This is a genomic window from Adhaeribacter pallidiroseus (assembly GCF_003340495.1).
In the GTDB taxonomy this organism is placed as follows: Bacteria; Bacteroidota; Bacteroidia; order Cytophagales; family Hymenobacteraceae; genus Adhaeribacter; species Adhaeribacter pallidiroseus.
On sequence record NZ_QASA01000001.1, the window covers coordinates 2,362,486 to 2,593,171 of the forward strand.

Genomic DNA, 230,686 nt, shown 5'->3' on the forward strand with positions numbered 1-230,686 from the left:
TCGGTTTCGATTAACTAAATACCTGCTAATTTTTGTTTTAGTAACTGGCCTATCGGCAGTGCTGTATTTAAGTTCAAACTACCGGTATATGCAATACGCCCCGGATTACCAGAAAACTATTTTTAACCAGGACGATATAACCAAACACTTACAAGCAACCTATACCTTGCGCGATTTATCGGGTATGGAACGGGTTTACCGGTGGTTGGCGGCTAGTCGTATGGTTGCGGATAGGCCCTGGATGGGAAGCGGTCCCAATTCTTTTTACCCCGAATATTTAAAATACACCGTATCGCGGTTTACCACTTACGTAAGCGATAATCCCGAAAAATCAACCGTTCATAACTACTATCTTTTGCAATTTGCGGAACAAGGGTACATCGGCGGCTTTCTATTTTTGATTCTTACCGGTTATGCTTTATTGTTACCGGAAAAAATTTATCACCGAACAACTGCCCGATCGGAACACAAAAAACTTGTATTAGCGGCTGGTTTGTGCTTTTATATAATTACGGTGCATTTGTTTTTAAATGAACTGGTCGAAACTGACAAAATCGGCTTTTTATTTTATACTTCTTTAGTTGTGCTGGTCCGGTTGGATATCTGGACGGTTGAGAGCAAAACGTTTAATTAACGGATACTTGAGTTTAAATATGGTTTTAACAACGCTAATAGCGGCTTCCTGTTCAGTTAAGCAATAGACCTGAAGTTATGAGAACCATTTAAATATAATGGTGATTGTATTTCAAAAATTAAAAGCACCCTTAGCCTAGATAATTATTTTATCAATATTCATAATATTTTTAAATAATTCTTATTCAAGAATCCTTTCCAGGACACGTTTAATCACAACGTTATCGCACATACCTTTAAAATTTTAACCTACGGCAAAGCACAAGTGAATTTGCACGCAAGTTTTATCTAGGGCTTTTTGCTGCAGCATTTCTTTATGAATGCATTTTTATATTTATTAATGCAACTTAATTGCATTAATAAATATGATTATTATATTTGCAACTTAATTGCATTAATAAATATAAAAATAATGCAGATTGGCCAAGAATATTATCATCAGGAGCCGTTTAGGAACAGCTGCTATTTTTTGTTTCTATTGTCATCAACAAAAATTAAAATGAAATAATGAAAAATAAAATAATTGCTGAAAAATCAGGTGTAATCGACGTGGTAATTATTGGAGCAGGTGCAGCAGGTCTGAGTGCAGCTTTATTTTTAGTTAGAGCAAGGCGTTCTACGATCATTTTTGATGCAGGCTCAAAACGAATTTCCTCATCAAAAAATATTCACGAATTGTTAGGTTTTGAAAACAAGAGCCCAGAAGAGTTTCATAATTTAGGTGAAAAAGAAATCGTAAAGTATGGCGGTGACATAAGAAAAGAAAAGGTGCTTAAAATTGAAGCTATAAGCAATAATCTTTTTGCAGTTCAGAGTACTAACAGCTTTGTAACTGCAAAAACGGTTGTTATAGCCACCGGTTTAATTGACGTAATACCTGAAATTCCGGGACTTAAAGAAGGTTGGGGGAAAGACATTCATGTTTGCCCTTGTTTTACAGGCTATGAGTTGCACAATAAAAAAGTAGTAGTTTTCGGACTACAAGATCGGATTGGGCAATTAAGCAAGTTTCTTACTGCCTGGACAAATAACGTAACGGTTGTAACGAACCAACCATTTGCACCAACATGGATAAAAAAATTAAGCGCGGTTGATGTACAGGTAATAAATTCTGAAGTGGCATCTGTTATTCGTAGTAACGGCAAATTAAAAGGGGTGATCACTTCAGATGGCCAGAAAATTAGCTGTGATGCCATATTTGTTTCCACTTCTATGCAAGCTTCTTCTAACCTGGCCTCAACTCTTTGTAAGGTTGATGAATTTGGATTTGCAGAAACTGATGCAGTAGGCCAAACCAGTAGACCTGGATTATGGGTAATTGGAAATGCGAACGATCCTATTGGCCATTTAGCGCATGCAATTGCATCAGGCACAAAAGTTGGACCTATGGTTACTGACTATTTGCTAGAATACTCTCTGGCAGATTTAATAAAGTAAATAGGTGTAATAAAAAGGCCTGCGCATAACAGTGACTTTCTACAATAACAATTTAATATTCTCCACCTAAGTATTTGAACTACTCTATTTACTCCAATAATGGCTCAGCTGATATTATGCTTTTAGCTAGCCCGCACTAAACCAGGAAACATTATCCAGAATAAAATCTTTAAAAAAGTAATTTTTCAGGTGCCCGTGGACTATCGATTATTATTAAGATTACTTAAACCGGCAGGAAAGCAGAGTGATATCGTCGTGAAAGCTGGTGCTGCCCTGGTTGTGCATTTTTATTTCTTCCAATAACTCTTCGTGTAATTTTGGAAGCGGCAGGTAACGGCACTTCTGCAAAAATTTAATGGTATTATCTAAACCATATTCATCTTCGTCGGTGTTAAAAACTTCGGTTAAGCCATCCGTATAACACATAATCAACGATTTAACCGGTATGGCTACCTCGGTTACCGAGATAAATGGCAAAGTTTCAAAAATACCCAGCATGGTGCACCCTTCCGTGAGAAGTTGGATGGTATTGTTTTCGTGTAACATTACCGGCGAGTTATGGCCGGCATTTACGTAGCTCAGAATTTTAGTACGCCGATTATAAATCCCGAAAAAGGCCGTGATAAATTTCTCGGCAATGGCGTTGCTATAAATTAAAAAATTAAGTTCCGATACTACGGTAAGTAAATTGGTGGTTTGCCGCAAAATGGTTCGTAAGCCCGCCTGGAAGTTTGACATGAGTAACGAAGCCGGCACTCCTTTCCCGGACACATCGGCAATGCAAAACAAAAACTGATCTTCGTCAATTTCGATGTAGTCGTAGTAATCGCCTCCAATGGAGGAGTGCGGTAAATAACTGGCGTGAATAGCTACTGCCTGATCGTTCGGCAACTTTTTAGGAAAGAGCATGGTTTGCACTTCACGGGCAATTTTTATTTCGTTCCGGATAGCTTCTTCCGCTAAACGTTGGCGGGCCATCCGGCGATTTTGCATGGCCACCAGAATAATATTACTCAGGGTTTGCACAAAAGACAAAGCGCCGAGGGTAGAATAGTAATCGTGGGAATTACCAATAAAAACAAAAGCAATGATTTTTTTATTTTGCAGAATAGGCACTACGGTTTCAAACTCACTCCATTGCGCATCCAGGTTTAAGTCGGTCACATAACTGATTTCGGTGAGGCAAGTAATGGCATTTGGCAAAACTTCGCCATTTTTAAAATTGTGATTCGTACCAAAATTTACTTTACACTCCCAGGCATCTTCCAGTACAAATAAACTCAAACGCGAAATTTGTAATTGCGCCAGTAAAGTAAAATGATAAATTTTATACAGTGCCTGATCGGTCAAATTTCCGTTAATGGCCTGGGTAACTTCCAGCAATGCCGATAGCTCGAGCTTTTTTAAATCCAGCTCTTTCTTCATAAACTTGGTGTTTACGTCAGGCATTGTTGATAAGTAATTTGGGGTCATAAGCATCGCGAAGCCCGTTGCCAAGCAGGTTAAAAGATAATACCAACATACTTATACATAAACTCGGCAGTAAAACTAAGTATAAACCGGCCCGAGTACCAATTAGTTGAAAACCTTCGTTTACCATCATTCCCCAGGAAGGTGCTGGGGGTTGTACGCCTAACCCTAAAAAACTAAGACCAGCCTCCATTAAAATAGCTGCCGCAAAATTGGCAGTGCCAATAACAATTAGTGGGCCAATCATATTGGGTAAAATATGCCGGAAAATAAGCCGGTTCTGCGGTAAACCTAGTACCTTACCTGCTTCAATATACGTTTTTTCTTTTAAACTTAAAAACTGTCCGCGTACTATCCGGGCTACATCCACCCACATGGTTAAACCCACCGCTACAAACGAAACCCATACTCCCCGGCTGTCAAAAGCTAAGCTAATGGCTATAACCAGCATAATGCCCGGTATAGACCATACAACGGTTATCAGGAATAACATAGCCTTATCTACCAAGCCGCCAAAATAGCCAGCGGCAGCTCCCACCAAAATTCCCAGACTTACTGAAATTAATACCGCAATTAGTCCAATTCCCAACGAAATGCGCGTACCCAACAGTAAACGGCTTAACACATCTCTACCGGCCCGATCTGTACCCAACCAATACATTTTATGTATCACCGCTTCTTTCATCACTTTTTGTTCGAGAGCAGCAGCACCACTAAGTTCAGGCAAGTCTAAGTTACTTAATTTAAAGCCAAATACCTCATTCACGCGAAAAATCCGTATTTTATCCGGTAATGCATGAACATTTATGTAAGGGTTTATGCGGATAAAACTGCCGGCAATTTGAAAACTTTGCAGCGGAATTTCTTCATAAGGTAATTCTTCGCCGAAAAGCCATTTTTGCCATGGGTTAGTAGGAGCTGGATTGTTTGGTTTTTTTATCCGGAGCATTTTTACTGAAAATCCGGGTTCTTTTTTTTGAAGTTGCACCAGCGAGTTGTTAGCATTAGGGCTGGCATCGGGCATAATCAGGTAACCCAACACGGCAATCAGCGAGGCAAATACAATAACTGCTAAACCAAACATAGCTGGCCTATTTTGTTGTAAACGCTTTAATATAAAATAAACCGGAGAGTGCGTTTTAGCTGACGTGGTGCTTCGTATCATCAACGCGAATTATGAATCATTAAACCTTTTTTGGTAGCCAAATAATAATATTGGGCGCATTGTTGGTTAAAGTTAACCGGATTATATTCAACCTCGGTATCTGGGTCGGGGTAAAAGCATTTAATGTAACCTTGCCGCGCAAGCGCCTGTAAACCGGCACTCAACTCTTCGAGGGGTAAATTCAAAGCATCTGCCAGTTGCCGGAAAGAAGTTACAAAATACAATTCATCTATTATGTCAAACTCCCTTTCGGTCATGGTGATCAGAGAAAATTTAAAATTTCGTTTTTATTACGGCTATTCTGGTTGAGTTAAGCTGGCAAATGTGTCTTATTCTATTAGCGTACTAGTTTATCCTGATCCAATTTTTTAAGTGTCCATTTACTTATACGAGAATATACCATGCTTTCTGGTGGTAGATAAATTATCAAGTGTTTAAAATCCTGAAAGGGGGCATTTAATAACTACATCTTTTATCTTTTCTATTATTTTTTAACTCGTCGGCTTTTCCAGTTATAAGTACCTCGCAGACCCAGCAGAGCAGTATAAAGTACGTAAGGTATATAAACGAATTGTAACGGAATAAGATAAGCAATATACATTTTCCGGTATAAAAAACGCAGTACGGTTACTAAAAACAAACTGTCGATTAAAAATTTAAAAAAATACAAATAAACTACCTGCGTACCGGCAATACCCCGGCACAACCAAATAAAAAAGCTGCTGAACAAACCTAAATTTACCCCGAAAACCAATAGTGCCAGAAGCTTAATGTGCCATTGCGAGTAGTTTGGCCATTTACTAGCCCACCGTATACGTTGCTGCATAAAAGTTGAAAGAGATGCTTGTGCCGCCGTGCGCACAATTGTTTCGGGAGATTTTAAAAAAGCGATTTGCCCGGGAAAACTTTTTGCTATTTTGTGCATCAAAAATTCATCGTCGCCGGAGGCAAGCTGCTCGTTTCCGGCAAAACCTTGCACCATTATAAAAGCCTGCCGCGTGTAAGCTAAATTTGCTCCATTGCACATATTTGGTTTACCTAAGGCAATAGATGCCCCACCTACCCCTATTAAACTGGCAAACTCTACTACCTGCATCCGGGTAAATAATGAGTTAGCCTCCAGCAATGCCACTGGGCCAGCAATGCATTGAACATTTGTTTGCTCGTAATACTGGGCCAAAGTAAAAAGCCAATTGGGTGTTACCCGACAATCGCCATCGGTTTGTACCATTAACTGGCCCTTTGCTACAGTAATGCCGGTAGTAATGGCCGCTTTTTTTTGTAACCTACCCGGATAATCCTGTAATGAAATTAGGTGAACCGGTAAATCGCTCTTTTTTTTAAATTTTTGTATGAGGCTAGCCGTTTCGTCTTCGGAATGGTCATCAATAACTATTACTTCAAAATTAGAAATGGTGTATGTTTGCTGCTCTAAATCCTGCAATAGCGCCAAAATATGCTGGGCCTCGTTCCGGACCGGAATAATCACCGAAATATAAGTTTGCGGGATACTGGAATTTTTCACAACAACCGGCATTTTAAGCCAAGCGTACCAGCGCCGCAGAATAACCCAGCCATAAGCCATTAATAAACCCCAACAACCCCACATAAATACATGCATACTATTAGTCAAATGGCAATAGAAGCGACCTATTGCAAATTTTAAAAATAAAGAAAACCTTATGGTAGTTAAATTATTTTTTGGAAAGGAAACTAGCTTGTTTTCTAAATTAACTGTAATATTATAACTATCTCTGACAAAAGCCGCAATTGCTATATAAGGGAGTAAAGCTACCGATTTAAAACTTAGTGTATATTTAAAAAACAAACATGAAAGACCAGTCTAATTCTTCTGATCCAAATAAAAAAGCTTTTAGCCGGCGCGATTTTATGAAAGGAGCCGCATTAACGGCCGCTTCATTTTACATTTTTCCGCGGCACGTACTGGGTGGGCCCGGTTTTATAGCTCCGAGTGATAAATTTAACGTGGCCGGTGTGGGTGTTGGCGGAATGGGCCGGGCTAATTTACTAAATTTATCGAGCCAAAACATTGTAGCCTTGTGCGATGTAGACTGGAATTTTGCCGGCAAAGCGTTTGATAAATTAGGCACCGATCTGGAAGGTGCCCAAACCCGGCTTAAAAATGCCACCACCGACAAAGACCGTCAATCCATTACCACCCAAATCGCTAATTTCACGCAGCTAAAAGACCAGTATCCGAAAGCAAAACGGTTTAAAGATTACCGCGAAATGCTGGATAAAATGGGGAAAGATATTGATGGCGTAGTAGTGGCTACCCCCGATCATACGCACGCCATTATAGCCATGGAAGCCATGCGCCGCAAAAAACACGTGTACGTGCAAAAGCCTTTAACTTACACCGTACACGAAGCAAGAGCCTTGGCCGAGGCAGCCCGAAAATACAAGGTTATTACCCAAATGGGCAACCAAGGGCACTCCAGCGAAGGTGCCCGGTTAATAAACGAATGGATTGCCGATGGAGCCATTGGTAAAGTAAGCACCGTTTATGCCTGGACGAACCGCCCCATCTGGCCACAAGGTATTCCGCGGCCCACCGACAACATGGCTACCCCCGAAGGTTTAGATTGGGATGCTTTTTGCGGCCCATCTCCTTTACGGCCCTACAATGCGGCTTATCATCCGTTTAAATGGCGCGGTTGGGTAGATTACGGCGCCAGTGCCCTCGGCGATATGGGGGCGCACTTATTAGATCACCCGAACTGGGCTTTAAAATTAGGGGCACCTTTAAGCGTAGAAGCCACCAGCACCCCATTTGGCGGTAGCAAAGAAGATCTGGCTACCTACCCGAGCGGATCTATGGTAACTTACGAATTTGCTGCCCGCGAAAATATGCCGGTCGTGACCCTTACCTGGTTCGATGGGGGTTTAATGCCTCCTAAACCAATGGAAATGGGCCCTACCGAAAACATGGATAAAAGTGGCGGCGTGCTCATGATTGGCGATAAAGGTAAACTTATGCACGAAACGTATGGCTCTAATCCGCGTTTATTACCGGCTACCCGCATGGCCGAGTACAAGCAACCGGCCAAAACAATTCCCCGCGTAGATGTTAGTCACGAAATGGATTGGGTGCGTTGTGCCAAAGACGGCAAAAAACAACCTTCGTCTAATTTTGATTATGCCGGTCCTTTAACCGAAACGATGTTGCTGGGTATTATTGCCACGCGGTTTACCGGTAAAAAATTATTGTGGGATTCCGCTAAAATGCAGTTTACCAACGCTCCGGAAGCAAACCCTTTTGTAACCCGGGAGTACCGTTCCGGCTGGAGTTTAACGGCTTAGTACTTTTTTAAATTTTAATTTACAAACGGTGGTTTTTCAAAAAAGCCACCGTTTTTAGTTTTAGCCAAAACGTTCCGCTTTCCTACTTAGGCGAAATTTAAAAAATGCATAAGCTGGTCTAATCTTAAAGTAATCAGAGCCTTGTCAGCAAGCTAGTTGTATCGGAAAACATGTTTAAAATTCAGATTATGAAAAGTATACCTTCTAAAAACGAGATTATTATACATCTGTTTACTAATTACCTTTCTATAACAAAGGATTTACTTAAACTTGTAAACACCGGATACAACTAAAATTAAGTAATATTGGGCGTCTTATCCGTCTATCAATTTCATGAGTACTAAAATTCCCCGGGTTACTTTAGTAGGTGCTGGTCCCGGCGACGTAGATTTATTAACCATAAAAGGTGCGAAAGCGTTGGCCGCCGCCGATCTGGTTCTCTACGATGCCCTGATAAACCCGGCATTGCTGGACTTAGTACCGGCCGACAAACCCCGGGTATTTGTGGGTAAACGTTCCGGCAAACATGAGTTTCCGCAAGAAGAAATTAACGCCTTAATTGTAAAATACGCTTTCGAGTACGGCCATGTAGTGCGCTTAAAAGGCGGCGACCCTTTTGTATTTGGCCGCGGCTACGAAGAAATTCAGTTTGCCGCTCAACACGGCATTAGTACGGCTGTAATTCCGGGTATAAGCAGTGCAGTGGCAGTACCGGCTTCGCAAAACATTCCTTTAACCAGCCGGGGCGTTAGCGAGAGTTTCTGGGTAATTACCGGAGCTACCAAATACGGCCAGATTTCTGAGGATATTGCTTTAGCTGCTCAATCCTCAGCTACGGTAATTATTTTAATGGGCATGAAAAACCTGGAAGATATTACCCGGGTGTTTCAAGTATTAGGTAAAAACACCACCCCAGTGGCTATTATCCAGAATGGTACTTTACCCAACGAACGCCTGGTATGCGGCACCATCGATACCATTTATCAACTCGCCCAAGAGCAGCAAGTAACCTCGCCGGCCATTATTGTTATTGGCCAAGTGGTAGATTTACGCTTTCCTTCTGAGCAAAAAACTAAAATAATACAAGAAGCAAATCAATTTAATTTACCTAACGGGAGCACCTTTTAACGGCTTATCCATAATCCTATTAAATTTTTAAAAAGATGAATGCCCGAGAAGTTTATTTTTTAATAAAACTGATTGCGGGCAGAAGTCTTAAACCAGGAAGTTTGATACTTAAAACTTTTGGCTCATTCTGGTTCATTAAATTTATATTATGTTTTAAGCAAAACAAACACCTTCCTAAACTTACTTTAACCAGATACGTTTGGCTTAGAAAAATCACTTACCTTTTCTTTTTAATCAAAAAATTATTCAGAATTATTCTGATATATTGTTGATATTTAACAATAAAGCACTCGTTTATGAAACTAAAACTTTAAAAAATTTAACTTTTTCACTTAATCTTTAAATTATGCGTAATAAACTTACCATTCTCCTGTCTTTTTCCTTATTGGTTGGTACTGCTGGTTGTGATGAATTTTACGAAATCGTGGATGAAATTAAGCCCAAACCTCCCAAAAGCAGAAATGTAATTCAAGGTTTGCATGCTCCTATTGGTATTGAAGCAGACAACCAAGAACAATTATGGATCACCGAATCGGGTAGCGGTAAATCGCTGGAAGGCACCAACGATGGACAAGTTTCTTTAGTTACCCCGGAAGGTAAAGTTTATCCGGTGGTTAAAGGCTTTACTTCGTTTACTAATGATGGGGCCGTAGTTGGACTGAATAACTTAATTTTAAAAAATGGTAAACTGTGGATATTACACGGGGTAGAGGGCAGATTATACAAGCTCGATATTACTACTTTTAAACCAGGCGATACCCCATTGCAGGCTAAAGATCTGGATTACGAAGATGTAGGTACTTTTATTAAAAATTATGAGTTTACCGAAGATACAAACGAATCTAATATTTATAATTTAACCGTTGGTCCGGAAGGTGATTTCTTTATGGTTGATGCGGCTGCCAATGCCATTATCCGGCGCGATGCCGAAACAGGTAAACTGAGTGTTTTTGCTTACGTTCCTGCTGTTCCGTATGCCGGCGGCGAATTACCAGGTGCTCAATCAGTACCCACCGGCATTGTTTTCGACGGAGAAAGATTTTTGGTTTCTACCTTTACCGGTTTCCCCTTTCCGCAGAAACGAGCCCCTATCTACGAATTTGATTTAGAAGGAAATGTATCGGTGTACCAAACAGGTTTTACCAGTGCCACGGACCTGGTATTGGGTACCGACCACCACCCTGTTGTGGTAGAGTACAGTGTTTGGAACAACCAAACCTTTACTTTTGCACCAAATGCCGGTGATCTGGTTTTTGCTAGTCGTCAGAAAAATGTTCCGGTATTAACCAATCTCAACTTTCCAACTTCCATCGAAAGATACGGCCTCAAAACCTACTACATTGTTTCCAACACCGATGGTACAATCCAGAAAGTTACTTTTTAACAATTAGAGTTATAAACTTAAAAATTAGAATTAGCAAACACCTTAACTCATACCCTTACCGAGGATTTAAGTTTGCCAGCTATAGTTTAATTACATAAATCCACTAAAAACAAAAGGCGACGTTAGAGCAACGTCGCCTTTTGTTTTTAAAAATGATCAACCTTAATAGGCCCGTACTTCTTTCTTTTCCATGAAATTCATAAAGGCCCGGTTTACTACTTTGTTACCGCCTAAAGTAGGATAGTTACCGGTAAAATACCAATCGCCGGTATGGTTAGGACAGGCCAAATGCAAATTATCTATAGTTTGAAAAATAACTTCTACTTCGGCGTTTATTTCGGGCGCTCGGACAATCTGGGCTGCTTTCGCGGAAATTTGCTCGGGCGTAAACAAATCGAAAAGCTCTTTTACAAAATTGCTTCTTTTAAAAGTTTCCGAGCCTTCGTACATCCGGCACTTATCGTAAACTTCTTCCAGTCTATCTTCTACATCATGTTCTTCCAGAAGCTGCAGCATGGCCCGGAAAGCCACAAATTCTTTTAGCTTCGACATATCTATACCATAACAATCGGGATAGCGGATTTGCGGGGCGCAGGAAACCACCACTATTTTTTTCGGCTCCAAGCGGTCCAACATCCGGATAATGCTTTTCTCCAGGGTGGTACCGCGTACAATCGAATCATCAATCATCACAATGGTATCTACCCCTTTGTTAATTACCTCGTAAGTGGTATCGTACACGTGCGCTACTAAATCGTCACGATTGTCGTTATCGGTAATAAAGGTGCGCATTTTAGCATCCTTAATTACTAATTTTTCCGCTCGTGGTTTGGCAACTAAAATTTCATCTAATTCTTTGGGGCTTACTCCTTTTAAAATAGCTTCTTTGCGGTAATCCCGCAAGTAATCTTCAATCCCCTGCATCATTCCTAACCAAGCCGTTTCGGCGGTGTTGGGGATGTACGAGAATACCGTATTTTTTAAATCGTAATCAATAGATTCTAACACTTGCGGAACCAGTAGTTGCCCCATGCGCTTGCGCTCCTGGTAAATTTCCGGGTCGTTGCCGCGCGAAAAATAGATCCGCTCGAAACTGCACGATTTTTTTTCGGCTTCCGCTAAAATTTCTAATTCCCGCGACCCACCATTTTTGTTGATTATTAGCGCGTGACCCGGTGTAACTTCTTGAATCTGACTGTATTCAATGCCAAAAGCAGTTTTAATAGCCGGCTTTTCCGAAGCCACTACCACTACTTCTTCGTCGATGTAATAATAGGCCGGCCGGATACCCGCCGGGTCGCGTACCACAAAGGCTGCTCCGTAACCCGTAAGCCCCGCCATGGCATAACCACCATCAAAATCTTTACAAGCCCGACGCAAAACCCGTTGTAAATTTAAATTTTCTTCAATCAGGTGGGAAATCTGCGCGTTGGTGTATCGTTCTTGTTTATACGACTCGAACAACGATTGATTTTCTTCGTCGAGAAAATGCCCTATTTTTTCGAGTACCGTGATGGTGTCGGTAGTTTGGCGGGGATGCTGGCCAATATCCACCAATACATTAAAAAGCTCATCGGCGTTGGTCATGTTAAAATTACCGGCTACCGCCAGACTGCGGCTGCGCCAGTTATTTTCCCGCACCATGGGGTGGCAGTTATCAATGCTATTTAAACCGTGGGTGCCGTAACGCAAATGGCCCAAGTAAACATCGCCTAAAAAAGACAAATTTTTCTTGAGCCACTTAATATCATTTACCTGTTCGGGAAACTGCTTCTTTAGCTTAGCAAACGAATTACTGATTTTACCAAAAATTGCCGGAATCGCTTGCGTTTTCACCGATCGATAACGCGAGATATACTCGGTTCCGGGTTCCGCATCTATTTTAATGCTGGCAACTCCGGCCCCATCCTGGCCGCGGTTGTGTTGTTTTTCCATTAACAGGTACAACTTGTTGATGCCGTACATGGCGGTACCATATTTATCGACATAATACTGAGTAGGTTTCCGCAGCCGGATTAAGGCAATACCACACTCGTGCTTTATTGCGTCGCTCATAATTTTAGTTGCAAGTTACAGGTTACAGGTTGCAAGTTTCTTAAAGCCATTCGCCAACCTTTTAAAATAGATAGATGTTAAATAAAGAATAATCTTCAATGATTAAGTATTGAATATACCGCAAAGGCGAAAAATTATTTAATAAAAAGATGAATAAAATTAATCAACCAATCCGTGCGAAAGAAAAAGAGAATTATGGGCAACGCAAGTAATAGTATAAATACTTGTGAAGATATGGGTATAACCTTTTTTTGCTTACGTAAATTCCTTTTGAAAAATAAGAAATAGGGAATTTTTACGTAATAAAAAAAAGCAACCCCGGTAAAGAGCAAACCGGTAACCACCAGTACCAACATTAAAGGATTTCCCGAAATCTGATAGTTTTGCCATACCGAGCTAAAAACCAATAATTTTGCTGTAAAACCAGCCGTAGGGGGCAAACCCGTTAACGAAATTAAAAACACCAGGGTAATTATGCCTAAAAAAGGATAATGTCGGCCCCAACCGCTGAAATCGGTAAATTGCTGTACTCCCAACCGATCTTCAAACTCCTGAATAAACCAAAAAATACCGTAGTTGGTAAATAGCAGCACTGTTACGTAAAATAACAAATTGCTTAGATTATCGCCCGATAAAGATAAACAAGCTGCCAACATAAAACCCGCGTGCGATACCGAAGAATAAGCCAGCATGCGTTTGGGCTTTTGTTGCCACAATGCCGTAAAATTACCAATAATTAAAGTGAAAACCGCAATACCCGCCACAAATAGCAACACATCAAAGTACAAGGCCTGGTATAATTTCTGCGCTTTTAAAACTTCTACCAAGCGCAGAATTACCAGAATTCCGGCTATTTTGGGAGCCGTAGAAAATAAAGCAACTACGGGCGTGGGCGTATTTTCATAAACATCGGGCGCCCAAAAGTGAAAAGGGGCTGCGGCTATTTTAAATAAAAGCCCCGCCAAAGTAAATACCAAAATAATAGTAACTGCTGGCGGAAATATTTTACTCACCTCCTGCCAGAATTCCGGCTGCAAAAATTGCAAAGAACCGGTAAAGCCATACAAAAACGACATGCCGTAAAGCATAACACCCGCCGCCATGGTACCATACAAAATATATTTAATGCCGGCCTCAGTACTACGTACATGGTCTTTTACAATCATGGTAAGCAAGTAGCCCGCAATAGATACTAACTCAATACTCACAAACAAGAGTAACAAGTTGGCCGATTTTACCATAAAGTTTAAGCCCATGGTAAACACAAACAAATAAGCGTAAAACTCACCCCGGCCAAACCAAGCAGTTTGGAAAAGTTTAAAGTTCCAGCCCAATAGAATCGTGAAAAAGCCGCACAATGAAAATAACAAGCCGGCGTACATACTTAAACCATCTTTTAAAAGAAAGCCAAGTAAAAACGGATGCGGAACGGCATAGCTGGTAATATGCAGACCTTCAAAAAGCTGGACACTCCCTACCACCAGAAACCCCAGCAAACTTAGTTGAGGTAGCAGTATCTTTAATTTTGGCGAACGAAATAAATCTAAAAAAATAAGCAGTAAACTAAAGCCAGCAAGCAAAAACTCGGGCAGCAAGGCACCTAATCCATTTTGGATTTGATTGAGTGAGGCAGTTAAGGTAGTTACAGCTGTTGGCACCATGCTCCTGATTTAGGGCAATAAAGGTAAAGCTTGAGTTATGGGCATGCCCCCTTGCACGAGAACATGCTCCAGAAAACCGCTTACTCCCGGACCTATTTTGTCTAATAAGATAGAAGGGAAAATACCAAATACAATTACCAGAATGGCTAACGGAATAAATAAGCAATACTCTCGAGTTGTTAAATCCGGCAGTTTGGTTCGTTCGCGTAACTCCGGATGAATCCAGTGTTTACCGAAAAACATCCGCTGCAAAGTCCATAAATAATAAGCCGCCCCCAAGATCATGCCGGCCATAGCCGCGACAGCCAGCCAAGGGGGCAACATACCCGACGTAGTAGCCGAGGCAAATGCTCCCAGTAAAACCAAGAACTCGGCTATAAAACCAGCCAAACCCGGCAGGCCAAGCGAAGCAAAAAAGGCAATAACCGTTACGGTTGTGAAAGCCGGCATCACCTCTGCTAACCCCCGAAAACAAACGATGGAGCGGCTACCCGACCGGTCGTAAATAACTCCCACTACTAAAAACAACATCGCTGAAATAAGTCCGTGGCTGAACATTTGGTAAATGGCTCCATTCACTCCTTCGGAGGTTAATGCCGCTAAACCCAGTAGTACAAAACCCATGTGCGATACCGAAGAATAAGCAATCAGTTTTTTTAAATCGCTCATGGCCAGCGCACAAAGCGCTCCATAAATAATAGTAATTACCCCCAGTAAACCTAAAAAGAAGGAGTAATAAACAGCCGCATCGGGGAACACTGGGTAAACAATCCGTAATAAGCCGTAAGCCCCTACTTTTAAAAGCAAACTAGCCAGAATAACCGATATGGGCGTAGGTGCTTCTACGTGGGCATCCGGCAGCCAGGTATGCACCGGCACCAAAGGCATTTTAATCGCAAACCCGGCAAAAATCAACAAAAAGGCCATCAGGCGAATAGGTATTGCCCCCAGCATTTTACCCGATGCAACATGCAACAGGCTATCCGGAATAAAGTTTTTAGCGGTAATCATGTCCGGGATGCTAAACGTATGTACCAGCACTCGACTAGGCAACTTACCGGCGGCTAACAGTTGCTGAATGTGCGTAATAACAGCTGGACTCGCCTTGGTACCTGGGGCTAACAAGTTTGCTTGCCAGGCCGTAGCCTGCGGATCAATCACCGATGTATATAAACCGATAATAACAATTAAAATAAAAATAGAGCCGACTAAGGTATAAATAAAGAATTTAATGGCTGCATATTCTCGCCGCGAGCCGCCCCAAATGCCAATCAGAAAATACATGGGGAGCAGCATAAATTCAAAAAACAAATAGAATAAAAATAAATCCAAGGCCAGAAAACAACCCATAATGCTACCCAGCAATAATAAATACAAGGCAAAATATCCTTTTATACTCTTGGTAACCGGTAATGACGAAATAGCTCCCATAAAACCAATAATGCCGGTAAGCAATACCATACTGATGCTTAATCCGTCTACCCCCAGAAAATAAGTAATTTGCAAAAATCCCAAACTATTCAGGCTTAAGGTGATCCAGTTTACTTTTTCTACAAACTGGTAACCCGATTCGGATATAGGGGAAACAGTTTGAAACTGGAGGTAAACCCAAACCGCTAAAAGTAATTCCAAAAAGGTGATGCCGCATACTACCGTCCTGATTAATTGAACGGAGCGGCTGGGCAAAGCTAAAATTAGCAGAACAGATACTAAAGGAACAAAAATAAGACTAGTCAGGATAAAATTCATTCAAATTATTTGTTTCCAGCGAGCTTTTTTTAAAATATCAAAATATAAAATACCAGCAGTAATAAGCCTAAAAGCGAATAAAGGTAGTAAGATTGAATTTTGCCATTTTGCATCCATCGTCCTAAATTACCCGATAAACGCGCAGTAATTCCGATACCGCGCACCAAGCCGTCCACAATACCCCGGTCAATCCAAGCCACAATTTTAGAAAAAACAACTAAAATTTTCGCAAAGGTATTAATACTATAATCAATTATAAGGGCATCCATTTTAACAACTCCTAAAGCAAGCCACTGCGTGGGTTTCACCAGAATAATCTGGTAAAGTTTATCTAAATAAAAATTGTGGTAAATAAAGTTAGTAAAAGTAGCCGGTGGTAAAGCGGATAATTGGTAGCTGGTGGCATTTGTTATTAAATTAATCCGGAAACGTTGCCACGCTATTCCTGCTCCCAAGACCAGGGCCGTTACAGAAAGTATAGGCGCCCATAAGTGCGCACTATGACTATCGGTATTGAGTAAATTTTTAAAAAAAGAGCCAGAAAGAAAAAACTGACCGGGGTTTAAATTTTTAAGGGATACTCCGGATAATAACCAACTATTGGTACTGGAAAATGGATTTAGCGAGTAGAAAATACCAAGAGCTAAAACTGCTAAAATAAGAACCGGCACCAACATGAGCCCGGAGGTTTCCCGTTTAGAACTCACGCGTAAATGCTGTTCGCCGAAACCTAACCGGAACTTACCTAAAAATACAAAAATTAATTGCCGAGTCATGTAATAAGCCGTGAGACTAACCGCTACAAATCCCGTAACCGGCACCAGGTACCACCACCAAGCTCCGGTGTTAGCAGCACCAGCGGCAGCCCAGTTCCAGGTGCCGATTAAAATAGCATCTTTTGATAAAAAGCCGGAAAACAATGGTACGCCCACTAAGGAGGCTCCTGCTAATAAATAAGAGTAATAGGTGAAAGGGAGTATTTGGCGCAAGCCGCCCATGTTCCGGATGTCCTGCGCGTCAACCAAGGCTCTGGTTTCAGCATCTTCGTGCTGCAAGGCATGGTGTACCGCATGAATAATAACTCCCGCATTTAAGAATAATGCTGCTTTAAAAAAGGCGTGAGTAGTTAAATGGAACAAAGCGGCATCGGGAGCCCCTACTCCCATTCCCATTACCATGTAGCCTAACTGCGAAATAGTAGAATACGCCAAAGTTTTTTTAATATCAAACTGCGTACAGGCTACCAAAGCTCCCATTAAAGCGGTTATGGCCCCAACCAATGCCATAACAAGCAAGGCATCGGGAGTAAAGAATACGTAACATTTAGCTAATAAATATATGCCCGCCGCTACCATAGTAGCCGCGTGTATAAGCGCTGAAACTGGCGTGGGACCTTCCATGGCATCGGGCAACCAAACTTGTAGAGGAAATTGCGCTGACTTGCCGATACAACCGCAAAATAAGGCTAAGCCGGTTAAGGTAAGCAAATGTGTGGATATTTGCTCCGATATAAATACGCCTGATTTTAGTAAACCCGGAGAGTCAATGGGCATAGCATCCGTTATAGTTTTAATCTGCGATTTAAGCGTTAATAAATCAAAAGTACCAAAAAAACTATACAGCAAAAATAAGCCTAATAATAAACCAACATCTCCTACCCGGTTAACCAGAAATGCTTTTTTACTAGCCTGAACCGCTGCTGGACGGTGAAACCAAAAGCCAATGAGCAAATAAGAACAAAAGCCGACCAATTCCCAAAAAATAAATATAAGGAGTAAATTATCGGCTAGCACCAAACCTAGCATGCTCCCGGCGAACAAACTTAAAAAGGCAAAATACCGGTTATAATGTTCATCGTGATGCAGGTAGGCTACCGAAAATACTTGTACCAATAGCGAAATAAAGGTAACCAGTACTAAAAGCAAAACGGATAGATTATCGAGATAAATTCCGGCCGTAAATACCTGGTTGGTATTGGGGGCTTTTATTATCTGAAACCAAGTAGTTTGTTCGTGCACTATTTTTTGCTCCCAAACCTGACTAAATAGAAAGAGCGCGAGCAAGAAAGAAAGCACCCCAGATCCCAAACTGATCCAGTCACCTTGGCGGGGCAATTTTTTGCCTACAAAAAAACAAAAAGCAAAGGCGAGGAAAGGCAACAAAAACAGACCTAAGGCGGCCGCTAAGGTGATATTGGCGGTGGTCGGGTTTGTAGAAAGTCCGGTGTTCAAAGTGCTTTATCCTTGCGAGGCATCTACCTCATTTATGTTTACGGTGTTAAAATGCTGGTAAACTTTTAACACAATGGCCAACGCAATAGCGGCTTCGGCAGCGGCAATTACTATAACAAACAGCGCAAAAACCTGCCCTTGTAAAAGTTTAGGATCGTGCTGGCTAAAAGCAATTAAATTTAAATTTGCGGCATTAAATATTAATTCAATTCCCATTAAAATAGCAACCGCGTGGCGTTTCGTGACTATTGCCAAAACCCCGATGCAGAACAAGGCCGCACTTAACAACAATACATGTTCGAGCGGTATAGAAGCCATTTATTAATTGGTATTGATTAGTTTACAGTTGTTGGATTTTAAATGGAAGAGTTAGGAATTCATCATAAACGGATAGTGAACCAGCTTACACCCAAGTTTTTACATTATTTTATTTGTGAACTGATAAAAGCCGCTCCCATTAAAGCTATCAACAATACCACAGAAGCTACTTCAAAAGGAAGCGCGAAGTTAGTCATTAAGTTGATACCAATGCCATGCAATGTAGATTTTGCTCCCGTACTTACGAAGGTTTCGGATTGTTTAATCCACGATAGCTGGCTAAAATGCGTACGGGCAATAATATATACCAACCCACCGAACAACATAAAAGAAAGCAGTCCACCCATAATTTTATTTCCAGATTGGGATTGAATAAAAATAGTATCGCCCCGGTTACTCAGCATAATACCGAATAATATTAAGACCAAAATACCGCCTACGTACACCATTAATTGGGTTACAGCTAAAAAATCGGCCATTAATAAAACATACACGGCGGCTAAACTCAGCAAGGTAATTAAAAGCATAAAAACGGCGTGCAGCAGATTTTTCATAAAAACCATCAACAAAGCCGTGCACAGCATTAGAAAAGCAAACGTGTAAAAAAGGATAAGCACCATGAGGTTACAGGTTTCAGATTGCAAGTTACAGGTTACAGGTTGCAATTTTAAAAATTGGAAGGTTGCAAGGTTTTCAACTCCTCAAGACCAGAAGCAATCAATTTATCATAAGCTTGAATTATTGTAATTTTTTAAATTTTTATTTTTTAAACTTTCCAACCTGCAACTTGCAACCTATTTTCCTTTAGCCGCTTGTTGCTTTTCAAATAAGGCCTGCTTTTCCCGGGCTTGTTCCGGGGTGAGATCCGTGAAATGGTAAATCATGTTTTTAATATCTATTTCCGGAAAATCGTACACCTTGGTCATGGTTAAACAATCGGTGGGGCAAACGGTGGTACACAAGCCGCAATAACAGCATTTGGCTAGGTCAATGTCGAACTTAGGCGCATATAACCGCTTTTTAGTGCCATCGGAGGTAACTCCAATTTCTTCGGTGGCTTTGATAGATTCTATTTCGATGCAATTAACCGGGCAAATTTTGGCGCACAAATCACAGACTATGCAATCATCCATTTCGTTGTGCAAGCGGTAACGCCCATTATCCGGCACCGGTAGAGCTTCGTAAGGATACTTTAAGGTTACTAATCCTTCTTTTTGAGCAAAATAATCCGGATCGGAAATATACGATTGGTTCCGACGTTTACCGGCTTTCCGGAGATGATGCCACGATAGCATGAGCCCGCCCCACAATGAGTTCACTCCCGACCAGAAGCTTTTTTATTTTTTATACTACCTAAATTTTCTTTCATTTTTAAACCATTAACAACCGCCAAACACCGGCCAACAGCACCATAACTAAACTAACCGGAATCAAAATCTTCCAGCATAGTTGCATTAACTGATCTACCCGCATCCGCGGATAAGTCCAGCGTAACCAGACTTGCGACAACAACAATATACTTACTTTACTCATTAACCAGAAAAATCCCCAAAGGTTGGCTACAATGGTTCCGGGAGAGCCGGTAGTCCAGGTGGCTAATTTTAAAAATCCCAAATTAGGTAATGGGGTATTCCAGCTGCCTAAAAACAAGATGGTGGCTACCAGACAAACCAGCACCATCATGGTGTATTCGGCCAGAAACAGGGCCGCAAAGCGAAAGCCCGAGTACTCCACGTGAAAACCAGCCACTAATTCCGATTCTGCCTCCGGTATATCAAAGGGGGCCCGGTTACACTCGGCTAGCGAAGCGATGTAGTAAATAATAAAACTAACCACTAAAAAAGGCATCCGGACAATGTTCCAGGTGGTAATTCCGCCTACTTGCGTGACATCAATCTGTAATGCTTTTAAACCAAAAAGGTAGTTTCTCTCATTTTCTAAACCGGCGAACTGGTTAAGCAAAATACCCTGTTGGAAGCTGATTTCCTGCAAATTTAACGACTGGCATATCATAACGGCACTCAAAATGGCCAAACCAGCCGGTATTTCGTAAGAAACAATTTGACCTACGGATCGCATCGCCCCCAAAACGGCATATTTGTTATTAGATCCCCAACCCGCCATTAATAAACCAATTACATCCAGCGAAACAATAGAAAGTAAAAAGAAAATACCCACCTCAGCACCCGAAGCCATTAAATCTGGAGATACGGGTATAACGGCAAAACCCGCCAGCACCGCCGCAAAAATAAGAACGGGTGCTAACCTAAATAAAATTTTATCAGCGGCGGCGGGCACAATATCTTCTTTCTGCAGGAGCTTCACCACATCTATCACGGCCTGAAACATGCCGTAAGGACCAACCTCCGTGGGCCCTAACCGGTCCTGGATAAAAGCCGCCACTTTGCGCTCGGCGTAAGCCAAAGCGATAACAACGCTTAAAATAACCACAAGGCAAATAAGTAGTGCCAGCATATTAATTCTACCTGAATAGCAGACAAAGGTATCTGTTAATTATATATTCTAGAAATGATGTAATGTCCCGTTAGAATCAGGATTCGTTCAACTGCCCGCAAACTTATAAACTTTAACTCTGAAAATTAAAAAGCACGTAAAAAACAATGCATCGGTTGAGAAGTTTTCTCCTTATTTTTAAAAAATTTAAAAAAATCTCTTTTTACCCCGGAAAATTTGCTATTTGGGAGTATATGTAAAAACTCAGGCTACTTCGTCCGGAATATTTTTAATTTTTTACTTGCCAAGTAATCATAAAAACTACTTTACCATCTATTGTTGGCAAAGCTACTATCGTAATCAGAATATTTATAACCAGAACCCCGCATGAAGCACAAGCACCCTATTCCGTTTTCCGGCCGGCGAAAATTTTTAACGTCCGTTACTAAATTATTGGGCACCTCGCTGGTGTTATCGGCGCCAGGTTTAAGTTTGGCTAAAAACCCACATCCAGCACCAGACACTTTTACGGTTAAAAGAGTAATTGATACTATTCTGAAAGAAATTCCGAATGCACCTTTTGCCAGTACCGTGGACCAGCTAAGATCCGGCAGCCTGGACCAGGAAGTAAAAGGCATTGTCACTACCATGTTTCCGACGGTAGAAGTAATTAAAAAAACCGCTCAAGCAGGCGCTAACTTTATTATTGCCCACGAAACTCCTTTTTATAATAACCAAGACGAAACCGACTGGCTGCAGCAAGACGATGCATACCGGTATAAAATAGATTTGTTAAAGAAACACCAAATAGCTGTATGGCGGTTTCACGATTATTGGCACGCCCATAAGCCCGATGGCATTATCATGGGAAATTTAAAAAATTAGGCTGGGATCAATTTTACGATGCGGCCAATCCGAGGCTGCTTACTTTGCCACAACCCCTAAGTTTAAAATCCATTGCCTTGCTGGCCAAAAACAAATTGGGTATTACTACGGTGCGGGTAGTGGGTAATTTAAAGCAGAATTGTACCACGGTTTACCTGGCCTTTGGCTACATGGATAGCAAAAGGCAAATTGCGGCCATTCAGGAATTAAAACCAGATGTAATATTAAGCGGGGAAACCCGTGAATGGGAAACCGTAGAGCGGGTAAGAGACGGTTTGCAAATGGGCCAGAAAACCAGTTTAATCATCCTGAACCATGCGGTAAGCGAAGAAGCCGGCATGGAATACGCTGCTCAATGGTTAAAACCCAAGTTGCCCGGCGTGAAAATTACGCACATTGCCTCTACCAATCCGTTTACTTTTTTGTAAGAAGAAGGATTGCAACAGGATAAAACAAAGGAGTGCAGTAGTGCCGAGCTTATATTTATATTTGTCAATTTTAAAGTGATATAAATATTTGATTACGAGCGTAAACTAGCTTCAAGTTGGCAAGTATGTCGCAAAGGATTACCCTTTAACAATTACTCACGGAACAAGTAAGAACTGAAAGCCGGAATATATCCATTTAGTAATTAAGGTCTAGCAACACCAGCAGTGGTATACGAAACATTAAGGGTAAATAATTTGATGTTATTTTTTAATTTTATAACAATGAAAATTTTTAAATGAACAAACTAACGATGGATAACATAACTTTATATAGCAAACTAGCTATCCTGCCTGATCATTTAAAATCAGAAGTATCTGATTTTATTGATTTTTTAGCAATTAAGGAAAAAAATAAACACAGAAAAAAGCCGGTTTTCGGTAGTGGACAAGGTATGTTTGTTATGAAGCCGTCCTTTGATGAGCCGTTAGACGACTTTAAAGAATACATGCCCTGATGCAGCAGTTTTTACTAGACACCCATACTCTTATCTGGTAGATCAATGGTGAGCAAGAACTTTCTCAAAGAGCTAGGACTGCCATTGAAACAGAAAACACGATAAATTTTGTGAGCATTGCCTCTCTCTGGGAAATAGCCATTAAAGTAAGTTTAGGAAAATTAGAGCTAAAAACACCATTCAATCAAGTTAGTAGGCAAATAGAAGAAAACGGTTTTGGGGTGTTGCCCGTTACTTTCGCGGATACCTTAACGCTTTCCACTCTGCCTTATCACCACAAAGACCCATTTGATAGAATTATCATTGTCCAAGGTTTTAACAATGGACTACCCATAATTTCTAGAGACGAAAATTTTAACTTGTATAAGGCAACAGTCTTATGGTAAAAAATAAGCTTAGTTCAGCATACGAAAGTTAAAGCAACGGCTAATCAAGTAATTTTTAATGCTTATTTCTTAAACGGCAAGCAGTAACATTAATCCTAAACTGCTAAAAATAAGGATTTTAATTTAACTTCACCTCTTCACCTCCAGCAGATGCGGCAAAAACTGCGACAGGTTGGTGATGATTCCTTTTTCCCGGCGTAAACCAATGGCGCATCCTTCGCCAGCCCAGAATACACCAGCCTGGTAAAAATGACCTTGATCATCCTGGGGTAAATCTACCCAAGCCTGGTACACTACTTTTTGCTGGCCGTATTCTCCTTCTTTCTCTTCGATGATTTGTTTATCTACTACTTGCACGTTTTGTCCTTCCCGGCCGAAAAAAGGTTTGCGGATGTACTTGCCTCGAATGGGTTCTAGAGACGTTTCGAGCAAAAGCGGATGGTGCGGATAAGCTTTCCAGAGCCAGGCCAAAAAGCCTTTGCTTTGCCAAATTAAGGTATACGGCGGGTTGGCTACTACTACATTGCGGGTCAGCATTAAACTGGCTAAGTCTTCGGCCAGCTCGGGTTCTTCCCAGGCAATTTGCTCCCAGGGTAATAATTTAAAAATAAACGGAAATTCAAGCCACTCGTCTTTCCCCACTTCTCCCCATACGCCCCGTTCGGTTCCTTTGGTCGAAAAAGTTAATGCATCAATCGGGAATAAATAAGCTTCAAACCCCGCCTCGCGGGAAGCCTGAGCCATTACTTCGCAATTGGTACGGTCTTCGGTACTTTCCCCGATATACGTTACAACCAGATTAGGCGCCAGATCATTGTTTTGCGTACGCCAGGTGCTTAGCTGCTCCACTAAAGCTTCGTACAATCCGGAGGCTTGGGCCGCGTCGTTTTTACCAGCGGCCGCTAAACTGGCCCATTGCACCACCGCCGTTTCCGGGATAGAAGTAGCCGTATCGGCGTTAAATTCCAAAAGTTTGGGTCCTTGTGCAGTTTGTACCAAGTCGAAACGCCCGTAAATATGCCAATGGCGATCATCGTTCCAGGAAAGCCGGATAATGGGCCACAAGTTTTCGGGAATATCCAGTACCCGTAAAAATGCATCGGGCAAGTTCTCCGGTACGGCAGCCACCATCATATCATAAAGCTGCGTAGCGGCGTTTAATAATCCATCAGCTATTTTTTCGGGTAAAAGAACTGCCTCCCCAGGTAAATAATTGGCGCAGCCTTCTTCGGTTATCCAGGTCCAGCCTAAGCCTTGTAAAACCGCATTCACATTTCCCTGGTGCGTAATTACCCGAACAGATTTATCTGCTGCGCCATCATACGAAGATTCGGAAAGAAAATTTGCCAAAGTGAAGTTTTAAGTTTTACGTGGTAAGTAGTAGGCTATTTTTAAGGCTACTCAAAAGCTAAAATTTAAAAATGGAAGGCTTATAGAAAAAACCAGCTTTTTACACTCGAAAAGTTAAGCCGAAAATCCACTCCGACGACCGGAAAAATAGCCGGAACGGCCTTGCGGCGCCCGCGTAGCCGTCTGGCTCCGGTAAGCACCACTACCATAATAACCACCCCGACCGCCATTTTGCTGCCGTTCCTGGTAAATAGAATTACGCCAACCACTCGTCCGGTTCATTACAGCAGGATTCGCGTAGTAGGCCGGATTAGGCGACATCATGCGGCCCGCCATGTACCCGATACTGCTCCACATTAATACATTCATCATACTAAAACCACCCGTATTACTTGGATGTACCGATGCGTACTCGTTCATGGCACGTTGCAAAGGTTCTCCGGTAAGGGTATCTATCTTGCCGTCGTAATGCCTTAAGATGGCAGCTACCTGGCCCGCACCCGCCGGACGTTCATCCGTAATCTTCCAGTTATCCGGGCTGGTTTCCGTCATTTCGGTTATAACTCCTTTGCTTAAGGTGCTCGTACCCGTGGACCAATCGCTGGATGCTGAATCTTGCTCTGTATTGCCGCCCGAATTACAACTGGCCAACCCCAAACTGCTGGCCGCCGCCAGAATAAGCACATTGCGCTTTAAATCCCCAATGATATGATAGCGTTTTTTCATGATTTTTAGTCGTTAGTCCACGGTCCATTGACGATGGACCACAGACATTTTTAAATTTTATAATTGCAGAAGCAGAAAAAAGCTTAAAAATTTAAAAAAATTAATTAACCTTCCCACTTTCAAACCTTTTAACCTTCTAACTAAATCATTCCCACAAAGGATAATGTTCCAGGTTTACTTTTCGGTCGAAGAATAACTTGGTAGATTCTTCGAAAGACCTCGTAAAATCCGATACGTAAAACGCGTGTTCTTTAACTAAATTAGTAGCAGCTAAATCATTAAAAATTAAAAATTGTTTTACGTGCTTGGCCACCAACTCCGAAGCATCTACAATATCTACCTGGCCCTGGTAAAATTCGTTGATCTGATTTTTGATTAATGGATAATGCGTACAGCCCAAAATAAGCGCCTCGATATTTTCGAGCTCCGGATCGGAAAGATACTTGGCTATTACGCTCTCACTAATGTTATTATTAAAAAAACCCTCTTCAATCATGGTCGCCAATAATGGGGTCGCCAACGATTGTAAGGTGATATTTTTGTCTAAAGCATCTATTTTCTTTTTATAAACATTCGAATGAACCGTTTGTTTGGTGCCAATTAAACCAACGGTTTTATTAGCATAATGCTGTCCGATATAGTCCACTGCCGGATCAATCACATTTAAAATTTTGGCTTTACTACCTACGTATTCCCGTACTAAGTCGTAAGCGGCTGCCGAAGCCGAATTGCAGGCAATTAAAATAACTTTACAATGCTGCTGGATCAGCAGGTTGCATATTTTAACCGAATAAGCTTGGATGGCGGCCGTAGATTTGTCGCCGTAAGGCAAATGCGCGGTATCGCCAAAATAAATTAATCGTTCGTGCGGCAATAGTCGCGTAATGGCCTGCGCCATGGTTAATCCGCCAATGCCGCTGTCGTATACGCCAATGGGTTGTTGTTTAAGAGGTAGGCTCATGCCACAAAATTACGGCTATTTCGGGATTTATCACCAGCAATCCTCTGAGCCGGAAAATCTAAAAATTATGTAATTAAGTAAACTTACTTACGTATTTATACTTATATAACTTATTTAATGTAAATGCTCTAAAAAAGCAACTGTAGCGGACAATTTATTGTATTTTACAACCTTCACCTTCTGCTTTCGTATATAAACCCAAATAAAAAAATTTATTCTTTTTAAACAACCTATACGTATAACTATGAGAATCATACCAACAAGAATCCACGGGATTTTAGATTATCTGGTGGGAATTATACTAATAGCCTCGCCATGGGTATTTGACTTTGATAACGGCGGAGCCGAAACTTGGGTACCAGTAATCGTAGGTGTTATGGTATTGTTACAAACCATTATGACCAATTTTGAAGTAGGTATTATCCGGAAAATTCCGATGGTAAGCCATTTACGCATGGATTTATTTATCGGATTATTTTTAGCTGCCTCGCCCTGGATTTTTAATTTCGATGAAGTAGTGTGGGAGCCGCATGTTATTTTTGGATTATTCTCTATTCTGGCTTCCATCATGACGCGGACCGTACCGGCTACGGTTGCCAATGTCAACCGTAGCAGCATTATTAACGATTTAAATAATAACCGTAGTTAATTAATCAGACTTTTTAACTAGTGTTTAAAAAGCCGGCAATTGCCGGCTTTTTTTATGCATGCCGTTCTTATGGTTTTCCGAAACCAATGCTGTTACGTAATTAAACAAAATCAAACGGAAGAATATGTTAAAATAATGAATCGACTGTCAACTAATTTTAAGCCTAATAACGAACAACTAATAACGATCAACTATTGATAACGTATCTCTTCTTCAATCTTTCCGCTAAATTTACAGCATGAATTACTTATCTGCCGAAAATATATCTAAAACGTTTGCCGACCGTTGGCTTTTCCGGGAATTAAATTTTGGGATTAGCAAAGGCCAGCGCCTGGCCCTGGTGGGCGTAAATGGATCGGGTAAAACCACTTTATTAAATGTACTGGCCGGGAAATTACCGCCTGATTCTGGCTCGGTGAGTCTCCGCAAAGAAGTAAAAGTAGGTTACTTGGGCCAACAACCAGAATTTAACGAAAACCTGACCGTGCAACAAACCTTGTTTTCGGGTCAGAACGAAGTTATTGAAACCATTAGCCAATACGAGCATATCTTATTACAGGAAAATGCCAATCCGGACGAATTGCAACGTTTAATGGAACGCATGGAAGAATTAAATGCCTGGGATTACGAGACTAAGGTGAAGCAAATACTGAGTAAATTTGGCATTAACGACCTGGAAAAAGAAATCCGGCATTTATCGGGTGGGCAGAAAAAGCGCGTAGCCATGGCCCGGGTCCTTATTGATGAGCCGGACTTGTTAATAATGGATGAGCCTACCAACCACCTGGACTTAGATACCATTGAATGGTTAGAAAACGTGCTTTCCTCGCCGCAGCAAACGATATTAATGGTAACCCACGACCGCTATTTTCTGGATAAAGTGGCCAACGAAATTGTGGAATTAGATCAAGGTAAACTTTTTTCTTACAAAGGCAATTACGCTTACTTTATCGAGAAAAAAGCCGAACGCGAAATACAGCAAGATCTGGAAGTAGAAAAAGCCCGCAACTTAATGCGCAAAGAACTAGATTGGATGCGCCGGCAACCCAAAGCCCGCGGCACTAAATCTAAATCGCGCATTGATGCTTTTTACGACTTAAAAGAAAAAGCGACCAGCAAAGTAAGCCAGGCCCAGTTAGAATTATCCGTAAAAACTACTCGCCAAGGCGGGAAAATTATTGAAGTAGAAAAAATCGCTAAAGCCTTCGGCGATAAGCAGATTGTACATAATTTCTCGTACGTTTTCAAGAAAAAAGACCGCATTGGTATTATTGGCGAAAATGGGGCGGGCAAAACTACTTTCCTGAATATGCTCACCGGTAAGTTACAGCCCGATTCCGGCGAAATTGATCCGGGGCAAACCACGGTAGTAGGGTACTACACCCAAGATGAACTTACTTTTAAAGACGACCAGCGGGTAATTGATATTGTGAAAGAAATTGCCGAAGTAGTAGAAATGGCGAACGGGGAAGTAATTACGGCTTCGCAATTTCTACAACACTTTATGTTTCCACCGGCTCAGCAATACACGTTGGTGGGTAAATTAAGCGGTGGCGAGAAAAGGCGCTTGCAACTGTTGCGGGTATTAATCAAAAATCCCAATTTTTTAATTTTGGATGAGCCTACCAACGATTTAGATATTATTACCCTGAATATTCTGGAGGATTTCTTGTTGCAATTTGGCGGCTGTTTGCTCATTGTGTCGCACGACCGGTATTTTATGGACCAGTTAGTAGAGCATTTATTTGTATTTGAAGGCGAAGGCAAAATCCGCAATTTTCCGGGCAACTACACGGATTATCGGGAGTGGCTGGCTGATCAGGAAAAAGAAACAGGTAAACCGGCCAGTAAACCAAATGCTTCCACTCCTACTCCGGTTACTGTAGTGCCGGATCTAGTCCAAAATTTAAAAAGAAAAGCGACTTACAGCGAAAAGCGGGAATACGAACAATTAGAAAAAGAAATCCAGGCTTTAGAAAATGAGAAAGAAAGTATTGTGGCCCGTCTGAACAGTGGTGTGGCTGATCATAAAAAGTTAGCAGAAGATGCGGCTCGTTTAAAGCAAATAGAGCAAATTCTAGAGCAAAAATCGGAACGCTGGCTGGAGCTGGCCGATATGATGGATTAAATAACAAAGGCCGGGTGTAAAAGCGATCCGGCCTTTGTTATAGTTATTTTATTTAACATATTATTCAAAATAATTTTTAAATTTTAACTAATCCCGGAACTACCAGATGATCTAAAATTCAAAAAAATAATATAATCTTAAGTTTCAGTACAGGTTAATTATCCTTTTTACATCTAAATTGTTTTTAAAAATCACTTATAAGTCACTATTCTGCAGCTTCCGGTCTAGCGTCTAAAATTTAGATACTAGAGTCTCTTTTCTTAATACATTCCCTGAAAGTTGTTGGAGTTGCCTTCGTAACTAAAACTAAAGCCCAACTTTTGACCGCGGCTCACTTGTTGGTTTTCCATTTTCTGCTTCACCGAAATCTTCTTGATATCATCAATAGCCGGCGCAATTAAATCGTTGTTTACCGAAGCGACCATAGCACTTTCGATAAACAAGCGTAAAGCTTTATCATCTACCACATTTTTTGAAATATCAGAATATTCCAGGTCCAGTTCGCTTACCCCTTCCAGGTAATAATGATTTTCTACGTTGATTAAAATGCGGGCCAGTAAGTAGCCCGGATCGTTCATGCGGTTGTATTTAATGGAATCAGCCATAAAATTATAAGCCATGATATGCCCGAAAAAACGGCGGCGAAAATCTTCTTCTACGTAAGGGTTACTCATTAACTCATGATCTTCCGGAAAAGTAATCACGTTAGAGTGCATTACAAAAATAAGCAGGTCGCCGGAGAATTTAATATGAAATTCAAACTCATTAATGTTCCGGTATTCGATGATAACATTAGAATCTACTTCCGTAATTTTTGTACTTAAAGAAGTAACAATAGCCGCAGCGGCCAGGCGCATTTTTTCAAAAACCTCCTGGGTATTCCGGTAAATAGTTTGCTTCGTGGTTGATTTTTGCTTAAGACCTTCAAATATTGTTTCTAGTTTGTCTTCCATATCTCAGATTTTTAGCCGATTCTGCCAAAGCGAATCAGAACGTGATTAGGTTTCGGTTTTGCTGGTTAATCATGCTTGTATTGACACCGGCAAATTATTATTCAAAATTTCAGCCAATTTTTAAGGTGTAACTGCTAATACCTTTAAGCTTCTAAATTAGCCAATTGCATTTGGCTTAATTCTACATTATGATACACTTTTTGCACGTCGTCATCGTCTTCCAGTACATCAATTAATTTCAGTACTTTTCGTAAGGCGTCATCGTTCAGGGTTACCGTTGTTTTCGGAATACGTTGTAACTCGGCAGTTTCTACTTCTAACGCCAAACTTTCCACTTTCTTTTGTAAAGCACCAAAATCCTCCATGGCGCAGTAAATAGTAATGTATTCTTCTTCAAAAACTACTTCTTCGGCGCCCGCATCAATCAACTCAAAAGTAAATGCTTCTTCGTCTAACGTTGATTCGGCTTGTTTTAAAACAAAAACACCTTTCCGGTCAAATAGAAAATCCAGCGACCCATTTGTGCCTAATGCGCCCCCGTGTTTACTAAACGCCGACCGAACACTGGCTACAGTGCGGTTTAAGTTGTCGGTTAGGCACTCTACATAAACGGCTACCCCGTGCGGGGCATAACCCTCGTACGTGATTTCGGTGTAGTGTGCCTCGTCGGCACCGGAGCCTTTCTTAATGGCTCGCTCCATGTTTTCTTTGGGCATGTTGGCCGCTTTGGCGCTTTGAATGGCTAAGCGCAAACGCGGATTGCCATCGGGTTCTGGTCCGCTTTCGCGCACGGCTACCGATATTTCTTTGATTATTTTGGTAAAAATTTTAGATCGTTTCGCATCAAGTGCTCCTTTCTTCCGCTTAATCGTTGACCATTTACTATGTCCTGACATATGCCGTGTTAAATAATGGTTAGTTACTACTGGTTTGTTGTTTTTTAATAAAATATGGCTTATTAATTATATCTAAAGAAGGTTATTTTTTATTCTGAGCAAAGAACAACCGCTGTTTTCCGGCCAATTTATTTAATAAACTAACGAATGTAAAGCGTTTGTTAAAAGCTCTTGATTAATCCCTAATTTAACTTTTTATTTTCACCGTTTTAGCTGGCAAACAGGTCTATCCGTTAACATTTAGGCCATTAAAGCCGTTTTTATTTGCTATCTTTACTTTTTATGTATTTTTCGTTTACACTATTATAATGGATATTCAACCCGATAATAAAGCCGCCGAAGATCTAAATTTTCACTCTTTTCAACTACACGACGATCTTTTGGCTGGTATTGAGGCTATGAATTTCCGGAAACCAACGCCGATTCAACAAGCGGCTATCCCGGTAATTCTGAAACAACACGACCTGATTGCCTGTGCGCAAACGGGTACCGGCAAAACGGCCGCTTATGTATTGCCTTTGCTGGATAAAATTTCGCATGCCCGCCACGACCACACCAGCACTTTAGTTTTAGTACCTACGCGCGAATTAGCCAAGCAGATTGATGACCAGATTGCTGGCTTTGCTTATTTTGTTTCGGCTACCTCCATTGCTATTTACGGCGGTAACAAAGGCGAAAGCTGGGATCAGCAAAAAAATGCGATTACCAGTGGCGCCGATATCATTATTGCCACGCCCGGCCGCTTAATTGCGCACATGAACATGGGTTACGTTAAATTTGATAAGCTGGATTACCTGGTCCTGGACGAAGCAGATAAAATGCTGGACATGGGTTTTATGCCGGACTTACTCCGTATTGTGAGCCAACTACCTGCTAACCGGCAAACCTTAATGTTTTCAGCCACCATGCCGCCTAAAATCCGGGAATTGGCCCGTAAAATTTTAAAAGAACCTACAGAAATTAACCTGGCTATTTCGAAACCCGCGGAAGGCATTGACCAGCGGATGTATTTGACTTACGATAAGCAAAAGCCGAAATTAATTGAGCATTTGCTAAAAGATATAACGGTGCAGAGCATGATTGTATTCACTTCCCGGAAATCGGCGGTAAACGATATTGTGCGGATTTTACAAAAGATGGGCCACAAGGCTGAAGGCATTACTTCTGACCGCACCCAGGACGAACGGGAAGCCACGCTGCAAGGTTTTCGGAACAAACAATTTCAAATTTTAGTGGCAACGGATATCATGTCGCGAGGTATTGATATTGATAACATCAGCCATATTTTAAATTACGATGTTCCCCAGGACGCCGAAGATTATATTCACCGGATTGGCCGCACGGCCCGGGCCTCTACTACGGGCACGGCCATTACCTTTATCAACGAAAAAGACCAGGTACGGGTAAAACGGATTGAGCGCTTAATTGAGCGGGAAATACCCAAGTTGGAAAACCCGGAAGAAGTGGGACCCGGACCGGCCTTTGAACCCAACAAACACCGGGAAGATGACCGAACACGAAGCAAATCCCGGAAAAAGACTGTTCGTAAGCCCGGGGGCACCGAAACAAGACCCGCTGCTTCAACTGTATCGAAAGAGCGTAAACCAAGACGCACGCAACCAAAGGCAAACGCTGAAAACAATCCGGACCGGCCGAAGGAACCCTACAAACCTAAACAGCGGTTCAACAAAGAGCGTGGTGCAAACGCTGCTGAACAATCTTCATCTTCCGAAACCAGCCAGCCGGTAACATCGAACGATTAAAAAATTAAAAAAAATTCCCGCCGGAGATAGTTAGTTTACATTTGAGTAAACCTGTTTTCTCCGGCGGGCGTTTTTTATTTTTAAAATTTATAAAGGAAGCAGCTGGCCAATGCCGAATAACAACACAAACAACATGGTGCTTAAGGCCATTTGTTTTAAGTAAGGATCTAATTGGGCTGGTTGCTGCAGCCGGTATACTTGAGTGCCAATTTTAAAAAATAGCGGTAAAGTAATTAAAAACAAAAATTGCCAGGGACTTTGGTATTGTTGACTTACGTAAACTACGGCGCAAACCAGGCCGGCTCCTAATAAAAACCAATGGTAAATGCGGGCTCGTTGCGGTCCTAAGCGCACGGGTACGGAGCGTTTACCGGCCAAGGCATCGGAACGGATATCGCGGATGTTATTAATGTTTAGCACCCCCGTGGAGAAAAAACCCAGGCTAAAGGCTGGTAATAGCATTATTGATTCCAGCTCTCCGGTTTGCAGAAAATAAGTGCCCAGTACACCTACTAAGCCAAAAAAAACAAATACCGCTATGTCGCCAAACCCGGCGTAACCATAAGGATTATTTCCGGCAGTGTAAGAAACCGCGGCCCAAATGCAAAGCAAGCCAATAGTCAAAAAGATAAAAAACAGATACAAGCCGCTTGTGCCAAAAGCCAGGCATAAAAGCAAAATACCGGATAAAAAACTCAGGAAAGAAGTTAAGTAAATAGCTTTTTTCATTTCGGCGGCGGTAATTACCCCAGTCTGAACCGCTCGTTGAGGACCTTCCCGGTGTTGGCTATCGGCCCCGTGCTGCGAATCGCCGTAATCATTCGCCAGGTTCGATAATACTTGCAGTAAAACCGTAGTAAGGCCGCATAAAATGACGACGGATAAGTTGAATTTACCCCGGGTGGCGGCTAAAAAACTTCCCATGCCAATACTAGCCAAAGCCAAGGGCAAGGTTCTAAGCCGAAAAGCTAATACCCAGGCTTTCATTTTTCCCGGCGACTGCATAGAGGAAGGCGAATTCAAAATTTTTTAAATTTTTTATTTTTGAATGGCCGCAATCAGCTCGGAACTTAGGGGAGCTACTTTAGATGGAAAAAACTGCACTACTTTTCCATCTTCGTTTATTAAGTATTTACAGAAATTCCAGGTAGGTACTTCGTCAGTTACGCCGTTTAAAGATTTACTGGATAAATATTTATATAAAGGATGCTGATTAGGGCCAGTAACCGCAATTTTTTCTACCACAGGAAAAGTTACCCCGTAATTCTTTTCGCAAAAAGCAGCGATTTCCTGATTAGAACCCGGCTCCTGGCCACCAAAGTCGTTGGCCGGAAAACCAATAACCACTACTTTGGTTCCATATTGATCATAGAGTTGCTGCAGCTCCTTATATTGCGGGGTAAACCCGCACTCCGAAGCCACGTTCACTAAAAGCATTTTGCGGCCTTTAAATTCATTCAGGTTTATTTCGGCACCTTGTAAAGTTTTAAATCTGAAATCGTAAACCGAAGGCTTGTTTCCTTCCACGTGTTCCGTAGTTGTTTCCATAGTGTTTAAGGTTTTTACAATAGTTTGTTCCTGGGCATTACTAGGTTGCTGGCAACTGAATGGCAGCAGCATTAACAGAAATATACCTAAGTGTTTCATATTTGTTTAACAAACTACGCTGCCTTTTGCTTTTTTATAAGGGTAAAATTTGAATTTTTTAAATTTATGTATTCGTCAGTCTCCAGACTGACTCTAATTCTTAGGCTCAAGTAACGCGGCGCTTAACACTTGCGCCAGAGAGGTCAGCATTAAATTAACAAAACGAATACCTAACATCTAATATCCAACATTCAACATTTAACAACTGAATCTACATACGCTCCGGCACCTCAATCCCTAACAAACGCATGGATCGTTTAATATTTTGCGCAACCATTTTAGAAAGCGTAACCCGGAAACTTAACGCAGCCGGATCGGTCTCCTGAAATATAGAAACTTCGGTGTAAAAACGATTATAAGCTTTAGCCAACTCATAAGCATATTGCCCCACCACGGACGGCGCGTACAAATTTGCCGCTTCCTGCACCACGTTCGGGAAAGTAGCTAGTTGGGTAATTACTTCGCGTTCGGTTTCGTGAAACGATTGTACTTCGGCAAAAGCTTCCACATGCGTAGGTATGTGGAGTTCCGCAGCTTTACGTAAAATAGCCGCGATTCGCGCATGCGTGTACTGAATAAACGGACCGGTATTGCCAATAAAACTAATTGATTCTTCCGGATTAAACAGCATGCGTTTTTTCGGATCTACTTTTAATAGAAAATACTTGAGCGCGCCCATAGCTAAGGTATGGTATAATTGCTGGGCTTCGATCTCGGTAAATCCTTCAATTTTACCTAATTCATCGGTTTGCTGGTGCGCGGTTTCAATCATTTCGGCTACCAGTTCGTCGGCATCAACCACCGTTCCTTCCCGCGATTTCATCTTGCCCGAAGGTAAATCCACCATGCCGTACGATAAATGGTGAATGCCATCCGCGTACGATTTACCTAATTTTTTTAAAATAGCCTGCAGTACCTGCATGTGGTAATTCTGCTCATCGGCAATCACGTAGATGGAAGAATCATAGCTAAAATCCTGGTACTTTAATTCGGCGGTGCCTAAATCTTGGGTAATATACACCGAGGTGCCGTCGGCGCGTAACACTAGTTTCTCATCCAGACCTTCCGCAGATAAATCTACCCACACGGAGCCGTCTGGTTTTTTAAAAAAAACTTCTTGGGCCAACCCTTCTTCAACCGTAGACTTGCCAAGCAAATACGTTTGCGACTCGTAGTAAAATTTATCAAAATCAACCCCAATGTTTTTGTACGTTTCGTCGAATCCCGCGTAAACCCAACCGTTCATTTGCTGCCAAAGCCGGATGGTATTTTCGTCGCCTTGCTCCCATTTTTGCAGCATAGCCTGCGCTTGGCGCATTAAGGGAGCTTCTTTCTTGGCTTTCTCCACTTCCATACCACTCGATACTAATTCGTCGATCTCCGACTTGTAAGCCTTATCAAACAGCACGTAATATTTCCCCGCTAAGTGGTCGCCTTTTATGCCCGCGCTTTCCGGCGTTTCGTTTTGCCCAAAATACAGATAAGCCAGCATAGATTTGCAGATGTGAATGCCCCGGTCGTTTACCAAATTAACTTTTACTACTTCGTGGCCGTTCGCTTTTAAAATTTCGGCGACCGAGTACCCCAAAAAGTTATTGCGTAAATGCCCCAAGTGCAAAGGTTTATTGGTATTGGGCGAAGAATACTCTACCACCACTTTGCTTTTTTTAATTTTGGAATAGCCAAAATCCGGATCAGAAGCTATTTGCTGGAAAACATTGGCCCAAACCCCATCGTCAATTTCCAGATTTAAAAAACCTTTCACTACGTTGTAACTATATACTTCGGCGGTATTTTCTTTTAGGTATTTACCCAGTTCCACGCCAATAATATCCGGTGTTTTGCCGATGGATTTGGTATAAGGAAACGTTACAAAAGTAAAAGTGCCGGCAAACTCTTTGCGGGTGGGTTGCAACAAAATAGCAGCGGGTGCAACCATAATTTGGTAAAGGTTTTGAAGGGCCTCGCTAATATGTTGGGCAATCGTTTGTTGTAATTCAATCATAGGTAAGGTGGTACTTCTGTTATTTTGATGCGGTAATGAATACGCTAGCTAATTTTCCTCTACCTCATACCTGTTTTCAGAAAAGCATTTTTAATGAATAAACTTAAGCCATTAAACTAGCAAGCAAATGTAGTACAGATATTGATTTATTTAATAATGAGGTTGCCCGATTGACGAACAATCTTTATGGCTGCTCCTTTAATATTTTGCATTTACTCGAATTTAAGTAACAAGACAAAATTAAGTTGATAAAATCCTGATTTTAAGCAATTGATGGTTAAAGTTATAACGATCGAATAACGAACAACTAAAAACGACCAACTACTTAGTATTCGTATTTTTAGCTGAGCTAAAGTTTTTTTAAAATTTTTAAGTTGCCAGAGGTTCTGGTTGGTTCAGAATAGCCTCCGTTGCCGATTCAAGAATACGAAAAGCGTTTTTGGCCATGGTATTTTTAATATCCAGCATGGGGTTAATTTCTACCATTTCAAAACAACATACTTTCGGGCTCCTACATAAGGTATAACACAAATCCTGCGCTTGGGTTACGGTGAGTCCAATAGCCACCGGGGTGCCCGTGCCCCGCGAAAATTTAGGATCCAGGCTATCTACATCAAAGGATACGTAAATTAGATCGCATTCTTTTAAACGCTCCAGTACCTCCTGCCCTACTTGTTGCGGGCCTTTTTCATTAAACTCCTGGTACTTGTAATTTTTGATGCTATTTTGGCGCATTAACGTATTTTCCGGTTCTTCTGTGGATCGAACCATCACATAGACCAAGTGTTCCGGCTTAAGTTTAGGACCCGGCCTGCCGATTTTTTTAAGGCATTCCAGAAAAACAAGGTTTCGGGTTCCGGATTATTTACCTGGCAGCAGAGATTATCTTCGTTTAACGCGATACCTAAAGGCATACCGTGCATATTACCAGATGGCGTGGTATACGGTGAATGACAATCGGCGTGCGCATCTATCCAAACTACGCCTAACGTCTTATCTGGATTAGCCGCCTTAATTCCCGCAATAGTACCCGCCGCGTTGGAATGATCGCCGGCTAAAACCAACGGAAACATGCCTTGCTCCATGGTTTGATGAACCATAGAGGCAATACTTTTTTGAACCGTTAAAACCGAATCGATGTATTTGGCATAGGGAAATAAATTGCGGTCGAAAAGTACATAATTTAAGTTAGCCACTTCGGTAGAATTGAAACGCTTAAAGTAATCAGATTGTTTATTCAAGCAGGCTACTTTCAGGGCATCAATGCCCATACTCGCCCCGCGAGTACCGGCTCCGAGCTCTGATCGTACCTCAATGAGTTTAATGTTTTTCATTTGTTAACACAACAATAACACAACAATCTTTTGCAAAGATGGTAAAATACAAACAATTTTACATCGCCCGCAGAGCGTTAAACCCAGCATGGACAAATACATAGATTTAATAAACCAAACATTCGATTTCCCCACCGAAGAATTTCACGTAGAAAACGATCAAATGATTTTTAACGGCATTCCGCTGCTCGAAATCATTAAAGAATACGGAACGCCGCTTAAATTGACTTATTTACCTAAAATCAGTTCGCAGATTCAGAAAGCCAAAAAGCTGTTCCGGGAATCTATTGAAAAACTGGATTACAAAGGTACGTACACCTATTGCTACTGTACCAAGTCGTCGCATTTTTCTTTTGTGCTGGAAGAAGGCCTGAAAAATGATATCCATATTGAAACGTCGTCGTCGTACGATATTCCGATTATCCGGGCTTTGTACGAAAAAGGAAAACTCACCAAAGACCGTTACGTGATTTGCAACGGTTTTAAACGTGAACTGTACAAAAGCTACATCGCCGACTTAATTAACGACGGTTTTTACAATGTTACGCCAATCTTGGACAATTTGTCGGAGATTGATTATTACAAAGAGCACGTGAACGAAAAATGCCGGTTAGGCATTCGGGTAGCTTCGGACGAAGAACCAAAATTTGAATTTTATACTTCGCGCTTAGGTATCCGGTATAACGATGTGGTAGATTTGTATTTAAATCAAATTAAGGACGATCCGAAGTTTGAACTGAAAATGCTCCATTATTTTATTAACAGCGGCATTAAAGACACTTCGTATTACTGGTCGGAGTTAAGCCGGTTCGTACACAAGTACTGCGAATTAAAAAAAGTTTGTCCCGAACTGGATAGCATTGATATTGGCGGTGGTTTCCCGATTAAAACGTCGATCCAATCGGAGTACAATTACCGCTACATGGTAGAAGAAATTTTGCGTACTATTCAGCGGATTTGCCAGGCCGAAGGGGTGCCCGAACCTAACATTTTTACCGAGTTTGGTATTTTTACGGTAGGCGAAAGCGGCGCTAATATTTATTCGATTCTGGATTTAAAACTACAGAACGATAAAGAATTATGGTACATGATTGACGGCTCGTTTATTACCAATTTGCCGGATGCGTGGGCATTAAGTCAGCGCTATATCTTATTAGCTATTAACCACTTAAATAAAGGCTACCGACGGGTGCAAATTGGCGGCTTAACCTGCGACAGCCAGGATTATTATAATTCCGAGACGCATTCGTTCCAGGTTTTTTTACCCACTATTGCCTCTGATGAGAAAGAACCGTTGTATATTGGCTTTTTTCATACCGGCGCGTACCAGGAATCGTTGAGCGGCTACGGCGGCATTAAGCATTGTTTGATTCCGGCACCGCGTCATGTAATCATCGACCGGGACGAGAATGGACATTTAAAGACCCGGATGTTTGCGGATGAACAGGACAGCGATTCGATGTTAAAAATATTGGGCTACAAGCAATAGAAAAAAAAGTTTTGCGTTTATTATTTAATGTCAATCTTATTTGCGTATTTTTGCATTATATTAAGATATAGAAAATCATACATGAAAAAGTTACTTGTTGTTGGCGCCATTTGCTTAGTAGGGTTAAGCTCGTGCAGATCTGTGCCTTGTCCGGCTTACACGAAAACAAACACCGTAAAAAGCCCTACTTCCTCTACGGTAAAGGTTAATACAGCAATCGAAAAAAATAGAATTTAATCGTTCCCTCGCTTTTTCAAGACACAAAGAAACCGGCTTGGGCCGGTTTTTTATGCTTGGTTTAGTATAATCTGCGTAGCTTCCCACAAATTGGTTACTTGCATGATGTAAGTACCCGGAGGATGCGGACCTACCAAAATGCCTTTTACTTGTACTTTTTCGGCGGCGTGCATATCCCGCAACTGGTCTCCTACCAGCCACGAAGCTTCCGGATTAATGTTAAATTTAGCAAGTGCTTTTTCCAACATCAACGAATCGGGTTTGCGGGCCAACGAAGCCGAAACGGATGGATGCGCCGGAGCGTAGTAGATGGCATCAATCAGGTTATTACAATTTTGCTGTAATTTGGAGTGGCAAGCCAGCATTTGTGCCCGGGTAAATAGTTTTTTTGCCAGGCCTCCTTGGTTGGTTACCACAATTAATAAAAAATTATTTTGTTTTAATAACGCTACCGCTTCCGGCACTTTGTATTCCAGCACAAAATCCTCGGGCAAATACGTATAATCGCCCCGCTCTACGTTTAATACGCCATCGCGGTCTAAAAAAACAGCTTTATGTTTCGTCATCTTTGGGGTTTATACCTGTATATTCGTTAAGGAAGCTAAGCAGCTTTATTTTTTAAATTTTTCCAAACAAGTAGCGGCAAATATATCCAAATACTCAAAATTCTGATTCCTGGGGTTTTTACTATCTTTGCCAGACCATGAAAAATTCGCTTGTTATTATTCCCACCTACAACGAAAAAGAAAATATTGAAGATATTATCCGCAGTGTCCTTTCCCTTACAACTCCTTTTCACGTTTTAATTATCGACGATAACTCACCGGATGGTACCGCCACTATTGTGAAAAGCTTACAATACGAATTTCACGACCGCTTATATTTAGAGCAGCGAACGGGCAAACTAGGTTTAGGTACGGCCTATATTCATGGTTTTAAGTACGCGCTCGCCCATGGCTACGCTTATATTTTTGAAATGGACGCTGACTTCTCGCATAATCCCCACGATTTACCCCGCCTCTACGATGCCTGCCACCGCGAAGGCTACGATATGGCTATTGGCAGTCGTTATATTCAAGGAGTAAACGTGGTAAACTGGCCCATGAACCGGGTGCTGATGAGTTATTTTGCCAGTGCCTACGTGCGCTTAGTAACCGGTATGCCCATCCAGGATGCCACCGCCGGTTTTAAATGCTACCGCCGCAAAGTGCTCGAAACCATTAACCTCGACGAAATCCGGTTTATTGGGTACGCTTTCCAAATAGAAATGAAGTTTTTAACTTACAAGTTTGGCTTTAAAATTAAAGAGGTTCCTATTATTTTTACGGACCGCACCAAAGGAACATCCAAAATAAGTAAAGGCATTATTAAAGAAGCTTTTTATGGAGTTTTAACCATGAAAATAAATAGCTACTTCCGTTACTTCAACCGCTGAGCCCCGATAATTCTTGTTGTTTTGTGTATGGTTTGTCCCGGATAAGCCTTAAATTTCATTTTTAAACTTAACCTATGTATTCAGGTTGTTTAGAGAATAAGGTTTATGTGCAACGGGTAAAGAGAAAGCAAGAGCAGGGTTTACCAGTTAAAAATTACTTACACGAATTAATGAGTCATCACAATATATATTTCTGGATACTATTTAACGTATTTATATTACTATTACTGGGCCTTGATTTATTTGTTTTTCACCGGAAAACCCACGAGGTAAAAATTAAGGAAGCGCTAGGATGGAGTGCATTTTGGGTGGCCCTAAGTTTGTCGTTTAATGCTGTAATATATTACTGGATGGGTCCGGCACCCGCCTTAGAATTTTTAACAGCATATCTCATAGAAAAATCACTGAGCGTTGATAATCTGTTTGTGTTCATCATGATTTTTTCTTACTTCCGGATACCAGTACAATATCAGCACAAAGTTTTGTTTTGGGGAATTTTGGGAGCTTTGGTGCTACGAGCTACTTTTATTATTGTGGGGGTAGCTTTGCTGGCTAAGTTTCACTTTATCATGTACCTTTTAGGCGCTTTTTTGGTGTTTACAGGTATCAAAATGGCCACCACCGAACAAGAAGAAATTGACCCCAAAGCCAATCCGGTAGTTAAATTTATCAGTCGGTATATACCGGTAACCAATACCCTGGTAGGTGATAATTTTTTTGTAAAATATGATAAAACGTGGTTTATCACGCCCTTGTTCTTAGTGCTGATTATGGTAGAAACTACCGATGTAGTTTTCGCCGCTGATTCTATACCGGCCATATTAGCCGTTTCCCGAGATTCTTTTATTGTATATACCTCTAATGTATTTGCTTTGCTGGGCTTACGGGCCTTATATTTTGCCTTGGCCGGCATTATGAAGTTATTTCACTACCTGCATTATGGTTTATCATTGATTTTGGTTTTTATCGGCGCCAAGTTATTACTGTCGGATATTTACAAATTAGATATGGTTTACGCGTTGATTGTAGTGGCGGTAATATTAATCGGCTCCGTGGTGCTATCCATTTTTTTACCCAAAAAAGAAGCAGATGAATCTAATGTGGTTATTAAAGAATCTGAAAAGCACCAGCAAGAATAAAAAAATTTAAAAAAGTCACCAACGTTCAGGGTAATTTTCTATCACATTTTGAATTGTTTTGATATTAAAATATAAAGCCGGCCTAATACCTAGACCGGCTTTTTAGTTAATAATTTATATGTATGATGTGCTTTGCAGCAATTACCCGAAAACATAATTAGCCATTACAAGCGGAATTCTAACATCTTAATGATAGCCCTACGAACAACTAATAACAAATAAAACTATTTACTACTGATAAGCAATCCGGTAAATTACGCCGTTGGTATCGTCAGACAAGAGCAAAGAACCATCAGGGTGAACGGCTAAGCCAACTGGCCGGGCAAAGTGCGCTTTGTTGTTATTCACCAGAAAACCAGTTAAAAAATCTTCGAAACGGGTAGGTTGGCCATTTTCAAAATGGAGGCGTACTACACTGTAACCCACCGGCGAACTACGATTCCAGGAACCGCGCATGGCTACAAAAGCATCGTTCTGGTACTCCGCCGGAAACTTAGTGCCGGTGTAATATACCATTTGCAGTGGGGCCGCGTGGGCTTGGTACGTGAGCACCGGCAAAGTGGTTTTTTGCAGATATTGCTGGTACGTGGTATCGCCCTCGGGCCTATCGCCGGGGTTGTATTTTCCTTCGCCGTAAATATAGGGCCAGCCGTAATTAGCGCCTTGCTTAATCTGGTTCACTTCTTCTTTCTGATCATTGTCGCCTAACCAATCAATTCCGTGATCCAAGCCCCAGAGCACGCCCGTTTGCGGATGCCAGCCAAAGCCAATGGTATTGCGTAAACCTTTAGCATAAACCACCCGGTTAGATCCATCCGGATTTGCTTGCAGAATAGTGGCATTCTCTTTATTGGGTTCCGGGCACGAATTACACGTACTACCAACGGTGATATATAATTTATCGTCGGGTCCGAAGGCGATGGTACGGTTAGGGTGCTGACCGGCGTCGGGCAAATCATTTAACAGTAACTGCGGTGTACCCAAAGTCCCATCGGGGTTCATATCAGCGACATACAGCTCTCGCACCGCCACCATGTACAGCTGGTTGCCGCGCATCGCTAAACCGTGTACTTGCTTAATGTTGGCTACTACTTTGGTTTGGTCGGCTGCACCATCCGCGTTCGTATCCTGTAAGAGCGTAACGGTACCAGCATCCCGATCAGAAGCGTACACGTATCCAGTGGGGTTTACCGCCAGAATACGGGGTTTACCTAAGTTTTCGGCAAATTTATTTACCTTAAACCCGTTGGGCACTTTTAATTGTTGAACATTTGCGTCAGTGGCGGGTACCAAAGCCGGTTTAAAAACGTACCCATTAATTTGCGTAGTCGTAGGATCTTTGTCAGTTTCCGGGATCATGGCATCCCAAAAACTATCATCGTCGCTACAACTCCAAACCACCACTAGTAAAGTAAAAAATACCAAAAATAACTTAGTCCAAATTTTCATAGTTCCATACCTAAAATTTACAATTCAAATCAGCAGCAAACACATTCCGGAGGGTTTATTTTGTTTGATTCGTAATTCTGTAAACGGAGATTTACAAGTAGAGTTAAGTCGTAGCGTCCGATGCAGGTTAAATATCTGTAAATAATCTTCCGGTAACGCTAAAAATGGTTCAGGAGAAAACAAAAACTACAAAGTGGGCCTAGCGGGGCGAGAGAATTATAAATGCAAGAAGTGAAAATTAAAAAAATAGAATCTTAAAAGTTGCCGATACTTTAAAATTAAAAATTTGACGGGTTTAATACGAAACGATAAATTAAAAAATTTAACGAGCCAGAACAATTGTAGGATGCATACAAAATGGTATTAACCGAAAATTAGATTTTTTAAAAAATTACAAATTAAATTAACACCCAGACCATTGTCTCCTGAATTTCTAAAAAGTTTTAAACGAAAATTTGGTAAAACCCAGCACATTGCTTCCAGTAACAACCAATTCCTGGGCTATTTTCGAAAACACATGACCCGGAAGAATTTGACCTGTTTTTTTTATTAAGTAGCCGAAAGCACTTGATAAAAACTGGTTAACCATTAATCTTTTGATTCGCTACATAAAGTAGTTAATGTTGGGGTATGAGCTAATGCTCGTTCGGTTCTGATATTGCGTAACATCTAGTTCCACAAAGTGCCAGCTACCACCATTTCTGATCGGCAGTCCGCAGCCAAGTGGTTCGTCATCAATTCCCTGATAAATCAACTTCCATCCGGTAAAAATCAGAGACGTACCTTCCTGCAAAGGCATATCGTGCTACTATAAAATTTAAACCCAAAAGGGATGAGGAAGTGGTTAAAATAGTTCCTGATTAAAAATACCCTACTACTAAGTTGACTTGTATTTTTCCGCGTAGCAATAGCTCTAATAAGATGCTTTCAGCGTTTTCGAAAATGCTTATTCCGCAAAACCATATAGAAATTTAAAAAAAGCAAAATTATTTCTTTTGCGTAGCTGGTTTAAGGAGATTAAGCTAATAATTTTAAAAATAATTATCGGAGCTACAACCAAAAGCTGTGCAATGCTTAGTTTTGGAAGGCCCAACACAAGAAATCCGGCATTATTTTACTCCAGGTAGCCAGGTCGTGCCGGCCGCCCAGGAGTTCTACGTACTTCACTTCTTTATTTTTCTCGTATCCTTTGCGGTAGAGCTCAGCAATCAAACTAGTGGTATCATCAATAGAATCAATGATCCCGTTGTTATTCCGGTCTGATTTTTCGTCCTGGGTACCAGCCTGAAACCAAAATTTTAAGTTAGGTTTTGTGTTAGCCTTTTTAATAATCTTGTGCGCAATGCGGTACTTATCGGGTTGGATTTCGGTATAATCTTTACTGCGCCACCAAAATGAGCCGGAAAAAGCGCCTATTCTTGTAAAAATAGCGGCTTCGTGCCAGGCAATATCCAAGGCCGATAAAGCGCCCAACGAAAATCCGGCTACGGTATAACTGGTAAAATCGGAACGCTTGGTTTGTGCATGAATAAAGGGTAATAACTCCTGAACAATAAACTGGCGGTAATTATAGGCGGCACTGCCGCGACCTTTAAAGTCAGGCTGACCCGAAATACCATATTCCTGGAGCCGATTTCCAGCCGATATACCTATAGTAAGAACCGGCTGAATATTTTTTTTCTGGTAAACCCGGGATAGAATTTGATCGAATTGCATGGTGGTCAAATCTTGTCCATCATTTAGTAACAATAAATGTAGCCGGTCGGTGGTATTAGAAAAAGCTGGCAGGTACATCTCTCCGGTAACTTCCCGATTTAAATAAACTGATGAAATGGCCCATTTTTCTACCCGAATGCGCACGTCGGTTTTGGTATAATCTAAAAACATTATTTAATTCCGGTAATTTATAGAAAGACAATATTAACTAAATATAGATTAATAAGTATAAGGAAATTGTACTTTATCCTTTACTGGCAGATTAGGCTAAAACAATCCTAATCGATTATTAAACCATTACTTTAACCTGCTACCAGCAAAATTTACGCCATGAACGAACAATATCACAAATGGTATTCGCAGCAGCTTCACGCGGACATAGAAATGTTAGTTTTTGGTGACCAGGGCTACCCGATCATTCTATTTCCAACTTCTAAAGGCCGTTATTACGAAAATAAAGATTTTAAGCTGATAGAAAGTGCCGCCTGGTTTCTGGACCAAGGATTAGTGAAAATTTATTGCATTGATTCCGTTGACGCCAATAGTTGGTACAACAAAGAAGTACACCCAGCGGAGCGGGTACAAAACCACATCCGGTACGACCATATGCTTTACCACGAACTGGTGCCGCGGGCACTGTACGAAACCGGAAAAGGAAAAGTGTGTGTAGCTGGTTGTAGTTTTGGGGGCTATCATGCCGCCAATTTTGCTTTTAAACACCCGGATCAGGCGAGCCATTTATACAGTATGAGCGGCGCTTTTGACATTCGGGACCAATTGGATGGCTTTTACAACGATGAGGTGTATTACAATAACCCGGTCGATTTTATATCCAACAGCTCCGATCCGGCCATTTGGCAGCTTAAAATTATTTTGGGAACTTCCGAATACGATATCTGCAAAGATGCCAACCTGAATTTAAGTAGCATCTTATCCCGGAAAAATATTCCGCATTGGTTAGATATCCGGCCCAATGCCGTGCACGACTGGCCAGTTTGGCGCGAGATGTTTCCGCATTACTTATCCTTGATCTGAAATTTAAAAAAACTACTATGAAAAAAATAGGAATTCTTTTTGGGCAGGAAAACACTTTTCCGCAGGCTTTTGTCGACCGCATTAATAAAAAAGCAGTAAAAAACATTTCCGCCGAATTTGTTTTGATTGATAAAGTTATTCAAGGAGAAGCTTCGGGGTACGATGTGATTGTGGACCGGATTTCGCAGGATGTACCATTTTACCGGGCCATGCTTAAAAATGCGGCCATGTCGGGCACGGCGGTAATTAATAACCCGTTTTGGTGGAGCGCTGACGAAAAGTTTTTTAATAATGCCTTGGCCGTGAAAATTGGGGTGCCGGTTCCCAAAACGGTACTGTTGCCGTCGCGCGACATGCCCGACAGTACCACCGGTAATTCTTTTCGGAATCTGGAGTATCCGCTGGACTGGGAAGGCATTTTTAATTACGTGGGCTTTCCGGCGTATATGAAGCCGTTCGATGGCGGCGGTTGGCGCGACGTGTACAAGCTGCACGATCCGGAAGACTTTTTCGATAAATTTAATCAAACCCGACAACTAGTAATGATGCTGCAGGAAGAAATTATCTTCGAAGATTATTTCCGGTGTTATTGCGTGGGCGGCCAGCACGTGCGCATTATGCAGTACGAACCCCGCAATCCGCACCATTTGCGCTACGAGCACGGCAAAGCGCCGGCTTCTAAAAAAATACTTACCCAGGTAAAAGACTACGTAATTAAGTTAAACCAATACTTGGGGTACGACATGAACACGGTAGAGTTTGCCATTCGCGAAGGCGTTCCGTATGCCATAGATTTTTGCAATCCGGCGCCGGATGCTGATTTAAACAGCGTAGGCGAAGAAAACTTTGAGTGGATCGTAGAGACTATGGCCACTTACGCCATTAACCGGGCCAAAGTACACCAACCTAACCGCGATAACTTAACCTGGGGACAATTTGTAAAATCGGGTGCGGCTAAAACCGATTTAATCTCTAACTCCACGGCTGCCGATGCACCGACTAAAACTACCCTAAAGCCAAAAGCTTCCTAAATTTTTTTAAAATGTAACCTTCATTTAAAACGATTTCCTTTAGAGCATTTAGGATTTACATTTCTGATACTCCATTATAAAATTTTTCAAATTTAAATGCTTTTCGGATTATTAAAACCCATGCACAAGGCTTGTCAGCTACGGTATTTTTTTGTTTTTCTTTTAGACAAAGTCTTAGGGCGTAATCTTTCGAAAACGAGCTATTTTGAACTAGGAAGCCGCAATAAATCTACCCAAATTAATTTTGAATTAAATTAATAAATTAATAGATGAATTTAGTAACGGCTTTTTAGTAATTGAACAACGAACAACTATTAACCAAAAACTAATAACCAACCATTTACATCACCAAACTCATGAATAAATTCACCTTAGGCGTAGAAGAAGAGTTTATGGTTATTGATCCCGTTACACGGGAGCTTATTTCGCACGAACAAAAAATTGTAGAAGCCGCCCAGCGCGTGCACGAAGACCAGGTAAAAGCCGAAATGCACCAAGCCGTAGTGGAAGTGGGCACCAGTATTTGCCAGAACACCGCCGAAGCACGCACCGAAGTTACTAAACTACGAAGAACCGTAGCTACTTTGGCTGGCGAGTTAGGCTTCCGGATTGGGGCAGCGGGCACCCACCCTTTCTCGCATTGGCAACACCAACTCATCACGGACCACCCCCGGTACGCCGAGATTGTGGATGAGTTGCAAGAAGCCGCCCGTTCCAATTTAATATTTGGCTTACACGTGCACGTTGGTTTTCAGTCGCGCGAAATGGCCATTCATATTGCCAACCAGGTGCGGTATTTTTTACCCCATATTTATGCCTTATCTACCAATTCGCCTTTCTGGGAAGGCCGCAATACGGGTTATAAATCTTTCCGGACTAAAGTTTTCGATAAGTTTCCCCGGACGGGCATTCCGGATTACTTCCAGAGTGTAGAAGAATACGATAGTTACATTAAGCTGCTGGTTAAAACCAATTGTATCGATAACGCTAAAAAAATCTGGTGGGACGTGCGGGTGCATCCTTTCTTCGAAACTATCGAATTCCGGATTTGCGATTGCCCCATGTTGGTAGATGAAACCATGGCTTTTACCGCTCTCTTTCAGGCCCTTTGCGCCAAACTCTACAAAATCCGGCAACAAAACATGAAATTTATTACCTATAACCGGGCGTTAATTAACGAAAATAAATGGCGCGCGGCCCGCTACGGCATCGACGGCAAACTCATTGACTTTGGCAAAGAAATGGAAGTAAACACCCGGTCGTTGATCCTGGAATTACTCGATTTTGTAGACGATGTAGTAGACGAACTGGGCAGTCGGGACGAGATTAACTACGTGCATAAAATTATGGAACACGGCACCGGGGCCGATCGGCAGTTACAAGTTTATCATAAGAACCAAAGTTTAACCGATGTGGTTGATTATATTACGTCGCAAACCTTAAAAGGCGTGGATGTATAGTAATTTAATTAGTTGTTCGTTATTTGTTGCTGGTTGTTAGAGCCATAAATTATCAGTAATAAATAGCTTAACTTTTTAACATAATAACCACGAATAATTTGAGGAGCTTACCTTTTTTGAATAGGCTTTTACTGCCTTAACTTTGGTTTACTAATTGGGAAGGGTGATAAAAAAAAATTAAAATTTTAACCTTTTTTAAGCTTCTAGCTTAAATATTATCATTGAAAATAGTGTCTGTAAAAATTGCCATTTTAGATCTGTATGCCGGTCATCCCAACCAAGGAATGCGCGGCATTCAGGATATATTATTACGTTTTAGGGAAGCCAACCAACTAAAATTAGATTACCAGATTTTTGATGTGCGGGCTAAAAACGAAATTCCAAATACGGAATTTGACATTTACATTTCCAGCGGTGGTCCTGGTAGCCCCTTAGAAAGCATCGGCTCGGAATGGGAAAATAATTATTTCACGCTGATTCATCAGTTAGAAGATATCAATCGTAACCCAGATCGTTTAGATAAAAAGTACGTATTTTTTATTTGCCATTCGTTTCAACTTATCTGCCGCCAGTACCAGTTAGGTAAAATCACGAAAAGAAAATCAACTTCGTTCGGAATTTTTCCAATTAACCGTACTTCGGCCGGAAAATCCGAAAAGTTCTTTCAAGGTTTAGGCGATCCGTTTTATGCCGTCGACTCCCGGGATTGGCAGGTAATTGAACCCGACGAGGAACAATTCTTAGCCATGGGCGCCAAAATTCTGGCCTTAGAAAAAGAACGCCCGCACGTTAGTTTAGAGCGCTGCCTGATGGCTATCCGGTTCAACACCTATTTTTTTGGTACTCAGTTTCATCCGGAAGCTGACCCGGTAGGTATGAAAAAGCATTTGCTCGACGAAGAAAAGAAAAACCAGATTATTCAGGCGCACGGCGCCGATAAATACGCCGATATGCTCCAATTTCTCGAAGATCCAAGAAAGCTGGAGAAGACGCAATACCAAATTATACCGGCATTTTTAAACCAAGCATTACTCGCGCTGCAGGAGGCTTACTTATGATTAAAGAAACCCGCCAAGCTTATAACACGGCTTTTACCGAACAGGCTTATCACCACTTTCTAACGGATTTAAATAAAAACCTGCAACGCAATATTGAATTTAGAGTAGCCGAAACCCCGGTGTTTTTAAGCCCGGAATTTAAAAAAAAGTTAATTAGGGCGGGAGAAGAATTAGTAACTACCATTAAACAAGCGCATTTTAAACAACTCACCGAGAAAGCCATTCCGGAAGATTGGCGGGTAGCCCACGAAAAAGGTCATCCGCATTTCCTTACTTTTGATTTTGCCGTTTGCCGCGACGATCAAGGCGAGTTAACTCCTAAATTAATTGAGCTGCAAGGTTTTCCCTCGCTGTATGCTTTTCAGGCGGAGTTGGCTGCTTCCTATCAGAAGCACTTTCCGGTAAGCCAAGGGTTTACGCCGTACTTTAATCACCTGGATTTTGATAGCTATATTACATTGCTACGCCAAACCATTATTGGAAATAGCTTGCCCGAAGAAGTAATTCTTTTGGATATTAACGCTCAGGAACAAAAAACGGCCGTAGATTTTTACTTAACCGCTCAATATTTAGGTCTGGCCATTGTGGCCTTACACGAGCTTAAGCAGAAAGGAAATAACTTTTACTACGAACGGGATGGACAAGAACACCTAGTAAAGAAGATTTATAACCGATTAATTTTTGACGAAGTAACGGACAAAAACGCCGCTTTTGCGAAGGTGCCCGATTTACTAACTGCCGAAACCATAGAATGGGTAACGCACCCGAATTGGTTTTATCGCATCAGCAAATACACCATGCCTTTTTTAGAAAGTGAGTTTGTGCCTCTGACGTACTTTCTTTCGGAATTAAAAAATATACCGGCAAATATAGCAGATTACGTTTTAAAACCTTTGTTTTCCTTTGCGGGCCAAGGAGTTATTATTGATGTGTCCGAAGCAGATATAAACGCGATTGCAGATCCGGAAAACTGGATTTTACAAGAAAAAGTAAGCTACGAACCCGTTATTCAAACTTTGGATGGTTTAGTTAAATGCGAAATCCGGTTGATGTACTTATGGCCCGATCCTGATTTGGAACCAACCTTAGCTATTTCATTAGCCAGGCTAAGCCGCGGCAAAATGATTGGCGTACGCTACAACCAAGATTTTAATTGGGTAGGCGGCTCGGTTTGTCTGTTTTAAGTTTTTGTAATTTCAACTTCTATCCAGCTAATAAGCAGCACTTAATATAAGTTTTTGTAAACTTTCACAAAAAGATATTTATAGCTGGTTGTGCCTGCACAAACGGGAGCACCTCCAAAGGGCATTATTCAAAAGGCCAATGGGCGCCTGGCTATTTTTAAAATTTCGATGAGAAGTAAGCTTTAATTTTTTTCTAAAAGTAAACCTTAGGTAAAATAACAAAGCCTTACTCCAAAGCAACTAAAGGTTGCTTCTTCAGCAAGCGGCGAGGCAGTAGATCTTTGCCCCTGAACCGATTTAAATCTACTGTTACACTTAACCCAGGCACGCCGTACAAATAAGTAGGTGCGTATACAATGGTTGGCTTCCGGCCCCAGCGGTTACGATGCGATAAATAAGCTAAATGGGAAGACAAAATGCCAATGCCCGCTCCGGCAAATACATCAGACTGCCAGTGTTTATTATTCAACATGCGTAAGGCACCCACGCTGGTCGCAATGGTATACGCGCCAATGCCAAACCAAGGGCTCCGGTGACGCAATTCAGAATGGATAATGGAAGCCGCTAAAAAAGCGTGCGCCGTATGGCCCGATGGAAAAGAATAAGAATTCTCACCGTTGGGCCGTTCCTGCTTGGTGATACTCTTGAGTCCAAAAACTAACACCGCATTTATAGCTTCGGCTTTTAAAATCAGAATACCCGTATTCAGGTAATCATGGTTGCCTTCGTATTGCAAGGTATAAGCTAAAGCCAATTCTACAAATGGGGCAAAAATTAAATAATCATCTACCTTGGTCCGGAAATTAGGGAAGTTTCTTTGTAAGTCGCGCTTGGCATCGTAGCTACTATACAGGCCATTGTCTTTAATCGTACTTATTCCGTAGCCAATTAGAACAGCCGGTACAATAGAAGCTTTAAAACCTTTTGATTTTAGAAAAGTAGTTCTGGCTTGGGTTACAACAGTATCTTGGTACTTTTTTAAAGTATCCGCATCCTGAGCCCGTAATTCTGGACTAATAAAACTTAAAAAAAGAGAAATAGTTAACCAAAAATGAGTAACAGACTTCATATAAATATTTATTAAATGAGCATACAACTAAAGATTTTCTATCATTCGCAATACCGGTTGCTAAAGTTGCCCTCTGTTATTTAGTGATTAATAACGTACGATTCAGTTTATCTATATACTTTACTGGTAACTAACTCTAATGCAAATTATTCTTTTGCTGCAAAGCTAAGTTGGGATTAGGCAGTTGTTCTTTCTTCAATCAATTATTGTAGCTTATTTTTAAATTTAGTTGGTTTTATTATTGATTTGATACCATACGTACCTGGAATATGCTTTTTAGACTACCATTTCTTTATTTATCTAATAAGATAAAATCATTTTTCCGGAAGCCTTATATGCAAAGGCTAAAACGAAAGTTCCCGGGGCTTTTTTCTTTTATCCGGAATCGGTTTAAATCGGGTAACTTTTTTGGACTTACCTTTACTATTTTACTAATTTTAACTACGCTTAATATCATCATGTTATCGGAATTAGCAGAGCACGTGGTTAATTCTGACCAACTCAAAAGAGTAGATATGGAAGTTTCCGGGGCTTTCTTCAACATCCGAAATCCCTTATTGAGTCAATGTTTATTTTACCTTACCAAATTGGGTTCGATCTATGGTATTAGCACTATCACCATTATAGCGGGGGTAGTTTTAATTTCCAGAAAACGAATTATTCAGTTAATTGGCCTTTTTATTTCGGTGTTGGGCAGCGGTATAACCATGCACTACTCTAAAGTTTATTTTCACCGGGAAAGGCCATTAAACATAGCGTATTACATTCCGGAAAATTCTTTTTCATTTCCCAGCGGTCATTCTACTAGCATTATGGCCGTTTTGGGCATTTTATGTTATTTTATTTTTTTAGACATTAAAAAAAGGCCTCTTCGAAATGTGCTTATCACGTTAGGGTTGAGCTGTATTTTTTTGGTAGGTTTTAGCCGCATTTACTTGGGCGTACATTTTTTAACCGACGTAACCGCCGGCTTCTTATTAGGTTTTCTATGGGTTTTGCTGGGAATTGGTTTTATGGAATACTTAACATTAAAACAACTGCAACGCGCTAATAAACTCGTAGTAGATTAATAACGCTGTATTTTATTTACAAAAACACAAAAGTGTTATTTATAATAATTACTGGAGCCAAATATTACGTGTCACCTAACGTAAATTGAAATATTAAAAGCCCAAAATTGCATTTTAGAACCTTTTTTAAAACTTCAACACGGCAGTTGTTTCTTAGTTAAATACTTCCCGTATAAAGGCTATTAAGGCGCTTCGTTCCTAACTAAAGATTAAGCAGTATTACTTCTTGTTTTAAGTATAAATACTTGAAACTGGGCAAATTACGTAATTTAATTTGCCGCACATCTTTTGTAACTATTAGCCGTAGGGAGAAATATGAGTTTAGATGAATTTCTGATTAAACCATTAGATTGGCGAGCCCATTTTGTCAGTTTGCAGGGTGTATTTCTGGCAAACCGGAGCGGCTATAAATTTGATTTTAGCCTATACTACGTAGCCGATTTTTTCGTGGAAATCTGGTACACCAAAGGGAGCCACGAAGTTGGTTTAATTCGCGGCTTTACCGAAACTGCCTGCCTTACTACCTATCTCGATGAGATTAACCTATCGGATATTCGTATTTAAATCTGTTATTTTTGTTTTACAATTTGTTACCCCACAACAGAGCCTACCATGGGTTGTTAATTAATTTTTGTCAACGTTTATTACTTGTTTAACGCGATTTTTTAAATTTTTTTAAGATTGCTTTGTTAAGTGCCGTGTTATACTTCGGTTTACTTCTTAATCTAACAAATCAATTGGGGTAACTAAATCAATCTGCAACGAATCTACCGCGGTAGTATCCGGAGGAGGCGTAGCTGTTACAATTAAATCACGCGCGCGACCAGCTAAATTTACGTGGGGATAGAGGTTATCGTATTCTTCCCGTGAAATAAGGCCCCGGCGCAGCATAATGCCCGAAATAAGCCGAAAAAAATACCGGGGTCGATTCCGCAAGTTCCCGTAGGCATCAAAGGAATACCGATAAGCTTTGGGCCGGGGAATAATACTGGTTAAAAATAAGCTTTCGGCTAGGTTCAGCTCCGAGGGGTATTTTTCAAAAAAGAACCGGGATGCTTCTTTTACTCCGTACACATTAGGTCCCCATTCAATAATGTTTAAATATACTTCGTACATGCGCTGTTTCGAAGTGAGCCGGTTATTTTCGATTAGCCATACAATCAGCATCTCTTCCACTTTACGGGCCACGGTTTTTTTGCGGGTTAAAAACACGTTTTTCACCAGTTGCATGGAAATGGTACTACCGCCCCGGGTAAAGTTTTTTTCCTTAATATTGGTAATCATGGAGTGCCGGAACGCCCCTTCGTGGAATCCTTTATGCTTAAAAAAACCGTAATCTTCGGAAGTTAAAATGCTGTTTTTTAAATAATTAGAAATCTGGTTATAAGGAGTAAAGTTAGGGTTCTGCGGCCCCACCAGAAAGGTACGCACCGGCTTATCGTACTCATAAACCGTATGTTCAAAAGGAGCGTTCATGAGGCGCAAATCAGTTTTGCCGAAATTAGTTATATTAAAATACTTGCCCTCTAAATCCGAATCAAATTTTAAACTGTCTACCTGAGCCAGGTCTACGTAAAAGTTCATGTTGTAAGTTAAATAACCCTGGGCTTTAATCCCTTCCAGCGTTTCAAACATCCCTTTGGGTAAAGATTCAAAAAAGTCGTTGGCTTCGGTTTGCGCGGAGCGTACTTTTAAAGCAATGCGTTTAGATGGTTTGGTAATCAGGCGCGCTTGCGGATATACCACCATTTTGTTCAGCGTAACCCGGGTTAAAGTATCTAATGAGTAATAATCCTGACCAATGGTAACTACGTAGTTAATGGCGCCTTTATCAATCTCTACATCGCCGTCGGCTACCTTCGGATGATTTACCAATAATTTGTTCATGCGGCCTTCTCCTTTAATGGTTAGCCGGTTTTGTTTATATACTTTATCGGTTAAACTTACTTTTAGCGAGTCGAAAGATAATTTAGCGCCGTATTTTTCTTTGATATAAGGAATTCGGATACCAGCAGTATCCGTGGTATACAAATTGGCCGAAATCTGGTAATCATCGGGATTAATGCTGCCATCTACGTGCAATTTGTTGACCAGCGAATCGGTTTGCACCGTTAGAGAAGAACTAATATTGCCTTCGTCTACGGTAAGCAAGGGCATATTTACCCGGATGTTGCGGTTATCGCTTTCGTAGGTTACCAGCAAATTGCGGAAAGTAACTTCTTCCGGCACGTTCTCGAAGGCCCGTTCAATTAAATTATTTAAAATTTCGCCGTAATTACGCCCTTCGGCTTTCGCCTGGGTGGGCGCCTCGGCGGGTTTCTTGCGCAGCAAAAAGCTATAATTATTCTGGGTCTTGGTTTTACGCGCCGTTACAAAAGCATTGGCAATTTTGAGCTCGCTAAATACCACCCGGCCTTTAAAAACAGTCCAGAGACTAATTTCGGCGTCTACGCTATCGGTAGTAAACAAAGTATCGGCACCTTTCGGGATAACGGCAATGTCGCGCATGATTACCGTTTTAACGCCCACGTAATCGGCTTTGCCGATTACCAGATCTACCGGATACTTGCGTTCCACGCGGGTGGTAACTTCTTTTACGACAAATTGCAATATGTTTCGGCGAAAAATAAAAAGTACACTTAGGGCTACTAGCAATACTATTGCCGCAATAGAGGCCACTTTGCCAGCGATTTTGGCGCCTTTACTTTTTAAAATTGCTTGTATTTTCGGGTTCAACGCAGGTCTATTTTATAATAATTCACAGATAATCAAAGTGTAACTTTATTATCCGTTTTCCTATTTTATTACTGGTGGTTTATACTAATAACTTACCTGTAAACGTAAAATTTTCGTTAAAAGGTTAATATTTTTTAAATCTTACCCTAGCCACGAGTGCCACAAAAGTAACGCCATTTCTTTAATTTTAGCATCTTTTAAGCTTTATCTGCCACCTTAATTTAAATTAATAGACTTATCTTTGGCCAAAAGTTGTATTTATGAAATTGCAAACGTTAACTGCCCTTTCTCCAATTGATGGCCGCTATCACCGGCAAACGGCGGAACTAGCGCCTTTTTTTTCCGAATTTGGGTTGATTAAATACCGCGTATTAGTGGAGATTGAGTATTTTATTGCGTTATGCGAATTACCCTTGCCACAACTTGCAAAAGTAAATAAATCACTTTTCCCGGAGTTGCGCCGGATTTACCAAAATTTTACGGTAGAAGAAGCCACGACCATTAAAGAAATTGAAAAAACCACTAACCACGACGTAAAAGCCGTGGAGTATTTCATCAAAAATCATTTTGATCAATTAGATTTAACGGCTTACAAGGAATTTATTCATTTTGGCTTAACCTCCCAGGATATTAATAACACAGCGATACCTTTATCTTTAAAAGAAGCCGCCACACAAAACATTTTGCCCGCTTTTGAGCAAATTTTAACGGAGCTGGAGGCATTAGCCACCACCTGGAAGGCTATTCCCTTATTGGCCCGTACCCATGGTCAGCCGGCCTCTCCTACCCTCTTAGGTAAAGAAATTCTTGTTTTTGCCGAGCGCCTGCGGGTACAATTAAAGCAACTGCAAGCTATTCCGTTTTCGGCTAAATTTGGCGGCGCCACCGGTAATTTTAATGCCCATTTAGTAGCTTACCCACACGTAGATTGGGTTTATTTTGCCAACAGCTTTGTGAATAATAACCTGGGTTTAAGCCGCAGCCAGTATACTACCCAGATTGAGCACTATGATAATCTGGCGGCCTTTTTCGATGGTTTAAAGCGTTTGAACACTATTTTAATTGATTTTTCCCGGGATGTGTGGCAATACATTTCGGTGGGTTATTTTAAGCAAAAAATTAAAGCCGGTGAAATTGGTTCTTCGGCCATGCCGCACAAAGTAAATCCCATTGATTTTGAAAATGCGGAGGGTAATTTAGGCTTAGCCAATGCTTTATTTGAGTTTATAGCGGGCAAGCTCCCTATCAGCCGTTTGCAGCGCGATCTCACCGATTCTACCGTACTCCGGAATATAAGCGTGCCTTTGGCCCATACCCTTATTGCTTTAAAGTCGTTAAAAAAAGGGATTCATAAACTAGAGCTAAACGAACAGGCTTTGCACCAGGATTTAGAAGATAACTGGGCCGTGGTAGCAGAAGGCCTGCAAACCATTTTGCGCCGCGAAGGCTATCCCCAACCTTACGAAGCCCTGAAAGCCTTGACCCGGGTAAATGAAAAAATTACCGCCCAAACCATTAGTCGGTTTATTGATACCTTAGAAGTAAGCGATGCGATTAAACAGGAATTAAAAGCAATTACACCGTTTAATTACACGGGCATTTTATTGTGAGTTATGAGTTAAAAATTATGATTTATAAGTGGTCTGTTTACCGTTGACTATCGTCAATCGACTATGGTCTAAAATTTTAATTTTTTAAAAAATGTCAGTGATTAACGGGGTTACGGTACATACCGATTGCATCTATTTTCGGGGAGATGTGCCTTGTACACCAAATAAAGAATCGGGGTACGTATGTGCTGATTGCCCGGTGTATACGCCTGTTCAAACCCGCATTTTAATTATTAAGTTAGGTGCCATTGGGGACGTGATTCGTACTACGCCCTTACTCCGGAAAATACGGGTTACGTATCCGCAAGCCAAAATTACCTGGCTCACGCACACTCCCGCCATTTTGCCTGCCAGCGAAATAGAAGAAATTTTAAAATTTGACCTAGCTTCGGTAGTATATCTGCAGAATACCAGCTTTGATATTTTGTTTAACCTGGACAAAGACAAAGAAGCTTGTGCCTTACACGATTCTATCCGGGCCGCAAATAAATTTGGTTATACTTTGCACAACGGCGTGGCGTACCCTTCTAATTCCTTAGCCAACCATAAATATTTAACCGGGATATTTGATCAGCTCAGTTTAGAAAACAAGAAATCGTACGTAGAAGAAATTTTTGAAATCTGCGGCTGGCAATTTAACCACGAAGAGTACATTTTTAATAATCATCAGGATAAAGGTTTTACGTGGCCTTTTAACCAAAGCAAACCTGTAGTGGGTTTAAATACCGGCTGTGGCGACCGTTGGACTACCCGGCTGTGGTCGGATGAAAAGTGGGTAGAACTGATTGGTTTATTGCAGCAAAAAAATTACACGGTAGTATTACTGGGCGGCGAGTCGGAAGATGCCCGCAATAAACGCTTGCAGGCCGCTACCCAGGCCGTGTACTTAGGGTACTTTAAACTGGAGCAATTTATTAATTTAATGTACCAGATGGATGTAATTGTAACGCAGGTAACCATGGCCATGCACATTGCTATAGCGTTGCAGAAAAAAATGGTATTGCTCAACAACATCTTTAACCCCTACGAATTCGAACTATACGGCCGGGGCCAGATTATTCAGCCTGATAAAACCTGCGAATGCTTTTACCGCGGGACCTGTAAACTTGGCACCTCGTGCATGGAAGATCTACCCGCGATTAAAGTAGCTCAGGCTGTAAAAGACACACTTGATCCGGTTGTTACTCCTGCTGGTGAAAAGCAGTAGTTCAATAATTTTATAAAGCAAGTGAACCTGTTTTTTAAAATTACAGCTTTGCTAGAGGCTTTTGAAAAGTTTTGAAAGAAAATCATAGCGGATTCAGCTTTTGCCTAGCACCGATTAGAGTTGGTCGGCGAGTTGTTTAAGCGTTTGCACCATACTGCTCCAGGAGAACTGTTTTTTTAAATTTTCTACCTCTTTCGTCATATAAGCTTCGCGCTGATTTTGGTAGAAGTCCTGGATAGCCTCGGTAATGGCCTCGGGAGTTACCGGCACTACATAACCCGCTTTCCCATCCGGAATTAACTCGGCCAGGCCCCCAACGTTGGTAACCACCATGGGTTTGTTAAAATGATAAGCAATTTGGGAAACGCCGCTCTGGGTAGCGTGTTTGTAGGGCTGCACTACCAAATCGCTGGCGCAGAAATAATACTTCACCTGGCTATTCGGAATAAAATGCGTAGCCCGCACCATCCGCGGTTCTAATTGGTATTGCGCTATGAGCTGTTCGTAGGGCTCCGGACTTTCGTAAAACTCGCCCGCAATAATTAATTTTAAATTTTTGAGCTCGACTAGTCTTTGATCCGCAAAACTTTTTAATAAAATATCTAATCCTTTATACGCCCGGATAAAACCGAAAAACAAAATATAATGGAACTGGGAATTTAACTTCAAGAATTTTTTGGCTTCTTCTTTTGGGACAGGTTCGCCAAAGTTATCGTACAAGGGGTGCGGGTGGTATTTTTTTAATTTTTTTGGTTGTAGTTGTTGTAGTTGTTGCAGTACTTCTTCCGACATGGTTACAAACCCCTGGCAAGCGGCCAGAAAATACCGGGTTAGTGGTAAATCGCCCGGCCTTTTTTCGTGCGGAATAACATTATCCGTTATAGCTACTATTTTAGTGTACTTGTTGCGGGCTACAAGCCGGGCGATCGTGCCGAAGGCTGGTCCCATGAAAGGCAGCCAAAACCGGAAAATAAGAATATCGGGCTTTTGCCGCCGAAGGTAATTGCCCGTCCGGAACCACGAAATAGGATTCACGGAGTTAATTAAAGTTTTTATATTTAAACCTGCCGGAGCCGGTTCCGTGGAATATTGGGTTTGCCCCGGAAACAAGAAATGCGGGTACTGCAAACGAAAGGTTATTATTTCTACTTCATCGCCGTTTTCCTGAAAGGCCTGGGCTAATCGTTCGTTGTATGTGGCCAAACCACCCCGCAAAGGATAAGCAGGCCCGATTAGGATGATTTTAGACATGCGTGGGTAATAAGCCAATCTGGTCGCGGATTAAGTATTCATTTTTCCGGCTTCCGGTTAAGGAAATCATTTCGGCCAGAAAGCCGGCCAGAAAAAGTTGTACCCCGATTACCAGAGCCACTAGGGCTAAAAAAAACAAAGGCTGGGCCACTACGTCGCGGGTGCGTTGGTGCAGGTAAAACGAGTTAAACACTTTGTCGCCGATCAGCCAAATGGTGATAAAAAAACCAATTAAAAAAGACAAAGTGCCCATGGTGCCGAAAAAGTGCATGGGCCGCTTTTTAAACCGCGAAACAAAAGTAATCGAAAGCAAATCCAGGAAGCCGTAAACAAAGCGCTCCAGCCCAAATTTGGTGGTGCCGTATTGGCGTTCGCGGTGCTGTACTACTTTTTCGCCAATGTTTTTAAAACCGTTCCACTTGGCAATTACCGGAATGTAGCGGTGCATTTCGCCGTACACATCAATGCTTTTTACTACCCGTTGGTCATAAGCTTTTAACCCGCAGTTAAAATCGTGTAACGGAATCCGCGAAATGCGGCGGGTAACGCCGTTGAATAACTTGGTAGGAATGGTTTTGGATAAAGGGTCAAAACGTTTTTTTTTCCAACCCGAAACCAGGTCGTATTCCTGTTCTTTAATCATGCGGTATAATTCCGGAATTTCGTCGGGACTATCCTGCAAGTCAGCATCCATGGTAATTACCACCTCGCCGCGGGTTTCTTTAAAACCCACGTTTAAAGCCGCCGATTTGCCATAATTCCGATTAAACCGGATGGCTTTGATCGCGGGTTCTACGGCCGAAAGATCCTGAATAACCCGCCAGGAATGATCGGTACTGCCATCATCTACCAAGATAATTTCATAAGAATAGCCGTGCATTTGCATGACACGGCTAATCCATTGGGTAAGTTCCGGTAATGATTCTTCTTCGTTTAAAAGCGGAATGACTACCGATATATCTAAATCGGGTTGTTGCATCAAACTTGGTTATTCAAACTCGGGCCGGTTATGCTTGATAATGGCCGCAATAATTAATGATAATAAAAAACCTAAAACCAGGCCTCCCAGAATAGCCATTAAAGGAATCATGGTAGGCGTCATCATTTTGTCGGTAATCCGCATAGCCTGGTCAATTTGGTCATCGGTCATGCCTTTTTTTTCTAATTCGGCCACCTGTAAGTTGCGCATTTTTTCGATGTACCCGGTATCGATTATGGTTACGTAGAGATAAGTAAAGATTCCACCCAATACACTCGATACCAAAACCACGATCGTACCAATGCTTAAGCCTTGGCCATAAGACATAAATCCTTGGTTTTGCCGTTTAAATTCCCGCATCGCCATTACAATAGCGGCAATAACGATTAAGAACGAAATCCATCCTAATACCTGATGTGTCAAGGCCAGTTCCGTGATATTCAGAATAAGGGAATAAACCACGGTTATGACGCCGCAAATTATTCCGTAACGAAGGGCAATCGCATTTTTAGAGGGCACCACCGGAGCAGTAGTTAAAGTCTCATTCATAACAGTTTAGCGGTTTATAGGTTTATTTTCGGTAAAATGTAGCGGATACAAAGGAAAATAAAAAGCCTATTAGCAATAATTTAATAAAATTATCGAGCATTAAGGTTTGGGGCGTAATTAAATCTAACTGCTCATAATTATACTGATAAGCTTGCTGGCCATTCGGTAATTTTAAAAATTGCGCTTTATTCTGCTCCATCATGGCTTTCATTTCCTGAACATGTTTTTGAATAGAATGCGTACCAGCCAAGTTCGTGAAAGCATAGACCAAAATTCCAAAAGTAACAGCCGCGATGAGCGTTACCAGCCAACCAAACTTAAGTCCTTTAAAAAATTTAAGTTCCGGATCTATTTTCCGTCTTAAAAACCCGGTACCCAATACCAGAAATACCGGTAGCAAAAACAAAGCGTAAAAGCCATTCTGGCCATAAGGATTTTTACCGGCTACATAAAATAACACCAATATAATAAAACTCGCCAGCGCCGCTAAGGCCCCGTACCGTAAAGCAACGCGGAAAATAGGTTTTTCAAACATTTAGAAAATAGAAAAAATTTAAAAAAACCTTCTAAGAAAGACCAAAATTAGGATTAAACACGCATTGGTTTTTATGAATAATGCCGAATACCTGGCCTTGTAAATGCTGGCCGTAAAACGGATGGTTTAAACTTTTAGAAGCGGTGGTGGCAAGGGTAGGTACCCAGTTTTGCGCTGGATGAAACAAGGTTACATTAGCGATTTCCCCGGTTTTAATTTCGGGTACGGGCATATTTAAAATAAAGCGCGGCGCTTCCACCAGTTTGGTCAATACCTTTTCCAACCCAATTACCGGACTCAGGTAGGTATTGGCTACGGCAAAAGCAGTTTCCAGGCTGGTTATGCCAAATTCCGCCATATCAAACTCCAGGTTTTTAGATTCCGGATCTTGCGGCCGATGCCCGGAAACTAATACGTCAATGGTGCCGTCCTGTAAGCCTTGCTGCAAGGCTTCTTGGTCTTGTTGGGTTCGGAAAGGGGGATTTACTTTAAAATTGGTATCAAAGGGCAGCATTTCGGCATCGGTAAAGGCTGTTTGGTAGGCAGCCATGTCGCAGGTTACCGCTAAACCTTGTTGTTTGGCCTCCCGGATTAATTGCACGGCTTCCGCAGAAGAAATTAAGGAAAAGTGTAAACGCCCGCCGGTATAGCGCAACAACTTTAAATCCCGGGCTATTATTACTTCTTCGGCTAATGGGGGCATTCCTTTTAACCCCAACTGCGTGCTCACTACCCCTTCGTGCATTAAACCGTGCTGGGTTAAACTGGTATTTTCGGGCTTCTGGATTATTAGCCCGTTGAAATACTGCACGTACTGCAAGGCCTTAACTAAAACATCGGCTTGTTGCACGGGTTGTAAACCATCCGTAAAAGCCACCGCCCCGGCTTCGTGCAAGTCAATCATTTCGGTTAACTCTTTCCCGTGCACGTCGGTGGTTATGGCGCCAAATGCATGGAAGCTTACTGGCAAAAACCGCGACTGATTTTGAATGTACCGGATGGAATTTTTGGTTTGATGCACCGGCTCGACATTCGGTAAGCAAATCACTTCGGTAAAACCTCCCTGAGCCGCCGCCATTGCCGCACTTTGTAAATCTTCCTTATGTTCTAATCCCGGATCCCCAACCCAGGCATTCATGTCGAGCCACCCCGGCGATAGGCATAAACCAGGTTGCTCAATGGTGGTGATGGTGGCATCTACAGCGGGTAAATCAGCGGAAATACTACTGATTACGCCATCCTTAATATGAATATGTACGGTTTGTTGATGAAATTCGGAAGCGGGAGCAATTACTTTAACTGATTTCAGTAGTACCTGCATGTTAGAAATAACGGATTAATAAAATTTCGGTGAACATAAAAACCAAACACAATATTAGGCAATATTTCCAAAGCGGCACACCTAAATTTTCGTTAGTTAACTCTCTTTGTAAGTTTAACGCATTAGAGGTATCTAATACGTGCACATTTTTTTGCCCGGCCACCGCGTTGCGCAGTTCCGGCACCGTGAATTGCTTTAAATCAGACTCCCGTTTATCAAAGTTAAAAGCTAAGGTAGCCATTACTTTACCCTGTTGCACCAAGTCGTAAAAGCCAGCCTGGTTAGCTTCGGCGGGAATGCCCAATACCAACTGATTTTTACGGGCTTGTTGTTCCGGAATAAACGTAACGCTGTCTTTGCGAAGTTGCACGACTTGGTCGGCGGGTAAATCTTGCTTTAAAGGCACCGCGAAAATCCGGTTGTTTAACGAATAAGCCAAGGGTTGCTGTTGCCGCGAACTCAGCATGGCCATTTTGTACATAACGGGCACAAACAAACCATTATTTTGAAAGTCAGAAGATTCTTCGGTAAGCGGCGAAGCAAACAAATAAATCTGGCCATTGCCTAACCGGAAGGAAGATAAAAAACTGCCGCCTTCTTTAAAGAATAAAATATCGCTGGCGGACCGGTTCCACCGCCAGGTTTTAGTAGCACTGGGCAATATGGTATTGCGGCTGGGTTCGCTGAAAATATTTTGAAAAAATGGATTGCGCGTGTCCGGGTAGGCTAATAAACTTTTACGATTTGGCTGATTCCCTCCGCTGGCGGGTACCGCTGATAGCTGCAGTTTACGCATAAAAGCCTGGTAAGAACCAACATTGGCCTTCGCCGCCGGAACCACAATTACGTTGCCTCCTTCCTGCACAAAAGTTCGCAGGTTGTCGGCCAAGGGAGCATCAATTTCTTCTAGGCTGTTTAAAATAATTAAATCAGCTTGCCCGATTAGCTTATAGTTGATGTTGTTGTAGGAAGAGGCAGAATATTTAAAAATATTTTCGTTGGTAAATAACTTATCTCCCATTAAACTTTGGCCATTTACCTCCAGAATTTTAATATTTTCGGAGGGTTTTAAATTAAAGTAGTAGGTATTATCAAAGGTAACAGGGTAATCTTCTATCACCAGGCGGCAATTAGCGGTTTCGTTGGTGGTTAAGCGGTAATTTAAATTAAAAGGCACCGTTTTGTTAGCCGGCACATCTACACTTAAAGCCGATACCTGTTTGTTGCCGATGAAAAATTTAACCTGGCAATCCCTCGCTTCTTCGTTACCGGCATTCCGCAGTTTTACCTGCAACACATTGTTTTCATTTTGCCGCACAAAGGCATCTTCGCTATATACCGTATCAATAAAAACATTCCGGTGGTTCTGGCTTTGCACGGGCACCAGGTAATATTCATTAATTGAATCCGGAATAACCAAGTTGGCTGATTTTAAACTTGATTTTTGAAAATCCGAAATAATAAATCCTTTGTAAGGTTTCCGGTCTTCTTCCAGGTTAAACCAGGCAAAAACAGAGGCCAGGGAACGGTTGTTGGCCGATTCGTTGATGCTGTTTATTTGCTTTAAAAAATCGGACTTACTGTAATCAACGTACGAAAGTTTAGCGTGGGTGCCTAGCTGAAAAGAAGAATTAACATGAAACAACTGGGCAATCTGATTGGCTTGCTCCAGGGCGGTTTGCAATAAAGAATTTTCGGAATCCGTGGCTTCGTTCTGCATACTAAACGAATTATCGACGAATACTTTGGCCCGGTTAGTAGATAAGGCTGCCTGGTTGCCGGTAGAACGGTAGGGCTGGCTGAAAAGCAATACCAGAAAAATAATAAACAATATGCGCGCAAGTAAAACGAGCCAACGTTTGAGTTGCCGGTGGCTGGCCGTCACGTTTTTTACTTCTTTAATAAAGTTTAAATTGGTAAATACCACGCGCTTTGCCCTTCTTAACTCAATTAAATGAATAACAATGGGAATAGAGATGGCGGATAAAGCGAATAAAAAAGAAGGAAACAGAAAATTCATTGATCAAAATCTATTTCTGATGAAAAATCAAGTTACAAAAAACCCGGTAATAAGCGAAAGTTATATTTAAAATATAGGCCGGCCTACTAAACCAACGTGTGGTGTAATGCTTTAGATATAGTAAAAGCTGATCTAATTGATGGAAAGCCTTATTTTTAAAATTTTTACTTCACTTGCTTAGTTATAGCCTGTGGTAAACTTAATAGCAGTAAGTAGTATTAATTTTCTCGCTTCGAAGCCTTATCCTGTTTCATTAACGGATTTTAAAAAGAGTAGTTTGGCCCGTCTGTTTAGCCTTAATAGTTACTGACTGCCCATTATTTAAATAAATAAAAAAGGGCTATTTTGGATAGCCCTTTTTTAAATTTTAAGTATTCTGCCAGAATAATTTTACTCCAGAATTACCCGGGTTTGCTTTTGTCCGGAGGAACCGGTGGCTTTGATTATGTAGATACCTGGATTCATGTTTTTGCTTACCGGTATTTCAACGGAGTTACCTCCTTGTCCATCTACCTGAATGGTTTTTGCCTGGTACAGCTGCCCAAAAGTATCGTATAAGCTGAGCGTTACTGCTTCCTGGGCACCAAAGCCGGTTAAATCCACAAAAATCTTCGATCCAACCGGATTAGGATTCGGGTAAACGGTGAGTTTTGGCACCTTAACCCCAACTTTACTGGTTAAATCATCAACCACCTGCACCACCGAATCCAATAAACCACCTACCGTTATCGAGTCGATTCCTTCGTACGTAATGCCCAATCCAACTAAATCAACTGCAACCGATTGACCTTTCTTATTTTTATTATTAACCGCTTCTAACTTGGCCCGTTTTATACCAATAGATTTCGGATAAAAAGCAACGTTGAAGGTTATAGAACTGTTTTTCCGAATCTTAATAGGTTTATTCGGATTTACATCCGGCTGATCTAAAATTTTAAATTCGTCGGCATTTTCCCCGGTTAACTCTAATTTTTTCAGCATCAGATTACCCCGACCGGTGTTAGATATAGTTACAGAATGACGGGTTACCCGCGATAAGTCAATCAGATCATCATCGCCATCATCATCGTCCTTATCTTTGTCTTTATCCTTATCCTTGTCTTTACCTTTATCCTTGTCTTTATCTTTGTCTTTGTCCTTATCTTTTTTAGCCGCGGAGGTTACAGCTACTCTTTGGGCGGAAGCAGGTATATTTGAAACACCCACTACCTCGGTAGCGGATATTCTTTCGGGATAGGCGGAGGCGTAACCATCCGCATCGGATAGGCTACTTACCCGTAACAAGGTAATTTGGGCGGTTCTATCGGGGATGTTGTTCCAGTTAAACTCTATTACGTATAAATTACCGGTTTGCGTGTCTTCCACAATATCCAGCGGATTGATAAAGCCCGACATACCCACTAAGCCACTGGTACCTGCCCCAGTATAATCTTCGGTAATGTTGTACTGGCCATCGGTGCTACCTTTTACCACCGAACCCGGTTTCAAAACAATAATATCACCACCCCCGCTGAAGCGGCACACCAGCAGCTTGCCCTTTAAAGCGCCGTTAAACGCATTACTCTTGTATTCTATCGCCCCGTTCGGCGAACGGTTTAATTCAAAATTAAAGGCGGCTCCCCGATAATTAGGATCGGCCACAACCGAGCTGGCATATCGGGAATTATCTTTATACCCCCGGTTAGCCACGTATTCTCCGCGCAGTGGGTTCGGATGGCCGTAATAGCCGTTTTGTTTGATGCGGAACAACCAGTCGTTTTGCACCTGCACCCCACTGGTTGCCGGTACATACGGACCACTGTAACGACTGCCATCCGGCCGGCGCGTACCGGAAACCGAAGCAGGAGTATTCCCCCGGCGGCCGAACCGTTGGCCGGCGCATACAGCTGCCCGTTGCTGTGCCACACTAAATCATACGCGTTGCGTACGCCCGAAGCATAGATCGTCAGTGGGGAAGCGGATGAATACGGATTATAGCTCCCATCCGACATCTTCGCCGTACTCGACGGAGCCGCATTGATGACGCTCTGGTTGGTAGTAGTGCGGGCATCCAATGTAGTGTTGCCGAGCTTAGCTAAATCCAGCTTCAGGACGGCGCCGGATAGTAAGCTTTCCGTCCGTTGCCACGAGCCGTCGTAAGCGCCCATGGAACTGTTACTCCCTTGCGAGATGTACAATTTCCCATCCGGACCAAATACCAGGCTGTTTACCAAGTGATCTTTCGCCGAACGTGGCAAGTTTGTTACTAGCAAACGTTCTGTAGTAAGGTTAGATCCCGTTAATTTTGAAATCTTACCATCAAAAGTAGGAGCATCCTCTAACTTGGAGGAGCAATGCGATACGTAAGCAATTAAGTTAGAAGCAGTAGAAGATGGGTCAAACACTAGCCCGATGGCGGAACGTCCGCCGTATTTCTCCGATAAGGCTGTACTAATTACCGCCTGGTTGCCTAAAGTACCATTGCTATGATTAATGGTGAACCGTTCAATGGCGCCATCCAAGCGCAAAGCGTAAAACTTACCGTCGGGCCCAATGGCTAACGAAGTGTATTTCTTTTTTTGCGTACCCGGGATTGGAGCTTTCGTAAACTCTACCGCAATGCGGTCTTGCGATTCCAGAGCGCCACCCGTGGTAAAAGTAGCGGTGTACGGTATAAAAGAAGCTTTACTGTAAGATTTTACACCATCCGTAATGACAAACTTATACGTAGCATTGGGTTCTAACGCAAAAGTGGGTGAAAAGCTGATAGCATCGCCCCCGCCGGTACCCTGTACTACCCCTTGTATTTGTGTGGTACTGGAGCCTACTACTTTTAATAATTTTACCGTACTGCTGGTAATGGTACTGTTATCTACCCCACCTTTATAACCCGATACCGTGGGTACATACAAATTGTTGGCCGCAATGCTGGACGTATTTACGCTTACATTAGTAGTTTTATTGGCCGGGGTAGAAGAAATTACATAAGGCCTAGGAGCACTTACTTTAACCTGAATAGTTACACTACCGGCGGTATAACCCGAAGCAGCCGCATTAACGGTAGCTTTATACGTACCTATGGGCAAACTTTGTGCAGCAGTATAGTTAAAGGTAACATTGGGTTCAGTACCGGTGTGGGTTTTATTAAAACTTAACCAATTACTGGCACCAGTACCGTAAACAGCAGAAAGCGTATATTGCACACTTTTGTTCGTGGAATTACTAAGATCCAGCGAAAATGTTTTAGTAGTACTGGAACTGGTTTTTTCAACGCTTAATAATTGATCGTTGGCGGACCAATACGTGTAAGGACCCGAAGAGTAAGGCACAATCCGAACGGAATTGATTTTAGTATTCACGCCGCCATCGGCATCAATGGTCAGGTTGCCATCGGTTACGGTTACCCGAACAGTCGCACTTTTAAAACGGGTACTGGCCCCGGCGGCACCCGTAGGCACAAAATCCTTAATAGCCTGCGCGCCTTCTACGTTGATACTATGTTTTTCCGGGAAAGAATACACTCCTGCATCTCCGGCCGAAACCACCACGTCGTAAATACCATTAATTACTTTGGCTTCCCAATAACCTTCGGCTTTGGTGCCATCAAAACTCCCTACAATATCCTCGGCTTGCATGTGCATGAGCGTGGCCAGTAGTGGATCAGCGGGCATTTTCCGGTTGCGGCCGTTGCCGGGAGTGTTGCCCCCCACCGCTAAATTTAGTAAGCTGCCATCGGAGCGTTTCTTCCAGCCATAAGTACGATTACCACTTTGATAAGCACCGTTCCGTAAACCATAAGCCTGGCCATAATCGCGGTTCCAGCCAGATGGCGGCACTGATTTCGGATCCTGGAAATTAACTTTTAATAATTGAGAATAAGCTGGCAAAGTCATCATGAAAACGATAACCAAGAGAGCTAATTTTTTGTAATAAAAAGAACCAATAGGGAAAAGATGATGCGTATATTTTTTCTTCATTTTGAGGAAAATTGATGGTATAACTTAAAGTGTGATATAAAAAATTAATACTTCATCCAAAAAGGACTAAAAATTTAAAAAACAAAGCATCTTAGATGAAAAAATACTATGAAAAAGAGTGCATTTAAGGGAAAGAATAGTAGGGTGCTGATGGGAGAGGTTAAAAGTGAAATATCTTTTATAAAAGATTTTAAAAAATAAAAGACTTTATTTGAATTTTATCCACATTAATGCTATCTATAATTAAAATAATACACTTATTAAGCTAGTCTTAACGGGTTTTAAACGTAATAAGTTCTTTTGGGTTCTAGTAAAACTTCCAGTATTAATACGGATTTTATATACTAAGTAAAATGCAGTTAATTTAAATCGGCTTTACTAATATGAGTATCTGAAACTTTCGGATATGGTGATAAATACGGATTTTGCTTGTAGGCTTAATTAGATATTACTCCTTATTTAACCTTAAGATTGGTGAATAAGGAAAAATTTTAGGCTTTATTAAAGCGTAGCGGCTACATTGCTTTCTACCAGAACCACCAAAGTAGAAAATTTAAAATTTAAGTATAAAAAAAAGAACGGCTGGTGCCGTTCCTTTTTACATTCTTTGTTTTCTGTTCTAAATAGTCCTTTATTCCAATACTACTTTAGTTTGCTTCTGTCCAGAAGAACTAGTGGCTTTAATAATGTAGATACCCGGTTTCATGTTTTTGCTTACCGGCATTTCGGCCGAGCTTACTCCCTGTTCGTCTACCCGTATAGTTTTAGCTTGGTATAACTGCCCGAAGGTGTCATATAAACTCAACGTTACGGCTTCTTTCGCGCCAAAATCAGTTAAATCCACGTATATCTTAGATCCTACTTGGTTAGGATTGGGGTAAACACTTAACTTAGGTTCTTTAGCATTTACCTTTTGCGTTAGACTACGCGCAACATAAGCAGCAGAATCCAAAATAGCGTCCATGGCAGCAGAATCAATCCCCTCGTAGGTAATGCCCAAACCTATTAATTCCACGGAAACGGATTGATCCTGCTTCTTTTTACTACTCACTGCTTCCAGTTTAGCACGTTTTAAACCTTTGGATGTTGGAAAAAAAGCCACGTTGAAGGTTACCGAGCTGTTTTTTCTGATTTTAACCGGCTTATTTGGTTTTGCATCCGGCTGACCAAACAACTGAAATTCACCGGCATTTTCACCCACGATACCTAAGTTTTTTAATTTTAAATTGCCCCGGCCGGTGTTAGAAATGGTTACAGGATGTTTAGTCACTCGGGATAAATCTGGCAAATCATCTTCCTCCTCTTTATCTTTTTTGTCTTTTACTTTTTGCTGCAAAGCAAGAGATTTTTGGGTATTACGCGTAGTGCTGGTATTGGTAACGCCTACAACTTCGGTTGCTGTAATTTTCTCCGGGAAAGCAGTGGCAAAACCTTCCTCATCCGATATGCTGCTTACCCGTAATAAAGTAATCTGCGCTTTTCTATCCGGAATGTTGTTCCAGTTAAATTCAATCACGTACAGATTTCCGGTTTGCGTGTCTTCCACTACATCCAACGGATTAATAAAACCCGACATACCCACTAAACCCGTAGTACCTGCTCCAGGGTAACCTACTTGAATATCGTAATCAGCGTCGCTGCTGCCGGGTGTTACAGATTTTGGCTCCAAAACAATTAAGTCGCCGCCCCCGCTAAACCGGCACACCAGCAGTTTGCCCTTTAAAGCGCCGTTAAAAGCATTACTCTTGTATTCAATCGCCCCGTTCGGCGAACGGTTTAACTCAAAATTAAAAGCGGCTCCCCGGTAGTTTATATCGGAACTAACATCGCTAGGGTATTTGGGGTTGTCGGTGAAGCCGCGATTAACCACGTACTCGCCCCGTAGCGGGTTCGGATGGCCGTAATAGCCGTTTTGTTTGATGCGGAACAACCAGTCGTTCTGCACCTGCACCCCACTGGTTGCCGGTACATACGGACCACTGTAACGACTGCCATCTGGCCGGCGCGTACCGGAAACCGAAGCAGGAGTATTCCCGCCGGCGGCCGAACCGTTGGCCGGCGCATACAGCTGCCCGTTGCTGTGCCACACTAAATCATACGCGTTGCGTACGCCCGAAGCATAGATCGTCAGCGGGGAAGCGGATGAATACGGATTATAGCTCCCATCCGACATCTTCGCCGTACTCGACGGAGCCGCATTGATGACGCTCTGGTTGGTAGTAGTGCGGGCATCTAAAGTAGTGTTGCCGAGCTTGGCCAGATCCAGCTTCAAGACGGCGCCGGATAGTAAACTTTCCGTCCGTTGCCACGAGCCGTCGTAAGCGCCCATGGAACTGTTACTCCCTTGCGAGATGTATAATTTTCCATCCGGACCAAATACCAGGCTGTTTACCAAGTGATCTTTCGCCGAACGTGGCAAGTTTGTTACTAATAACTGTTCCGTGCCCAAATTAGCCCCGGTTAATTTTGAAATTTTACCATCAAACTCCGGTGCGCCGGTTAACCCTGAGGAGCAATGCGATACATAAGCGATTAAGTTAGAAGCAGTAGAGGATGGGTCAAACACTAACCCAATGGCGGAGCGCCCGCCGTATTTATTTGGTAGAGTAGAAATGCTGGCCTGAAAAGTTAAGGTACCATCCGGGCGGTTAATGGTATAACGCTCCAGATTACCGTTCAGCAGCAACGCGTATAATTTACCATCAGGGCCAATCTTAAGCGACGAATATTTTTTATTTTGTGTGCTTACAATAGGAACTTTGGTAAATTCTACTGCAATAGGATCGGTTGGCTCAATGGCGGCACCCGTGGTAAAAGTAGCGGTGTACGGTATAAAAGAAGCTTTACTGAACGATTTTACGCCATCCGTAATGACAAACTTATACGTAGCATTGGGTTCTAACGCAAAAGTGGGTGAAAAACTGATAGCATCGCCCCCGCCGGTACCTTGGACTACGCCTTGTATTTGCGTGGTGCTGGAGCCTACTACTTTTAATAATTTTACCGTACTGCTGGTAATGGTACTGTTATCTACGCCTCCTTGGTACCCGGCTACTTCAGGTACAAATAAATTATTAGCCGCTATGCTGGAGGTATTTACATTTACATTAGTAGCGCCATTGGCCGGGGTAGAAGAAATCACATAAGGCCGGGGAGCCGTTACATTCATTTGAATGGTAACACTACCGGTGGTAAAACCAGAAGCAATGGCATTGATGGTAGCTTTATACGTACCTATCGGCAAATTTTGCGCAGCCGCGTAATTAAAAGTAACATTCGGTTCCGCGCCCGTATGCGTGGTATTAAAGCTTAACCAACCACTGGCCCCAGCCCCATAAACCGCCGATACCGTGTATTGCAGATCGTTACGGTTGCTGGAGTTGCCTATATCCAGAGAGAAAGTTTTATTAGCGCTGGAGCTGCCTTTTTCTGTGGTAATTTGTAGTTCATTGGCGGACCAATACGTGTAAGCACCTGTGGAATAAGGTACAATTTTCACGGAATTTATTTTAGAATTTATACCGCCATCGGCATCAATGGTTAAGTTGCCATCCGAAACTGTTACCCGGACTGTGGCCGTTTTAAACCGGGTCAGGCTACCGGCGGCCCCCACCGGTATAAAATCTTTAATGGCCTGCGCATCTTCAACGTTTATACTGTGCTTTTCCGGGAAAGAATATACTCCCGCATCTCCTGCGGACACCGTAACATCGTAAATCCCGTTGCCCACTTTGGCTTCCCAATACCCTTCGGCCTTGGTGCCATCAAAATTACCGGCAATATCATCAGCTTGCATGTGCATGAGCGTGGCCAGCAAGGGATCAGCGGGCATGTTTCGGTTGCGGCCATTACCGGGAGTGTTGCCTCCCACCGATAAATTAAGTAAGCTGCCATCAATGCGTTTTTTCCAGCCGTAGGTTAAGTTACTGCCTTGGTAGGAACCGGTGCGCAAACCATACGGCTGCCCATAATCGCGCAACCAATTGGTAGGGGGTACGGTATTCGGATCCTGAAAATTTACCTGTAAGTTCTGCTGGCCATTAACAAAGGTAAAAGAAATGGTTTTAGCAGTACCGGCGGTGCCGCCACCGCCGGAAGAAGAGTAAGGCGTAGCCTTTAGGGTATAAGCACCAGCCGCCGGTATCCAGGGATGATAGTTACCGCCTACATCGCCGAATAAGGCGTAGGGCGCGCCGGTTTCGGTGATGCTTTTAGTTTGCTTGCCCGTTAAACTCATTACCACACTGCCCACTACGGCCGGGCTGGTATTTACCCGGATATTTAAATTTTTAGTAGGTAAAGCATCGAGGTTAATAGTACTGCCGCTCGTAATAACTTGAATATCAGTATCGCTATCGGCGTTTATTAAAGTAAAGCTGGCTATTGTTTCCCCGGCCAGGATAGAGGCATTTGGGTTTACTGCTTTTACTTTAGTTATTGCATTTGCCGGAAAACCAGGCATTAAAAAAAGCCAGCTGACTAGCAGAAAAATAAATTCTTTAAAAGGCACGGGGCATACAACCACATGTGGACGAGTACAGATGTTTTTCATTCGATTTTTAAGTTAATTATGGATTAAGTTACCTGAGCAAAAGAGATTGTTTCGGTTTTAACAATAAACCAAGGCGGATAAACAGCAAGCGACCCGGATTTTAGAAGAACGGCAGAAAAAATATGGACACTTTAAATAAAGCCTGGAGGAACTGGGAATACTTTCTTACATAAATCAGGCAAGTATCAGGAACCAAGAAAAGTAGCGTAACAACTCGCTTTAAAAGACACCTAAAATAAAACTATTCTTATTACAAAGCAACAACTTAAAAAGAAAAATTCAATTTTGTCTTTAAGAAATGATTAAGTCTTAACAATTAAACAAGCACTAAAAAGCAGCGATGTTACAAATAGATCAGGGCTAAAAACAACGTATCGGAAATAACAAACCTTAATTTTTTAAATTTTTTTATTGCTTCTCGCTTATTTCAGGCAACATTTAATTGTTGTCAGTTGCTGTAACCAGATAAAGTAACCGGAACACGGCCTTAACTATTTGATGGCTGCTTTAGATTAGCTAAGGGCTTTAAATTTAAAAAAAACCTGAAATGATTGCATTGGAAATCTTAACCCGCATTCTGTGATGCTTTGTACTAAAAGTACCCGTAGAACGTTAAACGTTGGCCTTTTTATAGTGAGTTTAGCCGGAGAAAGCATAATCTTTAATTTTTTGCCACGGTCCGCCTAAATATTCCCATAAACTTAAACCAAGCCCGGTAATGTTAAAACCTTGAAAAGTAGAACGTAATTTTTCGTAAACAAGTAGGGCTTCGGCGGGGCTTACTTTGTTTTGAACCGTAATATGCGGACGAAACTTTTGGCGATCCTGGGGAATTAACCATGCTTGCCATTGTTGTTGTAAGTATTCTTGTAACTGCACCAACTCTTTACTTTGCAACTGAAAAGCTACCCCGCGGCCTAGCTTCAGAAGGCCCGTTACTTCTACTGGAAAAACCGCGTGCTGAGCCGCTACTTGCTCTAAAACGCGGGTTATTACATCGGTAGCGGGTAAATGATGAAATAAGGTAATATGCGCATCCAGGTAATTGAGTTGCGCTGGAAAATACTGCTTTCGTAAATCATTGAAATAGGTAAAGGCCGGCTCCTGAATTTGCAATGTAAGAATGCGGGGCGTTTGGTTGTTCATAATTCTTTTTACGAGAGGCTCTTGATTAAGATAAAGCTTTAAGTACCCTCAGCTGATTTAAAAAAGCTTCTATTATCCATTCAGCACTATTACTTTTTATTTTTACAGCCCAGGCTTACTTCCGTGTTTTCTTACCAGAACCGGCAAGTTAATAGGCTTTAAGGGCATATTCCAAAGTAGCTTAAGAGATTAAAAAACAAAGCGTTTACAGTAAAATTTAAAAAAATGCTCTTGTGCGGCGGTATTACAGTAATAAAGGCAGAAAGTCTGGCGTTATATTTAGCATGAAGGCACGGTAGGCTCAGGCCTAAATCACCAGGAAATTACCGGAATGCATTTACTAAATTAAAACCGGAGTTGCTGCTACCGGCAGGGTTATCTGAAATATAGTACCGTGCGGTTCCGCTGGTTTTATGACTAATTTACCCGCTAAAATGCTTAAGCGTTCCTGAATGCCGCGCATGCCAAAGCCTTGTTTCGGGGTAGCAATGGCTGAACTTACTGGCATGCCTTTGCCATTGTCTTCGATAATAATTCTTATCTGCTGTTCTTCCCGCCCAATAACAATATTCGCCTGGTGGGCACCGGAATGCTTCACAATATTATTCAAACTTTCCTGCACGATGCGGTAAACATTTATTTCTTGTTCCTGCAGAAGAATTCCGTCGATCAGATCAGCCTGTACCCGGATAGCAATGCCACTCGCTTCCGAAACTTCTTCGGCTAAACCGTGGATGGATTGGGTTAAGCCCAGCAGATCCAATTGAAAAGGCCGTAAGCCGTACGAAATTCCGCGAATCTCGCCAATTGTATGCGCCACGGTTTGCAGTAAGTCATGGGCATAAAGCGCTACTTTATCGGGCTTATCTATTTGTTTTTGCAGCAGCAATAAGCGGTTCTTTATTAAAATTAAACTTTGGCCCACACTATCATGCAACTCGGCGGCAATGCGTTTTCGTTCGTGCTCCTGCGATTGAATAAGCTCTTGGGAAAAAGTGGTTGCTTGTTGCATGGCCTGGGCTTGTACTTGTTCTTTTTCCTGCTTGTACATATTAAACTTGCTCGTGAGCGCGTACGAGAGTACCACAGCCTCGATAAAGTTGCCTAATTGCAGGCTGCTTTCGGTAAAAATGGTATCCGGAAGAAGATTATTATCTTTGGCGATGTAAATAATAATACCCGCACCAAAAGCTGCTAAACCTAAGGTATAATAAAGGGCTGGTTTAAAACCTTGGCGGTAAATAAGAATACCGGCCGAGTAGACATACAGGTAAATCGGAATAAAAGTGAGCAGCATGGTAGTAAAGGCCCAGACGTAAAAGCCCAACAGGTTGAGCAATAGAACCAAAAATAAGCAAGCTACCATTATCCAGCGCCACCGGTAGAGCCAAGGTAAATTTTGCTGCACCTGCAAGATGGCGTTGGTAAACAACAAAGAAAACAAGATGGCCAACCCCAGAAAAACTCGGGTATTTACCTGCCACAGCAAGGGTTCCGGCCACCATTCGTGCAAGTAACCCCGGATACAAGCTATTTCGGCCGCTACCGAAAAAATAAAAAGAACATAATATAGATAAGCTTTATCCCGCAAAGAAAAATAAACGAATAAGTTGTACATCATTAAGGCGAACAGCAAACCAAAGTAGATGCCATTTACAACATCGGCCCGGTGGTTGGCTTCGTAAAGAACCGGCATGGTAGCTATTTGGAGCGGAAACCGCAAAATACTTCGGCTCCGGAACCGGATGTAAAACGTACGTTCCGTACCAGCAGCTACGTGCAGCGGCAAAATCAAACGATTGGTTTTCAGCAAACGGCTTTGAAAAGGCTGCCCAGCGCCGGCCCGTAATAATTCAAAACTGCCCGGCGCTTTTTGCCGGTATAAATCCACTGCGTACAAGTAAGAACTGCCAATTTCGAGGTACCATTTGGCTTCCTGGCTTTGATTGCGCACCCGGAAATACCCCCACACCACCGACGAAGACGGGCCATAAACCGGGGCTTCCTGTTGGCTTTTTACAAAAGTAGATTGCCGCTGTTGTACTTGTTCAAAAGTTAAATTGCCCGCTGGATCTTCGAGCAGGTAAATACTTCTTCCAATAGTATACTGGGCCGGGGTATCCTGTAAAATAGTCAGGGGTTCTGCCGCCCGGCAAGTAGGCGAACCTATAAACAAGGCAACGGTAAAACAAAGCACCATTCGTAAACAGGCAAATCGCAGCATAACGGAAATTTTATAAAATGCTATTCAGAATATTTGGCAAGTGCATTTCTTTAACTGCCCTTGGAACATCTGGCTTTTCAAACCAGAAATTATTCTACGAAACTTTAGAGCAACTACTTTTTTTTTAAATTAGCCTATCCCCTCCTATCAGCTAAATTTTTTTAAATATTATAAAATTAGAACATTTCCTTTTTATTAAATTTAAGCTATTGATTACCAATTAGTTAATTCATCAATTAATCTAGCAACAACTGTTTATTTTAGGCGGTTTTAATAAAATGAGCAGTACCACCCAGATAATTAAGTAGTAACACTTATTCCCTTCGGGCCTGGGGCCTATTACCTTTGTCTTACTAAACAACGATAAACATCCAGATATGATCAATAGGACAAATAAAGTAAAAAATTAGCTTACCCAACGCAATAATGATACAATCAACTAAACCTAACAATTATCAACCAACAAAACCTAAAACTTTATTTATTATGAAAAAATTTACTGTATTCCTGTTTTGCTTAGTAGCCTTATTTACTTTTTCGCAGGCGAAAGCCCAGACTCCCGTTAAAAATAAATATTTAAATGCGGGTATTGGCCTGGCCGCTTACACCGCCGGCGGTATTCCGATTGGCGCGTCTTTAGAAGTTGACTACAAAAATAATATTTCGGTGGGCGGTTTCGTGGATTATGCCAATTACGGGTATAAAGCCGCGGGTTATAAGTGGAATTATAACTTTCTGTATTTCGGTGCGCGGGGTTCTTACCACTTAGGAGAGTTAATGAAAGATTTAGATATTGACGATGCCAAATTCGATCCTTATGTAGGAGCCTCTTTAGGTATCCGGACTGCCTGGTACAGCGATAACGATGACTATGATGATTTTGACAGCCCCTACAATAGCGGTTTATTTTTAGGCGTACACGTGGGTAGCCGGTACATGTTCTCTGAAAAACTAGGTGCTTTTGGCGAAGTAGGTTACGGCGTTTCTGCTCTGAGACTAGGCATTACGGCTAAGTTCTAAGGCGAATGCTAATGACTAACCATTAACCAAAACCTTAAAGTCATCGAACTAACTTAATTAGTCAAAATAAAACTATAATTTTTTATCAATCCCTAAAAACCCATTAATCAATCCAAAACCATGAAAAATTTATTAAATTTAAAATTAGTTGCTTTACTTCTTTCCATTGGCCTATTCACTACTTCTTGTAAAGAAGATGATGATCCGGGAACACCAACCCCCATCGGCAACACCGAATACAACGGTCAGAAATATACCATTAAAAATGGCTACTATGCGGTAGGAGACGGTATTAAATTATACGGCAACGCCAACACCCATCACCTGGATTTCTTGTTTATCACCGATGGTACCCCCCAGTTTTCGAACGACGGAGATATTACCAGCATGAAAGATGGAAAAATTGCGATTCTGGGAGCCACTATTTCACCGGATGGCGCCAGCTTTAAGCCCGGAACTTTTGAATACACCAACATGGCCGCGGATGTTAATTTAACGCCGGCCCAAGTTGAAGCCAAATACAAAAACAAAGCTTTCTTCTATGAATCTATTGTTCGGATGGATACCGATGGCGATAATAACTGGGAAGAAGAAGCTGACATGAAAATTGTAGGCGGCACCATTAAAGTTACGGGAGCTTTACCGGTAATTAACACCGAATACAACCTAACCCTGGACAATGGTAAAACGATTAAAGGCAGCTACGGCGGTACTTTTAATAAGCTAAATCTTGATTTAAGTGAAGAAGGAGAATAAGTAATATCTTTTAGGGCAAAGTTTCTGAATTAAATGCCCTATCTCTAACTGGTCTAATCAGAAATACGTACAATTAATCTATCCATTGTTGCCCTGTTTGCCTTTAAAAAGCAAACAGGGCATTTTTTTAAATTTTTAAGTGGTTTAAGCTAAATGTAAGAGGAATTTTTTAGGTCTGGCTACTTTTGGAACTTGTTCTTTATAGCTTTTTTTAATATTTCCCTGGTTATAGGCCTTGGTGCTTACAGCAAACCAGAAAATTGCCAATTTGGTAGCACCTAAGCCCGAAATATGCTAAAGGTTACAAAGAAGGATGCTGGTTACTAGTTCGGTTACATTTAGTTGCCAACCGCAGCCTGCTATTCTTACCTACTATCATAAAGTTATTTTACAAAGCCTAACGTACCCGCATTCTACTACAAAGACAGTATTATCTATTAGAAAAATAAAGCCAATCCAGGTTAAATAAATTTTGCTGCTCTTGGCCCGAATTAGTAAACGTGATATACCAATCGTACTTACCTGGCGTATTAGGTTGCAGCGGTGCCGTTATCTCCTGCCATTTTGGAGTAGTAGAACTTTTGGCGGGTACTTGAGCGCTACAAACCAGGGGACCATTGGGGCTATTCTGGTGAACTTGAATCTGGCCGCCGGCACCTACGGGCTGCACCCGGAAGATGATGTTTTTTACTTGGCTTACATCCAGTTGATTAAATTTTACAAAGCTTTGGGGATTAATGGCCGTGGCGTAGGTTAAAAATTCGGTAGTAACGGTACCAAGTTTTACATTGCCTCCGTCGTAATCTTCTACCTGCAGCAAAGGATTACGCAACACCACGTAATCCCGGGTAGTGATGGGTTCGATGGTGTTGGCTCCCTGGTCGGTGTACTGAGCCGTTAATAAGTAAGAACCTTCTTTACCCTGACCCAGGTGTTGCTGTAACGGCAAGGTGCCTGTTACAGGTAAATTTTTAAATTTTTCGTTTAAAGACAAGATGTACGATACAATTTCTTTGGCATCCCCCGGCGCTAAATCCGGGTGCGCCGACATGGATCGTTTTCCCCAGTTGCCGCTACCGCCTTTAATAATTTTTTGTACTAATTTAGTGGTAACATCGGGCTGGCCCCCGTACCGGGCCGCCACCGCGGTATAAGCCGGCCCCACCGAAACTTGATCCAGGGAATGACATGCTTTGCAATCGAGACTGGTTAATAGGTATTGCCCTTTTGGATGTTGTAAATTGGTGGCAGTAGGCGAACCGGTTAGAGCAACGGCCACATCTTTTCCCTGGGGCATAAAATTCCAGGTTATCTTCACCTTATCCGGAGCAATAACTTTGTCTTCTAAATCCGTTACCTGTACTTGGTAGTCAAATACATTATTGTCCCAGTAAAAACTGCGGTTCGCCTTTGTGTTAATCGTAACAACGGGCGGCGCATTGCCGGCTTTTATCTGCACTACCGATGTATTACTCTCGCCGTGATTATCCTGTACATTTAAGGATACTCCGTAGGTACCGGCTTTCTGGAAAGTATAGGTAATTTGTTTTCCATTCAATTTCTTTCCTTCTATTTCCCAGCTATAAACTAAAGAGTCGGTCGCATCAAAATCTTTAGAGCCAGCTGCCGAAAGCGTAACCGGAAAAGGAACGGCTCCATTTACCTGGTTTACCTGAATATGCGCCACCGGCTTGCGGTTACCTTCGGCGTACTCTACCCGGATTAACCGGGCATCGTTGTTTTTAGCAAACCAATTCGTGCCGTACTCCAGAATATAAATAGCTCCATCCGGGGAGAACTGCATGTCGGTAGGCGCCGAAAAAGAGATATGATCCAGAAAAGGCTCCATGCGTAAGTAATTTTTATTTTCATCAAAAGTTACCGCCATTACCCAGCGCCTTACCCAATCGTAAATAAATAATTTGCCATTATAATAAGCGGGAAGCTTGTACTTAGCCTCCGGAAACAGATCGGCGTAGTAAACCGGGCCGGCTAATACCGATTGGCCGCCTTTGCCCACCAACGGAAATTTTTGCGAAGCTCCATCGCCGTACCAAATCATGGCGGGCTGAGCGGGCGGTAACTCCCGGAGACCGGTATTATTCGGAGATTGATTAAGCGGCTGGGCCGGATTGAAAACCGTAGACCGGAATTTTTTAGTAGCGTAGTCGTAGTACGGAAAAGCCTCGTTGTTTCCCAGAAAATAAGGCCAACCAAAAAAACCGGGTTGCCGGGCTTGGTTTACTTCATCAAAACTTAAAGTACCTTCCGAAGCCGGCACTTTGGTATCCGGGCCGATATCGCCCCAGTAAACAAAATTATTCTTGGGGTCCACGGAAAAGCGGTAGGGATTGCGGTGCCCCATGGTATAAATCTCGGGCCGGGTCTTGGGAGTGCCTTCCGGAAACAAGTTACCTTTCGGGATGGAATACGTACCGTCGGGCTCGGGTTTAATGCGCAGGATTTTGCCGCGCAAATCGTTGGTATTGGCCGAAGTAGCCTGATCGTCGGCTAGTTGCCGGCCGGGCCGCTCATCAATGGGAATGTAGCCTTCGGTTTCTTCAGCGTTCGTGTTATCACCGGTAGCTAAATACAGCAAACCACCCGGCCCAAATTGCAGGTAACCCGCCGAGTGGCAGCAATATTTCCGTTGCGTCGGAATTTCGAGTAATATTTTTTCCGAAGCCCGGTTAAGCGTTTCGTCGCGCATTTCCCACCGCGACAAACGGTTTACGGCTTTTTCGCCCGGGACGGCGTAGTACAAGTAAATCCAATGGTTTTTTTTAAAATCCGGGTCGGCGGCTACGCCCAGTAAGCCATCTTCAATGCCACTAAATACCTCCAGGTTAGCCAGCAGTTTTGTTTGGTTCGTAGCCGGATCGTACAACTTAACGGCTCCTTTCCGCTCGACAAAAAGTACCTGGTTGGCGGGTAACAAAGCCATTTGCATCGGCTCGTCCATGCCCTGGCTTAAAACCTGGTAAGTAAATCGGCTCGAATCAGGTACAGGTAAGGTAGTAGCCAGGCTAAAATCCGGTAGTTTTTTTTCGGAGTTAGTAATATGAAAGATTTTTTGAATTTCTTCCGAGGTAGGGTTAGCACTCACAACGAATGGCTTATTTATATCTTGTTCCAATTCCTGAACCAGGGGTAGCTGCTGCCATTCCGTTAACCAGGGCCATTGGGCAGTGGATAGGGCGGTATCTTTTACGGCTACCACTTCCCCACCCGCTTCCAGGTATCGTTTTAAAGAAGTAAGCTGGCGGTGATTGAACTGCGAAACGGACGAAAAGGGAATTACCAGGCGCTGAAAATTTTTTAATGAATCTTCGGATAAGTAGTTCTGATTAGACGCAGAAATAACGTGCCAGGATAAAGGCAATTCCATTTTTGGAGATTGTTCTGGTTTTAAAGAATTATCATAGATTAACATCCGGGGATGCTGTTGTGAATCTTTTTTCCAGCTAATGTTTGTTCTGGAGGAGCAGGCAATAGCCAATATGGCGAAAATGAAAAACAACAAATTTGAAAATAAGCGCATAAACAGGTAGATCAAAAAAGGCAATGGTTCAGGCGCATTGCCTTTCTAATTTAAAAATAATTTGTAACTATTAGGTACACTGTTTTCTTACCTCTCATCATTTGCCAGAGAATAATCTTAAATATTGACTCTGAAATAATAAAAGGAATATTTTAAAAATTTAACTTAGAATTACTTTTTAAAACAAAGATTCCGGTGATTGTTCTTTAGTTAACAATTGTTTGCTGAGCGAATGCCATCATAAAAAAATATTACTTCTAATTATTTGGGCCATTGGGTAGCAATGCCTTGGGCGCGAACCGTTTTCTGAAATTCCTGCAATAGATCTGGTTTTTCGCGCACGGCGCGGGGTATAACTTTTTTCTGTAACGCAAAAGCAGTTAATAATCCAACGGCTTCACCAATGCTCCATTCTACCGGGTGCAGCCGGTAACAGCCGTTCGTGATATGGGTGGTGCCGATGTTTTTGTTAGCCGGTAATAAATTTTCCATACGTTGGGGCAACAAGGCACCTAGCGGTATTTGAAACGGCAAAGAGGCAAAATCAATGTAATTATGGCCGCGGCTGCTGGGATGCAAATCAATGTGGTAATAACCAATACCTACACTGTCTTTAAAATCAGCGGCAAGGTTGTTTTCTTTTTGGCCGGTAATTAAGGCCCGGTTTTCAGCCCCCACGTGTTCTTCCAATACGGTAAAAACAGCTTTGATGCGCCGCGATTCCCGAATGTAGGGGTATTTGGCTAAACCATCCGGGGTGCTCAGCAAATCGCCGCGCAAGCGTAAACCGGGCCAGCCCTGCCCTCCATCGGGGCGCGGTGCCTCGGTTTGCAGCCAGTAAAAAAGGGATAAACTGAGTTGCTTGGCCCGTTGCACGTTTTTTTTTAATTCCGCCTCTCCAACTCCCACCAGGTTGCCCAAAAAATAATCGTTTTGCGGCCAGTTTAAGATGCTGCTGTCGCCGGCGTACGTGCCTGGTACAAAGTTATTTTTAAAAATTATGCGCCGGTAATTCCACAAGTTTAGCATTTGGCCGGTAGGTACTCCTTCCGGGTGAAAACCCAATGCTTTTGGTTTTAAAGTTTTCGGATCAGAATAATTTAAATCGAGTAAGCGACCACTCCAGGGTGGATTCATCGCGGGTTTAAAGTTGCGCCAGAATTCGTACTCGGCTGGCTTCTCAATCAGGTGGTTGCCATTGGGTACGTAGTCCATAGCCAGGCACATGGTAAATGCTTGCTGGTTCTCCGGGTCGGCTTTTTCCGGGGCGTGCAGTTCCCGGGTAACCCGGCGCGATTCGGTACCCGTCACAAATTCTGTTTTGGTTAAGGGCAGCAAATCGCCCAGTTCCGTAGCATCTACAAAATAAGGCGCCACTAGGGTGATATTTTTGCCTTGGCGAAGATCCTGCGCCTGCAAGGCTGTTACTTTATCTTGTGTTACCTCGGCCCCGCTGATTTTATGTTCTAACAATAGCGTTAATTTTTTGGAACTCAGGTAAGGCGCCAACAACTGGTGCAATACGGCCAAAGCTACCCGTGGTTCATGCGCCAGGCGCGAAACAGCTCCTTCGCCCGGATTTAAAAAAGGCTCGGCTTTCGCTTCGTGGGTTAAAGGGTAATGTTGTTTATAAAAATTACGGATAGCGGTTCTAAAATCGCGGTAAAGCTGGGTAGCGCCGTGCGTTTCAATCCAGGCGTGCTCGTCCGGCGGAACGCCCTGCTGGGTTAGCTGCCCACCCAGCCAATCGGTTTCTTCGGTCAGTATAACCGTTAAATGATTACGTAAAGCCGCCAAGGCCGCCGCACAACCACCTAAACCGCCACCCGCAATTACCACGTCCGCCCGTAGCTCCTGACCGTATACAGGATTTCCTTGGGCCGAAGTTGACAGCACTAATCCGTTGCTGGTTAAAATAGCCCCACTACCTAAGCTTAAAAACTCTAGAAAATCGCGCCGGTTCATGCTGGTTTATATTTGTTTTGAAGTCATAAAATAGTTTGTTTATGAAGGCACCTTCACCGGCATAAGCAGAATAGCGCGATTGGTAAGCAGTAATTTAATGTATTGTTCCTAGATCTGTTATCTAGTTTGCATTAACATTTTTAAAAACAAAATGCCTCCCGTTGAAGGTGGAGGCATTTTGTTTTACCGGTAATTAATGATTAATGAATTATACGGCTAGGTCTTGCATTTGCCAACTGGTTAGGCTTGCGAGGGTCCAAGAAATTTAAAAATTAAGCATCCCAGGTCATCATCTTTCCGCGATCTTCGTTTTTCAGACATTCGGCCAAGGTTTTTTTATCGTATTCTAATCCGTATTGTTTTAATACGTCGGCGGGTACGCCATCCCAGGCATTGGGCGTATTACCTTTGTACTCCATATCTTCGATGCCAATTTTGCTGGAGAAAAATCCGGTGGCGGTGAGATTACGCATTTGGTTAAAGAACGCAACCCCTTGGGCATTTTCTTTGGCTGCTTTTTCGGGGTAGGCAATTAAATCTACCAGTTGAATTTGTTGTTCTTTACTGACATCCCGAAAAGGCTTTTCAAACATTTTGGTAGATTTAATGTTCAGCCAGCGTAAACCGCCGCGTAGCGGGGTTTGGTAACTCGGCTGATCTTTAGCCATAAACTCGATAAATTCGGGCACTTTAGCATCGGTGGCACTCCCGGAACGGTCGTCGGCCGGAATAATGATATCGGCTAAAATTGCGATGGTCGCCATTTCTTCTTTTGTGAAAAATTGCTCTTTCATGAGTTTGGCGTCGCGCTCTTTTTCTTCGGGAGTACGGCCATAGCCTTCTTCTTTGGCGTCTTCTTTTACCTCGCTGGTACTTTTCTCGTCGCCTTTTTCACCGTAATTTTTATCGCAACCTACTAGCAGGGCGCTGGCACCTAACGACCCAATAGCCAGAACTTTCAGGGATTCTCTTCTGTCCATAATATTTTACTTTTTAAGCTATTACTAGCGATTAGATATTTTGCTTTTTGAGTTGGTCGATCATGAATTCGGAAGCCCGCATCGAGAGGGCCATAATCGTCCAGGTAGGGTTTTTATCGGCCTGCGATACAAATGGACCACCGTCTACCACAAATAAATTTTTCACTTCGTGGGCCTGGCAGTTTTTGTTCAGCGCCGATTTGCTCGGGTTGCTGCCCATGCGGGTAGTGCCTACTTCGTGAATAATCCGGCCGGGAGCGGCTAAGCCGTATTGCTCATCGGCGCCCGGTTTTTTACCGTTGGCAATCCCACCCATGGCGTGTATAATTTCCTCGAAAGTATCCTGCATGTGTTTGGCCTGGTTAATTTCCTGGTCGGTCCATTTATAAGTAAAGCGCAACACCGGAATACCGTATTTATCAACTACGTTCGGATCTATTTCGCATTTGTTATACTCGCGCGGTACGCTTTCGCCCCGACCGGAAAAACCCACGTTAGATCCGTAAAAGCGGCGGTAATCATCTTTCAGAGAAGCACCGTAACCTCCGGCGGCTTTGGTTTTGCCATCTTTGGTGGGATATTTACCGTTCATGTTTTCCATGCCAAAGCCAAAACCATAAGAAGGCATGCCCATACCGCCCCCTAGTTCAATGTGGTAACCTCTTGAAAAGTTAATTTTTTTATTGCCTTCGAGCCACCACGGAATATACAAGTGAGCGCCGCCTACGCCATCTTCGTTATAGCGCTTGCGGTCCATGAGCTTTGGAATAAACGCGCTGCGCGAGGCACCGGTAGAATCGTGCAGGTATTTACCAACCACGCCGCTGGAATTGGCTAAACCGTTGGGGTGCTGCGCGGATTTAGAGTTGAGTAAAAGCCGCGCGGATTCGCAGGCGCTGGCCGCCAACACTACAATTTTACCATTTACCTGGTATTCTTGCAGATCGGCTTTATCCGTGTACAAAACTCCGGTAGCCTGGCCGTTTTTATCCGTAAGTACTTCGCGGGCCATGGCACCCACGTATAAATCAACGTTACCGGTTTTGCGGGCGGGCTTCACCAACACGGTGGAGGCGGCAAAGTCGGCGTGCACCGAGCAACCCCGGCCGCACTGCGAACAAAAGAAACAAGCGCCGCGGTCTTTATTTACCGGCCGGGTTAACATCGATAAACGCGATGGAATAACCGGAATACCCACGCTATTGGCTGCTTTTTTAATCATTAACTCGTGCAAGCGGGGTTTAGGAGGCGGTAAGAAATAGCCATCCGGATCGTTCGGCAAGTTTTCGTTGGTACCAAACACCCCTACCATTTTATCTACCCGGTCGTAGTACGGTTTTAAATCTTCGTAACTAATCGGCCAGTCGTCGCTTAAGCCATCAATACTGCCCCGTTTAAAATCATGCGGCCCGAAACGTAAAGAAATCCGGCCCCAGTGGTTGGTGCGGCCCCCAATCATCCGCGACCGGAACCAGTCAAACTCGGTGTCGCCGTCGCGGGTATACGGTTCGCCGTCAATTTCCCAACCGCCGTACGCCCCATCAAAATCGCCGAAAGCCCGGGTGGTACCGGCGCCCCGCCGCGGCGACTGGTAAGGCCATTTTAATTGGGTTTGTTGCTCCGGGTTAGCCGGGTCGTAATCCGGGCCAGCCTCCAGCAAAGCTACTTTAAGACCTGCTTCGGTGAGGGTTTTAGCGGCCATACCGCCCCCCGCGCCCGAACCTACAATAACGACATCGTATAATTCGCCTTTCTTTTTAATCTGAAATGCCATAAGGTGGGTTAATATTAGTGGAACAAAATATCTGGTTTTAATTTTTAATAGCAGCAAAAACGATCTGCGTTTATATTTTATCGGGTATGCCGCAACTAAAACAGGTTCTTATTTTCGGAGTATAATGTAAATATATTCTCTGGATTTTCAACTTGCCGGCACCCGATTCTCTGGATTATTTTCGTAAAAGATTATTTCAAACAATTTCTCTCTTGTTTTGTAGTACACGAATTGTTGCCGGTAACATCCAGAATAAAACCTCTAACTTAGCAGTTTTATTTTGTTTACCAATCGCGGACGCATTAAAATAAAAGGCTCTCTTCATAAAAATTTAAAAAAGTGTTTCATTCATTATTAAAAGAAGAGCTATAAAAAGCGTAGTAGTTTAAAGCGGTAAAAGTGTAATTTGGGGCAATTAATAACAGCAATAAGTAATATGACATACTGTTTAGGCATAAAAGTTAAAGAGGGCTTAGTGGCGTTGGCCGATACCCGTATTACCGCCGGAACAAATACCACCGTTAAGAAAAAATTTTTTACCTACCAGAAAGACAATAGTTCCTTATTTATTATGACCAGCGGCCTGCGGTCGGTGCGCGACAAAGCGGTTCATTATTTTCAGGAACTGCTCGAAGAAGGCGCTACTTACAATAAACTGTTTAAGGCGGTAAATGCGTTTGGCGAGCAAATTAAAAGAGTAGCCGAGGAAGACCGCGCAGCATTAGAAAGCGCCGGTTTTAAGTTTAACTTAAACACCATTGTGGGCGGTCAGCTAGCCGACGATACCGAGCATAAATTATTTTTATTATACGCCGAAGGCAACTGGGTGGAACTAGATGAAGGCGCACCGTACGTAATTATTGGGAACTCGGGGCAGGGAAAAGCAATTCTGAACCGGGTCCTGAACTCGGATTGCACCATGAAGCAATCTTTAAAGGCGGGTTTTCTTTCGTTTGATTCTACGCGGGTAAGCAACAACGACGTCGATTTCCCGATAGATGTAATTTTATACAAAAAGGACAGCTTTCAGCTAGGCCAGTACCGGTACGAGCAAAAAGAGCTGAGTGCTATTTCGGAGCTTTGGGCCGAGAAATTAAAAACCGCGTTGGATAACATTCCGGAAGAATGGATGGATTCGGCATTTGACCAGCTTCCGGCTACTACCAAATAAAAATTTTAAAAATCAGTTCTACCTCCATTCTCCAGAATGAAATTTAAAGTACATAGCACCTTAGAATACCAGGTGCTGCAACCCAGCACTTTTATTTTAAATATCCATGCTTTGCGCACGCCCACGCAAACCGTATTGGAAGAATCTTTGGTAGTAGATCCGGAGATTCGGGTGGAAGAATTTAGTTCCGGGCCAGGCGCTAACCGGTTTGTGCGTTTAGAAATAACGGAGCCGGTAACTTTTAAGATAGCCTACCAAGCTACGGTAGAACCTGTAACCCAAGTTATTGATTTAACGCCGGGAATGGAACCTACCCCTATTATGCAGCTGGATGCCAGCGTTCTTTCGTATTTAAACCCTAGCCGGTATGCCCAATCCGATAAATTGCAGCGTTTAGCTTCTAGTAAATTTGATAAATACCCCGGTGCTTTTGAAAAAGTGCTAGCCATCACCGACTGGATTTACGAAAATGTAGAATATCTGAGTGGCAGCACCAATTCACAAACTTCGGCGTACGATACCGTGAGCGAACGGGCCGGCGTTTGCCGCGATTTTGCGCATTTGGGTATTGCATTATGCCGGGCGCTCTCTATACCGACCCGGTACTTTACCGCTTACGCGTTTAAGTTAAATCCACCCGATTTTCACGCGTGCTTTGAGGCTTACATTGGCGGTAACTGGCTTATTTTTGATGCTACTAAATTGGCCCCGCTCAACGGTTTGGTAAAAATTGCCAACGGTCGCGATGCCGCGGATGTAGCCGTAGCCAGTATTTTCGGCAATGTGAACTGCCAGAACATGCGAGTAGGATGCGAAACCCTGGAAGAAAATTTTGAGCCATTTTACTACAATCCAAACACCTTAAAAGCTCTAGCATACTAATACTTAGTTCTTTAAATAAATTTAAAGCAAACGAAAGAACCTGCTTCCCTTAAACACTAAAGCAAGCAGGTTCTTTTTTTAATTTTTAGTGTGGCTATGCGTTGCCCAGAAAAGTATTAATAAAGCTTTAGAAGAAAAATTTAAATTTTTTCAAAAACCAGGCGGGCGTGGCCCATGATTTCCCGTTCAAAACACACCCGGTTGGGTCTTACCCGCAGTACCGCTAATTGGTGCCGGAATTCTTTATCAGTAAACAGTTTGGGTACTAAAGAGGCAAACCACAGGTATTTTTTTAAGCTAAATTTATAAAAACGCTTCGTCCACTCGCGGTTAGTTTTAACGTAATCCAAGCGGCCGTCGCTGTAAAAAACATTTTTAAAATAAGGAGCTGCCACCCGGATTACATGTTCGTGCCCATACGGTATCCAGGAGTCCGGATTATGTTTTAGCAACAAGGCAAATACATAAGCATCTGATCCCTTGGGGCATTGATATCAATCTGGTCAAAGGGAATCATGTTTTTACCAAAAACCATGGTTTGCATGTAAAACCGGCCGCCAGGAGGTAGCAAATCGTACACATGTTTAAAATAATCGGCGTACACCTCGTCTTGTTTACCCGCCAAATAATCGTTTACGGAGGCTACGTGCTCAAAACTGCCGAAGGCAGTAACCCCATCAAAAGTGCCAAAATCTTCTGGTTTAATGTAACGAGCATCTTTCAAATAAACCTCTAAGCCATTTTTTTTGCAGGCAGCCACCTGGCCTTCTGACAAGTTTACCCCAATGCCGTGAGCTTTAACGGTATCTTTTAAATATTTCAGCCAACCGCCCCAGCCGCAGCCTAAATCCAAAATTTTAGAGCCTTGTTTAATGCCTAGTTGCTCCACTACAAATTCGTGCTTCCGGATTTGCGCCTGGTCTAAGGTAAGGGAATAATCGCCGTCGTACTTGGCATTACTAAAAATCGGGTTTTCGCCTAAACTCCACCGAATGAATTTATCGATGTTGGTATAGGTAAAGTCCATTTCTTTTTTCTTATCCCAGCCTTGTCCTTCGCGGGCGCTCACGCTGCTTCCCTGCCATTTGGTGGTTTTGTTTTTAATTTCTGATTCTGTTTCTGGTTGCAAAGCTTCTTTCATAATAAAAGGTTTTAGAGAGTGGGAAATGGCAACCAACGATTGTAACGCCGCTGGATTATTTATTTTTTCAAGGTAGTATTTATCTACTAACTTTTACAAAATCAGGCTTTTTTTAATTTCCGATATAGAAGCACGTACCTACTCTAAAAAATTTAGCAAGTGTTTAATCCGTTATGGGTAACCATGCCAAGAGCTTTCTACTACCGGCACGTGCTGTCCTTTATACTTGTGCGTATTTTGTACAACCTTAAAAAAACCAACCCGCTGCTGGGTTGGCCCAGCAGTTACTGTAAAGTACCGGAGAGATACTTTTTTAAAATACACGAGAAATACGGCTGATAAATTTTAAAAATCAGGCAGTTACAAGAAAACCAGGCAGTGTATGGTAATCCATACTTCCTTTTCCGGTATTCTATTTATTAGTCTTTTTTACCAACTATTTACAAGCATCCAGTCCTGTGTCTGGTGTTGGTTTACTTATTTTGTTCCCGGAAATCGGAAGGTTTTTCCAGCGAGAATTCTTTCTTTTTATTTACCTGCGCGTATCCCCAGTCAAAATTTATTTTATCTAGCAAGGCCATTCGTTCGGGGGCTAGTTTATGCTTTTCGTGGCGCATGCGGCTCACCCATTTACCTAACTTAGGATCTGAAGCCCATTTTACCGGCACCCGGGTGTGGCCAAATTCGTGCTTAAACCATTGTAAACGATCAAACATATTTGCCCAAGAAACAACTGTTTTCCTGCTCAAAGTCCAGTCGAAACCCAGAATATTTAGTAACTCTACTTTTTGAGCGGATAATTCGGCTTTCACTAGCTTTTGCCGGTATACCCATGCCGCTAACTGCCGGTTGGGCTCCCATTGATAAGGCACCCGGGTATGGCCAAAACGTTCTTTAAATTGAGTAAGGGCTTCGTACATTTTCATCCAGTAACCTTCCTGCACGTTCCACGGAAACCGGATTTCGTTTAGTTTTGCCATTCGCTCTTCGGATAGTTTACCCTGGCAAAAAAGAATGCGCTGCCACCGGGTCCAGCGTTGCAGAACCGGGTTAATTTTTAAAGAAACCTGGCAGGTACCGTAAACTTGCTGGTAAATCTTTAATCTTTCCAGATTTAAATTCCATTTAGAATCGTAATTAGATTTTAATCGCCGTTGCGTATCCGAACTCCAAACAAAACCAATTTGGCTTAATTTCTTTTTCTTTGCCTTATCTAGTTTTCCTTTGACTTCCAGGGTGCGCTGAGTGGCTACCCAGGTGCCGAGCGCTTTATTTTCTTTATAATTTACGGGTACAAAACTGTGGCCGTGTTGCTTTTTAAAAGCTACTAATTGCTGGTATTTCTCGAGCCAGTAATTTTTTTTAACTTCTTTAAAGCTCCAGATAAATTGCAGTTCGTTTAATTTTTGTTCCCGCTCGGCGGATAACAAATGGTTCTTCTTGGCGGTTCTTTGGTTTTCGATCCAGCTGGTGAGCTGTTTGTATTTGCCCGGCACCTGGCAATGGCCGTGGGTTTGGTAAAAGTTATTTAGCTCCTGGTAATACTGCTCCCACTGCGAATCGTACAGCGTTTGAATATGCCAAATAAAACCTACTTCATTCAGTTGATTTTCCCGTTCGGCACGTAATTTTTTCTTAGCTTTCATGCGGCGCTGCACGCGCACCCAATTTGCTAATATTAAATCTTTCTCCCAATGTTGCGGTACCTGGCAATGGCCATAAGTAGCCTTAAATTCTTGGAGTTTTTGGTACATCTGCTCCCATCTTTGGTCGCGGGTAGTAGCCATTTCCCAATCAACGCCCACTTGGTCTAGCTTATTTAACCGGTTAGGCGACAAGTATTTTTTATCCTGAACTTGCCGCAATAGCCAATCTTTCACGGCTTCGTACTCGGGCGTGTCGGGTAAGTTTACGTGGCCGTATTTTTGAAAAAAGAAAACCAGGTGCTCGTACATGAGTTCCCATAGAGCTCCTTTTTTGCTAAAATCAAAATTAAGATTCGTGAGTTTACTTTTTAACTCAACCGGCAATTTGTTTTTTAACCGGGCCTGAATACCAATCCAATTAATTAATTCTTCGTCCAGAGTAACCCGATCCTGCTCAAGCGTAGATTTATCTTGATGTAAGTAAGCTCTAAATTTATGATAAAGGCGATACCAGCTATCGTAAAACGTAGTATCAAAAAGTTCTCTCGCTAAACTTTCCATAGTTCTAAGAATATCTAAATTATTCCTGGTAACGCTTAGTGCCTCTTAAATATATAAGAATTATATTATGTTATCATTAAATATTAAAATTTATTTTTACAGACTTATACTAACCGCCTTTTTTTGAAATTTTTGCAAATAAACTTGGTTTAAAGATAACTTGTTTGCCATTTTTACAGCCCACATCACCAGTATTACTGACCTAAACTTTAAGGGTAAAAGGTCTATTCACACCAGATATTATCCCCAAGCCACCTGGCAACAGTGTATTTCATGCATATTTATTGCGCTTCGTTACAAATTTGATTAAACTCTTTCGAAAAGCTTACATTCTAAGGATTTATCTGATTGTAAGTCAGCGGTGATGCCGCAGCGTACGGGCTGATCCTTAAATTGACCTGAATATTATTATGGGTTAGTTTTTTTAAAAATTGCTCGGGCTGCGGATAATAGTTTTTATCCCACACCCAAGAGGTAGGATAAGCGGCGCTTTAACAGCCGGGTTCCCGGTTCACAAAACTCAAAGAATAGCTTTGTTCTCGAAAAGCAGCTACTTTGCCCAGCACTTGCTGGTCTGTGAATAAAGTAGGTGTGCGGTGCGTGACACCCAAGCCCCATTTAGGCGGCAAAGTGCCGGCACCGCAAAAAAAATTATACCAGTGCATGACCTTCAGCGAATTTTACCAACAAAAACATACCCTTTTTTCCCGGAGCAGGTACTAAAATTGCCACGGCATCGGCGTAAGGGCTGTGTTTTACGACTAAAAATCGCATTTTGCCAAATAATTTACATTTAAGTTGCAGATGCAAAACCTATTCTTTTTGTTACTTTAAGGAGCAAAAACGCCATTAATAAGCATTATGAAACAACAAAAAATAAATACGATCGGGACAGTTGAAATACCCTATACATCTTAAGCAAGAACTAGTTAGTTCCGGAATATTTTCCGATGTTCTCGGTTTAATGTAAATAAATTTTGATTAAAACAATTAATAAAACAAGAGATAGAAAGTTAGTCTTTACTGATATTTAAATTATTTTTCCCAGAAGCATCCTGGATTAATCAAATTTTATTACATTAATTTTCTTGAACACCCGTGTTATTAAAAGCTTTAAATTATATTTATTAAGTTACTTAAACACTAGGTCTTTATTAGACACTAGTAACCCTTGTAAAACACGAAATTAACCGGTTAAGATTTCTATGAAATAAACTAAAATAAAGTTAACGCCTGTTTCCGGCCGATGCTGATTTGCTGTTTGGTTGGCTCTGTCCCGATTTTTTAGGTTGTATTTATCTGCATCCGCTTATTGCTTTAAATGCCATACCAACAGCTGCCAATAGATTACATGTAGATTAGATCTGCTTATAAATTTATTTTAACGACCAAAATTTAAATAAATACTCAAAATAAGCTTATATAAAATTAAAATTATTATAATTAGTAGCTCATTGTACTGATTATTCATTACGTGAAGGATGCATATACTTTGTTATTTAATTCTGATTCAAGGGAGAAGCTGAAAACACAAAGCTATGACTTCAGCAACCTGAAACTTTTATAATCTGCCTTTACCTAAACTAAACGTTAATTTATCCGAATCCATGAAACAAATTTTACTTGCTTTACTTGCCAGTGCTTGTACTACTGGGTGTACTTTGCCTTTATCCACTACCGCTTACAACCAACACGAAGGCTACCACGCCATTAATGCTACGTATACCGCTGGCCGTACAGGAGCCGTATTGCGGAAATATCCTAAAGTTTTTACACCCATATTAAAAAATGTTCGCGTGGGCGATACGCTTTACGTACATGGCCGGATCAATCATGACTGGTACGTTGTAAGAAGAAGCGGGAAAAAGTATTTTGCTCCTTACCGCGATATTTACGCTTTTAGTATTGCCGATATTGTGGCGCGGCCACAGTTAGATTCCTTCGCCGTACAGCTCACCCCCATCCCGCTGTTGGCGGAGTAAAAATAATTATGTAGCCGGCATCTTGCTTTTTAAGGCCAGGAAAACTAAAATTTTAAAATTCACTAAATTTTGTTTTGCCCGATGGCAACTATTTACCCGGTTTCACTCGTCTTTTTAGTAGCAAAGAGCAGCGCCACTAAAAAGACGGAACAATGCTGAGTTTAAAAGATTTTAACCATTTAACTCATCTGGAAAAAATGGTTTACCTTAAAAAATGGGGTACGTATTTAGCAATTCGTCAAACTTCGGTTTTTGAAATAAAACTCTTTTATGTGAATAACTTTTATGTGGAGCTTTATTTCCGATCCAGTCAGGATAAGTGCGAATACATCGGCAACTTTGATGACACCACCATGCTGGAACCTTATTTAAGAGGTATTCAATTAGATATCAGTTCTTAATTTCGGAACAACCTCGCCCATTTAGGCAGCAATATTTTTAAAAAATACTTTTAATAAATAACTTTTCCGGAAAACAACTACCCGAAAACAATTATCTATTTATAGCTGCATTTATTTACAAGCCACTCTTAGCCGGGTGGCTTTTTAGTTTTATTCCTTCGTGTCAGCAGCCATTAGTAAAATGTTGCGTTGTAGTTTAATCCACAAGTTTGGCCCCTGTGCAAGTAAACCCCCGCCGCCCCTAACCACAGATCAGGAGGCGCAGGATTTTCTTGGCTTAAGGTATTTACGTAACCCAAAATGGTTCTGTAAACGCCCAAAAATCCCCGAATTTGGTAATACTCGCTGAGGTGTATTTTACAGGCCGCGTTTTTTTAGTTCTATTTTCCCCGCTTTCGGGGATGGTGCTCCAGGCATTTACTTTCTTAATTTGTACTGTTCTAGAACTACATCCAATACGGCTACAGTAAACGCATGATGATTCCTTTACATAAAGCAACCGCCAGCCAGATTATTTTAAATACCCGAGCCGTCAAGCCGCTCCTTACCTCCTGGTGCGGGAGCATGGATTCTGTGCGCCATTCAGCAAATTCAATCTTTTTCCCATTTTTAAATTTTAACAATTATGAAAAAATTAATTCCTGATTTAAGTAAAACTACTTTTGCCAAAGTAGCGGCTCTTTCTATTTCCTTAACGGCCCTCAGTTCTGGTTGCGACAACAACCTAGACGAACTGGATAAGCAAGTTACCAAATCGGACGCAGCCGTGAGTATGGCTTCTTACCCCGATTACCTCCAGGACTTTAGCCAGGTAAACTTAGTTTCCAGTGTTGCCGGAAACTATAATGCCAAACGCGTAGAACCCACCATGCAAAATGCCTGGGGCTTAGCCTTTAATGCAACGGGCATTCCTTGGGTAAATGCTACCAACACCGGATTGAGTTTTATTTTAAATCCGGAAGGCGAGCAAGTAATTCCCCCGGTAACTGTTCCCTCTCCTACCGCTGCTACCGGCGGTTTACCTACCGGAATGGTTTTTAACGCCACCGACGATTTTAAATTACCCAACGGCAATCCAGCCCGTTTTTTATTCTGCGGCATTGATGGTTTAATTTCCGGATGGAATCCTGGCGGTTCTGTAAAGGTGGTTGATCGTTCGGCCGCCGCCGGTTATAAGGGTGCGGCGTATACGGGTCTGGCCAAAGCGGTAAATAACGGGGCTAATTACCTGTATGCTGCTAACTTTAGTATTGGTAAAATAGATGTGTTTGACGCAAACTTTAAACAAGTAAAAACCAAATACTATAAAGATGCTAACGTACCGGCCGGATACGCTCCTTTTAACATCCGTAACTTACGTAATAAATTATATGTACTCTACGCCAAAAAAGATGCGAATGGCCGGCCGGAAAAAGGCAAAGGCAAAGGTTACGTTACCATCTTTAATCCGGATGGCTCTCTTTTCCGTCGCTTTATCGTAAATGGGGCTTTAAATGCTCCCTGGGGAATTGCCCGCGCACCTAAAGGTTTTTTCAAAAATGATAGCCAATACAACAAATTGAAAGATGCGATACTGGTCGGTAATTTTGGCGATGGCTATATAAATGTATATACAGCTGAAGGCAAATACGTAGGCCCGCTTTTAGCTAAAGGCAAGCCGCTGGCCATTGATGGTCTTTGGGAAATTTCTTTCCCGCCGCGTACAGCTACCAACGTTGATTTAACCAGGCTTTATTTCGCCGCCGGCCCCAACAACGAAAAAGACGGTTTGTTTGGGTATATATCTCCTAAGTCCGGATCTTTAGTCGCCAGTACTGCTCCTTCCTCAGATTCGGAATAATATCTAAAAATCCACCATTATATTTAAAAATGCACCAGCCCTAGCTGGTGTTTTTTTATGGCCCTAACTTTCCAAGGAAACGCCATTGGTAGTTTATTGTTCCGGAAGAAAATTAAGTAAAGTAAAATTTTAAAAATATAAGCATCTAACGAGGCCTATCCGCCAGTAAACGGTAAATATGCCTCACACCTGCCATAGTACGCTTTGGTAAAGGCGGGGAGTGTTACCAGATTTTGACAATTTTTTAAAATTTTACTTCTAAAGGTGAGGCCAGACACCGGGCAAAAGTAGCCAGGTACTTATCCCAATCGGCCTGACTCTTAAATAGATTACTCTTGGACCAGCCAAAGCCTGCGTAGTACACCAGCTTTCCGTTAGTAGGATTTGTGATCACGTACAAATGACTTCGGTCTTTTAATTTTACCCGGTGATCTTTATAAGTTTGCATGAAAGCTGGGTTCAATACCAGACCCGTTCCCAGATAAGCATCATCCAGGGGTTCCCAATAGCGGAACCAACCGGCTTTTGGGTCAACTTGCACGTTGCCTTTTTGGTCGTGCAAGGTAATCCCGATGGTGGCATTTGGTAATGCTTTTTTAGTTGTTAATTCTTCCTCGAAACGGGTTAAGTTACTTCCTAAATCCAGGCTGATCGTCTTCTCTTCGGTGATCATGTTATTCTGGGCGGGCCATGGCGCGTAAGTAAGCTTAAAAATGGTGCGGATAGGGCCTTCGGCTATTTTTTTATAGGTTATAAAGTTTTTAGAAACATACAGGGAATCGTCCAGCAAAATACCTATCCCGCCTAAGCCCCGACTTGCTCCCACGTGGTACGGATCGTAGCCTTCGCCGTGGTCCGTATGGTAATATCCGGCTTCTTGCAAATTGTTTTTGTACCATTTATTAATAACCGGATAATTTACCCGCTTTAACCAGGCATCTATCCCGCTGGTTAAGGTTCCGCCGGGTTTGCCTTGCTCTACTAATTGCTGTGCCACCGGACCGTACGTGCGAAAGGCCACGCGGTCGTTTTCCCAAGCGTAATCATCGGTACGTTCGGGAACAAAGCGGGAGTAGGTAGTGAACTTGCTTTTAGGTTGCTGAGTGGCTCCGTTCTTGCTGCCAACAACTAAGAATTTCTTCTCGGCATTTGCCGGAATACTGGTCTGAAATAAAACTTCATCCACCACACCATCTGCATTATTATCCAATACTTGGCTTACTAATAAACGACCCGTAACGGCATCTTTAATCAGCAAATTAGTTGCTCCGAAGGCTTGCATCAGGGCTTCTACTTTAACTGCGGGCACGCTAATGGTTTCGGAAGTCCGGGCAATTTCTAAATTATTTTTTACGGTAAAAATAATTTGTTCATTTTTGGATTGGCAGGATGATAACTCCACCCAAAAAAGCAGAAAACCTAAAATTTTACCTCTTACACTTAAATTAGGTTTTTTCATGTTGATTGTAAATGAGGCTCCCGGTTTTTTATGCTTGCTAAGAACAATGCAGTAATTGGGTTAGGTCTAAAAAAGCTTTGAAGCCCGTTAAATTTTTAAAATTTTGCCTTTGTTTAACTCCGGATCAGTAAAATAACCCGTTTACTTTCGGGTAAATCTGTCATTCATCCAGCACGCATTTAGAAAATAACTATTCCGTTCGTAACTGAATTGAAACTTCTTGAATGATAGATGCTAATGTTTTGTCGAGATATTGATTTAAATAAGCAGCTTCTTAGCGAAACTACTCGCCCGATGGTTTGCCAATGGTAGCCAATAGGCCCCCATCTACGTACAAGATTTGACCGTTAACAAAATTACTGGCGGCAGAAGCCAGAAATACCACCGCTCCCCCTAATTCATCGGGCTCGCCCCATTTACCGGCCGGGGTACGGTTAACAATAAATTCGTGAAAAGCATTACCGGCTACCCGCAAGGGTGCCGTTTGGCTGGTAGCAAAGTAACCGGGACCAAGGCCGTTTACCTGAATATTATAACGGGCCCATTCGGTAGCCATGTTGCGGGTCAGCATTTTTAAACCACCTTTCGCAGCTGCGTAAGCCCCTACATTCTGGCGCCCCAATTCACTCATCATGGAGCAAATATTAATAATTTTACCTTGCTGCCGCTCGATCATGCTTTTTACCACCGTTTGCGAAACAATAAACGGCGCAGTAAGATCAACATCAATTACTTGCTGCCAATCAATCAAATCCATCTCTACTAAGGGAATGCGCTTTATAATGCCGGCATTATTCACCAAAATATCTATAAAGCCGATTTCTTTTTCGATATGGGCCACTAACTCCCGCACTTGCTGCTGGTTGGTAACGTCGCACATAAAACCGTGAACTGTTAGTCCTTCGGCCTGGTACTCCTGTATAGCCTGGTCTAATTTTTCCCGGGACGAATTGCCGTTAACGATAATAGTAGCCCCGGCTTGTGCTAATGCTTTGGCCATGGCCATGCCTAAACCATGCGTACCGCCCGTGATCCAGGCCAATTTGCCGGTAAGACTAAATTGTTGTAAAATCATGATTATTTCTTAAAAATCAGCGCAAATCCGGAATGGGGCAAACATCCATATCGCCATAATCCAAGTTTTCGCCGGCCATTCCCCAGATAAAAGTATAGTTTGACGTGCCGGAACCCGCGTGAATGGACCAGGGTGGCGAAATAACCGCTTGTTCGTTCTGCATCCAAATATGGCGGGTTTCCTGGGGCTCGCCCATAAAATGGCACACTGCCTGATTCGCGGGAACTTCAAAGTACAAATACACTTCCATGCGCCGGTCGTGGGTGTGGGCCGGCATCGTATTCCAGACGCTACCGGTTTGCAGTTCGGTCATGCCCATTTGCAACTGGCACGTTTGAATAACTCCCGCTACCAATAATTTATTAATTGTTCTTTTGTTCGCCGTTTCTAAACTACCCAGTTCTACTATCTCTGCCTGGGCGCGGGTTACTTTTTTACTAGGATATAGCTGGTGGGCCGGGGCTGAATTAAGGTAGAATTTAGCCGGAGTTTCGGCCTGGTTGCTGGCAAAAGTTACTTCTTGGGTGCCTTTGCCTAAGTACAAGGCTTCTTTGTATTGCAGCTCATACGCTACTCCATCGGCGGTTACAGTACCGGTTCCGCCAATATTGATAATCCCCAGTTCCCGCCTTTTTAAAAAATATTCAACTTTTAGCGGCGGGATGGTTACTAAATTTAAAATTTCATGCACTGGCATGGCCCCACCGGCAATGTAGCGGTCGAACTGCGTGTAACAGAGTTGAATCTCGTCGGGTTGAAATACTGTTTGGATTAAAAAATTCTCCCGCAGGGCAGCCGTGTCCATACCTTTGGTTTCCCGGGGACTTACCGCCTGCCGTAAAGTATAATACGTTTTCATTCTTCTGTGTTTTACCGGGCTTGACTTGCATAAGCTTATACATCATCAGTCGTGTTGACAAATGTACATTTTCAGTGCTTTACAAAAATACAAGTCCAACATGCTATAGTATATATTTTATTAATAAAAGCCTTACAAGTTAAATAGGGTTAGATGCCTTGTTTCCGCTTAAATTCCTATAAAGCCACTTAATCAGCAGATAATCCAGGAAAACTAAGAAGGCTGCAAATAATCCGGATAAGAAGAAACCTTCTAAATTTAAATTTTTCATTTCGGGTTTATCAATTTTTAGGTAAAGCATTCCGATATACATAACTATCAGTACACCAGTATAAAGTAAAAAAATAATACTAAGTACATACTTTACTACTTTCATCGCTCCCTTTGATTTTTCCTATAGCTTGCCTAGAAACTTGTTTATACCAGCCCTTTCGTGCAGCCAGTCTTGCAGATATCCTGTTGGTCAGAGTTTTACTTGATGCATTATAGATTATGTATTGTTTTTACGTTTTTCGTAAAATCTTCTCCATTTTTTTGCCTTTAGCCAATTCGTCCACCAACTTATCTAAATACCTTACTTGTTGGGTTAAAGGAGTTTGAATTTCTTCTACCCGGTACCCGCAAATAACGCCGGTAATCAGGTGTGCATGGGGGTTCAAATTGGCTTGGGCAAAGAAAGTTTCAAAAGTTACCTTTTCGTCAATTAATGCTTGTAGTTTTTGATCGTTAAAGCCCGTCAGCCACGCTAGTACCTGGTGTAATTCTGCTTTGGTTCGGCCTTTACTCTCCACTTTAGTAATATAGTGGGGATATACCGAGGCAAATGTCATTTTTGCTATTCGGCTGTCGTGCTCCGGTGTTGTTTTCATACTATGGTAATCTTTCTGATGGATCTTTTTTGTAGTAAGACCCTAATAAGCTATTTTACTTGGTATGTTCCTATTTTTAAAATTTTACTAATACGAAGCGGCATTATTTTCATCTTCCCGGAAAACTATTACGCTACTCCAGCCAAACCTGTTGGGTAAAAGCGCCATTTACGGCGGCATCCCACACTTCTACCCGTACCCATTTCTTGCCGTTCAGATTAGTTTTAAATTTAAAATTTTGCTTACCAAAAGCTTGCGTATTTTGTAAATCTATCTTTTCGCGGAACACTTGGCTACCATCGCCCGAAATAATCTCGGCAAATGTTAAGGGAAAGGTCCAGCTTACATCCAGGGCAATCGTTACTTTACCCTCACCGGGTAATTTCAGGGTTTCGCCCGATTTTTTACCATTTACGCTGAAGGTCGGTAAAAGAACTTCACCGGTTGTTACAAAAAACTTACCTTGCTGCATGGCATCCAGAATGGGTTGCCAGCCTTGGTTATAATTAGGCAGTTTATCGAGTTGTAAGTAATTTACGTTTAAATGGGCGTACATTTCGTTTTCGGGCTCTACGGTGAATAAGTCGGCTTCGGCAATCACGTGTTTTTTTAAACCCCAGTTGGCCATGTCATCCATCAAATCCAGCACGCGCTTACTTAACCGGGGTTCCGATAATTCACCGGGTATGTTTTTCCAGGCGGCTCCCATAAACCGATCTGATTTAAAAAAAGTTTCTTCTTTGTATTTATCCGGGTAGCCCGTGGATCCTTTGGTGCGGGCGTGGGCCGTCCAGGCCAGGCCATTTTCTACTTCCAGTAACTGCAGCATATCGTTTTTGTCGTTGATACGATACACTTTGCCGTACCGGGAGTCTGCGGTGACAAAGGGCATTTCGGGCTTCCGCGCCATAATCCAGTACACCGGTTTCGGGAAAAATTGCAGCCAGTGTCCGCCGAAAAATTCGTTGGGTTCTTCGCCGGGTAGCAACAGAAACTTGTCCGTGGATAAACGTTTGCATTGGTCGAACAACGCCTTTAATTCCTGCAAGCGCGGTTCATCCGGACCTTTCGGGTGGGCGGTATAATGAAACTCGCCCAGGTGTACGATGTCGATGCCGGTATTTTTAAAAACATCTACAAAGGTAGGCTTCTCTGGTACGGGTTTATTGGCCAGCACTACTTTCATAATAAATTCATTATGAAAATGGCTCGACATGGTTTTGTAGCCCGCCAAAGGCTGGTACGTATCGTTGTGGGTAAATTGCTTTACCTGGGTTAAGGTTTGCTCCGGCGATTCGGTACTGAGTAAACAGAAAAAATTGAGCCGCTGCTGGGTTTTGGGTGGGGCGTTAAACCAGGGTACATACCGGTCGTCGCCCATTAAATCCTGCCGGATACCTATTCCGTAATCCTCTACCAGATTGCGGTAGTTCTTACCCATCCAGGTAAATTTTAAATTAAAAGCTTCGTCGAGCGGGTAAAAATATTGATGCGGCGCCGGAAAAATAGCTAAGGTCCCATTACGGCCCGATCCCATAATGGTCCGGTATTTTACCCTTTTGGCTTCACTGTTCTGGTTAATGGTTAAGGGGATGGTTTGTAGTTTATTATCGGTATCCGACCAGGCAATGGTGTTCCAGGTGGGCGCTTTACTTACGAGACCGCCATCGTAGAGAATGGCCGTGGAATCTACTTCAGTAGCCATTACGGCGGCTACGTTAAACAAAGGGCTGCCATTATATAAAGTTATTTCTAACGCACCTCTAAAAGAGGCAGCTTTTACTTCCGATACCCGGATAACCGTACGGGAACCATTGGTTTTTACGCTGACATTGCGCTTATCAAACTCCACCAAATAAGCTTGATGCGGTTTTTTATGCGTTTTATCGAAAAAAATATTCCAGCCATTCTGCGAAACTAAATCGCGTTTTCCTACCGTTAAAATAAAAGCAGGATCTAGCGCTGTAGCAATTTCTTTCGTTACTCCTCCTTGAGTCAGTTGAATACTCGCAAATAAAGGAGCATCTTGATTTAGATTAAAAATTATTTTCCCTTTTTGTTTATTCTTTATCGGCCAGCTTACCTCTAATCGGCTGGCCGACGTGTTTACCTGCGCCCCACTGTTTTTTTTAAATTCGGCTAAGTCAACGGGGATTTGGGCCCGGGAAATAAAACTGATCAGTAGTAAAATAAGGGAAAAACTGTTTTTCATAGCTGATAGCGCGTAAAGACGAAAATACATATCCTACCGAATATTTATGGGTACTCTGACCTTTTTTTAAACTCGTAAGAATTAAAACTGAGGTAGAGCCAACCGATTAGTTAAGCAAGTACTAAGGGTTAATACAAACAAACCCGGCTGGTTTAAAACCAACCGGGTTGCCCATTTGCATTATAAATGTTATTGCAAATTTACCTTTTGCACCGGCGAGTAAATCATGTCTTCTATTCCCGCGATTTTTACCCCGATACGCGCGAAAACATAATTTTGCGATGGCACTATGGCACCAATCGCCTCAGTAGCAATACTTACATTATTTAAATCCGGAATGGCCGAACCGGCTAAATCAGCGGCTTTAATATTATTACCGGCGTCTACAAACTGGGTCCGGTTCACGTATAGCGAGACCCGTTCGACGTCTTTGGCATTCGCGTCGGTGATTATTTTGTTAACCGCTACCGTACTAGTTACTACCCGGCCACTAGTGGTAAATTGCGCATTCCGGATCATGTAATAAGGCGTTACTTCCAGGTCTAAGGTTTGGCTACCATTTAGGTTTACTGTGAGGCTGTCCGGGGCGTTAGTGGCAGTGGTTTTCCAAAGAAAAGGACCTTGCCCATTGGGAATGGTTAGTTTATAATCCCCGTTAAAAAGCACCGCCGAAAAAGTACCATCTTGCTTTACCGGCACCCGAATGGAGCTTCGATTTTGGTAAGCTTTTTCCCATAACTCAAAAAACACCGGAAAATCCGATACGTTGCCGCCGTTGGCGTTGGCACTTTGCACCAAGATCGGTTCGCCTTGGTAAACCAGGCGTCCGTCCAATACTGACTTAGGAGGTTCAAAATTATCTTTAGCACAGGATCCTAATCCAAAACCGAGTGCCATTATTACTAAATGTTTTAATTTCATTTTTCGATCTTTATAGATGTGGTTGCCTGCTTATTGATTCGGGTTCCGGATGATCAACGGATTATTGCTGATAATTCCGTCACTTATCCGGGAATAGTAGTTGCCTAACCGGAAGTTATGGCTTTCCGTAACGTTGTTCAGGTTCACTCTCCGGAATACCCATTTGTTATGATTAGCAGTGCCGGGATTGTAGATTTTGTAGGGATACAAAGCAAAAACCCGGGTACTGGGAGCCGTGGCCTTGCTGGGGTCTGTGGTTAAGTCGGTATTAGAACCGTTCCAGACCAGGTGCGCAATACGCCAGCGTTTGTAATCCCAAAGCTCGTGATTCTCAAAAGCCAACTCTACTTTCCGCTCGTGTACAATCCGGTCGAAGGTAATATCAGTGGAGGTTAACGGAATATTTAATCCGGCCCGGGCCCGTACCTGGTTCATGTAGGTTACGGCTACATCCGGCTGGTTTAACTCAAAAGCAGCTTCGGCGGCATTTAACAAAACCTCGGCGTAGCGGTAGCGCACATTCCATACTTCGCTTTGCGTACCAATCTGGCCGGAACCTAAAGCCGGGTCGTTGTGCTTGCGGATATAAAAGCCGCTCTCGGCCGAACCGTTACGGCCTTGAATGGGTCCGGAAGCACCCACCACTTGCACCGACGGACCACTGGGCTCCGGCACGTTTTTGAATTGGCCGAGTTGGTCACCGGATAAAATACTGTTATTAGCTAAAAGTAAACCAGCGAAAATATCAATGGGACGACCTTTAAATCGGGAACCGGGCACCAATACTGTACCGCGTAACCGGGCATCGCGGCCGGCAAATAAATCTTCAGGGTTATCGTACACAATATCCTCGTTACCTTCCTTAATGGCCAATGGCGCAAAAGTATTATCGAGTTTTTCAAAAGATTGCACCAGGTTGAGGGACGGATTTAAAAAACCGCCGACGTCGCCTTCTTCGGTAATACCGCGGGGCTGATTTTCCAGTGCAAAATTATGCACTTTCCCGCTCCGTAATTTATAATCCTCTACAAAGATGACTTCCGGGTTACCTGCTTTGTCCAGAATAATATTCGCGAAATTTTCGGATAAATCCGGCGTTTTCTGATACAAGGAATACAGGCCGGAGTTAATTAATTCCTGGGCAGCAGCCAATGCAGTCTGGTAATAACCTGTGGCCAAGGTAGCCGGTATACCAATTTCGCCGTTGGGTAAAGATACGGTGGGGGTAGTAGCGCCGTACTTCGCAATGGAACCCGCATACAAAGCTGCCCGGGCTTTGGTGGCAACCGCCAAGCCGTAAGTAGCCCGGCTCTTTTCGTTGGCATCCCGGGGCAAAATAACTTTAATTTCTTCCATTTCCTTAATCACAAAGTCGTAAATCTCCGACTCTTTGGCGCGTGGTTTCCGCAGGTAGCCCGCATCGCCGCTGTAATCGTAGGTGAGTGATTCCAAAACCAATGGTACCCCCCCCATGCGTTTCACGAGTTCAAAGTAAGCGTTGGCTCTTAAGTAACGAGCTTCGGCCGCAAACCGGGCTTTATCGGCTTCTGTTAAGGTTTCTGAAGTGTTTAATCTTTCTAAAAAAAGATTGATATCCCGGATATAGCCGTAATCCCAGTAATTCCATTCGTCGAAACTATAATCCCGGAAACGGTGGCGGTTATAATCGCGGGAAGCAAATGCTTCGTCGAAGGCAGCGTAATTACCAAAATTACCTGGCTCTTGATAATCCGGGATGCGGTTGTACAGGTTGGTAATGGCCGATAATACCAGCCGGGGATCGTTGTACACTTCATCTACTAACAAGATATTAGTAGGTTTTATATCCAGAAATTTATCATCGTTACACCCGGCATTCAGGGCAAGTGCCCCGATCAGAGCTATACTAAATTTTTTCATATTATATTGCTGATTCATCATACCTCTATAAGCTGAGATTAAAACCAAAGTTTACCAGTACATTCTGGGGGTATTGTAAGCCATTATCGTCGGTAACTTCCGGATCAGTGCCGTATTTCTTCACATTATCGAGCGAGAACAAGTTGTAGGTATTGGCGAACAGGCGCACCTTTTGTAGTTTAGCTTTGGTGGTTAAAGCTTGCGGTAAGGTATAGCCAATTTCAAAAGTCCGCATCCGGAAATATTTTACGTTGGTTAAGTATATATTTGAGTTTTTGTTGTAATTGTTATGATTGGCATCGTTGAAGCGCAAAGCCGGAGTACTCCCGGGAATCCACTCACTATCGGGGTTTAATGGATCGGCGCGGTGCCAACGGTCATCGAACATAAAACGGGGAACATTACCGGTGTTTTGAAATGGCCATCTTACTTCGTAGTTGCGGTTATAAGCATAACCACCCCCGCCCGAAAAATCAGCGTTCACATCAAAGCCATTATATCGAAGTGAAAAATTAAGCCCGCCGCTGTAAATAGGTGTGCTGCCAGTACCATACCCAATGGGTCTTTCATCGCGGCTGTTAATAATCCCATCGCCGTTTTCATCTTTATAAATATAGTCCCCGGGAATCATGGTGCGGTTGCCCTGGCCATCGTTATTGATGGGGTAATTATTTATTTCTTCCTGCGATTGGAACTGACCGGTTACATGATAACCCCAAAAGATATTGTTCCAGCGGTCTTGCCGCGAGTTGCGGTATTCATCTAAGGAATTACTGAAGGGAGCGCGGTAATCGGCAATAAACCGGTTGCGGCCATACAAGAAGTTCGCTCCAACCGAAAAATTAACTGCTCCTACTGTACCGTTATAAGTTATCGAGGCATCGCTCCCCACCACGGCGTCTTCATTCAAATTTTCCGGTGGCAACACGTACCCTATTTCGCTCGGTACAAATACGTCAAATCTTTCCTGTACTAAACCGGTCCGGTTCCGACGGAAGTAATCGATGCTACCAGTAACCTTATTGCTTAAAATAGAAAAGTCCACCCCCGCATCGAACGTTTTACTGGTAAACCAGGATACCCGATCTCTCACCGGTCCACGGTCTTGAGCCGCTACTACCGGATTACCGGACATTATACCAATACCTGCGGGATAATTGTAGCCGAGTAAATAATCAAAAGGGTCCAGATCAACATCCCGGTCAACTCTCCGGTCGTAATAACGTACGCCATCATCACCCAACTCGCCGTAGGAAGCCCGAATTTTTAAATCGCTCACGAAGGAGCCGTCGCCGGTTATGGATTTAAAAAATCCTTCTTCGGATATCCGCCAACCGACCGAAGCGGAAGGGAAGAAGCCGTACCGCTTATCCGGAGTAAATTTCCAGGAAGCATCGCGGCGGCCAGCTAGTTCCAGAAAGTACTTATCGGCGTAGTTATAATTAAACCGACCTACGTAACCTAAGCGGGCTTGGGTAAAATCCAAATCATTATACGTATCAATATCGGCGAATTGCAGAATAGGCAACACGTTGGTCTTGGGCACCGAATGCACAAATACTTCCCGTTCGCGTCTTTCAATCCGCTCGGTCAGCAACAAGCCGCCCACGGTGTGTTTACCAAAGGTATTATTATAGTTTAATTGAAACTGACCTACTGTTTCGTTTATTTTACGGGTAACGCGTTCCCGGTAGGGGTTTTGGCTGCCTCCGGTTTTCAGGTATTCCTCCGTATCGGGTTTGTAGGTATAGGTATCGTAGGTATACTCAAAAATATCCTGCAAACGGTCGGCATTATAATACGAGTACAAACCTTTGGCAACTAAGCCTTTAATAGGCGTTTGGTATTCGCCGGTAACCTGCGGGGTTACAATCGTCCAATCTTCGCGGAAAAAACCAGCATTTTTAAAATTTAAGTAGCCCCAGTTCGATGCCGGATTACTGATGTTATTAATATAGTTCGGGTTATCATTAGCGAAAGGCCGTTCGGTAGGTCGGTTCCGGAAAAGCGCAAAACGCGGGGCAAAATAATCATCGCCGCCGGGTACGCCCGGATTTTCGCGGGTTTCGATGCGACCGTTAATACCTAAACCCACTTTCAGATTATTCGAAATTTTAGCGTCGATGTTGGATTGTAAATTGGTACGGGCAAATGTAAATTCCCGGCCTAATACTGAGTTTTGGTCTAGACGGGTAGCCGAGATGTAGTAATTAATTTTATCGGAACCACCCGTAGCGTTGATGTTGATATTGGTTTGGGGAGAATTCTTCTTGATAATGTATTTGCGCCAATCAAAATTCTGGTAGCCATATTCGGTGCCGGCCCGGTATTTATCTAATTCCGATTGGGTGGTACTGGTAACGTTGTCCCGGTTAACCTCGGCTTCGGCTTTACCTAAGGCCCATTCGTACGCATTTACGGTTTCGGGAAAGCGGCTCCAGTTCTGAAAGCCGTAATAAGCATCAACATTTATCGTACTTTTCTGGCCATTCGCACCTCTTTTGGTAGTAACCAGTACCACTCCGTTCGCGGCCCGGGAACCGTAAATAGCCGCCGAGGCATCTTTTAAAACCGATATTGTTTCGATATCGTTGGGCGATAAGTTATTAAAATGCCCGGCATCTTTTTGTACGCCATCAATTACGAACAACGGGTTCCCCCCCATGTTCCGGATTTGAATGGCGGCACCCGCTCCCGGCCGGCCTTCGGCTTGCCGGAAGGAAACCCCCGGAATTTTACCGGCTAACAAACCACTTACGGTACTGGCGTGCACCCGGCTTAAATCTTTACTAGTAACTGCGGCCACTGCCCCCGTGATGGATTCCCGTTTTTGGGTACCATACCCTACTACCACTACTTCTTCCAAGGCTTTGTTGTCTTCGGCTAAAGTAACGTTGATAGTGGTACGGTTGGCAATAGCTACTTCTTGGGTAAGGTAACCAATAAAAGAAACTACGAGGGCACCATTAGTCTGGTCAGCTGGAATGCTCATGGTAAATTTTCCACCGCCATCGGTAGTAGTGCCGTTAGTAGTACCTTTAATTAATACCGTTACTCCGGGTAATGTTTCGCCCTTACCACTGGTTACAGTACCCGATACCGTTTGCTGCGCAAACGCAGCCAAGTGGCTGAATAAAAGAAAGGTAACCAGAAGCAGCAACTGGTTGGGGTTTGGGAAAAACCAGGCGTTCTGGTGGGTAAAAGAAGGAGGAGACTTTTTACGTAACAGGTTTTCCATATATTAATTTTATTTATTGAATAGGTGTTTTGTAAGCTGGTAAATCTGCTAAACAGGTAGTGGTTACCAACCCGCTCAGTAGGATTTTTTCTCGTAAGTATTCCACTAAAAAGGCAATAGGGTACTGTTACAAAAGTGGGTTAAATATCATTTAACTTACTCTTGCGCGTATTTGATATTATTGGTAGCAATGGGATTATTTTTTCATTCTCAGGAATAAAGTTTATGTACCCATAAAAGAATGTTTAATCGTTTTATTACTTACAATCAGGTATGAATTCCAGTAAAAAACTTTTACGCTTAAGCTAGGTAATAAATGTTCCACCTAATACCAACTAACAGATCCTGTAATAGAAATAAAGCTGTACCTTACGCAACCGGTTGCATAAACATATTATATTTTTTTTCACATCCAACAGTTTTTACCTTAATTTTTTAAATTTTTTATGAATCAGGTGCTATTTCCAGCTTAGGAGAATCAATTTTTAAAATTTTGCTTAGTTCTCCTAGATATGCATGCTTATACCGGGCGTGATATGGTTTTGGTTGTTTCTTGTTTTATGAAACAAAACCTCTAAAAATTGCAAGCCTTCTTGCGCCAGTTCATCCGGACTATTGGCTAAGGGCCGCCAAATGCAGGCGGCCTTGGCGAGTTCTTTGGAAGGTGCCCCGAAGGTTTCGATCACGATGGCACCCTCGTAGCCGATATCCACCAGGGCTTCTTTAATGCCTATCCAATCTAAGTGGCCGGTGCCGGGGGTGCCCCGGTCGCTTTCGTTGCCTTGCACGTGGCACAGGTAGTCTTTGCCAATGGCCCGGATGGTAGCCGGAATGTTTTTTTCCTCGATGTTGCTGTGAAAAGTATCCAGGGAAATTTTAACGTGCGAATGCCCTACTTCCTGCACCAGCGCTAAAGCCTGGTCAGCCGTGTTGATCATGTCGGTTTCAAAGCGATTTAGCGGCTCTACTCCTACCACCACGTTATAATCCGCGGCCATTTGCCCTACGTCTTTCAAGTTTTGGACGCACCAAGCCCGCTCTTGTTTTTTTTGCTCCGGGCCGACGTACCGGGTTTTGCCTACCGCCGAGTAAACCGGACCGGTAAATACCGGGCTATCCAGAGCAGCGGCAATTTTAATACAATCCTGTATGTATTGTTTGCCGTTTTTCCGGAAGGCGGCGTTGTCACTGGAAATATCCCGGTCCGGGCCAAAGGCGCCGCTAATGGTTATTTTTATTTCTAGCGCCTGCGCCAACTGCTTTAAATAAACCCAATCAACTAAATCGGCTTGCTCTACCGCTACTTCTAAAATAGCGTAACCCATTTTTTTTACTTTGGCGAGTAAGTGAAAATCTGCCGTTTGAAAAGGCGAAACCCAAATAAAAGTACTGGCACCCAAAAGAATCATGAGAAATCAGGTTTGGAGAAATTAGAAAATTTAAAAAATCTGGCGGCTAACTTGTTTACGCTTCTACCTGAGCCGGCACTTCTTGTAATTCAAAATCCGGGATGGCAATGCGCTTGCCATTGTTCATGGCTGATTCGTGGGCGCAAATACCGGCACAGGTGTAATTAGCGGCCAAAGCCGCATCTACCGCCGAATCCCGGCCCTCGATGATGGCCGCCACAAACTCCTGCACTAAATGCGGGTGCGAACCACCGTGACCGGCTCCCTGCAAAAAGGAAACGTGATTAGGGTCGTCTATTTTTTCGCGTTTGGTAAAGTGCTTAATGGGTTCAATTAGTAAATCGTCGGTATCAGGCACATTAATGCGGCGCGCGTTTTCGCCGCCGTCAAAAATCACGTGTTCTTCATCCTGTAATTGTTCCCACTCAAACGACATTTTGGTGCCGTATACGTCGTAGCTTTCGCGGTATTGGCGTACTACGTCAAACAAAGAACGGGTTGCTTCGGCCACTACATCGGAGTTTTTTAAGGTAAAGGTGGCGGTTTCCACGGCAAATGGCGAATTATACCGGCTGGCTAAATCTTCGCTTAACCGGCCGGAGCCGTGGCAAACCACGCTTTCGGCCTTGGTGTTGTTGATGCGGAGCAAAGGCGAAATGGCGTGCGTACCGTTTAACATGGGAGGGTAACCTTTCCAGTATTCGGCCCAGCCTTCCATGCTCATATCCTGAATGTGGGAACCGCGCACAAATTGAATCCTGCCTAGCTGGCCACTTTCGGCTAATTCCAGGCCATACAAAAACTCGCGGGTGTATAAAGCGGTTTCCATCATCATGTACACTTTGCCCGCTTTTCTTTTGGCTTCCACGATGGCTTGGCAGTCTTCTACGGTCATGGCCATAGGGATCGTACAGGCCGTATGTTTATTGGCGTTCAGCGAAGCCAAAGTCATTTTGGCGTGTTCCGGTACCGGCGTTACAATATGAATAGCGTCCACATCTTCGCGCAATGGCACGTCCTCAAAGTTCTCGAAGCATAAATCTCTATCCAGATTAAACTTAGCGGCCAGTTCCTCGATCGTTTGGCGGTTGCGGGTGCAAATACCCACGGCTTTAATGTTGGGGTGACTTTGATAAATAGGAATAAATTCTTTGCCAAAGCCCATGCCCACGATAACGACGGTAATTTGTTTCTGATCCATATTATATATTTTTAAATGATTAATACTATTCCATCCAGCTAGTCCGAGGCCGTTGCACTGGTTAAGTCCGGCTAATAGCTAGTTGGTTCTAAGCTGGTTTATATTGCTTTTTGATTATTTTTTTAAATTTTCAAGATGCTTCTGAGCATAAATTTTTAAAAAAATCTATCATAGCTCTTACTTAAGCACTGTTACATTCTATAATATCGCGAGCGTCCACGCTCGTGAGAAATATCGTCCGGCCTCTAGCCCGTAGAGAATAAAGCTATTCGCCTCGTTTCTGTACCTCTGATTGCCCGGCCAGAGGCCTACTGGATAGTAGACACGAGGCTGGAGCCTCGCGCCAGGTAAAACTTAATTTTTTGATAAAACGTAATAGCCTCAACTCTTATCGCGAACTTTTCTACGACTAAGCAGAATTCCGACAACAGAATATAATTAAAAGTAAACCAGCGCGTTACCAAGATTTAAAAATTTATCATCTAGTTAGTGCACCTCCGGAAATTGCGCAATCCGTAAAGTGGTACAGCCGTACGGAATTAAAGTAACTTCTTCCACGTCTTTACTAGTTTCCAAATCCGAGGTGATGCTGTAAGGCATGGGGCCAGCCATGTCGTTGTAAAGCTGCCACGACGGAATTTTCTTTGCTTTCGCCTTGATCTGGATAGGCGCATTAGCGACGCTCCATGGGAAAACGGCTACTTGCTCTTTGGTGCTGATGGTAAAATTTTCGGTTAATTTATTATCAGCTACGTGCAGCAAGCCATAATTCCAGGGTGTGGTGGGGCGAACTTCGATGTATTGCTGGCCGTACGCTACCGGGTCTTTGTCGTTCTTTACGGTTTTGCGATCTTCGCCTACTTTTAAAGCATAGGTAATAGGGCCACGTTCGATGGCTACCGCGTTTTCGTACCAGGTACTTCTAAATAAGTGCATGGGCAATTGCAGTTGCACCACATCCCCCGATTTCCAAGCGCGGTTAACCACTACTATTTGGTTGCCCGCCGCTTCTTGCCAAATTTTGCCATTAATGGTAATAGTGGCTTTTTGGCACCAGGCCGGCACGCGCAAGTGGAACGGAAAGTTTACAGATTTTACTTTTTTAGGGATAGTTAAGGTAAATTTGATCGCTTCGCCAAATGGGTAATTGGTTTCTTCAGTAAATTTTACTTCGGTGCCGTTAGCTACTTGGGCTTTTACTTCGCAGGGCGAATAGACTAAAGCGGCTAAGCCATTATCGGGTGTAGCGTACCACAGATTCTGGGTAAACTTGGGCCAGCCCTGGTGCATGTTAGAAGTACAGCACGGATAGCCGGTTAGCAAGCCATAACAAGCATCGGTGCCGCCGTGGTTTTGGTCGAAGTTGCGGATGTGCCGGGTAAGCATTACCTGGTTGGCCTGCTGAAAATACTGGCGGGCCATGTAATCCGGGGTAGTTTGGGTGGGCAGCGCATTAAAAGCAATTTTCTCCAGGTGATCGGCCAAGCTTACCTGCCCGGTAATGCCCAGCATACTTTCCAAAGAAAACATCATTTCTACGGCGCTGCACAATTCCGAACCTTGGGTAGGATTGTTGCCGTGCAGAGCTTCGTCGCCGCCGTACAAACCTTGCGCCTGCCCGTTAAATTTCCGGATATCGGCTAATCCTTTGTTGGTAGCATCCAGGTACTTGGGTTCGGGATGCTGCTGATAATAAATAAGTGGTTCTTTTAAACCTTGCGCTAAATTCACGCAATGAATGCTACCCGGGGTAGCCAGCATTTCGCCTTTCAAGAAGGCTCCGGTATAGTCAAAAGTTTGCTGATGAATGAGGTTGGCCAAGTCCAGCAGAAAGGCATCCTGGGTGATGTTGTACAGCCAATAAACAACCATTAAATTATCGCCGCCCCGGTAACGGGCCCAAAATGTCCAGTGGTCGAGGGGCGTTTTGGGTAACTCTTTTAACTGGTATTTAAAATAATTGGTCATGAGGGTGATTACCCGTTTGTCGCCGGTAGCGGAGTAATATTGCTTCAAGATTTTGAGCATCACCATTTTGGGCCACCAGTCGCGGCTATTATCGCGTTGAACCCCCGGTTCCGACCCATAGTCGGTTTTTGGCCCAAAATGCCCTTCGGTATCCTGACTTTGGAGCGCCCATTCTATCCAGGGTTTGGTTTTGGCAATTAATGCTTTATCCTCCAGAATATAAGCCAATGGCAATAGACCGTCGAGCCAGTAAGGACCGCGTTCCCACTGGTCGCCGTCGCCACCCAACCAGCCGTTGCGTTTGCCCATTACTAACGGATACAACTGATCTAATTGGCCCGTAGCTCCGTTTTTTTGCCGTACCAGCATTTCTTGGAGCCAACCCTGCGGTTTTATGGCGCCCAAGGGAAGTTCCTGGTACGGATTGGTTCGTAGCGGGGCTTTGTTGCCGCCGTAAAAGGTATTAACTCCTACCGTCGGGTGCTGACTACGTGCTTTTTCTTCCCAAGTTTGTTTTTGGGCCGAAGTTATTTCCTCATTACCTAAAAAGCAGAACGCGAAAATTAAAATCAGATTTTTTTTCATTTTTGCAGTTTCAGAATAGGAATCACCCATTTTTTAAAAAATCAAAAACCAACCAACCTTCCGGCGTATTTACCTAATTACTTCCGAGCCGCCCATTGCACCGCATTCCGGATAATAGTTTGGTAGTTAGCGATATCATGCGATTCGGCATCGTGCCCTAAAGCAATGCCTAAGATTCGGGCTTTCGGGTGTTTAATTACAAAAATAGACGGATAAATTTTATCGGAACCCGTTACGCTGGAGTTAGCCAGCACTTCAATGCCCGGGCCAGCTGGGTCCGGATTATAGTAATACCGTTCGTCTTGTAACGAAAATTTAATTTCTACTCCTTTCATAACCGGGTGTTGGGGGTTGGTAACGGTAACCTCAAAACTGCCGTATTTATCATGGCCCCGCGAACCGCCGCTGACTAATTGCAAATTATATTCGGGCCAGTCTTGCCAGTTGTACCACAAGGCCGGATGCGCTAAAATTAATCCTTTACCGGCCTGGGCAAAATCAAAAATAGCCTTTCTTACTTGAGGATCGTTGATGGGCTGGTTGTTACTTAAAAATAGCACGTCCGTTTTTGGCAAATACAGCAAAATAGAATCCGGATGGCTGAGGTAAGTAACTTTGGCTAAATTGTTTTTCCGCAACGTTTCGCCGTCGGCTTGTTTGTACCATTTGTTAAAATCGTGCGACGAACCGCCGCCTACCATTAACACCCGAATACCGGTTGCTGGTTTAACTGTAGCGGGTAAATTGGATTTACAATTTAAAAACAACCAGCTGGTGGTTACTAAAAACACAATCCAACTGTGTTGTTTTACTCTACTAAAAACGGTATGCCGATAAGTTGTTTGCATCATTTTTTTAAATTTCAGATAAGGTTACCAGGTTTAAAGGTGCTATTAACGAAAGCTCCCCAGAAGATTTCAGACGAAAAAGCAGGTATTTTTTAAAAATTAAAATTTTTACTGGAAATTTAATCTACCACTTTTAAGATACCGTTCATGATACGCCAGTGCCCCGGGAAAGTACAGACAAAAGGATAATCGCCGGGTTGGGTGGGCGCCGTAAACTGCAAGGTTACTTCTTCGCCGGAGTTTACCAGTTTAGTAGCGTGCAGTACTTCCGGTATTTGCGGCACGTAGCTTTTTTCGGCGCCGTTCGGGTCGCGGGCTATTACATCGGCCGCGGCGCCTACTTTCTGCATCATACCTTTCTGAATAATTACCAGGTTGTGCTGCATGTTATCGGGGTTTAATAAGTTAATAACCACCTTCTGACCGGCTTTCACGGTGAGTAGCTTTTTATCGAACTGCATCACATTTTCGACTACCCGCAAATTAATGGTTATGGTTTCGTTATTTTGGCTGGGAAGTGCCACATTTTTTACCGGCGTGGTTCTCACCACTGGTTTACCCGCAATCGGTTGGGTAGACACGCTTTTACCAGCCGGTCTCAGTTCCAGAGTAGCATTTTGCATATCCCCGATTAACCGGAAAGGACCGTCGTATTTGCCCACTCTTTCGGTATTTTCCACGTCCTGCGACACCCGTACCGTGGTGGTGAGGGGTTGTTTGAATAAGGAAGGCGCTTTGCCTTGCGCCACCGTTTGGTCGTTTACCGCCACAATCATTTCGCCGCCGCGGAGTAGTTGCGCTTTGAAATCAAATTTTTCCGGTACGGGTTCTTGGGAAGTGGCCGTATAACTCTTGCCATTTTGATTTACTAACAAATGCAGTTTGCCGTTCTGGATAAATAAACCATAGCCGTTTTCCTTGCCGCCCTGCGCTACCAACATGCCTTCCAGGTCTCGTTTTCCTTTACTAACCGAACCTTTCATGGTAATTTCTTTATTACTCACATCCGGCGGGAAAAGCAGGTTGCCGCGGCGTGGTAAGGCGTAACTTTCCTCACTCAAAGCTTTAACGATGCGGGTACTTAAGTCATCCGCATGATTATTTTCACCGTTAGGGGTGCTGGCCGCGGCCATAAAACCATCCTGGTGCGTGATTGCGGCAGCAAAAGCGGCGCGAGATAGCCATTCGTCCTGACCGTTTTCGGGTTTTAAAGTAGCCGCGTACACCAGTTTACCTAATTCCTCCGAAGCTGGTAATTCGGCGAGGGCCAGCAGCGTATTTAGCCGCACATTCAAATTGGGGTCGTTGAGTAAGCTGGTTTTTTTAAAAATATCGACGGCTTGCGCATTTTTAGGCAATACCGCTAAAGCGGCTTTGCGCACGCCGGCTGCCGGGTGGTTCAAGGCTTTAATGGCTACCTGCATGGCTTCGGAGTTGGTACCATCCAAAGCGCCTAGCCCTTGTAAGGTCCAGAGGGCGTGTACCGCCGGACTGTTCAGGCCAATTTCATCTACTTTTTGGTTATTTATTATTTGGTAAAGACCGGGTAGAGCAGCTTTGTCTTTGGCTTCCACTAACAACCGCTGGGCGGTCATCCGCCAGAACATATTGTCATTTTCGAGGGCTGCTAATAAAGCCGGGGTATTGTTTTGGCTCAGTTTTAAGGGTGAATACGGCTTGGCTTTTTTGTACACCACCCGATATACGCGGCCATGGTTAATATCGCGCAATGGGCTGCTAAAAGCGTTACCTTGCCCCATGGGCTGTTCGGTAAAAGGCAAAACCATTTCGGAAGGCGCTTGCGCGGGTACAAACACATTGTGCTGAATGATAAAATTATACCAATCGGCAACCCAAACGGCCCCGTCCGGACCAACTTCGGCGTGCACCGGCCCGAACCATTCGTCGGAACTGGCCATTAAATTCCAGCCATCTTTTTCGGCAAAACCGGCTCCTTTCGGTTCAATTACTGCGTTGTGCAGCAAGCGCACGGTGGGTTCACAAACCAAGGCAATCCGGTTCCAGTATTCTTTTGGGAAGCTGCGGGCGGTGTACAAATGATGGCCCGCCGCCGATGTAAACCCGCCTACCACATCTACCTGGCGTAAGTTGGGCGTTAAAGAATGCGCATCGTAATGGCCGTCAATTTTCTGCACCGGTAATATGCCGGTGGGGCCCGATTTGTCCGATGAGGCCGTTAAAGCGGGCAAAGCTCTTTGCGTATACCGGGCCGGCATGGAGTAAAAAGCGCTATGGGTGTTATTGGCCGTGGAAATAAATACGTTATTGTCCTCCGAAAAGCCGAGGCCCCAGGTATTGTTGCTGGTATTGGCTAAGAACTCCATACCGGTTCCATCGGGATTAACGTGGTACACACCGGTCCGGAAACTTAAATTTTTGCTGTCTTTGGTAGTACCATTAAATCCGGAACCCACTACGCCCCAGATTTTATTATCGAAACCGTATTGTAAGTTAGAAGGGCCAAAATGGGTATCGTTCTTTTCCCAGCCGGTCATAATATTTTCGCGCACATCGGCTTTATCGTCGCCGTTAGTATCTTTTAAAAAAACAAAGTAAGGCGCCATGGAAACGACTACCCCCCGTTGGCAAACACCATACTGGTCGGGATATTCAGCTTATCGGCAAAAACCGTGAACTTATCGGCTTTGCCGTCGTTGTTGGTATCTTCACAGATTTTAATGCGGTCGTTGGCGGCGCCGTCGGTTTCCAGGAAAGTATTCGGATAATCCACGGATTCTACAATCCACAAGCGGCCGCGCTCGTCCCACGACATGGCAATCGGGTTGGTAATATCCGGCTCGGCAGCAAATAATTGTACCTCAAAATCTACGGGTACCTGGGTTAATTTCAGGGATTGTTCCGGCGTAAGCGCTTCCTGCATTTTAGGTACTAGGTGGCGCTTGGTATAATCCGAAATAGCGATGTTGGAAGAAGCATAAATATCTACCTGGGGGGCATTAAACTGGGCAATTTGCTTTTGCACTTTGTCGCCCACGGCCCATAACACGCCATTGCTCACTAATTTTTGAAAACCAGGTTTCGTCCAGGTGCTGTCGTCGTGGCCGTAAGCGGTGTAGAATACCCGGCCTTTGCCTTGGTGGCGCACCCAGGTATACGGTTCGCGCGTGCTGCCCTCTACCCTTTCCATTAAAACCGTTTTGTCTTTGTTCAAATTTTGGTGCACGTAAGTTTCATCGGTAGTAGAAAATTCCGTAAGGCCTTGTGTAACCGGGTGCTTTTTGTTAACAATAGCCGCGGTAAAAGCGCCGTTGCCATGCGATTTAAACTGGCCCCCGATAGTGTTTAGGTACCACGGGGAGTTTTTGAAGCAACCGGTTGCGCAATGCAACGGAATTAAACCTTTCCCTCCTTCTACAAAACCTTGCAACGCTTTTTCCTGGTCGGTAGCCAGGGTATCGTAATTGGCATAAATTACCAAGGCATCGTATTTACTTAAATTTTCGGGATTTAAATCTTTTAAATTAGTAGTGTAAGTGAGGTTGAGGCCGCTCTTAAACAAAGTAATGGCCAGCCAAGGGGCGTATTTACCGGAATCGTGGTGTTTGCTGTTGTGGCCCAAAAACAATATTTCGCCTCGTCGGGGACCTTCCTTACCGGATTTATGGCTGCTGGTTATAGCGGAGGTGGTTCCAGCTTTTTTGGCGCACCCGGAAAATAGCCAAGCAGTTAAAAAAACGAGATAAACTAATTTCTTCATTTTAACAGAATATATTTATTTTGGAATAGCCAGTTTTTACCGGTAAGTACAGATTAATCAAGATTGGTTTTAACCTGCTTTTATCAGTTGCTTTAGGGTTTTAATCGCTTTCCAATCAAGTAAAAGCAATCTGGTAATTATGCCGGGCTTATTACCATAATTGTAAAAAGCAACCTGAGAAAGCACGGCTGATAAAAGAATTTAAAATGCGCAACCGGTTGCGTAATGTTAGAACAAAATTTCTTAGATTCAAAATTACCGTTGCAAAAATTTTTAAATTTTTTTAAGCTGGACTCCCGCACGATTAATTCCGTGGAAAGTATTCGTTTTTCGATAGGGGAAGTTTTATCCTGGATGTGTTGAAAGAAAATGGCGGCGGCCGTTTCGCCAATCTGAAAAGCCGGCTGCACCAAAGAAGACAAAGGCGGCTCCACCACCGTATCCATCGGCTCGTTGCAAAACCCCACGACGGCCATTTCCGCCGGAATTTTAATTTTATTCTTTTTTAAAGTAACCATGGCACCAATGGCAATGGGATCACAAAAAGCAAAGATGGCATCGGGCCGCAAACCGGCATCTAACATTTGCTGAGCAGTCTGGCTGCCATTTTCCTGTTCTAAACCCGGTCCGCAATCAATTACTAATTCTTCGTCAAAAGGAATGTTGTGCGCCAATAAGGCATCTTTGTAGCCGTTTATACGATTCTGACTAATCAGCAATAAAGGCGGGCCAGCGAAATGAGCGATCCGGCGGCAACCTTGCTTAATTAAATGTTCTACCGCCATAAAAGCGCCTTGGTAGTCATTAATAATCACGCTGCTGGCTTCTATCTCGGGGCAAATACGGTCGAAAAAAATAATGGGAATATTTTTTTCCTGAAAAACTTTAAAATGATCGTAGTTTTTGGTTTCTCTGGAAATAGAAACTAAGAGGCCATCTACTTTGCTGGATAGTAAAGTCTGCGACACAATCACTTCGCGCTCGTACGACTCCGCCGATTGGCAAATAATTACTTTGTACCCCGATTTGTAAGCCAGCTCCTCAATGCCGGAAATTACCGTAGAAAAGTAATAATGCGACAGCAGTGGAACAATGACTCCAATCGTTTTGGTAGATCGTTTTGATAAACTGGAAGCAATATCGTTGGGATGGTAGTTGTATTTTTTGGCCAGATCTTGCACCGCTTTTTTGGTAGCCTCGCCAATGGAACGATGGTTTTTTAAGGCCCGCGACACCGTCGACTTGGAAACGTTTAATTCCTTGGCAATATCAATAATGGTTGTTTCTTTGTAGGGATTGGGTACGTGTGTCATTTTCTAATATTTATCTTAACCATCTCTTTTTTTCAACAAAACAAGCCTAAACATTTAGAAATAGTTTAACCAGGAACCTTATCAGGTTTACCGAAGCTTTAAAGTTCCCCTTTATTTTAATCTTTTACTGTTACCCCGCGGAATTTCCTGTTATTGGCTGGTATAATCTGGCGGCTCATCAACTAATCCGTGCCGGAATAATAACAGGAGTTGCAAAGAAATAAATAAAATCAGGTACTATATAGGTAGATTTACCAATAATAACTAAAACAGAAGTGTATTTTTTACAATAATCTAAAGAAGGCGGCGGCGTTCGGTAACTTAAAACCGTAATTAATTTTTTAAAAAATCTTTCGTATTTAGGGCTTAGGTGGTATATAATAATTCTTTAGATGCCCCGAGCAACTAATAGGATATTGATCTATTCGAAAACAGATAATTTTTTAAAATTATAGTAGTATTCCAAAGCCAAAATAAATGTACCCGCATGAAAGCAACCTTTCCTTATATTTTAATGCTCGGCTGCTTTGATACGAAAGAAGAAGTTTTTTCTTTTTTGCGTGATCAGTTATTAAGCCAGGGCTGGAACGTACGCACCTTGAACACGGGGGTACGGGGTTCGACTTCTTTATTTGCGGTGGATTATGAAGCTGACCTGGTAGCCGCCGCCGCCGGTTATTCTTTAGAAGTTATCCGCCAGAAAAAAGACCGCGGCTGGGCCGTAGATGTAATGGGTAAAGGAGCGGCTAAACTAGTGGCGGATTTAGTAAAACAAGATGGTTTGCAGGCGGCGGTTGGTATGGGCGGCGGGGGCGGGACGTATATTACCCTGGCCGCCATGCAGCCAATTCCCATGGGCGTACCCAAACTATGTTTAACCACCTTGGCCACCAAAGATCTATCCCGACAAATTGGTATTAAAGATATAACCTTAGTGCCCTCGGTGGTGGATCTGGCCGGTTTGAATCGCATTAGTTCGCTATTAATTAGCCAGGCGGCGGCGGCAGTAAGCGCCATGGCCCGGGTACCAGTCCAGGAATTTAAAAATCCTACCAAAAGCATTGCCATTAGTATGTTCGGGAACACCACGCCTTGCGTCGACCGGTGCCGTAAGCTCCTGGAAGAACAAGGTTACGAAACCATGGCCTTCCATGCTACCGGGGTAGGTGGCCGCACCATGGAAGCGCTTATCCGGGAAAATTATTTTACGGCCGTGCTGGATGTTACCACCACCGAATTAGCCGATGAACTGTGCGGGGGTGTTTTAAGCGCGGGGCCGGAGCGATTAACCGCCGCCGCGGAGCGGGGTATTCCGCAGGTAGTAGTGCCGGGTTGCCTGGACATGGTTAATTTTGCCCAAAAAGAAACGGTGCCCCTGCCCTACCAAACGCGGCTATTATATAGTTGGGCCCCGGATGTAACCTTAATGCGCACCAACCTTGAGGAAAACCAACAACTCGGCGAGGAAATAGCCATTAAACTTAACGCCGCTACCGGACCCGTTACGATTGTATTACCCTTGCGCGGCATTTCCCAAATAAGTGCCCCTGGGGAGGTATTCTACCAGCCGGAAGTAGATCAGGTGTTATTCCGCACCATTAAAGCTCACATTAAAGCACCGGTAAAAGTTACGGAACTGGATGCAAACATCAACGATCCGGCTTTTGCGGAATTTTTGGTAAAGTTGCTTCTGGAAATGATGCAGGAAAGTAGAGCAAATCTAAAAAGCAGCTGATGTGTTTTATTTTAGTAATTGATCTGACAGCGTTCCTAATTTTATTTAGAAGTCCTTAGGTCGAGCTTTTTTTAAATTTTAGTAAGGAAAGGCGCATTTACCAGTGGGCTTTTGATAACTGGTTAATGGTAAATGTAAAAAGCGGCTTCTCCTTCCCTGTTTTTAGGAAGATGCCGCAGGCGGAAGGGTAAATACGCCATAGCTAACCAGGAATCTATTTAACTCGCTCCTGCATTAGTCTTTATTAAAAATAAACAGATCCGCGTTTTTTTGAAATCTTTCGCTTATTTTTCGTGCGCTTTTGCTTGTTTATCCACTCTCCGGAAACGCAATTACCTATCTATAAATTTAAATAAGACTATGCCAAATCCATGGACCGGTAAGGGAAATCCTTATACCCGGCAAGAAGTTAGAGATCGTTTAAAAACTACCATTCAGCAACAAAAAGCCATTATTGCGGCGGGAGCCGGTACGGGTATCAGCGCCAAGTTTATTGAAAAAGGCGGCGCCGATTTAATTATTATTTATAACTCCGGGCGTTTCCGGATGGCGGGCCACGGCTCTACGGCGGGTTTAATGGCTTACGGCGATGCCAACGCAGTGGCCATGGAAATTGGCGAATTTGAGGTTTTGCCGGTAGTAGAAGAAATTCCGGTAATCTGCGGGGTCCACGGCTCTGATCCCCGCCGGCGCATGTGGCACCACTTGCTCAAAGTAAAAGAAATGGGCTTTTCCGGGATTAACAATTTCCCGACGCATTCGATTGTGGATGGTCATTTCCGGCAGGTGCTGGAAGAAACCGGCATGGGCTTTAATAAAGAAGTGGAAATGGTTCGACTAGCCTCTAAAATGGATTTGTTTTCTATTGTGTACGTGGCCCATCCCGAAGAAGCCCGGCAGATGGCCGAAGTAGGCGCGGATGCGATTATTGCGCACGTGGGCACCACCGTAGGCGGATCTGTTGGCGTAGTAGAAGCTTCCTGCACCATGGACGATGCCATCGAACGCACCAACGCCATTATGGAAGCCGGCAAAGCCGTAAACCCCGACTTGTTTTTTCTGGCGCACGGCGGCCCGATTAATACGCCGGAAGATGTGCACCAAATATTAAATGCCACGGCCGTCCACGGTTTTGTAGGAGCTTCGTCTTTAGAGCGGATGGGCGTAGAAGCTTCCTTAACCGAACTCACCCGGCAATTTAAAGCACTTACCTTGCCCAACCAGAACAGGTAGTTACCAGTTATTAGTTGGAAGTGGCTAAAAATTTAAAAAATTCAGGCTTATGCATTCTTTTCGGAATCCAAGATTAAATAAACCCTTTGTTGTGCGTAGAGTTAGTGAAACGCTCTTAACACCTTTGGTGCGGCCAAACGCTGATTGGCGTTTACAATAATCTTAGAGTTACCCCAAGCAAGGATTAAATTTCTAAAAACGGTAGCGTTCGGGGCCACGCTCTTAACCCTTAACCACGCAGTCTCATTACTATATTGCTCAATTTCCTGGTATTTAATTTTTAAACCTTCTTTGATAAGCCCAATGATACGCCGCCCAAAAATCACAAATTAATTTTAACATTAAGTTAACTTACCACCTGTATATTTGGCAAAACACCAGCTTATGAGTCAGCGCCGCCAATTTCTAGAGAAATCCCTTAAAAGTATAACCGGACTTACCCTTTTACCCGCACTAAATACTTTTGCGAATGCGGTATCTGGTTCTCAGCCGGCTCAGAAAGAAAAATGGAAGCTTCGCTTTGCTGTTGCTTCGGATGGGCACTATGGGCAACCGAACACCGAATATGCATCGTTTTACACTGATTTAATCGAATGGCTGGAACAAGACCACCAGCAGCATAAATTAGATTTTGTGATTATCAACGGCGATTTAGTACACGACCGTCCGGACTTGTTGGTGGAAGTACGGGATAAATATTTAAAAAAATTGCCGGTTCCTTTTTACACTTTACCCGGTAACCACGATTTTGCCGACACCGCTTTATGGAAAAAAGTTTTTGGCTACGAAGATAAATACACCTTAAGCTTCGGGGATGTAGGTTTAGTGTTGGCTAATACCGCCAGCCCGACTGGTACCTATGTTTGCCCCGATAATACTTTCCTGAAAAAAGCACTGGAAGAATTTAAAACCAAAAGCCTGGTGTTTGTAGTGCTGCACATTGCCCCGCACCAATGGTTACCCGAGGAAGACAAGATTTTTTTAAACTGCCCCGAAACCATGGATTTGCTGCACGCTTACCCCAACATTAAAGCCGTGTTTCACGGCCATGATCATTCGTTGGATGCCGTGCGTTACACGAAAAATTTACCGCACTTTTTTGATTCGCATTTTGGTGGTAATTGGGGAACGGCTTACAAAGGTTACCGGATCGTGGAAGTGAATAACGCCAATCAGATTTTTACTTACCAGGTAAATGCCAGCCAAAACCCAACTTTAAATTCCACGAAACTATAAAAAATTAAAAAATTATAGTTGCAGCCAAAAGAATGGCTTGGTAGCAAGGTTAATGAACTTAGAATCATTTCGAGGGCAGTACAGCTTTTAACGAGTTGTTATACGGTTGCGGCCCTGAACAAAATAAAAACGTAGCTGGGTTTAATTCGCTTAAAAGTTGTATAACGCTTATAAGCCTAACCAACGGCTCATCTTAGATTATTTCACCATGAACCTGAACGAGGTATTAACTATTCTTTCGGCCATGATAACGCCGGCCGTATTAATTTTGGCGAGTGGTTCTTTAATCCTGACAACTTCACAGCGTTTGAGCCGGTCTATGGAACGGGTCAGACATTTATCGGACCAGTTACGCAAACTCATCCTGCACCCCGAAGAAAGTAACTTGTTTGAAGATGAACACGGCACCCTAGTCGAATTAATTCAGTTTGCCATTAAAAGAAGTCGGTTGTTGCAACAATCGCTTACTACTTTGTATATTACCTTAGGTACTTTTGTGGCTATTAGCATTACCATTGGCATTCTGGAATTCTCGGGTTTGCAGCATACTTGGGTGCTTACTGTACTTACTATTCTGGGCGCCGGTTTTCTTTTTTACGCCAGCATTCTACTGATCATAGAATCTCAAATTGCCTTCCGAGCCGTTAACTACGAAATGAATACCGTGTTGCAGCGGGTAAAAAAGTATAAAAAACCGCATTAAATAGCTGCCCACCAGATTCTGAAAGCCATAATTATTTAACAGATCCGTAAAACGGCTAAGGACAGTTAACACGAAAGAGCCATTTGTGGCGTCAGAGTCGTAAAAATTTAAAAAAATAGAGTTTTCAAGTGTTTTCAAGCGGTAAACTTCCTGATTGCTAATGTAGATTTAAAAATTAACTCCATGATAAATACGGTTATCCGTAAAGCTGGAATTCTATTTTAAAAAGTTACGATCTGTTCCAATTATTGCGGTTTGTCTAAAGTTAGAAAAAGGTTGTTCAGAGATTCGGCGTATAAAGGATGCGCAAATACCATTTCTTTCATTTGTTTGTAATCTATTTTTCCCAGCATCGCCATTTGCAGCACCGACATGATTTCGCCGCCCTCCTGCCCTACCACAGCTACTCCTATAATCTGGTTGGTTTCGGCATCCACTACGGCTTTTAGCAAGCCCCGAGTATCCCCGGTTTCGATAGCCCGGGCTACGCTGGCCATCGGCAATTTGGCCACTTTAACGTTTAAACCTTGCTGCCGGGCTTCTTTCTCCGTTATACCCACCCGGCCTACTTGCGGATCGGTGAACAAGCAGTAAGGTACCAGGCGATTCTTGGTAGTGCTGTTTTGCTGTTCCAGCAAATTATGGTACAAAATAACGTAATCGTTGTAAGCAATATGCGTAAACTTAGGGCCGCCGGTAATATCGCCGAGAGCGTAAATACCCGGGGCGGTCGTTTCCAGCTTTTCATTTACCACAATGTACCCTTTACTATCCACTTCCACGCCGGCAGCTTCCAAGTTTAAGGTATCGGTATTGGGCTTGCGTCCGGTGGCTACTAGAATATGCGAGCCGGTAATTTCCGTTACTTGGCCTTTACTGCTAACAGATAACTGAATATCTTTTTTATGGCGGGTAACGCAGGTAACTTCGGTTTGGGTTAAAATCTGGATTTCTTCTTTTTCTAAAAATTGGCGCACCTCTGCCGCCACATCTTCATCTTCGCGTTTTAAAAATTGTTCGTTATGCTCCAGAATAGTCACCTGGCTCCCAAACCGGCGGTACATTTGCCCAAACTCCAAACCAATGTAATTACTCCCTAAAATAACGAGGTGCGGCGGTAGTTCGGTAAAATCCAAAATTGTAGTAGAGTCAAAATAACCTACTTCCGCTAAACCCGGTATATCCGGCACCTTTGGCCGGGTGCCCGCATCAATAAAAATCTGATCCGCCGTAATAATCAAAGAACCACCTTCCTTTAAATTAACGTGGATTTGTTTATTACCGGTAAAATAAGCTTCGCCAAAAATTACGGTAAGGTTGGGCGTTTTTTCTAATCCTTGCTGCGAACCATTCCGGAAGAAATGTACCACTTCCGTTTTCCGGTGAATAATTGCTGGTAGATTCAGGTGATACTCCGGAACCTCTACCCCCCATTTTGCAGCCTGGGCCACGGTATAGGCTACTTTGGCGGAGGCAATCATGGTTTTGGTAGGCGTGCAGCCATCGTTCACGCAAGTACCGCCAATAAATCGCCTTTCAATGAGTGCTGTTTTCCAGCCGGCCTGGGCCAGTTTCTTGGCGAGCGGAGTACCTCCCTGACCAGAACCGATAATAACGGCATCGAAATGTTTCATGAGTTACCAGTAATTTTTTAATTTTTTTGAAATGTTAAGGTAAAGAAGTACCGCGGTAAATAGTCCCAATGTTTACCGGTCTGTTTTTTTAAATCAAACCCCTACTTTTTTATTTGTTTGGGCTGCTTCATAAATAGCCAATAATATTTTAACATCGCGCAGGCCCATTTGGCCGGGTACCGGAGTAGGTTTGTTATGGCGGACGCAATCGGCAAAATTATCCATTTGGCGGGCTTGCTGATTTACTTCCTCAAAATCCATTTTACCCTGACTGGTTTCCCCGGTTATGCCCGCGTAACTATAAGCCGGATCTAACCGCCACCAGCCATTTTGGGCTTCGCCGTATAACATACCGGCTTCGTCGTTGTAACTACTCACGCACTCGGCAATCAAACCGCCTTTAAACTGCATTTGCCAGCTAATAGATTGCTCTACGGTTTTAAAATAATCAGGCCGGGTATTCTCGCCGAACTTGGCGGTAATGGCAATTGGTTCTTGCCCCAGGGTATACATAACACCTTGCACGCAGTAAATGCCCACGTCCATTAAGGGACCACCGCCAGCCAGTTGCTTGTTTAAGCGCCAGTCATCGGGTTCTACGCTAATTTTAAAACTATCGGCAGCTTTAATACTTTTTACCGGGCCAAACACCGCTTTTTGCCCCAGCTCCATCACCCGCTGGTTATGCGGCTCAAAGTGCAGGCGGTAACCCACGGAAAGTTGTACGTTATTTTGCTTACACGCCTCAATCATTGCCTGGCAATCTTCGACGGTGGTAGCCATGGGTTTTTCGCAGATGACGTGTTTTTTAGCCTGCGCGGCCCGCACTACAAATTCCCGGTGCAGCGCATTGGGAGTTACCACGTACACAATATCAATCGCCGGATTATCTTTAATCTGGTCGAAGTTTTCGTAACTGTACACATTTTTGTCCGGAATATCGTATTGATTTTTCCATTTATCTGCTTTTTCCGGCGAACCGGTTATAATACCAGCCAGATAGCAATTTTGGGTTTCCTGCAAGGCCGGGGCCAATTGCCCGGTGCTGTATTTGCCCAAGCCCAGCAAGGCGATTCCCAGTTTTCCGCTTTTTCTATTTTGTTCCGCTGATGCTTTAGTTTGTTCGTTGTTTTTAGAATTACAGGCTTGTAAAGAAAGCAAGGATAGTCCGGTAGCCGTGGTACCCAAAGTAAGCGAGAGATTTTTTAAAAACTGGCGGCGATTAGTAGGCAAGGTAAAACGTAATTTTTTCATAGAGCAGGTGCAAATAAAAAGTTATTACTGTAACGAAAACGGGTAAACATTAAAGGTGCTACTCCGGACATATAAGTAGTTGGTCGTTAATAGTTGTTCGTTGTTCGACTCATTAAATATTTAAAATCAACTACTTATCAGAACCTATCCATCTATTTGATTTTGTCCAAGTACTTATTTCTAATTGATTTCAGAACAAAGTCTCATTCAATTGTGCATTCGAGGTAAACTTCAGCTGGTACCAAACCGTTAAAAAAGTACTCGCCTTAAAATCAAAATTTAAAAATTTCGCTTGCTCTCATCTGTTTTCGCCCTTCAGGAGATAACATTCCCCTGGGTAGCCCATGGTTCGTTGGTATGTTACTTAGAGTTAATAGAACAGCGCATTTATAATATTGTTAAATCAGATATATATTTCTTAGTAAGCAATGAGTTAAAGCCTCTTATATTATCTATTTGTAAAGTTTATGATGCGAGTCAGTAAAAGTGCTCCACGATTAATAAAACCATAACTTTTTTGGATTATGCTGGTTACATACCTGTTACCAAACCTTGAAAAAGTATGGCCCAGAATAGGAATGAACAACAGTATACCCAGCCGGAACTCCGGGACAATATAAAAGAAGAGTTAAAGCAGTCCGATAAAGGTGGCAAAAAAGGCCAGTGGAGTGCCCGTAAAAGTCAGTTGCTCGCTAAAGAGTACGAGGAACAAGGCGGCGGCTACAAAGGCCCCAAAGATGAAAAGGCCAAAGAACTGGACCAATGGACCAAAGAAGATTGGCAAACTCAAAAAGGCGAAGCCAAGGCCCGGCAACCTGGTAAAACCAGCCGGTATTTGCCTAAAAAAGTTTGGGATAACCTAAGTCCGGAAGAGAAAAAAGAAGCCGAACAAACCAAGGTAAAAGGTTCGAAAAAAGGCGATCAACCAGTAGCGTATACCCCCGCCGTGAAAAAAGCTTTTCAAAAAGTAAAAACCACTGGCGCAGTATCCTCGAGTAAAAAGGATTTGCTGGAAAAAGCTAAAAAGTTAGATATCAAAGGCCGCAGCAAAATGAATAAAGAAGAATTAGAACAAGCCATTCAGGCGCAGCAATAATAAAATTTAAAAATAGTTCGGGAGTAAGACTATTTGTAAGGCATTTGGTTAATAAATACCTTAACCTGATTTCGGCATATTAGCAGCTTCTACGAGTTGTTATTTTTGTTTGCGAGTAGTTGGTAAAATAAAGTGAGTTCTATTTAAGTAAAACATAAGTAGTTGGTCGTTTTTAGTTGTTCGTTGTTCGATCATTAATTAATTAATTAATAATCAATTATTTAACTCAGGTTTTTATCTACTTAATTTTGTCCTGTTACTTATTTAAAGAGTAAGTTAATCTTCTTTATTGCCGTTATTCTGGAAGAATCTAACTGATTACTTGCTGATTAGATTCTTCCAGAATAACGGCAATAGACGGGAAACACTATTGTTTTTTGCAAGTGGGTGCCTTAAAATTAAAAAAAATCAGGAAAGGCAAGGCTACGTACGAAGATCAGTAGCAAGGTAACCTTCCGCGGCACGTTGCGGCGCCCGGTTTACGTAAAATTGCAAGTCAGTAGGCGCCCAGGTAGCCAGGCCATCTACGTAGCGGTTGAACATGCAAAATGCCGCCGCAATTAAAACGGTATCGTGGATTTCGCGGTCCGTTGCGCCCCGAACTCGGGCTTCGGCTATTTGCGCGAGCGTAACCATCTGCCCGCTCTGCTGCACGCTCCCCGCAATTTGCAGCAAGGCTTTCATCTTTTCCGAGATATCAGCGGCCGTGAAATCCTGTTTAATTTCCTCGATGGTTTGAATATCGCACTGTAAATAATGCCCAGCCAAAGCGCCATGCACGTGCTGGCAGAAAAAGCAATTATTCCGGTAGGATACGTACGCCCCAATTAACTCGCGCTCGCCGCGGGTTAAGGTGTTCTCATCGGACCGCAGCAACGCTTCGGCCAACGCGTTTAGGGGTTTTGCCGTATCGGGCCGGTAAGCCATCAGCCCCCGGATACCCGGCAAATCGTTTTGTAAATTAATGTGAGCCATTTTTTTAAATTTTAATTCGTGCTGGCGCGTTGCGGCGTTACGTAACCGTGTTCGGCTAAACGTTGGCCCATGGCGGCGTAAGCGGCCTCATCGGTGGGCGTAAGACTGGCCAGACCATCTACGTAGCGGTTAAACATACAAAAAGTAGCGGCAATTAAAACCGTATCGTGGATTTCCCGGTCCGTTGCCCCTAAGTTGCGGGCAGCGTCAATATCCGCGGGCAGTACGGCTTTCCCCAGTATCTGCGTTTTACCGGCAATATGCAGCAAGGCTTTTAATTTCGGACTAACCGCCGCTTGTTGCATATCTGCCAAAACTTCGTCTACGTGGTGGGAATGGTCGGGGCCGTACAAACACCGGGCAGCCGCGGCGTGGCTGTTGCGGCAAAAAACACAATTATTTAAATGCGACACGTAGGTCGCAATCAGTTCCCGGTCGGCCGCTGCCAGCGGCGACTCGCCCCGTAACAACAGCTGGGCCAGGTCATACAAATGCTGCCCGGTATCGGGCCGGAACATGACCAGCGAGCGAATGCCCGGAATACCTTCCGGAACGTTAATGTGAGCCATATTTTTAAATTTTTTTATTAGTGAGCAGATAAATTAAAATTTAAAGTTGAATAATTTGATAAAGTAATTTCCCTAAAAAATTAAGGGTGAGCAGTGTTCAGCCATTTATAACCAAGAACAGGCAAAATTTTAAAAAAAGCTTTAATCTTGGAAGCAAGGGAGGTGCTGGTTTAACAACAACCTACCCCCGGTAGCTCTATTGGTAAGCCCGGAAATCTTTACCGCAGAAACTACCGGGGATGGTGGCTGAACCATTGGTATAAATTAGCATTAATTGTTACTGAATCGTTTCAGGTGTATTTTCCCGTTTATCGTGCAGGAATAAAACCACCAGCCACCCTACCAGAAAAACCAGCGAGAACAGGAAAATAGCGTTACCGTAACCGCCCAGCGAAGCCACCAATATACCCACCAGCAAAACTGCCGTAGCGGTAAACAAGCGGCCAATGTTAAAACAAAAACCCGTAGCTGTAGCCCGGATGCCCGTCGGAAACAACTGCGGAATATACACCGATAATACGCCCTGACTCAGCCCAAAGAATAAAGCCAGCACAATAATTTCGGGGTAAATAACCGGCGAAAAAACCAAATTGGTTTTAAACAACACAAACGACATACCCGAGCACACGGCAAAACACAACAAAAGCGATTGCCGCAAACCCAGAAAACGAATGAGCCACCCGGATAGGAAACCGCCGCTTAATCCACCCATTCCCAGAAACATCATACTCAAGCCCCGCTCCTGCGGTGCATCCGTAGCAATTAAGCTTTGCACCCAGGTGGGCAGCCACGAAAATATGGCCCATAACCCAATGAGCATAGTGCCAAACGTTAAAGAACCCAGGAGCAAAGATGCCCGGTGGGGCGCTGAAAACAAGGTGGCAAGTGGGGCGGCCGCCTGGTGGTTTTCCTGGCGGTAGGCCAGCCATTTATCTGACTCCCGGACAAACCAGATGCCCAAAAAAGCTAACACCAATGGCCCCAAGCCGATAAAAAAACCAATGCGCCAGGAAGCTACCGCGTAATTGAGCAAACCCGCCGAAAATATACCGACCGGAAATGCAATGGACAAGATACCCGTGTAAATGGCCCGGGTGCGCGCCGGCCAAACTTCGTTGAGCAAGGTAAAAGTAACCACCAGCACGCCGCCAACGCCAAATCCGCTCAGAAACCGGCAGACTACGACCGTACCCCACGTGGGCGCCAGCCCGGTGGCTACCGTAAACAAACCGTAAAACGCAATAGCCAGCAACAAGGCTTTTTTACGCCCGATTTTATCGCTGATCAATCCCCAGGAAAAACCACCGAAAGCCCAGCCAAAAATAAACAAAGCGTTAATATACCCACTGATGTCGTTGGCGGCGCTGAGGCTGGCCCCAGCCTGCAAATCCTTAATGACTACGGGCAGATAAACGGCCATCAACGTCGACACCGTGCCGCCCAAGGCACTGCTAATGAAACAAAGGGCGAATAAAAAAGCCCGGTACCGTTGTCCGGTTCGGTCGTGACCGGTAGCAAGTTGGGAAGGTAATACAGTTGGGTGCATAGCCTTATTTTAAAAGATCGTTGAAAATAATAGACACATGGTAAATGGCGCCAATGGCCGGCGAACCGTAGGCCTGGTACACGCGATTATTAAATAAATTGCTGGCTCCCAGCTTTATCGTGGAATTGGCTTTCACCAGCTTTTTGCTGATTTGGGCGTCTACTAAGGAATAAGCTTGAATGCGGCCGGGTTCGTTGCCGTTAAAAGTGCCGTACCAATCAAAGGCACTTTGCCAATGCCAGGCCAGGTTAAAGCCAAAATCGCGGAAAACATTGGAATTGCTTAAAGTAAAGTTGGTACTGTATTCCGGCGTGTTAAATGCGGCAATATTATCGCGGTTGGCATTTTTTAAATTAAAGTCCGACCAGGTAACATTCCCCCCTACGTTGTAGCCTTTGTTCAGCAAATAAGTAAGCGATACCCCGGCACCCTGCGCGGATACTTTATCCGGAGCATTGGTATACAGCTGAAATGCGTGGATCTTGCCACCCGGAATATCGGAAGCAGCAGCAAAATTAATTTTACCATCGGGGCCGTACACGTTATTCTGGGGTTGAATGACTACCGTATTCAATATAAAATCGGTGTAAGAACTGTAATAGTAATTAAGGTCTACTAACAGTTTGCTCGCCAGGTAACTTTTGTAACCTACCTCAAACGCTTTTTGCTGCTCCGGTTTTATGTAGGCTACGTTCGACTTTTGCAATAAATTCAGGTTTTCGGCTACAGCCTGCGGAAAAGGTTTGCCACCCGCCACCGCTGCTCCAAAAGCTCCTCCAAAAGCACCTACCGACGTGGCCGTAAAAGAATTTTCGTACACGTTTAAGCCCCGGCTGTTTTTCGGTGCTCCCCCCAGAATGGTAATCGGCCCGACGTTTAAATTAATAAACTGATCTACGGGAGTAGGATTGCGGAAACCGGTTTGGAACGAGGCCCGGAAATAATGCGCCTTGTTGATGGCGTAAACGCCCGAGAAACGCGGGGTAAAATTACCATCAAAATTTTCGTTTTTATCGTAGCGCAGCGAGGCGGTTAGTTTTAACTTATCGTCGAACAACTTTTTGGAGGCCTGCACAAAACTGCCGTATTCTTTAATGGTAATTTTTTGATTTTTATCGTCGAACAAACTGCCGTTGGTAAACATATCGTAGTACCGGAAACTTCCCCCGGCCAGCAACTCTATAACCTTGGTAAAACGCGAAAAATCGTACTGTCCTTCGGTGTGGTAAAATTTACTGTTGCTAAACACGCCGGCGCCGCTTAAACCATAATTGTGAATCGAAGCCTCTTTAGCCTGATCAAAGGAATTAGTACCGGGTAAAAACCGGCCCTGATCAGCAAAGGTCCGCGCCGCCGCGTGGTTGCTGGCCGTTACGCCGGTGGCGTTACCATTAAACGCGTGGGCGTACCGGGTAAACCACATATTATCAGCTTCTGAAGGGGAAACCGGCTGGCCATCCAGGTTCTGCACCCAATCGCGGTTAATAAACTGGGCCAGCGACCGCGTATTGTAAGAATCGTGGGAGTTCTCGGATACCGCGTAGCTGCGCAGAAAGAAATTGCTGCCTTTTAACTCGGCGCGGTGCGTTTGCAACACAAAATTGTTTAAATCGTAGCGGCTGCTGCCGGTATAACTGGCGGTACCCCGGCCAAAATTATACTGGTAAATGGCTTCCAGATTATTAGAAATCCGGTAATGTATTGCCCCGTTCAGTTTCAGGCTGTATACATTATAGTTCATCAAATCTTTTTCTTCGTAACCGGTGCGCGATACCAACCCGATACCCGGTAAGGGTTTCGATACTTCGTCGCCGTAAATATTTAAAGCATCCCGACCCGGATTATTCGGGCCGCGCTGCGCGGCGGCAGTTTGGGAACTCACATCGGTAAAATTGTTGGCGTACCAATCCACCCCCGATAAATAAGAAGCGTTTATTTTAAAAGCGAGCCGGTTATTAAAGGCTTTGGCGTATCGGGCGGCAAAATCGTACAAACCTTTGGGCTGCACCCCGTTTTCGGCTATGTGGTTAATCCCGGTTTTGGCCTGCACGGTTAAGCCCTGGTACGTAAAAGGATCTTTGGTATGCATCGACAAAACTCCGTTAAAGGCCACGGGGCCGTACAAAGCCGAAGCCGCGCCGGGTATTATTTCCACGCTTTCTACATCAATATCGGAGGCACCGAACTGGTTGCCCACCGAAAAATTAAGGCCGGGAGTTTGGTTATCTACCCCGTCTATTAACTGCAAAAACCGGGAATTGCCGGTATCGTTGAACCCGCGGGTATTTATTTGTTTGTAGGTTATGCTGCTGGTTACGGCATCAATGCCTTTTAAGTGTTGCAGGCCGTCGTAAAAAGTAAAGGATGGATTTTCCTGAATAGCCTGGGTAGTCATTTTCTCGATGCTCACCGGCGATTCCAATATGCCCTCGTTTACCCGGCGGGCCGCAAAAACCATTTCGTTGAGCTGCACCGTTTGGGGTTGCAAAGCAATAGATACTTCCTGGCCAGTAGTGGTAACCGCAATTTCCTGCCGCTCAAAACCCACCGATGATACCACCAGGTTAAAAGGCAGCTTTAATTTAGGGACTGTTAATTTAAATAGTCCCTCGCGGTTGGTAATGGTACCGATCAAATTATCTTTTACAGTAATACTTACTCCCCGCAAGGGTTCTTTGGTAGCGGCGTCGGTGATGGTGCCGCTTAGTTGGGTTTCCTGGGCAAATACGGTGAGGGAGAAAAAGGAAAATAATAGTAGTAGGATTGCTTTCATTTTAAATGATTTTTTAAATATTTTATTTTTTGAGGTGATCATAGCCTTGGGGCAAACGGGTATATCCGTGGTCCACGAGGCGTTGAGCCAGTTGATCATAGTATTGGGGTTGGGCCGGCAGCGCGGTAGCTAAACCATCGACGTAGCGGTTGTAAAGGCAAAACAAAGCGGCGATTAACACGGTATCATGAATTTCCAGGTCGGTAGCGCCGGCTGCTTTGGCTTGGGCTATAATTTCGGGAGTTACCAACTGGCCACTTTGCCGCACTAAATCCGCGATGGTAAGCAGCACCTTCATTTTAAAACTCAGCGGGGCGGTGGCGACGTCTTCTTTTACCTGCTGAGCTAGTTGCGGGTCGCCGAGCAGCAAATCGGCGGCAGCGGTGTGCGCCGTGGTGCAAAAGGTACATTCATTGCCCGACGAAACAACGGTGGCAATTAATTCGCGTTCGGCCTCGGTTAGCGTAGACGGTCCCCGGAGTAATAACTGGGTTAAATGGCGGATGGGTTCGGCGGAATCCTGCCGGTATTCGAGCAAGCCGGTAATACCCGGCAAATGCGGTTCTAAAGGAATATAGGGCATAAAATAAGCTAAAAAGAATGAAACAGATAGCTGCAGCATAAAACAGCAGTGTTTTGCGGCAAGCAAACAGATGCGAATAGACGGGTTGGGCCACGTTACTCTAACCAGCCGACATTTACAGCCCCGGATAGAATAAACCTGCCTTTACCACCCCAAAGGAGCCTATATGATTTATTTACGACACCGGGAAGTGCAGCAACATATAGCTCTTTCAGAAACTCCGAAAGATTATTCGCAAATCTAAAAATGAAGAATTAACAAGCTATTTCCGGAGGCTCACCGGGTACATCAAACGCTTTGGAAACTGGCGAATGGGAAGGTTGGGTAATATAAATGACCGCTAGTTGAACGGGCGGAGCAAAATGATAATCCAGAATCTTAAAATCGTATTCGCTGTAGAGGCCGCTTTTTTTAGTAGTACCAGCCTGGTTTTTCTTGCTTTGGGGTAAGTCGTTTACGTGTTTGGTATAGGCATTTCGCGCTTTATCCAGGCGCTGCGTTTCCGGGTTGGGCAAACATTGCAGGAAAATAGTATCTCGTTCAATTTTCCGTTTTACGTAGGTATACAATACCCCTTTTATTTCTACCTGACCATCCACCCGTTCATAATCAGGCTTATCAATAATGTAAGGTAAAGAAATGGGGATTTTAAACTGAATCAGTTCACTTTCCTGGTATTGGTTTAAATCCAATTGCGCTACCAGGTTGGTATCGGTGCGGTAAATAAAATATTGAAACAAGAGGGAATAACCAACTATGTTAAATAGATGAATTGCGAGTAAATGAAGGGCAAACAATCGTCTCACTAACGCTACCAAGAGTGGTTATCTAATCCTGCCTAAATCTAATATTTTTCGGATAATATTGTAATATTTTTATTTAATTATTTTCTATTTTAATACGTAGGTTATTTGGGCAAGGTAACACATTGAACATTTTAAGCCTGAATAGTATCAATATTTAAAAAAAGTCAGCTCCAATGCCTGTTTGCATCCATCCTTTAATTTATCAGCAACGACTTTCCTTGTTATATTTTGCACAATTAATCGTCCGTAAGGTTAAATACTACACCATGACCTCACGCCAAAGTTTTATTCAACAGGCTACTATGGCCACAGCCGGTCTGCTAGCACCCCGATTAACGTTCCCCACTTTAGCAAGTCCCTAGGACAAGCCATTCCGGCAATTACGCCAGGCTATGGCTACGCGTTCCCATCTCTTGAAAATTCTTGGATTGGCTGCCGTTTTGAGCGATTACGTCCGGTTTCATGCCGTCAATTTATTACCCGCGACAATAAACACAAAGGTATTCTGGAAAAGTTTGAAAACTTACTGACTCAATATTATTAAATGGACCAACCCTTAACCATTGGTTTACCCTCAGTAAGCTACTGCACCGGAGAGTTAAACTTATCAGCTAATTATTTTAGTGACCTAATTAAAAAAAACGGGTACTACCGCCCAAGAATACATGCAACTAAGAGTAAGAAATATAGCAAAAGAAAGAATATTTGAGCAAAGCAAATCCGTTAGCCAAATTGCCTACGCATTAGGTTTTTAGTATCCCCAGCATTTTACCCGGTTGTTTAAGCAGCGCGTTGGGCACTTCCCAAATGAATACCGCGCTATTATTTAAATGAGTTTATTTAATTAACAGCGCATAAGCAATCTTTGAAGCCGTAAACACAACTTGTATTGCGTGGTACCTGCTAGAAAAATCATAATTTATATCCGATTTAGGAGTTTTTGTCAGGTAAACCGTTATTTAGTAGAAGATAAGGAAAATGGTTTATCTTGTGGTTGTGTGCCCCGGTTTACAGCTGGCGCATTGCCCATTTCTAAATGCAAGGTGCCGCCGTTTATAATATCCTGATGGCGGATAAAATTAGCGGTGTATGGTTTGCCGTTTAAGCTAGCCGCTTGTATATACACCTTTTCTGGGCTATTATTCCGGGCCACAATGGTAAACTGTTTGTTGTTTTCTAAAGTTATCACAATTTTTTGAAAAACCGGGCTGCCTAATACGTACTCGTCCGTACCCGGGCAAACACTGTAAAAGCCTAAGGCACTCAGCACATACCACGAAGAAGTTTGCCCTTGGTCTTCATCGCCCGGGTAACCATTTTCGGTAGCATTATACAACTTACTCATTATGGTGCGGGTTAGTTTTTGCGATTTCCAGGGCTGGCCGGCGTAGTTGTACAAATAAGGCATGTGCTGAATCGGTTGGTTGCCGTGGGCATATTGGCCCATATCGGCCATTACCATTTCCGTCATTTCATGAATCATGCCGCCGTAGGTACCCACTTTTACCTTATTAGGCTGGGTTAAAACCGAATCCAGTTTAGCCGTGAAATTATTTTCGCCTCCCATTAAATTTATCAACCCTTGCACATCCTGAAAAACCGACCATTGGTAATGCCAGGCGTTACCTTCTGTGAAAGGTCCTCCCCACTCTATTGGGTCAAAATTTGGTACCCAGGTGCCATCGGAGCGCCGGCCCCGCATAAATCCACGCGCCGCATCGTATACGTGACGGTAGTTATACATTTGCTTGGCAAATAATTGCTCATAAAAAGAGTTTTGGGTTAGCTTGGCCAATTGGTACCCGCAGAAATCGTCGTAGGCGTATTCCAGGGTTTTGGCAGTGGCTTCGCGGTAATTCGGGTAAGGCACAAATCCCAGGGTAAAATATTCTTTCCAGCCTTCGCGGCCATTAGCCGGACCCCAAGGTCCTTTGTTCGTAACTTCGTGGAGATAAGCAGCTAACGCTTTTTGCGGATCAAAGGTGCGGATCCCTTTTACCCAAGCATCGGCCAGCAGCGAAATAGCGTGATTGCCAATCATACTCCCGGCTTCCCCCGGAAACGACCAGGATGGCAGCCAACCGCATTGCTCCTGGGCATCTAACAAAGCGCTAACGTAACGGCCTTGCATGGTGGGGTGTAAAAGCGTGTTTAACGGAAACTGGGCCCGAAAGGTATCCCAAAACCCGGTATCGGTATACAGGTAACCTTGGTGAATTTGGCCATCGTATGGACTGAAATAGTAAGGCTTACCGGCTGGATCTATTTCAAAAAATTGGCGGGAAAAAAGGCTAGCCCGGAAAAAGCACGAATAAAAAGTAGCTTTCTCGGCTTCGGTGCCACCTTCTACGTAAATCCGGTTCAGGTGCTTGTTCCAGATTTTGGCAGCGGCGGCTTTGGTGTCTTCTAAGCGTTTAAAGGCTCCTAGTTCTTGTTGTAAATTTAACTCTGCCTGTTCCGGACTAATGTAAGACGAAGCTACTTTAGCCTGCACCGATTCTCCGGCTTTAAATTGAATGTAAGCCCCCATACCCGTTCCCTGGGCGGTTAAATTACCTGGCAAAATGGCGTTTTGCCGGTTTTCCCAGGTGCCCTGCGCTACAAAGGGTTTGTCAAATATAATTACAAAGAAATTTTTAAAATTTTTCTGTAAACCGCGGCCGTTATGCACGTAGCCAACAATCTTCCGTTCTTTCGGAAAAATAGTGATGCTACTGGCGCCGGTGTAGCCATCCAGTACCACGTAAGAGGCTTTGGACCGGGGAAATGAAAACCGCGCGTGAACGCCTCGCTCGGTGGGCGCTAGTTCCGTGGTAATTTTATTATCGAGCGTTACTTTATAGTAATGCGGTTTGGCTATTTCATTCTGGTGGTTAAACGTAGCCGCTCTTTTAAATTGACTTACGGTAAGTTGCCCGGTAACCGGCATGAGCGAGAACACGGCGTAATCATTGGTCCAGGAGCTGCACTGGTGCGCTTGCTGAAAACCCCGGATAGAATCGGCAAAGAATTGGTATTTCCAGCCATCGCCGTTGCGGCCGGTCTGGGGAGTCCAGGTGTGCATGGCAAAAGGTAAGGCCGTAGTGGGATACGTATTACCGCGGGTTAACTCGTGTTTCGAGTTGGTACCTTGTAAGGTATTCACATAATGTACCAAATCCGGCAACTTGGCAGCTGACAGACTATAACTGTTGAAAATTAAATATAATATTAAAAAATGCTTTTTTAGTAAAGTATTCATGCAGGTTTCTGATATCCTAAATTTTATGCGATTAATCTTATTTATAAACGGTTGGGAATATGGAGCCAGTAGGTGTTTAATGTTGCGGGTAGAATTACGCCCCATAATACAGGTGCCGGCATTAAAATTTTAAAAATATTGATTGTGACGTTGTTTAAACCTAGCAAGCAGTTGTTCCAGCAGGCACCATTACTACTAACCAGTAACCTAATTACCGAAACAATTTTTCTGCAAAAGCAAAATCTGTTTAATATTACGCAACCGGTTGCGTAATATTAAACAGATTTTGCGAAACGGGCAACTGGATCTTATTTTTTTAAAGGTGAAACAGTTTTTCCTATTTAAAAAAAATCTAACTCTGGAAAGTTCCTAAATTAACACTGGTTTAAACCTGCTTGCAGGACTAATCCCGCTGCAGAGAAAAGTAAAAAATCAGTTAATAAATTTAAAAAAAGCTGCTTGGTAAATAAAGCAAACCGGCAAACAGCTAGGCTTTTGCCGGAAATAATCGGCCAGTAAACTAAGCCCCTATGGCCCCTTTTCGGATGCTTACAATTAATTGTAACTTAGATACGATTAGAAAATAGCTATTAACCAAATACTCTAAAGCTAGGTCAATCACTTGCAAACAGAAATACAGCACTCCAACAAGGCTATTGACGAGCATATTCCTACCAAAGCTTAAACTGGGGAAAACGATTAGCTTATTCTAACTGCAGGAAGGATCGGGATTAGGGTTTACTCTCTAAAATGCATAAAAAAAATTTAGTAGTTCAAGTAAATATTGCTACTACCTAAATTGTGAATAATAGTTGAGCTTTTATTAGGTTAATTACAAGTAACACCCGTTTACATAATTTAAAGCAAAATTTAAATGATTTGACCAGGTTACTTGATCAACTAACTACCAAAACTTCAAACCTCATATCGTCTCATATATCCCATCTCCTAAATTTATTAAAAATTTAAATTTTAAGATGGTCTTTTAAGACAAATATCTAACTTGAATTTGGCTTGTAAGTATACAAAAATTCAATCTCTTTATTCCGTCGTTTCGTGAGACGAGTTTGTCAACTTAATTTAGAACTAGCCAGACTTAACAGTCTAGTATAAAAAACCTCTTAGTTTCTTACTTATATATTATCTCCAGCAGGTTAATCGGTCTAAATTTATTTACTAGATCATAAATCTATACTTGGGAGAATAACTTCCTGAAAGTAATCAAGCGTATTCCCCATATCACCCCGTTCATAGTTTCCGGCAGTAAATACCCCCACTATTTTCAATTGCGGAATTGCTAGAATGAACTGTCCCCCATTCCCCCAAGCTCCAAGAGAAATAATTTTCTTTCCAGAAAGTGTACGCAGTTCTTTAATATGCCACAGATAGCCGTAGTCTACCGTTTCGCTGTATACTTTTGAATGCTTGGTTTGAAGTTGAGTTAAAAATTGGGGCGAAACTATCTGCGTGTTATTCCACTTTCCATCATTTATTACCAGTTGGCCGATCTTGAGCATATCTCGTGATGTCATTTCTGCTCCCCCGGCCCCGTATATCCTGCCAGAGGGATCATATTTGAACGATTTATGGTATATTTCTAATGGGGTAAAAAGATACTTCTCACTAAATTCATCCAGCATCATTCCGGAGGCATTTTCAATTATTCCATTCAAAATATGCATTGCCGCCGAGGAATATTCACATTTTATTCCCGGATCATAGGTCAGTGGCGCATCCAGCATGTAGGTAACCCAATCCTTATTTTCCGTCTGATTCTGTAACGTGCCTTCGTCACCGTAACCGGAGCTAATGAGTCCGGAGGTCATCGTAAGTAAATGGTACACGGTTATTTTCTTTTTTCTTTCATCCCAGTTTTTGGACGGGCGATAGCTCGGGAAATAATTCAAGACGGGATCGTGGACGTTCTTTATATAGCCTTTATCTATAGCTATCCCAACCAGTAAGGCCGTAATGCTTTTATGAGCAGACCGCATTTCATGATGGTCCAGCAGATTACCTTCATTAAAATATCTCTCATAAACCAGCTTCCCATCCTTAGCTAGCAGAAAGCTATGGATATTCTCCATTAAACCTGACTCGATCTTGGCGGTAAGATCGATAATAGATTTCGGATTTACCTTAGCCGTTACCAGGGTACCAGTGGGCCAGTAAAAATATTCGAGTGGACGCGCCTTAGACATTCTTTCTAGGGCCGGTCTCCAGCGGGGATCGTTCCGGAGCGGTGCTAACCGCTTTTGGGATTTTGCTCTTGAAATATCAAACATGCCCGCAGCAATGGACATATCTAATGTTCGAAAGGCTTCATCGATCTTAGAAGCCCGAGAATTCATGATAGTAGCGTCCCAAAATTGCTCAAAGTTTTGCTTGCCCTTACGTTCTGCTGCTTTCACAAAATAAGTGGCGGCACTTTCCCATCTTCCGGCTGTTCTTGCATTCAGGGCTAGTATGTAATTCTTCTTCCAACCGCTAAATTTATCTGCATCCTGCTGTATTTGATTTATTTCTTCCTCAATTAACTGTCTGGCATTCCTGAAAACCAAATTGATAGCTTCAAAGGAAGAGGCTTCATTATTATAATCTTTCAAAATGTGCTCATATTGTTTTTCGGGCTTCAGCAAGGCAATGGAATTCCGCACCATTCGCATGACCGGCCTCAAATGCTGGTAATCGCCTTTTATCATAAGAGAAGCCTGGTACAAAGCACAAAACAAGCTAAACTTTCCGCCTTCGCAGATCCTAGTGTCTTTTCTATTCCAATTTTTACCCCCTTGTAGCAATTTAACAGCCGTATCAAGAATCTGCAGATCCAACTCGGAAGCAGCCAGGAAATTACCCTGTAGCTGCGCATCTTCCGCGTTAGAAGGCCGAATTGTGATATAAATGGTATCGGTTTTATAAACCCCGGTGCCCGCAAAATGCAAGATAGAATCGGACATTAGTTGCAAGGCACAATTATAAGTGGCCCCCTTCCTATTCCATTTAAATACCAGAGAAGAATCGCCTATTAGCACGTCTGTAAAGGCTACTGGTACTTGTCCGTAAGGAGCGTACACGATGTTCCATGACTTATTTATCTCTTGTACTTCGAAGCGGCTTTGTTCTGTCTTTCCTTTGCTGATAACTTTACCAAAGAGTAAGATATCGCGGCCTTGGGACCAGCCGGTAGTAATATGGAAAATTAAAATTGCAAGTAGTAAGTAGTTTTTGATGGCCATAATATTCGTGTTGATTATGGCAATAGTAGCTCATACAACTCACCCAAAAGAGGCATTATGCATTTTGACACCTGTTTCTGACTCTTTTAATTTTTTTAAATAAGCAGCAGGAGGCATTCCGGCTAGCTTTTTAAAACTTCTAATAAACGTAGATTTAGAGTTAAAACCACACTCGTATGCTATTCCTTCCAGGGTAAGATGGTTATATGACGAATTCATGGCTTTTCGCTTTACCTCATTTATCCGGTATTCGTTGATATAGTCCGAGAAGTTTTTGCCGGCACCCTGGTTGATGATACGGGTTAGGGTATTATGATGAATGTCAAGTTCGACAGCCAGCATTCGGAGCGTCAATTCTGGATTCAAATACTGCTGACCACGCGTAATTTCCCGATTGAGCCACTCACTCTTTTCCACCAATTCAGGTAGAGGAATAGCGTTTGGTTGCTCCTTATCGGGTTGCTTTTCATAATTAGGTTGCGGTGGAAGGTCAACTGTCAGCGCGGGCCTGAGCAGCGTCTCGATACCCATCCATATAGCAGTGGCGGCAATCAGGAAATAAACGGTATAATAATGGGTGGCAGGAAGTTCGTAATTATTTAAGAGGTAATCGTACAAAGTGAAAGGTACCCATAGCACCCACATAACGGCGAATGCCCGGAGATCTTTTATTAACCAGTCCAATTTATATTTTCCGGCATTACTAAAGTGTAAGTTCAGCTCAATTTGAAAGAGGTTAATTTCTTTTAAACTAAGGGCTATGTAAACGATTATGGAAGATGTAGTTAAAAGCTCTACAACCGGGTTAATGATTTCATAAATATTAGTTAGATTAGGTTGCTGAACACCATCGGTATAACCCTCCCAGATGTAGAAAGTCTGGGCTGTCACATGAATAATTAAAGGTAAATAATGCAAGTAGTCCTTCTTGCTGGATTTCCATTCTGGGTAACAAACGCTCTTTACATAGAAGAATACGGAAGGCCCCAGCGTAAGGGTAAAATTAAAGGGCAACCAGTTTAATATAGGATAGTATAAGCCCAGGGTAACATCTTTGACTATTATCCCAAAAAGCCAGAAAGATATGGTTAAAAGGAAAAAAGTCAGAAATTGAATAGATGGTTGTTTAATGCTTCGGGCAAGAATAAGTAACGAACTTAAAAAGGCAGAGGCAACCATGCCGATTAATAGCATGATATTTCCCAGGGTCAAGAATAATTGATAGGTCATAAATCAGCTGATCCAGCTTTTTGCATTCTTAAATGAAAGTAAGATAATTATTTATTAGGAATTACTTATTCTCCTTCAGCGCTGGTTGCAGCGGAAATTATAAAAAGCGACAGCATAAAAATAAGTCTAACTAAGTACACTTTATCCCTGCTATCTATTTTGTTTTATCAGGAGGTTAGCTATTTTTAACCTACATGCGAAAGCATACGCTAATTACCCTGTACTTCGGCTGACACCCTCGCATCAGGTATGCACAAATACATTGTAGCTTTTTAATTATACAAAATAAAGAAATTAACCCCTATTTAACCTAACAGTCGTTCTAGGTGAATCTGCGTTTACAGCATCCTAAAGAAGACTTTTCTGGAACTATTTTATTGTACTTTGGCATGGTGAATTCAAACTATTTTAAACCTGATTATTGCTCTCTTCCTCTTGCCCAACCTATAGATAAGAAGTTTTTGATTGCCTAATTTTGATCGCCTCACCCTCCAGAATAATATCAGCTGCAGCTGGCGGTAAAGGTTTGAAAAGAATTTAATGAAGTAAAGGCTGCCACCTTTTAAATGCCTTCTTTGAAGAAAACAAACCGAGTCTAAAAAAGGAGATTATAACTAAGTACTGCCGGGTACCTAGTACGAAAAACTTGAACCAACCTCTAATTTCTTCCGGTATTCTCAATTAGACTACGAAAAGTCTCCATTAGGCTACAAGCCGCACTGGGCAGCTGCTGATCTTTGTAGTGTTATTCATGTAAACTTTAAAATTATGGCACATCAAAATGAAACTTTAAAGGCTATCTCTCTACCAGCTCCTGGTACTTCTTCTAAAGTTTGGTTCATTACCGGCGCTTCGCGGGGTTTTGGACAGGTTTGGACGGAAGCTGCCCTTAAGCGGGGCGACCAGGTAGCGGCTACCGCCCGTAAACGGCAAAGCATTGCCTTCTTGCAGGAACAGTATGGGGAAAACGTGCTGACCCTGGAGCTAGACGTAACGAAGCCCGAGCAGGTAAAGACAGCGGTGGCCCAGGCTCATGCTCATTTCGGCCGGCTGGATATTGTTCTCAATAATGCCGGGTATTCTCTGGTGGGCACGATTGAGGAAGCCCGCGCCGAGGATATTCGGGCCCTTTATGAAACGAACATCATTGGCCCAGTGGCAGTTATTCAGGCGGCCTTGCCGCTATTGCGGAAACAGGGATTCGGGCATATACTGGGTACCTCCAGCAACCTCGGCCATGTGACCGCACCGGTTATCGGTTATTATTGTTCCTCCAAATGGGCCTTCGAAGCCATTCACGAAAGCCTGGCCGCCGAGGTGAAACCTTTTGGCATCAAAGTAACCATCATCGAGCCGGGTGCTTACGCCACCGAGTTTGGCAGCCCGGAGTCTTTAAAGTTTGCTCCCGGCCTCGACCTTTATAATGATTTTAAAGCCCAGTTTATTCAAAGTTTAAAAACGATGGAAAGGGGCGATCCCCAGGCAACGCCCGAAGCGCTTTTTAAAATTGTGGATGCCGAAAATCCACCGCTACGGTTCTTCCTGGGCAGTCATTGTTTGCCTTGGGTGCGCACGGCCTATCAGGAGCGGTTAGCCACTTGGGAGGCGTGGGAAGCTGTTTCTAATTCGGCTCAGGGCTCATCCAGATAAAAGAACTTGTAAATAAACCCGTTACTTGTTAAAACCTGAAGGATAACCGATATTTAATTAATGATCGGTTATCCTTTTAATTAAGTTCTCCGCTATGAAAAAGGAAGAAAACAGCCCTCAGAAATTTGCGTCGTTATCCCAGGCCCACCAGGCGATGGGTTTGCCTCAGCCCCAGCATCCGTTGGTCAGCCTGATCAACGGCTCCCATACCCGGGTGGAACCGGTTAGACTTCCCCAATACCACCTACTGAGTTTTTATAAAATATCCTACAAACCCAAACTTAGCGGCAAGTTAAAGTACGGCCAGAGTTATTACGATTTTGATGAAGGGGGTTTATTATTTGCTTCCCCCGGTCAGATTATTGGCAGTAATGACAACGAGGCCAGCGTTTGTTCCGAATACACTTTGCTCATCCATCCGGATTTCCTTTTAGGTTATCCCTTAGCCAAAAACATAAAGCAATATAATTTCTTTTCCTATTCCACTAACGAAGCTTTGCACCTTTCGGCCGAGGAAAAAGCAACGATTATGGCGTTATTTAAAATGATGGAAAAGGAACTAAGCAGCCGCATCGATGACTTTAGCCAGCCGGTGGTTATTGCCCAAATGGAGCTGTTGCTGAATTACGCTAATCGTTTTTACAAACGGCAGTTTCTTACCCGCAAAGCCGTTAACAGCGACCTGTTGCAAAAGCTGGAAGAAATTTTAGACCATTATTTTGCGGACGAAAAATCTTTAATCCAGGGAATCCCAACCGTTCATTATCTTTCGGAAAAACTGCATATATCACCCAGTTACTTAAGTGATCTGCTGCGCTCCCTCACCGGACAAAATGCGCAGCAGCACATCCACCATAAACTGATCGAAAAAGCCAAAGAAAAATTGTCTACCACCAACCTGACCGTTAGCGAAGTGGCCTATGCGCTGGGCTTTGAACACCCGCAATCTTTTAGCAAATTATTTAAAACCAAAACCAACCTATCGCCCCTGGAATTTAAACGATCTTTTAATTAACCGCTATCAGCCGGTAATAAACGAATCTGTTAAGAAAGGGAAGACTTCTCAGAATACTGCTTTTCTAAAGGTTGTGCAATAGGTTTTTACGAAGTGCTTGAGTAATTGTGCAGCATTAGTAAAAGGCTCAACGGCACAGGTAACTAACCGGATTTAATCCTATTCGGAAGTTGATAGCCAACAATTTGTTTTAGTTAAAACTGGTAAGTTCCGGCCATAGCTATACCCTAAATGTATAAAGCTATGCCGGAGTTTACCGGGTGCCTGATAGGTACGAATAGGTAAAACGACTTAAATGCGATAACCTGTTTTAAGCTTATTATTTATTTTAAAAATGCGGGAAGTACAGTATTCTCCTAAACTGGCCAGTATACTGTAAACCGAAACTAGACTATTTTAAATAATCTTTATCGTACATGAAAGATCAAATAGCTTTAATCACGGGAGCTAGCTCGGGTATTGGCAAAGTAACGGCTTTCGAACTCGCCCGCCAGCAATATACTTTAATTCTGATATCGCAAAACGAAGGGCGCGGTACCCAGATCATCCAAGAAATTCATAAAACATTGCCAGATGCGGAAGCCGAGTTTATGCCCTGCGATTTAGCCGATTTGCGGGCAGTCCGGCAAGTGGCGGCTACTATCCGCCAAAAGTACCTCTACCTCGATGTTTTTATTAATAACGCCGGTATTTTGCCCGGCCAGCGCGAAATTACGCCCGATGGTTTTGAACGCTCCTGGGCCACTAACCACTTAGGACCTTTTCTGCTGACAAATCTATTATTGGATTTAGTGCAGCAAGCACCGGCCGGCCGAATCATTAACGTTTCCTCGGACGTCCATCGTTTTGGGAAAATAGAATTTGATCCGGCCATACATGATAATAAATACAGCGCCCTTGCCGCTTACTGCAACTCGAAACTAGCCAATATATTATTTACCTACGAACTAGCCCGCCGCTTAGAATCTACGGCTATAACTGTAAATACCTTACACCCGGGCGCGATTGCGAGCAATTTTGGCCAAACCAGCAGTGGTTTTTTAAAATTTTTATTTCGGCTAGGCCGCCCGTTTATGAGTACCCCGGAAAAAGGAGCCAGCACCGTTATTTACCTGGCCACCTCCCCGGACGTAGCCCATAAAAGCGGGTTGTATTTTGAAAATAAAAAGGCCGTTAAATCTTCTAAACTATCGTATAATCAATCCTGGGCCCAGCGGCTTTATCAGGAAAGCTGGGTCCAGGTAAAATTTTAAAAAAGTAAAAGACCGCTGGAAAGATACCCTCCCGTTTTCGCATTAGATGGTTCCTTTATCCGGTTACATGTTGCCCTAGTATAACTTGTACCCGGTACTATTGGAATGTTTTAATGTTTTTCCAGTATAGATCTGGGCAGAATATAGTTTACCCACCCCCAGCTAAATGGCACCAATGTTCATGTTGCTGTTTACTAGAGATCTTTCCCTTTTTATTTCTTCCCCTATCCTTCTTTATCTGCTACTATAAAATATGGATTATCGTACTTGTTGGGTTCTTTTTTAGAGGAAGGGTGCGGAAAGTACGTGAAATTATCCTGAGTACGGTTAAACCGGAATAATCCCTGCTGATAAGTGCCTATCCAAAGAATACCTTTGCTGTCTTCAAAAATGGTGGTGATAACCCGATTAGCCCGTTCCTTTTTATCGGTAGTTTCCAGATTATATACTTTCAGGTTATAGCCATCGTAGCACACCAGCCCGTTTTGCGTACCAAACCACATGTAGCCCAGCTTGTCCTGCAAAAAGCAGGTGGCAATATTTGCCGGCAAACCGTTTTTACCGACAGTTGGTTAAAGTTCAGCTCCCGTATCTGGCCCAAGGGCACTGAAGGAAAGAAAAAAGAATAAGATAAAGTAAAGCTTTCTCATGCAGCCGTTTTAAAGATGAAAAATCACGGGTAAGCGCAAAAATTAATGATGGGTAAGCGGCTCCTTTTTTCTCCTGCTGAAAACCAAATTATTAGCTAGTCTTGGCACGAGGACAAACAGTAGCTAAAATCTACCTATTTATTTTCAGAATTTAGGCAATTATTTTTTCAATATACCTTTTATAATCAGCAAAATATAGTTGCCATCGCTGGTCAGGTTATCCATTTATCCCGGTGATCACCCCACATGTTTTATCCCAAACTATGGTACCTGATTTAGGCGAATCCGACTACCAAGAATAAAATGTAATCGCCTGTTTTTGAAGAAAATAGGTGAATAAATAAATTACTAAAAGCTTAGGAAAAGATAGCACAAGATCCTTTTTTAAAAACACCAGCTAGTGGCAGAACTGGTAAATGTAGGCAGCTAACATGCTTGTTCCTATACCTAAGATTAGGTATTTTGCACCAGAATTTGAATCCAGATTGTACGAAGGACAACGAGTAGAATAGCTTAAAATAGAAATGGCGCTTACTCCCTTCAAGAACCTATTATAAAGCTAAATTTACGTACCGTACGACAAACGGCTTTGCTTACTTCCGTAAAATTGGTGTTACATTTTGGTTTATAACCAATTATAGGTAAAATAAAAAAACCAAAAAAATAAATGAAAATATATGTTATGGAATAAAGTCTTAAGAAAGACCATTATCCGTGATACAAAATAAACCTGCAAAACTAAATTTATAAGAAAGGCAGATTTAATAAAACCTATGATATAATCCAAAAAATGCCTTATAAATAATTAATTTATAATGCATTTTGAATAATCCAGTGATCCCGCTGGGATTCGAACCCAGGACCCATACATTAAAAGTGTATTGCTCTACCAGCTGAGCTACGGAATCTTTTAGTATCTTTGCAATAAGGATGTGTTTCTCCGAATTGCGATGCAAAACTACAGGAGAATTTTTAGAATGCAAAATAGTTGTCTTAAATATTTAACGATATTTTTCGTTTTTTTTAACAGCTTTCTTCAACCGGTTTACTGTCAGCCTACTACTGCGCGGGTAGTAGTTGCCGATTCGTTGTTTAATCAGAAACAATACTTAGAAGCTTTCGCCAAGTACGAACAAATTTTAGTGGAAGATCAGCAATATTCTCCCACGATGCTTTTAAAAATGGCTTTTATAAAGGAAGGATTGCGTGATTATACCGGCGCAATGTACTACCTGCATTTATACTACGCTAAAACACCTAACCGCACTGTATTACGAAAAATGGAAGACTTGGCGCAGGCGCACCGGCTTACCGGTTATGAATACAGCGATTTACAATTTTTTAAAACCCAATTCCGGAAATACTATCAGAACATACTGGAAGGTTTACTGCTGGTTGCCGTGGTAGTTATTACTTTTACCCTGTTCCGGCACACAACCAAACCAATTACCAATTCTTTTAAGATTGGATTTACGCTTTACTTAGCTTTTATTTTCTACTACATTAATTATTTAGATTTTGGCCGGGAGGGTATTATCCGGTACAAACAAATTCCGGTAATGTCGGCTCCTTCGGCGGGCGCGACTTGGTTAGCTACCGCCAATCCGGGACAGAAACTGCAACTAATTGGGGAAGAAGATATCTGGTACGAGGTACGCTGGCAGAAACAAAGGGCCTTTATTCGGAAACAAAATATTTTAGTATTACCCTAAAGCGAGTTTCTGCTGCTCTTCTTTTCTATTGTACCAATCAAAATTAAACCATTCGTTATTCTGACTCCCGCCAAAACTCCCGCAGGTAAAATTGTAGCTTCTTGTATATTAATTTTTAATTTGTTTAAAAGGAGAATCTTTTTCTTTGGCCATTACCTTATAAACAAGCTTATCCGTTAAGCTGGGAAACCATTTATTTAAAAAAACCGTGAATTTGCCTTGCGAAGTCATGATTATTTCGCGTTGACGCCGTTGGGTGGCTTTTAAAATGCGTGTGGCCACTTCCGTAGCCGTCATCATTTTTTCTTCGGCCCGGGGCGATTCGCCCTGGATGTTACCGGTGGCGTTTAAAGCGGTATTGCGGATGTTAGAGGCTGTAAAACCCGGGCAAGCCACCATTACATGTACACCTTGGTGCATCACTTCGGTGCGTAAAGCTTCTAAAAAGCCTTGCATGGCAAACTTAGAGGCAGAGTAACCCGTACGACCGGGCAAACCCCGGTAGCCCGCAATAGAGGAAACACCAATCACCGAGCCCTTACTTTTTAAAATATGCGGCAAAGCGTATTTGGTAACATAAACGGTACCATAAAAATTTATATCCATTACCTGCTTGATAACGCGTAAATCCAGATCCTGAAAAAGCGCCCGCATGGAAATACCGGCATTGTTAATTAATACATCCAGACCGCCAAAATGCGCTATGGTTTCCTTTACTAATTTTTGCGCTTCTGTTTCTATACTTACATCACTTTGTACCGTTAAGTGGGTAATTTGCTTTTGGGTTAATTCTTCGGCGGTAGATTTTAACTTTTGCAGATCTCTTCCGGAGATAACCACGCGGGCTCCAGCCTCGCCAAACGCCAAAGCACAGGCTTTACCAATACCCGAAGTGCCACCCGTAATAATTACTACTTTATCTTTCATGGGACTTTATTAAACAAAAACAAAAGTAACTTTCCGGCAGTAAACTAGCTTATTTTTTAACGAAGTCCTGATTCTAATTTCTAAATTTTTTGGCTCGGGTAAAACTGCGTAATTTTGCCGGACTGTGAAGAAGAATAAGAATTTACCTGTTATTACCCATTTGCGCATCGAAGAAATGGTGGCCGAAGGCAATTGCTTGGCCCGGCACGAAAACCGGGTTATTTTCGTGAAAGGGGTAGCACCCGGCGATGTAGTGGATGTACGAATTACCAAGCAAAAGAAAAATTTTTGGGAAGGCACCCCGGTTCGTTTTGTATCTTACTCCCCCTTGCGCGTAGAACCTTTTTGTGAGCACTTTGGTGTGTGCGGCGGTTGCAAATGGCAGCACATTAGCTACGAAACCCAGTTGCATTATAAGCAAAAGCAAGTAAAAGATAACCTGGAACGGATTGGCAAACTGGCCTTACCGGTAATTGACCCAATTGTGGGTTCGGCCAAAACCACCTATTATCGGAATAAGCTGGAGTATACTTTTTCAAATAATGCCTGGCTTACTACGGAGCAAATAAAATCCGGTAACGCCTTCGACCGCGATGCTTTAGGTTTTCATATTCCCGGTCGGTTTGATAAAATTCTGGATATTAAACATTGCTATTTACAAAACGATCCTTCTAATGGCATACGTTTAGCCGTGAATAAATACGCCAAAGAGCATGATTTAGAGTTTAATGATTTGTACAAAATAGATGGTTTTCTGCGGAACCTGATTATTCGAACCGCTAACACGGGCGACATTATGGTTGTTTTGCAGGTATACCACAATGATGTGGAAAATATAAGCAGTTTGCTCGACTTCCTGCATCAAGCTTTTCCGCAAATTACTTCGTTGCAGTACGTGGTTAATAATAAAGGCAACGAAACGTTCCACGACTTAGACGTTATTTGTTTTAAAGGTGAACCGTTCATCCACGAAGAAATGGAAGGATTACGTTTTCGGGTTGGCCCAAAATCGTTTTACCAGACCAACTCGGAGCAAGCTTACGAGTTATACCGCTTAACCCGCGAAATGGCCGAATTAACCGGTTCAGAATTGGTGTATGATTTATATACCGGGGCCGGAACTATCGCTAATTTTGTGGCTCGCCATTGCCGGTCGGTAGTTGGCGTAGAATACGTACCCAGCGCCATCGAAGATGCTCAGTTAAACTCTCGAATCAATAACATTACCAATACCCGCTTTTTTGCCGGCGACCTGAAAGACGTACTGACCCCAACGTTTGTACAGGAGCATGGCTCACCCGATGTTATTATTACAGATCCACCGCGAGCTGGCATGCACCCCGAGGTAGTAGCTCGGTTATTAGAAATACACCCCAAGCGCATCGTGTATGTAAGTTGCAATCCGGCAACACAAGCCCGCGATTTAGAATTACTTGCGGAAAAGTATAACGTAACCCGGGTGCAACCCGTTGACATGTTTCCGCAAACCCACCACGTCGAGAATATTGTGGCACTAAAAGCTAAAAAATTTTAAAAAATCTTGGTGAATTCAGGATATCCGAAAAATTCTGAGAAATAAAGCGGTGTTTACAATATTTAATAAGCTGTTTGCACCGCAATAAAATAAGCAACGTTTACGTAAACACATTTTTGAACTATGCAAAACGATCCTGAACTGAACGGTAAGTATTTAGGTACGATAACACAAGACTTTGCTACGGTGGCCGATACTTTGAAAGAAGCTTCCTATCAAATCCGGAAGCGTACTATTTCGCGGTACCCGATATTTGTTTTTACCAAAGAAGCCACTTCCATTGGCTCTTTACTGATTAACGCGGACGAGTTGGCTTTGCAGTGGCACATTTATGCTTCTTACCTAGATGATTTTGTAGGCCGAAAAATTATTGGCTTAGATAAAATTGATGATTTTGAGCAAGCTTATAAAAATCCGGATGAATTTTGCTGCCTTTTCGTAATCGATGTGGAGTTTACCAATTTCGTATTTATACCTTTTCCGGAAGATTAGTAAAAATTCTGCCTTTAGTGTTAAATTTTTAAAAATTACTTCATGAATCATTCGCAAGGCTCATAATTTAACTAAAACCTTATTTGTTCTAACTCCACTCTCCGGAGGGTTTTGCGCATTACCTAACGATCGCGTATTTTTATTAGCTTAAAACCTGCTTGGTTGGAGTTTCTTATTTTTATTTCGAGGCAGCCCTGATAAAGTGTCCGATTTAAAACAATTATGCCATCATCCGGAGTGTTCCTTTCTCTTTGCTAAAGTAAATTCAGGCTTTATTGGTGACTATGAAAAAAAGATTGTTAAGTATTTTTACTTTGATAAGTGGTTTTGGTTCCCCAATTTTCGCGCAAGAGACGGCGTCATCCGAACAGGGCAGTAAACCAAAAACCGAATTGCGGTATCTGTTATCAACCGACGGATCAAAATATATTAAAGCTACTTTTTAAACCAGGTGTGGCTGCGTTGGAACAGAAGCAATCCGGGTACCACGGTAAACGGCGAAACCCAGCGGCAAACCTTTGATATTGGCTTGCGGCGCACCCGGATGCAGTTGTACGGGCAAATCTCGGATCATACTTTTTTTTACACGCAGTTTGGGATGAACAATTTTAATTTTTTGGCCCAAAATGCGGGGAACCGCAAACTTGCTGCTTTTTTCCACGATGCTTTAGGCGAGTACAAAGTATTCCGGAATAACGATAAATTAAAAATTGGTGCGGGTTTAACCATTACTAATGGCTTAAGCCGGTTTTCGCAGCCCAGTGTGGGTACCATCATGACCACGGATGTACCCGTGTTTCTGCAAGCAACCGTAGACCAAACAGATGAGTTTGCGCGCAAATTAAGCGTATATGCCCGGGGGCAATTAGGCAAGTTAGATTACCGGATAGCTGTATCGGACCCTTTTCCGGTTCAGACGAACGGCCAAATCGCTCCTCCTTTAAGTAGTCACGCCAACTTTACTACCGCTGGTCATACCAAGCAATACCAAGGCTTTTTTATGTATAACTTCTTTGACCAAGAACCGCACACCACGCCTTACATGACGGGTACTTTTTTGGGCGATAAGAAAATAGTAAACCTAGAAGCTGGTTTTATTTATCAGAAAGATGCTACCTGGTACACCAATGATGGGGGAGCAAATGCCCTTTACGAAAACCTGGTGCTATGGTCAGGGGCTGCTTTTGCCGACCTGCCGGTGCAAGCCAACAAATACGCGCTATCTGCTTACCTCGGCTATTTCAACACGGATTATGGCCGAAACTATATCCGGAATAATGGCATCATGAACCCCGCTAACGGCAGCAACGACCCCACTAATTTTAATGGTGCTGGCAATGCTTATCCCATGTTTGGCACCGGAAAATCTGTTTACGCCCAGGTAGGATGGCGCTTAGCCCCCGATTTATTAGGCGATCAAGGAACATTAATGCCGTATGTTTCTTTCCGCCACTCTCAATATGACCGCCTGATAGATCCGGTAAAAGTGTTGGATGGAGGAGTTAATTGGCTGATTAATAAACATCAAACAAAGGTTTCCCTGAACTATCAACTACGCTCGGTATTTATGCAGCAAGCCAATGGCCCCATATACCAGGACCGCAACGCCAGTTCGGCGTGGCTCCAGTACCAGGTTTCATTCTAATCTTATTATGTAATCACAAAAAAGAGTGCAACTATTCGGGCTCTTTTTTAAATTTTACTAATCTTCCATGGTGATAATGTTTAAGTACTTCTCCCCTACTACTTCCACCCAGTGGTTATAAATTAAACTAGAGAGCACATCTTGCTGGGTTACTTCAAACACTTCTATTTTTTTTATCCGGTGCACATCCGCCAGAAATAGGTTAGGGTCTACTAAGTTCCGGTCTACCATAACGGGTAAATGGCGGTTAGCAGCGGGTATTTCAAAATAGTCCAGCACTTCGTCAAGTTTTAATAAGGGTATTTTCGTTTTTAACTCACCTACTAAAACACCATTCACTCCCTTGTCGCCAAAGTATTTTATTTCGGCTGGTTCTTGGTAGGTTTTAACAATTTGTAAATTTTCCGGATCCAGAATCAAAGAAGGCAGGTTGGTTTCTAAAGAGCCAATAATAATTAATGGATGGTCCCTACTGATCCGGAGCGAGCCACCGATCGGATAAGTATCTACCCGAGAAAAAGCCCGTTCTCGTTCTATTAACTGGGCATAAGAAAAAGGATGCACCAGCCACAGAAACAATACGATTAAAACTAGCTTACGCATGAGTTACCTTGCTTTTATTAACCGGTAAATAACGACTCTTTAGTGCTATATAAAAGGAATAGAATTAATGTTAATGTACTGAAACAGAGCGAAAATATTGTTAATATAATCCATTATCAGTAATGGTTTTAATAGAGAGTTCTTATTTAAAAAATAACGAACAATATTAAAAATTAATACAATCACCATAGTATTGGCCCCTAAACTCAATTCAAGGGTTCGGTTGTTGCCTAAAAATTTAAAAATGTCGCCAGCCCTGGGCCTGTAAAGGGTACGCATTACCACTCGGCATTACAATCCTTACGCCATCTTGCTTTTCCGAAATCTTTCCTATAATCGTGACATCGGGGTGGTTTCGGATTTTATCGTAGTCCTGAAGAGCCACGGTAAATAACAGTTCATAATCTTCGCCACCGTTCAGGATACAGGTTACCGGATCAATTTTAAATTCTTCAGCGGTATCCAGTACTTGCTCATCGGCCGGTAATTTATCTTGAAAAATAACAGCACCTACACCGGATTGCGAACAAATATGCATCAATTCCGAAGCCAAACCATCCGATATATCAATCATAGCGGTGGGTTTCACGCCCAATTCTTTTAGTTCATGAATCACATCCATGCGCGCTTCCGGCTTAAGCTGGCGTTGTACCAAGTATTCCTTTTTATCTAGCTCGGGTTGCATTTCCGGGTTCGCTATAAAAGCTTGCTTCTCCCGGTTTAAAACCTGCAACCCTAAATAAGCAGCCCCCAAATCGCCGGTTACGCAAACTAAATCATTCACCTGGGCGGTACTGCGTAATACCGCTTCGCCAGCGGCAATTTCGCCAATGGCTGTAATACTTATAATTAAACCCGCGTTAGAAGCAGTGGTATCGCCGCCTACTACATCTACCTTATAAGCCGCGCAGGCCGCGCGGATTCCGGCGTATAATTCTTCAATGGCTTCTAAAGTATAGCGCGCACTAATTGCAACACTTACCGTAATTTGGGTGGGCAAAGCATTCATGGCGGCAATATCCGAGATGTTTACCGCCACTGCTTTATAGCCCAAATGTTTTAAGGGGCAAAAAGTTAAATCAAAATGAATGCCTTCAACCAGCATATCCGTAGAAACGACAATTTGCTTCTGGCCTGGTTCAATAACAGCCGCATCGTCGCCGATGCCCGTTACAGTAGAGCTATTCTGAATTGAAACGGCTTTTTTAATGACCTCTATCAATCCAAATTCACCTAAATCGTTTAAAGAAGTATAGTCGTTCATGAAGGTAGTGTCAAATTTTTAAATTTTAGACGCCGCAAAGGTAAAAATTAGTCCAGAAATTACGGGCAATTGCTGTTAAATCTACTGGCAGAAAAGATTTGATTCCTGGTAATCAAATCACTTTAAAAACAAGGTACGTAATTGCTAAACGCATAACATGAAGCATTCTTACGCCATTTGTATCCGCCATTATGGGTAAGAAATCCATTTATCTGATAATAGTAAAATTAACGGCTAGCAATTACGCCCTTTTTTAAATTTTATTTTATTAGCTTGCTACAACAGGCAAAAAATTATTGTCCGGTAAGTATGCCATTAACTTTGGTGAACGGTAGCTTATTATCAAACATTTTATTCTTGCTATTTACATTATTTAAATGCAATTTTATCTGATTAATACAATGATATATTCCAGGGAGAGTAAGTAACCGGATCATAATACCTGCTGGTTGAACTATTTGGTATTTTTTCTGATTGTTTTATTTTTAAAAGGCTGATTATCTTTGGATCGGTAGCTTTTAAAATGGCCCTTACTTCCAGTATTTACCTGTTTATTTGTAATTATATGGGTGTTACTTCTCTTTCATTTAAACCAGTACTCCTTTTAATCTCTCTTAATCTATGAAGTACAAATTTACGCTCTTCTTTCTTCTTTTATTCTGGTCGGTTACCAGTTTTGCCCAACAAACCCTAGACTTAGACTCGGCATTTACCCACGCCGAAAAGCAAACGAAGGTAATGCTGCAGGAAATAGAAGCGGCTACCAGCAGCACCCAACCTAATTTGGTATCACCCAAAACCCTTCAGCCAACGGGAAAGTTAAAGTTAACTCCTTCTAAAGATTGGACAAGTGGTTTTTTCGCAGGTAATCTGTGGTTTTTGTACGAGCATACGCAAGACTCTTTTTGGTTAAACCAGGCCCAGACTTTTACGGCCAAAATAGAAGCAGAACAATATGACACGGGCACGCACGACGTAGGGTTTAAAGTTTATAATAGCTTTGGCGCGGGTTATCGGCTAACTCAAAATGCGGCTTATCGCCAGGTAATAATACAAACCGCAAAATCACTTTCAACTCGTTTTAATCCAAAAACGGGCGTAATCCGGTCTTGGGATCATAGTACTAACCGCTGGAAAAACCCCGTTATCATTGATAATATGATGAACCTGGAATTGCTCTTTGCGGCCACACGCCTTACGGGTGATTCTTTGTATTATAAGATTGCGGTATCGCATGCGAATACTACCTTAAAAAATCACTTTCGGCCAGATTATAGTTCGTGGCACGTAGTAGATTATGATTCGCTTACGGGAGAAGTAATCAAGAAAACAACTAGCCAGGGTTACAGCAACTCGTCGGCTTGGGCCCGGGGCCAAGGATGGGGATTATATGGCTATACCATGTGTTACCGCGAAACCAAAAACCCCGCGTACCTGGAACACGCCGAAAAAATTGCGGCTTTTATTCTGAATCATCCCCGCTTGCCCGCAGATGGTGTACCCTATTGGGATTTTGATGCCCCACTTATTCCGCTGGAGCCGCGAGATGCCTCGGCAGCCGCAGTAATGGCTTCTGCCCTTTATGAATTAAGTACCTACAGTTCGCAAAAAGATACGTTCCGGGCAGCGGCCGATAAAATATTAAAAAATCTGGCTACGCAATATGAGTCCCCGGTTGGTGAAAACCGAGGCTTTCTTTTATTACATAGCACGGGCAACAAACCTTATAACATTGAGGTTGATGTGCCTTTAATCTACGCTGATTATTACTACCTGGAAGCTTTAATCCGTCGGCAACAAATAAACCAGCCGCCGCAAATTACTTCGGTACCCAATCAATCGGTAACCGTTGGCAATGCTTTACGTTTTGTAGTGGCTGCTTCCGACTCCAACACCAACCAGGTACAAACTTATTCTTTAGTAAATGCCCCTACGGGAGCCACCATCGACAGCAAAACCGGTAGTTTCTCCTGGACGCCTACGCAAACCGGAAATTTTAAATTTTTAATTAGAGTTACCGACAATGGCTCGCCTATTCTTTACACCGAACAACCTATAACGGTAACGGTAAACCCCGTTAAGCGGTACGCCTTGCAAGTGAGTATTACCGGTAGCGGAACAGTAATCCGCGATCCGCAGCAAACAACGTACGTGGAAGGAACCGAAGTAAAATTAAAAGCGGTGCCGGCCACAGGTTATCAATTTAATGGTTGGTCCGGCGACTTTACCGGAACCAATGCCGCACTTACCCTTACCATGAACAGCGATAAGCGAATTACGGCCCAGTTTGCCTTAATTCCGCCGCAGGTAGTAAAGGTAAATGTTATTGACGCGGCCGATGCGCATACGATTTTAACCTTACAGGACGATGTAACCCTAGATTTGGCCACCTTACCTACTACCAACCTCAGCCTGGAAGCATTAATAAATACGGCTACCACCAAAAGTGTGGTATTTGAATTAAGTGGTGAACTTAACCGCCGGCAAGTCGAATCGGCCGGGCCTTATGTTTTGTTCGGCGACACCAAAGGTGATCCCAACGCTTGGACACCGGCAATAGGCAGCTATTCTTTGAAAGTAACCCCTTACTCAGCAAGCGCGGGCGGCGGAACCGCGGGCAAACCGGTTATTCTAAATTTTAAAGTTATAAATAGCGCTAACATTAACCGGCAAAACCGGGCAACTCCTAAGAATACCGACTTACAGGATTTTAAAACCTTGGTGGCCTTTCCTAATCCAACTTATAATGGCCAAGTTACCATCCATTTGCCGGTTGCTTTTAAAGGAGAAGTCCGTTATACTTTACTTTCTCTAATAGGCGCCAAATTAGCCGAAGGAACCTTTCCGGCGGAGACTTCTGCTTTTACCTTAGATTTTTCGCGGCATATGTCGGTAGCGGGTGTTTACTACATGCAAGTAGAAAACGCCACTACTAAAGAAATTATTAAAATAGTGCGGCAATAAAGCGAGAGTTTATACTTTAAACGGCTTAACTAACAGGAACTTAATGTGAACTGGGATGCACTACCCAGCCCAGTTCACATTAAGTTCCTGTTAGCATTTTACCCATAGCCCCTATTTACGATACACAGGCCAGTACTTTCGCCTTATTTATATAAAACAAACAAATAAATACAACTAAATTACCATAAGCGTACGGCATTCAATCAGAAATAAATACTTTTACAAGACCATTCTTTTTTGGTTTATGATAGCGGAAAACGCCGGCGGTAAAACTTTGTCCCTGTATGCTTCTCTGGCTCCCGAAGAGAAAGTAGAATGGCTATTCCGGAAATACTACGCTCCCCTCTGTAAAAGTTTGTACCGCACCATACGCGATGCCAGTTTTGCCGAAGATATTGTGCAGGAAGTGTTTCTGAAAGTGTGGGAAATGCGGGAAAATTTAAAAATGGACGAAGCCATACAGGCTTATTTATATCGTTCTTGTTATAACTCCGCGCTTAATTTTTTAAAATCCCAAAAGCCCAAAACCGATTTTGAGTTGCTCGGGGAGGTTTTGCCCGGCAGCGAAAGCGCTGAAAAACAGATTAACTTACTAGAAACCGAAGAACAAATTTTACAGGCCATTGATGCCTTGCCGCCAAAAACCAAACTGGTATTCTCGATGAGTCGTTTCGAAGAACTGAGTTATAAAGAAATTGCCGAGCGGCTCGATATTTCGCTGAAATCCGTGGAAAAACACATGGGTATTGCCTTACAACGCTTGCGCGAAAACCTGAAAGAATACCTCGTAAGCCTGCTTTTAATTTTAATGTCCGATTTTTTTAAATTTTTTCTTCCGCAAGGTAGGGTAAGGACGAGTTATATTGTTTTATAGAAGAAGACACCAGGCGCCTCTTCCTTTAAACAATATAATCTAACCGAATCTCAACTCTTTTGAACAATGAAAAATTATTTAATTAAAAAACGGAACATTGCTTTATTATTTGCTGCCACTCTTTTAACCCTTACCTCCTGCGACGACGAAGTTTTACGCGGCCGCGGAGATACCGTTTCCCGGACTCGCCCAGTGGGCAACTTTGATGCCGTGAGTGCCGGGGGTGAATTTGAAATTTATTTATCCCAAGGCCCCACTAAAGATATTTTACTCGAAGGCCAGGAGAACGTTTTAACCGAAGTATCTACGCAGGTAAGAAACAACAAACTCTATATTGAATTTGAAAAAAACCGGGTTAAAATACAAAAACCAGTGCGGATTTATTTAACTACTCCCCAGCTCACCGGCATATCGGTGTCCGGCGCCAACTCCGTTAGAAGTTTAACTGACTGGCAAGTAGATAATTTAAATATTGATGCTTCCGGTAATAGTTCGATTTACTTAAACGTAAAAGGTGCGCAAACCATCGAAACCGATATTTCCGGTTCGGTAAACATGGAATTAAACGGCGATGCCGAATTTCAGAAAATAGATATTTCGGGTTCCGGCAACATCAAAGCTTTTGGTTTAGCTACTAAAACCGCCGACATTGATATCAGCGGTTCCGGTAAATGCGAAGTAACCGTATTGGATAAAATAGATGCGAAACTGAGCGGCTCGGGCCGGGTGCGTTACAAAGGCAGTCCTACGGTAAATACTAAAATTTCGGGCAGCGGCAGCGTAGTGCAAGTAGATTAAAATCTTTTTGGTAAATTAAAATAAAATTTACCTTTAGGGTAGGGTAAACCTTATTTTAATTGTTATAAAACTAAATGGATGATAACCGGCCTACATTCTGGGAAAAACTAGCCCGAGAAGTCAGCGGCAATGCCTCGGCAGAAGATAAAACCTGGCCCCCGGAAGCCCAGGAGCCAGAACTAACCGAAGTACGCACGCAGGCCCAACGGGTATGGAACCGCACCGCCGTACCTGTTCCGGATTACGAACCAGATGTAGCGCGTGGGTGGGAACGGTTTCAGTTACGGGTGCAAACCCGGGAAACACCGCTGCTGCCCGAGAAGAAAAAAGAAACCTATAATTTTAAATGGGCAGTAGCAGCCACCGTAGCGCTGTTGCTGGTAGCGGGGGCTTATTTTATCTTTAGCCCCGTAAGCCCGGCCTGGACGGAAATACGAACGGCTGCTAATCAAACCAAAACCATCCGGTTAGCCGATGGCAGCACGGTAGCCCTCAACCAGAATAGTACTTTTTCGTTCCCAACTAATTTTCAAAAAGAGAATAGAACGGTGCGGTTGACGGGCGAAGCTTTTTTTACAGTAGCCAAAGCCGAAGGCAAGCGTTTTACCATTTACGCCCAAGGCACTAAAACCGAGGTAATTGGTACGGCGTTTAACTTGCGGGCTTACGCCCGGGAACCTGTGAAAGTACAGGTAGTAGAAGGTAAAGTAGCCTTTGCCCGCACCGAAACCGATGATGCTATTTTTTTAGTACCGGGTCAGGAAGGCGTTATGGCGGGCCAGAAAGTAATTGCTCAGAAACAAGTTATTCCAAACAAAAACTTCCAAAGCTGGAAAACCAAAAGTTTAACCTTTAACAATACCCAGTTAGATCAGTTAGCCGTTGATTTGGAAAATTATTTTCATGTAACGATTACCATTCAAAATAAAAATTTGCGCCACTGCCGGTTTACCACTTCTTTCCGGAATCCGGACCTGAAGGAAGTACTGGATATTCTAGCCGTTACGGGCAACCTAACCATTATTCAAAAAGGGACCACTTACTTTATCAATGGTCCTGGTTGTAAATAAAATTTAAAAAATTTAAAAATTTCAGTAGAATGAAAACACCTCGTTTTTTCATAATGGCCTTGCTTTGCCTAATATTTTGTACGCAGGCAGTGCAGGCTCAATCATTAAAAACCAAAATAACCTTACAGGTAAATAATGCCACTTTGCCGCAAGTTTTACAGAAAATCCAGCACAAGTACGCTATTCGTTTTTCGTACCTGAACAACGATTTGCCGGTAAAAAACCGCATTTCGGCTAACATTGAAGCGAAACCTTTAACCGATGTATTGGACATGCTGCTGGCTAACACCCATGTAGGTTACTTAGAGAAAAAAGGCCAGGTTATCATAAAGAAAGGTTTACCGAAAAATTTACCAAAAACCGCTACGTTCACCAAATTGCCGCCGACTACGGCCTCTCCGGTTAAACCCAGTACCAAAACCACCCCGGCGCCCGAAACTAAACCCGACGCTCCGCAAAAAATGCCGGCCAAAACTGCTGAACCCAAAAGCACCAGCACGAATAATACCGCCGAGGAACCAGCGCCTACCCTTTCCAATGAATCGGATTCTACCAGTACCAGCCCCAATACTACGACTTCAGCTCCCGTCCAAGCCATCATCAACGTGCCCCCCGTTTTCGACGAGGATTCACTGGAAATCCGGCCTTTTCATGCTGGTTTTATTTATCCTTTGAGCACCAACGGAACCCGGGCGAACGAATATGTAAATAGATTATCGGTGCATGCGCTGGTGGGAACAGCGGCCGGATCGCAGGGTTTGGAATTAGCCGGATTTGGCAACATAGATAAAAAATACGTGCAGGGTTTTCAGTTTGCAGGCTTTTTTAATGTAATCGGTAACCGTGCCAAATTAACTCCGATTGTTGATAGCGTAGCCACGCGTTATACTTTACGTGGCGGTCAATTTGCCGGATTTTTAAATGTAGCCGCCGGCGACAGTAAAGGTGCGCAGTTTGCCGGATTTTTAAATATTACTAAAAATATCACCGGCGTGCAAGGGGCTGGTTTCGGGAATGTGGCTAAAAATGTGAGCGGGGTACAAATGGCTGGTTTTTTAAATAAAGCTAAACGGGTAAATGGCGCACAACTGGGTATTATTAATATTGCCGACACGGTTGATGGAGTAGCTATTGGTCTTTTAAGTATTGTAAAAAAAGGTGGTTACCGGCACGCGGAATTCTACGTAGCCGATGATTTTAACGCCAACTTTACTTATAAAATAGGCGTGCCCCGGTTTTATACCATGCTGGCCTTAGGCGCAGAACTCGACGATAAAAAACGGTGGGGCTACGGTGCCGGATTTGGTTCGGAATGGAAGCTTTACAAGAGCCTGCGTTTAAACACCGATATAATTTCGTATTACGTGGTGGAAGATAGTTACGAAAACTTTCCGGATGGCTTATTCGAAAATTACGAAGTAAACCTATTAAATAAGTTTCGATTATTAGGAACACTACAAATCGGACGTCATTTGGCATTATTTGGCGGACCTACCTTTAACGTGATGGTTTCGCAGTACCAGGAACCTGGCGAAACAGCAATAGGCTCTACCTTAATGAAAAATACATTTTACGATAAAACCGGCTTCGATGGTACTAACGTAAAACTAGGCATTGGTTTTAACGCCGGTATCCGTTTTTAATCCGGGATAATGCCTGGCTCCTCGCCTAGCGATTTAGTAATTATTGTTTTCTGAGCTGGTTTCGGATTACTCTTTTAGCGAAGTTGACTTCAGATTTAAAATAAACTCAACATTTTAGTAGTCAGCCGCCAAACCCGGAACCACAAATTTTTTATAATACCTATCAACTAAAAAACGAGTAGCATATTGCTGTTGCTCGTCAGCCAAGTTCCCCATTTCTAAATAATCATATTATTTAAATTTTAAAACTGCTCCGCGGCAGTTACCAGAATTTTATTGCTTAAAAAATTCGACTATGAAATTATATGTCAACCGTAATCAAATATTAACTGCTCCTACTTACCAGCAAGGCTGGGAAAAAGCCCAGGCCGAATACGAACGCCAACAGAAAAAATTAAGGAAGCCCGTTAATACTTCGGGTTCTTTTATTAAAAATTTTAAAACTAAAGCAATGGTTTTGCTGTGCTTGCTGGGCTGCCCAATCATGGTGTTCAGCCAGAATTTATCGCAAACGATCCGGGGCAAAGTGATTGACCGGGAATCACAAACCCCTTTAATCGGGGCTTCTATCAGCATTACCAACCTAAACCCCGTTAAAGGCAGCATTACCGATGCCGAGGGTAATTTTAAGCTGGAAAAGGTACCGGTGGGCCGGCATACTTTAAAAATAAACTACATTGGTTACGAAGAACAAACCATTCCGGAGTTGCTATTGGGTTCGGGTAAAGAATTGGTGCTAACGGTAGGTTTAACCGAATCGATCCGGCAAATGGACGAAGTAGTGATTACGGCCCAGCCCGATAAAGGCAAACCGCTTAACGACATGGCCACTCTGAGTGCCCGGTCTATTTCTGTGGAAGAAACCAAACGCTACGCGGCCAGCGTGAACGACCCCGCCCGGGCTGCCATGTCGTACGCCGGCGTTGCCACCACCGACGATGGCGGCAACGAAATTGTGGTGCGCGGCAACTCGCCCAAAGGCATTTTATGGCGCCTGGAAGGCATAGAAGTTCCCAATCCGAACCATTTCGGCGAAGAAGGTGCTTCGGGCGGCGGCATTAGTATTTTAAGCGTAAACATGATTGATAATTCTGATTTTTTCACCGGTGCTTTTCCGGCCGAGTACGGCAATGCTTTGTCCGGTATTTTTGACATGAAACTACGGTCAGGGAATAATGAAAAAAGAGAACACGCTTTACAAGTAGGGCTATTGGGAGTAGATTTTGCCACCGAAGGCCCAATAAAGAAGAATTATAAAGGATCATACCTGGCCAATTACCGGTATTCTACACTTGGTATTTTAAGTAAAATTGGCGTGAATATCGGGGGCGATGCTATTCCGGAGTTTCAGGATTTTTCGTTTAAAGTCCTGTTGCCTTCCACAAAAGCCGGTATTTTTACGCTCTGGGGAATAGGTGGCTACAGCACCCAGGCCCAGGAAGCCGTGCGCGATGCTTCGGAATGGAAAGAAAAAGAAGATCGCTTCGATGATATTTTTAAATCCGGCATGGGGGCCACCGGTTTATCGCACGTGTATTTTGTAAATTCCAAAGCTTACCTGGAAACCGTGCTTTCTCTTTCGGGTAACTTTACCAAATATCGGTACGACTCCATTGGTACAGATTATAATGTAAATACCATTTACCAAGAAAGTTTTAAAAATTACGCCGGTCGGGCCTCGGTATTATACAACCACAAAATAAATAACCAGCATACCGTGCGGGTGGGGGCTATTTACAGCAATTTAAATTTTAACTTATTCAGCGAAGGCCGCAACGAAGATCATAATAATCAGATAGAGCGATTTGTAGATAACAAAGGCGGCACCGGCTTATGGCAAGGATATGGCCAATGGAAATACCGCATTTCCGAAAAAGTAACTTTAAATACCGGCTTGCATTACATGCGCTTAGCTTTAAACGGAAACAGTGCTCTGGAGCCGCGCTTAGGTATTCGTTGGAATTTTGCGCCGAACCAAGCTTTGGGAGCGGCTTTTGGTACCCATAGCCGTAACGAATCTATGGCGGTATACTTTGTACAACAACCCATTGGAAACGGCCAGTATTCCCAAAGTAACAAAGATTTAGAACTAACAAAAGCCCGCCACTACGTTTTATCTTATGACCGCCTATTGCGCGAAGATCTCCGGTTTAAAGTAGAAACCTATTACCAACAGCTCTATAATCTGGCCATTAGCCCGGATTCCAATAATACCTTGGCTGCCCTAAATTCAAGAAACGGCCTAATGCCCGATAGCCTGGTGAGCAATGGAACTGGCAGAAACTATGGCGTAGAAATGAGTTTGGAGAAATTCTTCACAAATAATTATTATTTTTTAGTTACCAGCTCGTTGTACAATTCAAAATATACCGCGGCGGATGGTATTGAAAGAAATACCCGTTTTAATGGGCAGCATATTTTAAATGCGTTGGGTGGTAAAGAGTTTAAAGTAGGTAAGAATAGCGGGAATTTAATCGGGTTGAATGTGCGTTTATTATGGGCGGGCGGTAACCGATATACCCCGCTAAACATAGAGCAATCGCGGCTACAGGGCAAAGCCGTTTATTACGAAAAACAAAGCTTTGCCTCCCAAGCACCTGATTACTTCCGGACCGATATCCGGGTGAGTTACCGGAAAAACCGGCCCAAGGCTTCCTACATCTTGTCCCTGGATATTCAGAATGCTACCAACCGGTTGAATTTTTATAATCAGTATTACGATGAAGATACCCAAAGTTTAAAAATCAGTACCCAAACCGGACTTATTCCGGTTCTGAATTACCGCATCGAGTTCTAAAATTTTTAAGTTAAGAATCCTGTTAAAATTTAAAAAATTTGTCTTCTACGCTTAGTATATTGCCTTTTAAATGATGCCTTGTAACGGATTTTTCTTGAAACCAAATAGTGTTAGTACAATTCTATAATTAAGATCAATGGAAAGGACTTACTTAACTTACAATGGCTTATCTTTGGAGCCTTTGCAAGTCTCCAGGCGTTGGTGCTATCTAACTTGTTGACATCAAATTTTGCCTCGCGGCCGGCGGGCTTCGTTTGGCTCTTCCGGGCTGGCCTAAGCTTCCTTTCCTCGCTCCGCTACGGAATGTCTCCTTCGTCGACACCGGAACCCTAGCAGGTGCTTACAGCCAAACTGGTATCATCGCCTGGTAGCTATTGCTTTCCTTAGAGTGCCTTGCAAGAATGAGATATAAAAATTTCTAAATGCAGAAAGTTACCAGAATCAGCAAAAACAATTTTATACTTTGGTTTGTCTGCTTATGTTTAAACGGTAGCTAAGCATAAACGACATCAGTTTGGCTCAGGAGGGCCTTCTAAGGTTCCGGTGTCGACGAAGGAGACATTCCGCAGCGGAGCGAGAAAAGGAAGCTTAGACCAGCCCGGAAGAGCCCAACGGCCCCCCGGCCAGGAGGCAAACAGGCTACTGGTCAAACTAGATAGCACTAGAGCCTGGAGACTTCAAAAGGCTCCAAAGTTCAGCCGTTGTAAGTTAAGTAAGTCCTTTCTTTCTAAGAAAGCTATTACCTATAACCAGTTAAATTTTTAAAAAGCTACTGTAAAAAGCAATTTTTCTTAACCAATAACATCTTATTGAAACAAATCAGTGGCTATCAAAGCCGTCCAGCCGGTTTGGTGGGCTGCGCCTAAGCCCTGACCGGTATCGCCGTTAAAATACTCGTAAAATAAGATATAATCCTGAAAATCTTTGCTTTCTTGAAAAAGAGGGGCAGAACCAAACAAAGGGCGTTTTCCCGCAGCATTTTTTTTAAAAATTTTAAAAACCCGGCTGCTTAATTCTTCGGCAACTTCTTGCAAGGTGTAGTAATTACCGGAACGCGTGGGGCATTCTACTTTAAATTCGTCGCCGTAAAATTGGTAAAAGCGTTTTAACCCCTGAATGATCAAAAAGTTTAAGGGAATCCAAATGGGGCCGCGCCAGTTACTATTACCCCCAAACATATTATTATCGCTTTCGCCGGGCGTGTACCGGATGCTGTAATGTTTGCCATCTAACCTGAAATCAAATGGGTGCTGTTGGTGGAACTTAGAAACCGAGCGAATGCCATATTCACTCAAAAACTCTTCTTCGTCGAGCAGGTATTTCAAAGTCATTTTCATGCGGTAACCCCGCATTAAACTAATTAAATGAAAACCTTTGGCATTTTTCCGTTCCCAATGCGACACCAAATCGGCTAAATCCGGGCGGTTCTGCCGGAACCATTTCATTCGTTGGTCCAGGGCTTCATCTTCCTGCATGCCTCCTTCCCCTACCGTTTCTACCACAAACAAGGGAATTAAACCAACTAAACTGCGGACTTTTAAGGGAACTGATTTGTTCTCCGGAAAGCGCAACCGATCGTAATAAAAATTATCTTCCTCGTCCCATAGGTTTTCCTGCAGTTCGTTTAAGCCGTTCATGGCGCCGGCGATGTACAAAAAATGTTCGAAAAACTTGGCACTGATGTCGGAGTAAGCACTGTAGTACAAAGATAATTCGTGGGCGATCTGCATTAAGTTTAACGCGTACATGGCCATCCAACTGGTGCCATCCGCTTGTTCAATGTGGCCGCCACCGGGTAAAATGGTGTTCCGGTCGAATACGCCAATGTTATCTAATCCTAAAAAGCCGCCTTCAAAAATATTGTTACCGTGTTCGTCTTTGTTGTTTACCCACCAGGTAAAATTTAGCATCAGCTTATGAAACACTTTCGTTAAAAAAGCTACATCGCCTTGCCCGTTATTAGCGGCTTTTTCCTGGCGGTAAATTTCCCAGGTAATCATAGCGTGAATGGGTGGGTTGCTATCGCTGAAATTCCATTCGTAAGCCGGTAATTGGCCATTCGGGTGCATGTACCATTCTTTGGTAAGGTATAGCAATTGGCTTTTGGCAAAATCCAGATCAACCAGGGCCAGCGGAAAACAATGAAAAGCCATATCCCAGGCCGCAAACCAAGGGTATTCCCACTTATCCGGCATCGATAAGATTTCTTTGGCATTGACGTGTTTCCAGCAATCATTACGTAAATGAAGCCGTTCGGGAGGCGGCGGCGGTTGCCCCGGATCGCCTTTTAACCATTGGTGCACATCAAAGTAGTAAAATTGCTTGTTCCATAATAAACCCGCCAGGGCCTGTTTTTTAATCTGGTAAGCTTCTTCGGTTTTATTAATTTTTAAAATTTGCTGGTAAAATTCATCTGCTTCTTGTTTCCGAAGCGAGACCAAATCGGAGAAAGTAGCAAAATCATAGTTAGGGTTTTGGGATAAACACAACCGAATACTAACCTGGTCCTGGGCAGGGACGCTTACCTCAAAAATAAAGGCCGCTTTGGTTCCTTTGTTTTCCGGATTAACAGTATCTTGATTATCAACCAGGTAATTGTTAATGCCATCTTTGTAGTAGTTACCCGAACCTGGCTGGTGGTACAAGCGGGATACGTTCGTTTCGTTTTCACAGTACACCTGTTGGGGATTTCCTTCGGCCGTTAAATAATATTGCCCCAATTGTTGATGAAAAATTTCCATTACCTGGCCGGAGCCCGATTGAATGAATGGTTTGTAAGAGTCGTAGCCCCAGGCCCAGGTATTCCGGAACCAGATGGTGGGAATTACCTGAATCGCGGCTTCCTCCTGGCTCCGGTTCATAACCGTAATTTGAATGAGAATGGTAGTGGGTGATTCTTTGGTATATTCAATAGCAATATCAAAGTATTTATTTTGATCAAAAATGCCGGTATCCACAATTTCGAATTCAGCCTGTTGCCTGGTTCTTTGCCGATTGGTGTTTACTAATGGCGCGTACGGAAAAGTTTGCTGCGGGTATTTGTACAGCATGTGCATGTAGGAGTGCGTGGGCGTATTATTTAAATAATAATACAACTCTTTCACATCTTCGCCGTGGTTTCCTTCGGCATTGGTGAGGCCAAAAAAACGTTCTTTAATAATCGGATCTTGGTGGTTCCAGAAAGCCGGGGCAAAACATAAAAGTTGTTCGTCGTCGCTGATGCCGGCAATTCCTTCTTCGCCCCACCGAAACGCTTTGCTGCGGGCCATGTCGTGCGATACATAGTTCCAGGCATCGCCGTTGGGGCTATAATCTTCGCGTACAGTTCCCCATTGCCGGGCGCTTACGTACGGTCCCCATTTTTTCCAGGTATTATCTTTTAATCTTTCTTGTTCCTTGTTCATTGCTAGCAGTTTAGCCACAGCTTAACATGGCCTTGAAAATATTTTGGTTTACCAAGCAACTTCTTTTTTAAATTTTACATCTTTGAGTAGGCTGGTGCAATGCTATATCCTTGGTTTTTAAGAAAACTGGCTGATAATCTCTTTTTTACGCCTTTTCAAAAATAATTTAAAAAAATTTATACGTTTTCTGTATGCAAAAACAAGCCGATCAGCATCGTATTTATACCGGGGCATATTTTTATTAATAGAAGCACCCTACAAGTACCGGATTAAAGCTAAAAAGTAATTAGCAGATTAAACCTAGTTTTAAACCTAATTTACTAAGTGGTTCTTACCAATTAAAAGCTCCTACTGGAACAAAGCTAAAAAATTAGGATATTTCCTATTCTGACTTTTAACCCAGCTTTTTTTAACCCAGGTTTTTATTTCTATTTTTTAATTGCTACATATCTCCTTAAGATTGTTCGGAAAGAATTTGCGTGGTGAAAGGAATGTGATTTAAAATTTTTTAAATTTTTAATTACAAGTAACTATGAAAACTCTTTTTACCCTGGTTATCCTGTTGTTTAGTGTTCATTTATTACATGCCCAAGCGGCTCATCCGGGTAAAATTACCGGTCTTCTCACCGATTCGGTTACTGCCAAACCCATTGCTTTTGCCAATGCCGCCTTGCAGCAAGAAAATAAACTTATTACCGGGGCTACCACTGATGCTGCCGGCGCTTTTGTTATCGCTAATGTGCCTTTAGGCAAGTACCAATTAGTGCTTTCTTTTGTGGGCTATAAATCAAAAACATTACCGGTAATTCTCACCCCCGAAAAAACGGAACTAGACCTGAGTGGTGTAAAGTTGAGTCCGGACACCAAAATACTAAGTGGGATAACCGTCACGGGTCAAAAAGCATTGGTGGAAGATAAAGGTGATCGCTTGGTTTATAATGCCGAGAAAGATATTTCGAATGCCGGTGGCACGGCCGCCGATGTGTTACGCAAAGTTCCGACCTTAACCGTTGACCTGGACGGGAACGTGCAGATGCGGGGCAACAGTAATTTAAAAATTTTAATAAACGGCAAACCTTCTGCCATGATGGCCCGCAACCTGGCCGATGCTTTGCGCCAAATGCCCGCCAACGTCATTAAATCCGTAGAAGTAATTACCAGCCCCGGGGCCAAATACGATGCCGAAGGTTCCGCGGGAGTTATTAATATTATCACCAAAAAAGGCCTGCAGGGCTTTAATGGTTCTACTAATATTACCGCTGGTAATTACAACCGGTCGGTGGGTACCAACTTAAACTTAAAGAAAAAGAAAATTGGCTTAACTCTATCGGCTAATGGCTACCAATACCGCAACCAGTGGGAAATTCAATCTACCCGTACGACACTCTTCAATAATAATCCGGTTAACATTTTAAATCAATCGAGCAAAGCTGATAACACCGGCACCGGTGGCTACGGCGAAATGAGTTTTGATTACGACCCGGACTCTTTAAGCCGGATAAATTTTTCGGCTAACGTCTGGGGCGGTAATTACCCCAATAACAGCACTTTGCTAAACCGTTTAACGAATCCGGCCGGTCAGGAACTGCAAGCTTTCCGCAACGATCGCCGGTTCCGTAACCCGTACGGCAACGGTCAATTGGACCTGGGTTACACCAAAAATTTTAAAAAACCGGATCAGGAATTTGCTTTTTTAACGCAGTTCAGCCGCATGCCGGATAATTACTTTTACGACACCGACAGCTACTCCATGGCCGAGCTGCTTACTTACCGGCAACACAGTTCTAATTACAGCCGCAACAAAGAATACACCGTACAAACCGATTACACCCATCCGTTTACGTTAAAAAGCCGCCGCGACACGGCCAGTATAAAGCTGGAAGTGGGAGCCAAAGGCATTTTGCGGGATATCGGCAGTGAATACCGGGTAGAAGAATCGGTGGATGGAGCCGGCGAGTTAATCCCTAATCCCTTGCTATCTAATGATTTTAATTACAAACAACAGGTTACCTCGGGTTACACCGCTTTGCGCGTGGATACCAAACGGAAATGGGGTTTAAACATTGGGGCTCGCCTGGAACACACCGATATCGAAGGCGATTTTGTAACCAATCAAACCAAAATTAAAAATCAGTACAATAATATCATACCCAGCATAACCATCTCCAAAGGAATTAAAACCCAAACCATAAAAGTAAGTTATACCCAACGCATTCAGCGGCCTTTAATCTGGTATTTAAACCCTTGGTTAAACGCCAGTGATACTTTAAATGTGAACACCGGCAACCCTTACCTGAAACCCGAATTAAACCACGCTACCGAACTCGGCTATAACCTGAACACCAAAAAAGGATTATCCTTAAACTCGGCTCTGTACTGGCGCTTTACCGATAATGCCATTGAATACCTGACAATCGTAGATGTTTCCGGCGTTTCGTTCAGTAAACCGCAGAACATTGCGACGCGCCAAACCTACGGTTTAAACCTAAACTTATCTGGGCAACCCAACAAAAACTGGAACTTAAACGGCGGAACCGATATTCGATTTGTGGATTTACGCAGCCCGGCTCAAAACCAACGAAACGATGGCTTTATCTGGAATTTAAACTTTAACAGTACTTACAAACTTCCGAAAGATTACTCGATCCAGGCCAACGGTAATTTTGGATCGGGGTGGATTAGTTTACAGGGTACCAACTCGGGTTATTACTGGTACGGCTTTGCGGGTAAGCGCGAATTCTGGGATAAAAAAGCCAGCTTAACTTTAGGCTTGAATAATCCCTTTAAACGAGCCATTCACCAAACCGGCCGCCAGGAAGCCAGCACTTTCATCAGCGATTACAGTTCTATCTACGTGAACCGTTCCGCGCGGCTTACTTTTGAATGGCGTTTCGGACAAATGAACACCGGTGGCGGCAAGCAAACAAAAAAAATCAACAACGACGACAAAGGCGGAAGGTAAAACTAAATGTCTGATTTCATTGGCTCCGGCTAAAATTTGGAGCCAAGGAAACAGTAGGAAGCAAATCAGCTTTGTATTAAATTCTTTATATTAACTATTTAACCACTAGCTTGAGCTATTGGTATATTTTAGAAATCCTCAGAAATATATAACCGATAACTCGGAATAATACCGTAACTTTGTATCCCATAAGCCGCAAAATACTTATGGAATCTAAATATATTTTTGTTACGGGGGGTGTTACTTCCTCGCTCGGTAAAGGCATTATTTCCGCTTCACTTGCCAAATTATTACAAGCCAGAGGCTTTTCCGTGACCATCCAAAAATTCGATCCTTACATTAACATCGACCCCGGTACCTTAAATCCTTACGAACACGGCGAGTGTTTTGTAACCGACGATGGCGCTGAAACCGACTTGGACTTGGGTCATTACGAGCGTTTTTTAAATATTCCTACTTCGCAGGCCAATAATGTTACCACGGGTAAAATTTACAACCACGTAATTACCCAGGAGCGCCAAGGGGCCTATTTAGGCAAAACGGTGCAGGTGGTTCCGCACATCACCGACGAGATTAAGCGCCGGTTGTTGTTGCTGGGCCAAACCGGGGAGTACGACATTGTGATTACGGAAATTGGTGGTTGCGTAGGCGATATTGAATCGCTGCCCTTTATCGAAGCGGTTCGGCAACTGCGTTGGGAATTACCGCAGTCCGATTCTTTGGTGATCCATTTAACCTTGCTGCCTTACTTAAAAGCAGCCGGCGAATTAAAAACCAAGCCTACCCAACACTCCGTGAAAGCGCTTTCGGAAGCCGGGGTACAACCGGATATTCTGGTGTGCCGCTCCGAACATCCGATCCCGCTGGAGATGCGCAAGAAAATTGCGTTGTTCTGCAACGTAAAAGTGAACTCGGTCATCGAATCGCTGGATGCCGAAACCATTTACGACGTGCCGCTGATGATGAAAAAAGAAAAGCTCGACGATCGGGTAATCAAAAAATTAAAATTATCGGGTAAACACGAATTAAACCTGGATTCCTGGAAAGAGTTTTTGGGTCGTTTAAAAAATCCGACGGAAGAAGTACATATTGCTTTAGTAGGGAAATACGTTGAGCTACCCGATGCTTATAAATCTATTATCGAAGCTTTTATTCACGGAGGCGCCGCCAACGAGTGCAAAGTCCGGATTAAAACCATTCAATCCGAATACCTCACCCGCGATAATATTGATATGCTCTTGGGCAAAAGCGACGGGGTTTTAGTAGCTCCGGGCTTTGGGAGTCGTGGCTTTGAAGGCAAGCTGGAAGCTATTAAATACGTGCGGGAGCGTAACGTTCCGTTTTTGGGAATTTGCCTGGGCATGCAATGCGCCGCGGTGGAGTTTGCCCGTAATGTTTTGGGTTTATCCGATGCTGCTTCTACCGAAATGAACCCCAATACCATTAATCCGGTTATTGATTTAATGGAGGATCAGAAAGATGTAACGCAGAAAGGTGGTACTATGCGGTTGGGTTCCTATATTTGTGAGTTAAGAAAAGGAAGCCGGGCGCAGCATATCTACGGTAAAACGAAAATTAGTGAACGGCACCGCCACCGCTACGAGTTCAATAATAAATATTTGCAAGCATTTGAAGAAAACGGCATGTTGGCCACGGGCATTAACCCCGACACTAACCTGGTAGAAGTGATTGAACTTCAAAACCATCCGTGGTTTGTAGCCGCGCAATACCATCCTGAACTAAAAAGCACTGTTTTAAATCCGCATCCGCTATTTGTAAAATTTATAAAAGCGGCCATACAACACACCAAAACTAAAAACGATTATTTAAAAGGTTAGTACCAACACAATATGGAGAAAAATCAAGCAGTAGGCTTAGTTATTATTTCGGTCCTGCTGATCGTATACATGACATTCTTTGCTCCCAAAGCGCCCCCCAAACCCGCTCAGGAACAACAAACTACTACCGCCAGTACCAATTTCAGTACCATTATTACACCCGCTACTATCCCGGATTCTGTTCGGGCTAAAACGCTAGGTGAGTTTGGCGCTTTAGCGCAAGGTACCGCCCAGGAAGTTATTCTGGAGAACAAAAACCTGCGGATTACCTTAAGCAATAAAGGCGGTAAAGTAGACGAAGTATTATTGAAGAACTACAAAACCTGGGATAAAAAGCCTTTAATTTTATTTGATAAAGTAAGTAGTTACGCCGACATAACTTTTCTAACGAATTCCGGTAAAGCTATCCGGTTGTCTGATTTATATTTTAAAGCCCAGCCCGTTACAAATCAGAACGGAGCCCAGGTTTTAGCCTTTAGCGCGGAGGTAGGAGCGGGTCAATCAATCAATCAAACGTATACTTTAGCCTCTGATGGTTTTACTTTAGATTACAAGGTTAATTTTAAAGGATTAAATCAAATAGTTGCTAATAAACCTTTGACTTTCAATTGGAATGATCGTTTAAAAAAAACCGAATTTGACTTAAAACAAAACCGGGATCATTCGCGCTTAAACGTGATGATGGCCGAAGATGATTTTGACTATTTAGTAGGGAAAGCTAATGAAACCGATACAAAAAAATTAGAGACGCCTATTAAATGGGTATCGAACAAGCAAAACTTTTTTTCGGCTGCTATTATAGCTAAAAATACTTTCGCCAGCGGTGATTTAAAAGTTAGCTTTAATCAGGCCGATACCACCGAGGTAAAAACCTTTGCCACTACCCTGGCTATTCCGGTGAACGATGTACTTGGGAATGGAGGTGAATTTACTTACTTTTTTGGCCCGAATGACTTTACCGTCTTAAAGCAACTACCTTTTGACTTTGAGCGAAACCTAGAATTAGGTTGGGGTATTTTTTCTTATGTAAACAAGTTATTGATTATTCCGGTGTTCCACTTTTTGGAGCGTTTTATTAGCAGTTACGGTATTATAATCGTTTTACTGGTATTGTTTATAAAAACTTTGTTGTTTCCATTAACCTACAAGTCTTACCTCTCTATGGCTAAAATGCGGGTTTTGAAACCCGAGATTGATGCCATTAAAGAAAAAAACGACGGGGACATGCAGAAAACGCAATCGGAAACCATGAAGCTTTACAGCGAAGTAGGAGTTAATCCCATGAGCGGCTGTATTCCGGTGGTGCTTTCGATTCCGGTTTTATTTGCCTTATTTAACTTCTTCCCGAACTCGATTGAATTAAGGCAAGAGCCATTCTTATGGGCGCAGGATCTTTCGACGTACGATGTATTTGCCCGCTTACCGTTTACTATTCCCTTTTATGGTAACCACGTGAGTATGTTTACCCTCTTAATGACGGCCTCTACCATCTTGTATACTTGGTCAAATAACCAGGTAAACACCAGTATTCAAGGACCAATGAAGTTTTATTCTTACTTAATGCCTTTGGTGTTTTTGTTTGTGGTAAACTCTTTACCGGCTGGCTTAAGCTTTTATTACTTTGTAGCCAACATTATTACCTTCGGACAGCAAGAGTTAATTAAACGCTTTGTAGACGAAGATAAAATCCGGGAAAAACTTATTTCTAATAAAGAGAAAAACAAAAACAAACAGCCCGGTGGTTTCCAAAAACGCTTGCAAGAAGCCATGAAAGCGGCCTCTGAGCGGGAAGCCCAACAGAAAAAAGGCAGTAAAAAATAGATCGCAGATTTTCGGGGATTACACAAATTACGCTGATTCAATACTTACTAAAAAGCCCTACTTTTTTAAAAAGTAGGGCTTTATGCTTATATACTTAAAGATAATATTGTGGGTATTATGATAGATAAATTTTTAAATATTAGGCTAAGCCGGCAATAAGATGAATGTGAACACATCCAGAATTTAGGCATTCAGATTAGTCCATTCAGATTGCTTGATCTATAATTTTTAAAAAAATTTGTGTAATCTGCGAAAATCCGCGATTCAGATTTTATCTACTTTTTCTAATTTTAAGTTATTCATAGCATCGGCTTGCAGCCCTTTTATATTGTTTTGGGTAAGCCGGACAACCTCATCGTAAAATAAGACTATTACCGGCACTTCTTCTACTACAATCTTATCCATGGCTTGGTACAAGGCAAACCGTTTTTGTTCATTTTGCTCCAGCCGGGCTTGCTCATATAAGCGATCATAAGTGGTATTTTTAAAATGTGTTTTATTTGGGCCCGCCGGCGAAAAGTTAGGACTGTAAAACAACGCTAGAAAATTCTCTGCATCCGGGTAATCACCAAACCAAGATTTCATGAAAAAGCCTGAGCGGCCATTATCTACGGCTTCCTGGTGCGCCGGAAATTGACTAATGCTTATATCAACTTGTACGCCCACTTCCGCCCAGTTTTTCTGCATATATTCGGCAATTTCTTTGTGCTCCGCCACGGTATTTAAACGCAAACGTAAGCTATTTTTTAAGCCATAACCGGCTTTTTCCAATAATTGGCGGGCTTTAGCAGGATTGTAGCTATAGCCACCAACAACTTTATAATTAAAAGAAGGTAAAGGTGGCGGCACCATGCCTGAGTACCCCGGAATACCCAAACTATTGCGGTAATACATAATTAAAGCTGGCTTGTTAATCGCGTAGTTCAAAGCTTGCCGAACGCGTTTGTCCCGGAAGGCGGCATTATTTTCCGGTAGGTTCTTCAAATCTAATTGAAAGCCAATGTATTCGGTATCTAAGTAAGGCATTTTTTGTATCCGGAACTTACCGGCGAAATCTTGCTGCACAGTACCATCCGGGTTAAAAATCAAATCTTTAGAACTACCTTTTACGCCAGATAAAAAATCAATTTTTCCTTGCTGAAAAGTTAAAAATTCTAATTTACGGTCATTAATAAACGAGATCTGTACCGCATCCAGGTAGGGCAAAGGTTTACCGCTGGCATCTTTTTTCCAGTAATGGGGATTTTTATGGAGTATTATAGCATTCTCTTCGTCCCATAATTTAAACCGAAAAGGTCCGGTACCAATCGGATTGCTTCTAAAATCTTTGCCATATAACTTTACACCTTCAAAAGGCAATACAAAGGCATAAGGCATACTCAAAATACCTAAGAACGGGATAAAAGGCTCTTTTAGATAAATGAATAATGTGCTATCGTTCTGCGCTTTAAAACACGTATCTGAAACTTGCCCATTAGCATTCTCCAGCACTTTCCCCTTAAAAACCCACCTACCGGTACTGGCTGTTTTAGGCTCCAGAATGCGTTTAAAGGAATACACAAAATCAGCAGCGGTAACTTTCCGGCCTTGCCCTTGGCTAAACACCGGATGGTCGTGAAAATAAACATCGGAACGCAGGTGAAATACATACCTTTTACCATCCGGGGAGATTTCCCAGGATCGGGCAATAGCCGGAGCCGGTTTTAATTGCTGATCCAGTTCCACTAATCCGTTATACAATTGCGTTACCGCCCAAATATTACCCTGGTTGCGAGCGTAAGCTGGGTCCAGAGAAGTTAAAGATTCCGGCTGATTATAACGAAATACTTTGTTGTTTGTAGCTTGGGTGCGCTGGTTTTTGCAGCCACTGATTAAAGCCAACAGGCAATAGAAAAATAATATAGGTCTCCTCATTCAAAATAAAATTTCTCCCCAAAATAGTATATCTTTGCGGCAGCTTAAGAGTATAAAATTAATACCGATTACTAATCTTTTTATGAACGTAACGTATCTGGGCCATTCTTGTTTTTTATTTGATTTTGATGGTACGAAAGTACTTACTGACCCATTTATCACGTACAATGCATTAGCCAAAAACATTGATAAAGAAGCTATTACTTGCGATTACATTCTTTTATCACATGGCCACCAAGACCACATGGCGGATGCTGAGTTTTTTTTAAAAAAAGATAACGCCACCTTAGTTGCGATCTACGATATTGCCGAATGGTTTAAAGAAAAAGGTATAGAAAATTTAGTGCACCTGAATATTGGCGGTAAAACCGCGCTGCCTTTTGGTTTGGTAAAAATGGTTACGGCCGTGCACTCCAGTGTTCTTCCCGATGGATCCTATGGAGGTAATCCGGCAGGTTACGTGATACAAACGAAAGATAAGGTAATTTACTTTGCGGGGGATACGGCTTTAACTTACGACATGAAGCTGATTGCCGACCGGTTTAAAAAAGTGGATGTTGCTTTTCTGCCCATTGGCGATGCTTTAACCATGGATATAGAAGATGCCGTAGTGGCCGCAGACTGGGTAAATGCAGATAAGATAATAGGGATGCATTACGATACTTTTCCGAATATTCAGCTAAATAAAGAAGCGGCTTCACAAACTGCCCAGCAAGCAAACAAAAAATTGGTTTTACTTGCAATTGGCGAAACTACAACCATATAATAAGCTCAGGAACAACGCATCACCATGGGAAAAATAATTGCAGTAGCCAATCAAAAAGGCGGTGTAGGCAAAACTACTTCAGCTATTAACCTGGCGGCAAGCCTGGCAGCTTTGGAGTACAAAACTTTGTTGGTAGATGCCGACCCACAGGCTAATGCTACGTCAGGTATCGGATACGATCCAAAAGATATTTCTACCAGCATTTACGAGTGCATGGTCGACGGCATTAATGCGGCTGACATCATTATATCGTCATCTATTGATTTTTTAGACCTTATTCCCTCGCACATTGATTTGGTTGGGGCTGAAGTAGAGATGATTAACCTGCCTAACCGGGAGGAAAAGATGAAGGAAGCCCTTACTCCTATTAAGGATAAGTACGACTTTATCATTATTGATTGTTCGCCTTCCCTAGGGTTAATCACCGTAAATTCGCTTACGGCTGCCAATTCCGTTATTATCCCGGTTCAATGCGAATATTTTGCCCTGGAAGGTTTAGGTAAACTATTAAACACAATTAAAATTATTCAATCGCGTTTAAATCAGGAATTGGAGATTGAAGGCATTCTGCTTACCATGTATGATGTGCGACTCCGGTTATCGAACCAGGTAGTAGAAGAAGTTAAACTGCACTTTCAGCAAATGGTATTTGATACCATTATTCCGCGTAATGTGAAATTAAGCGAATCGCCTAGTTTTGGCTTGCCGGCTATTATGCACGATGCCGATAGCAAAGGAGCCATCAGTTATTTGAACCTGGCCCGCGAAATTGTGGAAAAAAACGCGGTTGTTCAAGCACGATAATTCCGGGCGAACTGTTTCATTTATTTTACCAATAGCATTCCCGGGAAAGCAGTTTCAAAGCAGAAGCATCTAATGTCTGAAAATAAAAACCAAATAAAGAAAAAAGGAGGATTGGGTCGGGGATTGAATGCCCTTATTACCGGAAGTTACGACAAGAAAGAAGAAACTGCAAATACCCCCGAAGTGGCAGTTAACGCCATTGCTGGTATTCCCATCCAATCTGTTCAAACCAATCCCTTTCAGCCCCGTACTCATTTTGACAAGGAAGCTTTAGAAGAACTAGCCGAATCTATTAAAGTTCAAGGCATTATCCAGCCCATAACAGTTCGTAAACTATCCGAAAACACGTACCAGTTAATTTCGGGCGAGCGCCGCTTACAAGCTTCTAAACTAGCTAATTTAGAGGTCATTCCCGCCTTTATCCGGCAAGCCAACGACCAACAAATGTTGGAAATGGCTTTAATTGAAAATATCCAGCGGGAAAACCTGAATGCCATAGAGATAGCCCTCTCCTACCAACGATTACTCAGTGAATGCAATTTAAAACAAGAAGAACTAGGCGATCGGGTTGGTAAAAAAAGAACGACCGTTACCAATTACCTACGCTTACTAAAACTGCCACCCGATATTCAAGTTGGTTTACGGGATAGTAAAATTGGCATGGGGCACGCCCGGGCCCTCATTAATATTTCCGACATAGATAAGCAACTGGAAGTTTACAAACGAATTGTAGCGGAAGACTTATCGGTGCGTAAGGTAGAAGAACTGGTTCGTCAGCTCAGTATTGAGAATACTTCGAAGCCTGAACCTGCTAAACCGGAGTTATCAGAACATCCACAAGCCGGCGAAATTAAAAGAGTAGAAACGCGGTTATCTACGCACTTCGGCACCAAAATTCAAGTTAAATCCAACGCGGCAGGTAAAGGTGAAATCAAAATTCCTTTTCTTTCGGTAGATGATTTAAACCGGATCCTGGAAATTTTAAATTATTAACCATGAAGCGGATCCGGTTTCTAGTAGTAATAAGCTTGCTGTGTTACTTTTGCATCTTAACCGTTAAAGGTCAGACAATAACCACCAGCAGCGATTCCACCGTTGTAACTACAACTAAAACTACTCCGGACTCACTTTCCCGTGGCTTATTGGGTACTTTAAAATCCTGGGATAAACCCTCCCGCGCCGCCCTGTATTCTACCATTATTCCGGGCGCTGGTCAATTTTATAACAAAAGTTATTGGAAAATACCCATCATTTATGCTGGGGGTATTACTATCGGCTTTTTTTTTAATAAATGGCACAAGAACTATCTTTTATTTCGATCTTCTCTGGCTGTTGCTACAGATGGAGATTCGACCACTGTGGATGTATTCGCTGCTAGATTTACAAATGATAAAGGAGTTACAGATGAAGACAGACACTTACAGTATTTATCCAGAGGAGTTGAAAATTACCGGCGTTATCGGGACTACAACATAATTTTTGGTTTATTATTACTGGGGCTGAATGTGAGCGAAGCCTACGTGGATGCCCATTTAAAAGGCTTTGATATAAGCGACGAATTATCCTTTAAAGTTGAACCCTCCATTATTCAGGGACCAGGCTTTCAATATGCTCCCGGAGTTGCTTTTAAATTTAATTTAAATAACTAATGCGCCTACTCTTAATTGGCTACGGTAAAATGGGCCGCACCCTCGAACAACTTGCTACCCAGCGCGGCCACGAAATCGTTGGAACAATTGATGTTACAAATCACCACTTACTCTCAACATTCACTGGAGCCAACGTAGATGCTGCCATAGAATTTACCCACCCGGAATCGGCTTTTAACAATGTAAGCTATTGCTTACGAAATAATATACCGGTGGTATGTGGTTCTACGGGCTGGCTCGATCGTTTTGCAGAAGCTACCGCTATCTGTGAAGCCAACCAAGGGGCGTTTTTTTATGCTTCTAATTACAGCGTCGGGGTAAATCTCTTTTTTCATTTTAATGAGTATGTAGCCCGTAAAATGCAGGATTACCCGCATTTCCAAGTATCGGTAAAAGAAATCCACCACACCCAAAAAGTTGACAAACCCAGCGGTACCGCTATTACGGTGGTAGATGGCATTCAAGCGAATTACCCGGGTAAGCAAGGCTGGTTATTAGCGCCCGATCAAGCTACAGATAAAATCAGCATCACTTCCGATCGTATCGGTAATGTGGTAGGTACCCACATAGTGCGGTACGAGTCCGAGAATGATACGATTGAATTAATGCACGATGCCCACAGCCGTACTGGTTTTGCCGAGGGAGCGGTAATGGCGGCCGAATGGCTGCAAAATAAAAAAGGCGTATTTGGAATGAAAGATATGCTAAATTTGTAAATTACAGGATTAAAGTTCTTATGAATAGCAAAATATTAACAAAAACAGAGAAAAAGCCGAAACCACCTAAAAGCTTTTTCCGGGAGTGGGGAGATGCCATCTTATTTGCAGTAGTGGCGGCTACTTTAATCCGGTGGGCCACGTTTGAAGCTTATACTATTCCAACTCCTTCCATGGAGAAATCTTTATTGGTAGGCGATTATTTGTTTGTGAGCAAACTCCATTACGGACCACGCACTCCTCGTACTCCCTTGCAGGTTCCGCTTACCCATCAAACTATTTGGGGCACCAACATACCTTCTTATTCTAAAGCTATTCAGTTGCAATCGCATCGTTTACCCGGTTTTTCCAGTGTAAAGAATAATGATGTAGTTGTTTTCAACTATCCACCCGAAGATCAATATCCGGCTGATTTGCGGACTAATTACATTAAACGGTGTATAGGGATAGCTGGTGATAAAATAGAAATACGCGACATGAAAGTGTTCGTCAACGATAAACCGGAAGCTGACCCGCCGAAAGCACAATATAGTTATTACCTAATTCCAAACGGAGCCATTAACGAGAAAGTAGTGTTTGAGGAAAATGATATTACCGATGTAAATTTAGTGCAGGGCGGTTATATCATTCATACCTTACCCGAAACAGCCGAAAAGTTAAAAGCCATGTCTTTTATCAAGGAAGTGCAACTACTAAAAGATCCGGCCGGGGTAGCTGATCCAAGTGTGTATCCTAACTTGCCTTCCCGGTTTAAATGGAATAAAGATAATTATGGTCCTGTACAAGTGCCGAAAGAAGGCCAAACTATAACCCTCGATTCCATGACGGTACCTTTATACGAAACAGTGATCCGGAAGTACGAAGGCAATGAAAATGTGGAAGTAAAAGGAGATCACATTCTTGTTAATGGAAAAGAAATCACGACCTACACTTTCAAGCAAAATTATTACTTTATGATGGGCGATAATCGGCATAATTCCGCTGACTCCCGGTTCTGGGGTTTTGTGCCCGAAGATCATATTGTTGGTAAAGCGGTTCTGATCTGGATGTCGGCCAATCCGAATGGAGGAATAGGCGGTAAAATCCGATGGAACCGCATATTTAACATTATCCACTAGTTATCAAATATTTATAATTTAGAACAAAATGGGGCTAAAAGTATAGTCCCATTTTGTTTAGCAACTAATCCTAGTAGCTAGCTGTGCTTACCAATTAATTTCTGGTAAACCATGTTCTTTTAAATAGACGTTGGCTTTACTAAAATGCCGGCAACCAAAAAAACCTTTGTCGGCGGCAAAAGGAGATGGATGTGCGGCATTCAGAATTAAGTGTTTGTTTTTTTGTTCGATTATAAGGCCTTTTTTCTGCGCGTATGCTCCCCAAAGCATAAATACCAGATGTTCTTTTTTCTCCGAAACTATTTCAATTACCGCATCCGTAAATTCTTCCCAGCCTTTTTTTTGATGCGAACCAGCAGTATTGGCTCTAACGGTTAAAGTAGCATTTAATAACAAAACACCTTGCTGAGACCAGCGTTCCAGGTTGCCACTCTTGGGAAGGGGTTTCCCTAAATCGTCGTGTATTTCTTTAAAAATATTGCGTAAAGAAGGAGGCATTGCTACGCCTTCGTTTACAGAAAAAGCCAAACCATGCGCCTGACCAGGACCATGATAAGGATCTTGCCCGATGATAACCACTTTTACTTGTTCTAAGGGACATTTATCGAATGCATTAAAAATTTGGCTACCGGGTGGATAAACCGGGTGCGTAACATATTCTGATTTTACAAATTGAATCAAATTTTTAAAATATTCTTTTTCAAACTCCGGCTGTAATTCGTTCTGCCAGCTTTTTTCTATTTTTACATTCATACTAGTTCGTCTGTTTAAAAATTATCTCAAAAACAGTATTTTTTATTTATTTACTTGTTTTACAAAAACTATTGGCTAAAATTAGGTGTTATTAATCAACAAAAAAGCTTGCATTATGGATACCACCACCACCGAAGGCGTTAAAATAACGGTAACCACCAATTACTTACCCGATTACTCCAGCCCTACCCAGCAGCATTTTGTTTTTGCTTATAAAATTATTATTGAGAATAACAGTGAGTTTACCGTAAAGTTATTACGGAGGCATTGGTACATCTATGATTCTAACGCTGTAGTACGGGAAGTAGAAGGAGAAGGTGTGGTTGGGCAGCAACCCGTATTGGAACCCGGCGAATCGCACGAATATGTATCGGGCTGCAATTTAAAAACGGGCATTGGTAAAATGCGCGGGAATTATACCATGGAACGTTTAGTAGACGGCAGTTTATTTACGGTTAATATTCCAGAATTTGTATTGATTGTACCGTATAAATTAAATTAATTATTTACTATTGATTTTCGCTTTCCGGCAAGTACTCCTGTACCTGCAACATTTTTTTAAATCTTCGCGCTTACACGGCATCCATTCTCCTTTTGTTTTTAATCTTTATAACAGAGTTATTCGCCATACCGGTAGTTTCTACGTATTTCCGGAAATTGAAAACCTACGCCGTAGTTTGTATTCCCGCCCAAATAAAATTCCGGTAAGGGATTATGGCGCCGGATCCCGGGTTAAAAATAGTGCAACTAAATCTATCCGGCAAATTGCTTTAGATGCAGCTAATCCACCGCATTTAGCTCATCTTTTATTCCGGTTGGTTAATTTTCAACAACCACATACAATTTTAGAAATTGGCACCTCGCTGGGGCTTACCACAGCTTATCTAGCAGCTGCCCGAAAACAAGCCAGCGTTTATACTTTAGAAGGTTGCCCCGCTACGGCGCAGCAGGCACAACTAAATTTAAAAAAATTAAAGCTGCGCAATGTTCAGGTAATTACCGGTAATTTTGAGGAAACGCTGCCTATTTTATTATCACAGTTAAATTCAGTTGATTTTGTTTTATTTGATGGTAATCATCGTTTCGAGCCTACTTTACGGTATTTTGAATGGTGCCTCACCAAAAAAAAGAAACCAGCGTTTTTGTTTTCGACGATATTTATTGGTCAGAAGAAATGCAGCAGGCTTGGCAGCATATATGCACTCACCCGGAAGTAATGATTTCTATCGACCTATTCTATTTGGGAATAGTTTTTTTTCGTAAAAATCAACCTAAGCAGCACTTTAATATCCGTTATTAAGTAGTTATGGCCTTTCTGATCTGTAATAATTTTAGTAATAGATTTTCTAGTTGATCCAGCGGAAGCATGTTGGCGCCATCAGATTTGGCTACCCTTGGATTAGGATGTGTTTCGATAAATAGCCCGTCGGCTCCTACCGCAATAGCGGCTTTAGCAATTGTTTCGATGAGGGCTGGTTTACCCCCGGTAACTCCCGAAGCTTGATTGGGTTGTTGCAAAGAATGTGTAACATCCATTACAACGGGTACCTGGTGGGCTTTCATAGCCATAATATTTCGGAAATCCACAACTAAGTCCGAATATCCAAAAGAATTACCGCGGTCAGTTAATATTACTTTATCATTCCCTGACTCTATTAGTTTGTCAACTGCAAACTTCATGGCTTCTCCGGAGAGAAATTGGCCTTTTTTAACGTTTACTACTTTACCTGTGCGCGCAGCCGCTACCAATAAATCCGTTTGCCGGCATAAAAAAGCCGGAATTTGCAAGACATCCACATACTCGGCTGCCATTGCAGCTTCGGATGTTTCGTGAATATCGGTAACGGTAGGCACTTGAAACTCTTCGTTTACTTTTTTAAAATTCGTAATGCTTTTTCGTCGCCAATTCCGGTAAAAGAATCAATGCGGGAACGATTAGCTTTCCGGTAAGATCCTTTAAAAATCCAAGGTATCTGAAGTTTATCGGTAATCAGTTTTATTTTCTCCGCAATTTCTAAAGCCATTTCTTCCCCTTCAATGGCACAAGGTCCAGCCATTAAAAAGAAATTGTTCGAATCTGCATATTTTAATCCGGGAATAGCAATCATAATGAAACAATTTGGTGAGTAGGTAATCAAATTATTTATAATCCGCGGTAAAGATATTGATTTAAAAAGTATTCTTTGCTACAAAATAATCGAGTTAAAAATTGGAGAAAATTATAGCGACTTGATTAATTCATAAATCAACAATGATAAATTTTTTAAATTTCGCAAGGGTTGCGCGGATGAAAATCTTAATTGATGCCATCAATAATTTACTTTAAACAACTTAGAATTTAATATTAAAGCAATATTTAAGTAAGGTCAAAACTAGTAATTGCATCTTCATATATAACAGAAACAAGATTTAGCTATAATAATTTAAAATTTTTAAAAACTAACCAACCGGTAAGTGGCAAGATTATTGAAACAGCGCTTGGTAAATAATCAAATTTATTGCTTCTGCCCTATTCCTATCAGGTTTTCCGGCTCCCTGATTATTCAGGTAAGTATTTATAAAAGGACACTTGCAATCGAATGATATAAGAGTATTTTTGTATAACGTGCATATTATAAACTAATGGAAACAAAATCAAAAAACCCAATGGCTGGAACTTTACCCGAAGGAAATAATTCTAATAATAACCGAAAATTGCTGGTAGTAGGGCTTATTATTGTGCTGTTAACCATTAACGGCATTTTGTTTTACATGCAACACCAGAAAACGCAGCAAGTCGAGGAAAAAGAAGAAGTTATCCGGGTTAAGAATAGTGAACTTGAAAACCAAATTAAAGTATATGAAGCTTTAAAAGCTGATTTTGAACGGCAAAGTCAGGAATTACAAGCACTAGGTGTAGCTAATGATTCTTTGGAAACCCGGATTGCTTCTATTAACGCAGATTTATTAAAATTACAATCTTTTCGCAACAGTTCATTTAGCCTGAAAGATCAGCGGTTATTTAAAGCGCGCGCCGCTAACTTAGAGAATCAGCTAAAACAAAAAGATGCAGAAATTGCTAAATTAAAAGCTGATAACGAGATCCTTAACGGCGAAAATACGCAGCTTAAAACGGCCAGCACGCAACTTTCAGATACGTTAAAGGTTTTGAAATCAACTAACACCTCCCTTACCGAAAAAGTAGCTTTGGCCTCGCGATTAGAAGCGGAAAATATTCAGATAAATATAATTAACAAGCGCGGCAAAGAAAAAGAAGACGATGAAGCAGAGTTCCGCGCTAAAAAAGTAGAAAAAATTAAAGTTTCTTTTAATCTGGCCAAAAACGAAGTTGCGCAAAAAGAAGCCAAAGAAGTTTTAATGCGTTTAATTGAGCCGGATGGTGCCGCTGTTTATAACCTAGCTACTGGTTCCGGCACTTTTATGCTGGATGGCCAGGAAACTTACTTTACCGCTAAACGCGATATTGTTTTTGATAATACGCAGCAAAACGTATCGTTTGTTTATGCCAAAGGCGCAGCTTATAAGCGAGGAGCTCATACCGTAGAATTGTACGCCGATGGGGTACTTATTGGTAAATCTAACTTTACATTAAAATAATATTTTATAATTTTTAAATCAAAAAGCCGGGCGAGTAGTTATTCGCCCGGCTTTTTGATTTAAAAATTGTGCGCTTTAATCCACTAAAATGCGTTGATCCTGAGTTACCCGAAAATTTTCAACTACTTTAATGGCTTCGGAAATTTGTTCGGAGAATATACAGATAAAAGAATCACGAGTAGCATTTTCCAGAGCGTAAGCAATAGCCCGCATCTCTTCCGGGATTACTTTTATTTCTCTTTCTCCTGCGTATTGAATGCCTTGGGTTAGTAATCGTACTATCTCCTCCGGATTACCACCCCGCAAATCATTATCCTGCCGAATGATAATTTCATCAAACAGTTCACCAGCTATCCTACCTAACTCCATAGTATCTTCATCTCGCCGATCGCCCACTCCCGCAATAATTCCTACTTTGCGAGTAGGATGGGTACTATTTAAAAATTCGCCAATTGCTTTTAACCCCGCCGGATTATGTGCATAATCAACCAGAACTTCAAAATTTGGAAAACGGAATAAATTCATGCGGCCGGGCGTTTTAGCCGGTGAAGGAATAAAAGTGCGCAAGGCTGTTTTTATGTCATCTACGGGTATATGCGACACGTACGCCGCTAGAGTGGCAGCTAGCACGTTTTCAATATTAAACCGGGCTCTTCCGCCAAAAGTAAGTGGAATATCTGCCACTCGATCGACCCGAACTTTATAACTATTTTTAAAAATAGAGATGTACCCGTTTTCTAAAACCGCAGCCAAACCACCTTTGGCAATATGCTTTGCTATTCGGGGATTGTTTTCATCTAAACTAAAAAAGGCTATCCGGCTGCTTACCTCTTTTCCCATGGCATAAACCAAATCATCATCGGCATTCAAAATTGCGTAGCCATCCGGAGAAACAGTTCTGGGAACAACTGCTTTAACCCGGGCCATATCCTCCAGTGTATTAATATCCCGTAATCCTAAATGGTCAGCAGCTACGTTGGTCACAATTCCTACATCGCAATGATGAAAGCCTAAACCTGAACGCAACATGCCACCTCGGGCACACTCCAGCACGGCAAAGTTCACGGTTGGATCTTTTAACACAAATTCAGTACTGCGAGCGCCGGTAGTGTCTCCTTTTTCGAGTAATCTATCTTGAATATAAATACCATCGGTAGTAGTAAAGCCAACCTGGTATCCCCCCGATTTAATTATATGCGCCGTTAAACGAGTAGTAGTGGTTTTGCCGTTGGTACCCGTGACCGCAATAATGGGTATTCGCGACGGACACCCCCGGGGAAACAGCATATCTATCACCGGTTCGGCCACATTACGGGGTAAACCATCGGTAGGGGAAATATGCATCCGGAAACCAGGAGCAGCGTTTACTTCCAAAACTGCTCCCCTAGCCTCATTTAAAGGAATCGCAATATCGGTGGTCATTACGTCTATACCGCAAACATCTAACCCGATAATGCCGGCAATTCGTTCGGCCATCAATACATTATACGGGTCTATCATATCGGTAACATCAGTAGCCGTACCACCTGTACTTATATTAGCCGTACTTTTTAAAAATAAAACTTCGCCGGGCGGTAATATTGATTTTACAGTTAATTCTTTATCTCTTAAAATAGCATTGGTTTGCTTATCTACTTTAATTTTAGTAAGCACTTTCTCATGTCCCACTCCCCTCCGAGGGTCAGAATTAACTTGATCAATTAATTCCTGAATGGTGGATACGCCATCACCTACTACCATGGCGGGAGTACGTTTGGCCGCCGCCACAAACTTTTTATTAATAACTAATAGCCTAAAATCGAAACCCTGAATAAACTGCTCCACAATAACTGCTTCGGAATATTTTTGGGCATCGTTAAAGCCTTTTAAGGCCTCTTTCCAACTTTTTATATGGATAGTGGCTCCTTTCCCGTGGTTTCCGTCTAAAGGTTTAGTTACTAGAGGGTAGTCTAATTCGGCCACAGCTTGTTTTAATCCGGTGGCATCGTACACCGTGGTACCCCGGGGCACGGGTACGCCAGCCTCGTCCAGCATGGCTTTAGTAGCATTTTTATCGCCGGCTAGTTCCGCGGCAAAAAGGGCGGTCCGGCAGGTCATGGTGGCTTGTATGCGTTGTTGGTTTACTCCATATCCTAACTGAATAAGATAATTTCGGTTTAACCGGATATAAGGAATATTACGGCTGACGGCTTCGGCCACGATAGAATAAGTACTTGGGCCAATGTGTTCTGCTTCTCTTATTTCGTGCAGTTTATCTATGTCACGCTGCACATTGTATTTTGTTTTTTTTAATAAAGTTTCCGTAATACGAACGGCAGCTTTGGCGGCATATTCGCCAGCACGTTCTTCTTCATACGAAAAGATAACGTAATCACTTCCATCATCCGGGGCAGGTGCCGTGCGGCCAAAACCACAATCCATTCCACCAAGTTTCTGTAATTCTAAGGCAACATGTTCTACTACGTGGCTGATAGTTGTTCCTTCGTGTACGGCTTTAAAAAAGCCACCTTCAACACCTTCGGCAGCTCGGTGCTCATACATCTCCGGAAACATGGCTTCTAACCTTTCCGGAAAACCGGGTATAGTATTGGTTAACACGCGGTAGTACTCACCCAAAGCAATTTTTAAAACAATTATTTTAGGGTGTTTAACAGACCAGTAATTAGGACCACGCATGATCCTTAAGTCAATGATTTCCATGAAAAGGAATATTTCGTAAAGTTGTTTATACAGGGTATTTTTACTTCGAACTTCTATTTATGATAACTATCGGCAATATTAATTTCGTACCGGTCGCCGGCTCCCAGCATATGCACGAGGAGATTACGCATGGTTACCGGAGCGCCTGTATCTACTAAGTGTACGTTAGTTTCGGTGGATAGGTGACCATCTACAATTACAATCAGGCCACTGCCAATAACTTCTATATTGCGGCCGTCCCGCACAATAATGCCCGTGTCTTCTTCTAAACCAATGCCAATACAACCCGGATTTGTGGCAATAGCCTGGGTCATGCGCACCATCCGGCCCCGGGCGATAAAATGCGTATCAATAGCCACGTCTTTTAAAAACTCTAACCCAGTCGTAATGCGCACTTCTCCTTTTAAAAATCCCCCGCCGTTGGTAGGACCTTCGTAAATCATGGGCGTGGACATGGCCATAGCCCCTGCGCTGGTTCCGGCAATGGTAATGGTATCGTAAGTATACCGGTATTTTAAAATATTTAAAAATTCGGTTCCTCCCAGAATAGCCGTTAATCGCAGTTGATCGCCCCCGGTGAACATAATACCATCGGCTTGTTCCACTGCCTGCAGGTATTCTGCTTTAGTCGCATCTTCCCGGCACCGAATATCAATTACGGAAACGTTGTTTAGACCTAATTTTTTAAAAGCCTGTACGTAATCTTGAGCAGACTCTTTAGGAAGCGAACTGGCTGTGGGGATAATAGCAATTAAAGGATTATCTTTTTTTAACTCTGCTTTAAAACAATCCAGAATTCCTAAGGGAATAAAATTTTCGTTATTAATCTGATTTGAGTCATGGTCCGGGGCCTGACCTTTATTCTCTTTTCCGCCAATGGCAATTAAAACTCCTTTCGGTAAAGGGCATTCGGAGTTATGCTCCAACGATTTTCTCTTTTTAGTCATATTGTAGCATCAAACAACTATTATTTAAAGCTTTCGCCGACTTTATTTCATACACACTAAACAGGCTTAGCCGCGCAAGAGATAAATTTTAAAAAACACTGTTTTCTTGCTGTTGCAGTTCGTTTTAGTAGCAAAAAAGATGAAATGCTTCTGAATCTAACCCGCTGGTTTCTATAATTCCGTATTTGTAGACAATGTGTTCCGTATTAAATCTTACAATAAAAAACTTGAAAAGCTGGAGGTAACTATAATACAAGATAAGTAGCTTAGTTACGGCGAATTAAGTTTAAAGCTTGGTTATAAGAAGAGGCAAGAGAAATAAAACGATCCAGACCGGTTTCGAAAAATACAGCTTCCAGTTTAGGTTGAAGCCCAAATAAAACAATAACTTTATTTTGGTTTTGAAATAGCTTTTGATAACGCAATAAAGAACGCAACCCAGCAACGCAAACATGTGTTAAATGGTTACAATCTATTAATATAGCCGGAGTGGAGACCTCCAGGCATTTATCTAGATTATTATTTAAATAAATGAGTTTATCTGAATCAATATCACCCGATATAGAAATAAGATAATGGTCCTGTTTTAAATAGGTATTTATTTCCATGGTTAAATCAGATTACCTAACATGCATCTATACCTAAATTAGAGTAATTAATTGAAAGCCAAGTTAATTACTTCATCGAATCTCGAACAAGTATAGTAAATTTCAGGGTAAAACTTAATGTTCAGCAGTAGTTATTGTGGCAGATAGTAAAAACCCGTGTTTGTACTCATTTAATCCGTATTAATACATTTTCAGTATTAATCAGAAACAATATTTTTGTAAGAGTCGCAATTTTGACTTATAAGAATTATAAATTTAAATAGTTAAAATTACTACCTGGATTAAAAAATTTAGTATGAGTTACTGATTGTACATTCCACAAAGCTTTTTCTGGCCAAGTGAATTTAACATCATAGAGCAATATATTTCAGGGGCATTATTTCAGCATTCAACTAAAAATTTAGTTAAAAGCAACTCAAGATGATTCATATATTACTAGTAGACGATCACAAAATTATCCGGGACGGAATTAAATCTTTATTAAAAGATGAAGCAACCATTGAGGTAGTAGGGGAAGCTTCCAATGCACAAGAATTAATTGAGATTTTGCCCGAAAAAGAAGTAGACGTAATAATCATGGACCTTAACATGCCCGTGATGGATGGTTTTGAAGGAACGAAGTACATTAAGGAAAATCATCCGGATAAAAAAGTATTGGTTCTTTCTATGTTGGATAATGAAAATTACATTTCCAAAGTGATGGATGCCGGTGCATCGGGTTATATTTTAAAAAATACCGGCCGCGAAGAAATGATTTACGCCATTACAACCATTGCCGCAGGCAATCTTTTTATTTGTACCGAAATTGCCTTAAATCTTTTAAAACGCGTGCAATCATCGACAGCCAAAATAGAAAATAATGGTACACGTCAACCTGGTGATCTGTCTAAAAGGGAAATAGAAGTTTTGCGATTAATTGCGGAAGGATTAACAAATGCCGAAATTGCGGATAAACTATTTACCAGTAAACGCACTATTGAATCGCACCGACAACATTTAATAGAGAAAACGCAGGCTAAAAACACAGCTGCATTAGTAAAATTTGCTCTTGAAAAGGGTATTATCGATTAAGTACAATTAGTATTAACTAGTATAAGGATTAAGAGGAGTAAACTACAGTTATAAAAAAGCCTGAATGGGTATACCCATTCAGGCTTTTTTATAAAAAGAGGTAACGAGCGGATTCGAACCGCTGTAGCAGCTTTTGCAGAGCTGAGCCTAGCCACTCGGCCACGTTACCGGGTATTTGCGAGTGCAAACATACGTACATTTCTATTTCTATCAAACACTAACCACAAGAATTTATTATTAAGTTTTAGTGATCTAATTTCAAAGAGTAAATATAAACCAAAAAAGAAATGAAAAAAGCGCCTGAATACTCAGGCGCTTTTTTCATTTACTGCTAATTAATTTACTTATTCAGCAGCGTTAGTATCCGATTCTGGTGAATTATCAGTAGCCGATCTAGCATCAGCCGCTGCTTGCAGTTTCTTAGTACCAACTTCTTTTTCGTTATTTTGCATTTGCTCACGCAACGCAGAAAGAGCTTCTAAATCGCCCAAAGTAGATTTAACTTCTTCTTTTTTCTTGTTATCGGCAGGTTTCGCCGCTTGTGGCGCTGCTCCGATACCTGGGGTACCTGGCTTTTTCTTAAATTTATCCGCTTTTGCCGCCTCTTCTTTCGCGTCGGTGTACACGTTAGAATGCGACAATACAATTTTACGATCTTCCTTTGAAAACTCCATTACTTTAAAATCCAACGATTCACCAGCCTCAGCGGTAGTTCCGTCTTCTTTCACCAGGTTCTTCGGATAAGCAAATCCTTCGATTCCGTAAGGTAACTCTAATACCGCTCCACGATCGTTTTTCTCCAGGATGGTGGCCCGGTGCATAGAACCTACGTGGAAAACAGTGGCAAAAGTGTCCCAAGGATTTTCTTCTAGTTGCTTATGGCCTAATGCTAAACGCCGATTAGGAACGTCTAATTCCAGCACTACCACGTCTAAGGTTTCTCCTACCTTCACAAATTCTGAAGGATGTTTGATTTTCTTAGTCCAAGATAAATCAGAAACGTGAACTAAACCATCAACCCCCTCTTCCAACTCAATGAATAAGCCAAAATTCGTAAGATTACGAACTACGCCGGTATGACGCGTGCTAACGCCGTATTTCTGAAGAACATCTTGTTTCGTCCAAGGATCTTCGGTTAATTGCTTAATGCCTAAAGACATTTTGCGTTCGTCCCGATCCAGGGTTAAAACTACTGCTTCAATCTCATCACCTTGTTTAATAAAATCTTGCGGGTTACGCAAATGCTGTGACCAGCTCATTTCCGAAACGTGAATCAAGCCTTCTACACCCGGTAAAATTTCCAGGAATGCACCATAATCCGCCACATTCACAATTTTGCCTTTAATGCGGGAACCCACTTCAATCTCTGGTGATAAGGCATCCCATGGGTGAGGAGTTAACTGCTTCATGCCTAAAGAAATCCGCTTCTTGTCTTCGTCGAAGTCCAGCACTACTACGTTTACCTTTTGGTCTAATTCCAACACTTCTTGCGGATGGTTAATCCGTCCCCAGGAAATATCGGTAATGTGCAGTAACCCATCTACTCCACCTAAGTCGATAAATACCCCGAAGTTGGTCATGTTCTTGATAACACCTTCGAGTACCTGGCCTTTTTCCAGGTTGTTTAGGATACCCTGGCGTTGCTGCTCGAGATCTTTCTCGATGAGTACTTTATGCGATACCACTACGTTGTCGAAAGCAGCGTTGATTTTAACTACTTTCACTTCCATTTTCTTACCCACAAATACATCGAAGTCACGGATTGGCTTCACGTCGATTTGAGAACCTGGTAAGAAAGCTTCTACTCCGTATAGGTCGATAATTAAACCACCCTTGGTACGGCGTTTTACCATGCCCTCTAAAATAGTATCATTATCTAGAGCACCGTAAATATTATCCCAAGCCTTTACAATTTTCGCTTTTTTGCGAGATAAAATTAACTGTCCGTTAGGATCTTCCTGGTCTTCAATAAAAACCTCTACTTCATCACCAATTTTTATATCAGGCTGATCGCGGAATTCGGAAAGTGGAACTAAACCATCCGATTTAAATCCAATGTTCAGAATAACGTCCCGGTCGGTGATGCCTACAATGGTTCCTTTAATTACTTCTTCTTCCTGCACGGTGTTCAGGGTATCACCATACATTTTTTCTAGCTGCGCTCGCTCATCTTTGGAATAAGCGCCGCCAAACTTCTGAGACTCAAATTTGTCCCAGTCAAAATCATCAATATTTGTACTCATAAAGTATTGCTCTAAATTACTAACCAACAGTCGAGCTTTCTGCCGGTAATTTGGTTAAAGATTTTCCAGCAATTGCCAGAACCACTCATTTTGAATGGAATGGCAAAAGTAGTGATTTTTTGAAGAGAATGAAAATTAAGTTTTGGAGGATCAGCAGTAGTAATCCTGGTTTGCGTTAAGGCGATAAAAAATTAAAAAAATGCCTATTTTAATTTTTAGAACGCAGATACGTATGCCAGCTATGATCAATTGTATCAGAATGCAAAACCAAAAACGACGTTAAACTGGGTTTTTTAGGTTTTTGCTTTAACAGCATATTTGCTTCTTCCGGAGTTCGATCTCCTTTGCGAGTATTGCAGCGCATACAAGCTGTGCCTAAGTTAGTCCAATTAGACTCTCCTCCCCTTGATCGTGGTATAATATGATCTATTGTCAGGTTTTTGGTAGAATCACAGTATAAACAGCGAAACTGATCGCGGCGCATGATGTTCTGGCGACTTAAAGCAATGCCTTTGTAGGGCACATTCACGTAACGCTGCAAACGAATAATGGATGGAACCGGGAATGTTTTACTAATGGTTCGTAAAGCCCCATGGCGCTTCTCTACTAGTTCAGCTTTTTCCAAAAATAACAAAATAAAGGCTTTATGAATACTACAAAGGGAAATAGCGGAGTAATCCTGATTTAATATAAGTACTTTCTGATCCATAAACTTCTAAGAAACCTGCCTAACATACGTAATAATCATTTGTTTAGCAACACCAATCTATACAGTTAAGAACAAAAAAGTAGAACATTTTATTTCGCTAGCGGCAAAATTCTTTTGATAATGCGTAAACGATGCGTATACCGTTTTCGCTGGTGATTAAAAATGCCGTAATGGTCAAGCATATCTACACGTACTTCGCCGTGGGCATGAATAATTTGTTGATTTTCCAGCATTATACCAACGTGAATAATCCTTCCTTCGGCATTATCGAAAAAAGCCAGATCACCGGGTTGCGTTAAATTTGCGAAATGAACTTCAGTACCTAAAGATACTTGTTGCCAGGCATCGCGGGGAAAGGCAAAACCACATATACCAAAAACCTGCTGTACAAACCCAGAGCAATCAATACCAAATATAGATTTCCCTCCCCATAAGTAAGGCGTTTTTAAATAACTGTTCGCTATTTTAGTGAAGAAATTGATTTTAAATGGCAAAGCACTATTGGTAGCCCGGCCGCTATAAACATATTTCTGATCATTAATACGGATGTTAATGCCATCGAAAAAAGGCAAAACACTACCAATCATAATAGGTATGCGGGTAACGGCACTACTTACTGTTTGCACTAGATCAACGGCGCGCGGATGCGGGTTGGCTTTCCATTCGATAAAATAGTCGGGTGTTACCGGACAGTGTTGTTTAAAGTCTATCCAACCCTGATAGTCATCAGCGGCAATTTGGATTTGGTGCCAGTTCCCCTGAGAACCCTGGATTTGGTAACACTCACCGTACAAAAGTTGGGTTACTATTTCACTTTTATCGGAAGGTTCCGCTCTTACCGGCACTAAGCTTAAACTACATATTCCGTAATCCACTCTTTTTTAAATTTTTAGATGTTCGATGATTGGAATTAATTTTTTTAAAATAATAGATGATTAACCAATACTTGTTATCCTATTCACATAATTTCCATGTATTCGTCGAACATCTAATATCCTGCTTCGAACATCTAATTTAAAACCGTTCACGCTGCATTTCTCTTTTTACATCGCGTTCTTTAATATCTTCGCGTTTATCGTACAATTTTTTACCGCGGGCTAAGGCAATTTCCACTTTGGCAAATCCCCGCTCGCTAATGAAAAAGCGGATGGGAATGATAGTTAACCCTTGCTCCTCCGATTTTTTACTTAGCTGATTCAATTCTTTTTTGTTAAGCAACAATTTTCGCGGACGCGTGGGCTCGTGGTTGTTGTAGGTACCTTCGGTGTATTTGGCAATGGTAACTTGCAGCAGCCATAAGCCATCGTTCTGAAAAACGCAAAATCCGTCTTGTAAATTAACGTTCCCTTCCCGAATCGATTTAATTTCGGTTCCTTGCAGCATAATGCCCGCCGTATACTTGCTTAAAAACTCGTATTCGTACGAAGCTCTGCGGTTTACAATATTTACAGATTTTTAATTCGGTCTTTATCTTTTGCCATCTCTCCGGGAGTGAACCTCAAAATTTTACTTATTATTTATGAAATCAAAATTTTACCTATCTTTTCTCTTATAACAGTTTATTTACTCTGATCGCGGTAGTAAGACTAGTTAAAAGAAACCTAACTTATTTAAAAATGTTTCCATCACTCCTATTAATACAGGATATTTCCGGTAATTTCATGTTTAACAGGTGATATTCTTAAAAACCACTAACCGACTTACCTTTGAAGATAAATCGGTTAGTGGTTTATTTTAGCTAGAACATATTGTATAAGTATTCAATTAAGTAGTTGTTCGTTTTTAGTTGTTCGTTGTTCGATCATTAAGAAGTTGATTATTAAATGCTTAAATTTAGGTTTTTATCAACTTAATTTTGTCCAAGTACTTAGTAAAGTTTATATAAGGCTTTTCATGATTTTTTGCTTCAATTTAAATAGGAATTTGATGCGCTAATTTAAGTCTGTTGGTGTATCTGTTTAAAGCATCTTCCAGAGATGGCAAAATTTGGCAACGTTCATAACTTAACACACCAAAAACAGGGCGATTGGCTTAATTTTTTAAAAATTTCGTGGGCGTAACCACTTTGAATTTGCAATGGGTCCAACCCTACGCGTTTTGCTGCCTCGCGCGCTACATCAGCATAGGAATATTGCCCCTTGTTATACTAAGTGCCAAATACCTTTTTCCTCATCTATTATTAAATCTAAGCAAGCATGTACCAGATCAGGAACGTAAGTAGGAGCAATAATTAAATCTTCTGCCAGAACTATCTCTTTTTCAGCTTCATCAACCTGCACGTAGCCTGCCCCATTAATTATGGCCCAGGAATTATAATAATGAATAGCGCGCTCAATAGAGAACGGATCAATAATATTCATTTGTTTTCGGCCTATAAGCCGGTACGGAGTATGACGATCACCATAAATTCGGGCAAATGCACGACCTAAAGAACCAGTAGCTTCGGTTATGAGAACAGGCTGGATTACATTTTGGAGCTGATGAAGTTGTTTTTCGGTTATCCCTAACTTTTCCGCAATGGATTCTGTTTCCTAAACAGGGTCCCAGTTGCTCCACCAGATTGCTTTAGAACCCCGACTTAACCAATTAGCTTCCTTTTGAATAGTTACTCCAAAGTCTTCGGAAGCGGTGTTCAGGGGGTAAAAGAAACGGTTCGGCCGTTGCCACTAATCGGGTAAGTTAAATAAGGGATTCGGATATTTTTACTTTTAGACAGGCAGGATAATAGTTTAACTTAAGCTGTGAGTCGGGGCTGAGGTCCGCGTACATAAAAACTCCTGGTTCATAAACACCCTCCACGCGGATAACTAAATTTACCCAATCGTAGGTACCGAGCAACGACCAGGTTGTTACTCCTACCACGTTAACCCCGGATTTTTGAACCTCCAAGCAAGAATCCCAAACATGTTTGAACCATTGCAGCGATTCTTCGCAATTAGATTTTCAAACCTATATTTATAAGAAGGTAGGTTGCCATATACAGGTTTCAAAATACGAACGTTTATGGGAGTAGTTGGCGGAAACAGAGCTTATTCAGTATCCCGGAGCATAAAATTCGTATATATAATAGAGGAAATGCCTAAGCTTGGAAAACAAGTAAGTATATTCGCAAAAGTTTTATTATAATTGCTCGCAAGCAGTTTTCTTTAGATTTTGTTTGGAGGGAAATAGCGTTAATTTTAAAAAGTAGAGCTAAAACTATGTAGAAATTAAGGTTTTTACCGGGTTAAGTATTAATAAGAAGTAGTAGAAGTAAGTATTCCTGAGCGCAAAAGGCCCAAAACTTTAATTGTAAGAACCATTTTTTAAAAGATAAGCTTTAAATAAAAGAAAACTTATTTATTAAATTTTTATACCATTCTAAATTGTTGAATTATATTCCGTTTTCCTGGTTTAGTTTAATTCCCTTAGTGTTTGCCAGTATTACTGGCAACGTACATGAACCTAAAATTTTAAAAAAAACATCCTCCGGAATTACTTCCCCGGTATCCACCCCATCAACTGTAAAGAAACCGGAGCAAGATAGCATTAAAAATACTACCGATAGTTTAGATATTGAATCCAAAACATCTACTAAAACCCGTTCATCCAATTCTAAAAAATTAAATTCAGCGGTAGTGGGTCCGGACACCTTGCCAGGTTCCATCTTACCTGGAAAACGCATCATTGCTTTTTATGGTAGTCCTTTATCGAAACGGATGGGGATTTTAGGTGAGCTGCCGCCGGACGAAATGCTGGCTAAATTAGATATTGAAGTAAGTAAGTGGGAAAAAGCAGATCCCAAAACACCTGTTCAACCAGCATTGCATTTGATTGCGGTTACGGCACAAAATGAACCCGGTGTAAGTGGAAAATACCGATTGCATTTGGCAAACTCCGTTATTGATTCTGTTTTGCTAATTGCTCAGGCCCGCCAGGCATTAGTTTTCTTAGATATTCAACTCGGAACCAGCACATTACAAGAAGAACTACCCTTACTAGAAGGTTATTTAAAAATGCCCAATGTACATGTGGGTATTGATGCCGAATTTGCCTTGAAACCCGGAAAAGTACCGGGACGAAACATTGGTTCTTTTGATGCCAAAGACATTAATTATGCTACTGAGTACCTGGCTCAAGTGGCGGAGGAAAACCAGCTGCCGCCTAAACTATTAATAGTGCACCGGTTTACACAGCCGATGATTACGAATTTTAAAAAAATCAAGTTAAATCCATATTGCCAAATTGTAATGCACATGGATGGCTGGGGAAGCCCTACCATTAAGCGCAGTAGTTATCAGAAATACATCAAGGGAGAACCAGTGCAATATGCCGGTATTAAAATTTTTTATAAGAATGATATTAAACGCAAAGGCTGGCGCTTATTGCGACCGAAAGAAATCCTGGCATTAACTCCTAAACCGTATTACATTCAATACCAATAATTAAGGGTTAAAAATATTTTGGCTTGCTCCTACAAAATAAATCAGTATAAACTAAATAATTTAAAATAAAGCGTGGTAATAAAAAAAGCATCCGAATTGAATCGGATGCTTTTTTAAATTTTAGAATAAGTTAGAGCTTAAAACATAAGCCGTATAAATGTAAACCTTATAATAAAGCTTCATACAACACTTCTAAAGTATGCAAGGCCCGGCGACCGGTACCATCTTTGATTTGGTGGCGGCAACTGGTGCCGGGTGCGGCAATAATTACCGATTCGGGTTGTTTCCGAACAGTTGGAAACAAAACCAATTCCCCAATTTGCATGGATACCTCGTAATGTTCGGTTTCGTACCCGAAAGACCCAGCCATGCCGCAGCAACCGGATGGAATTACTTCTACGGTGTAGTTTTCCGGTAACGACAACATTTTTTGGGTGTATGCTACCGAAGAAAGCGCTTTCTGATGACAATGCCCGTGCAGCTTAATTAAGCGTTTTTCCTGTGTAAACTGATCTGGAGTAATGTTGCCTTTACCCATTTCTGCAAAAATAAACTCATCAATCAAATAACTATTCTTGGCAAGATTTTGCGCTTCCTGGTATTGGTCTTCCTCAACTAAATCTAAATATTCGTCTCGAAAAGTTAAGATGGCTGACGGCTCAATACCAATTAAAGGTACGTTGGCCGAAACTACTTTACTTAACTTTGCTACATTTTTAACGGCTAGTTTCTTAGCGTCCCGCACCAAACCTTTTGATAAATAGGTGCGCCCACTTTCTTCGTGTTCGGGCATTTGTACTTCATAACCCAACCGTTCTAATAGCTGCACGGCTTTTATACCAATTTCGGCATCATTAAAATTGGTAAACTCATCACAAAACAAATTTACTTTGCCTTTACTTCCGGTTAAAAATTTTGGCGGGGTTTGTTTTTGGTGTTTTTTAAACCACTGCCGAAGCGTGGTATGATGCAATAAAGGCAAAGGTCTATTTTCCGCAAAACCCACCACTCTCTTCGCTAGCCTGGAAGTAAATTTATTGGTAAATACAAAATTATAGATGCCCGGAGCGACCGAAGCCACATTATTTAAGTTCGTAAAATTACCTACTAATCGGGTACGCAGCGGGATGCCGTTGGCATCATAATAATGCTGCAAGAACTCGGCTTTCAGCTTAGCGACATCCACATTGGACGGACACTCAGATTTACAACCTTTACAGGATATACAAAGCTCCATAGCCTCTTTAATCTCGTGATGATCGAAACGGTTAGCTTTGGTAGAACGGGTTAAAAATTCGCGGAGCACGTTGGCTCGTCCGCGAGTGGTATCTTTTTCGTTGCGGGTAACCATGTAGCTGGGGCACATGGTACCGCCGGTTAACTGTGTTTTGCGGCAATCGCCGGAGCCGTTGCACAACTCCGCCGCCCGTAAGATGCCTTGCGCGTCTTTAAATTTAAAAACGGTATCAAAGTCCGGGGTAGTCTGACCCGGTTCATAACGCAGAAAGGTGTCCATGGCCGGGGTATTTACAATTTTACCCGGATTAAAAATATTATCCGGGTCCCAGGTACGCTTCACCTCTTCCAGAAGCTGGTAATTTTTAGCGCCTACCATCCATTTAATAAACTCACCCCGCAAGCGGCCATCGCCGTGTTCCCCACTTAAGGAACCCCGGTATTTTTTCACGAGTTGGGCAATTTCTTCCGCAATTATCCGAAATAACTTATTACCAGCGGCCGTTTTTAAATTTATAATGGGCCGTAAGTGCAACTCTCCTGAACCCGCGTGCGCGTAATGCACACAGTATAAATCGTGTTTTTTTAAAATTTGGTTAAACTCCGCGATAAAGTCGGGTAAATCATTCACGTCTACGGCGGTATCTTCAATTACCGCTACCGGTTTAGCATCCCCCGGAATGTTGGAAAGTAAACCTAAACCGGCTTTCCGTAAAGTCCATACTTTTTTAGTATCCGGACCGGTTACCAAAGGATAATGATAACCTAAGTTTTGCAGTTTTAGATCGGCGGTTAAAGCAGCCGCTACGGCTTCAATCTCGGCTTGGGTGTTTTTTGCAATTTCTACTACCAAAATAGCTCCCGGATCGCCTTGTACAAAAAAACGGTTCTGGCTTTGTTCCAGGTTGGCTTTGGTACATTCCAAAACATAATGATCCATGAGCTCACTGGCGCTTGGTTGATATTTTAAAGCCACCAGGTTCGCGCGCAGCGATTCATCAATGGTATGGCAATGAATACACAACAAACCAATCTCTTTAGGCGGTAGCGGAACGATGTTAAACTTTAGCTCGGTTAAAAAGGCCAGCGTTCCTTCGGAGCCAGCAATTAGCTTGCAAAAATTAAAAGCATCGGTACCGGGCGTAAAAGGCTCGGTGTCCAGTAAAAGATCCACGGCGTACCCGGTATTGCGGCGTTCCACGGTTGGTTTCGGAAATTCGCGCCGGATTTCTTCTTGGGTAGTTGGGTGGCTCAGCATAGCTTTGGTGGCCTGGTAAATGCGCGTTTCTAAAGCACTAGCTGCATTTTCGCCCAAACATTTTGCTTCAAACGCTGCCGGACTTAAACTGGTAAATTCGGTTTCGGAACCGTCGCTCAGAATGGCTTTCACCGATAAAAGATGCTCGCGGGTACTGCGGTATACTACAGAATTAGAACCACAGGAATTATTACCTACCATCCCCCCCATCATGGCGCGGTTAGCAGTGGAGGTTTCCGGGCCAAAGTATAAACCATAAGGCTTCAGAGCTAAATTTAACTCATCCCGAATAACGCCGGGTTGCACTTTAACCCAACGCTCTTCGGGGTTTATTTCTAAAATTTGATTAAAGGTGCGCGACACATCTACCACAATGCCATTACCCACCACTTGGCCGGCCAAAGAAGTTCCGGCGGTTCGGGGAATAAGCGAAGTACCCTCCTGCCGGGCAAATTGAATTAACGTTTTTATATCTTCCTTATCGGCCGGAAAAGCCACGGCTAATGGCATTTCGCGGTACGCCGAAGCATCGGTAGCGTACAACGTGCGCATGGTAGAATCATAATGGAGTTCGCCGGTTAATTGTTGGGCAAGTCGATTTAATTTGTCTGTATTCATTTTTAACTTAGAGGCATTACTTATCAGCTACATAAAAGCTAGTAATTATTGTAGGAATGCCTGATTTAGAACGCTAATATATTGGCAAATAACAGAAGTAAGAAGGTATGCAGATTAATTTTCCAGAAGAATTTAAAACTATAGCTGGCCATACATTTCAAATTTTCGAATTATTTTTTGAATTTAAAACTACTATCCTCCTGGAATCTGAATGAAGGCTATGTTTTATCTAAAGCAAATTAAATCTGCTTTCCATTAAGTAAATTCAATAAAAATTAAAAAAATGCATCTTTCCCTTTCTAGTTCTACCATCCGTTACTGGCAATCCGGCGATGAGTTAGCCTTAGCAAAACACGCCAATAATTATAATGTTTGGATTAACTTACGTAATTCCTTTCCTTATCCTTATACCTTGCAAGATGCTCAAACCTGGGTTATGATAGCGAATGCCACGCAGCCCGTTACCAACTTTGCCTTAGAAGTAAACGGTGAGGCGGTTGGCGGAATAGGACTTATTATACAACCGGATGTTTATTGCAAAAGTGCCGAGGTAGGCTACTGGCTCAGCGAAAAATACTGGAACCGGGGTATTATTACCGAAGCCCTGCAAGCTATTACCCAATATGGCTTTAATACTTTAGAACTTGAACGGATTTACGCCGGCGTATTTGAATGGAACTTAAAATCAGCAAGGGTACTGGAAAAAGCTGGTTATAAATTGGAAGGCCGGCTAACTAAAAGTGTGCTGAAAGATGGGAAGTTAATTGATTCTCTTTTGTACGCGCAAGTAAAGCCCACAGGTATACCATAAAAAAAGCCGCTCCAGGAGCGGCTTTTTTAAAATTTAATTTTAAAACTAATTAGCGTAAGTCAATAACCTTAACGCCTTTAAATTTTGTTTTATCAAACGCAAAATAGTTGTTATCTACATTGGGGTTCGGCGTAAAATCGGTGATGCTGTACGTGTAGCGGTTACCATTATTGCGGAACATTACCCAGCTTTTTAACGACTTATCTTTTTTGCTAATATTTAATCGTACTTTAAAAACCGGATCGTTGCGATCTTCCGGCGATAATTCAATTACATCGCATAATTCACCATCAACTTTGGCTTCTTCTACATAAGCAGATTTATAACCTTTTTTGTACATAGTAAATATTTTGTTGGGTGTCATTCCCTCATCTTCCGGATCATTTTCCGAAATATTTACTTCGTTTTCCGATTTAATGTACGTCCAGATGGTATTGCCATTGTTAATAATTTCCTGATCTTCGGTTTTTAAGCGAAATTTGTTGCCCATTACCGTTATCTCCCCTTCTACATTTTCTTTGGTTTTACTGCTAGTATTCTCCAAGGTTTGATTAAAGTCAGCCCGGAAGACTTTCATGGATTGGTACTTTTTACTCATCGCATCCAGGATCTGACGAGCTTTCGGGTCTTGCGCCTGCGCCAATTGAACAACAGATACAGCTATAATAAACACGAATAAGGTTATTCTTTTCATAATACTATTTAGAGGGTTACCTTTAAGTCTATTTTACTTTTCCATTGTATTCAATAATTGTTCCAAACTGTACTCATCCGGTATAAGCACATCGCGGGCTTTGCTACCCTCAAATGGCCCTACTACGCCAGCTGCTTCCAATTGATCAATTAACCGTCCGGCCCGGTTATAACCTAATTTTAAACGGCGTTGCAGCAAAGAGGTACTCCCTTGCTGATGCGTTACAATAATGCGGGCGGCTTCTTCAAATAAGGAATCGCGGGTACTGGGGTCAAAGTCGGCTTTATCGTTGCCGCTATCGTCGCCAATAAATTCCGGTAATAAATAAGCATCATTATAACCCTGCTGGTCCCCGATAAAATCACATATCCGGTCTACTTCCGGCGTATCCACAAAAGCACATTGCAAGCGAATTAAATCCGATCCTACCGAAAACAACATATCACCCTGACCAACCAACTGCTCCGCTCCACCGGTGTCTAGAATAGTGCGGGAATCTATTTTGGAAGTAACTTTAAAGGAAATCCGGCACGGGAAGTTCGCCTTAATAATACCCGTAATAACGTTAACCGAAGGCCGCTGGGTAGCTACCACCAGATGAATACCAATGGCCCGGGCTAACTGGGCTAAACGGGCAATGGGCGTTTCTACTTCTTTACCGGCCGTCATCATTAAGTCGGCTAACTCATCAATCACCAGCACGATAAAGGGCATAAACCGGTGGCCTTTTTTCGGATTCAACCGCCGTTCCACAAACTTTTGATTATACTCTTTTAAGTTCCGGCAACCGGCATCTTTCAGCAAATCGTAGCGCATGTCCATTTCCATGCACAACGAGTTGAGCGTATTAATTACTTTTTTGGTATCGGTGATTATCGGCTCATCGCTGTCCGGAAGTTTAGCCAAAAAATGCCGCTCAATCTTATTAAACAACGATAGCTCCACTTTTTTCGGATCAACGAGCACAAATTTAAGTTGACTGGGGTGCTTTTTGTAAATTAATGACGTTAGGATCGCGTTTAAACCCACCGATTTTCCTTGTCCGGTAGCACCCGCCATCAGCAAGTGCGGCATTTTGGCTAAGTCGGTAATAAAAACTTCGTTGGTGATGGTTTTACCAAAAGCAATGGGCAAATCCATCTCACTTTTTAAAAATTTTTCCGTGGAGAGAATGGACTTAATGGAAACCATTTCTTTTTTCTTGTTCGGTACTTCAATCCCAATGGTTCCTTTGCCCGGAATAGGCGCAATAATCCGAATCCCTAAAGCAGCTAAGCTAAGGGCAATATCATCTTCCAGATTTTTAATTTTGGAAATCCGTACGCCAGCGTCCGGCACAATTTCGTAGAGGGTAACGGTTGGGCCAATGGTAGCTTTTATGCTGGCAATCCCAATCGCATAGTTGGCTAAAGTTTCTACAATTTTGTCTTTGTTGGCTTCCAGCTCTTCTTTGGTTACCTGAATTTTGCCGTGGTTATAATCGTTTAGTAACTCAATATTCGGGTACTGGTAACGCGCCAGGTCCAGGGTTGGATCATAATTTTCCATGTTTTGCCCGACGGGCTCCACGGGAATGTCCGTTATTTTAAAATCGGGAGTAGGGGTTAAAAAAGGAGCAGGCGGCGTTTTTACGGGTTCCTCCTCCGAAAATAAATCTTCGTCATCTAAAAACGCCGGCTCATCATCGTAAGCTGGATCAATATCTAACTGAATTCCTCCGGTTAGCGGTTTGGTAGCTAAATTACTTACAGGTGCCGTTACTGCACTAGTAGCTACCGTAAGTACCGGAGCGCTAGAAACGGTTAGCTCCAGATGACTTTTATCCGAAACCAACCGGTTGTTTACCACCAGCTCCATCTCGGGTTCTTCTTCTTCGAGCAAATCCTCCGCTAGCTCTTCTGATTCAATACCAGCCGTTGGATTGGCATAGTGGTTTAATCCGGAAGATTGTTGCTCATAGGTATCGGCATTATAAGCATTTACGGCGGAGCGGTTATCGGTTACTTTTTCCGGTACGGCAGAAACTACACCTTTTTTACCGGGCAGGCTGGTAATGTTAAAAAAGAAAACAATAAATGTAATCAGTAAAAACGCCAGCAAAAAAGCCGTTCCCAGGCCAATTAGGCTTTCGAACCATAAAGCGGTTTCGTAACCTATGCCGCCGCTTAGGTAAGATAAATCTTCAACCCGGTTTAGGCGCAATACCACATAACCCAGCAACAAACTGCACCAAACCATTGCAAAAACACAAATGGTATAAGTATAGGAAAGGGATACCTGCGTACGGCGGAATAATATTTTATAGCCACTGAAAAAGATGATCGGAATAATAAAAAAAGAGGCCACCCCTACCCATTCATAAATAAAATAATTAGAAACCCAAGCCCCGAATAAACCCAACCAGTTCTCTGATTCTAAACCAGAATTTTTAAGATCACTGGTTTTTAAGGATTCCACCACACTTTGGTCGGCTGGTCCGGTAAATAAATACGACACAAAAGCAATTAACAGGTACAGCGCCGTTAATAGCAAGGTGAAGCCTATCAGCAAATGAAACCGGCGATCCCGCAAAAAGGAAAAATTAAAAAATTTTAATTGGGGGAAAGTCCAGCGGGCTTTTACGGCTTTATCTGGTTTGGGAGAGGTGCTGTTGCGGTTCACCGGCTCATTCATGGCCTTGGGGCTATTCTTAGCCTTCGGCGCATTTCCTGCATCACGTTTAAAAGTATTCGTAGCCATGCTTTTTAGAAACCTCTAATTTACATTTTTATCTTAATCTACCTGAACAAAAATACTTATTCTGTCCGTTACCTTTGGAGAATTGCCTGGTTAATTTTGCGGACTAAGCCCGGCCCCTCGTATATAAAACCGGTATATAACTGTATTAAATCGGCCCCGGCATCGAGCTTTTCCAGCGCATCGGCCGCGGTCATAATCCCGCCAACCCCAATCAGCCGGATGTTTAACGGTAAATTTTGGCGGAGGTATTTGATAATTTCGGTGGAACGTTTGGTAAGCGGTTTACCACTTAAACCCCCGGCTCCCATGGTCGCCACCTGGGCCGAATTAGTAGTTAAATTTTCGCGACTGATGGTGGTATTGGTCGCAATCAGGCCACTTAATTGGGTACTAGTGGCGATCTGAACAATATCATTCAGTTGTTCGGTATTTAAATCGGGTGCTATTTTTAACAGCAAGGGCTTCGGTTTAGCCATGGCTTGGTTCTGGTCCTGCAATTCCGAGAGTAAGTGTTGCAAGGGCTCCTTATCTTGCAATTCGCGTAAATTTGGGGTATTGGGGGAGCTTACGTTCACGACAAAATAATCTACAACATCGTACAAGGCTTTGTAGCAATACAGATAATCCTTTAAAGCTTGGTCATTGGGGGTATTTTTATTTTTACCAATATTCCCCCCGATTATCGTAGTTCCTTTTCGGTTTTTAAGGCGGTGCGCCGCTACTTCTACTCCCCGATTGTTAAAGCCCATGCGATTAATCAGGCCTTGATCCTGGGGTAACCGAAACAAGCGTGGTTTATCATTACCGGGCTGGGGCATGGGCGTTAAGGTGCCAATTTCGATAAAGCCAAAGCCAAAATTTTCAAACTCATCCACTAAACGGGCATCTTTATCAAAGCCAGCCGCCAGACCCACCGGGTTCGGAAACTTTAAACCAAATACTTCTCGTTCTAAACCCGGGTGATCTAACCGAAATAATTTTTTACTCAACTGCGCGGCAAAGGGCAGCCTAAAAGCGGTTTTAATGCCCGGATAAGAAAGATCGTGAATTTGCTCTGGATCTACCTGAAATAACAAAGGACGAATAAGTGGCTTATACATACGGTAAAGGTAAGGCACTCCGGGCAAAAATGTAAGAGCCGATTTTACTTATTCTTGCACCCGTTTTTTAAATTTTTAACAACCATGCTTGATCCACCTGCATCAAAATTCAAAAAATAAGCCAGTGAGAATCGTAATCGTCTTATTTTGGGTGTTTGTTATAACTGGTTGGGGACCGCAAAATCCGGCGGAAAAATTTTACTATGCTATAAGCTGGCAGCAATTTGTGCGTTTGCCGGAAGTAAGTAAACCCATTCCATTGCACAAACCGGACTACGACTTACTAGATGCCGCCATTTTTCAGGTAACGAATAAAATCCGGGAGCAGGAAAAAAAACCTTTGTTCCGGTATTCGCCCATCCTCCACCGAACTGCCACTTTCCACGCCCAGGCCATGATTGATCTGGATTTTTATGATCACTACAATTATAAGCAAATCAGTTACTTTACTCCTTATAAACGCATTACAGCCTTTGGAGGAATGTTTCATTTTACCGCCGAAAACATTGCTCAGTACGATATTATAAATACAGCATTAGAATATTGCCCGGCCCGACAAAAAGACGGTTCTTTTAAATATCTAGATTGCGCTACCAAAAATCCGTACCGGGTATATACTTATATAACTTATGCGGAGGAAGTTGTACATGGGTGGTTGCACTCGCCGCCGCATCGCAAAAATCTATTAGGGACGGAATATCAATTTTTGGGTGCCGCGGCCCGGATTTCTAAAAATCCTTACCAACAGAGAAAAGTACCTTTTGCCCGGTTGGTACAAAACTTTGGCGGGTATGGCTCCCCCCCACCGATTCTACAACCCAATCTCCTAACTCTGGTGAACATTAAATTAAATACAAGCAGCCAGACATCTTATTATGACTTGCCAGAGTTTGTTAAACGGAACAATCGAGGTAAAAATTTAAAAAATCAATACGTAATACTCCTTATACCTGAGTGAAAATTTAAATTAATGGCCAGCCAACATACCAGCGCTAACTCCGCGGGTGAAAATCCTGAATAATCTGTTTTAAATAATCGCGATCCAGGTGCGTGTAAATTTCGGTGGTGGTAATGGATTCGTGGCCCAACATTTCCTGCACGGCCCGTAAATCGGCGCCCCCTTCGATTAGATGCGTGGCGAACGAATGCCGGAAGGTATGCGGACTGATAATTTTATTTAGGCCAATTTTTTGGGCTAACGATTTAATGATAGTAAACACCATCACCCGGGTAAGCCCAGCACCACGCCGGTTTAAGAAAACGAAATCTTCCTGCCCTTTTTTAACCGGAATATGTACCCGAATTTCTTCCAAGTAAATTTTTAAAAATTTAAGGGCATCGCGGCCAATGGGTACTAAGCGCTCTTTGTTGCCTTTTCCGGTTACCCGCAAAAAACCCATATCGGGGTAAACATTACTAATTTTAAGTTCTATTAACTCCGACACCCGTAAACCGGAACTATACAAAGTTTCGAGCATGGCCTTGTTGCGGGCTCCTTCTGGGGTAGATACATCAATTGCTTCAAATAGCTGGGAAATTTCTTCGTAGCTTAAAGTGTCGGGTAGCTTCCGGTTTAACTTGGGCGCCTCAATGGTTTCGGTGGGATCGGCGGAAAGGACATCTTCCATGATTAAAAATTTATAAAAAGCCCGGATACCCGAAAGGGTACGCGCTTGCGAATGCGGCGTCATGCCCAATTCGTTCACCCAACCTAGTAGTCCCTGAACGTGCGCTGATTTCACTTCCAAAGGTCCTACCTTCTCGCCACAGGCTTCCAAAAATTGCTCTAGTTTACTGATATCGCGCAAATAAGCTTCTACGGAGTTTCCCGACAAGGATTTTTCTAACTGCAAGTAGGCTTTAAATTGCTGTAAACCCGTGTTCCAATTCATAGTTATTTTACATAAAAAAACAAATAAGCACCCATTACCCGGAAGTACCAAACTTTACTGCATCGTAATTTTTTTAAATTTTGTTTTAAATCCGACGGATTAGCTTGCATGAAAGCGGTTAATATTTTCAATACCTTTGCAGCAAAAGCACTCGCATCTACCATCATGAAGATTCTAATTTTAAACGGACCAAACTTAAACTTACTGGGCGTTCGGGAAAAATCGGTTTACGGATCCCGTTCGTTTGAGCATTACCTGGAAGAACTGAAAACCGCATTTCCGGACCTGGAACTGGATTATTACCAAAGCAATATTGAAGGAGAATTAATTAATAAGTTACACGAAGTAGGTTTTACTTACAAAGGAATATTACTGAACGCCGGCGCCTATACCCACACGTCCATTGCGATTGCGGATGCTATTGCCGCCATTGAAACACCCGTAATCGAAATACATATCTCTAATGTGTACGCCCGGGAAGAATTCCGGCATCATAGCTACATTAGTAAAAATTGCAAAGGCTGTATCGTGGGTTTTGGCTTGGAAGGTTACCGTTTAGGTTTGGTGTATTTAAATAACTTTAAACCCAAGAAGTTAGGCTTTGAATTTAAAAATGCCTGATTTTGAGCATGCAATAATATTTATTTTAATCTCCTCCTTTAAGTTAAATTCACAATGCCCGAACCTACTTTAAATTTTTATCCAGGTCCCTCTAAGGTTTATGACCAAGTGAAGGATTATCTAATTATGGCTTTTGATGAAGGCCTTTTGGGTATCCAGCACCGTAGCGAAAAGTTCGTGGAAATTTCAAAAAACACGGTAGCTTTATTGAAAAAGAAGCTGAATATTCCGCAGGATTACTACGTGTTCTTTGCCTCTTCGGCTACCGAGTGCTGGGAAATTCTCACCCAGAGCTTAGTGAAACGGAAAAGCTTTCATATTTACAACGGCGCTTTTGGCCAGAAATGGCTGGATTACGCCCGTAAAATCCGGCCCGAGTCTTCGGGTACCGCTTTTGACCTGCAAGCAGAAATAAACGTGGCCGATTTGCAAGTGGCCAGTGATACCGACTTAATTTGTATTACCCAGAACGAAACTTCTAACGGTACTCAAATAAAGGAAAATACCATTTTAAACCTTTTTAACCGTTTTCCCGACCCATTAATTGCGGTAGATGCTACTTCCTCGATGGCGGGCATTAACCTGAAATTTATTAAAGCCGATATTTGGTATGCTTCGGTCCAGAAATGCTTTGGCTTACCCGCCGGGTTAGCAGTAATGGTGTGTTCACCGCGCACCATTTACCGGGCTAAACAAATAAACGAACGCCGGTATTACAACAGCCTGGTTTTGATGTACGAGAAAATGCTCAATTTTCAAACGACATATACTCCCAATGTTTTAAATATATTTTTACTTAATAAAGTACTCGAACAACGACCGCTTATTAAGCAGATTGATAAGGACTTAACCCAACGCGCTCAGCAATTATACGACTTTTTTCAGGAACAAGTAACCAGTAATCTGGGCTTGCTCGTAGAAAACCCGGATGTACGTTCGTACACCGTGCTGGCCGTAAAAGGCGAGCCGAAAATGATTGAAGACGTGAAAAAAAATGCGGCGCGTCAGGGAATTACCTTAGGCAATGGTTACGGGGCCTGGGCCAAAAACACGTTCCGGATAGCTAATTTCCCGGCTATTATGGATGAAGAGTACGGGGTGTTAAAAGACTTTTTTTTAAAATTTTACGCGTAACTTTGCGGCTTCGTTTTTTTTTGCTTCTACGTTCGTCTTTCATGTTTAATTTTAAAGAAATATTATCCGTCACGCTAATCCTGTTTGCCATCATCGATATTATTGGCTCCATTCCCATCATCATTGAGTTGCGGAAACGGGAAGGGGTTATTCATTCAGAAAAAGCTACCTTGGTGGCCGGGGTGCTCATGATCTTGTTTTTGTTTCTGGGCCAGGAAATTCTTAAGCTATTCGGTTTAGATTTTGAATCTTTCGCTTTAGCTGGAGCTATTATTCTTTTTTTAATCGGGATGGAAATGGTGCTGGGCATTCATTTGTTTCAAACCAATCCAAATTCAAAAAGTGGCTCGATTGTGCCTTTGGCTTTTCCTTTGATTGTGGGAGCCGGTACGCTGACTACGCTTTTATCATTAAGAGCGGCTTATTCCTTGCCCAACATTTTGGTAGGCATTGTTCTGAATTTAATTTTTGTGTACACTGTTTTAAAATCCTCGAGCTGGATTGAGCAAAAGTTGGGCGACACCGGTTCCGATATTCTCCGGAAAGTTTTTGGCGTTATCTTATTAGCCATCGCGATCAAACTATTTAAAAGCAACATTCATTTGGGGTGAAGTTGGAAAGTTTAAAAGTTAAAAGGTTAATAAGGCAGAAAATTTAAAAATTTCTTTTCGCCGGCCTTGATTTTATAGCATTGTTTAATTACTAATGTCGATAAAAAACTTAATCCATTTTTAAGAAAAACTTACATTACAAACCTTCAAAAAGTTAAACCTTTTAGCTTTATAACTTTTTAACCTTAAAACTTCAAAACTAACTTGATTCAAATATTTACGGATGGTTCTTCGCGGGGGAACCCAGGACCGGGTGGATACGGTACTATTTTACGGTTTAAGCAGTTTGAGAAAGAACTAACCGCAGGTTTCCGGCGAACCACGAATAACCGCATGGAATTACTCGCCGTGATTGTGGGTTTAGAGGCGCTTAAAACCGAAAACATACCCGTAACTATTTACTCGGATTCGAAATACGTGGTAGATGCCGTAGAAAAGAAATGGGTATTTGGCTGGCAGAAAAAAGGATTTGCCGGTAAAGCCAACGCCGACTTATGGACGCGCTTTTTACCCTTGTACCGGAAGTTTCCGGTTAAATTTGTTTGGCTAAAAGGTCACGCCGGCCACCCGGAAAATGAGCGCTGCGATCAATTAGCCGTAGCCAGTGCTTTAAGCCGTAATTTGCTGATTGACCATTGCTATGAGGCGGCCGAAAAATTATTAAAGTAAAAACTTTATTGGCTAATTCTTATTTCCAATTTAAACAGTTTCGGGTAGAACAAAGCCAATGTGCCATGAAAGTGTGTACCGATTCGTGCTTGTTCGGTGCCTGGGTACCAGTGGAACAAGCCCAGACCATCCTGGACGTTGGAACGGGCACGGGTTTATTAGCGCTCATGGCCGCGCAGCGTTCTTCCGCCCATATCCAAGCCGTTGAAATTGATATTATAGCGGCCGAACAAGCGCATCACAATTTTACCCAAAGTCCGTGGGCCGATCGGCTTGCATTGTTTAGCAATTCTTTGCAGGCCTTTGAACAGGTAAATACCGTCACCTTTGATATTATCATCAGCAATCCACCTTTCTACCAAGCTTCCCAAAAATCGCCGGATCAAGCCCGCAACCGGGCCATGCACACGATGGATCTACCTTTCCCGGATTTGCTGCATTTTTGTCAGAAATTTTTAAATCCTAGTGGCTCCCTTTATCTTTTATTGCCGCCCCATGAAGCCCAGGTAGTAACGGCACTAGCCGCTTCGTACCAACTGTTTCTGATACAAGAATTGCCCGTGTATACCCAAGAAGGCGGTAAACTTTTCCGGCGTATTTTACGCTTTGGCTTTCACGAGCAATTACCGGAATACCTATCTCCTATTTACATCCGCACTCCGGAGAATAATTACACCCAGGCTTTTGAGCAAATATTGCAGCCTTACTACCTTAATTTTTAAAAATTTTCTTCTTGCTCCGTAAATTGAATCCCTATTTTTTCAAGTCGGGCCAGTAATGGCCGGTATAGTTCGGGCAGTACGGGAATGTGAACGCCAGATAAGTTAATCTCATTGGTAAGTAATAATTCGGCGGCAAAAGCCAGGGGCATGCCCACGGTTTGCGCCATGGCCGTGTAAGTAGCATCCTGCCCCGTAAGAACCAAAGCTGATTTTAAGCGCTTCTTTTGGTTATTAAACCCATATTCAAACTCGTGCTGCATGACTACTAAATCTTGATCGGTGGGTTGTAAAGCCAGCCTTTGTACTAAACGTTGTTCCAGAATTTGCGCCGGCGTAGCTTTTTTTAATTTAATTTTTTCGCTCTCCAACAATCCCAAATACCGAATTGCTTCTAACTCCCGACTGTTACCTGGTAATTTTAAATAATGAGCTAAGCGATCAATTGTATCTTGCTTTTTTAGCTGATTGTCCGGTAAATAACTTTCCAGCCATTGGGTGTAAGTAATATTTTCGGAATCCGGAAGTCGGTAGCTATCGTCGGTAAGGCCCAGTTTTATCAATTGATGCCAAGCGGCACAAAATCCTGGCCAGCGCAGCGTCCCGCGGATTAAGGTTGGAATATTTTCTAAACCGTAAGCTTTTTGGTAAGCTAACGAATCCCGGTTGGCATACCCTTCCAACTCACCTAAATCAATCACGTTTATTTGCTCCGTTCGCCGAAATAATTGCGAATACGGAATGTACTTGGGCGTATGGTTATAAAGGTAAGTCGCGGTTCCTTTTCCCGCCAAAACCACATTGCGGGGGTTCCAAGATATTTTGTAATGCCAGGGGTTTGTATCTGATTCCGGGGCCACTAAACCACCGGTATACGACTTAAAAGAAAACAGCTGTCCGCCTTGCTCCCGAATGCGGTCAATAGTGGCCTTGGCCGAAAGATGATCAATGCCGGGATCTAAACCCATTTCCATCAAAAATAATAAACCATGCTCTTTGGCAGCTTCGTGCATCGCCTGGATTTCCGGCGTAACGTACGAAGCGGTTAAAAAATGCCGCTTTATCGCTAAACAAGCTTTGGCTACCGGTAGATGGAAAATTGCCGGTAGCAGGGAGATAACAACGTCGGCTTTTTGTACCTGACTATTTAATTGCGCTTGCTCCTGAATATCAAGGTTTAGGTAAGAAAGAAATGTGGAAGGCAGCCCGCGTGCTGGTAGATGAGCCGTTTGCAAATCCGCTATGGTAACGTGCCAGTTTTGACTAGGTGCCTGGGCTACCAAATAATCAATTAAGTAAACCGAAGAGCGACCTGCCCCGAGTAATAAAATATGCTTCATCGCTTCTATTTACCATTCAATTTAAAGCACCAGAACGAATAACCTACCCTTTTAGAAAAACAAACTTTATTTTAATTTCCATTTTTGTTTATTCATCTTTTTATAAACCACCGGTTATGAGTTATTCCACCTTTACTCGTAAAGTTTAGATTGCATGCATTTTCCTGGTTTTAATTCCAACAAAGCCGAATGCTTATGCAGGTATCTTGAGAAGAAGGCGTATATTTCACGCCATATCTTCCCAAAACATTAGCTTTCATGGCGCGACAGCTTTAACTTACCCTTGATTTTGATATTCTGAAATCTATTGAGGAATTCAGCGGATTGGAGCAAGTTCTAATTTTAAAAGCTTAAAATGCCACGAATTTGGCGTACGCGCCTTACTCCAGTTTTCACGTGGGAGCAGCCATTTTGCTCAACGACAACACCATCCATACCGGCAACAATCAGGAAAATGCTGTTTTTCCATCGGGTTTATGCGCCGAACGAACCGCCTTGTTCGGGTTAATGGCGCACCATCCGCCAATGAAAATTATAGCAATAGCCGTAACTGCCCGTAGAATTAACATTGGTGCTACTCCCGGCGGCGCTTGCCGCCAGGTTATAGCCGAATACGAAAATCGGCAGAATGCATCTATCCCGGTGCTTATTCAGGTAGGACCCGAAACCTTTTACCGGTGCCAATCGGTGCAGGATTTGTTACCCTTGCAGTTTTCCCAGGAGCGATTTAAGCAAATTTTTTAAATTTTGAGGCCGTTTACGACTATTAAATAACTATTCCCCAGATTTTTCCCACATTCCCGTCATTACAATTTCCAGGCAGTTCCTATCCGGGTCGCGAAAGTATAACGATAAAAATCCGTTACCCCAATCATGCTCTTGTTCTATCAAAATGGCCTGTTCTTGTAGCTTGGCTTTCCATTTTGGGTACTCGGTAGGCGATGTTTCAAAAGCCAGATGCAGTTGCCCGGCACCAAAATGCGGCGGTACTTCCGTTGATTGCTTTGCTGCCTCCGCAATAAAACAAAGCAGTACCGAGCTTCCCGCCCGTAAAAACAAATGCCGGTTCGGAACTTCGCTGATAATGGGTAAACCTAACCGGGAATGGTAAAAAGCTTTGCTCTGCTCTAAATCCGACACATAGAGGCAAGTTTCTTTAATTTTGGCAAACTCCATGTGCTAATAGGTTATCGTTTTGGGCTGATAAAACGCTGTAGTTACTACATTAGAACATATAGCAGCTAATCCAGGCTAAAAATTTAAAAAATTAAGTTTTTTTTACCGTAGTGGCACTGGCTTGAGCAGTTGGTAAGATCAGGATTTCGGCCAGATTCACGTGGGCCGGCCGGGTTACCATAAAAACAATCAGATCAGCAATATCTTGGGCCACTAAAGGCTGATATCCTTTATACACCGTTTCGGCGCGCTCTTTATCGCCTTTAAACCGTACTTCCGAAAACTCGGTTTGCACCAAACCCGGGTTTACTTCTGATACTTTAATCCCTTCTTTATTTAAATCGAGGCGCATGCCTTGGGTCAGGGCATCTACCGCAAACTTCGAAGCGCAATATACATTGCCGTTCGCGTACACTTCTTTACCCGCTACCGAGCCTATATTAATTATATGGCCCGACTGACGGCTGATCATCAAAGGAATAATTTCTTTAGAAACGTACAATAAGCCTTTCACATTTATATCCAGCATCATTTCCCAATCCAATTCATCCCCGTCCTGAATTGGTCCCATGCCGTGGGCGTTACCCGCATTGTTCAGTAATACATCAATTTGCTGCCACTCGGGAGGCAAACTGGCGATGGCGCTTTTAACCGCTTGTTTATCCCGTACATCGAACTGCAAGGGCAAGATCGGCTGCGTAATTTCCTGCTGCAGGGCTTCAAGGCGGTCCGCCCGGCGGCCGGTAGCAATAATTCGGTAACCTACTTGCGCCAAGGCCACTGCCGTAGCCCAACCAATTCCCGAAGTAGCTCCTGTTATAAAGGCAATTTTATTCATCGTATTTAGTCCGTAGTCTACGGAGAATAGTTTATAGTCGTTAATATTTAGATTTGGCTTGATTTAAATACAGCAGCCCGATAACAAGCTCTTCATTTAAGAATTCCTAATTTTCAAAAAACAAGTACAAGGTAACGGTATTGGTAGTAACCCGGTCCAGGCTTTTAGCTCCTAAACTACGGCCCGGGGAGCGCAGGTTCGTTAACCCATTGGAAAACCGAATTTCGGGCGCAAATTTAAAAAACGGGTAAAATAAATCGACGCCTACGCCGTACTCCAGGGCAAAATCGTTCGCGTTTATTTCTAAAGCCGTTACGGCATCGCCCTTCTTCTTGTTACCAACGTTCACGGTGGCTTTGGCCCCGCCTACCACGTACATGCGCACGTTTTTGCGCCGCTCCGATTTTAATTTTACCAGCAACGGAAATTCCGCCGAAGTAAGGCCAAATTCCTGGGTACTTTCTACTCCTTCAAAATCCTTGTAAGTTAAAGTGCGCGAGTAAAAACCAACGCCGGGTAAAAAACGCAAATCTACGTAATCGGTTATTTTTTTATTTAAAACAAAACCAATGTTAAAGCCCGGTGTGCCTTTCGAAAATATCGTACTGCCATCGGAGGTATATACGGTATCTTGGTAGTACTGCGAATGCTCGAGCTTAAACTTGGCTACATTCAAGCTCAGATGAAAACCATAATGCATGGATTTATCGTCGTGGTTCGATAAGTTTATTTTTTTAATTTTATACTGCGCCTGTACGGTTTGAGAGTTAAAAGCCAAATATAAAATTAAAAAAATAATAGTTATTTGGTGCCTACGTAAATAGAGCTGATGCCAAAGGTAAGAGGATGCCATGCTGTAAATTTAAATCCGACTTGGGTTAAAATGGTGGTAAAATCCGGGCCGTCCGGAAAAGCTTGCACCGATTCGGGCAAATACGTGTAAGCCGCCCGATCTTTGGAAATAAGCTTGCCGAATACCGGTAATATGTGTTTAAAGTAAAAGTTATAACCTTGTTTAAAGGGAAAGGCTTTCGGTTTTGAAAACTCCAGAATAACGACTTGCCCGCCTGGTTTGAGCACCCGGTACATTTCGGCTAAACCTTTTTCCAGGTTTTCAAAATTACGGACCCCAAATGCCGCCATTACCGCATCAAACTGGTTGGCTTCAAATTCCAGATTTTCCGAATCACCGGTTTTGAGTTCGATGACATGGCTAAGCTGTTTTTTCTGTAACTTCTCGCGGCCTACGGCCAGCATGCCCTCCGAAATATCCACTCCAACTACTTTGCGCGGTTTTAGGCGCATGGCTTCAATGGCAAAATCGCCGGTGCCGGTGGCAATATCCAGGATTAGTTGGGGTTTATTTCGGGCCACCAGATCTATAGCTTTTTTACGCCAGTAAATATCTACTCCGGCACTTAAAAAATGATTGAGAAAATCATACTTACCCGCTATGCTGTTAAACATGTGGGCTACCTGCGATTTTTTGTCATCTGGGGTATCTTTATAAGGAACTACGGCCATATCATGCATTTACATCCGGTGGCAAAAGTACAATGGATTACCAGTAATACGTAGCTTTTATAAAAAAATAGGCTAAACCAAAGTCTAGCCTTTTAAACGCAGGTAAGCGCATTAAATTACAATCGCTTCTTTTTTATTTTAGGTCGCGGATGCTTGAAAATTTAAAAAAATTGCCGGACAACAATGCTAACCACCCGGTAAAAGAAATTAACTTACTTTTTAACGGAAGTATCTCCGGAATTTTTGTCTTTCGCTAAAGAAAACGCAGGGCTCAATACTACATTTTCAGCTACAGTGGCGGGCACTTCATACTCCTGGGTATCCCTAATTTTTCCGTTTTGCGAAATAGTTACCTGATACGTTCGACCCGATTGTACCTGCAATTTAAACTGACCTTCCTTGGAGGCGGTAGCCCAATAGTGCAGCGCCTTATTGTTTTTAGGTTGGCTACTAAAATTTACCACCAGCTCAACCGGGGCTTTTTCATTTTCCTGATACATTACCTGCCCCTGAATGATTACTTCCTTGCTTAAATCAATGGACCAGATGTCTTTCTCGCCGTAACCACCCATGCGGTACGAAGAAAGATAGGCGGTAGTGCCATCGGCGTTCAGGCGAAAATAGGTATCATCATCGGGAGAATTAATAGGATAGCCCATATTCTCTGGGTTTGACCAAGTTTGGGTTATAGTATCTAAATGCGAAACGAATACATCGTAACCACCCATGGTATTATGGCCCCGGGAAGTAAAATACAAGGTCTTTCCATCCGGAGCTAAAAATGGACTGTCTTCATCGAAAGCGGTATTCAGGTTTTTACCTAAGCTTTGCGGTTTACCCCATTCTCCCTGAGTTGTTTTATGAGCAACGTACAAATCCTTATCACCTTTTTTTGATAAATGGGTGGTAGCAAAATAGATGGTATTTTCATCCGGGGTAATAAATGCATCGCTTTCGTAATCTTTCGTATTAATAACACCATTCATTTTTACAGGTAAACTCCAATCGGTATTTTTTTTAGCAGACACATAAAAATCGCCGTTTTGTGTTTGCCGGTACAGCAGTAACTTTGTGTCGTTAGCAAATAATTGAATTGAAGCATCGTGCCCTTTGCTGTTCAGGTGCAAACTCAACGAATGCGGTTCCGACCAATTATCACTGTCCAGATGTACAGCCTCCACAATTTCTTCAAAGTACTCTCCGTCGGCGTTTACTTTGCCTGGGGCCGCGGAGTGACCGCGAGTAGTATAGAGCATAACTTTATCATCCCGGGAAATTACGGGGCTATGTTCGGAATAAGCAGAGTTAATGGTAGGCCCCAAATTGCGAACAAACAAATCTTGGGGGTGCTGCACCATTTTCTGGGCGTTACGGCTTTGTTCTATTAGTACAGTCATTTCCTGGCGGGCCGCTGCCTTTTTTGGCAGTGTATGGGCGTATAACCCGTAATGTTCCACGGCATCGTCGAAGCGGTAATTCACATGATCTACCCGGCCTAGCCAGTACTCTATATCCGGAGCAATATGGGGTTTTAAACGTTGCGCTTTGTACAAATAATCGCTGGCCCGGTCTTTATCGTAAGCTAAATAACTTACTCCCGCCCGAAACAAGACCCATGCATTCTCATTATCTTCGTTCAAAATTTGTTCGTAGTACGGAATAGCAGCGCGGTAATTTTCTACTTGAAAGAACTGGTCGGCTTTTTTTAAAAAATTTCGCCGGGTTTGCCCCTGTACCGGATCACTCAGTAACCAGATTGTTGCTATGAGTAAGAGAGACAGAGTTCTGGTAAAGGTGAGCGTCATGCTGATGCAATAAAGATATTGGTAGTTGTTTATTTACTTAGTGAAATAATTTTTAAAAATCAAGAATATTCCTGCTTTCTAAAATTTTACAGCAACGTTTATATTCTTGAATATATTATATTTAAATCAAACATTGTTTAATAGGTAGATTGTAGCTTATATTAAGTTTAAAAGTAGAAAAAATCTGTTTCAACAACAATAGGAATGAATTTTCATTGCAATTTGTTATACAAGCAAGAAAATTCTTATAGGCAACAATACAAAATTTATCCTACATTCCGGCCATTATCTATCTATTAGGCTAATCGCTATGATCTAAAGTGTATTTCGCAAGCAGTACCTGCTCCCGCATAGCCTTTACTAATAGCATCACCGGCTTTGCCCGAACTTTCGTTATATTTGCGGCCCTACTTTTTTAAATTTCGTAAGAACGGGGACCAGAATGAACCAGCCGATAAACCAGAATAGCATGATTATAAAAGAAGCTAAATTTGTAAGCAGTAATACAGAGGTAGCTAAATGCCCGGAAACCACTTTACCGGAGTACGCTTTTATCGGCCGGTCTAACGTTGGTAAATCTTCCTTAATTAACATGCTTACCGAGCGGAGTAAGTTAGCTAAAACCTCGTCCTTGCCCGGCAAAACGCAGTTAATTAATCATTTTATCATTAACGACACCTGGTATTTAGTAGATCTACCCGGCTACGGCTGGGCCCGGGTGAGCCAAACCTCCCGCGAAAAATGGTCGAAGATGGTAAAAGCTTACCTGCGTAACCGCAGCAATCTGGCCTGCGTGTTTTTATTAATTGATTCCCGGCTGGAACCGCAAAAAACGGATTTGGAATTTATTCAGGTACTCGGGACAATGGGCGTTCCTTTTGTATTGGTTTTTACCAAAACCGATAAACAATCCGGGCAGAAAACGCAAGCCAATATTGCTACTTTTAAAAAGACCCTGCTGCAAACCTGGGAAGAGCTGCCCCGCCTGTTTATTACCTCGGCGGCGGAGAAAAAAGGGCGCGAGGAACTCTTGGAGTTTATCGCGGAAACCAACGATCAACTGCATAAAATTTAACCTGCTTTGGCACTAATTTTGACTTCCCGGACGTTCTTCATTCAACTTTTCAAATAATAAATAAGATGCGTTTAAAATTATCAGTTTTCATTTTAAGTCTGGCTTTCTTTGCCACCGCTAATGCAGCTTTTGCTCAAACTACGGCTCCAGCCCCGGAAGCGCCTAAATCTAAAGTAGGCACCGACAAAGTATTGCCATTTGCCGAATTTTACGAAGGCGGCCAAACGGCCCTGTACGAGTTTATTGGGCAAGAACTAAAATACCCGGCATTAGCCAAACGTAACCGCATTATGGGCCAGGTAATTATTGCGTTCACCATGAACGAAGACGGTACCGTAGCCAACGCGAAAGTTTTAAAAAATATTGGGGGTGGCTGCGGCGACGAAGCGTTGCGCGTGGTAAAATTATTAAAATTTAATGCCCCGGGGTTTGCTTCCAATTACAGCATTCCCATTAACTTTAAGCTTTAATTTAAAATTGAATGTATGCCCGTTAATTTAAAAGATATTGCCTCCATTTCCGGTATGAGCGGTTTGTACCGGATTGTCAGTCCTACCCGTAGTGGCGTTATTATTGAAACGCTGGATGATAAAGCCAGCCGGCAGGTAGCCCAATCGAAACATCGCATTTCGTTGTTGCACGAAATATCTATTTATACCGAAGATGCCGAAGTTACCGTGCCGTTAGCCGATGTATTCGAGCGCATTCGCCAGAAGTATGGGGTAGCAATTCCCGTTAATAGCAAATCCAGTAATAACGAATTGTTTAGCTTTATTCAGGAAATTATTCCGGACTATGACCGTTCGCGGGTGTACGTGTCAGATATTAAAAAACTGGTGAGTTGGTACGCCATTGTAAGCAAGTACGTGCCGTTTACCGAAGCAGAAACAAACCCGGAACCGGCGGCGGAAGAACCGGCCCTCATTGAACCAACAACCGCTGACTCCGAAAGCAAAGAATCTTAAAGTAAAAGTCCTCTTCCATGAGGATTTTTTTTGATAAAAGTTAGCCTTGTTAACTTAAATTTTAAAATTTAATCATTCTACTTCCTTTGTCCGGACAAATGTAACTTGTATGAAAGTATTTAAATTTGGGGGTGCCTCGGTAAAAGACGCGGCGGCTGTGCGAAACGTGGGTGCTATAATGCAAGTACAATCGGTGCCGGCTAATTTTATATTGGTAGTGGTATCGGCCATGGGTAAAACCACTAACGCTTTAGAACAAGTATTTGACAAAGCTTTTTACCAGCAAGATTACCAACCCGCCTTAAGCCAAGTACAAGAATATCATAACCAGATAATCAAAGAATTATTTGCGGAGCAACATCCAGTATACGAACAGGTAGAAGAATTATTTCAGCTATTAACGGAATACCTCCAAACTATAAACCCGGCGGCCTTGTACGATTTGCAATATGATCAGGTGGTAAGTTACGGGGAACTGCTGGCTTCCATTATTTTAAAAAATTACCTGCAAGCAGTAAACCTACCCAGTACCTGGCTGGATTGCCGGCAAGTAATCCGGACAGATCGTATTTGGCGGGAAGCCCGTTTAGACTGGCCAGAAACCGAGACTAAAATAAAAGCCGTAGTAAAGCCGCTCTTGGAGACCACGCACGTAATTACCCAGGGGTTTTTAGGTGGTACCGATGAAGGTTTAACGACTACCTTAGGCCGGGAAGGTTCGGATTACTCGGCGGCTATATTCGCCCATTGCCTCCCCGCCGAGTCGGTTACGATCTGGAAAGATGTAGCGGGTTTATTAAATGCCGACCCGAAATTGTTCCCGGATCCTATATTATACCCGGAAATTTCGTACCAGGAAACCGTAGAAATGGCATATTACGGGGCTAGCGTGATCCATCCCAAAACCATTAAACCGCTTGCGAATAGCCACATTCCGCTTTACGTTAAATCTTTTTTAAATCCAGAGGCTTCGGGTACTATTATTCACGATTGCCAACACGAGAACATTACGCCGGCCTTTATTGTGAAGCCCCACCAATGCTTAATTTCTTTTCAGGAAAAAGATTATGCTTTTATCAACGAAAGCAACCTGAGTACTATATTTGCCGCCCTGGCCCAGTACCGGTTTAAGATAAACCTGATGCAAAATTCGGCAATCTCTTTTTCTATATGCACCGATTACGAAGCAAACCGGCTGGAGATGTTCCGGCAGTCCTTGCAGGATCAGTTTAATATTCACTACAATACCCGTTTAACTTTGTTTACCATTAAGAACTACGACGAGCCCAGCGTAGCGCGTTTAACGCAAAACCAAACTATCTTGCTGGAGCAGCGCTCCCGTACTACTTTTCAGTTTGTGAGTAAAGAGTAGCAGTTGTTGGTTTTTAGTTGTTCGTTGTTCGTTGTTGGTTAATCACTGATCGTTAAATTTAACATTCCTGGTAAACAACTTTATTTATTTTAATTTATGATGAATTCAGGTAAATGTTTAGGGTTAACCGGTGCCGTCGTCTGTGTCTTCACAAACGACTTTAACTACCTTTTTGCGGCGGATAATACGTGATTATTCCTAAAAGAATTTGAATTCGGCTGATGGCTGATACAGGTAGTTTATTTTGATTATACCTCTACCTTTGCTTTTTATTTCTGAGAGAACCGGTATTATTACCAAGAAAACTGGCAAAAAATTTAAAAATTGTAAGCTGAATGACACTTTTACTATACAAGCTGGGAATTCAGTTTTATAATCTTTTGCTCTGGACAAGCGCACCTTTCCACCCGAAAGCGAAACTTTGGGTACATGGCCGAAAGGATTTCTTTACCGGTATGGCCCAAAAAGTATCCGGTAATCAAGCGCCGGTAGTTTGGTTTCATTGTGCTTCGCTCGGCGAATTTGAGCAGGGCCGCCCGGTCATGGAACAGATCAAGCAAGATTATCCGGGGTATAAGATTGCCTTAACTTTTTTCTCTCCATCGGGCTACGAAATAAGAAAAAACTACTCGGGTGCGGATTATATCTTTTACTTGCCCCTGGATACTCCGGCCAACGCGCAGCAATTTATAGCACTGTTAAAGCCAAAACTGGCAATTTTTGTAAAGTACGAATTCTGGTATTATTACTTAGCCGAGTTACACCAACAGCAGATCCCGGTAATTTCCATTGCGGCTATTTTCCGCGAAAATCAATTGTTCTTTCAGCCCTACGGCGCTTTTTACCGGAATATTTTAAAATTATTTACGCACTTGTTTACCCAGGACCCAGAATCGGCTAATTTGCTCTTGACACACGGTATTAAGCAGGTAAGCGTAGCCGGCGACACCCGCTTCGACCGGGTTTTACAAAACGCAAAGGCAGCTAAAGATATACCTATAGTAGAAAAATTTAAAAATAAAGAACCCATTATGGTAATTGGCAGTAGCTGGCTCGCCGATCTGCGTATTTTATTGCCTTTTATTCAGGAAAACCTACATAAGCTCAAGTTTATTATTGCTCCGCACGAAATTAACCAATCGGAGATGAAAGAAATGCTTGTACAATTTTCCGGTAAAGCTACCCGCTACTCCCAAGCCAGTTTGGAAAATGTGCAAGACTACCGGATTTTAATGATTGATAACATTGGTTTACTAGCCTCTTTATACCAGTACGGCTCGTATGCGTACATTGGCGGTGCTTTTGGCAAAGGCTTGCATAACACCCTGGAAGCCGCGGTATTTGGCTTACCTTTGTTTTTTGGTCCGGTTTACACTAAATTCCGGGAAGCCGTGGATTTAGTAAAATTAGGCTGCGCCTTTCCGGTAAAAAATACTGGTGAATTACATCAACAATTCGAACGTATTTTTTCTGACGAGATCGAACAGCAACGTATTACCAAAACGGCCAGTCAGTATGTAATTCAACAGGCTGGCGCTACTTCTAAAATTATGGCGGCTTGCGAACAATGGCTACCGAAAACAGCATGAAAGGTTTAGTAATGAAATCCACGGGTTCGTGGTACTTGGTTCGTACCAGCGATGGCTCCTTGTACCGGTGCCGGCTACGCGGTAAAATTAAGTTAAAAGATTTAAAAGTGAGTAACCCGGTAGCGGTGGGCGATATAGTAGAATTTGATTTAGAAGCAGCCGGGGAAGATACCGGCACCATTCACCAGATTGCCGACCGTGAAAACTACATCATTCGTAAATCAACGCATAAAACCGCGCATTCGCATGTTTTAGCGGCCAACATCGACCGGGCCTTATTGGTAGTTACCTTGGTGTCGCCGCGTACTTCGTTCGGTTTTATCGACCGTTTTTTAATAACCGCCGAAGCTTACGACATTCCGGTAACGATTATTTACAACAAATCGGATTTGTACGATGCCGAAACTGCGCAGTATCAACAGCAAATTTTAAAAATGTACGCGCACATAAATTACCCCGGCATTATTTGTTCTACCGTTTCGGGGCAAGGTATCCCGGAAATTCGAGAATTATTAACGGGTTACAAAATTCTTTTTTCGGGCCATTCCGGGGTTGGGAAATCTACGCTAATTAATCAGCTGGCACCTGGTTTAGCACTAAAAACCACCGAAATTTCGGATTATTCGGATAAAGGAAAACACACCACTACCTACGCCGAAATGTTTGAGCTAGCGCCCGATACGTTTATTATTGATACGCCGGGCATTAAAGAATTAGGATTAGTGGACATAGCAAAAGAAGAACTAGGTTATTACTTTCCAGAAATCCGGGAGCGCTTGAATCAATGTAAATATTACAACTGCCTGCACGTAAACGAGCCAGGTTGTGCCGTATTGCAAGATTTAAAAGCCGGCAAAATATCGCTTACCCGCTACGAGAGTTACCGCGGCATTATGGCCGAAACCGATAATCGACGTTAAAATTTAAAAAAATCTTACTTCACCTTTGATTAACATGACTGTAAAAGGTAAATAAGCTCATCTTGCTCTTCCGAATTAAATATTTTTAAACATATTCTTTTTAATCTGGTTGAGCAAATAACCTGATTGCTTTTAAACAATTCTGTTTTTTTAAATTTTTCACACGAACGATGAATCTAAAAGGAGCTACTATCTTAATTACCGGCGGAACTTTGGGCATTGGTTACGCTACTGCTAAACTATTGGCAGCATGCGGCGCCCAAGTAGCTATAACCGGTCGTAATCCGGAGACGGTTCAAAAAGCGGCCGCCGAAATTGGGGCTTTTGGCATAACAGCCGACGTAGCTAATCCGGAGGATGTAAAACGTACGTATCAGGAGTTTTTGCAGCAGTTTGGGCACTTAGATTGTTTGATTAACAACGCGGGGATTGGAGAGTTTAAAACTATTGATCAGGTTTCTCTGGAAAATTTCCAAAGAGTATACGAAACCAATGTATTTGGAGCGGCCTTTATGGCCAGCGAAGCCGCGCAATTGTTTATGGCCCAGAACCACGGTAATATCATTAACATCGCCTCTACAGCCGGTACAAAGGGTTTTGCGGGCGGATCGGTGTATGCTTCGTCTAAGTTTGCTTTACGCGGCATGACGCAGTGCTGGCAAGCAGAATTACGAAAATTCAACGTCCGCGTCATGCTCATAAATCCCAGCGAGGTTACTACGGCTTTTAATCAACCAGATCGCCAGGAACGATCGGAAGAAGATAAGAAATTACGCGGGCAGGAAATTGCGATGGCCATCAAAGGAGCTTTAGAACTAGATGACCGGGGGTTTATTCCAGAATTAACGGTTTGGGCTACTAATCCATTCTAATAACTTAGGGTTTTAGAATTTTTTTAATTTTTAATCCCCGGCGTCGGGTAGTAACACGCGGTCAATCACATGAATCACCCCATTCGTGGAAACGCCGTCTTTTACTATTATAGTAGCATTGTCTACTTGAATAACTTGTCCGTTATTTTTTATTTGTAATTCGTTGCCGTCGGCGGCTTTTAATACCACTTGGTCTTTTAAGTCAGAAGTTACAATTTTACCGGAAACCAGATGGTGCTTTATTATTTGCAGTTGATCTTCTTTGTTATTTCGTGTAAAAAGTTGTTGCTTGCTTCCGGAATCTAGTTGCTCAAAGGCGGAATCGGTGGGGATGAACAAGGTGAAAGGCCCTCTGCCTTTTAACGTTTTTATTAATTCGGAGCTTTTGAGTAACTTATTAAAACGCTGGATGCTGGTTGGTTCGCTTATATTTTCCAGAATAACGTGGTCCGGTATAATCCAGGACTGGCCTAATTTTACGCCTTGCGTTTGTTTAGCCGCACTATCCGAAATAATGATATCGGATGTTTCGGTGTTAATACCGCTTATTTCCCGGGCTTCTTCCACTTGTTTTTTAGATTGGCAGTTGGTTGCACTGTACATTAACACCAGCAGCCAAATAATAGAGGCCAGACTACCTTGGCTTGTTTTTACAGCATTGTTTCTCATAAAAGGTAGTTACCATTATAAAATTTTTATACCCGAAACATTAATCACGCTCTTTGTTTCTGACCTTGATAATTATGCCTAATTTCGCGGTTCTTAACTAAACGTAAATACCATGAAAACGGCGGAAATAAAAACGGCGAAAGGAGTCATGAAAGTGGAATTCTATGAAAACGACGCTCCTAAAACCGTAAAAAATTTTATTGACTTAGCACAAAAAGGCTATTATGATGGCTTAACTTTTCACCGCGTTATCCCGGATTTCGTTATTCAGGGAGGTTGCCCGAATTCGCGCGAAGGAGCCAAAGGAATGCCGGGAAGCGGCGGACCTGGCTATAAAATCGATTGCGAGTTAAACGGCGGCAATCAATACCACGACCGGGGTGTTTTATCGATGGCGCACGCCGGCCGGAATACGGGAGGCTCGCAGTTTTTTATCTGCCATAGCCGCAATAACACAGCCCACTTAGACCGGAACCATACTTGTTTTGGCAAAGTAGTGGAAGGTTTAGATGTAATTGATCAGATTAAAGCCGGCGACCGCATCGAGAAAATTGAAGTTCAGGAAACGGAGTAGCCACCGCTATTTTCTTAAAAAACAAAAGGCCAAGTTTACTTGGCCTTTTGTTTTTTAAATTTTATTTATTCTCCTATTTGCACTCTATTTAAAACAATCCATTTTTTAATTATTTAATTTGACTAACCAACTTCCGTTAACCGGCTTAACAGAAACGCTGTTAAAAAACCAATGACGGTAATTAGCCCCGTATAATCATGTGCTTCCTCAAATGCTTCCGGTATCATGGTATCAGCAAGCATCGCCAGAATGGCACCTGCTGCTAAGGCCGTTATGGCCGCAATTACTTCATCCGAGAAATTTCCGAAAATGGTATAACCACCTACCGCAGAAATACCGGATGCCAAAGCAATAGCGCTCCACACCCCTAACACGTATGTTACCGAACGGCCCGCCTTTTTCATACCCGCTGAGCTGGATAATCCTTCTGGTAAATTAGATAGAAATATGGCTATAACAGCCACCAAACTTACGTTTCCCCCTTTTATCATACTAATGCCAATTACGATAGATTCCGGAATACCATCAATTAAGGCCCCGATGGCCAGCGCAGTGCCGCTTCCCGCGTTTTCCTGCTCTTTGGGTTGCTGACCTCCGGAACGTTTGCGGTGCTTCGCACCTCTTTTATTCAGTAACTTATTTGCAAAAGTATAAATGGCAGCTCCTACTAAAAAGCCAAATCCGGTAGCCGCAAAACCACCTTGCTGATACGCTTCGTCCATTAAATCAAAG

The 230,686-nt window shown here is 42.5% G+C and carries 179 protein-coding genes, 2 tRNA genes and 2 pseudogenes (2 of these 183 running past the window's edge); 79 read left to right on the forward strand and 104 right to left on the reverse strand.

The annotated features are described in order from the left end of the window. Together AHMF7616_RS09385 and AHMF7616_RS09390 are read left to right on the forward strand one after the other, a co-directional pair. Nucleotides 1–634, forward strand: the 3' portion of a protein-coding gene (locus AHMF7616_RS09385; RefSeq protein ID WP_115372662.1) for an O-antigen ligase family protein. It extends 815 nt beyond the left edge of the window; the window shows 634 of its 1,449 coding nt (coding positions 816–1,449); its start codon lies off the left edge, out of view; its stop codon occupies nt 632–634. A gap of 506 nt (nt 635–1,140) precedes the next feature. Next, a complete protein-coding gene (locus AHMF7616_RS09390) occupies nt 1,141–2,070 on the forward strand; it encodes an NAD(P)/FAD-dependent oxidoreductase (protein ID WP_115372663.1) in 930 nt (309 codons plus the stop codon). Nucleotides 2,071–2,289: 219 nt separating this feature from the next. On the opposite strand, the gene AHMF7616_RS09395 is transcribed toward AHMF7616_RS09390, so the two are convergent. The 4 genes from AHMF7616_RS09395 to AHMF7616_RS09410 all read right to left on the reverse strand — a co-directional run bounded on the left by AHMF7616_RS09395 (nt 2,290) and on the right by AHMF7616_RS09410 (nt 6,326). Continuing rightward, nucleotides 2,290–3,495, reverse strand: coding sequence for a GAF domain-containing SpoIIE family protein phosphatase (locus AHMF7616_RS09395; protein WP_233507418.1), 1,206 nt, complete (start codon nt 3,493–3,495; stop codon nt 2,290–2,292). Nucleotides 3,496–3,511: 16 nt separating this feature from the next. Then, nucleotides 3,512–4,705, reverse strand: coding sequence for an ABC transporter permease (locus AHMF7616_RS09400; protein WP_115372665.1), 1,194 nt, complete (start codon nt 4,703–4,705; stop codon nt 3,512–3,514). Then, the gene (locus tag AHMF7616_RS09405; RefSeq protein WP_115372666.1) at nt 4,705–4,962 is read right to left on the reverse strand and encodes a hypothetical protein; all 258 of its coding nucleotides are present in this window, start codon (nt 4,960–4,962) and stop codon (nt 4,705–4,707) included. The genes AHMF7616_RS09400 and AHMF7616_RS09405 overlap by 1 nt, the downstream gene beginning before the upstream one ends. A 227-nt stretch (nt 4,963–5,189) precedes the next feature. Beyond that, a complete protein-coding gene (locus tag AHMF7616_RS09410; RefSeq protein ID WP_233507422.1) occupies nt 5,190–6,326 on the reverse strand; it encodes a glycosyltransferase in 1,137 nt (378 codons plus the stop codon). A gap of 209 nt (nt 6,327–6,535) precedes the next feature. Between AHMF7616_RS09410 and AHMF7616_RS09415 the strand changes: the two genes are divergently transcribed. The 3 genes from AHMF7616_RS09415 to AHMF7616_RS09430 all read left to right on the forward strand — a co-directional run bounded on the left by AHMF7616_RS09415 (nt 6,536) and on the right by AHMF7616_RS09430 (nt 10,541). Next, on the forward strand, nt 6,536–8,029 hold the full coding sequence (locus AHMF7616_RS09415) for a Gfo/Idh/MocA family protein (RefSeq protein WP_115372667.1): 1,494 nt from the start codon (nt 6,536–6,538) through the stop codon (nt 8,027–8,029). A gap of 333 nt (nt 8,030–8,362) precedes the next feature. Then, nucleotides 8,363–9,157, forward strand: coding sequence for a uroporphyrinogen-III C-methyltransferase (cobA, locus tag AHMF7616_RS09420; protein WP_115372668.1), 795 nt, complete (start codon nt 8,363–8,365; stop codon nt 9,155–9,157). A gap of 346 nt (nt 9,158–9,503) precedes the next feature. Further along, a complete protein-coding gene (locus tag AHMF7616_RS09430) occupies nt 9,504–10,541 on the forward strand; it encodes a ScyD/ScyE family protein (RefSeq protein ID WP_115372670.1) in 1,038 nt (345 codons plus the stop codon). Between the two features lie 162 nt (nt 10,542–10,703). Here the strand turns inward: AHMF7616_RS09430 and AHMF7616_RS09435 are convergent, their stop codons facing one another. From AHMF7616_RS09435 to AHMF7616_RS09470, 8 genes are all read right to left on the reverse strand, one after another. Next, nucleotides 10,704–12,596 carry an amidophosphoribosyltransferase gene (locus AHMF7616_RS09435; RefSeq protein ID WP_115372671.1) on the reverse strand — a complete coding sequence of 631 codons (1,893 nt, stop codon included), beginning with the start codon at nt 12,594–12,596 and terminating at the stop codon, nt 10,704–10,706. A 134-nt stretch (nt 12,597–12,730) separates the two neighbouring features. Further along, nucleotides 12,731–14,257 (reverse strand): NADH-quinone oxidoreductase subunit N, encoded by a 1,527-nt coding sequence (locus AHMF7616_RS09440; protein WP_115372672.1) that lies wholly within the window; start codon nt 14,255–14,257, stop codon nt 12,731–12,733. Between the two features lie 9 nt (nt 14,258–14,266). Then, on the reverse strand, nt 14,267–16,006 hold the full coding sequence (locus AHMF7616_RS09445; RefSeq protein WP_115372673.1) for a complex I subunit 4 family protein: 1,740 nt from the start codon (nt 16,004–16,006) through the stop codon (nt 14,267–14,269). 29 nt (nt 16,007–16,035) lie between these two features. Next, complete coding sequence (nuoL, locus tag AHMF7616_RS09450; protein ID WP_233507425.1) at nt 16,036–18,237, reverse strand: NADH-quinone oxidoreductase subunit L; 2,202 nt, start codon at nt 18,235–18,237, stop codon at nt 16,036–16,038. Between the two features lie 6 nt (nt 18,238–18,243). Continuing rightward, entirely contained in the window at nt 18,244–18,555 is a 312-nt protein-coding gene (nuoK, locus tag AHMF7616_RS09455; protein WP_115372674.1) for an NADH-quinone oxidoreductase subunit NuoK, read from the reverse strand. 104 nt (nt 18,556–18,659) lie between these two features. Next, the gene (locus AHMF7616_RS09460) at nt 18,660–19,175 is read right to left on the reverse strand and encodes an NADH-quinone oxidoreductase subunit J family protein (protein WP_115375525.1); all 516 of its coding nucleotides are present in this window, start codon (nt 19,173–19,175) and stop codon (nt 18,660–18,662) included. A gap of 174 nt (nt 19,176–19,349) precedes the next feature. Further along, nucleotides 19,350–19,874 (reverse strand): 4Fe-4S binding protein, encoded by a 525-nt coding sequence (locus AHMF7616_RS09465; protein ID WP_233507428.1) that lies wholly within the window; start codon nt 19,872–19,874, stop codon nt 19,350–19,352. Nucleotides 19,875–19,926: 52 nt separating this feature from the next. Then, on the reverse strand, nt 19,927–21,030 hold the full coding sequence (locus tag AHMF7616_RS09470; protein ID WP_115372675.1) for a complex I subunit 1/NuoH family protein: 1,104 nt from the start codon (nt 21,028–21,030) through the stop codon (nt 19,927–19,929). A 366-nt stretch (nt 21,031–21,396) separates the two neighbouring features. Between AHMF7616_RS09470 and AHMF7616_RS27470 the strand changes: the two genes are divergently transcribed. From AHMF7616_RS27470 to AHMF7616_RS09485, 4 genes are all read left to right on the forward strand, one after another. Then, nucleotides 21,397–21,894, forward strand: coding sequence for a Nif3-like dinuclear metal center hexameric protein (locus tag AHMF7616_RS27470; RefSeq protein ID WP_262511718.1), 498 nt, complete (start codon nt 21,397–21,399; stop codon nt 21,892–21,894). Nucleotides 21,895–21,938: 44 nt separating this feature from the next. Next, complete coding sequence (locus tag AHMF7616_RS27475) at nt 21,939–22,322, forward strand: Nif3-like dinuclear metal center hexameric protein (protein ID WP_262511719.1); 384 nt, start codon at nt 21,939–21,941, stop codon at nt 22,320–22,322. A 296-nt stretch (nt 22,323–22,618) separates the two neighbouring features. Further along, the gene (vapB, locus tag AHMF7616_RS09480) at nt 22,619–22,837 is read left to right on the forward strand and encodes a type II toxin-antitoxin system VapB family antitoxin (protein WP_233507430.1); all 219 of its coding nucleotides are present in this window, start codon (nt 22,619–22,621) and stop codon (nt 22,835–22,837) included. A 41-nt stretch (nt 22,838–22,878) separates the two neighbouring features. Next, nucleotides 22,879–23,223: a type II toxin-antitoxin system VapC family toxin gene (locus AHMF7616_RS09485; RefSeq protein WP_115372676.1), complete on the forward strand. Its 345-nt coding sequence runs from the start codon at nt 22,879–22,881 to the stop codon at nt 23,221–23,223. Between the two features lie 129 nt (nt 23,224–23,352). Here AHMF7616_RS09485 and AHMF7616_RS09490 read toward each other — a convergent pair whose 3' ends face one another. The 3 genes from AHMF7616_RS09490 to murI all read right to left on the reverse strand — a co-directional run bounded on the left by AHMF7616_RS09490 (nt 23,353) and on the right by murI (nt 26,260). Then, complete coding sequence (locus tag AHMF7616_RS09490) at nt 23,353–24,573, reverse strand: glutathionylspermidine synthase family protein (protein ID WP_115372677.1); 1,221 nt, start codon at nt 24,571–24,573, stop codon at nt 23,353–23,355. Between the two features lie 114 nt (nt 24,574–24,687). Then, on the reverse strand, nt 24,688–25,299 hold the full coding sequence (locus AHMF7616_RS09495) for a Cj0371 family chemotaxis-regulating polar lipoprotein (protein ID WP_115372678.1): 612 nt from the start codon (nt 25,297–25,299) through the stop codon (nt 24,688–24,690). A gap of 145 nt (nt 25,300–25,444) precedes the next feature. Continuing rightward, a complete protein-coding gene (gene murI / locus AHMF7616_RS09500) occupies nt 25,445–26,260 on the reverse strand; it encodes a glutamate racemase (protein WP_115372679.1) in 816 nt (271 codons plus the stop codon). Nucleotides 26,261–26,504: 244 nt separating this feature from the next. Between murI and AHMF7616_RS09505 the strand changes: the two genes are divergently transcribed. Both AHMF7616_RS09505 and AHMF7616_RS09510 read left to right on the forward strand, forming a co-directional pair. Further along, nucleotides 26,505–26,909: an SPW repeat domain-containing protein gene (locus AHMF7616_RS09505; protein WP_115372680.1), complete on the forward strand. Its 405-nt coding sequence runs from the start codon at nt 26,505–26,507 to the stop codon at nt 26,907–26,909. A gap of 238 nt (nt 26,910–27,147) precedes the next feature. Then, the gene (locus AHMF7616_RS09510; protein WP_115372681.1) at nt 27,148–29,037 is read left to right on the forward strand and encodes an ABC-F family ATP-binding cassette domain-containing protein; all 1,890 of its coding nucleotides are present in this window, start codon (nt 27,148–27,150) and stop codon (nt 29,035–29,037) included. Nucleotides 29,038–29,297: 260 nt separating this feature from the next. Here AHMF7616_RS09510 and AHMF7616_RS09515 read toward each other — a convergent pair whose 3' ends face one another. Together AHMF7616_RS09515 and AHMF7616_RS09520 are read right to left on the reverse strand one after the other, a co-directional pair. After that, on the reverse strand, nt 29,298–29,990 hold the full coding sequence (locus AHMF7616_RS09515) for a hypothetical protein (protein ID WP_115372682.1): 693 nt from the start codon (nt 29,988–29,990) through the stop codon (nt 29,298–29,300). Between the two features lie 143 nt (nt 29,991–30,133). Beyond that, a complete protein-coding gene (locus AHMF7616_RS09520; protein WP_115372683.1) occupies nt 30,134–30,886 on the reverse strand; it encodes a YebC/PmpR family DNA-binding transcriptional regulator in 753 nt (250 codons plus the stop codon). A gap of 308 nt (nt 30,887–31,194) precedes the next feature. Between AHMF7616_RS09520 and AHMF7616_RS09525 the strand changes: the two genes are divergently transcribed. Further along, complete coding sequence (locus tag AHMF7616_RS09525) at nt 31,195–32,649, forward strand: DEAD/DEAH box helicase (protein WP_394335764.1); 1,455 nt, start codon at nt 31,195–31,197, stop codon at nt 32,647–32,649. An 87-nt stretch (nt 32,650–32,736) separates the two neighbouring features. Here the strand turns inward: AHMF7616_RS09525 and AHMF7616_RS09530 are convergent, their stop codons facing one another. From AHMF7616_RS09530 to AHMF7616_RS27725, 5 genes are all read right to left on the reverse strand, one after another. Then, nucleotides 32,737–33,672 carry a 1,4-dihydroxy-2-naphthoate polyprenyltransferase gene (locus AHMF7616_RS09530; protein ID WP_317047595.1) on the reverse strand — a complete coding sequence of 312 codons (936 nt, stop codon included), beginning with the start codon at nt 33,670–33,672 and terminating at the stop codon, nt 32,737–32,739. A gap of 15 nt (nt 33,673–33,687) precedes the next feature. After that, nucleotides 33,688–34,296 carry a glutathione peroxidase gene (locus AHMF7616_RS09535; RefSeq protein WP_115372684.1) on the reverse strand — a complete coding sequence of 203 codons (609 nt, stop codon included), beginning with the start codon at nt 34,294–34,296 and terminating at the stop codon, nt 33,688–33,690. Between the two features lie 211 nt (nt 34,297–34,507). Next, nucleotides 34,508–36,298, reverse strand: a complete 1,791-nt coding sequence (gene argS / locus AHMF7616_RS09540; protein ID WP_394335780.1) for an arginine--tRNA ligase — start codon at nt 36,296–36,298, stop codon at nt 34,508–34,510. A gap of 372 nt (nt 36,299–36,670) precedes the next feature. Further along, nucleotides 36,671–37,072, reverse strand: coding sequence for an arginase family protein (locus AHMF7616_RS27720; protein ID WP_317047596.1), 402 nt, complete (start codon nt 37,070–37,072; stop codon nt 36,671–36,673). Beyond that, complete coding sequence (locus AHMF7616_RS27725) at nt 37,072–37,635, reverse strand: arginase family protein (protein ID WP_317047597.1); 564 nt, start codon at nt 37,633–37,635, stop codon at nt 37,072–37,074. The genes AHMF7616_RS27720 and AHMF7616_RS27725 overlap by 1 nt, the downstream gene beginning before the upstream one ends. 88 nt (nt 37,636–37,723) lie before the next feature. On the opposite strand from AHMF7616_RS27725, the gene AHMF7616_RS09550 reads away from it, so the two are divergent. Beyond that, entirely contained in the window at nt 37,724–39,124 is a 1,401-nt protein-coding gene (locus AHMF7616_RS09550) for a type III PLP-dependent enzyme domain-containing protein (RefSeq protein ID WP_115372686.1), read from the forward strand. Nucleotides 39,125–39,411: 287 nt separating this feature from the next. On the opposite strand, the gene AHMF7616_RS09555 is transcribed toward AHMF7616_RS09550, so the two are convergent. Further along, nucleotides 39,412–39,927: a D-glycero-alpha-D-manno-heptose-1,7-bisphosphate 7-phosphatase gene (locus tag AHMF7616_RS09555; RefSeq protein WP_115372687.1), complete on the reverse strand. Its 516-nt coding sequence runs from the start codon at nt 39,925–39,927 to the stop codon at nt 39,412–39,414. A gap of 137 nt (nt 39,928–40,064) precedes the next feature. On the opposite strand from AHMF7616_RS09555, the gene AHMF7616_RS09560 reads away from it, so the two are divergent. Together AHMF7616_RS09560 and AHMF7616_RS09565 are read left to right on the forward strand one after the other, a co-directional pair. Further along, nucleotides 40,065–40,796 carry a polyprenol monophosphomannose synthase gene (locus tag AHMF7616_RS09560; RefSeq protein WP_115372688.1) on the forward strand — a complete coding sequence of 244 codons (732 nt, stop codon included), beginning with the start codon at nt 40,065–40,067 and terminating at the stop codon, nt 40,794–40,796. 170 nt (nt 40,797–40,966) lie between these two features. Continuing rightward, on the forward strand, nt 40,967–41,935 hold the full coding sequence (locus AHMF7616_RS09565) for a TerC family protein (protein ID WP_115375530.1): 969 nt from the start codon (nt 40,967–40,969) through the stop codon (nt 41,933–41,935). A 231-nt stretch (nt 41,936–42,166) separates the two neighbouring features. Here the strand turns inward: AHMF7616_RS09565 and AHMF7616_RS09570 are convergent, their stop codons facing one another. Both AHMF7616_RS09570 and AHMF7616_RS09580 read right to left on the reverse strand, forming a co-directional pair. Continuing rightward, complete coding sequence (locus tag AHMF7616_RS09570; RefSeq protein WP_115372689.1) at nt 42,167–43,384, reverse strand: PQQ-dependent sugar dehydrogenase; 1,218 nt, start codon at nt 43,382–43,384, stop codon at nt 42,167–42,169. Between the two features lie 1,074 nt (nt 43,385–44,458). After that, nucleotides 44,459–45,271, reverse strand: coding sequence for an alpha/beta hydrolase (locus AHMF7616_RS09580; RefSeq protein WP_115372691.1), 813 nt, complete (start codon nt 45,269–45,271; stop codon nt 44,459–44,461). Between the two features lie 159 nt (nt 45,272–45,430). Between AHMF7616_RS09580 and AHMF7616_RS09585 the strand changes: the two genes are divergently transcribed. The 5 genes from AHMF7616_RS09585 (at nt 45,431) to AHMF7616_RS09605 (ending at nt 50,868) form a co-directional block, all read left to right on the forward strand. Then, the gene (locus tag AHMF7616_RS09585) at nt 45,431–46,135 is read left to right on the forward strand and encodes an esterase family protein (RefSeq protein ID WP_115372692.1); all 705 of its coding nucleotides are present in this window, start codon (nt 45,431–45,433) and stop codon (nt 46,133–46,135) included. A 17-nt stretch (nt 46,136–46,152) separates the two neighbouring features. Beyond that, a complete protein-coding gene (locus tag AHMF7616_RS09590; RefSeq protein ID WP_115372693.1) occupies nt 46,153–47,166 on the forward strand; it encodes an ATP-grasp domain-containing protein in 1,014 nt (337 codons plus the stop codon). A gap of 356 nt (nt 47,167–47,522) precedes the next feature. Further along, a complete protein-coding gene (locus AHMF7616_RS09595; RefSeq protein ID WP_115372694.1) occupies nt 47,523–48,626 on the forward strand; it encodes a carboxylate-amine ligase in 1,104 nt (367 codons plus the stop codon). Between the two features lie 230 nt (nt 48,627–48,856). Then, on the forward strand, nt 48,857–49,684 hold the full coding sequence (locus AHMF7616_RS09600; RefSeq protein ID WP_317047639.1) for a type 1 glutamine amidotransferase: 828 nt from the start codon (nt 48,857–48,859) through the stop codon (nt 49,682–49,684). Further along, nucleotides 49,681–50,868: a hypothetical protein gene (locus AHMF7616_RS09605; RefSeq protein WP_115372695.1), complete on the forward strand. Its 1,188-nt coding sequence runs from the start codon at nt 49,681–49,683 to the stop codon at nt 50,866–50,868. The genes AHMF7616_RS09600 and AHMF7616_RS09605 overlap by 4 nt, the downstream gene beginning before the upstream one ends. A gap of 226 nt (nt 50,869–51,094) precedes the next feature. Here the strand turns inward: AHMF7616_RS09605 and AHMF7616_RS09610 are convergent, their stop codons facing one another. Next, nucleotides 51,095–51,937: a phosphatase PAP2 family protein gene (locus AHMF7616_RS09610; RefSeq protein ID WP_115372696.1), complete on the reverse strand. Its 843-nt coding sequence runs from the start codon at nt 51,935–51,937 to the stop codon at nt 51,095–51,097. 335 nt (nt 51,938–52,272) lie between these two features. On the opposite strand from AHMF7616_RS09610, the gene AHMF7616_RS09615 reads away from it, so the two are divergent. Together AHMF7616_RS09615 and AHMF7616_RS09620 are read left to right on the forward strand one after the other, a co-directional pair. Next, on the forward strand, nt 52,273–53,007 hold the full coding sequence (locus AHMF7616_RS09615; RefSeq protein ID WP_158546128.1) for a phosphatase PAP2 family protein: 735 nt from the start codon (nt 52,273–52,275) through the stop codon (nt 53,005–53,007). 315 nt (nt 53,008–53,322) lie between these two features. Then, a complete protein-coding gene (locus AHMF7616_RS09620) occupies nt 53,323–53,571 on the forward strand; it encodes a hypothetical protein (protein ID WP_115372698.1) in 249 nt (82 codons plus the stop codon). Between the two features lie 156 nt (nt 53,572–53,727). Here the strand turns inward: AHMF7616_RS09620 and AHMF7616_RS09625 are convergent, their stop codons facing one another. After that, nucleotides 53,728–55,743 (reverse strand): biosynthetic peptidoglycan transglycosylase, encoded by a 2,016-nt coding sequence (locus AHMF7616_RS09625; protein ID WP_233507432.1) that lies wholly within the window; start codon nt 55,741–55,743, stop codon nt 53,728–53,730. 260 nt (nt 55,744–56,003) lie between these two features. Here AHMF7616_RS09625 and purB point away from each other — a divergent pair, with 260 nt between their 5' ends. Further along, nucleotides 56,004–57,353, forward strand: coding sequence for an adenylosuccinate lyase (gene purB / locus AHMF7616_RS09630; RefSeq protein ID WP_115372699.1), 1,350 nt, complete (start codon nt 56,004–56,006; stop codon nt 57,351–57,353). Between the two features lie 91 nt (nt 57,354–57,444). Then, nucleotides 57,445–58,560 (forward strand): glycosyltransferase family 9 protein, encoded by a 1,116-nt coding sequence (locus AHMF7616_RS09635; RefSeq protein ID WP_115372700.1) that lies wholly within the window; start codon nt 57,445–57,447, stop codon nt 58,558–58,560. Between the two features lie 114 nt (nt 58,561–58,674). Here AHMF7616_RS09635 and AHMF7616_RS09640 read toward each other — a convergent pair whose 3' ends face one another. The 11 genes from AHMF7616_RS09640 to AHMF7616_RS09690 form a co-directional block, all read right to left on the reverse strand. Continuing rightward, nucleotides 58,675–59,811 (reverse strand): glycosyltransferase, encoded by a 1,137-nt coding sequence (locus tag AHMF7616_RS09640; protein WP_115372701.1) that lies wholly within the window; start codon nt 59,809–59,811, stop codon nt 58,675–58,677. Beyond that, nucleotides 59,804–60,790 carry a glycosyltransferase family 2 protein gene (locus AHMF7616_RS09645; RefSeq protein ID WP_115372702.1) on the reverse strand — a complete coding sequence of 329 codons (987 nt, stop codon included), beginning with the start codon at nt 60,788–60,790 and terminating at the stop codon, nt 59,804–59,806. Before AHMF7616_RS09645 ends, AHMF7616_RS09640 begins: the two co-directional genes overlap by 8 nt. Nucleotides 60,791–60,799: 9 nt before the next feature. After that, nucleotides 60,800–61,339: a DUF4199 domain-containing protein gene (locus tag AHMF7616_RS09650; RefSeq protein ID WP_233507433.1), complete on the reverse strand. Its 540-nt coding sequence runs from the start codon at nt 61,337–61,339 to the stop codon at nt 60,800–60,802. Nucleotides 61,340–61,361: 22 nt separating this feature from the next. Next, a complete protein-coding gene (locus AHMF7616_RS09655; RefSeq protein ID WP_115372703.1) occupies nt 61,362–61,874 on the reverse strand; it encodes a DUF4199 domain-containing protein in 513 nt (170 codons plus the stop codon). Between the two features lie 31 nt (nt 61,875–61,905). Beyond that, complete coding sequence (locus AHMF7616_RS09660) at nt 61,906–63,195, reverse strand: dihydroorotase (RefSeq protein ID WP_115372704.1); 1,290 nt, start codon at nt 63,193–63,195, stop codon at nt 61,906–61,908. 1 nt (nt 63,196) lies between these two features. Continuing rightward, nucleotides 63,197–65,215: a BatA domain-containing protein gene (locus AHMF7616_RS09665; RefSeq protein WP_115372705.1), complete on the reverse strand. Its 2,019-nt coding sequence runs from the start codon at nt 65,213–65,215 to the stop codon at nt 63,197–63,199. 390 nt (nt 65,216–65,605) lie between these two features. Further along, complete coding sequence (locus AHMF7616_RS09670; protein WP_115372706.1) at nt 65,606–66,856, reverse strand: T9SS type A sorting domain-containing protein; 1,251 nt, start codon at nt 66,854–66,856, stop codon at nt 65,606–65,608. Beyond that, on the reverse strand, nt 66,811–69,171 hold the full coding sequence (locus AHMF7616_RS09675) for a PQQ-dependent sugar dehydrogenase (protein ID WP_115372707.1): 2,361 nt from the start codon (nt 69,169–69,171) through the stop codon (nt 66,811–66,813). The genes AHMF7616_RS09670 and AHMF7616_RS09675 overlap by 46 nt, the downstream gene beginning before the upstream one ends. A gap of 631 nt (nt 69,172–69,802) precedes the next feature. Then, entirely contained in the window at nt 69,803–73,723 is a 3,921-nt protein-coding gene (locus AHMF7616_RS09680; protein ID WP_115372708.1) for a T9SS type A sorting domain-containing protein, read from the reverse strand. Nucleotides 73,724–74,362: 639 nt separating this feature from the next. Next, nucleotides 74,363–74,869 (reverse strand): 2'-5' RNA ligase family protein, encoded by a 507-nt coding sequence (locus AHMF7616_RS09685; protein ID WP_115372709.1) that lies wholly within the window; start codon nt 74,867–74,869, stop codon nt 74,363–74,365. A 340-nt stretch (nt 74,870–75,209) separates the two neighbouring features. Further along, nucleotides 75,210–77,093, reverse strand: coding sequence for a sensor histidine kinase (locus AHMF7616_RS09690; RefSeq protein WP_115372710.1), 1,884 nt, complete (start codon nt 77,091–77,093; stop codon nt 75,210–75,212). A 486-nt stretch (nt 77,094–77,579) separates the two neighbouring features. Here AHMF7616_RS09690 and AHMF7616_RS09695 point away from each other — a divergent pair, with 486 nt between their 5' ends. Together AHMF7616_RS09695 and AHMF7616_RS09700 are read left to right on the forward strand one after the other, a co-directional pair. Continuing rightward, on the forward strand, nt 77,580–78,113 hold the full coding sequence (locus AHMF7616_RS09695; RefSeq protein ID WP_158546129.1) for an outer membrane beta-barrel protein: 534 nt from the start codon (nt 77,580–77,582) through the stop codon (nt 78,111–78,113). A 120-nt stretch (nt 78,114–78,233) separates the two neighbouring features. After that, nucleotides 78,234–78,869, forward strand: a complete 636-nt coding sequence (locus AHMF7616_RS09700; protein ID WP_115372712.1) for a hypothetical protein — start codon at nt 78,234–78,236, stop codon at nt 78,867–78,869. A 430-nt stretch (nt 78,870–79,299) separates the two neighbouring features. Here the strand turns inward: AHMF7616_RS09700 and AHMF7616_RS09705 are convergent, their stop codons facing one another. The 4 genes from AHMF7616_RS09705 to AHMF7616_RS09720 all read right to left on the reverse strand — a co-directional run bounded on the left by AHMF7616_RS09705 (nt 79,300) and on the right by AHMF7616_RS09720 (nt 87,129). After that, nucleotides 79,300–82,257, reverse strand: a complete 2,958-nt coding sequence (locus AHMF7616_RS09705; protein ID WP_158546130.1) for a PQQ-dependent sugar dehydrogenase — start codon at nt 82,255–82,257, stop codon at nt 79,300–79,302. Between the two features lie 414 nt (nt 82,258–82,671). Further along, the gene (locus AHMF7616_RS09710; RefSeq protein WP_115372714.1) at nt 82,672–84,375 is read right to left on the reverse strand and encodes an FAD-dependent oxidoreductase; all 1,704 of its coding nucleotides are present in this window, start codon (nt 84,373–84,375) and stop codon (nt 82,672–82,674) included. 272 nt (nt 84,376–84,647) lie between these two features. Then, nucleotides 84,648–85,355, reverse strand: a complete 708-nt coding sequence (locus tag AHMF7616_RS09715; RefSeq protein ID WP_115372715.1) for a gluconate 2-dehydrogenase subunit 3 family protein — start codon at nt 85,353–85,355, stop codon at nt 84,648–84,650. A 31-nt stretch (nt 85,356–85,386) separates the two neighbouring features. Continuing rightward, the gene (locus tag AHMF7616_RS09720) at nt 85,387–87,129 is read right to left on the reverse strand and encodes a GMC family oxidoreductase (RefSeq protein WP_115372716.1); all 1,743 of its coding nucleotides are present in this window, start codon (nt 87,127–87,129) and stop codon (nt 85,387–85,389) included. 436 nt (nt 87,130–87,565) lie between these two features. Between AHMF7616_RS09720 and AHMF7616_RS09725 the strand changes: the two genes are divergently transcribed. Together AHMF7616_RS09725 and AHMF7616_RS09730 are read left to right on the forward strand one after the other, a co-directional pair. Further along, nucleotides 87,566–88,300 carry a proteasome-type protease gene (locus tag AHMF7616_RS09725; RefSeq protein ID WP_115372717.1) on the forward strand — a complete coding sequence of 245 codons (735 nt, stop codon included), beginning with the start codon at nt 87,566–87,568 and terminating at the stop codon, nt 88,298–88,300. A gap of 36 nt (nt 88,301–88,336) precedes the next feature. Beyond that, entirely contained in the window at nt 88,337–89,182 is an 846-nt protein-coding gene (locus AHMF7616_RS09730) for a transglutaminase-like domain-containing protein (RefSeq protein WP_115372718.1), read from the forward strand. A gap of 140 nt (nt 89,183–89,322) precedes the next feature. Here the strand turns inward: AHMF7616_RS09730 and AHMF7616_RS27075 are convergent, their stop codons facing one another. The 4 genes from AHMF7616_RS27075 to AHMF7616_RS26360 all read right to left on the reverse strand — a co-directional run bounded on the left by AHMF7616_RS27075 (nt 89,323) and on the right by AHMF7616_RS26360 (nt 93,195). Next, entirely contained in the window at nt 89,323–89,637 is a 315-nt protein-coding gene (locus tag AHMF7616_RS27075; protein WP_233507434.1) for a hypothetical protein, read from the reverse strand. After that, nucleotides 89,628–90,323 carry an SAM-dependent methyltransferase gene (locus AHMF7616_RS09735; protein ID WP_233507435.1) on the reverse strand — a complete coding sequence of 232 codons (696 nt, stop codon included), beginning with the start codon at nt 90,321–90,323 and terminating at the stop codon, nt 89,628–89,630. Before AHMF7616_RS09735 ends, AHMF7616_RS27075 begins: the two co-directional genes overlap by 10 nt. Nucleotides 90,324–90,796: 473 nt before the next feature. Next, entirely contained in the window at nt 90,797–92,530 is a 1,734-nt protein-coding gene (locus tag AHMF7616_RS09740; protein WP_115372719.1) for a helicase associated domain-containing protein, read from the reverse strand. Nucleotides 92,531–93,021: 491 nt separating this feature from the next. Continuing rightward, the gene (locus AHMF7616_RS26360) at nt 93,022–93,195 is read right to left on the reverse strand and encodes a hypothetical protein (RefSeq protein ID WP_158546131.1); all 174 of its coding nucleotides are present in this window, start codon (nt 93,193–93,195) and stop codon (nt 93,022–93,024) included. 942 nt (nt 93,196–94,137) lie between these two features. On the opposite strand from AHMF7616_RS26360, the gene AHMF7616_RS09745 reads away from it, so the two are divergent. The 3 genes from AHMF7616_RS09745 (at nt 94,138) to AHMF7616_RS09755 (ending at nt 96,753) form a co-directional block, all read left to right on the forward strand. Next, a complete protein-coding gene (locus tag AHMF7616_RS09745; RefSeq protein ID WP_115372720.1) occupies nt 94,138–94,512 on the forward strand; it encodes an SH3 domain-containing protein in 375 nt (124 codons plus the stop codon). 152 nt (nt 94,513–94,664) lie between these two features. Next, the gene (locus AHMF7616_RS09750; RefSeq protein ID WP_115372721.1) at nt 94,665–94,913 is read left to right on the forward strand and encodes a hypothetical protein; all 249 of its coding nucleotides are present in this window, start codon (nt 94,665–94,667) and stop codon (nt 94,911–94,913) included. A gap of 625 nt (nt 94,914–95,538) precedes the next feature. After that, the gene (locus AHMF7616_RS09755) at nt 95,539–96,753 is read left to right on the forward strand and encodes a TIGR03118 family protein (protein ID WP_115372722.1); all 1,215 of its coding nucleotides are present in this window, start codon (nt 95,539–95,541) and stop codon (nt 96,751–96,753) included. Between the two features lie 244 nt (nt 96,754–96,997). On the opposite strand, the gene AHMF7616_RS09760 is transcribed toward AHMF7616_RS09755, so the two are convergent. From AHMF7616_RS09760 to AHMF7616_RS09825, 14 genes and pseudogenes are all read right to left on the reverse strand, one after another. Further along, a complete protein-coding gene (locus AHMF7616_RS09760) occupies nt 96,998–98,212 on the reverse strand; it encodes a DUF4861 domain-containing protein (protein ID WP_115372723.1) in 1,215 nt (404 codons plus the stop codon). A gap of 283 nt (nt 98,213–98,495) precedes the next feature. Continuing rightward, nucleotides 98,496–99,287: a gluconate 5-dehydrogenase gene (locus tag AHMF7616_RS09765; protein ID WP_199474163.1), complete on the reverse strand. Its 792-nt coding sequence runs from the start codon at nt 99,285–99,287 to the stop codon at nt 98,496–98,498. Between the two features lie 16 nt (nt 99,288–99,303). Then, nucleotides 99,304–100,146 carry a 5-dehydro-4-deoxy-D-glucuronate isomerase gene (gene kduI / locus AHMF7616_RS09770; protein WP_115372724.1) on the reverse strand — a complete coding sequence of 281 codons (843 nt, stop codon included), beginning with the start codon at nt 100,144–100,146 and terminating at the stop codon, nt 99,304–99,306. Between the two features lie 503 nt (nt 100,147–100,649). Next, nucleotides 100,650–101,015, reverse strand: coding sequence for a DUF2200 domain-containing protein (locus AHMF7616_RS09775; RefSeq protein ID WP_115372725.1), 366 nt, complete (start codon nt 101,013–101,015; stop codon nt 100,650–100,652). Between the two features lie 133 nt (nt 101,016–101,148). Further along, the gene (locus AHMF7616_RS09780; protein WP_115372726.1) at nt 101,149–103,227 is read right to left on the reverse strand and encodes a CehA/McbA family metallohydrolase domain-containing protein; all 2,079 of its coding nucleotides are present in this window, start codon (nt 103,225–103,227) and stop codon (nt 101,149–101,151) included. Nucleotides 103,228–103,416: 189 nt separating this feature from the next. Beyond that, on the reverse strand, nt 103,417–104,124 hold the full coding sequence (locus AHMF7616_RS09785) for a DUF3823 domain-containing protein (RefSeq protein ID WP_233507436.1): 708 nt from the start codon (nt 104,122–104,124) through the stop codon (nt 103,417–103,419). Nucleotides 104,125–104,178: 54 nt separating this feature from the next. Continuing rightward, nucleotides 104,179–106,047 (reverse strand): RagB/SusD family nutrient uptake outer membrane protein, encoded by a 1,869-nt coding sequence (locus AHMF7616_RS09790; protein WP_115375535.1) that lies wholly within the window; start codon nt 106,045–106,047, stop codon nt 104,179–104,181. A 25-nt stretch (nt 106,048–106,072) separates the two neighbouring features. Next, complete coding sequence (locus AHMF7616_RS09795) at nt 106,073–109,285, reverse strand: SusC/RagA family TonB-linked outer membrane protein (protein ID WP_115372728.1); 3,213 nt, start codon at nt 109,283–109,285, stop codon at nt 106,073–106,075. A 506-nt stretch (nt 109,286–109,791) separates the two neighbouring features. Beyond that, complete coding sequence (locus AHMF7616_RS09800) at nt 109,792–110,694, reverse strand: sugar phosphate isomerase/epimerase family protein (protein WP_233507438.1); 903 nt, start codon at nt 110,692–110,694, stop codon at nt 109,792–109,794. A gap of 55 nt (nt 110,695–110,749) precedes the next feature. Further along, nucleotides 110,750–111,895, reverse strand: a complete 1,146-nt coding sequence (locus tag AHMF7616_RS09805) for a Gfo/Idh/MocA family protein (RefSeq protein ID WP_115372729.1) — start codon at nt 111,893–111,895, stop codon at nt 110,750–110,752. A 486-nt stretch (nt 111,896–112,381) separates the two neighbouring features. After that, nucleotides 112,382–114,448, reverse strand: a complete 2,067-nt coding sequence (locus tag AHMF7616_RS09810) for a beta-L-arabinofuranosidase domain-containing protein (RefSeq protein WP_115372730.1) — start codon at nt 114,446–114,448, stop codon at nt 112,382–112,384. Between the two features lie 77 nt (nt 114,449–114,525). Then, nucleotides 114,526–115,299, reverse strand: coding sequence for a ThuA domain-containing protein (locus AHMF7616_RS09815; RefSeq protein WP_233507441.1), 774 nt, complete (start codon nt 115,297–115,299; stop codon nt 114,526–114,528). A 116-nt stretch (nt 115,300–115,415) separates the two neighbouring features. Then, nucleotides 115,416–119,035 (reverse strand): annotated as a pseudogene (locus AHMF7616_RS09820) (PVC-type heme-binding CxxCH protein). A gap of 137 nt (nt 119,036–119,172) precedes the next feature. Next, a complete protein-coding gene (locus tag AHMF7616_RS09825) occupies nt 119,173–120,348 on the reverse strand; it encodes a LacI family DNA-binding transcriptional regulator (RefSeq protein ID WP_115372731.1) in 1,176 nt (391 codons plus the stop codon). Nucleotides 120,349–120,835: 487 nt separating this feature from the next. Here AHMF7616_RS09825 and AHMF7616_RS09830 point away from each other — a divergent pair, with 487 nt between their 5' ends. The 4 genes from AHMF7616_RS09830 (at nt 120,836) to AHMF7616_RS09850 (ending at nt 125,255) form a co-directional block, all read left to right on the forward strand. After that, on the forward strand, nt 120,836–122,083 hold the full coding sequence (locus tag AHMF7616_RS09830) for a Tm-1-like ATP-binding domain-containing protein (protein WP_115372732.1): 1,248 nt from the start codon (nt 120,836–120,838) through the stop codon (nt 122,081–122,083). 360 nt (nt 122,084–122,443) lie between these two features. Beyond that, on the forward strand, nt 122,444–123,316 hold the full coding sequence (locus AHMF7616_RS09835; protein WP_115372733.1) for a phosphoenolpyruvate hydrolase family protein: 873 nt from the start codon (nt 122,444–122,446) through the stop codon (nt 123,314–123,316). A gap of 384 nt (nt 123,317–123,700) precedes the next feature. Next, a complete protein-coding gene (locus AHMF7616_RS09845; RefSeq protein WP_115375538.1) occupies nt 123,701–124,552 on the forward strand; it encodes a metallophosphoesterase family protein in 852 nt (283 codons plus the stop codon). Between the two features lie 208 nt (nt 124,553–124,760). Continuing rightward, nucleotides 124,761–125,255, forward strand: coding sequence for a DUF2721 domain-containing protein (locus AHMF7616_RS09850; protein WP_147275652.1), 495 nt, complete (start codon nt 124,761–124,763; stop codon nt 125,253–125,255). A gap of 245 nt (nt 125,256–125,500) precedes the next feature. On the opposite strand, the gene AHMF7616_RS09855 is transcribed toward AHMF7616_RS09850, so the two are convergent. Both AHMF7616_RS09855 and AHMF7616_RS09860 read right to left on the reverse strand, forming a co-directional pair. Then, a complete protein-coding gene (locus AHMF7616_RS09855; RefSeq protein WP_115372736.1) occupies nt 125,501–126,889 on the reverse strand; it encodes a mercuric reductase in 1,389 nt (462 codons plus the stop codon). A gap of 93 nt (nt 126,890–126,982) precedes the next feature. Beyond that, nucleotides 126,983–128,143 (reverse strand): Gfo/Idh/MocA family protein, encoded by a 1,161-nt coding sequence (locus AHMF7616_RS09860; RefSeq protein ID WP_115372737.1) that lies wholly within the window; start codon nt 128,141–128,143, stop codon nt 126,983–126,985. A 562-nt stretch (nt 128,144–128,705) separates the two neighbouring features. Between AHMF7616_RS09860 and AHMF7616_RS09865 the strand changes: the two genes are divergently transcribed. Continuing rightward, nucleotides 128,706–129,239, forward strand: a complete 534-nt coding sequence (locus AHMF7616_RS09865; protein WP_115372738.1) for a hypothetical protein — start codon at nt 128,706–128,708, stop codon at nt 129,237–129,239. Between the two features lie 423 nt (nt 129,240–129,662). Here the strand turns inward: AHMF7616_RS09865 and AHMF7616_RS09870 are convergent, their stop codons facing one another. From AHMF7616_RS09870 to AHMF7616_RS09920, 9 genes are all read right to left on the reverse strand, one after another. After that, on the reverse strand, nt 129,663–130,214 hold the full coding sequence (locus AHMF7616_RS09870) for a carboxymuconolactone decarboxylase family protein (protein WP_115372739.1): 552 nt from the start codon (nt 130,212–130,214) through the stop codon (nt 129,663–129,665). Between the two features lie 11 nt (nt 130,215–130,225). Continuing rightward, complete coding sequence (locus AHMF7616_RS09875; protein WP_115372740.1) at nt 130,226–130,783, reverse strand: carboxymuconolactone decarboxylase family protein; 558 nt, start codon at nt 130,781–130,783, stop codon at nt 130,226–130,228. Between the two features lie 277 nt (nt 130,784–131,060). Beyond that, nucleotides 131,061–132,329 carry an MFS transporter gene (locus AHMF7616_RS09880; RefSeq protein ID WP_115372741.1) on the reverse strand — a complete coding sequence of 423 codons (1,269 nt, stop codon included), beginning with the start codon at nt 132,327–132,329 and terminating at the stop codon, nt 131,061–131,063. A gap of 4 nt (nt 132,330–132,333) precedes the next feature. After that, a complete protein-coding gene (locus AHMF7616_RS09885) occupies nt 132,334–135,102 on the reverse strand; it encodes a TonB-dependent receptor (protein WP_233507449.1) in 2,769 nt (922 codons plus the stop codon). A 22-nt stretch (nt 135,103–135,124) separates the two neighbouring features. Continuing rightward, nucleotides 135,125–135,724 carry a carboxymuconolactone decarboxylase family protein gene (locus tag AHMF7616_RS09890; protein ID WP_233507452.1) on the reverse strand — a complete coding sequence of 200 codons (600 nt, stop codon included), beginning with the start codon at nt 135,722–135,724 and terminating at the stop codon, nt 135,125–135,127. A 215-nt stretch (nt 135,725–135,939) separates the two neighbouring features. Beyond that, on the reverse strand, nt 135,940–136,425 hold the full coding sequence (locus AHMF7616_RS09895) for a hypothetical protein (protein WP_115372744.1): 486 nt from the start codon (nt 136,423–136,425) through the stop codon (nt 135,940–135,942). A 1,021-nt stretch (nt 136,426–137,446) separates the two neighbouring features. Continuing rightward, nucleotides 137,447–139,732, reverse strand: a complete 2,286-nt coding sequence (locus AHMF7616_RS09905; RefSeq protein ID WP_115372745.1) for a GH92 family glycosyl hydrolase — start codon at nt 139,730–139,732, stop codon at nt 137,447–137,449. A gap of 1,181 nt (nt 139,733–140,913) precedes the next feature. Beyond that, on the reverse strand, nt 140,914–142,968 hold the full coding sequence (locus AHMF7616_RS09915) for a serine hydrolase domain-containing protein (protein WP_115372747.1): 2,055 nt from the start codon (nt 142,966–142,968) through the stop codon (nt 140,914–140,916). Between the two features lie 39 nt (nt 142,969–143,007). Continuing rightward, nucleotides 143,008–144,198 (reverse strand): helix-turn-helix domain-containing protein, encoded by a 1,191-nt coding sequence (locus AHMF7616_RS09920; protein WP_115372748.1) that lies wholly within the window; start codon nt 144,196–144,198, stop codon nt 143,008–143,010. Between the two features lie 768 nt (nt 144,199–144,966). Between AHMF7616_RS09920 and AHMF7616_RS09925 the strand changes: the two genes are divergently transcribed. From AHMF7616_RS09925 to AHMF7616_RS09935, 3 genes are all read left to right on the forward strand, one after another. Further along, on the forward strand, nt 144,967–145,848 hold the full coding sequence (locus AHMF7616_RS09925) for an SDR family NAD(P)-dependent oxidoreductase (protein WP_115372749.1): 882 nt from the start codon (nt 144,967–144,969) through the stop codon (nt 145,846–145,848). Between the two features lie 94 nt (nt 145,849–145,942). After that, complete coding sequence (locus AHMF7616_RS09930; protein ID WP_115372750.1) at nt 145,943–146,863, forward strand: helix-turn-helix domain-containing protein; 921 nt, start codon at nt 145,943–145,945, stop codon at nt 146,861–146,863. 416 nt (nt 146,864–147,279) lie between these two features. After that, the gene (locus tag AHMF7616_RS09935; protein ID WP_115372751.1) at nt 147,280–148,116 is read left to right on the forward strand and encodes an SDR family oxidoreductase; all 837 of its coding nucleotides are present in this window, start codon (nt 147,280–147,282) and stop codon (nt 148,114–148,116) included. A gap of 224 nt (nt 148,117–148,340) precedes the next feature. Here the strand turns inward: AHMF7616_RS09935 and AHMF7616_RS09940 are convergent, their stop codons facing one another. Next, complete coding sequence (locus AHMF7616_RS09940; protein WP_115372752.1) at nt 148,341–148,667, reverse strand: ligand-binding sensor domain-containing protein; 327 nt, start codon at nt 148,665–148,667, stop codon at nt 148,341–148,343. Nucleotides 148,668–149,601: 934 nt separating this feature from the next. After that, nucleotides 149,602–149,674 (reverse strand) — tRNA-Lys (locus AHMF7616_RS09945). A 69-nt stretch (nt 149,675–149,743) separates the two neighbouring features. Here AHMF7616_RS09945 and AHMF7616_RS09950 point away from each other — a divergent pair. Then, nucleotides 149,744–150,478, forward strand: coding sequence for a tetratricopeptide repeat protein (locus AHMF7616_RS09950; RefSeq protein ID WP_115372753.1), 735 nt, complete (start codon nt 149,744–149,746; stop codon nt 150,476–150,478). A 108-nt stretch (nt 150,479–150,586) separates the two neighbouring features. Here the strand turns inward: AHMF7616_RS09950 and AHMF7616_RS09955 are convergent, their stop codons facing one another. Next, complete coding sequence (locus tag AHMF7616_RS09955) at nt 150,587–151,405, reverse strand: SDR family oxidoreductase (RefSeq protein WP_115372754.1); 819 nt, start codon at nt 151,403–151,405, stop codon at nt 150,587–150,589. A 175-nt stretch (nt 151,406–151,580) separates the two neighbouring features. On the opposite strand from AHMF7616_RS09955, the gene rlmD reads away from it, so the two are divergent. The 3 genes from rlmD to AHMF7616_RS09970 all read left to right on the forward strand — a co-directional run bounded on the left by rlmD (nt 151,581) and on the right by AHMF7616_RS09970 (nt 155,076). After that, nucleotides 151,581–152,939 carry a 23S rRNA (uracil(1939)-C(5))-methyltransferase RlmD gene (gene rlmD / locus AHMF7616_RS09960; protein ID WP_115375539.1) on the forward strand — a complete coding sequence of 453 codons (1,359 nt, stop codon included), beginning with the start codon at nt 151,581–151,583 and terminating at the stop codon, nt 152,937–152,939. Between the two features lie 123 nt (nt 152,940–153,062). Continuing rightward, nucleotides 153,063–153,431 carry a hypothetical protein gene (locus AHMF7616_RS09965; RefSeq protein WP_115372755.1) on the forward strand — a complete coding sequence of 123 codons (369 nt, stop codon included), beginning with the start codon at nt 153,063–153,065 and terminating at the stop codon, nt 153,429–153,431. A gap of 451 nt (nt 153,432–153,882) precedes the next feature. Further along, the gene (locus tag AHMF7616_RS09970) at nt 153,883–155,076 is read left to right on the forward strand and encodes a hypothetical protein (protein ID WP_115372756.1); all 1,194 of its coding nucleotides are present in this window, start codon (nt 153,883–153,885) and stop codon (nt 155,074–155,076) included. Nucleotides 155,077–155,133: 57 nt separating this feature from the next. On the opposite strand, the gene AHMF7616_RS09975 is transcribed toward AHMF7616_RS09970, so the two are convergent. Together AHMF7616_RS09975 and thiL are read right to left on the reverse strand one after the other, a co-directional pair. Beyond that, on the reverse strand, nt 155,134–155,679 hold the full coding sequence (locus AHMF7616_RS09975; RefSeq protein ID WP_147275653.1) for a hypothetical protein: 546 nt from the start codon (nt 155,677–155,679) through the stop codon (nt 155,134–155,136). Between the two features lie 238 nt (nt 155,680–155,917). Further along, complete coding sequence (gene thiL / locus AHMF7616_RS09980; RefSeq protein WP_115372758.1) at nt 155,918–156,943, reverse strand: thiamine-phosphate kinase; 1,026 nt, start codon at nt 156,941–156,943, stop codon at nt 155,918–155,920. A gap of 621 nt (nt 156,944–157,564) precedes the next feature. Here thiL and AHMF7616_RS27730 point away from each other — a divergent pair. The 6 genes from AHMF7616_RS27730 to AHMF7616_RS10010 all read left to right on the forward strand — a co-directional run bounded on the left by AHMF7616_RS27730 (nt 157,565) and on the right by AHMF7616_RS10010 (nt 167,089). Beyond that, nucleotides 157,565–159,907, forward strand: a complete 2,343-nt coding sequence (locus AHMF7616_RS27730) for an InlB B-repeat-containing protein (protein WP_115372759.1) — start codon at nt 157,565–157,567, stop codon at nt 159,905–159,907. 244 nt (nt 159,908–160,151) lie between these two features. Continuing rightward, on the forward strand, nt 160,152–160,781 hold the full coding sequence (locus AHMF7616_RS09990; RefSeq protein WP_115372760.1) for an RNA polymerase sigma-70 factor: 630 nt from the start codon (nt 160,152–160,154) through the stop codon (nt 160,779–160,781). Between the two features lie 66 nt (nt 160,782–160,847). Then, nucleotides 160,848–161,579 carry a head GIN domain-containing protein gene (locus AHMF7616_RS09995; RefSeq protein WP_115372761.1) on the forward strand — a complete coding sequence of 244 codons (732 nt, stop codon included), beginning with the start codon at nt 160,848–160,850 and terminating at the stop codon, nt 161,577–161,579. A 74-nt stretch (nt 161,580–161,653) separates the two neighbouring features. After that, complete coding sequence (locus AHMF7616_RS10000; protein ID WP_115372762.1) at nt 161,654–162,649, forward strand: FecR family protein; 996 nt, start codon at nt 161,654–161,656, stop codon at nt 162,647–162,649. A gap of 29 nt (nt 162,650–162,678) precedes the next feature. Then, a complete protein-coding gene (locus AHMF7616_RS10005; RefSeq protein ID WP_147275654.1) occupies nt 162,679–164,292 on the forward strand; it encodes a FecR domain-containing protein in 1,614 nt (537 codons plus the stop codon). Nucleotides 164,293–164,587: 295 nt separating this feature from the next. Continuing rightward, complete coding sequence (locus AHMF7616_RS10010) at nt 164,588–167,089, forward strand: TonB-dependent receptor (protein WP_233507456.1); 2,502 nt, start codon at nt 164,588–164,590, stop codon at nt 167,087–167,089. 806 nt (nt 167,090–167,895) lie between these two features. On the opposite strand, the gene AHMF7616_RS10015 is transcribed toward AHMF7616_RS10010, so the two are convergent. After that, entirely contained in the window at nt 167,896–170,493 is a 2,598-nt protein-coding gene (locus AHMF7616_RS10015; protein WP_115372764.1) for an MGH1-like glycoside hydrolase domain-containing protein, read from the reverse strand. A 532-nt stretch (nt 170,494–171,025) separates the two neighbouring features. Between AHMF7616_RS10015 and AHMF7616_RS10020 the strand changes: the two genes are divergently transcribed. The 3 genes from AHMF7616_RS10020 (at nt 171,026) to yidC (ending at nt 177,114) form a co-directional block, all read left to right on the forward strand. After that, a complete protein-coding gene (locus AHMF7616_RS10020; RefSeq protein WP_115372765.1) occupies nt 171,026–173,455 on the forward strand; it encodes a TonB-dependent receptor in 2,430 nt (809 codons plus the stop codon). A 206-nt stretch (nt 173,456–173,661) separates the two neighbouring features. After that, on the forward strand, nt 173,662–175,293 hold the full coding sequence (locus AHMF7616_RS10025) for a CTP synthase (protein ID WP_115372766.1): 1,632 nt from the start codon (nt 173,662–173,664) through the stop codon (nt 175,291–175,293). 12 nt (nt 175,294–175,305) lie between these two features. Beyond that, complete coding sequence (gene yidC, locus AHMF7616_RS10030; protein ID WP_115372767.1) at nt 175,306–177,114, forward strand: membrane protein insertase YidC; 1,809 nt, start codon at nt 175,306–175,308, stop codon at nt 177,112–177,114. Nucleotides 177,115–177,378: 264 nt separating this feature from the next. Here yidC and AHMF7616_RS10035 read toward each other — a convergent pair whose 3' ends face one another. Next, complete coding sequence (locus AHMF7616_RS10035) at nt 177,379–178,995, reverse strand: ABC transporter substrate-binding protein (protein WP_233507457.1); 1,617 nt, start codon at nt 178,993–178,995, stop codon at nt 177,379–177,381. Nucleotides 178,996–179,110: 115 nt separating this feature from the next. On the opposite strand from AHMF7616_RS10035, the gene AHMF7616_RS10040 reads away from it, so the two are divergent. The 6 genes from AHMF7616_RS10040 to lepB all read left to right on the forward strand — a co-directional run bounded on the left by AHMF7616_RS10040 (nt 179,111) and on the right by lepB (nt 184,081). Then, on the forward strand, nt 179,111–179,794 hold the full coding sequence (locus AHMF7616_RS10040) for a metal-dependent hydrolase (RefSeq protein ID WP_115372769.1): 684 nt from the start codon (nt 179,111–179,113) through the stop codon (nt 179,792–179,794). A gap of 24 nt (nt 179,795–179,818) precedes the next feature. Beyond that, complete coding sequence (locus AHMF7616_RS10045; protein WP_115372770.1) at nt 179,819–180,598, forward strand: ParA family protein; 780 nt, start codon at nt 179,819–179,821, stop codon at nt 180,596–180,598. Between the two features lie 72 nt (nt 180,599–180,670). Then, a complete protein-coding gene (locus AHMF7616_RS10050; RefSeq protein WP_115372771.1) occupies nt 180,671–181,591 on the forward strand; it encodes a ParB/RepB/Spo0J family partition protein in 921 nt (306 codons plus the stop codon). 2 nt (nt 181,592–181,593) lie between these two features. Then, nucleotides 181,594–182,247 (forward strand): DUF5683 domain-containing protein, encoded by a 654-nt coding sequence (locus tag AHMF7616_RS10055; protein ID WP_115372772.1) that lies wholly within the window; start codon nt 181,594–181,596, stop codon nt 182,245–182,247. Continuing rightward, complete coding sequence (gene dapB / locus AHMF7616_RS10060) at nt 182,247–182,963, forward strand: 4-hydroxy-tetrahydrodipicolinate reductase (RefSeq protein WP_115372773.1); 717 nt, start codon at nt 182,247–182,249, stop codon at nt 182,961–182,963. Before AHMF7616_RS10055 ends, dapB begins: the two co-directional genes overlap by 1 nt. A gap of 20 nt (nt 182,964–182,983) precedes the next feature. After that, on the forward strand, nt 182,984–184,081 hold the full coding sequence (gene lepB / locus AHMF7616_RS10065) for a signal peptidase I (protein WP_115372774.1): 1,098 nt from the start codon (nt 182,984–182,986) through the stop codon (nt 184,079–184,081). Between the two features lie 87 nt (nt 184,082–184,168). Here the strand turns inward: lepB and ung are convergent, their stop codons facing one another. Continuing rightward, the gene (ung, locus tag AHMF7616_RS10070) at nt 184,169–184,834 is read right to left on the reverse strand and encodes a uracil-DNA glycosylase (protein WP_115372775.1); all 666 of its coding nucleotides are present in this window, start codon (nt 184,832–184,834) and stop codon (nt 184,169–184,171) included. A 115-nt stretch (nt 184,835–184,949) separates the two neighbouring features. Between ung and apaG the strand changes: the two genes are divergently transcribed. Both apaG and AHMF7616_RS10080 read left to right on the forward strand, forming a co-directional pair. Then, on the forward strand, nt 184,950–185,336 hold the full coding sequence (apaG, locus tag AHMF7616_RS10075) for a Co2+/Mg2+ efflux protein ApaG (RefSeq protein ID WP_115375541.1): 387 nt from the start codon (nt 184,950–184,952) through the stop codon (nt 185,334–185,336). Nucleotides 185,337–185,346: 10 nt separating this feature from the next. Further along, nucleotides 185,347–186,051: an O-methyltransferase gene (locus tag AHMF7616_RS10080; protein ID WP_233507459.1), complete on the forward strand. Its 705-nt coding sequence runs from the start codon at nt 185,347–185,349 to the stop codon at nt 186,049–186,051. 79 nt (nt 186,052–186,130) lie between these two features. Here the strand turns inward: AHMF7616_RS10080 and kdsA are convergent. Then, nucleotides 186,131–186,942: pseudogene (gene kdsA, locus AHMF7616_RS10085) on the reverse strand (3-deoxy-8-phosphooctulonate synthase). Nucleotides 186,943–187,456: 514 nt separating this feature from the next. On the opposite strand from kdsA, the gene AHMF7616_RS10090 reads away from it, so the two are divergent. Continuing rightward, on the forward strand, nt 187,457–188,431 hold the full coding sequence (locus AHMF7616_RS10090; protein ID WP_233507461.1) for a hypothetical protein: 975 nt from the start codon (nt 187,457–187,459) through the stop codon (nt 188,429–188,431). 75 nt (nt 188,432–188,506) lie between these two features. Here AHMF7616_RS10090 and cphA read toward each other — a convergent pair whose 3' ends face one another. From cphA to AHMF7616_RS10105, 3 genes are all read right to left on the reverse strand, one after another. Next, nucleotides 188,507–191,131, reverse strand: a complete 2,625-nt coding sequence (gene cphA, locus AHMF7616_RS10095; protein WP_115372776.1) for a cyanophycin synthetase — start codon at nt 191,129–191,131, stop codon at nt 188,507–188,509. Nucleotides 191,132–191,184: 53 nt separating this feature from the next. Next, entirely contained in the window at nt 191,185–192,078 is an 894-nt protein-coding gene (locus AHMF7616_RS10100; RefSeq protein ID WP_115372777.1) for a cyanophycinase, read from the reverse strand. 266 nt (nt 192,079–192,344) lie between these two features. Then, nucleotides 192,345–192,686, reverse strand: coding sequence for an STAS domain-containing protein (locus tag AHMF7616_RS10105; protein WP_115372778.1), 342 nt, complete (start codon nt 192,684–192,686; stop codon nt 192,345–192,347). Nucleotides 192,687–193,106: 420 nt separating this feature from the next. Here AHMF7616_RS10105 and AHMF7616_RS10110 point away from each other — a divergent pair, with 420 nt between their 5' ends. After that, nucleotides 193,107–193,757 carry a response regulator transcription factor gene (locus tag AHMF7616_RS10110; protein WP_115372779.1) on the forward strand — a complete coding sequence of 217 codons (651 nt, stop codon included), beginning with the start codon at nt 193,107–193,109 and terminating at the stop codon, nt 193,755–193,757. 98 nt (nt 193,758–193,855) lie between these two features. Here AHMF7616_RS10110 and AHMF7616_RS10115 read toward each other — a convergent pair. The 7 genes from AHMF7616_RS10115 to AHMF7616_RS26170 all read right to left on the reverse strand — a co-directional run bounded on the left by AHMF7616_RS10115 (nt 193,856) and on the right by AHMF7616_RS26170 (nt 199,598). Continuing rightward, nucleotides 193,856–193,926, reverse strand: a tRNA-Cys gene (locus tag AHMF7616_RS10115). Between the two features lie 175 nt (nt 193,927–194,101). Beyond that, entirely contained in the window at nt 194,102–196,000 is a 1,899-nt protein-coding gene (gene rpsA, locus AHMF7616_RS10120; protein ID WP_115375543.1) for a 30S ribosomal protein S1, read from the reverse strand. 208 nt (nt 196,001–196,208) lie between these two features. Further along, nucleotides 196,209–196,709, reverse strand: a complete 501-nt coding sequence (locus AHMF7616_RS10125; RefSeq protein WP_115372780.1) for an HNH endonuclease — start codon at nt 196,707–196,709, stop codon at nt 196,209–196,211. An 89-nt stretch (nt 196,710–196,798) separates the two neighbouring features. Then, nucleotides 196,799–197,584 carry a C40 family peptidase gene (locus tag AHMF7616_RS10130; RefSeq protein WP_233507464.1) on the reverse strand — a complete coding sequence of 262 codons (786 nt, stop codon included), beginning with the start codon at nt 197,582–197,584 and terminating at the stop codon, nt 196,799–196,801. Nucleotides 197,585–197,723: 139 nt separating this feature from the next. Then, nucleotides 197,724–198,152 (reverse strand): SsrA-binding protein SmpB, encoded by a 429-nt coding sequence (smpB, locus tag AHMF7616_RS10135; protein ID WP_115372781.1) that lies wholly within the window; start codon nt 198,150–198,152, stop codon nt 197,724–197,726. 698 nt (nt 198,153–198,850) lie between these two features. Further along, a complete protein-coding gene (locus tag AHMF7616_RS10140) occupies nt 198,851–199,228 on the reverse strand; it encodes a sugar nucleotide-binding protein (protein ID WP_115372782.1) in 378 nt (125 codons plus the stop codon). A 160-nt stretch (nt 199,229–199,388) separates the two neighbouring features. Continuing rightward, nucleotides 199,389–199,598 (reverse strand): hypothetical protein, encoded by a 210-nt coding sequence (locus AHMF7616_RS26170; protein ID WP_147275655.1) that lies wholly within the window; start codon nt 199,596–199,598, stop codon nt 199,389–199,391. A 476-nt stretch (nt 199,599–200,074) separates the two neighbouring features. Between AHMF7616_RS26170 and AHMF7616_RS10145 the strand changes: the two genes are divergently transcribed. Continuing rightward, nucleotides 200,075–201,133 carry a hypothetical protein gene (locus AHMF7616_RS10145; protein WP_233507467.1) on the forward strand — a complete coding sequence of 353 codons (1,059 nt, stop codon included), beginning with the start codon at nt 200,075–200,077 and terminating at the stop codon, nt 201,131–201,133. A 166-nt stretch (nt 201,134–201,299) separates the two neighbouring features. On the opposite strand, the gene AHMF7616_RS10150 is transcribed toward AHMF7616_RS10145, so the two are convergent. Then, entirely contained in the window at nt 201,300–204,245 is a 2,946-nt protein-coding gene (locus tag AHMF7616_RS10150) for an FAD-binding and (Fe-S)-binding domain-containing protein (protein WP_115372784.1), read from the reverse strand. A 283-nt stretch (nt 204,246–204,528) separates the two neighbouring features. Between AHMF7616_RS10150 and AHMF7616_RS10155 the strand changes: the two genes are divergently transcribed. Further along, entirely contained in the window at nt 204,529–205,056 is a 528-nt protein-coding gene (locus AHMF7616_RS10155) for a GNAT family N-acetyltransferase (protein WP_115372785.1), read from the forward strand. 49 nt (nt 205,057–205,105) lie between these two features. Here AHMF7616_RS10155 and AHMF7616_RS10160 read toward each other — a convergent pair whose 3' ends face one another. From AHMF7616_RS10160 to AHMF7616_RS10170, 3 genes are all read right to left on the reverse strand, one after another. After that, complete coding sequence (locus AHMF7616_RS10160) at nt 205,106–205,750, reverse strand: outer membrane lipoprotein periplasmic chaperone LolA1 (RefSeq protein WP_115372786.1); 645 nt, start codon at nt 205,748–205,750, stop codon at nt 205,106–205,108. A gap of 33 nt (nt 205,751–205,783) precedes the next feature. Further along, nucleotides 205,784–208,489 carry an FtsK/SpoIIIE family DNA translocase gene (locus AHMF7616_RS10165; protein WP_115372787.1) on the reverse strand — a complete coding sequence of 902 codons (2,706 nt, stop codon included), beginning with the start codon at nt 208,487–208,489 and terminating at the stop codon, nt 205,784–205,786. 68 nt (nt 208,490–208,557) lie between these two features. Next, nucleotides 208,558–209,589, reverse strand: coding sequence for a quinone-dependent dihydroorotate dehydrogenase (locus AHMF7616_RS10170; RefSeq protein ID WP_115372788.1), 1,032 nt, complete (start codon nt 209,587–209,589; stop codon nt 208,558–208,560). Nucleotides 209,590–209,713: 124 nt separating this feature from the next. Between AHMF7616_RS10170 and AHMF7616_RS10175 the strand changes: the two genes are divergently transcribed. Further along, the gene (locus AHMF7616_RS10175) at nt 209,714–210,547 is read left to right on the forward strand and encodes a CAP domain-containing protein (protein WP_158546132.1); all 834 of its coding nucleotides are present in this window, start codon (nt 209,714–209,716) and stop codon (nt 210,545–210,547) included. 34 nt (nt 210,548–210,581) lie between these two features. On the opposite strand, the gene xerD is transcribed toward AHMF7616_RS10175, so the two are convergent. Further along, nucleotides 210,582–211,481 carry a site-specific tyrosine recombinase XerD gene (xerD, locus tag AHMF7616_RS10180; protein WP_115372790.1) on the reverse strand — a complete coding sequence of 300 codons (900 nt, stop codon included), beginning with the start codon at nt 211,479–211,481 and terminating at the stop codon, nt 210,582–210,584. A 2-nt stretch (nt 211,482–211,483) separates the two neighbouring features. Continuing rightward, nucleotides 211,484–211,648, reverse strand: coding sequence for a hypothetical protein (locus tag AHMF7616_RS26365; RefSeq protein WP_158546133.1), 165 nt, complete (start codon nt 211,646–211,648; stop codon nt 211,484–211,486). Here AHMF7616_RS26365 and aroQ point away from each other — a divergent pair. From aroQ to AHMF7616_RS10205, 5 genes are all read left to right on the forward strand, one after another. Then, nucleotides 211,647–212,102, forward strand: coding sequence for a type II 3-dehydroquinate dehydratase (gene aroQ, locus AHMF7616_RS10185; RefSeq protein ID WP_115372791.1), 456 nt, complete (start codon nt 211,647–211,649; stop codon nt 212,100–212,102). The two genes, AHMF7616_RS26365 and aroQ, sit on opposite strands and share 2 nt — an antisense overlap. A 54-nt stretch (nt 212,103–212,156) precedes the next feature. Beyond that, nucleotides 212,157–213,236 carry an aminotransferase class V-fold PLP-dependent enzyme gene (locus AHMF7616_RS10190; protein ID WP_115372792.1) on the forward strand — a complete coding sequence of 360 codons (1,080 nt, stop codon included), beginning with the start codon at nt 212,157–212,159 and terminating at the stop codon, nt 213,234–213,236. Nucleotides 213,237–213,277: 41 nt separating this feature from the next. After that, entirely contained in the window at nt 213,278–213,847 is a 570-nt protein-coding gene (locus tag AHMF7616_RS10195) for a MarC family protein (RefSeq protein ID WP_115372793.1), read from the forward strand. A gap of 204 nt (nt 213,848–214,051) precedes the next feature. Beyond that, nucleotides 214,052–214,516 (forward strand): ribonuclease HI, encoded by a 465-nt coding sequence (rnhA, locus tag AHMF7616_RS10200; RefSeq protein WP_115372794.1) that lies wholly within the window; start codon nt 214,052–214,054, stop codon nt 214,514–214,516. 65 nt (nt 214,517–214,581) lie between these two features. Further along, a complete protein-coding gene (locus AHMF7616_RS10205) occupies nt 214,582–215,238 on the forward strand; it encodes a tRNA1(Val) (adenine(37)-N6)-methyltransferase (RefSeq protein WP_233507469.1) in 657 nt (218 codons plus the stop codon). Here the strand turns inward: AHMF7616_RS10205 and AHMF7616_RS10210 are convergent. Further along, the gene (locus AHMF7616_RS10210) at nt 215,235–216,575 is read right to left on the reverse strand and encodes a saccharopine dehydrogenase C-terminal domain-containing protein (protein WP_115372796.1); all 1,341 of its coding nucleotides are present in this window, start codon (nt 216,573–216,575) and stop codon (nt 215,235–215,237) included. The two genes, AHMF7616_RS10205 and AHMF7616_RS10210, sit on opposite strands and share 4 nt — an antisense overlap. Nucleotides 216,576–216,941: 366 nt before the next feature. On the opposite strand from AHMF7616_RS10210, the gene AHMF7616_RS10215 reads away from it, so the two are divergent. Then, nucleotides 216,942–217,319, forward strand: coding sequence for a cytidine deaminase (locus AHMF7616_RS10215; RefSeq protein WP_233507471.1), 378 nt, complete (start codon nt 216,942–216,944; stop codon nt 217,317–217,319). A gap of 30 nt (nt 217,320–217,349) precedes the next feature. On the opposite strand, the gene AHMF7616_RS10220 is transcribed toward AHMF7616_RS10215, so the two are convergent. The 5 genes from AHMF7616_RS10220 to AHMF7616_RS10240 all read right to left on the reverse strand — a co-directional run bounded on the left by AHMF7616_RS10220 (nt 217,350) and on the right by AHMF7616_RS10240 (nt 221,918). After that, nucleotides 217,350–217,751 carry a VOC family protein gene (locus tag AHMF7616_RS10220; protein ID WP_115372797.1) on the reverse strand — a complete coding sequence of 134 codons (402 nt, stop codon included), beginning with the start codon at nt 217,749–217,751 and terminating at the stop codon, nt 217,350–217,352. 91 nt (nt 217,752–217,842) lie between these two features. Further along, a complete protein-coding gene (locus AHMF7616_RS10225; protein WP_115372798.1) occupies nt 217,843–218,589 on the reverse strand; it encodes an SDR family NAD(P)-dependent oxidoreductase in 747 nt (248 codons plus the stop codon). A 106-nt stretch (nt 218,590–218,695) separates the two neighbouring features. Further along, complete coding sequence (gene porT, locus AHMF7616_RS10230; RefSeq protein WP_115372799.1) at nt 218,696–219,442, reverse strand: type IX secretion/gliding motility protein PorT/SprT; 747 nt, start codon at nt 219,440–219,442, stop codon at nt 218,696–218,698. Further along, nucleotides 219,391–220,113, reverse strand: a complete 723-nt coding sequence (gene ubiE / locus AHMF7616_RS10235; protein ID WP_115372800.1) for a bifunctional demethylmenaquinone methyltransferase/2-methoxy-6-polyprenyl-1,4-benzoquinol methylase UbiE — start codon at nt 220,111–220,113, stop codon at nt 219,391–219,393. Before ubiE ends, porT begins: the two co-directional genes overlap by 52 nt. Before the next feature lie 212 nt (nt 220,114–220,325). Continuing rightward, nucleotides 220,326–221,918 (reverse strand): PD40 domain-containing protein, encoded by a 1,593-nt coding sequence (locus tag AHMF7616_RS10240; protein ID WP_115372801.1) that lies wholly within the window; start codon nt 221,916–221,918, stop codon nt 220,326–220,328. A gap of 469 nt (nt 221,919–222,387) precedes the next feature. On the opposite strand from AHMF7616_RS10240, the gene yihA reads away from it, so the two are divergent. From yihA to AHMF7616_RS10275, 7 genes are all read left to right on the forward strand, one after another. After that, nucleotides 222,388–222,993: a ribosome biogenesis GTP-binding protein YihA/YsxC gene (gene yihA / locus AHMF7616_RS10245; protein WP_233507762.1), complete on the forward strand. Its 606-nt coding sequence runs from the start codon at nt 222,388–222,390 to the stop codon at nt 222,991–222,993. A 65-nt stretch (nt 222,994–223,058) separates the two neighbouring features. Beyond that, nucleotides 223,059–223,463: an energy transducer TonB gene (locus AHMF7616_RS10250; RefSeq protein ID WP_115372803.1), complete on the forward strand. Its 405-nt coding sequence runs from the start codon at nt 223,059–223,061 to the stop codon at nt 223,461–223,463. 15 nt (nt 223,464–223,478) lie between these two features. After that, on the forward strand, nt 223,479–223,958 hold the full coding sequence (locus tag AHMF7616_RS10255) for a DUF5606 family protein (protein ID WP_115372804.1): 480 nt from the start codon (nt 223,479–223,481) through the stop codon (nt 223,956–223,958). 109 nt (nt 223,959–224,067) lie between these two features. Beyond that, nucleotides 224,068–225,330, forward strand: a complete 1,263-nt coding sequence (locus AHMF7616_RS10260; RefSeq protein ID WP_115372805.1) for an aspartate kinase — start codon at nt 224,068–224,070, stop codon at nt 225,328–225,330. A gap of 335 nt (nt 225,331–225,665) precedes the next feature. Next, nucleotides 225,666–226,919, forward strand: a complete 1,254-nt coding sequence (locus AHMF7616_RS10265) for a 3-deoxy-D-manno-octulosonic acid transferase (RefSeq protein WP_115372806.1) — start codon at nt 225,666–225,668, stop codon at nt 226,917–226,919. After that, nucleotides 226,916–227,839, forward strand: coding sequence for a ribosome small subunit-dependent GTPase A (rsgA, locus tag AHMF7616_RS10270; RefSeq protein WP_115375545.1), 924 nt, complete (start codon nt 226,916–226,918; stop codon nt 227,837–227,839). Before AHMF7616_RS10265 ends, rsgA begins: the two co-directional genes overlap by 4 nt. 170 nt (nt 227,840–228,009) lie before the next feature. After that, nucleotides 228,010–228,711, forward strand: coding sequence for an SDR family oxidoreductase (locus AHMF7616_RS10275; RefSeq protein ID WP_115372807.1), 702 nt, complete (start codon nt 228,010–228,012; stop codon nt 228,709–228,711). A 30-nt stretch (nt 228,712–228,741) separates the two neighbouring features. Here AHMF7616_RS10275 and AHMF7616_RS10280 read toward each other — a convergent pair whose 3' ends face one another. Beyond that, complete coding sequence (locus AHMF7616_RS10280; RefSeq protein ID WP_115372808.1) at nt 228,742–229,380, reverse strand: fasciclin domain-containing protein; 639 nt, start codon at nt 229,378–229,380, stop codon at nt 228,742–228,744. 112 nt (nt 229,381–229,492) lie between these two features. Here AHMF7616_RS10280 and AHMF7616_RS10285 point away from each other — a divergent pair, with 112 nt between their 5' ends. After that, nucleotides 229,493–229,954, forward strand: coding sequence for a peptidylprolyl isomerase (locus AHMF7616_RS10285; RefSeq protein WP_115372809.1), 462 nt, complete (start codon nt 229,493–229,495; stop codon nt 229,952–229,954). A gap of 122 nt (nt 229,955–230,076) precedes the next feature. Here the strand turns inward: AHMF7616_RS10285 and AHMF7616_RS26175 are convergent, their stop codons facing one another. Further along, nucleotides 230,077–230,686, reverse strand: partial view of a ZIP family metal transporter gene (locus tag AHMF7616_RS26175; RefSeq protein WP_147275656.1) — the 3' portion only. It continues 161 nt past the right edge of the window; 610 of the gene's 771 nt are visible here — the last part of the coding sequence; the start codon falls outside the window, past its right edge — the gene reads right to left on this strand; it ends in the stop codon at nt 230,077–230,079.

Bases quoted from the DNA above. Each gene is read 5' to 3' on its own strand.
- AHMF7616_RS10005 (WP_147275654.1), top strand. From the start codon at position 162,679: ATGAAAACACCTCGTTTTTTCATAATGGCCTTGCTTTGCCTAATATTT.
- AHMF7616_RS09470 (WP_115372675.1), bottom strand. From the start codon at position 21,030: ATGCTGGCACTACTTATTTGCCTTGTGGTTATTTTAAGCGTTGTTATC.
- AHMF7616_RS09700 (WP_115372712.1), top strand. From the start codon at position 78,234: ATGAAAAATTTATTAAATTTAAAATTAGTTGCTTTACTTCTTTCCATT.
- AHMF7616_RS10285 (WP_115372809.1), top strand. From the start codon at position 229,493: ATGAAAACGGCGGAAATAAAAACGGCGAAAGGAGTCATGAAAGTGGAA.
- AHMF7616_RS09965 (WP_115372755.1), top strand. From the start codon at position 153,063: ATGCAAAACGATCCTGAACTGAACGGTAAGTATTTAGGTACGATAACA.
- AHMF7616_RS09555 (WP_115372687.1), bottom strand. From the start codon at position 39,927: ATGACGAAACATAAAGCTGTTTTTTTAGACCGCGATGGCGTATTAAAC.
- AHMF7616_RS09760 (WP_115372723.1), bottom strand. From the start codon at position 98,212: ATGAAAAAACCTAATTTAAGTGTAAGAGGTAAAATTTTAGGTTTTCTG.
- AHMF7616_RS09650 (WP_233507433.1), bottom strand. From the start codon at position 61,339: ATGAATGAGACTTTAACTACTGCTCCGGTGGTGCCCTCTAAAAATGCG.
- AHMF7616_RS09430 (WP_115372670.1), top strand. From the start codon at position 9,504: ATGCGTAATAAACTTACCATTCTCCTGTCTTTTTCCTTATTGGTTGGT.
- AHMF7616_RS09955 (WP_115372754.1), bottom strand. From the start codon at position 151,405: ATGAAAGATAAAGTAGTAATTATTACGGGTGGCACTTCGGGTATTGGT.
- AHMF7616_RS27730 (WP_115372759.1), top strand. From the start codon at position 157,565: ATGAAGTACAAATTTACGCTCTTCTTTCTTCTTTTATTCTGGTCGGTT.
- AHMF7616_RS09400 (WP_115372665.1), bottom strand. From the start codon at position 4,705: ATGATACGAAGCACCACGTCAGCTAAAACGCACTCTCCGGTTTATTTT.
- AHMF7616_RS09740 (WP_115372719.1), bottom strand. From the start codon at position 92,530: ATGGAAAGTTTAGCGAGAGAACTTTTTGATACTACGTTTTACGATAGC.
- AHMF7616_RS10205 (WP_233507469.1), top strand. From the start codon at position 214,582: ATGAAAGTGTGTACCGATTCGTGCTTGTTCGGTGCCTGGGTACCAGTG.
- rsgA (WP_115375545.1), top strand. From the start codon at position 226,916: ATGAAAGGTTTAGTAATGAAATCCACGGGTTCGTGGTACTTGGTTCGT.
- AHMF7616_RS10250 (WP_115372803.1), top strand. From the start codon at position 223,059: ATGCGTTTAAAATTATCAGTTTTCATTTTAAGTCTGGCTTTCTTTGCC.
- AHMF7616_RS09805 (WP_115372729.1), bottom strand. From the start codon at position 111,895: ATGGATCAGAAACAAATTACCGTCGTTATCGTGGGCATGGGCTTTGGC.
- AHMF7616_RS09675 (WP_115372707.1), bottom strand. From the start codon at position 69,171: ATGAAGAAAAAATATACGCATCATCTTTTCCCTATTGGTTCTTTTTAT.
- AHMF7616_RS09405 (WP_115372666.1), bottom strand. From the start codon at position 4,962: ATGACCGAAAGGGAGTTTGACATAATAGATGAATTGTATTTTGTAACT.
- AHMF7616_RS10255 (WP_115372804.1), top strand. From the start codon at position 223,479: ATGCCCGTTAATTTAAAAGATATTGCCTCCATTTCCGGTATGAGCGGT.
- AHMF7616_RS09810 (WP_115372730.1), bottom strand. From the start codon at position 114,448: ATGAAAAAAAATCTGATTTTAATTTTCGCGTTCTGCTTTTTAGGTAAT.
- AHMF7616_RS26365 (WP_158546133.1), bottom strand. From the start codon at position 211,648: ATGATGGTAGATGCGAGTGCTTTTGCTGCAAAGGTATTGAAAATATTA.
- AHMF7616_RS09690 (WP_115372710.1), bottom strand. From the start codon at position 77,093: ATGCTGCGATTTGCCTGTTTACGAATGGTGCTTTGTTTTACCGTTGCC.
- AHMF7616_RS10125 (WP_115372780.1), bottom strand. From the start codon at position 196,709: ATGGATCAGAAAGTACTTATATTAAATCAGGATTACTCCGCTATTTCC.
- AHMF7616_RS10090 (WP_233507461.1), top strand. From the start codon at position 187,457: ATGGAAACAAAATCAAAAAACCCAATGGCTGGAACTTTACCCGAAGGA.
- AHMF7616_RS09975 (WP_147275653.1), bottom strand. From the start codon at position 155,679: ATGCGTAAGCTAGTTTTAATCGTATTGTTTCTGTGGCTGGTGCATCCT.
- AHMF7616_RS10275 (WP_115372807.1), top strand. From the start codon at position 228,010: ATGAATCTAAAAGGAGCTACTATCTTAATTACCGGCGGAACTTTGGGC.
- dapB (WP_115372773.1), top strand. From the start codon at position 182,247: ATGCGCCTACTCTTAATTGGCTACGGTAAAATGGGCCGCACCCTCGAA.
- AHMF7616_RS09635 (WP_115372700.1), top strand. From the start codon at position 57,445: ATGTCAGTGATTAACGGGGTTACGGTACATACCGATTGCATCTATTTT.
- AHMF7616_RS09885 (WP_233507449.1), bottom strand. From the start codon at position 135,102: ATGAAAGCAATCCTACTACTATTATTTTCCTTTTTCTCCCTCACCGTA.
- yihA (WP_233507762.1), top strand. From the start codon at position 222,388: ATGATTATAAAAGAAGCTAAATTTGTAAGCAGTAATACAGAGGTAGCT.
- AHMF7616_RS09990 (WP_115372760.1), top strand. From the start codon at position 160,152: ATGATAGCGGAAAACGCCGGCGGTAAAACTTTGTCCCTGTATGCTTCT.
- AHMF7616_RS10240 (WP_115372801.1), bottom strand. From the start codon at position 221,918: ATGACGCTCACCTTTACCAGAACTCTGTCTCTCTTACTCATAGCAACA.
- AHMF7616_RS09705 (WP_158546130.1), bottom strand. From the start codon at position 82,257: ATGGAATTGCCTTTATCCTGGCACGTTATTTCTGCGTCTAATCAGAAC.
- AHMF7616_RS09775 (WP_115372725.1), bottom strand. From the start codon at position 101,015: ATGAAAACAACACCGGAGCACGACAGCCGAATAGCAAAAATGACATTT.
- lepB (WP_115372774.1), top strand. From the start codon at position 182,984: ATGAATAGCAAAATATTAACAAAAACAGAGAAAAAGCCGAAACCACCT.
- rlmD (WP_115375539.1), top strand. From the start codon at position 151,581: ATGGTGGCCGAAGGCAATTGCTTGGCCCGGCACGAAAACCGGGTTATT.
- AHMF7616_RS09870 (WP_115372739.1), bottom strand. From the start codon at position 130,214: ATGGCTCACATTAATTTACAAAACGATTTGCCGGGTATCCGGGGGCTG.
- AHMF7616_RS09865 (WP_115372738.1), top strand. From the start codon at position 128,706: ATGGCCCAGAATAGGAATGAACAACAGTATACCCAGCCGGAACTCCGG.
- AHMF7616_RS09785 (WP_233507436.1), bottom strand. From the start codon at position 104,124: ATGGCACTCGGTTTTGGATTAGGATCCTGTGCTAAAGATAATTTTGAA.
- AHMF7616_RS27470 (WP_262511718.1), top strand. From the start codon at position 21,397: ATGAAGCACAAGCACCCTATTCCGTTTTCCGGCCGGCGAAAATTTTTA.
- purB (WP_115372699.1), top strand. From the start codon at position 56,004: ATGAAATTGCAAACGTTAACTGCCCTTTCTCCAATTGATGGCCGCTAT.
- AHMF7616_RS09560 (WP_115372688.1), top strand. From the start codon at position 40,065: ATGAAAAATTCGCTTGTTATTATTCCCACCTACAACGAAAAAGAAAAT.
- AHMF7616_RS09830 (WP_115372732.1), top strand. From the start codon at position 120,836: ATGAAAGCAACCTTTCCTTATATTTTAATGCTCGGCTGCTTTGATACG.
- AHMF7616_RS09665 (WP_115372705.1), bottom strand. From the start codon at position 65,215: ATGAATTTTCTGTTTCCTTCTTTTTTATTCGCTTTATCCGCCATCTCT.
- AHMF7616_RS09415 (WP_115372667.1), top strand. From the start codon at position 6,536: ATGAAAGACCAGTCTAATTCTTCTGATCCAAATAAAAAAGCTTTTAGC.
- AHMF7616_RS10040 (WP_115372769.1), top strand. From the start codon at position 179,111: ATGAACGTAACGTATCTGGGCCATTCTTGTTTTTTATTTGATTTTGAT.
- AHMF7616_RS10015 (WP_115372764.1), bottom strand. From the start codon at position 170,493: ATGAACAAGGAACAAGAAAGATTAAAAGATAATACCTGGAAAAAATGG.
- AHMF7616_RS09580 (WP_115372691.1), bottom strand. From the start codon at position 45,271: ATGTTTTTAGATTATACCAAAACCGACGTGCGCATTCGGGTAGAAAAA.
- AHMF7616_RS10025 (WP_115372766.1), top strand. From the start codon at position 173,662: ATGGAATCTAAATATATTTTTGTTACGGGGGGTGTTACTTCCTCGCTC.
- AHMF7616_RS10045 (WP_115372770.1), top strand. From the start codon at position 179,819: ATGGGAAAAATAATTGCAGTAGCCAATCAAAAAGGCGGTGTAGGCAAA.
- AHMF7616_RS10010 (WP_233507456.1), top strand. From the start codon at position 164,588: ATGAAATTATATGTCAACCGTAATCAAATATTAACTGCTCCTACTTAC.
- AHMF7616_RS09880 (WP_115372741.1), bottom strand. From the start codon at position 132,329: ATGCACCCAACTGTATTACCTTCCCAACTTGCTACCGGTCACGACCGA.
- nuoK (WP_115372674.1), bottom strand. From the start codon at position 18,555: ATGGCTTCTATACCGCTCGAACATGTATTGTTGTTAAGTGCGGCCTTG.
- AHMF7616_RS09660 (WP_115372704.1), bottom strand. From the start codon at position 63,195: ATGCAGGTACTACTGAAATCAGTTAAAGTAATTGCTCCCGCTTCCGAA.
- AHMF7616_RS09525 (WP_394335764.1), top strand. From the start codon at position 31,195: ATGGATATTCAACCCGATAATAAAGCCGCCGAAGATCTAAATTTTCAC.
- AHMF7616_RS10000 (WP_115372762.1), top strand. From the start codon at position 161,654: ATGGATGATAACCGGCCTACATTCTGGGAAAAACTAGCCCGAGAAGTC.
- AHMF7616_RS09395 (WP_233507418.1), bottom strand. From the start codon at position 3,495: ATGAAGAAAGAGCTGGATTTAAAAAAGCTCGAGCTATCGGCATTGCTG.
- AHMF7616_RS09920 (WP_115372748.1), bottom strand. From the start codon at position 144,198: ATGACCTATCAATTATTCTTGACCCTGGGAAATATCATGCTATTAATC.
- AHMF7616_RS09730 (WP_115372718.1), top strand. From the start codon at position 88,337: ATGAAATTTAAAGTACATAGCACCTTAGAATACCAGGTGCTGCAACCC.
- AHMF7616_RS10260 (WP_115372805.1), top strand. From the start codon at position 224,068: ATGAAAGTATTTAAATTTGGGGGTGCCTCGGTAAAAGACGCGGCGGCT.
- ung (WP_115372775.1), bottom strand. From the start codon at position 184,834: ATGAATGTAAAAATAGAAAAAAGCTGGCAGAACGAATTACAGCCGGAG.
- ubiE (WP_115372800.1), bottom strand. From the start codon at position 220,113: ATGGCCGTAGTTCCTTATAAAGATACCCCAGATGACAAAAAATCGCAG.
- xerD (WP_115372790.1), bottom strand. From the start codon at position 211,481: ATGAATTGGAACACGGGTTTACAGCAATTTAAAGCCTACTTGCAGTTA.
- AHMF7616_RS09875 (WP_115372740.1), bottom strand. From the start codon at position 130,783: ATGGCTCACATTAACGTTCCGGAAGGTATTCCGGGCATTCGCTCGCTG.
- cphA (WP_115372776.1), bottom strand. From the start codon at position 191,131: ATGGAAATCATTGACTTAAGGATCATGCGTGGTCCTAATTACTGGTCT.
- AHMF7616_RS09855 (WP_115372736.1), bottom strand. From the start codon at position 126,889: ATGAAACATTTCGATGCCGTTATTATCGGTTCTGGTCAGGGAGGTACT.
- AHMF7616_RS09800 (WP_233507438.1), bottom strand. From the start codon at position 110,694: ATGATTCTTTTGGGTGCCAGTACTTTTATTTGGGTTTCGCCTTTTCAA.
- AHMF7616_RS09825 (WP_115372731.1), bottom strand. From the start codon at position 120,348: ATGACACACGTACCCAATCCCTACAAAGAAACAACCATTATTGATATT.
- AHMF7616_RS09915 (WP_115372747.1), bottom strand. From the start codon at position 142,968: ATGGCCATCAAAAACTACTTACTACTTGCAATTTTAATTTTCCATATT.
- AHMF7616_RS09850 (WP_147275652.1), top strand. From the start codon at position 124,761: ATGAACCTGAACGAGGTATTAACTATTCTTTCGGCCATGATAACGCCG.
- AHMF7616_RS09445 (WP_115372673.1), bottom strand. From the start codon at position 16,006: ATGAATTTTATCCTGACTAGTCTTATTTTTGTTCCTTTAGTATCTGTT.
- AHMF7616_RS09680 (WP_115372708.1), bottom strand. From the start codon at position 73,723: ATGAAAAACATCTGTACTCGTCCACATGTGGTTGTATGCCCCGTGCCT.
- AHMF7616_RS09725 (WP_115372717.1), top strand. From the start codon at position 87,566: ATGACATACTGTTTAGGCATAAAAGTTAAAGAGGGCTTAGTGGCGTTG.
- AHMF7616_RS09745 (WP_115372720.1), top strand. From the start codon at position 94,138: ATGAAACAAATTTTACTTGCTTTACTTGCCAGTGCTTGTACTACTGGG.
- AHMF7616_RS09620 (WP_115372698.1), top strand. From the start codon at position 53,323: ATGAGTTTAGATGAATTTCTGATTAAACCATTAGATTGGCGAGCCCAT.
- AHMF7616_RS09410 (WP_233507422.1), bottom strand. From the start codon at position 6,326: ATGCATGTATTTATGTGGGGTTGTTGGGGTTTATTAATGGCTTATGGC.
- AHMF7616_RS09755 (WP_115372722.1), top strand. From the start codon at position 95,539: ATGAAAAAATTAATTCCTGATTTAAGTAAAACTACTTTTGCCAAAGTA.
- AHMF7616_RS09860 (WP_115372737.1), bottom strand. From the start codon at position 128,143: ATGAAAAAATTACGTTTTACCTTGCCTACTAATCGCCGCCAGTTTTTA.
- vapB (WP_233507430.1), top strand. From the start codon at position 22,619: ATGAACAAACTAACGATGGATAACATAACTTTATATAGCAAACTAGCT.
- AHMF7616_RS09440 (WP_115372672.1), bottom strand. From the start codon at position 14,257: ATGGTGCCAACAGCTGTAACTACCTTAACTGCCTCACTCAATCAAATC.
- AHMF7616_RS09735 (WP_233507435.1), bottom strand. From the start codon at position 90,323: ATGAAAGAAGCTTTGCAACCAGAAACAGAATCAGAAATTAAAAACAAA.
- AHMF7616_RS09765 (WP_199474163.1), bottom strand. From the start codon at position 99,287: ATGATTTTACAACAATTTAGTCTTACCGGCAAATTGGCCTGGATCACG.
- AHMF7616_RS09655 (WP_115372703.1), bottom strand. From the start codon at position 61,874: ATGTTTGAAAAACCTATTTTCCGCGTTGCTTTACGGTACGGGGCCTTA.
- AHMF7616_RS09835 (WP_115372733.1), top strand. From the start codon at position 122,444: ATGCCAAATCCATGGACCGGTAAGGGAAATCCTTATACCCGGCAAGAA.
- AHMF7616_RS09615 (WP_158546128.1), top strand. From the start codon at position 52,273: ATGCAAAGGCTAAAACGAAAGTTCCCGGGGCTTTTTTCTTTTATCCGG.
- AHMF7616_RS09750 (WP_115372721.1), top strand. From the start codon at position 94,665: ATGCTGAGTTTAAAAGATTTTAACCATTTAACTCATCTGGAAAAAATG.
- AHMF7616_RS09610 (WP_115372696.1), bottom strand. From the start codon at position 51,937: ATGAAGTCTGTTACTCATTTTTGGTTAACTATTTCTCTTTTTTTAAGT.
- AHMF7616_RS09595 (WP_115372694.1), top strand. From the start codon at position 47,523: ATGAATAAATTCACCTTAGGCGTAGAAGAAGAGTTTATGGTTATTGAT.
- AHMF7616_RS10165 (WP_115372787.1), bottom strand. From the start codon at position 208,489: ATGGCTACGAATACTTTTAAACGTGATGCAGGAAATGCGCCGAAGGCT.
- AHMF7616_RS10150 (WP_115372784.1), bottom strand. From the start codon at position 204,245: ATGAATACAGACAAATTAAATCGACTTGCCCAACAATTAACCGGCGAA.
- AHMF7616_RS27720 (WP_317047596.1), bottom strand. From the start codon at position 37,072: ATGGTTCGATCCACAGAAGAACCGGAAAATACGTTAATGCGCCAAAAT.
- AHMF7616_RS09520 (WP_115372683.1), bottom strand. From the start codon at position 30,886: ATGTCAGGACATAGTAAATGGTCAACGATTAAGCGGAAGAAAGGAGCA.
- AHMF7616_RS27725 (WP_317047597.1), bottom strand. From the start codon at position 37,635: ATGAAAAACATTAAACTCATTGAGGTACGATCAGAGCTCGGAGCCGGT.
- AHMF7616_RS10280 (WP_115372808.1), bottom strand. From the start codon at position 229,380: ATGAGAAACAATGCTGTAAAAACAAGCCAAGGTAGTCTGGCCTCTATT.
- AHMF7616_RS10220 (WP_115372797.1), bottom strand. From the start codon at position 217,751: ATGGAGTTTGCCAAAATTAAAGAAACTTGCCTCTATGTGTCGGATTTA.
- AHMF7616_RS09515 (WP_115372682.1), bottom strand. From the start codon at position 29,990: ATGGAAGACAAACTAGAAACAATATTTGAAGGTCTTAAGCAAAAATCA.
- AHMF7616_RS09905 (WP_115372745.1), bottom strand. From the start codon at position 139,732: ATGAATACTTTACTAAAAAAGCATTTTTTAATATTATATTTAATTTTC.
- AHMF7616_RS09995 (WP_115372761.1), top strand. From the start codon at position 160,848: ATGAAAAATTATTTAATTAAAAAACGGAACATTGCTTTATTATTTGCT.
- AHMF7616_RS09535 (WP_115372684.1), bottom strand. From the start codon at position 34,296: ATGAAACACTTAGGTATATTTCTGTTAATGCTGCTGCCATTCAGTTGC.
- AHMF7616_RS09685 (WP_115372709.1), bottom strand. From the start codon at position 74,869: ATGAACAACCAAACGCCCCGCATTCTTACATTGCAAATTCAGGAGCCG.
- cobA (WP_115372668.1), top strand. From the start codon at position 8,363: ATGAGTACTAAAATTCCCCGGGTTACTTTAGTAGGTGCTGGTCCCGGC.
- AHMF7616_RS09645 (WP_115372702.1), bottom strand. From the start codon at position 60,790: ATGCAACAACCCGATTTAGATATATCGGTAGTCATTCCGCTTTTAAAC.
- AHMF7616_RS09640 (WP_115372701.1), bottom strand. From the start codon at position 59,811: ATGTCTAAAATCATCCTAATCGGGCCTGCTTATCCTTTGCGGGGTGGT.
- AHMF7616_RS09695 (WP_158546129.1), top strand. From the start codon at position 77,580: ATGAAAAAATTTACTGTATTCCTGTTTTGCTTAGTAGCCTTATTTACT.
- aroQ (WP_115372791.1), top strand. From the start codon at position 211,647: ATGAAGATTCTAATTTTAAACGGACCAAACTTAAACTTACTGGGCGTT.
- thiL (WP_115372758.1), bottom strand. From the start codon at position 156,943: ATGAACGACTATACTTCTTTAAACGATTTAGGTGAATTTGGATTGATA.
- AHMF7616_RS09390 (WP_115372663.1), top strand. From the start codon at position 1,141: ATGAAAAATAAAATAATTGCTGAAAAATCAGGTGTAATCGACGTGGTA.
- AHMF7616_RS09815 (WP_233507441.1), bottom strand. From the start codon at position 115,299: ATGATGCAAACAACTTATCGGCATACCGTTTTTAGTAGAGTAAAACAA.
- AHMF7616_RS09930 (WP_115372750.1), top strand. From the start codon at position 145,943: ATGAAAAAGGAAGAAAACAGCCCTCAGAAATTTGCGTCGTTATCCCAG.
- AHMF7616_RS10210 (WP_115372796.1), bottom strand. From the start codon at position 216,575: ATGAAGCATATTTTATTACTCGGGGCAGGTCGCTCTTCGGTTTACTTA.
- AHMF7616_RS10265 (WP_115372806.1), top strand. From the start codon at position 225,666: ATGACACTTTTACTATACAAGCTGGGAATTCAGTTTTATAATCTTTTG.
- AHMF7616_RS09585 (WP_115372692.1), top strand. From the start codon at position 45,431: ATGAACGAACAATATCACAAATGGTATTCGCAGCAGCTTCACGCGGAC.
- AHMF7616_RS10225 (WP_115372798.1), bottom strand. From the start codon at position 218,589: ATGAATAAAATTGCCTTTATAACAGGAGCTACTTCGGGAATTGGTTGG.
- AHMF7616_RS10195 (WP_115372793.1), top strand. From the start codon at position 213,278: ATGTTTAATTTTAAAGAAATATTATCCGTCACGCTAATCCTGTTTGCC.
- AHMF7616_RS10105 (WP_115372778.1), bottom strand. From the start codon at position 192,686: ATGGAAATAAATACCTATTTAAAACAGGACCATTATCTTATTTCTATA.
- kduI (WP_115372724.1), bottom strand. From the start codon at position 100,146: ATGAAAACGTATTATACTTTACGGCAGGCGGTAAGTCCCCGGGAAACC.
- apaG (WP_115375541.1), top strand. From the start codon at position 184,950: ATGGATACCACCACCACCGAAGGCGTTAAAATAACGGTAACCACCAAT.
- AHMF7616_RS10050 (WP_115372771.1), top strand. From the start codon at position 180,671: ATGTCTGAAAATAAAAACCAAATAAAGAAAAAAGGAGGATTGGGTCGG.
- AHMF7616_RS09495 (WP_115372678.1), bottom strand. From the start codon at position 25,299: ATGAAAAAACGCTATCATATCATTGGGGATTTAAAGCGCAATGTGCTT.
- rpsA (WP_115375543.1), bottom strand. From the start codon at position 196,000: ATGAGTACAAATATTGATGATTTTGACTGGGACAAATTTGAGTCTCAG.
- AHMF7616_RS10020 (WP_115372765.1), top strand. From the start codon at position 171,026: ATGAAAACTCTTTTTACCCTGGTTATCCTGTTGTTTAGTGTTCATTTA.
- AHMF7616_RS09605 (WP_115372695.1), top strand. From the start codon at position 49,681: ATGATTAAAGAAACCCGCCAAGCTTATAACACGGCTTTTACCGAACAG.
- AHMF7616_RS10170 (WP_115372788.1), bottom strand. From the start codon at position 209,589: ATGTATAAGCCACTTATTCGTCCTTTGTTATTTCAGGTAGATCCAGAG.
- AHMF7616_RS10190 (WP_115372792.1), top strand. From the start codon at position 212,157: ATGCCCGAACCTACTTTAAATTTTTATCCAGGTCCCTCTAAGGTTTAT.
- AHMF7616_RS09890 (WP_233507452.1), bottom strand. From the start codon at position 135,724: ATGCTGCAGCTATCTGTTTCATTCTTTTTAGCTTATTTTATGCCCTAT.
- AHMF7616_RS09710 (WP_115372714.1), bottom strand. From the start codon at position 84,375: ATGAACCGGCGCGATTTTCTAGAGTTTTTAAGCTTAGGTAGTGGGGCT.
- AHMF7616_RS10155 (WP_115372785.1), top strand. From the start codon at position 204,529: ATGCATCTTTCCCTTTCTAGTTCTACCATCCGTTACTGGCAATCCGGC.
- AHMF7616_RS09795 (WP_115372728.1), bottom strand. From the start codon at position 109,285: ATGGAAAACCTGTTACGTAAAAAGTCTCCTCCTTCTTTTACCCACCAG.
- AHMF7616_RS09790 (WP_115375535.1), bottom strand. From the start codon at position 106,047: ATGAAAAAATTTAGTATAGCTCTGATCGGGGCACTTGCCCTGAATGCC.
- AHMF7616_RS26360 (WP_158546131.1), bottom strand. From the start codon at position 93,195: ATGCACTGGTATAATTTTTTTTGCGGTGCCGGCACTTTGCCGCCTAAA.
- AHMF7616_RS09720 (WP_115372716.1), bottom strand. From the start codon at position 87,129: ATGGCATTTCAGATTAAAAAGAAAGGCGAATTATACGATGTCGTTATT.
- AHMF7616_RS09950 (WP_115372753.1), top strand. From the start codon at position 149,744: ATGCAAAATAGTTGTCTTAAATATTTAACGATATTTTTCGTTTTTTTT.
- AHMF7616_RS09550 (WP_115372686.1), top strand. From the start codon at position 37,724: ATGGACAAATACATAGATTTAATAAACCAAACATTCGATTTCCCCACC.
- AHMF7616_RS09715 (WP_115372715.1), bottom strand. From the start codon at position 85,355: ATGGACAGAAGAGAATCCCTGAAAGTTCTGGCTATTGGGTCGTTAGGT.
- murI (WP_115372679.1), bottom strand. From the start codon at position 26,260: ATGAGCCTACCTCTTAAACAACAACCCATTGGCGTATACGACAGCGGC.
- AHMF7616_RS09435 (WP_115372671.1), bottom strand. From the start codon at position 12,596: ATGAGCGACGCAATAAAGCACGAGTGTGGTATTGCCTTAATCCGGCTG.
- AHMF7616_RS09565 (WP_115375530.1), top strand. From the start codon at position 40,967: ATGAGTCATCACAATATATATTTCTGGATACTATTTAACGTATTTATA.
- AHMF7616_RS09570 (WP_115372689.1), bottom strand. From the start codon at position 43,384: ATGAAAATTTGGACTAAGTTATTTTTGGTATTTTTTACTTTACTAGTG.
- AHMF7616_RS09935 (WP_115372751.1), top strand. From the start codon at position 147,280: ATGAAAGATCAAATAGCTTTAATCACGGGAGCTAGCTCGGGTATTGGC.
- AHMF7616_RS09505 (WP_115372680.1), top strand. From the start codon at position 26,505: ATGAGAATCATACCAACAAGAATCCACGGGATTTTAGATTATCTGGTG.
- AHMF7616_RS09590 (WP_115372693.1), top strand. From the start codon at position 46,153: ATGAAAAAAATAGGAATTCTTTTTGGGCAGGAAAACACTTTTCCGCAG.
- AHMF7616_RS09460 (WP_115375525.1), bottom strand. From the start codon at position 19,175: ATGGTGCTTATCCTTTTTTACACGTTTGCTTTTCTAATGCTGTGCACG.
- AHMF7616_RS10100 (WP_115372777.1), bottom strand. From the start codon at position 192,078: ATGACTAAAAAGAGAAAATCGTTGGAGCATAACTCCGAATGCCCTTTA.
- AHMF7616_RS09845 (WP_115375538.1), top strand. From the start codon at position 123,701: ATGAGTCAGCGCCGCCAATTTCTAGAGAAATCCCTTAAAAGTATAACC.
- AHMF7616_RS10055 (WP_115372772.1), top strand. From the start codon at position 181,594: ATGAAGCGGATCCGGTTTCTAGTAGTAATAAGCTTGCTGTGTTACTTT.
- AHMF7616_RS09925 (WP_115372749.1), top strand. From the start codon at position 144,967: ATGGCACATCAAAATGAAACTTTAAAGGCTATCTCTCTACCAGCTCCT.
- AHMF7616_RS09510 (WP_115372681.1), top strand. From the start codon at position 27,148: ATGAATTACTTATCTGCCGAAAATATATCTAAAACGTTTGCCGACCGT.
- AHMF7616_RS10110 (WP_115372779.1), top strand. From the start codon at position 193,107: ATGATTCATATATTACTAGTAGACGATCACAAAATTATCCGGGACGGA.
- yidC (WP_115372767.1), top strand. From the start codon at position 175,306: ATGGAGAAAAATCAAGCAGTAGGCTTAGTTATTATTTCGGTCCTGCTG.
- AHMF7616_RS10160 (WP_115372786.1), bottom strand. From the start codon at position 205,750: ATGAAAAGAATAACCTTATTCGTGTTTATTATAGCTGTATCTGTTGTT.
- AHMF7616_RS09780 (WP_115372726.1), bottom strand. From the start codon at position 103,227: ATGAAAAACAGTTTTTCCCTTATTTTACTACTGATCAGTTTTATTTCC.
- porT (WP_115372799.1), bottom strand. From the start codon at position 219,442: ATGGCATCCTCTTACCTTTGGCATCAGCTCTATTTACGTAGGCACCAA.